Below are 230,686 nucleotides of genomic sequence, written 5' to 3' on the forward strand. Positions count from 1 at the left end.
CTGCCAGGCGCTTGCCGGCCGGCGGACGACTGGCCAGACGCCGGGCCAGATACTCTGCCGCATGGGGGTTATGCCCCACATCCAGCAACAGATTCAGACGCTTGCCTTGCCAGTCAAACTGTCGACGATCAAGACGACCGACCACCCGCGTCGCTTGCAGCGCCTGGATAATCTGCGCATCCACCCAAGGCAAACCGAGCAGCAGATAGGCCTGCAACGCCAGCGCAGCGTTTTCCATCGGCAGATCGAGCAAGGGCAGATCGTGCAATTCGACCGCACGACCCTGGGCGTCGATACCGCGCCACTGCCAATTGTGGTCGGTGATCCCGAGATCAAAATCGCGCCCACGCAGGAAGAACGGGCAATTGAGCTCGCGCGCTTTATCCAGCAGGGGTTGTGGAGGATTCAGGTCACCACAGAGCGCAGGCGCGCCCCGACGGAAGATGCCGGCCTTCTCGAAGGCCACGGATTCACGGGTATCACCCAGGTAGTCCGCATGGTCGACACCGATGCTGGTGACCAGCGCCATGTCGGCATCTACCACGTTGACTGTATCCAGACGCCCGCCCAGACCGACTTCCAGCACCACGGCATCGAGCCCGGAGCGTTGAAACAGCCAGAACGCCGCCAGGGTGCCCATCTCGAAATAGGTCAGGGAAGTGTCGCCGCGCCCCGCCTCGACCGCAACAAAGGCCTCGCACAGCTCGGCGTCAGTGGCTTCGACGCCATTGACCTGCACCCGCTCGTTGTAACGCAGCAGGTGCGGGGAATTGTAGACACCGACTTTCAGGCCCTGAGCCCGCAGCAACGACGCCACGAACGCGCAGGTGGAGCCTTTGCCATTGGTGCCGGTGACTGTGATCACCCGAGGCGCCGGCTTGCCCAGTCCCATGCGGGACGCTACCTGTTGCGAGCGCTCAAGGCCCATGTCGATGGCCGAAGGGTGCAACTGCTCAAGGTAGGCGAGCCACTCGCCAAGGGTACGTTGGGTCATAGGTTGGCAGGCACCGGTGGAACGACGATCGGCTCGATAGGTGCGGCGACGAATTTTGGCGTCGGCAGGCCCATCATTTGCGCCAGCAGGTTGCCCAGGCGCGGACGCAGCTCCTGACGAGAAATGATCATGTCGATGGCGCCGTGCTCCAGCAGGAACTCACTGCGCTGGAAGCCTTCCGGCAGTTTTTCGCGCACGGTCTGCTCAATGACGCGCGGACCGGCAAAGCCGATCAGGGCTTTCGGTTCGCCGACGATCACGTCGCCCAGCATCGCCAGACTGGCGGACACACCACCGTAGACCGGATCGGTCAACACAGAGATGAACGGAATGCCCTCTTCACGCAGACGCGCCAGTACCGCGGAGGTCTTGGCCATTTGCATCAGGGAGATCAGCGCTTCCTGCATCCGCGCACCGCCGGAGGCGGAGAAGCAGATCATCGGGCAGCGCTTTTCCAGCGCGTAGTTGGCGGCGCGCACGAAGCGCTCACCAACGATGGCACCCATGGAGCCGCCCATGAAATTGAATTCGAACGCAGAAACCACCACCGGCATGCCCAGCAGCGTACCGCTCATGGACACCAGTGCGTCTTTTTCGCCGGTCTGCTTCTGTGCACCGGTCAGGCGATCCTTGTACTTTTTGCCGTCGCGGAACTTCAGGCGGTCGACCGGCTCCAGGTCCGCACCCAATTCGGCACGACCTTCAACGTCGAGGAAAATGTCGATACGGGCGCGGGCGCCGATACGCATGTGGTGATTACACTTGGGGCAAACGTCCAGGGTCTTTTCCAGCTCCGGACGATACAGCACTGCCTCGCAAGATGGGCATTTGTGCCAAAGACCTTCAGGCACCGAGCTCTTCTTGACCTCGGAACGCATGATCGAAGGGATCAGTTTGTCTACCAACCAGTTGCTCATGCTTTCTTTCTCCAGTACCGGCGGCCCGAACGCTCTGGTTCGCAGCCCCGCGTATGCCCTAAAGCTAAATTCATGTGTGCGGCGATGTTCGATGGATGGCCGGGTCAGTGAAGCGTGACCTGCGTACGACCCATCAATCCTCAGCCGTTTTGTACAGTGCAGTGGACGGCGGCAGTGTGCCAGCCGTCACATCATCCGCGTGCCGCTTTGATGAACGCCTTGATCTTCGCGTGATCCTTGATGCCCTTGCTCGCCTCTACCCCGCCACTGACGTCCACGGCATAAGGCCGAACCCGCGCCACCGCTTCGGCAACGTTATCCGGAGTCAGGCCACCGGCCAGGATGATCGGCTTGCTCAAGCCTTGCGGTATCAGAGACCAGTCGAACGCTTCGCCGGTTCCACCGGGAATACCTTCGACATAGGCATCGAGCAGGATACCGCTGGCACCTGGATACGCGTCACAAGCGGCGGCGATGTCGTCACCCGCCTTGACCCGCAACGCCTTGATGTACGGACGATGCCAGCTTTCGCAGTCTTCAGCGCTTTCATCGCCATGGAACTGCAACAGGTCCAACGGCACGGCGTCGAGGATTTCCCCCAACTCGCAGCGACTGGCGTTGACGAACAAACCCACGGTCGTGACAAACGGCGGCAACGCCTTGATGATTGCGCGCGCCTGCTGGAACGTCACCGCCCGCGGACTCTTGGCGTAAAACACGAAACCGATGGCATCGGCCCCGGCGTCGACCGCTGCCAACGCATCTTCTATGCGGGTAATCCCGCAAATCTTGCTGCGAACGGCTGACATGTCGAGAAAACCTCACGGTAAATCCGGGAAAGTCCCGGATGGTAACAAAAGCGCTCGAGGGCGTCAGCCGTCAAGTTCGGAGAAACCGGTGAGGAAGTGCGGCCCGATATATCGCTCGGGCAATTCGAACTCGTCGCGGTACTCGACCTGCACCAGATACAGGCCAAACGGATGCGCCGTCACCCCGCCGGTACGACGGATGCGGCTCTCCAACACCTCCTTCATCCACTCCACCGGGCGCTCGCCAGCGCCGATGGTCATCAGCACCCCGGCAATGTTGCGAACCATGTGGTGCAGGAAGGCATTGGCGCGGATATCCAGCACGATCATCTTGCCGTGACGGGTGACGCGCAGGTGATGCAATTGCTTGATCGGCGACTTGGCCTGGCACTGACCGGCGCGGAAGGCGCTGAAGTCATGGGTGCCTACCAGATATTGCGCCGCTTCGGCCATACGCTCGACGTCCAGTGGACGGTGGTTCCAGGTGATTTCTTCGTTGAGATGCGCCGGGCGGATCTGATCGTTGTAGATCACATAGCGGTAGCGCCGGGCGATAGCCTTGAACCGCGCATGAAAATGCGCCGGCATGACCTTGGCCCAACTGACGCTGACGTCGTGCGGCAGGTTGATGTTGGCACCCATGACCCAGGCTTTCATCGACCGCTCGACCTGGGTATCGAAATGCACCACTTGTCCACAGGCGTGCACGCCGGCATCGGTACGCCCTGCACAAAGCAGCGAAACCGGTGAATCGGCGACTTTGGACAAGGCGTTTTCGAGTGTTTCCTGCACGGTGAGCACACCGGAGGCCTGGCGCTGCCAGCCGCGATAACGCGAGCCTTTGTATTCAACGCCCAACGCGATCCGGAAAAAGCCTTCCGCTGCCATTTCGGCGGCCGGGTTATCTATGTTTGCCAAGGAGGGACAGCCTGCTGATGTACGCAAAGGTGGGCATTATAAGGTTGTCGGGCGGGGATGCCAGTGCAACGGTCAGTACACTGTTGAATGTTATGGCCCCTTCGCGAGCAGGCTCGCTCCCACAAGGATTGGCGTGAGACACAAATGGTGGTTAACCGGGTCCACTGTAGGAGCGAGCCTGCTCGCGAAAGCGGCCCGACAGACATCATCACGCCATCGCCAGAAACAAAAACGGCAGCCTCACCGGGCTGCCGTCCTGTTTAAAGCCATATCATCAAGCCAGGCGCGCAAGCATCTCCCTGGCTTCGCTCTTCTGACCGTCGTCACCTTCGGTCACCACCTCATTGAGGATGTCCCGGGCGCCGTCGTTGTCACCCATGTCGATGTAGGCCTGAGCCAAATCGAGCTTGGTGGCGACTTCGTCGGTACCGGACAGGAAATCGAATTCCGGCTCGTCGTCCACGGTCGCCAGGGCGTCGTCCACGGTAAAGGTTGGCTCGCTGATGCTCTGGGACAGGCGATCCAGCTCGGCGTTGACGTCGTCAAGCTCGGCGGCAAACGCATCCGGTGCCTTTGAAGCGTCCATTTCGTCAGCCAGGGACAGGTCGAAATCAGCGGGCAACTCCAGATCGTCCAATGTCACCTCAGGGACTGCCGGCGCCTCAGCAACAGGCAGGTCCTTCACCCCCTCATCCAGATCCAGATCCAGCAGGAAGTCGTCTTCAGCAAGAAGCGCTGGCGAAGGCTCGCCGCCGAGGTCCATGTCCAGATCGAAATCTGACAGATCGTCGAGGTTTTCCTTGATTTCAGTTTGCTGCTGCAGGACCGACTCGAAACTCAAATCGTCGTCCAGCGGGAAATCTTCCAGCTCGTCCAGGGTTGCAGTTTCCGGCTCAGGCTCAGGCTTCGGTTGCGGCGCCGGGGTCGCGGCTGCCGGCGTAATGTTATCCAGATCATCCAGGCTCAGATCGAACGCACTGTCGAAATCGTCATCGGTTGGAATTGCAGCCGGGGCCGGGGCTTGCGGTTCGTCCAGCAGCAGGTCCTTGACGTATTGCGCGTCCAGTTCGGCAGCAACGGCCGCAGCGGCGATACCACCGGCAGCGACCAGCGCCATGGCCGGGAAACGGCTTTTCAGTTTTTCGACCTGGGCAAAGTTGTCGCCATTGGCCACCAACTGACGCTCCTGAACCACAAATGCATCTCGGTCGCCCTGCAGGCCATAAACTTCCATCAGTTTAAGGCGCACATCGCTGCGCTGCGGCTCTTGCTTGATACCTTCTTCCAGCAGCGCGGCAGCCTGATTCAGGCGACCGGCGTCGATGTGCGACTGGGCTTTGCCCAACACGTCGCCGGAACGTTCCGCCGCCGGAGCCACCAGTGGTGCAGCGATCGGTGCCGTCACCACCACCGGCTCAATCGCCGGAGCCGGGGCTGGTGCAGGTGAAGGTGGCGGCACAGTGGCGCGCTTCACGCTCGGCGGCGGAACCTCCAGACCTTCGAAGCTGCTTTCCGGCAGGTCCAGATCAGCGGAAAATGGCTGTTCTTCAGCCAGGGCGCGAGCCATGCGCAGGTGCTTCTCGGCTTCCTGCTGGGCTTTGCGGCGACGGGCCAGCAACAACAGCAACAGCAAGACCACCACTGCCCCGCCACCGGCCATACCCAGCAGCCATGGATTGGTCAGTAATTCGTTGAATTTCTGTTCGTCGGAAGCTGCCGGCGTCGGCTCGGCGGGTTGCTCGGCCGAAACCGGAGCCGCCGCTGTCTCAGGCGCAGCCGGAGTCGGTACTGCCGGCACAGGTTCGGCGGGCGCTGGTGCAGGGCTGGCCGCCAGTTCAGCGGACATCGCCGGAGCGGCCGGGGCAGTAGCGGCAGCGGGTGCATCCGCAGCGCCTTCGGCCTGCAACTTGGCCAGCTGATTGTTCTTCAGCTCGATCAAGCGCTGCAGCTTGTCGAGCTGACTTTGCAGATCGGCCATGCGGCTTTTCAGTTCGGCGTTGTCACGACGGGTCGTATCGAGGCTTTCCTGGGTGACAGCCAGTTTGTTGTTCAAGGCCTTGGCATCACCTGCCGCACCTTTACCGCGACCCTTTGCGGACTCGGCAGAAACCAGGGTCAGCTTATCCGGACCGGCTTGCGCAGACATTGTTTCACCGCGGCCGCGGTTGGTGGCATCGAGCTGTTGCTGACCCGTTCCCGGTTTTGCGACGTAGCGACGCCCCTGGCGCCACGCAGTGTTCTGTGCAGCGACCTCGGCAATTGCCTTGGGTTGCGGCAGGCTGGTGCTCTGCGTCTGATCCGGCAAGCGCAGCACCTGCCCGGTTTTCAGGCGGTTGATGTTGCCGTCGATGAAGGCATCCGGGTTCAGCGCCTGGATGGCCAGCATGGTTTGCTGGATCGACCCGCCGTTACGTGCCTTCGCGGCGATCTCCCACAAAGTATCGCGCGGCGTGGTGGTGTACTGGGATGGCTTGCTCGCACCGGTAACCGGTGTTGTACCTTGGGTCGGTGCAGGCTGCGCAGCCGCTTCAGCGGTTTGCGGCGAGAATTTGGACGGATCGAGCAGCACGCTGTAGTCGCGCAGCAGACGACCGTTGGGCCACATCACCTGAACCAGGAATTTCACCATCGGCTCGGAGAGGGGTTTGCTGGAGGTCACACGCAGGATGCTTTTGCCGCTGGCGTTCAACACCGGGGTGAAAGTCAGGTCGTTGAGAAATGCCTGGCGGTCGACACCGGCCTTGGCGAAATCTTCAGGTGAAGCCAGGCTCGGCACCACTTCGGCAGCGGTGAGCTCCTTGACGTCCAGCAACTCGATTTCCGCCACCAGCGGCTGGTTGAGCGTCGACTTCAGGGTCAATTCCCCGAGTCCGAGGGCATGCGCCATACCGGAGGACAGCGCCGAGGCGGCCGCTATTGCTAACACCAGTTTGCGAACTTGAACCATAGCTCATCCTTAGTTTGAACATTCCTCGGCCAGCGAGAAGGTGTTGATGCCGCTGCCATAAGGCATGGCGCGCGGCGGCGAAGGGTCGTCGCGCGCGATTGTTTCGTGCATGCCCCGGAAAGCCCCGCAGGGTGACTCGCCTTCAGCATTCCGGCCAAGCATAACGCCCGCCCGGAACCATTCGAAAATTTGTTGCCAAGTATCTTTTACAGCTGGTCTTTTATCAACAATTCGGCCAGCTGCACAGCATTGAGCGCGGCGCCCTTGCGTACGTTATCTGACGTCAGCCACACATTTAGTTCCGACAGGTCGTCGATACCATGGCGAACCCGACCAACGTAAACCACATCCTGCCCTACCGCGTCGCCGACCGGCGTCGGGTAATCGCCGGCTTCGACCAGCTCGATGCCGGGGGCATCTTCCAGCGCAGCGTTGACTTTGGCCAGGTCGATCTCGCTCGCCGACTGCAAGGTCACGCTAAAGCTATCGCCAAAAAACACCGGGGCTTGAATGCAAGTGACGGAAATCTTCAATTCAGGCAACGCCATGACCTGACGCAGCTCACGCACCAGGCGCTTTTCCAGCAATGTATGGCCCTGTTCATCCGGCTTGCCCACCTGAGCCAACAGATTGAAGGCCATCTGCCGGTCAAAGAATTTCGGCTCCAGTGGCCGCACATTCAGCAGTTCGGCGGTTTGCCGGGCCAGCTCGCTCACGGCTTCGCGGCCCTGGGCCGATACCGCCAGGCTGGCGGTCAGGCTGATGCGCTGCAAATCGAGCAAATTCATCAACGGTGCGAGCACCACCGCCAGGGTGGTAGCTGAAGGACTTGGACTGCTGACCTGAAACGGCTTTTTCAAGCCGGCCAACACCTGAGCGTTGGCCTCGGGCACAACCTGCGGCGCCTTTTCTGCCGGCAAGGCACCGGAGAGATCGATTACCGAGCAACCGGCATCGGTCGCACGAGAAGCAAAACTCAACGAAACCGCCGGGCCGGCAGCAAAAAATGCCAACTGCACCTTACTGAAGTTGAACTCATCGACTTCCCGCACCCGCACGTTCTTGCCGCGAAACGGCACCGAACTGCCGGCGGATTCGCTGCTGGCCAGCAAGTGCAGATCGCCGACCGGGAAATCGCGCTCCTCAAGAATCTGCACCAGCGTTTCGCCGACAGTACCGGTGGCGCCGATCACGGCAATATCAAAGGACTGGCTCATGGTTCTACCTCTGGCGAAACGGGGGGAGCGGCACTTTACCGGGTGGTGGGCATGCAGGCAATTCGATGGGGATCCGTGGTGACAGAACCGACGCTATCGCGAGCAAGCTTTGCTCCCACCGGGTTGCGGCGCGCTTGCTCCTGTGGGAGCAAAGCTTGCTCGCGATGGCGGCCTGGCTCACGACACAAATCCATAAAAAAACCCGCACCCCTTTCAAGGCGCGGGTTTTCTCATTACATCAATCGATCAACGCTCAAGCAGGATCCGCAGCATGCGACGCAGCGGTTCGGCCGCGCCCCACAACAACTGGTCGCCGACGGTGAACGCACCGACGAATTGCGAACCCATGTTCAGCTTGCGCAGACGGCCAACCGGGATGTTCAGGGTGCCGGTGACCTTGTTCGGGCTCAGCTCCTGAATGCTGGTCTCACGGCTGTTCGGCACCAGCTTGACCCATGGGTTGTGCTGGCTGATCAGCCCTTCGATATCGGCGATCGGTACGTCTTTGTTCAGCTTGATGGTCAGCGCCTGGCTGTGGCAACGCATGGCGCCGATGCGCACGCAGATGCCGTCCACCGGGATCGGGCTCTTGAAGCGACCGAGGATCTTGTTGGTCTCGGCCTGGGCTTTCCACTCTTCGCGGCTCTGGCCGTTCGGCAGTTCCTTGTCGATCCACGGGATCAGGCTGCCGGCCAGCGGTACACCGAAGTTTTCGGTCGGGTACGCGTCGCTGCGCATGGCTTCGGCGACACGGCGGTCGATGTCGAGGATGGCGCTGGCCGGGTCGGCCAGTTGATCGGCGACAGCGGCGTGGGTCGCGCCCATTTGCTTGATCAGTTCACGCATGTTCTGCGCGCCGGCACCGGAAGCCGCCTGATAGGTCATGGCGCTCATCCACTCCACCAGACCGGCCTCAAACAGGCCACCCAGGCCCATCAGCATCAGGCTGACGGTGCAGTTGCCGCCGATGTAGTTCTTGGTACCCGCATCGAGCTGCTGGTCGATAACCTTGCGGTTGACCGGATCCAGCACGATGACCGCGTCATCCTGCATGCGCAGGCTGGAAGCGGCGTCGATCCAGTAACCCTGCCAGCCGGCTTCGCGCAGCTTCGGGAACACTTCGCTGGTGTAGTCGCCACCCTGGCAGGTCAGGATCACGTCGAGGGTTTTCAGCTCTTCAATGCTGTAAGCGTCCTTGAGCGGAGCAATATCCTTGCCCACGGACGGGCCTTGGCCACCGACATTGGAAGTGGTGAAAAACACCGGCTCGATAAGATCGAAATCCTGCTCTTCCAGCATCCGCTGCATGAGCACGGAACCGACCATACCGCGCCAACCGATCAGACCTACACGTTTCATCGCAACTACACCTTCTTGAAATGTGGACCGCTGCTTTCATGGTTGAATTTTGCAGCGGGCCCGAAAGATTACAGATTCCGCAGCGCGGCGACTACTGCGTCACCCATTTCCTGCGTACCGACTTTAGTGCAACCGGCCGACCAGATGTCGCCTGTGCGCAAGCCCTGATCCAGCACCAGGCTGACAGCTTTTTCAATGGCATCGGCCGCGGCCTGCTGATTGAAGCTGTAACGCAGCATCATCGACACCGACAAAATGGTCGCCAGCGGGTTGGCAATGCCCTTGCCCGCGATGTCCGGCGCCGAACCGTGGCACGGCTCGTACATGCCTTTGTTGTTGGTGTCCAGGGACGCCGACGGCAGCATGCCGATGGAACCGGTGAGCATCGACGCCTGGTCCGACAGAATGTCACCGAACATGTTATCGGTCACGATCACGTCGAACTGCTTAGGTGCACGCACCAGTTGCATGGCGGCGTTGTCGACATACATGTGGCTCAGTTCGACTTCAGGGTAATCCTTGGCGACTTGCTCGACCACTTCACGCCACAGCTGGCTGGACGCCAGTACGTTGGCCTTGTCCACCGAGCACAGCTTCTTGTTGCGCACCATGGCCATGTCGAAGCCGACACGGGCGATGCGACGGATTTCGCTTTCGCTGTACGGCAGGGTGTCGTAGGACTGGCGCTCACCGTTTTCCAGGGTACGGGTGCCACGTGGCGCGCCGAAGTAGATGCCGCCGGTCAGCTCGCGAACGATCAGGATGTCCAGGCCGGCAACGATTTCCGCCTTCAGGCTGGAAGCTTCGGCCAGTTGCGGGTAGAGGATCGCCGGACGCAGGTTGCCGAACAGGCCCAGTTGCGCACGGATTTTCAGCAGGCCACGCTCAGGACGGATGTCACGCTCGATGGCGTCCCATTTCGGGCCGCCCACGGCGCCCAACAGCACGGCATCGGCGGTGCGGGCACGCTCCAGGGTTTCGTCGGCCAGCGGCACGCCATGCTTGTCGATGGCCGCGCCACCGATCACGTCGTGGCTCAGCTCGAAGCCCAGGGCGAACTTGTCGTTGGCCAGTTCCAGCACCTTGACCGCTTCGGCCATGATTTCCGGGCCAATACCGTCACCTGGGAGAATCAGAATCTGCTTGCTCATGCTTTCCTCATGTCATCAGTCGGTGCGCCCTTGGGCGCACCCGGAAAAAGTCTACCGTTCGGGGCTCATTTTTCGGCGAACAGCACCAACACATCGGTACTGAACGAACCGTCGGCCTCAATTTCAAAATATTCGCGCACTTCGCTGCCCATCGACTGCTGCAATTCGCGGATCGCCGCACGCATCACCGGCGGTGTGCGCATGCGTTCGACCCAGGAGTTGTACTCCAGGCGCAACCGCTGACGGGCGGTACTGCGAGTATGCAACCCCGCCTCACTGACCTGGCGCAACCACTCACCCGCGGAATAATCACGCACATGGCTGGTGTCGCGCAGCACTTCGACGCTTTGCAGGTAAGTGTCGAACAACGGGCTGCCCGGTGACAACACGTCGATGAAGGCCGCCACCCCGCCCGGTTTCAGCACTCGACGCACTTCCCGCAGCGCGAGGCCAAGATCGCTCCAATGGTGCGCCGAATAACGGCTGAACACGAAGTCGAACTCGCCATCGGCGAATGGAAGGCGCTCGGCGGCACCGTTGACCGTGGAGACATTGCTCAAGCCACGATCGATAGCCGCTGCGGCGACCACATCGAGCATTTGCTGCGACAGGTCGTAGGCCACCACTTCCTTCACCAGCGAGGCGACGTGAAAACTCACGTGACCGGCGCCGCAACCCAGATCCAGCACACGGGCATCGCCCTGCCCTGCCAGTTCGGCCTGTAGCAGCGCGAATTCGGTACCTTGAGCGTGGACGGCGCTGCTCAGGTAGGCCGAGGCCTGTTCACCGAATTGTTTCTGGACTACCTGGCTGTGCTGGGCGGTGCTGGTCATGGGGGACTTCCTTTTTGGGTTAAGTCTTGTGGTGCTTATTCGGGCCTCTTCGCGAGCAGGCTCGCTCCCACAGGAAAACGCATTTCAAATGTGGGAGCGAGCCTGCTCGCGAAGGCGTCATCACGCCTTACGCATACTTACGCGTCGCGAAACAACCAAGGCTGGCTAGCGCGATGCTTGGCTTCAAACGCCGCAATCGCATCGCCGTCCTGCAAGGTCAGGCCGATATCGTCCAGGCCATTGAGCAGGCAGTGCTTGCGGAACGCATCGATCTCAAAGCTCAGCACCTTGCCGTCCGGACGCGTCACGGTCTGGGCTTGCAGATCGATCTGCAACTGGTACCCCGGATTGGCCTCGACCTGTTTGAACAGCTCATCGACTTCAGCGTCGCTCAAGATGATCGGCAGCAAGCCGTTCTTGAAGCTGTTGTTGAAGAAGATGTCGGCATAGCTTGGCGCGATGATGCTGCGGAAACCGTACTCTTCCAGCGCCCACGGCGCGTGTTCGCGGCTGGAGCCGCAACCGAAGTTCTCGCGGGCCAGCAATACGCTGGCCCCCTGATAACGTTCGGCGTTGAGCACGAAGTCCTTGTTCAGCGGACGCTTGGAGTTGTCCTGATATGGCTGACCCACATCCAGGTAGCGCCACTCGTCGAACAGGTTCGGGCCGAAACCGGTGCGTTTGATCGATTTCAAGAACTGTTTCGGAATGATCTGGTCGGTGTCGACGTTGGCACGATCCAGAGGCGCGACAAGTCCAGTGTGCTGGGTAAAAGCTTTCATGCTGCGCTCCTTTAGATCAATTCACGGACGTCGACGAAACGACCGTTCACAGCGGCGGCGGCGGCCATGGCCGGGCTGACCAGGTGAGTACGACCACCGGCGCCTTGACGGCCTTCGAAGTTGCGGTTCGAGGTGGAAGCGCAATGCTCGCCACTTTCCAAACGGTCCGGGTTCATCGCCAGGCACATCGAGCAACCTGGTTCGCGCCATTCGAAACCAGCTTCGAGGAAAATCTTGTCCAGGCCTTCGGATTCAGCCTGCGCCTTCACCAGGCCCGAGCCGGGCACCACGATGGCCTGCTTGATGGTCGAGGCCACTTTGCGGCCCTTGGCGATCACGGCCGCCGCGCGCAGGTCTTCGATCCGCGAGTTGGTGCAGGAGCCGATGAATACGCGGTCCAGTTGAATGTCGGTGATCGCCTGATTGGCGGTCAAACCCATGTACTTCAAGGCGCGTTCGATGGAACCACGCTTGACCAGGTCCATTTCCTTCGCCGGATCCGGCACGTTCTGATCCACAGCCAACACCATCTCGGGCGAGGTGCCCCAGCTGACTTGCGGCTTGATCTGGGTCGCGTCCAGTTCAACGATGGTGTCGAACTTCGCATCGGCGTCGGACACCAGGTCTTTCCAGGCTTCGACGGCCAAGTCCCACTCCGCACCTTTCGGGGCGAAGGGACGGCCTTTCACGTAGGCCACGGTTTTTTCGTCAGCTGCCACCAGGCCTACGCGAGCGCCGGCCTCGATGGACATGTTGCAGATGGTCATGCGGCCTTCGACGGACAGGTCGCGAATCGCGCTGCCGGCGAATTCGATGGCGTGGCCGTTACCACCGGCGGTGCCGATCTTGCCGATCACGGCGAGGACGATGTCCTTGGCGGTCACGCCGAACGGCAATTGGCCTTCGACGCGTACCAGCATGTTCTTCATTTTCTTGGCGACCAGGCACTGGGTGGCGAGCACGTGCTCGACCTCGGAAGTGCCGATACCGTGAGCCAGGGCACCGAACGCGCCGTGGGTCGAGGTGTGGGAGTCGCCGCAGACCACGGTCATGCCCGGCAAGGTGGCACCCTGCTCCGGGCCGATCACGTGGACGATGCCTTGGCGGACGTCATTCATCTTGAATTCGACAATGCCGTACTCGTCACAGTTATCGTCGAGAGTCTGAACCTGCAAGCGCGAGACCTGGTCGGCAATGGCTGCGATGCCGCCCTTGCGTTCCGGGGTGGTCGGTACGTTGTGGTCCGGGGTCGCGATGTTGGCATCGATGCGCCAAGGCTTGCGCCCGGCCAGACGCAGGCCTTCGAAGGCTTGCGGCGAGGTCACTTCGTGGATGATGTGACGGTCGATGTAGATCAACGCAGAGCCATCGTCGCGCTGCTTGACCAAATGCGAATCCCAGAGCTTGTCGTAGAGCGTTTTGCCGGCCATCAGACGGTTTCCTCATCAGCTTGTTTCTATGCCCCGGGCCTTGACGATTTCAATAACCCTTTGGCTTGTGAGGCTGATCCTATGGGGTTACATTGAATAACTCAAATTCATATTTTTTATGCTTTGAATAACCAACTGGAATACATCCATGGACCTGGCCAATCTCAATGCCTTTATCGCCATTGCCGAGACCGGAAGCTTCTCCGGCGCAGGCGAACGCCTGCACCTGACCCAACCGGCGATCAGCAAACGCATCGCCGGGCTGGAGCAACAATTGAAGGTGCGATTGTTCGATCGACTGGGTCGTGAGGTGGGGCTGACCGAGGCCGGTCGCGCCCTGCTGCCCCGCGCCTACCAGATCCTGAACGTCCTTGATGATACGCGCCGCGCCCTGACCAACCTCACCGGCGAAGTGACCGGTCGTCTGACCCTGGCCACCAGTCACCACATCGGCCTGCATCGATTGCCACCGTTATTAAGGGAGTACACACGACGCTTCCCTGACGTCGCGCTGGATATTCAGTTTCTCGATTCGGAAGTGGCCTACGAAGAAATCCTGCATGGCCGCGCCGAACTGGCGGTCATCACCCTGGCGCCGGAGCCCCACGCGCTGGTGAAGGCCAAGCCGGTATGGGACGACCCGCTGGATTTCGTGGTCGCCCCGGAACATTCGCTGCTCAACAACGGCAAGGTCAGCCTGGCAGACATCGCCCGCCATCCCGCGGTATTCCCTGGCGGAAACACCTTTACCCACCATATCGTCCAGCGACTGTTCGAGGCCCAGGGCCTGACGCCGAACATCGCCATGAGCACCAATTACCTGGAAACCATCAAGATGATGGTGTCAATTGGCCTGGCCTGGAGCGTCTTGCCGCGCACCATGCTTGATGAACAAGTTGCACGAATACCGCTGCCGGGCATACAACTGTCTCGCCAGCTAGGCTATATCCTGCACACAGAACGGACGCTATCGAATGCAGCACGGGCTTTCATGGCCTTGCTGGATGCCCAAATCGATCTGCCAGGGACTCATGGCTAACTTGTGCTACGCCTATAGAGCCGCGAAATCCTGTGCCCAATGCCCACTTCAGCCTAAGGCTTGCCAATGCCGAAATCTGTTGACCGTATTCCGCCGATGCCGCGTATTCAGGCACTTGACCCCAAGCGTTCCGAGCAGAGCTGGGAAAGTGCCCCACAATTGCTGGCTGCCCTGAACGGCGCACGTTTGGGTGCCTGGTATTGGGATATCGAGCGCGGGCAAATCAGTTGGTCACGGGGTACACAGGCGCTATTCGGCTTCGACCCGCGCCAACCATTGCCGGCCGATCTGGAATACCTGGACTTGCTGCCCCCGGAAGACCGGGCGAAAACCGTCCGCGCCTTCCACGCAGTGATCGCCGGTGCACCGCTGGATCAAGCGATGCACCACCGCATTCGCTGGCCTGACGGCAGCCTGCATTGGCTGGAGATCAATGGCAGCCTGCTGCCGGACAAGCACGGTCGCCCACGCATGATCGGCGTGATCCGCGAAATCACCCACCAGCGCCAGCGCGAACAGGCCTTGAGCAGCTCGGAAAAGCGCTTCGCCACGCTGTTTCACCTGTGCCCGAACATGGTCCTGCTGACCCGCCAGGATGATGGCCTGATCACCGAGGCCAACCAGTATTTCGAAAGCCTGTTCGGCTGGCCGGTGCAGGACGCGATCGGGCGCACCACCCTGGAGCTGGGCCTGTGGGTGCACCCCGAGCAGCGGGCACAACTGGTCAAGGCCACCAAGGCCAAAGGCGAACTGATCAACATGGAGGTGCAATTTCGCGCCAGCAATGGGCAGATTCACGATGGCATCCTCAGCGCGCAAAAGGTCGAACTCGAGGGACAGCCCTATCTGTTGAGTACCTTCCTCGATACCACCGAGCGCAAGGCCGCCGAACACGCCCTCAAGGACAGCCAGGAACGCCTCGACCTGGCCTTGGACTCGGCACAACTGGGCACCTGGGACTGGCACATACCCAGCGGCATGCTCTACGGCTCGGCCCGCGCCGCACAGTTGCACGGGCTGGAGGCGAAACCCTTCCATGAATCCTTCGAAGAGTTTTTCGAGGGCGTGCCCGGAGAAGAGCGCGACTCTATGCGCGATGCCTACCGCACCCTGCGCGAAGGCCCGGCCGGTAACTATCAACTGACCTATCAGGTGCAACTGCCGGACGGCAGCTCGCGTTACCTGGAAAGCCGGGCCCGGCTCTATCGCGATGAAAACGGCCTGCCGCTGCGCATGGCCGGCACTTTGCTCGATATCACCGATCAGGTCGAACGCGAACAACTGCTGGTGGCTTCCGAGGAGAAATTCGCCACGCTGTTCCAGGTCAGCCCGGACCCGATCTGCGTGACCCGCCAGGACACCGGGCAGTTCATCGAGATCAACTCCAGCTTCACCCAGACCTTCGGTTGGAGCGCTACGGATGTCATCGGGCGCAGCGCCGACGAAATCGGCTTGTGGGATGCTTCGGCGAAAAGCCTGCAACGGATCGAACAGGTGATCCGCGAACAGGCGCTGAACAATGTAGCAATCCTTGTCCAGCACAAGGACGGGCAATCGCTGACCTGCGTGATTTCCAGCCGCCAGATCAGCGTGGGCGACCAGCCATGCATCGTCACCACCCTGCGCGACATCACCCAGCAGCAACGCTCGGAAGCGGCACTCAAGGCCAGTGAAGAGAAGTTTGCCAAGGCATTTCACTCCAGTCCCGACGCCATCACCATCACCGAACGCGACACCGGCCGCTATCTGGAAGTCAACGACGGCTTCTGCCGCCTGACCGGCTATCGCGCAGACGAAGTGATTGGTCGTACGGTGTACCAGGTCGGGATCTGGGCCGAAGAGAAGCAACGCTCGGCATTGCTGGCCGAACTGCAGATCAAGGGCCGGGTTCATCACCAGGAAATGCTTGGACGCAACAAGCGCGGCGAATTGCTGACCGTCGAAGTCTCGGTGGAACCGATCACCCTCAATGAAACCGCGTGCCTGCTGTTGACCGCACGGGACGTCAGCCTGCTGAAAAACGCCGAGGCGCAGATCCGCCACCTGGCCTACCACGACCCGCTGACCAACCTGCCCAACCGCGCGCTGCTGATGGATCGCCTGAGCCAGCAGATTGCCCTGCTCAAGCGCCACAACCTGCGCGGCGCACTGATGTTCCTGGATCTCGACCACTTCAAGCACATCAACGACTCGCTCGGTCATCCAGTGGGCGATACGGTGCTGAAAATCATCACTGCGCGCCTCGAAGCCAGCGTACGCATGGAAGACACGGTCGCCCGCCTGGGCGGTGACGAATTTGTGGTGCTGCTCAGCGGCCTTGAAGGTTCGCGCAACGAGGTCAGCACCCAGGTTCGCGAACTGGCCGATACGTTACGCGAATTGCTGTCCGAGCCAATGTTCCTCGACGGCCAGCGCCTGCAAGTGACACCAAGTATCGGCATTGCGCTGATTCCCGATCATGGCTCGACGCCGACCGACCTGCTCAAGCGCGCCGACATCGCCCTGTATCGCGCCAAAGATTCGGGGCGCAATACCGCGCAGATGTACCACAACACCATGCAGAAGGCCGCGAGCGAGCGCCTGCGAATGGAGACGGATCTGCGCCTGGCACTGTCCCGGGGTGAGTTTCGCGTGCATTACCAGCCGCAACTCGACGCCCGGGACAACCGCATCGTCGGCGCTGAAGCGCTGGTGCGCTGGAACCATCCGGAACTCGGCGCGCAATCGCCCGCCGAGTTCATCAAGGTGCTGGAAGACAGTGGCCTGATCCTGGAGGTCGGAACCTGGATCATCGACGAAGCCTGCCAGGCTTTCAGGCAACTGATCACCACCGGACGGGTGGACCCGCAGGATTTCAGCCTGTGCGTGAACATCAGCCCGCGACAATTTCGCCAGAATGACTTCGTCGAGCGCATCGAAGAAAGCCTCGCCCGCTACGGCCTGCCCTGCTCGTTGCTGAAACTGGAAATCACCGAAGGCATCGTCATCCAGAACCTGGAAGACACCATCAGCAAAATGCGCCGCCTGAAAAAAATCGGCGTGAGTTTTGCCATGGACGATTTCGGCACAGGCTATTCCTCGCTGACCTACCTCAAGCGCCTGCCGGTCGACACCCTGAAAATCGACCAGTCGTTCATTCGCGACGCCACCACCGACCCCAACGATGCCGAAATCATCCGCGCCATCGTCGCCATGGCTCGCAGCCTGGAATTGAAAGTGATTGCCGAAGGCGTGGAGACGTCGGAGCAGCTTGAGTTCTTGCAGGGGTTGGGCTGTCACTTTTACCAGGGGTATTTGCACAGCCAGCCGTTGCCGGTGGAGGAGTTTCAAAAGCTGTTGAGGTGATGGCGTAAAAAAACCTTCTGTGGGAGCAAGGCTTGCCCGCGATGAGGTCCTTGAGATCACCATCGCGGGCAAGCCTTGCTCCCACAGAGAAGGGCGCCATTGGCGCCCTTCCTGTTGCTTCGGCTTAGTGTTGCAGAGCCGGTTTTTGCGTCCCGTTGATCGGGATGCGCTTGGCCTTGGCCTCTTCCGGAACAACCCGCAGCAGGTCGATGCTCAACAGACCGTTGCTGAGGCCGGCGGCCTTGATTTCGATGTGGTCCGCCAGACGGAAGGACAGTTTGAAGGCACGCTGGGCAATGCCTTGGTGCAGGAAGGTCACGCCTTCGCTGGCATCACGTTTGCCGCCACTGATGGTCAGTACACCCTTCTCGACCTGCAGCTCCAGGTCTTCTTCCTGGAAACCGGCCGCTGCCACGACGATGCGGTATTGATCGTCACCGTGTTTTTCGACGTTGTAGGGTGGGTAGGTGCTGCCTGGCTCGTTGCGCAGGGCGGTTTCGAACAAGTCGTTGAAACGGTCGAAACCTACCGAGGAACGGAACAGAGGCGCCAGGGAAAATGCAGTAGTCATGATTCAAATCTCCTGAAAACAATCAGCAAGGTTTTTTGTCTCCGCGACCCGAATTCGGCAACGCGTAACCCTTAGATAGGGACCACTGATTGCTTTTCAAGAGATTTTTTTCAGATTTTTCTCAGGCGGCTTCTGCCACCTGCAAACCCAACAAGCGCGAAACCTGATCCGGCTCCGTCTCCCGACGCAGGACGGTGAACAGCTCTACCGCCTCGGGATAATTGCGGGTCAGCATCGCCAGCCATTGCTTCAGGCGACCCGGCGATTGACGTGGCGTCATCTGCGCCTTGGCTTGCAGCCAGAAGTCCTGGAGCAGCGGCATCAGCTCGGCCCACGTCATTTCGACGACTTCCTCACCAGCACGCGCCGCAGCGATTTGCCGGGCCAGATCCGGGCGCGAAACCAGGCCGCGGCCGAGCATGATGTCTTCCACGCCACTGATCTCGCGGCAACGGCGCCAGTCTTCGACGCTCCAGATATCGCCATTGGCAAACACCGGAACCTTGACTACGTCCTGCACCCGGGGAATCCACTCCCAATGCGCTGGCGGCTTGTAGCCGTCGGTTTTGGTCCGCGCGTGCACCACGATGTGCTCCGCGCCGCCTTCGGCCAGGGCCGTGGCACACACCAGCGAACCGTCCGGGCTGTCGAAGCCCAGGCGCATCTTGGCGGTCACCGGAATATGCGCTGGAACGGCGCGACGGACATGCTCGACGATCCGGTTCAGCAGCTCGGGTTCCTTGAGCAGCACCGCGCCGCCACGGGACTTGTTCACGGTCTTGGCCGGGCAGCCGAAGTTCAGGTCGATGACCTCAGAACCCAACTCGCAGGCCAGCGCGGCGTTTTCCGCCAGGCACACCGGGTCCGAACCCAGCAACTGCACACGCAGCGGCACGCCGGACGCCGTGCGGGCTCCATTGAGTAATTCAGGACCGAACTTGTGGAAATAGGCAGGCGTGAGCAACTGATCATTGACACGAATGAACTCGGTCACGCACCAGTCAATGCCACCCACTCGGGTCAGCACGTCGCGCAGGATGTCGTCGACCAACCCCTCCATGGGCGCCAGGGCAATTTGCATGAAAAACACACTCAACGAAAAACGTGCGGCAGTTTACTGGTTTCGGCAGGAATCTGCAGAACATCGCAGATTCCCCTGTGGGAGCGAGCCTGCTCGCGATGGCGATTGCACATCCAACATCAATGTATCTGACAGACTGCTATCGCGAGCAGGCTCACTCCCACATTAGATCTTGGCTGCTTCCGGATTTTGCGACAGCAACGCCGGGCCATAGCCCTCGATGAACTCCGCCGGCATGCGCTTGGGCTTGCCCGTGGACAGTTCGATGCAGACAAAGGTGGTTTGCGCACGCAGCAACGTCGAATTATCGCTGGGGCGCTTCAACTGGAAGTGACGGGTCATTTTCAGACGCTGATCCCAATCGACGATCCAGGTCGCCAATTGCAGTTCGTCACCTTCATAGGCCGCCGCCAGGTAATCGATCTCGTGTCGCACCACCGCCATCGCCCGGTCCAGTCGACGGTAGTCGACCAGATCCAGGCCAAGGCGCTGGGAGTGGCGCCACGCACAGCGTTCGAGCCAGGTCACGTACACCGCATTGTTGGCGTGCCCCAGGCCGTCGATGTCCTCGGCGCCCACTTGCAGATCAATGATAAATGGCGTTGCCCGATCCCAGCCCATGCCCCACTCCCGGTCAGATGATTTCGACCGGCGCAGTGTAACGGATGCTCAGGCCGATTGGCGCGATTGCAGACTGCGACCGGCCAACAGTGATAACACACCCTCAATCATCCGGGGATCAGCGAGGACCCGCTGGTGACCGCCCTCCTCCAGGCGCAACAGGCGACTGTCGAACCAGGCCTCGTGGATCAGCTGCGACTCTTTGACTGACACCTGATTGTCGTCCTCGGCATGAACGATCAGCCCGGGCATGTCCAGTTGATAATGCGCGACATCCAGCGTGGCGGCACGCATGCCAACGTCCTTCTCGACCTGGCGAATGAAGGCGGAACGGGCTTTGGGGGGCAATCGCACATAGCGGGCGAAACCGCGCAGTACGCCAAGGATCCGTGCCGGCGCGGCGATGCTGACCAGCGTTTCGGTACGCAAGCCCAATTGCACGGCAAGCATGGCACTGGCGCCACCCATGGAGTGACCGATGACTGCCTGGAGCGGTGGCAACTCGGCGGCGGCTTCGAGCATGGCGCGGGCGAACAACACGACATTCGCCTCGGTTCCCGGTGAGCGACCGTGCGCCGGGCCATCGAGGGCAACCACGGTGTAACCGGCATCGACCAGCGCGGTGATCAGGCTGGCGAATTGTGTGGGCCGACCTTCCCAGCCGTGCATCAGCAACACCGCCGGTCCCTGCCCCCAACGCAATGCCGAGAGGCCGAAACGCAAGGTGATCCGCTCGGATTTGGCCAGCAGCGGTAATTCCCAATCACGCGGTGGAAAATCTCGCGGCGTCATGAACGCCAGGCGCATTTTGCTTGCGACCAGTTGCGGAGCAAACCAACCCAAGGTGCCATTAACGCCACGAACCCACTTCAACGTGCTCATCGCTCTTTCCTCAGGCTGCTGCCTTCAGGTCAACGCACCGCCGACTTGGCAGCGCGCAGTAATCGATCGGATAAATCACCGGGACCCAGCGCCCGTGCCAGCGCCAGACCGCCCACCATCAAGGCCATATCGGCCAGGGCTTTGTCGGTGTCTTCAGGACTGGCCGCCAACTGCGCGACCATCAGTTCCAAATGCTCGTTCAGTGCAATTCGGAACGTCTCAGGCAGACGTCCGAGCTCGCCGATCGAGGCCGGAATCGGGCACGCAGACTCGCTGGAATCACGGTGTTTGCGCGACAGATAGAACGCAGCGACCAGGGCGCGACGCTCTTCTCCGGTCAACTCGGCGTCCATGTCGGCAATCAGGTCGCGACGACGACCCAGCAATTGCTTGAACGCCTCCAGCATCATCGCGTCCTTACTTTCGAAGTGCGCATAGAAACCACCGACGGTCAGGCCGGCCGCCCCCATGACTTCGCCCACGCTCGGCTCGGCCGGGCCGCGCTGAATCAGCGCTGCGCTGGCAGCCTTGAGGATGCGTTCGCGGGTTTGAGCTTTTTTATCGTTCATCGATGCCTCCGAATATTACGACTAGAATATTATTCTCATAATAATTTTCTGCAAGTCGTGGATGTGACCGCTGGTCTGAAGAACAGTGTGAAAGAGAGAGGGAGATTTGGCCAAACGCCAGACAAACAAAAGGGCCATTCAATAATTGAATGACCCTTATAAAATCCCGCAGAGCGGGTAATCGTGGCGTCCCCTAGGGGACTCGAACCCCTGTTACCGCCGTGAAAGGGCGGTGTCCTAGGCCACTAGACGAAGGGGACACAAACCTTCTATACAACTGATCAGTGCTGAGAGCTGATCGATTCAAGGCCGGTGTGGCCAGACCTTGAACTGTAAAATTGGTGGAGCTAGACGGGATCGAACCGTCGACCTCTTGCATGCCATGCAAGCGCTCTCCCAGCTGAGCTATAGCCCCGGATTTTTCGCCTCGCGGCGGAGCGACATCGTGCAACATCGCTTCTGTAAAACTGGCGTCCCCTAGGGGACTCGAACCCCTGTTACCGCCGTGAAAGGGCGGTGTCCTAGGCCACTAGACGAAGGGGACGCAAACCCTTCTATACAACTGATCAACGCTGAGTGTTGATCGCTTCAAGGCCGGTGTGGCCAGACCTTGAAGTGTAAATTGGTGGAGCTAGACGGGATCGAACCGTCGACCTCTTGCATGCCATGCAAGCGCTCTCCCAGCTGAGCTATAGCCCCTCATCGTTGATGTCATCGCTGAGGACGGGGCGAATCTTAAGGGTGTATCGAAAGGCTGTCAAACTTATTTTTCAAAATATTTGAAATTTTTTGCCGACATAACAACCACTTACCACCCTCCCCCCGCAAATCCGGGGTTTTCCAACTGTAGAAGCTGGCTTGCCGGCGAAGAGGCCCGCAAGATCGATGCAAGCATCAAGGTCGCCTTCGCCGGCAAGCTGGCTCCTACAAGGTCAGGTGCGCAGGATCAGGCGATCGCGCCCAACAGCTTTTCCCACTCTTTGTTTTCTTTCTTCGACACGCCGCCCAGCAGATCAATCGCCTGGCGCAAGCGGAAACGGGTCAGGTCCGGCCCGAGAATCTCCATCGCATCAAGCACCGACACCGAGCTCGCCTGGCCAGTGATCGCCGCGAACATCAGTGGCATGGCATCGCGCAGCTTCAGTTCCAGGGATTCGACCACCGCCTGAATCGTCGCCGTAATACTGTCCTTCTCCCACTGACGCAGGCTTTCGAGCTTCCAGAGGATCAACTGCATCAATTGACGAACCTGATCGCCCGAGAGCTTCTTCGATTCGAACAGCTTGGCGTCCGGGTTAACTCCACCAGCAAAGAAGAAGCCGGCCAGCGGTGCGACCTGGCTGAAGGTTTCAACGCGACCCTGTACGTGCGGCGCGATCTTCATCATGTATTCGGAGTTGAATGCCCACTTCTGCACGCGTGCGGCGAATTCTTCCACCGGCAGGTCACGCAGCCACTGGCCGTTGAGCCACGACAATTTCTCGATGTCGAAAATCGGCCCACCCAGAGAAACGCGACTCAGGTCGAAGTTGTCGACCATTTCCTGCAGCGAGAACTTCTCCCGCTCATCAGGCATCGACCAGCCCATGCGCCCCAGATAGTTCAGCATGGCTTCCGGCATGAAGCCCATGCGCTCGTAGAAGGTCACCGAGGTCGGGTTCTTGCGCTTGGACAGCTTGCTCTTGTCCGGATTACGCAGCAGCGGCATGTAGCACAGCTCCGGCTGTTCCCAACCGAAGTATTCGTACAGGAGGATCAGTTTCGGCGCCGATGGCAGCCACTCTTCGCCACGCAGCACGTGGGTGATGCCCATCAGGTGATCATCGACCACGTTGGCCAGGAAGTACGTCGGCAGGCCGTCGGTCTTCATCAGGACTTGCATGTCCATGCGATCCCACGGGATTTCAACATCGCCACGCAGCATGTCCGGAACCACGCAGACGCCTTCGCTCGGCACCTTCATGCGGATCACGTGCGGTTCGCCAGCGGCGAGGCGGCGCGCAACCTCTTCCTTGGACAGCAGCAGCGCGCGACCGTCGTAGCGCGGAGTTTCGCCGCGGGCCATTTGTTCGGCGCGCATCTGGTCCAGCTCTTCAGCGGTGCAGAAGCACGGGAAGGCATGACCCAGGTCGACCAATTGCTGGCAATACTTCTGATAGATATCGCCGCGCTCGCTTTGACGATACGGACCGTGCGGACCGCCAACATCCGGGCCTTCGCTCCAGTCGATGCCCAACCAGCGCAGGGCGTCGAAAATCTGCTGTTCGGACTCGCGGGTCGAACGCAACTGGTCGGTGTCTTCGATCCGCAGGATGAACTCACCGCCGTGCTGCTTGGCAAAGCAGTAGTTGAACAAGGCGATGTAGGCGGTACCTACGTGGGGGTCCCCGGTAGGCGATGGCGCGATGCGAGTGCGGACGGTGGTCATGGCATGTCTCGAAAAGAATGAAAAGCAAAGAACAATCAAGCCGCGAATGGTAACAGGCGACCCCCACCCCGCTCCAGTGAACAGGGCATTTAAGCCAAGTTTGCGTCTGTAACGCCCGTATGCCGCGGTGAATGGCCGAATATCAAGCGATGGCATTTACCGTTTATCAGCTGTATGCCAGATTCACCTGCTGGTAACTTTCCTTATATATTCTCGACTACAGTTTGCCCCATGCCTGCCCAACTCAAGCGTCGCCTGTCCATTTTCCTGCTGATCGTCCTGCTCATTGCCGGGGGCTTTTTTGCCCATTGGTTCTTCAAGGGACGTTTTTATGAAAGCACTGACAACGCGTATGTCCAGGGCGAGATCACCCGCGTGTCCAGCCAGCTGGGCGCGCGCATCGACCAGGTACTGGTACAGGACAACCAGCACGTCGAAAAAGGCCAGCTGCTGATCAGACTCGAGGGTGACGATTTCCGCCTCGCCGTCGACCGCGCCAGCGCCACCCTCGCCACCCGCCAGGCCGAACGCCTGCAAGCCCAGAGCAAACTGACCCAACAGGCCAGCCTGATTGCCGCCAGCGATGCGCAGGTAGCCTCCAGCCAGGCCAGCCTGGGCCGTACGCAGATTGATTTGAACCGGGCCGAGACCTTGCGCAAACCCGGTTACGTGTCGGAAGAACGGGTCACCACCCTCTCCGCCGAATCCCATATCGCCCGCTCACAACTGAGCAAAGCCCAGGCGGACGCCCAGGGTCAGCGCCAGCAAGTGAACGCGCTGAGCGCCGAGATCAAACGCCTCGACGCGCAGATCGCCAATGCCAAGGCGGATCTGGCCCAGGCCGAACTGAACCTCACTCGCAGCGAGATCCATGCGCCTATCAGCGGCCTGATCGGCCAGCGCGCGGCCCGCGAAGGTCAATACGTGCAGGCCGGTGCCTATTTGCTGTCGATCGTGCCCGATGAAGACATCTGGATTCAGGCCAACTTCAAGGAAACGCAGATCGGCCACATGCAGCCCGGCCAGAAAGCCGAACTGATCTTTGACGCCTACGGCGATACGCCGATCGAAGCCAGGGTCGACAGCCTGTTCGCCGCCTCGGGCGCGCAGTTCAGCCTGTTGCCGCCGGACAATGCCACGGGCAACTTCACCAAAGTCGTGCAACGGATACCGGTAAAACTGACCTTCGCCGCCGACAATCCACTGCGTGGCAAGATCCGGCCGGGCATGTCGGTCACTGCCAAAGTGAACATCAAGGACGCGCCTGACGCCGTCACACCCAAGGTAAGCAGCAAAGACACCCCTGACGATGGCCGGTGATCAACTGATCCGACCGGTCGGGGAACCGACCCGCCGGGACTGGATCGCGGTGATGAGCGTGATGCTCGGCGCCTTCATGGCCGTTCTCGACATCCAGATCACCAACTCCTCACTCAAGGATATTCAGGGCGCGCTGTCAGCCACCCTGGAAGAAGGCTCGTGGATTTCCACCTCCTACCTGGTGGCGGAAATCATCATGATCCCGCTGACTGCCTGGCTAGTGCAGTTGCTCTCGGCGCGACGCCTGGCGGTGTGGGTGTCCCTCGGTTTTCTCGTCGCCTCGCTGCTGTGTTCCATGGCCTGGAGCCTGGAAAGCATGATCGTTTTTCGCGCACTCCAGGGTTTTACCGGCGGGGCGCTGATTCCGCTGGCGTTCACCCTGACACTGATCAAACTGCCCGAGCATCATCGCGCCAAAGGCATGGCCATGTTCGCCATGACCGCGACCTTCGCCCCGTCCATCGGACCGACTCTGGGCGGCTGGCTGACTGAAAATTGGGGCTGGGAATACATTTTCTACATCAACATTCCGCCCGGCCTGATCATGATCGCCGGCCTGATGTACGGCCTGGAGAAGAAAGAAGCGCACTGGGAATTGCTGAAAAGCACCGACTACGCCGGGATTGTCACCCTCGGCGTCGGCCTGGGTTGCCTGCAGGTATTCCTGGAAGAAGGCCATCGCAAGGACTGGCTCGAATCCGACCTGATCGTGACCCTCGGCAGCATTGCGCTGATCAGCCTGATCACGTTTGTCATCGTGCAGTTTTCCAAGCCCAATCCGCTGATCAACCTCGGCATCCTGGGCAATCGCAATTTCGGCCTGTCGAGCATTTCCAGCGTCGGCATGGGGGTCGGCCTGTATGGCTCGATTTATCTGTTGCCGCTGTACCTGGCGCAGATCCAGAACTACAACGCCCTGCAGATCGGTGAAGTAATCATGTGGATGGGCGTGCCACAGCTGTTCTTGATTCCGCTGGTACCCAAGTTGATGAAGGTTGTCTCGCCCAAATGGCTGTGCACGATTGGCTTCGGCCTGTTTGGCCTGGCGAGTTTTTCCTCAGGCGTGCTGAACCCGGACTTCGCCGGACCGCAGTTCAATCAGATCCAGATCATCCGCGCGCTGGGACAGCCACTGATCATGGTCACCATCTCATTGATCGCGACTTCGTACATCCTGCCGAAGGATGCGGGGTCGGCATCGAGTCTGTTCAACATCCTGCGCAACCTCGGCGGCGCGATTGGCATTGCCCTCCTCGCTACCCTGCTGGATGCGCGAACCAAGGTTTACTTCGACTATTTGCGCGAGTCCATTGTGCCGAGCAACCCGCAGGTGGCCGAACGCCTGGCGTCGCTGACCAATACACTGGGCAACGAAACGGCGGCACTGGGCAAACTCAGCGAAATAGCCCACCAGCAGGCGTCGATCATGGCCTACAACGATGCGTTTCACTTTGTCGGGATTGCGTTGGGGATCAGCATGTTGGCGGTGTTGTTGACCAAAAAGCTGCCGGCGGGGTTGAAGGCTGGGGAAGCCCATTGATTCTGTAGCGCCTGCACCGGCCTCATCGCGGGCAAGCCGCTCCCACAGTGATTGGCGTCGAGCACAAAATGTGTGAACAACCAATAACCCTGTGGGAGCTGGCTTGCCAGCGAAGAGGCCCGATCAGACGCTAGAGATCAAACCGTAATCAACCGCTCCCGCAACTTGGTAATTTCGTCGCGCATCTGCGCCGCAGCTTCGAACTCCAGATCTCGGGCGAGCTGATACATCTTCTCTTCCAGCGCCTTGATGCGCTTGGCGACCTCGCCCGGCGAGCGCAGTTCGGCTTCGTACCTGGCGTTTTCCTCGGCCGCCTTGGCCATGCCCTTGCGCTTCTTGCTGCGCGAACCCGGCACGGTGGCGCCTTCCATGATGTCGGCAACGTCCTTGAACACCCCTTTTGGCGTGATGCCGTTGGCGAGGTTGAAGGCGATCTGCTTGTCGCGACGACGCTCGGTTTCGCCAATCGCCCGCTCCATGGAGCCGGTGATGCGATCGGCATACAGAATCGCCCGACCGTTGAGGTTACGCGCCGCCCGGCCGATGGTCTGGATCAGCGAGCGCTCGGAGCGCAGGAAGCCTTCCTTGTCGGCATCGAGGATGGCCACCAACGACACTTCCGGCATGTCCAGGCCTTCGCGCAGCAAGTTGATCCCCACCAGCACATCGAAGGTGCCGAGGCGCAGATCGCGGATGATTTCAACCCGTTCGACGGTGTCGATGTCCGAGTGCAGGTAGCGCACGCGTACGCCGTGGTCGGCCAGGTAATCGGTCAGGTCTTCGGCCATGCGCTTGGTCAGCGTGGTGACCAGCACCCGCTCCTCTACCGCCACGCGCTTGCTGATTTCCGACAACAAATCGTCGACCTGGGTCAGTGCCGGGCGGATTTCCACTTGCGGGTCCACCAGGCCGGTCGGCCGCACCACCTGCTCAACCACGCGCCCGGCGTGCTCGGCTTCATAGTTGCCCGGTGTCGCCGAGACGAAGATCGTCTGCGGGCTGATACTTTCCCATTCGTCGAAACGCATCGGCCGGTTATCCAGCGCTGAAGGCAGGCGGAAACCGTATTCCACCAGGGTTTCTTTACGCGAGCGGTCACCTTTGTACATGGCGCCGACCTGCGGCACGCTGACGTGGGATTCGTCGATCACCAGCAAGGCGTCGGCCGGCAGGTAGTCGTACAGGGTCGGTGGCGGCGCCCCGGCTTCGCGCCCGGACAGGTAGCGCGAGTAGTTTTCGATACCGTTGCAATAGCCCAGTTCGAGGATCATCTCCAGGTCGAAACGGGTGCGTTGCTCCAGACGCTGGGCTTCCACCAGTTTGTTGTTGGAACGCAGGTATTCCAGGCGCTCCTGCAATTCGACCTTGATCCCCTCGACGGCGCCCATCAGGGTTTCCCGCGGCGTCACGTAGTGGCTCTTGGGGTAGAAGGTGAAACGCGGCAGCTTGCGGATGACTTCGCCGGTCAGTGGATCGAATGCCGAGAGGCTTTCCACTTCGTCGTCAAACAGCTCGATGCGGATCGCTTCAAAATCGGATTCCGCCGGATGGATGTCAATCACATCGCCCCGCACGCGGAAGGTCGCGCGGGCGAACTCCATGTCGTTGCGGGTGTACTGCAGGTCGGCCAGACGCCGCAGCAACTCACGCTGATCGAGCTTGTCGCCGCGATCCACGTGCAAAACCATCTTCAAATAGGTTTCCGGACTGCCCAGACCGTAGATGCACGACACCGTGGTGACGATGATCGCGTCCTTGCGCTCCAGCAGCGCCTTGGTCGCGGACAGGCGCATCTGCTCGATGTGGTCGTTGATCGAGGCATCTTTCTCAATGAAGGTGTCGGAAGACGGAACGTAGGCTTCGGGCTGGTAGTAGTCGTAATAGGAAACGAAATACTCCACCGCGTTGTTCGGAAAGAACGACTTGAACTCGCCATACAATTGCGCGGCCAGGGTCTTGTTCGGCGCCAGCACCAGTGTCGGGCGCTGCACTTGCGCGATCACGTTGGCGATGCTGAAGGTCTTGCCCGAGCCGGTCACACCGAGCAGCGTCTGGTGCGCCAGCCCGGCTTCGATGCCCTCGACCATCAGGCGAATAGCTTCCGGCTGATCGCCGGCAGGCTCGAAGCGGGTGACGAGCTGAAATTCAGACATGTATACCTCTCGGTTCTCGGAGCAGGGAATCGCACCTGCACAGTCAAACCGGCAGGAACGAGAAAGGCCGCAAACGACACACGTCGCCCGAGGAAAAAACTTGATTGTGCTCAATGTGGTGTCGATTGCCCGCGCTTTCAAGGCAAACGTCCTACATCCCTTGCAGTCTTTGACGCAGTCAATCGACTAACGGTCGAAAAATAATCCGAAAAACTTACCTCAAAACCCGAATCGTCTGTCGCCATCGATTGCAGATGGCCTCTATACTAGCTCCCCGTTTGTGCACCGCTCTAGTGCATTCGGCTGGAGCGCGACACGTCCGTCCACTCCCCTATCAGAGCCGCCGCAAAAATGAGCCTGTTCTCCGCTGTCGAAATGGCACCACGCGATCCAATCCTGGGCCTCAACGAAGCATTCAACGCCGATACCCGTACTGACAAAGTCAACCTGGGGGTTGGTGTTTACTGCAATGAGGAGGGGCGAATTCCACTCCTGCGCGCCGTTGTCGAAGCCGAGACGATTCGCGTCGCTCAACACGCTTCCCGTGGCTACCTGCCCATCGACGGCATCGCTGCCTACGACCAGGCCGTGCAAAAGTTGCTGTTCGGCAATGACTCGCCGCTGATCGCCGCCGGCCGCGTTATTACCACCCAGGCCGTTGGCGGTACCGGCGCCCTGAAAATCGGTGCCGACTTCCTCAAGCAACTGCTGCCGAACGCCGTCGTGGCGATCAGCGACCCGAGCTGGGAAAACCACCGCGCACTGTTCGAAACCGCCGGCTTCCCGGTGCAGAACTACCGCTACTACGACGCGGCGACCCACGACGTGAACCGCGCTGGCCTGCTGGAAGACCTGAACGCCCTGCCAAACGGTTCGATCGTTGTGCTGCACGCCTGCTGCCACAACCCGACTGGCGTCGACCTGAGCCCGGCGGACTGGAAAAACGTACTGGAAGTCGTGAAAGCCAAAGGTCACGTACCGTTCCTCGACATGGCCTACCAGGGCTTTGGCGATGGTATCGACGAAGACGCCGCTGCCGTGCGCCTGTTCGCTGAATCGGGCCTGACCTTCTTCGTCTCCAGCTCGTTCTCCAAGTCGTTCTCGCTGTACGGCGAGCGCGTTGGCGCACTGTCGATCGTCAGCGAATCGAAAGAAGAAAGCGCGCGCGTACTGTCGCAAGTCAAGCGCGTGATCCGCACCAACTACTCCAACCCGCCGACCCACGGCGCAAGCATCGTCGCTGCTGTACTCAACAGCCCGGAACTGCGCGCCCAGTGGGAAGCCGAACTGGCCGAAATGCGCCTGCGTATTAAGGGCATGCGTACCCAGATGGTCGACCTGCTGGCGCAAAACGCCCCGCAGCGCGATTTCAGCTTCGTCGGACGTCAGTGCGGCATGTTCTCCTACTCCGGCCTGAGCGTCGAACAGGTTCACCGCCTGCGCAACGAATTCGGCATCTACGCCCTGGACACCGGCCGCATCTGCGTGGCTGCGCTGAACCAGAGCAACATCAAGGTTGTAACGGATGCGATCGTTCAGGTGATCTGAACCGCATCGTGAGACGAAAAACGGGAAGCCTTTGGGCTTCCCGTTTTTTATGGCTGCAGATAATTCCCGATGGACTGACCGAGACCTCTAAACTGCACATAAATTAAATGTGGGAGCGAGCCTGCTCGCGAATGCGGTAATGAACTCAACACATCATTGACCGAATTGACGCTTTCGCGAGCGGGCTCGCTCCTACAGGTTTTATGTACACCCCGACTCTGACGAGAACGACATGAAAATCGATGACCTACGCGCTGATCGCGGTGACCGCGACGACCTGGATGACTTCATCCCCCGCACCCCGGCCAAACGCGGCAATAACCTGGTGATGCAAGTCGCAGCCGGCGTGTTTCTCGGCGGGCTGGCCTTGTGGCTGGTGCAACTGGGCGCCACTGCGCTGTACGCCAAGCTGATGCTCGGTACGATCACCTTCGGCGGTTAAGCCAGTTCGGTCGCGCGCTGGCTGGCGGCATCGTCAAACGCGACATAGAGCGATTCAGCGACCTGGCTCTTGATCGCCTTGGTGCTTTCAAGACCCAGGACAAACCCTTCGGCCTTGCCACCCGCGCGATTCAATTGTTCAGCAGTATTGGCCTGGGTGATTGCATCGAACAGCTTTTCGGCGTGAGGGCCGACACCTTTGGGCAGGCTGATCTGAGCGATGCTCATGGGAACACCTCATTGATTCGAGGCATTGAAGGGGTCAAGTGAGTCATGGCGCGTACCTTTTCGGCGAATGGCCGGTAGCGCGTGCAACCACTTCCGGGCGGTCATGGTAGACCCATGAAGCGATTCTGGTAACCGCCAATCACCGATAAACCACCGTCTGTCCCATTGAATCCGTCAATTTGCAATCACATGCTTGACTTCTCTTTTTGAATCAGTAACATAGGCGCCATTCCGCGATAGCTCAGTTGGTAGAGCAAGTGACTGTTAATCACTGGGTCCCTGGTTCGAGTCCAGGTCGTGGAGCCAGACAGCAATACCGAAAAGCCCCTGAATCGAAAGATTCAGGGGCTTTTTTGTGGCTGGAGCATGCGGATAAACAAAAACGCCCGAGGCAATTTCCAATGCCTCGGGCGTTTTGCATCACCGCTGCGCTTATTTGCGCCGCGCGTACAGTTCCATATGGGCCCTGTAGCGATTCGGGATGGTCATGTCGACCACCTCGAAATGACACTCGGCCAGCAAGGCAATCAGGCGCTCGCGGCTGAAGTGGTGAAAGTTTTCCAACTCTTGCCAATACGGATTAGTGCCGGCCGCATCCATGACTTTCCAGCTCGAAGAGTTCAGATCCGGTAGGCCAAGCACCAGCACGCCACCCGGGCGCAGCAGTTGGGCGGCCTTGAGCAGCGCCTCCCGTGGATAAGCCACATGCTCCAGCATATCCATCATCGAAATGACATCGAAGGTGGCATCGAACAGGTGGACCATGAAGTCTTCATGCACGGCGTTGAAGCCCAATTGCCGAATTCGCGCGACAGGCTCCTGGCGTGCATCCAGGCCTGCACTGGCAAAACCGTAGTCAGCCGCCAGCATGAGCAACGAACCGTCGCCGCAGCGGGCATCCACCCAGGTTGGCTGGCGGGACGAGCCCAGCACTGCACGGTAGCCGCCCAACACATTCACGACCTTATCCACCACCGGCGCCCAGGCCGTCCGCCTGGCGTCGTAATTATCAGCAGCAATGACCAGCCGATTGGCGTCGGCCTTGCGCGCAACTTCGGTAGCGCCCGCCGAGGTCCAATGGTGACGCGTATGCACATGCCCGCATGACGCGCATTTCATCCACTCAAGAGAAGGCGGCAGAGCGGCATGCCACAGTTCATGCCCGGTGCAGTTGGCAAACCCCACCGCTTCACTGCTGCCCTGGCACAACGGGCAGGCCGGATAGGTTTCTTGCAGTGGCGTCGCGACTGCCTCGACTTTTGCTTGATCGATGCTCGGCGGTTCGACCGGCCCGCAGTCCGGCACATCGATATGGGCCCCCTTCTCGCCTCGACGATGCTGACGGGTCATCATCTCGATCGCCGTTTCGAAGTTACGGGTAAACCGCAGCGTATCAAACAGCGGTGTCGTCAAGCGATTGGCAGCGACTTTGGTACGCAGCGCCGCCCGATACCCGGCATCGGTGCCGATGCGCCTGGCGATGCGCACCATGTCGTCATGGTCAACACCCACCAGCTCCGGCAGCTCCATGGCGTTGAGCAGGCTCTCGCTGACCCGCGACGAGAAATGCTTCCCGCGGGAGGTGATCACCGGAACACTGGCCCAGAGTGCATCGGAGGTGGTGGTATGGCCGTTGCACACCAGGGTGTCGAGGACAGCGTCGGCCAGTTGCAGACGGGCCAGGTGATCCTGGGGTGCGGCAAACGGAGCGAAGATCAGGCGTTGCGGATCAACGCCGGCCAGCTGCGCATAGTGGGTCAGGTTGGCAATCGCCTCGTCGCATTGGCCCAGCAGCCAGAGCACGCTGTCCGGCACTTCGGCCAACACCCGCAGCCACACGGTAAAACTGGTGCGATCGATCTTGTAGGATTGGTTGAAGGCACCGAACACCACCTTGTCGTCCGGTAGACCGTGGGCGGCGCGGTTGGCCGGCTGAGCAGCGGCACTGCGTTTGCGATCGTTGCACTGGTAGGTGTGCGGCAGGCGGCAGAACGCTTCGGGATAAAAAGGCGTGCTGCTGTCAGGCGTAACGAAGCGGTCCGAGACGATGTAGTCGATGTCGTTGTTCGCTGCGCTGCCCGGGTAACCCAGGTAAGCCACCTGCAGCGGTGCCGGTCGGTAAGCCATGATGCCCGGACGACCACCGCCGGTGTAGAGCTTCAGATCGAAGAGGATATCCAGCTGGTCGGCGGCGATGCGCTCGGCGGCCTGCTGGTCGCTCATGGAGTGGATGGCGACCAGATGTTCACAGCCATTGATGAAACGCTGGCGATACTCGGAAATATCAAAAGCACTGTAATCGTAGGCAAACACTTCGAAGCGATCACGGTCGTGGGACTCGAACAGCCCGGCCATCAGGTGCATGGTCGCGTGATTGCGAAAATCGCAGGAAACGTAACCCACACGAATCCGCCTGCCCTGGCGTGGAGCGACAGCCTGCACCGGCAAAGGCTCGGCCGCCGGCACCATGCGCTTGACATAGGCCTGGGTCACGCCGAGGTTACGCGCTTCGTCCGGGCACCAGGTCAGGTGTGTCAGCGGGTATTCCTGAGGCGCATCGAATACGCCCTGATCGTACCAGGCACCGATCTTTTGCTGCAGCGCCTCGACCCATTCCCACTCGCAGGTGAAGCGCGCGGGCACCAGGGCCGCACCGACCACCGCAGGGTCTTCGGGCGCCAGCTCAATGATTTTCTTGAAGGCGCCCGAGGACTCTGCGTAAAGGTCATTGCTTTGCAGGAGCAGGGCTGCGTGGGTCAACAGCCTTGGGTTGGAACTGACCGTCAATTGGCGGCGGGCAAACTCGATGCCTTCCTGCTGGCGGTTGGCGTTGAAGTACGTGGTGATCAGCGCGTCCAGCACTTCATCGCTGTCGGGGACCTCTTCCTGGGCCTTGAGCAGGCACTGCAAGGCGTCGTCAGTGCTGCGCATGGCGGCCAGCAATACGCCGGCGGCCAGCCAGTTGCGCACGCCGGCGCCCTTCTCGGCCGCTTGCTTGAACACCGCCACGGCTTCGACAAAGCTCCCGGTCAAGCGCAAGGCTTCGGCCTTGAGCCCAAGCAGGGCAGGATGTTCCGGCTGCTGGCTCAGCAATTGATCGAGTTCGGGCAAGGCCTCGGCAGAACGGCCGCCAGTGATCTGTTCGAGTAGCGCCGCAAGACGCCCTTCTGGATTGGTCATAGGGTCAGGTTTTCGAAAGAAATGATCGCGAGGTCGCGACGAAGACATCCGGCGATGTCCGGTGTTGGAAAAAAAACTGGCAGGCGGACCACGGGAGGTACCTCAGGAGTCAAAGCAGCGGCTCATCCTAAATGGGCACATCCGGATTCGTCCAGAACCAGGGGATGAAAGCAGGAGGCCGGCAGTCGCCTGCCGAACCCCCGCGTTCAAAAGCACTCGATGCACCGGCGCTTGAACATGCCGTGCTGATGCGCGGCATGGACAAGCGTCGTTTCATGAGCCTGGGTGGCGTCCTTACAGGGTCAGATACGGGATCTGAGTTGTAGAGAGCGTACCCAGTTGGGTGGAGGTCATGGCGCCGACCTGAGTGTGGGTCAGTGCACCGACCTGGGAGGTCGACAGTGCACCGATCTGCGCCGTGGTCAGCGAGCTCACCTGCGTGGTGGTCAGGGCAGCAATATCCTTGGTAGTGATCGCTGCAACCTGTGCGGTGCTCATGGCCGCCAGAGTCGAAGTCGAGATACCCGCTACCTGCGCGACCGACAGCTGACCGACCTGAGTGGTGGACAGGTTAGTACCCAGCGCGCTGACCTGGGTGTACTTCAGGGCAGCGACCTGACTGCTGGTCAGGGCGGTGACCTGGGCACTTGCCAGAGCGCCGGCCTGGGCCGTCGTCAGGGCGCCGATATCAGCTACCTCGATCGCCTGAACCTGAGTGGTGCTCAGGCCGTTCAGCACCGAAGCCGCCAGACCCGATACCTGGGTGGTCGACAGGGCTGCGATTTCCTTGGTCGAGATCGCCTGCAACTGAGTCGTGCTCAACCCGGCCAGCAGCGAGGTGGTCAAACCAGCGGCCTGAGCCGTGGTCAGAGCGCCGAGCTGGGTGGTGGTGAAGTTCTGGCCCAGCGAGCTGACCTGGGTGTACTTCAAGGCTGCAATCTGGCCGGTGGTCAGGCTACCGACCTGAGCGGTCGACATCGCCGTCATCTGCGTGGTCGACAGTGCGCCGATATCAGCGGTCGAAACCGCTGCCACCTGGGCGGTGCTCAGGCTACCGACAACCAGGCCGGTGACCTGGGTGATGTTCAGTGCAGCGACCTGGCCAGTGGTCAGCTTGGCGGTCAGCGTGCCGACTTGAGTGGTCGTCAGCGCTGCCACCTGGGCAGTTGTCATGGCGGCGACACTGGTTGTTCCCAGAGAGCCCAACTGAGTGGTTGTCAGCGACGCGATATCACGGGTGGCAATGGCAGCAACCTGGGCAGTGCTCAAGGCAGCGATGGCAGTCGTGCTGATACCCGCTACCTGAGTGGTCGACAGTGTGCCGATCTGACCAGTGGTCAGGTTGGTGGCCAGCGTGCCGACCTGGGTGCTGGTCAGTGCTGCAACCTGTGCAGTGACCAGAGCGCCGACCTGGGCGGTGGTCAACGAGCCCAATTGCGCGGTCGACAGGGCGGCCACGTCTTTGGTCGAGATCGCCTGAAGCTGAGCAGTCGTCAGGTTACCCAGCGCCGTGGTCGACAGGCCGGACACCTGCGCGGTGGACAGGGCAGCAATGTCCTTGGTCGAAATCGCCTGCAACTGAGCGGTGCTCAGCGAGCCCAGAACGGTGGTCGACAGACCTGCTGCCTGAGTGACGGTCAGCGCGCCAATCTGACCGGTCGTCAGGTTGGTCGCCAGTACACCGACTTGGGCGGTGGTCAATGCCGTGACCTGGGCGGTCGTCAGCGCGGCGACACCTGCCGTTGTCAAACCGCCCAACTGGGTGGTGGTCAACTTCGCGATGTCCGCGGTGGAAATCGCGGCGACCTGAGCGGTGCTCAGGGCGGCCAACGCGGTGGTCGTGAGACCCGCAGCCTGCAACGTGGACAGCGTACCGATCTGACCGGTGGTCAGTTTGGCAGCCAGAGTGCCAACCTGGGTGCTGGTCAGTGCTGCGACCTGGGTGGTCACCAGTGAGCCGACCTGGGCCGTGGTCAGGGCGCCGACCTGAGTGGTCGAGAGCACGGCAACGTCTTTGGCCGAAATGGCCTGAAGTTGAGCGGTGGTCAGGTTACCCAGTGCGGTGGTCGACAGGCTCGCTACCTGCGCCGTCGACAGGACAGCGATGTCCTTGGTCGAGATGGCCTGCAGCTGGTTCGAGCTCAGCGAGCCCAGAACGGTGGTCGACAAACTGCCCGCTTGAGCGGCAGTCAGTACGCCAATCTGCGTGGTCGACATTTTTGCCGCCAGAGCGCCGACCTGGGTGTTGGTCATTGCCGTGACCTGGGCAGTCGTCAGGGAGGCGACGTCTGCGGTGGCAATGGCGCCCAGTTGGGCAGTGGTCAGTGCCACGATGTCTTTGGTCGAAATGGCCGCCAGCTGAGTGGTGGACAGCGCGGCCATTGCCGTGGTGCTCAGGCCTGTTGCTTGCGTGACCGACAGTGCGCCGACCTGGGCGGTGGTCAGTTTGGCCGCCAGGGTGCTGACTTGGGTACCGGTCAACGCGCCCGCCTGGATGGTCGTCAGCGCGTTAACCTGGGCAGTCGACAGGGCGCCGACCTGAGTGGTCGACAGCGCGGCAACGTCCGTGATCGAAATGGCTTGCAGCTGAGCGGTGGTCAGGTTGCCCAACGCGGAAGTCGACAGGCCCGATACCTGTGCAGTCGACAGCAGAGCAATGTCCTTGGTCGAGATCGCCTGCAACTGAGCAGTGCTCAGGCCCGCCAGTGCGGTGGTGGTCAGACCCGAGACCTGACCGGTGGTCAGTGTGCCAATCTGGCCGGTCGACAGCTTGGTGGCAACGGCGCCAACCTGCGCAGTCGTCAGCGCGGTGACCTGAGCGGTGGTCATTGCACTGGCGGCCGTGGTCGACAGAGCGCCGATCTGGGCGGTCGTCAGCGCCGCAATGGCTTTGGTGCTGAACGCTGCCACTGGAGTGGCGGTCATGGCACCCAGCACAGTGGTGGACAAGCCTTTGACCTGAGTCGCCGACAGCGCACCGATCTGGGCAGTGGTCATGTTGATGGCCAGTGCACCGACCTGAGTCGCTGTCAGGGCGGAAATCTGGGTGGTGGAAAACGCAGCCACCTGAGTGGTGGTCAGCGCGGCAACCTGGGCAGTAGCGAGTGCGGCGACATCCTGGGTGTTCAGCGCGCCCAGCTGCGAGGCATTAAAGGCTGCAATGGCGGCCGTGCTCAGCGAGACAACGTCGGCAGTCGACAGCGTGGCAATCTGGCTGGTGGTCAGAACCGCAGCTTGCGCAGTGCTGAGCGCGGCAATATCGGAAGTCGACAGTGCCGCGATCTGCTTGGTTGACAAAACGGCGATTTGAGCCGTTGACATTGACGTGACGATGGAGGTCATAGGGTTAACGTTCCTTGGAAGAATTGAGTAGCTGGCACCCTTAATCACTCTCGCATCGCCGCAAAACGAATCCACGAGTCTGTGCCATGTTCGAAGAGTTTATCGACATGGCCATTTGATACTTTAGGGATCAGGGAAACATTTAGTAACTGGCGTCGGGGCAAGCGGCAGCGGCCCTTCCTTCTTTAATAGGGATAGCGCAAATGGCTGGCCGTTTTTCTGTTTTGCAGCTTCGCTGGAAGGCTGTAAACCATTGATTCAGAAGGTTTTGTCTGACGCGTGGTAAGGGCGATTCCTTTGACCGGGCGGCTCAGGGGTTTTTGTGGTCGATAGAACAGCAAAAAGCCGATCTGTCTATTCAACAGATCGGCCCTTTTCATTCGCAATGAACGTCAGACATGCTCACCGCTCTTGGCATGCACCGCCCGCGGCTCTCCATGCCCGTGGTCTACTTCCACCACCGGAATCTCTTTCCCGTCGCAATCGTGCAGTTTGCCGTCACTGAAGTAATCCCCTTCGCGCAATGCCGCCAGATCCTGATAACGCAAGACCCGCTCGGTCCCCGCCGCAAACACCGACTGCTGGTCGGAGTTGCCGGCCGTGAGGTGGTTGAAGGTCAGGTTCAGTACGATGGCCATGATGGCCGAGGAGCTGATGCCCGAGTGGAAGATCGTGGAGAACCAGCTTGGGAAGTGGTCGTAGAAGTTCGGTGCGGCAATCGGGATCATGCCGAAGCCGATGGAGGTGGCGACAATGATCAGGTTGACGTTGTTGCGGTAGTCGACCTTGGACAAGGTCCGAATGCCACTGGCGGCTACGGTGCCGAACAACACGATTCCGGCCCCGCCGAGGACGGAGGTCGGCACGGCGGCGATGACCCGGCCCATGAATGGCAGCAAGCCGAGAATCACCAGGAACAGGCCTCCGGTGGCCACTACATAACGGCTCTTGATTCCGGTGACCGCCACCAGCCCGACGTTCTGGGCGAACGCGCTCTGGGTGAAGGAGCCGAAGATCGGCGCAACCATGCTCGACAGCATGTCGGCCCGCAATCCGTTGCCCAGCCGCTTGGAGTCAACCTTGGTGCCGATGATTTCACCGACCGCCAGGATGTCCGCCGAGGTTTCCACCAGGGTCACCATGACCACAATGCACATCGACAGGATCGCGGCGAAGTGGAACGTCGGCATGCCGAAATGGAACGGTGTGGGGAAACCGAACATCGGGCCCTGGGTCACGGACGAGAAATCCGCCATGCCGAGGAACACCGCGATGATCGTGCCGATGACCATCGCCAGCAGGATCGACAGGCGGGAGATGGTGGCGCTGCCAATCTTGCTCAGCAACAGCACCAGCACCAGTGTCACCGCCGCCAGGCCGATATTGGCCATGCTGCCGAATTCCGGGACATGGCTATTGCCACCCATGGCCCAGCGAGCGGCCACCGGCATTAAGGTCAGGCCGATGGTAGTGATCACGATCCCCGTGACCAGCGGTGGAAAGAACTTGGTGATTCGAGAGAACACGGGCGTGATCAGCAACCCGATCAGGGACGCCGCAATCACCGCGCCCAGAATAGACTGAAACCCGCCCTCCCCACCGCTGCTGACAATCGCCACCATTGTCGCAACGCCGGAGAACGACACGCCCTGCACCAGCGGCAACTGACAACCGAAAAACGGTAAGCCCAGGGTTTGCAGCAACGTGGCCAGCCCCCCCGCAAACAATGAAGCAGCAATCAACAAACCAATGTCCGCCGGCGACAGCCCGGCAGCCTGACCAATGATCAAAGGCACCGCGACGATGCCACCGTACATGGTCAGAACATGTTGCAGGCCGTAAGCCATATTCGCGCCGATCCCGAGATTTTCGTCTTCGGGCCGTTGGTATGAAACATGGGGCGTTTTCATGTTAGGGGGTTCCCTGGTTTTTGTTATGCGCACACTGTATGCAAGACTCAGGACAAATGTCTATAGAGTTGTATACAACTTGCCATTCAAATTATGAACGGTTGGTCATGCAGGCTGTGTGCCATCGCGCCATAAACCTTGAAATACATCCTCCCGGCCCTCTTTCCCGCGCCCGCTAGTCTTTTGAGTTCCTGGCGACCCTCGGGCATGGTCGCCCCTCTTTCATATACATATAACGTATGCATAATGAAGCCATTCGAAATTCAGTTTCACAAGGCAAAGAACGCAGCCAACAAACTCAAGCACAAGGGCATCAGCCTCGCCGACGCAGAACCGGTGTTCCATGACGAATACGCCCTGACCCTTCAGGACGATCACCATGATGAACAGCGCTGGATCACCATCGGACTCGATGGCAAAGGTCGTTTGCTGGTGGTTGTGTACACGTGGCGTGATCCAAATTTCGTTCGAATTATTTCGGCGCGCCTCGCCAGCAAAAACGAGCGCCGCCAGTATCTGGAGGCTTGACCCATGAAAGACGAGTACGACTTCAGCCTTGCCAAGCGTGGGGCCGTTGCCACCAGCAAAGGCAAGACCCGAATCACCATCATGCTCGATGATGTCGTCATCGAGGCTGCACGCGCCCTGGCAGAGAGCGAGGGGTATGGTTACCAGACCGCAATCAACAACACCCTGCGCCGGGCGCTGCTGACCGAGCAGGGCAAAGTTACAGAGCCCGGCACTGCCGGGCACCTCAAAAAGGGGATCACGAATTCGGAGCTGAAGAGCCTGGAGAAAAAACTTGCGGAAGCCCTCAGGGAAATTCATCGCGTGATGGAGCCTGAAGCCAGGCCCTAGGCTTGATGCAATACGGGGCAGATTGTTTCAATCTGCCCCGTTTTTGTGTGCGCGATAACGCGCTTATTGCGGCTCGATCAGGCGCTCAAGCGTACGCATCAACGTCTCATTGGCCGGCACCCGGATGCCGAATTCGTTTTCCAGCAATGCGGTCAGCTCCTGCACATCGGCCACCTGCCGGCGTTCGCTGTCGCGGCCCATGCGATGGATCGCAAAATTGCCATTGTTGAGGGTGCGTCGCCACCCCTCCCCGGTCCGCGCCACCATCAGTTGCCTGGCGAACGATGATTCGGGATGGGTCGAGACGTACCAGTTGCCGACCGAGTAATCGATATCTTCCTGGCGCTGCAAATCGAAGATGTACATCGCTCGCCACTCGTCCCCGACCTTGGCACGCAGGGTGTAGCCGTCAGCGTGCTGCTCGATGCGATAGGGTTCGTGGGGAGTGAGCTGTTCAGCCCGGCTATCGAGCAACAGTGGCGCGGTGGGCACCATGCCGCCGAAGCCGACATCGGTGATGTAGCGCACACCGTCCAGGGTCACCAGGCTCAAGCGATGCGTTCGGGCAGTCCATGCACCCTCGGGCTGGCCCATGACCACGCGGCCGCTGATGCCACGCGCGTCGAAACCCAACTCTTGAAGCAAGGCGAGGAACAGATTGTTGAGTTCGTAGCAGTACCCGCCGCGCTCGCCGTGCAGGACCTTGCGCTCTACCGATGGCAAGTCGATCAGCACCGGTTCGCCCGACAGCGTGGTGAGGTTTTCAAACGCGAAGGCACCGGTGTGGCGCAGTTGAAGTTGACGCAAAGTCTCCAGGGTCGGCGCCGGGGGCGCATCGAAGCCCAGGCGTTGAAGGTACAGTCCACGGCTCGTCAGGCGTGTCTCGCTCATCGTTCAGTCCTTATGCACGCAGGCGACGGATCGTTCCGCCAATGGGCGCTATGTATAAGGGATGAACCGCTGCCGCCGACAATTGATTTAGCCAATCGCCCCGCTGGAAACATTAATGACGCTTTCGCGAGTCCAGTTGAATCCAGGTCGGCGCATGATCACTGGCATGGGGTTCGTTGCGCACCCAGGCATCGACGCCAGCGTCCTGCAAGTAAGGGCTCAACACCGGATTGAGCAGCAGATGGTCGATGCGCAACCCGGAGTTCTTTTGCCAGTGCTGGCGAAAGTAGTCCCAGAAGGTGTAGAGCCGATCCTCCGGATACAAATATCGCAAGGAATCGGTCCAGCCTTGATCCAGCAAACGCTGGTAACACTCGCGGCTTTGCGGTTGCAGCAAGGCATCCTTGAGCCAGGAGCGCGGGTTGTAGATGTCCAGGTCGGTGGGAACCACGTTGTAGTCACCGGCCAGCACCACCGGGTGTTCGCTGCTTTGCAGCACCTGCGCATAGCGGATCAGCCGCTCGAACCACGCCAGCTTGTAATCAAATTTCGGTCCCGGTTGCGGGTTGCCATTGGGCAGGTACAGGCAGCCCACCACCACCCCGTGCACGGCGGCTTCCAGATAGCGACTGTGGCTGTCGCCCTCATCGCCCGGCAACCCTCGCCGGCTCTCCAATGGCTGTGCATCCCGCGCCAGAATCGCCACCCCGTTCCACGACGCCTGGCCCTGCCAGATCGCACCGTAGCCGATGGCCTCAAGCTCGGCGGCGGGAAAGGCGCTGTCAACCGACTTGAGCTCCTGCAAACAGGCAATGTCCGGCTGCTCGCGATCAAGCCAGGCCAGCAGGTTCGGCAGCCGGGCACGCATTCCGTTAACGTTGAAGGTCGCAATCCGCAGTTTTTTCATGGTCGCCGTTCCATTTGGCCGGGTGTCAAGGTTGTGACCTCGATGCCTCACGGTGGTTGCGATGGTTGGAGGTTTGCCTTTTTACTCCACGCACACCACTCGTCATCCAGCCGGCACCAACCCGCCCGCCTTTCACACCAACATCAGGTAACGACTCATTTTTGGGAGACGGACCATGATGAACATCAAAGTCGCTTCACTCTTTCTCGCCGGATTATTGTCTGCAACGTCGCTGGCGTCCTTTGCCGCATCGGGCGAGGACGCGGATGCGACAGGCACCAAATCCCGCGCAACCAGCGGGCCCGTCATGCCGCCCGACAACACCCCCGCCTCGCCCTCTGGCGGCAATGCCGGTGATGGCGGTGCAACCGGATCCTCAAGCGGCAGTGCCGGTGGCGCCAGCGGTTCCGGCTCTGGTTCGGGTGCCGGTGGCGGCACCGGGTCGGCAGGCGGTGGAACCGGTGGTGCTGGCGGTGGGACAGGCACCTGAACGCGTAAAGGCGGCCGATGGTGAACTGTCGTCGGCTGCCTCCATTACCTGACACCTACATCTGCTTGACCGGCGGCGGATTCCACTTGCCGTTCAACGCCTCCGCCTTCGGCCCGTACAGGCGCATGGTCAGGTTGAACGGCCCTTCAGGCGCCGGCAGCCAATTGGCTTCAAGCTCCTTGCCGGGGCTTTCTTTCTGGAAATAGAGGTCCAGCGAACCATCGGCGTTGTTCTTGAACGGCATCCAGCTGCTCACCGCAAAACGGTTGAGCCCATTGCCGACCTGAAAGCCTTCGGGATCGTACAGGGTGATCGACCAGAACGCGTTCACCGGCGGCGCCTCCCCTTTGGGGAAATGCAGCACGTATTTATTTGCACCGTCGAGCGCCTTGCCGTTTGCATCGCCTATGTTCAATGGATAAATCGCATCCTCGGGCAGATTGGCGCCGAGCCCCACCTGGGCAACGACCGCGCGCTTGAGATAGTAGTTGCCATAGACACCCATGGTATCGGTGTTCATCGACCAGCCATTGACCACTCGTGCCAGGGTTTCCACTTTCCACTTCATCAACGCCTGCGCTTCTTCAGGCACGGTTTGCAGCGCAGCCTTGATTTCAGGCTCCAGCGCGTCCATGTCGAACGGCTTGCCGGGCTCGAGGCCGATCCGCTTGATCTGCGCCAGCATCGGTTGATCGGTGCTGTGGGCCGGATGCACGCTGAGCAATTCGGCGGCATAAGCGAAGTATTTGGCCGCCGGCAGGGTGTCGACCTGGATCTTCGGCGGGGTCTTCATGTCCACGGCCGGGTCGATCTGGACACTGACCGGTTCCGCGCTTTTACCGAGTCGCGACAGCGGCGTCACGGTGTAGCCCGCCTGGATCTTGTGCACGGCCGCGTAGTCCGCCTCGCCGTCGGTCTTGGTCCGGCCGATGACCCAGACAAAAGGCGTCGGCGCCGGCAAGTGATTCAACCCGGCAGGCACCGTGCCGCTCCAACCCGGTGGCGTCACCAGAAACTGCGCAGCGTCGGTGCCTGTGGTGCGCCAGCCTGGCGAGGCGAACACGTCGCTCCACATGTCGAGCATCGGCAGCAAATAGAAACGCCCGGCGGTGTCCGGCGCGGAGATGACCAGCGGTTCCTTGGTCAAGTCGAGCCAGGCGATCGAATACAGGGTGTCGAAATTCGAGCGCACCACCCCTTTGAAACTCGCGGGCGGATACTGCGGCACGCTCACAAACATGTTCATCGGACCTTTGCCAAACTCCTTGCCCGGCTCGATGTTGGTGAACTGCTTGCGGGTAATGTCCATGGTCAGCAGCGGGTAGAAATAAACGTAGGCTTCAACGCCAATGGCGTGGGCTTCCTCGGAAGTGATTTTCGATTGCGCGTGACTGGCCAGTGGAAAGATAGCGGAGGCTGCAAGGGTGAGAGCTACGGCTGTCAATGCTCGGGTTATCAACATGTTAGCGATCGTCCGTGCGGTGGGAACACCTGCCGAAGCCGGCAGCGCTAACGGAACTCTAGACGATCAAATGAACGGGAACTGACAGGCGGACGACCGGCTCGCCGGGGTGTTGCGCAGATGAAACAACAGGACAAGCGCTCAACGATCCGAACGCATCAGCGCCTCGACGCCGCCCTCCATCGACAGCACGGCCGAACGATTGCGCCCCGAATGCTTGGCCTGATACAACGCCGCGTCCGCCCGCTGAACGAACACGTCCATGCTGTCCTGCCCCGTCGGCACGAACGAATAGCAACCAAGGCTGACCGTCACATAACCAATGGGCGATCCGGTGTGGCTGATGTTCTTGCCCATGACACTGCGGCGGATCTGTTCGGCAATGGTCATGGCGCCATGAATGTCAGTGTCGGGCAGCAACACCGCAAACTCTTCACCGCCGTAACGCACCGCCAGGTCGGCCTTGCGATGACAGCAACCTTTCACTGCCCTCGCGACTTGGGCCAGGCAATGATCCCCGACCACATGGCCATAGGTGTCGTTGTAACATTTGAAGTAATCGATATCGAGCATGATCAGGCTCAACGAGCTTTGCTGTCGTGCGCCGCGTCCGAACTCGATCTCCAGCGCCCGCTCGAACAACCGGCGATTGCCCAGGCCGGTCAGGCTGTCGTGGGTGGCGATGAGCTCCAGCGCTTGCTGAGCCTCGCGCAAATCCGCCTCGACCCGCTCACCGACACGCACCTGCCGGATGAAGACCCAGCCGAACAGACCGACGCCGAGCATGACCAACGCGACAATGACGCTGGAGCGAAACGCCGTGTCGTACCACCCCGCCAGAATCGAATCCCTGGACGATGCCGCCGAAACCACCAGCGGGTAAGCCTCCAGCTGCCGGTAGCCAAACAACCGCACGACGCCATCCACCATCGAAGTAAACATCGCGTTACCGGAGGGCGCCTGGGGCAGGAGGTTCTGGAAGATTTCGCCCTGGGCCAACGACGTACCGATCTGCGACTCCACGAACGGCCGCCGCGCCAGCAGCGTTCCATCGGTCAACGCGACGAACATCGAACCGTTGTCATCAATGCTGAAACTTTTGAAGAACTGGTCGAAGTACGACATCTTGATACCGGCCAGCAAGACGCCCTGGAACTGACCGTTCCTGTCGTTCACCCGCTTGGAAACCGGAATGATCCATTCGCCATTTTCCCGGCTGCGAATCGCCGGGCCGATGTGCGCCACGGACGTCACATTCTGCTGGTGGAACTTGAAGTATTCGCGATCCGCCACGCCGGGACCACGGGGCAGACTCTCGAACGAGGTCACGACCCATTGGCCCTTCTGGTCAAACAGCAGGATCCCGTGTAATTGGTCCAGCGCCTGCACCCGCCGGGCGAAGGTTTTTTGCAGACGGGGCCGCAGAGGCGCATCGAAACCGTCGACCTGGATCCAGTCCACCAGACTGGTCAACACCAGATCGGCCTTCATGAACGTATCTTCGGCCTGCTGCGCCATCGCCCGCGTCAGGTTCGACGAGGCGACCTGGGCCTGGCTCAGGTCATGACGCCGGGATTGCTCCAGTTGCAGATAAAGCAAAGCGCACAGGCACAGACACACCGTGGCAATAAACAATACCGCGGCCTTGCGCAGCGGTATGCGTTTCAATGCAACGCCGGGGGTGGGGTGCGGGTCGTGAAAGCGTGTGGGCAAAAAAGCTCATCCTTCAAGGGCAACGCCTGGGCACCGGCCCAAAAGCCCTTAATTTTTGTGCGCGTAGTCTACGGGGTTATCGGGGATAAATGGGAGTCCCCGATCAAGCGATTCAGATACGTTGTGGTCGCCCCCTGCCCGATCGCGCATCAAGCAGAGCACAATGGGCGCCAGTGGCGTTTTTGCGGGTGAAATAGAGCCAGGTACAAGCAAAAAAAGCGCCTGTTTGTTTACCGATCAAGGACGGGAGTCAGATGAGCCTGTCAAGTTCATCGAGCGTCACTCGAGGAACCAGATTTGTAGGGATCCTTGAGTTAGCGGATAAGTTGTAGACCTGAAAATCTTTGTTCATGACGTATTTCGACAAAATCTCAAACGACGGCAGGATTCTCGTAAAGAAATGCTCATCGAGCACACAGGGAGAGGTGAACTTGCCTGCTACTTCGTAGAATCGGCCCACCGACGGGTCCAGATCGACTCCCACCAGGAATACCTTGCTGAACCCCACGTGATAGGCAAGTTGTAATGCCAGATAAGCGACCGTGCGAGCATCAAAGAAACCGCGCTTGAGATTCTTGCTGAAGCCCAGGGTTTTATTGCGGCCATTGCCAAGTTTACGGCTTCTGATCAGCTCGTCATCGCTACGGAACAGATCTCGCCATGTCAGTTTCGGCGCCCGCCTCAGCAGATACAGATCGCCCTGGGGCTTGAGCGTGGTATGCCAGACATGGCTTTCCCATAGTGCAACCCGCTCGCTGAGACGCATGGCTTGCGTAAAAAGATCTGGCTGCTGTTCGGAAAAACCCTGATCGGTACACACATAAAAAAACGGCTTGATACCTGTCCCGGTAAATTTCGAGATGGCACCGTTCATGGTAATCATTGGAACATCGGCGTACCTGTGCAAAGGAAAATCTTTGGCCGATGCCCCTGAAGCAATGATGAACACTGAACCTTTTTGAATGTTGCGGCACTCATCGAGGCCATGCACACGAGGCTGACCTTTGGTGAATGACGAGTTTTTCTGCGCAACAACCATCTTTGAATTCCCTATCCATGCCGAACGATCATCTGTGACTCGTTTTCATTACGATAGTTTTCATCGGAAAGCATCCGGACTTTTTTTCCGACGACTATTGCTCGCCTTTCCCTGTCACCACCAGTGGGTTTTCTGCCTGCGGTATTTCCAGGGCCGGCAGTTTCGAAGGCAAGTTCAACTGTTGCAGCACCGGACTGTCGTAACCATAAACGTCCGGTTTGAACGTTACCCGCCCTTCTTTACTCAGATCGACCGTCCAGTAAGCCAACAGCACCGGCACCCTGACCGGGAGCCTGATGTTTTCAGTCTTGCCATTGGCCAACTGTTTTTGAATGCCCTCGCTGTTCCAGCGTGCCGGGTCGTTGAATAACAGTTCGACTAATTGCAGCGGGTTTTCCACCCGGATGCAGCCGGAACTGGTGGCACGTACGGACTTGGCGAACAGCTCGCGATGGGGCGTATCGTGCAGATAGATCGCATAGTCGTTGGGGAAGCGAATGGCCACCTGCCCTAATGAATTATCAGGACCGGCGTCCTGGCGCAGTGTCAGACCGCGGGCGTTGTACCAATCGACAGTCGCCGGATCGAGCACGTTGCCGTCGCGATCCAGGACTCTGATCCGGTTGGCCGCCAGGTAATCCGGGTTCTGTTGAATCTTGGGCAGCATATCCTTGACCAGAATCGTCGGCGGCACGGTCCAGGTGGGGTTGAAGGTGACGTAGGTGATCTCGGACTGAAACACCGGCGTACTGCGAATCGGCTTGCCGACCTGTACCCGGGAACGCCAGATCGGTTGACCGTCGCGGTACAGCGCCACTTTGTAGCCTGCAATGTCGACGACGACAAAAGTGCCCCGAAGCTTGTACAGCAACCACCGCGCCCGCTCCATGTTCACCCGGACCTGATCGATCCGAGCCTCGACCGGCACATTCAGCGCCGCCAGGGTCGTCGCCCCTGCCACCCCATCCGCGCCCAGGTACTGTTCGACTTGATATTTCTTCACCGCCGCGATGACTTTATCGTCGTAATCGCTGCGTTTGCTCTTATGTGGCTCCAGATACCCCCCGGCCACCAGACGGGCCCGTAACTGGGCGACTGCAACACCGTCCATCCCCGGCTTGAGCGACTGCCCCTCGGCGACCTTCGGCCAACCGCCCGCATCCCGAACCTGACGCAACTGCGCCAGCGCCTCGCGCATGCTGCGATAAACCGCCTCTTGCGGCGGAGCTTTTGCAAACGCGCCTGCCACGTCGTGATCATCGAGGGCGACGAAGAAACTGTTCACATCTTCACGGGGATCAACCCCCACCGGGTCGAAATTCCAGTGAAAATCCAGCCGGGACGGATCGACTTTACCGCGCCGCAATTGCAGCAGCGCGGTGATGTAGGTGCGGGTCAACCCGATATCGAAAGCCGCCGATTGCGCCGGCGTTGGCGCGCTAGCCTGCATTGCCAGTTGCGCCTGGAGCAGTTCAGTGCCCCGGTAATCCGCAGGGTTCAAGCCATCGAATGCGGTCTCGTTCAGGCTTTTGAACAACTGGGTGACATCGCGCCCATTCGTCCAGGCGGCACGATAGTTGCGATGGGAATAGAAATCCAGGACGACGCGGTTAATGTCCGTGCGCTGGTGCTTGCGAGAAGTGAGCAGTGGCGGGAACGCCGATTGCAGAGGTTCCAGCACCGCCTGGATCGCCTGGCCAACCCCATCGTCAGGCGCCGCGGACACCGTGCTAACTGGAGGAGATACCTGCACGATCGGCGAAGTTTTACCAAAAGCAGTGCCGCTGATCAGAAAGACCATAAAAAATACGCGGCTTATGACGAATAACCTTGTTAATTGCACCATGGATAATCCTTAATCTCCCACAAATCAAAAAGCTAGCGTTCCACTCGCTGCTAGACTCGACATATTCCTGATGAGATTTACTTATGGCGCTACATCGCTTTGGCTTTCTACTCACAGCGCTGCTGTTGACGTCGGCCTTCATACCCACAGCCTACGCCGATTCGCTTGAAGTCGCGCTGGCCAAAGCTGCCCCCAATGCCAATGCCAAGGTCATCGCCCTGGCGGTACGCGCCACCCAATGCACCCGCGCCCTGGGCGCGGCCCCGGCACAGAGACTAGCAGTGATCGACTACTCCCTCCCTTCGACCGAGCAACGGTTATGGGTGTTCGACCTGAAAAAGCGCAAATTGCTGTTCCACGAACTCGTCGCCCATGGCCGCAACAGCGGCGAAAACATGGCCACCCAATTCTCCAACCAGAACGAAAGCTACGCCACCAGCCTCGGCCTGTTCCGCACTCAGGAAAGCTATCGCGGCCAAAATGGCTATTCCTTGCGCATGGAAGGGCTGGAGCCAGGCTTCAACGATAACGCCTTTGACCGGGCAATCGTCATCCACGGTGCACCGTACGTCAGTCCGGTACTGGCTCGTGCCAACGGCCGAATCGGCAGAAGCCTCGGCTGCCCTGCAGTAAGGCCGGCGATTGCGCATCGGCTGATCGACTCAATGAAGGACGGGCAGTTGCTGTTTTCCTACTATCCCGATCAACGCTGGCTGAAGTCTTCTTCATACATTAATTGTGGGAGCGGCACGGTAGCGTCCTCCGAAAAGACTACGACGCGTCAGTAACCACCGCCCCGCCTGTCAAAACTGTAATCCCCGCCTCAGCCTGCTGAAAGGCAGCGCCCGTTAGCCTCGTCGACACGTTCACCAGGCTGACGGAAAAACGGCATGCACTCCAACACTTCAAGACGCACCTTCGTCAAAGGGCTGACCGCCGGCGGACTGCTTGGCGGCCTCGGGTTATGGCGCACACCGGTCTGGGCAATTACCAGCCCCGGCGAACCGCAAATGCTGGCCGGCAGCGATTTCGAGCTGTTCATCGGCGAAACCCCGGTCAACATCACTGGCAACCCACGCACCGCAATGACCATCAACGGCAGCCTGCCCGGCCCTCTCCTGCGCTGGCGTGAAGGCGACACGGTGACCGTGCGAGTAAAGAACCGACTCAAGGACAACACCTCCATTCACTGGCACGGCATCCTGCTGCCCGCCAACATGGACGGCGTACCGGGTCTGAGTTTCAAAGGCATAGAGCCCGGTGGCCAGTATGTCTATCAATTCAAGGTCCGGCAAAACGGCACCTACTGGTACCACAGTCATTCCGGCTTGCAGGAACAGGCCGGCGTCTACGGACCGCTGGTGATCGATGCCAGGGAACCGGAGCCCTTCCAGTACGACCGCGATTACGTGGTGATGCTGACCGACTGGACCGACGAAGATCCGGTCAGTCTGATGAAGACCCTTAAGAAACAATCCGATTACTACAACTACAACAAACGCACCGTCGGCGACTTCATCCACGATGTCAGCGAGAACGGCTGGGGCGCGACGATCGCCGATCGCAAGATGTGGGCCGGGATGAAGATGAACCCCACCGATCTGGCCGACGTCAGTGGCGCCACGTACGCCTTTCTGATCAACGGCCAGGCGCCGGACGCCAACTGGACGGGAATGTTCCGTCCCGGTGAGAAACTGAGGCTGCGGTTCATCAACGGCTCCGCGATGACCTACTTCGACGTGCGCATTCCCGGTTTGAAAATGACCGTGGTCGCTGCCGACGGTCTCTACGTCAAACCGGTGGATGTCGACGAGTTTCGCATCGCGGTGGCGGAGACCTTTGACGTGATCGTCGAGCCGACCCTCGACGCCTACACCCTGTTCGCCCAATCGATGGATCGCACGGGTTATGCCCGTGGCACGCTGGCGGTGAAGGCCGGTTTGTCGGCGGCTGTGCCACCCCTGGATCCGCGTCCCCTGGTCACCATGGATGACATGGGAATGGGTGGGATGGACCACGGCAGCATGGCCGGCATGGACCACAGCGCCATGGCCATGCCCGGCATGCAAGCCCATCCCGCGTCGGAAAACGACAACCCATTGGTGGACATGCAGGCCATGACCACCTCACCCAAACTCGACGATCCGGGCCTCGGCCTGAGAAACAATGGTCGCCGGGTCCTGACCTATGCCGACCTGCGCAGCACCTTCGACGATCCGGATGGCCGCGAGCCCGGCCGCACCCTCGAGTTGCACCTCACCGGGCATATGGAGAAGTTCGCCTGGTCGTTCAACGGCGTGAAGTTTTCCGACGCCGAGCCGCTGCTCCTCAAATATGGCGAGCGCGTCCGGGTGGTGCTGGTCAACGACACGATGATGACGCACCCCATCCACCTGCACGGCATGTGGAGCGACCTCGAAGACGAGAACGGCGACTTCATGGTGCGCAAACACACCATCGACATGCCACCGGGCTCCCGACGCAGCTATCGGGTCACCGCCGATGCGCTCGGGCGCTGGGCTTATCACTGCCATCTCCTGTACCACATGGAAATGGGCATGTTCCGTGAAGTTCGCGTGGAAGAATGAGGCGCTACCCATGATCAGGCTCACCCCTATAGCCTTGGCCCCCATCGCCTTGGCCCTCGTCACCCTCGGGCCGACGCTTTCGTCGGCGATAGCAGCCACCCATGACATGCAGGGCATGGACCATGGCCAGATGACCGGAATGGACCATAGCCAGATGCAGCCCATGGATCACGGCCAAATGCAGCCCGCTGCACCGGCCGAAAGCCGTACACCCATCCCGCCGCTGACCGAAGCCGACCGCGTCGCTGTCTACGCAAGCCCCAAGGGCCACACCGTGCATGACCGCGCGCTCAACTCACTCTTGCTCGCTGACAAGCTTGAGTGGCAGGACGCCGACGACGGCAGCACCCTGGCCTGGGATCTGTCGGGCTGGATCGGCGGCGACATCGATCGCCTGTGGCTGCGATCCGAAGGCGAACGCACCAACGGCAAGACCGAAGATGCTGAAATCCAGGCACTCTGGGGCCACGCCATTTCGCCGTGGTGGGACCTCGTGAGCGGCGTGCGCCAGGACTTCAAACCCGGCCCCCCGCAAACCTGGGCCGCCTTCGGCGTACAAGGCATGGCGCTGTACAACTTTGAAGCCCAAGCCACGGCCTTCCTTGGCGAAGGCGGCCAGACCGCTGCGCGTCTGGAGGGCGACTACGACATCCTCCTGACGAATCGACTCATTCTGCAGCCGACCGCCGAACTCAACTTTCACGGCAAAAACGACCCGCAGCGCGGTATCGGTTCCGGGCTGTCCAACAGTGAAGCCGGCCTGCGCCTGCGCTATGAAATCCGCCGGGAATTCGCACCTTACATCGGTGTGACCTGGAACCGCACTTACGGCAAAACCGCCGATTTTGCCACCGACGAAGGCGAGGACCGCAGCGAGGCACGCCTGGTTCTCGGTGTGCGCATGTGGTTCTGACCCCAATCATCCAATCACCCACAATCAGCCGCTTCAAGCGGCAAGAGGCCCTGCATGCGCACGTTCAAAACCATCGCTATTGCCATCGCATTTTCAAGCGGACTGCTACTGAGCGCCCTCGCCCAGGCCCACCCGAAACTGCTCTTCTCCATACCCGCCGAAGGCACGGAGGGCTCAGCGCCGGGAACCATCGAATTGCACTTTTCCGAAAACCTCGTGACCCAGTTTTCCGGGGCGAAACTGGTCATGACCGAAATGCCCGGCATGGCGCACTCGCCCATGCCCATGAAAGCCAAAGTCAGCGGCGGCGGCGATCCGAAAACCATGCTCATCACCCCCGTCTCTCCGCTGCCTGCGGGCGCCTACAAAGTCGAGTGGCGCGCGGTATCGTCGGACACCCACCCGATCACCGGCAATGTCGCGTTCAAAGTGAAGTGATCGATGAGCGAACTGGCCAACATCACCCTGCGTTTTGTGCTGTACACGGATTTGATGCTGCTGTTTGGAGTGGCGCTCTTTGGTCTGTACAGCCTCAGAGGACAGGAACGGATTTCGGGGATGGTGTTGCCGTTTCGCTCGCTATTGAGGGGAACCATCCTGCTCGGCGTATTGATGTCCGTCGCCGGCATGTTTTTGCTGGCAAGTGCCATGAGCGGTGAATCAAATATCGCCGCACTGTACCCGCACATTGAAATGATGGTGTTGGAAACGGACGTTGGGCGGGCCTGGTTGGTGCGGATCATTGTGCTGGTTGTCGCTGCAATCGCAATGATGCTCAACCGACGTGCACCTGGCGCCAGCTTGCTCGTCGCGACCATCGCTGGCGGCATCGCCCTTGCTTCCCTGGCCTGGAGTGGCCACGGGGCAATGGATGAAGGCGCCTGGCATTTCACCGCGGACATTCTGCACATGCTAGCGGGTGGCGCCTGGCTTGGTGCACTGGTTGCGTTTGCCTGGATGTCACAGACCGACGCACTGCAAACCGAAAATCGCATCCGTCTGCTGGCTCGAGCCGTTACCCGGTTTGAATCCGTCGGCGCAGTGATCGTGGTTGTCATCGCGGTGAGCGGGGTTGTGAACTACCTCTACATCGCCGGGCCCAAACTGTCGCTCGGCACCTACGGTATTTTGCTGTTCGTCAAAGTGGCGCTGTTTGCAGGCATGCTCGTACTCGCCGCGCTGAACCGCTTTCATTTAGGGCCGACGCTTGAGCGTTCTTTGCGCGATGGGCAGTATCGAGTGGCGGCGAATGCGTTGCGGCGCAGCGTCATGGTGGAGCTCGCAGCAGCGGTGTTGATTGTGGGATTGGTGGCGTGGCTTGGAACCTTGAGCCCGGAAGCAGAAATCGGCGACCTGTAGCGGGCGCCCGTTTCCCCTGAAAGTTTCACTACACTCCCCCGTTCAAAACCACTCCATCACAAAAGCCCGACAACATGAAAAACATCAACACCCCCCTGATGCTCAGTGGCCTGCTCGCGCTATCGTTTGGCGCTCAGGCTCAGGAAGGCCCTTCGCACCTGGACAGCGTCATTCAACAAGGCCAACTGCGCGTCTGCACCACAGGCGACTACAAACCCTATACCTTCAAAGCCGAGGACGGCGAATACTCGGGCACCGACATCGCCATGGCCCGCTCCCTGGCCGACAGCCTCGGCGCCAAGGTCGAGTGGGTGCCGACGACCTGGAAAACCCTGATGTCCGACATGCTCGCCGGCAAATGCGACATCGGCATGGGCGGCATCTCCGTCACCCTGGAACGGCAGAAAAAAGCCTTCTTCAGCACCACCCTCGACGTCGACGGCAAAATCCCGCTGGTGCGCTGCGAAGAGCAGGCGCAGTACCAAACCATCGACCAGATCAACCAACCCACGGTTCGCCTGGTCGAACCGGCCGGCGGCACCAACGAAGCTTTCGTCCATGCCTTCCTGCCCAAGGCGCAATTGCAACTGCACGATAACGTCACCATCTTTCAGCAACTGCTGGACAAAAAGGCTGACGTGATGATCACCGATGCTTCGGAAGCGCTGTACCAGCAGAAGCTCAAACCGGGGTTGTGTGCGGTCAATCCGACGCAGTACATGCAATATGGGGAGAAGGCTTACTTGCTGCCGCGTGATGATATGACGTGGAAGTTGTATGTGGATCAGTGGCTGCATTTGGCCAAAGTGACGGGAAATTACCAGAAGGTTTTGGGGCAGTGGATAGCGGTGCCTGAGGCTAAATGACAGAACATTTCGTCGAACGGTAAAAAGGGCGTCCCTCTTCAGGGGCGCCCTTTTTCGTTGCGGATGCCAGGTGATTTGTTACTGATCAGTCATCGTGCAGCAGGCCAGAGCTGTACTCACCGAAGCTGTTGCCGAGCGCACTGCCATGGAAATTCATCTTGTTGGGGCTATTGGTGGGCCCCGGGCCGAAGCCGGCTGACGGCACGCTTTCTTCGGAATAGCGGTTTGTGGTGCTCACCCCCGAACAGGCGCTCAACAGCACAGCACTGGTGACGAGTGCGACCTTGATGACGTTTGAGATCATTTTCTATGTCCTGTTGGGTGGAGGCGCGATGGGTTGACCTGATGCTTTTATCCTAGGCCGTTCGCCCGGCGGGAATGATGAAACTTTGCGGGGTGACAGCGTTGGTTCAGGTGCGGTGGGTTCTTGAAGAATCAGCCACTCAGACAAAAAAAGCCGCGTCCTACACCACGATAGGAATCGTCCGTACATTCCGCCATTGCTGCGCCCTTGTCACGAGACCTATAGTCCGACCCACGCCCTCACGGCGGTCGGGTTTGGCGACTCGAAAATCAGCCCCGAGTGCCGTCCACACGGTTTGCCCGGATCCCATTCATCCAATAAGCTGGTCAGCATGAATACACATACATTGGAGGCCCCAATGGCCACCACTAAAAAAACCGTGAAGCCCCGCAAAAAGGTCATCCACAAAGAACTGACATTCCTGGATGTTCGGGAAGCAGCGCGTGACGGGCAGAAGATATTCGATACCTTTGTGATCTCTGGCAAGCTTCCTATATCGAAGTAAGTCTGGATGCCAGCGGTCAAAATCGCAGAAATTTTTCGACAAATAAAACATTGGGAAACGATTGCCGCACAGTTCTACAACTATAAATTGTTCGGCGATCTGCCTGCCATATTTGGCAGAGATGAAAAACTCGACCTGACTGATATGCACCATATCCATCTCGCCAGTACAGAACAGATGCAAACTCGCTGGGCAAAAATAAGCCGTCAGTATTATCGCACCACCCTTATAGACGATCCCGAAAATGACTTTTGGCTCGTTTATGCCTACGACGACTTCAGAGATGAGTACTTGCTGCTCACGGTTACCGGCCCGGATGCTCACAATCGTATCGAGTGGGGTTCGTTCCTACGTACGATACGTAGCGAGATTGTAGAGCCCTGGATTATTGGACAGGTTCACTGCCTTGACCTGGATGACCTTTGAAACCTCTCAAAACCGGCACTTGGCCGGTTTTTTCTGTCCGCCAGAAATTGCGTAACTGAATAACCGAAAATACCATTGCGGCATTAGTCTCGACTGCGGAAGGCAGGTTCAATGGGATATACCCGGCGCAAGACCGGTGTCGCCACGGCTACCTTGTCTTATTGACCGCCCCCGCCTCCGTCCACCCGTGAAGCTGTCGGATCGCTCTACAGTGAACTACTGTCAGTCATGGGCGTGGCGCCCACAGGGACGCCCACCCCGGCAATTTCCAGATGTCCGTTGAGTTGCAAGGTTTTCCAACCGACTGATCACGTTCAGGGAACCAGGTCGATGCCAAATGCAGACGTCGAATCAAAAAACGGGACTTTTATCGCGCAGGAGACTGAGAATTTGATCGGACCTGCCCCGGTTTCCGATGCGGCCCGCAACGGAATCTGGCGCACCCGGATCACGGCACAGGCGCGCGATCTGAGTCGCTCGACCCAGTTTGTCATTGCCGCCGCGCTGATCCTGGGACTGACCATGTTTTTCGTCGGCAATCTGGTAAGCGTAGGCATAGAAAATGCCGCGGTACAAAGCGCGGCCGAAGCAGGCGCTCAGTACATGGATACGTTTCTGGAGCCCTATGTCCAGGAAATGAGCCGGGACAATGGCCTTTCGGCTGAAAGCGTCCAGTCCCTGGACCGCCTCACGCAAAGTCGTTCGTTAAAACAGCACATTGTCTCGATCAAGATCTGGCGAGCCGATGGCACAGTGGTCTACAGCACGAACAAAGCCATCACCAACCACAAATTCCCACTCGATGAGATCAGGGAGGCACTCAAGGGCAACGTGGTCACCGACCTTAAAGACCTGGACGAGGATGAGAACGAGTTCGAACGTGAGCTCAACCTGCCGCTCTATGAAATCTACGCCCCCCTGCGGGACTCCAGTTCCGGGAAAATCATCGCGGTGGGCGAGTTTTATGAAAAGGCCGATAGCCTGAAGCGCGAGGTCAATCAGGTCCGGGAGCAGGTATGGGTGGTCGTTGGCGCCGCGACGCTGGCCATGCTGACGCTGCTTTTCTTCATCGTGCGACGCGGTGACAAGATTATCCAACAACAACAAGTGGCACTGCGCTTGCGGCTGCAGGAGCAAACCCGATTGCACATTAGTAATGCCGAACTCCAGCGCAAGATTGCGACGGCGACCCAGGAGTTTTCCCGTGTCAACGAACTCACCTTGAGGCGAATTGGTGCAGACCTGCACGATGGGCCGGCGCAGTTACTGACCTTGATTCTGATCCGGCTCGACGACTTGGTCGAAAACTGCTCCGCTGTCGACCAGGAATCGCTGGAAACCATTCGTGGCGCCGCCACCGACGCATTGCGCGAGGTCCGCGATTTATCTCGAGGTCTGGCACTTCCGGAAATCAACGACTTGAGCCTGGTGGAAGAGTTGCAACTGGTGGCCCAACGGCACGAGCAACGCACTGGCACCAAGGTCACATTAACCCTGGCGCGGCTGCCGAAGGTCGCGCCACTGCCGCTCAAACTCTGTTTGTACCGTTTTGTGCAAGAAGCCCTCAACAACGCTTACCGTTATGCCAACGGCGAGGGTCAGGTCATCCAGGCGCAATACAGTGATGACGTATTGAACATCAGCGTCAGGGACAGGGGTCCAGGCATGGCGGCGGATGCCATGCTGCTCGAAAAATCCGGCAGAACCCGATTGGGGCTCGCCGGATTGCGTTATCGCGTTGAGTCTCTGGGCGGGTTATTCAGCATCGACTCCTGCGCCTCTGGTACTTCGGTCAATGCACAGTTCAAACTCTAGTCAGGAGCCACTCCGGGGATCCACTTGGTTTTTTCCCGCGCCGGGATGAAGTCGCCCGACAGCTTCGCGCTCCCAATAACGCCGTAGGGCAGCGACCGCTTCGACACGATTTCGGGCGTGCAGTTTCTGCATCACGCTGCTCATGTGGTTCTTGACGGTTTGTTCGCTGATCAACAGCTTTGACGCAACTTCCTTATTGGTCAGCCCCGTTGAAACTTCACGGATGACCTGCTCCTCGCGATGGCTCAGATCCAGCGGGTGAACTTCCGCTTCGTGTTCCTTGATGTTACTCAGCAGCTTGTTGGCAACCTCGGGGGTGATATAGGTCTCACCCTTGGCAACCGACCTGATCGCCTGGACGAGTTCCGGTCCGCTGACACCTTTCAACACATACCCGCGCGCGCCGGCCTCCAGTGCCAAAAAGGCGTCATCTTCGGACTCTGAAACCGTCAGCATCAGCACCTTCACCGACAACTGCGTGGAAATGAACCGCACCGCGGCGAAAACATCGCCCGGCATATTGACGTCCATCAACATCACGTCCGGACGCGTCCTCTGGGCAATATCCCTGGCATCGTCCGCATTGGCGCCCTGCTCGACGACGTGAAGATCCGCCCGTTTTTTCAATGTATTGGCAACGCCCTCACGCAACAGCGGATGATCGTCGACAATGCCGATGCGAATAAATGGATTCATGACGCGCTCCCGAAAGGACCAGCACTCGAACACCCATAGATTAATAGCAGGTAACCGGGGATGACGCCTGTCGCCAACCGTGCAAAATGGCCCCCATTAGCCGGTCTCAAGTCAAGGCTAAAAGCCACCTCAGCCCCACACCCCCATTCCTGTTAAACTCCCCCACCTCCCAGCCTCACCGATTCCAGATCCCCAATGCCCGTAACCATCGCCACACCCGCCCCGCTCTCCCGCCGTTTCTGCGTCGCGCCGATGATGGATTGGAACGATTAACGGCAATGGCCTTTAAAACAAAGGCTTACAGTAACAATCATTTCCCCTTGTACCAGTTCTGTACCAGCAAGCCCTCTCAACTCACCTTTACGCTACGGCAAACTGCGTTTACATCCGGCAGATAACGGCCAAGAGCAGTCGGTGGACAAGCTGCTAGCCTGTCAATTGTGTTGTTTGAATCGCCGTCTATACTAAACTAAAAACTTTGGCTTGCTATCAATTGCTTCGGACTCCAGTTGCATTTACGTCTGTCATCTTTGGTGCGCATGCGCCCAAGTCAGATCGCATAAGGATTGCTCTTTCCCTTCTTCACGAGATGCGTATCCAGCTCAATAAGCCATACTCAAGGAAGGTCAGCTGTTCATCGATATCGTGAACACATAAGTTACAGATCAAAATAAGAGTCATGCTTATATACAAAAAAATCTGTCTAAAGTGCAATAAAGAAAAGCCCGTCTCGGAGTTTTATAAGGTTCCGCGCAATAAAGACGGCTTGCACTCCTACTGTAAGGAGTGTGACAAAATAGCAGTTAGCGAATACTACAAAACAGACAATGGCATAGCTTCACTTTCAAAGTACCAAAAATCTGAAAAAGGTATTGCCGCGATACGACGTGCTGCAGAGAAGTACCAAAAATCTGAAAAAGGTATAGCCGCGATACGGCGTGCTGCAGAGAAGTACCAAAAATCTGAAAAAGGTATAGCCGCACTACGGCGAAGTGCAGATAAACTGAAATCTGAAGGATATTATCGTTTTGGGAACGGAGCCATCTCAAATATGCGGCAAGGCGCTAAAAAGCGCGGTATTACCTTTAGCTTAAACGTAGTAGAGCTGAAAGAGTGGTGGAATGACACAAGTGATATCTGCCACTATTGCTCTTCGACGTTAGAGCAATATGTCGAGCTTCGTAATTACGTGCTGAATTATAAAGGAACAAATCCTAAGATACGAAAATTTATGCGATACTTCAAAAATACTCGGCATGCTGCTATTTCAACTATGACTATTGACAGGAAAAATAACGAGCTAGGGTACGAAATAAAAAATATTGCCAAGGCTTGCTGGGTTTGCAACTTCTTAAAAAGTAATTTCTTTTCAGAGGAGATATTTAAAAAGATAGCACCTGAAATCATTTCTGAGTTAAGGGAGGCAATAAGTGAGGAGTGCTCATAGTAAAATGCTCAATAAGTACGTCCACTTCTACGAATTGCCACTTTCTAACTTTACGTTATTCCCGCAGTATGCAATGGGTCGATTGTGTTCCTTCCCGACAGTCAGTAGTTGGTCGTTTTCTGCCTCTCGCGACGGATAGAAAACGGCCAATTGCCTTATACAATGGCAGCTTAAGGTCGATTGGTCAGTCCAGCTGCAACTGAACAAGGATAATGGTCGCGGCAAAACCCAATGTAAGGATTCCGATTCCGCACGTGATTACGAGTAGGAGGGGATGTTTCCACAAGGTTCTAATCTCCGAATCGATTATTTTTGTTGAGTAGGAGCGTCAGAGCAATTACCAAGCCAAATAATGTGGTCCGGTCCAAGGGCTGCGGCATTGCGATGCAACGGCTCTTAGAGACGGTAAATACATATTGCCTCATGGGAAATCCCCCACAATTGGGGGATTTTTCTTACCGGATATGGCGCAGTCATCGAGACTATTGCTAGGCGGTCGAACATACGAAACCGCATAGTTGATAAGCGCAGGTGCTGCATGGCCAACCCCAGTCAGTTTCAGCTATTTCAAGCGTTAATACGCGTCGATTGCATACAAGGCAGGCTTCGAATTCAAGCAGCTACAACCAGGCGCTAACGCGTATTGCATACCTTTCCGACTTAAAATCGGCTCCATCGATTGACGAAGGGCGTCTATTGTAAGTGGATGGGATGGCACTACGCCGAGCGCTATCGAGATGGGACGACTGAAGAGAGACGGTAGAAGTCATGAGACGAGTCAAATGGGTTCTCATAGGTCTGATGATCTTGGTGCTAGCAGCATGTATGAGTGCCGGCGTACCGTACGGTGGAATTGGTAAAATAGATCAGCCGCAGGTAAGTGTCCCAATAAGCATCCAGTCGCCGCGACCGGATGATCACCCAAGTCCGTACAGTATAACCAGAGGGAGGGGATGCACGGAGTGGGTTCATTTCCCCCCGGGTGAAGATATAGATATGGAGTGCGCGCTTGGTGCCGAAGATGCCTTCATATCCGTGCCTGTCGCATTTGCGACCGACCGGGAGAAGACTGGGCCTTCCACATTCGGGGCAACACGTGCCAGTACGATCAGCTACGGCACAGTCAACGTAAGTATCCCGCGTGACCACAAAATGGGCAAACTTGAGGCACCGTCATGGTGGCGTTTGCGATTTGAGCAGGAACCGGAGTTTGATGTAATGGTGTTGCGAACGGAAAGTGTGTCGTCGACCGAGTTCTTTTCCAACTTACGAAGGGACGTCTCTGACTCGGCAACTAAAAGTCTGCTGGTATTTGTGCACGGCTTTAACGTTAGCTTCCAAGACGCAGCGCGGCGAACGGCGCAGATGTCATATGACCTTGGCTTCACGGGCGTCCCTGCCTTTTTTAGCTGGCCATCTCAAGATCAACTACTGAGCTATTCGGCAGACGAGCAGGCCATTATCGATGCTGAGCCACATCTTCAGCAGTTCTTGCGCGATGTGCTTAGGCAGTCGGACGCTGAGAGCATCTACCTCATAGCGCACAGCATGGGAAACCGGGGGCTCACGCACGCACTTATGGCGTTGGCGCGAACGGACCCCAAGGAAGTAAAACGGATCAAGGAAGTGATCCTCGCCGCGCCGGACATCGGTACGATCGAGTTCACTGAACAAATCGCGCCTGGCCTGCAGAAGCTCGGTGCGCCAATCACTCTTTATGCATCCTCTAACGACCGTGCGCTAGCGACCTCTAAATGGCTTCATGGCGGGGCACGCGCCGGAGAATCAGGGGAGAATTTGATCGTCGTCAATGGGATCGAGACGATCGACGCATCGAACACCGACACGGACCTCATCGGGCACTCGTATTACGGCGACAGGCGTAGCGTGCTGGCCGACATGTGGTACCTAATCAACGGCGAGCTGCCAGCGGCAAAGCGTTGTTGCTTGCAGGGGGAACCGTCCCGGATTGCACCGAAGTACTGGGTTTTCCTTAAATAGCAGAGTCGGCCTTCAAGTTACCACGACGTGGCTAGCCACCGATCGCTTGCGTGCGTAGGTCGAGAAGCTCAAGGCACTCCGCTCCCGGGCGAGCGCCTCATGTCAGGGTGTACCCATCTGCAATCGACCGACGCAGTCATTTGCACCGAATATGCCCCCCCTTTAGCAGGCATGCCCGGCATTGAACGGCCAAAGGCTGACGTTGGCCATGGTGCAGACGTTGATTTTTGCGCAAGCCAAGCTCTAGGCCCTAAAAAGAGGGAATTGCCGATTCGATTTGACCATTAGCATAGCTATGCTAATGTAGCTATATAGCTATAAAACAAACTGAGAAGAGACATTATGGAAAAGTCATACATCGACCCGAAAACCGTCTTGAGCCCACGGGGAAGCGTAAAAAATCTGGAGATTTTGTATGACGGGGGAGCAGGGTCTTTTTCCCTCGCAAAGTTGGAGTGGGACGGCAGAGATGCGCACGGTTTTCGCTGGAATGGGTACACCGATAGAAAATCCAACAAGGTAAACAAAGGAAGTCCCATCTCCACAGGCTATCCAGTCTGGATGATCCTACCGACAGAAATTGTTCAAGCTATGGACTTTGAAAAGATCATCAACCGTAAAACCTTGAACCAGCGGGTTTTAAGCGAAATCAAAACCCTGGTCGAGAGCAAAAAAATCCAAGATCCAGAAGGATTCTCCCTGACCTATGAAGCAGATGCGACTGGTATAGATGGTAACGTCATTGAAGAGATTCAAGAGGCGCTGATGAGCGATAACATCAACATAATCAGTGTCAAAGAAAAAGGAAATTCAACACTTTTCAACGTTGCATATTCCTGACAATTAAAATTAGAGTGTCAATCCGGCAGCCGTCGGCTGCAGTCAGAACCAGCCTCCTACACTGATAGTAAAGCCCAGAGCATAGCTAATAATGAATCAAGCTTTTAGCGCACTTCTAAACGAAAAAATTGAACTTTTCAGACATTCTTTTTCCGCTGCTTCCCGCCAAACATTTGTCTCTCCAACAACTGGCAAATTAATACATGCTGGTGAGTTTGGTACCTACCGGGAGGAAATTCTTCGAGGTTTTCTGAGGTTGTGCGTCCCTGCAAGACTTGAAATCGGTACAGGTTTTCTAATGAACTCAGCGGGGGGGCATTTCTACCCAAGCAGACATTGTCGTTTATGACCCTTCGGCGGTTCCACGAATAGAATCGAATGAGCATCAGCGATTTTTCCCCATTGAAGGTGTCTGTGCTATTGGCGAAGTCAAGAGTCGTCTGTCGAAAGCAGGACTACGAGATGCTTTGAATAAATTGGCTCGAGTGAAAGCTACGGCAGACCAGACGTCCACAACAACTCCAATATTTAGAGACAGATCAATAGCCACACTTCCGTTCAATAGAGAAGAAATCATTTACGATCAAATTTTTTCTGTTCTAGTATGTGAAGGCTTCGACTTTGACCCAAAATCACTTGCTAATGAGATTAGTGGCTGGTACGAACCCGATATAAAAAATCATCATAAGCACAATATGATTTTAAGTATCGAGGATGGACTTGCCCATTACATTCAATCTGGCAAATCGTGGATGTACCCACCCACGAACAGAACACCAGCAAAAAACCGATTCCTCCTCCCAAACGAAAATAAAAACCTACACTTTCATCTGTTTTGTAGCTTTATGTTCTTAGCAACATCGAGTACCACGATACTATATCCAGAAATTAATGAGTATATGCCGCCATTATCCGGCGGATACGTTTACGATGATGTGAACCAATAGGTTTATTCAGACAGACGTACATAGGTAATCGTTATCAGTTTCCCAAGCTGATAACGAGGGTTCGATTCCCTTCACCCGCTCCACTATTTTCAAGGCTTCCAGCGGTATCAAGGTGACATTGCGTAGAACTGGTGACAGTTTCGGTGACAGTTACTGGATTCTGGGAGTGTTTGCGCACCAACGTGAGTGCGCAGCAACTGATGGACCTGTACCAGCGCCCTCCCCCTAGGCGCTTTCGGCTTTTCATGTTGACCCCTCGGAAAACGGTTAGGAAGGTTAGTTTTTTGCTGACTGCCCTGAAAGCCTTGTGCTGCGCGGCTTTGCGACTACTGCCGCAGGTTAGGTTTTGGTTAGTACAGGGTTATTTCCTAACCTTTATAGATGTTAAAAACTCAATAAGTTAAAGCCTTATAAATCAGTAACTTACAACTTACTAACCTCAGACCTAACCATAACTAACCCTCCAAAGTTAGCGACCAAGCCCAGTAAATACGGGCGCCTCAGCTGCTCTCAGGCTGCCATTTCAAAAACTAACCCTTTTCCCGAGCCACCTCTCAAAATCCATCCCCCACTGCGCTCCAGAAGCCTTCTCAAAACAGTCCACCCATGCAGGGATTCGCAGGCTTTTTTCACCCCCAGCAATGCCAGAGCAACCCCAGCCAGGCCTGCGCCGAAGCAACTTCAGGGAGTGCAGAAAAAACGACACATTTAGCCCGCAGGCGTGGCGGGGGGACGACGGCGCGCGCCAGATGCGGAGCGAGTTGCCGCCAGCGGCCACGCTGGGCAAACTACTCAGCGCAGACCCACACTGGATGAGATTTTGTAAGGAATACGCCGATGACTATGCCCGTGCTGTTTGAATTTGAAGCACTGCTGTTGCCTTTGATAACAGTGGACGACGGGGAGCATTGGTTCTGTGCCAAGACCTGCGCGAAGTAGTGGACGCCATCTACAAAATTCAATGCTTAGAATACGACTACGTGGGCGTCGTGATCGGAGAAGACCTCGTCTACAGAAACGGCCGCGTATGCGCTCGCGGATCAGCCCAACAAGACTCGGCCCTTCAGCGATACATGAACACCCGCAGCGGGTCCCAGGAAGAGAAGAGAGCTACATTCTCTCGGATAATTCGCGATGTTTACTACGTGCTAATGACCCGGGCTAAGAAGGGGTTTTTATTTATGTGGTTGATCCTGAGATGAGGGGGATGCTTCGGGGGGCTTTGTGAGGACATCGGCCGAACGAAATGACCTCGCAGCGGTTAGCGCCCGGCCGAGGCTATGTACGGTTGCTGATGCGCCGAGAATCGGTCGCTCCGGCGCGTCGCGATTGTAGCCAACGGTTTGAACACGAAAAATCCGCTCTAATGAGTCGCGAGGAAGCCCTCTCAGGCCTTCATCGTCGCCATCAGCGCCTCGTTTCCCAGCAGATTCATCACCCACTTCAGGTTGTATGCGAGCACGTGCAGACTCATCTCGTTTCTGACGCGTTCGAGGCCCTTGGTCAGGAAATGCGTCGTGCCCATCCATACCTTCAGAGTACCGAAGGGATGCTCAACCGTCCGGCGCCGAATACGCATGCTGTCGGGCGCCCGGCCTAGCCGGGCCTGCATGACCTCGAGTTCTTCCTCATGCACCCAGCGGCTGTCGCGTCGATAGTCACCGGGGGTGCATTTGGCCTTGATCGGGCATATCGGACAATGGGAACTCCAGTAACGGTGCATCGTCAGCCCGGCCTCAACGCTCATGTAGCCAAATCAAACGCTCCCCGGCCGGGCAGACGTACTCGTCATTGTCGTGGTCATACACGAAGTCGGCCTTACGCCGGAGGTGGTAGTCTTCGGGACAAGGGGAATCGTGCCGGCTTTGTGGCAGGCGAGGATTTCCTCGCCCTTGTAATAGCCTGGTCGGCAATCGCCGTGATGTACTCCAACCCACATCGCCTTGCGGGCCTGTTTGCCCATCTTGCTGAGCTGATCCCGGTCCAGACCATCGTTCGTCACTTCGCGTGCCACCATCAGATGGTTCTTCGTTTTAACCGCCGTCTGCACGTTGTAGCCTACGATGCCGGTGCCCCGCGTTTTCATGGAGCGGGCATCGGGATCCGTGAGGGAGATCTGCTTGTCGGGCGTGTACTCGAGCTGGACGCCGATTGCTTCGAGCTCCTTCATCCGCGCCTTCAGGGTCGTGTCTAGTTCTGTAGCCACTCTTTCTTCTCCTGGGCCGTAGCCGGTCGGCGCTGTCAATCTCGACCAGGTAGCGTTCGATGCTCAATTTGATTTCTTCCATGCACCGTTGCAGCTTGGCGCTGGTGAAGTTGCGGTCGCGGTTATTGACTGCCTTGAACTTGCTGCCGTCGATCGCGACCACGGCTTCGATGAAGAACCCCAGTTCCCGGCACAGCACGACGAACCGGCGACAGACGCTATGGATCACAAGGCTGACTTTGGAACACGAGAAGGCGAATCCCCGGCAATTCAATAGTGCCAGCTGACGCCCGCGATCACGCAGGCTGATGGAAACATTCGCGGATGAGTTGGAACTCGCGGTGCGAAGCCAGTCTGGCGTCAACTTTCACCAATGCAGTGTGGAGGCAAGTTGCACCATCTCCTGCGCCCACGTCGGTCACGCCGAACAATCGCCGTTGCAGTTGCCTTGCGCCGCGATTGGTCTGTGCTATACCGAACCACTATGGTGTTGGTGCGCCCACATTTCATAGTGAGGCTGCACGACCTCGACTGTGCTCGGTGTCGCAGCGAGCGATTGGTCTTCACTCATGCCGGCGAGATGTTGCGTGATTCGTAACGCCTGTAGGCAGCAGCGAACCCGTTCGGAAGGTGCGTTCGAACGCAGCTTGTGACAAACAAACGTTCCGCGCTATGCGGCCCCACTATATGGATCTATCTCAGCGAAGAGCAGCCCTGAGAGGACCAGAGGGAGATTGTTATGGCCTTCAATAATCTAGGCTATTACACACTCGAACCTGGGAGGGAAGTAGAGATCCTGTATTGGTTTGGTGGTTCCGGCGGCCACCTAGGCGCAAACGACCACGGGGCACAGTACTGTATGGCCCATCCTCTGTGGGGGCCGGAACGACCCTGTTCGTTACTCAACAAGGAAAGTCAAACATGGGATACACGGCCGGGCCGTGGCAGTACACATGTCATTGTGTCGAATGTGGGGCCGTACGTGCATGCGATCTATACGTGGCATGTCGGGTTGGCAGTCGCCCAAGCTGACCTGCTGGAGGTTACGGCTTTGACCATCGATGAGACGTCCTACCGCCGTGCCCACAACTACCTGACCTGGGAAGTCGATGCTACCGTGCGTCTGGCCGACGATGCGAGCCCGCATTTTGCGAGAACACCAGAACCCTCGGGACGGTATAACTCGCCGCAATCGAGTACGCCGAAGGTAAAGGCTGGTACAAAGATAACTCGCGGCAAACACGGCACCGGTCCCGGAGGTACGGGCACCGCCGGCGTCATCGTGCGTAAGAAAGGGGCCACTTCGGGCGCGCAAGTCATGACCTGCGCTCACGTGTTGGGAATGCAAGCCATCGGGCCCGATGCAACGGTCAAGGACGCCAACGTAGTTTACTCGCCCGAACTGTCTACCTGTTCGGGAGTCGAATGCAATCGGCCGTTCGGAGAGGTAATTAACGCCACTCTCGAGACTATCAACGCTGATGTCGTACAGGCAAGCATCAAGTTTGGATCGGAGACTTTCGCTGTCGATGCGGCACTCATCGATCTCGCGCCGGACGCAAACGGTCTGAATGAGATCCCCAAAATCGGCCAGATTGCCGGCGTCCGCGATCTCGTCCAGGAATGGTCGCTGACCACGCCTCCGGGTTCGCTCGAATTGCCTCCGGCCCGCCAGATCCAAGTAAAAAAATACGGCGCCGTGACTGAATACACTGAAGGCACCATCAAGCGGTTGGCGAAAGCGGATATCAAAGAAGTCGATCCCGGCACTGGCGCGATAACAGACAGCAAGGGTTATGTTTTCGAAGTCGAGGTGAATGCGGGCCAATCACAGTTCAAGCAGGAGTACGAACTCGACATGGATCAATTCATGTCGAGGATGGCCATCGCGACAGCCGACGAAGTGGCACATCTGTTCGACGGCACGAAGGTGACTGCCACGGTTGGAGGGGCCGCTCAAACACCCACGCTCAAGATCGTGGGCACTACATTTTCGCAAAAGGGCGACTCGGGTTCTCCAATCGTCGATAGCGATCGGAAGATTGTCGGGATCCTGAGAAGCGGCAGCGTCCAACGAATCTACGTCAAAGGTAAGGATCCGGTGGATATCGTCACGGGTAACTCGCAGGGCGTTTTCATCGCTGCCGCCTTCGAGAAACTCGAGGTTGCGCTCTTGTCCCCCGGCCAGCAGACCTCGGGCGCACGGATTGTCGTTCCTGGAATGGCGATCCAGCGCGCACATGGCGAAGCTCTCGACTGGCACGCTCTCGATCGGATTCGCGACGATATCGAGCGCAGTCCCGCGGGAATCCGGCTCACACCGGTGTTCCGACGCCACTTCGACGAAATTCGCCAACTTGTGCACCATCGCCGCCGAGTGACCGTGACTTGGCACAGATTCAAGGGCCCGGCTTTCGTCACGGCATTTCTGAGGGCTGCGCGCTCGCCGTCCAAACCGCTCGTGCCCGAGATCGACGGAGTGCGACTGAACGATGCAATGCGGGCCATGCGGAACGCTCTAATGGCGGAAGGATCGCCCGGGCTGCAGAACGCGATCATGGCGCACGAAGCCGAACTTTTCGAACTTGCGGACAAGGCCGAATCCATCGACGCACTAGTCGAAGCCCTGTCGCCGGTTGAGGATCGGCGCGCATGAAAGGGCCCGCGCTTCGCATCGCGAGCGCGCGCGGCGTTCCGGGAACCGCTGGCGCCGTCGTTAAGCACAGCTCAGGTACGCGATATCTGCTCTCGAATGAGCACGTCGTGTTCGGGGGCGGAGCAGAACTCGGCGATCCTGTATGGGCCATCCCCCTGGAGTCCCTCGACGATGACGTGACCGGCGCCGTGCTGCTTGGGCGGGTGTTTTCCGGACGCATCGGCCGAGTCACGTTTGAAGGCGAAGACTGTTTCGTGGATTGCGCGTTGGTGGAGTTGGTGGAATCCGCTTTGCCGGCCTGGATTGCAGAAAGGCTGGACGAACTGGCGGCCTTCGAAACAGCCGCTCCCGAACCGGGTATAGCCGTATGCAAGAGCGGCGCTGCGACGGGACGCACCGAAGGCGTGCTGGTCGATGTCGCCTATCCCGATTATCCGGTGATCGACGGCCGCATTTGGAGTGCGCCCGGGCAGCTTCTCGTCGATTCGCAGAATCCGGAACTAAACTTCTCGGCGCCTGGGGATTCCGGCTCCGCGCTGTTCGATGTGCACGGCCGCCTGCTCGGACTGCTTTGGGGATCGAACCTCAGCGGTCAAGGCGTCGCTTGCCCCATCGCACCGGTGCTCGACTGCTTGAAGGTGACCTTACGGCCGGCGCATAACGCAGCCCGGAGGTCCACTTAATGGCAGCGCGGAAAGAGGTTCTCAACGAAGCGCGCCGGCTGTTGCTCGCGTTCCCAAACGTGATCGGCGTTGGGATCGGGCTCCGGCCGGCATCGCTCGGCTGTTCCGCGCAAGTGCTTCGGGTTTACGTCAAACGCAAGCTCGGCGAATCCGATCTGCTGCCAGGAGCCGTGGTCCCGCGCACCGTGTTGGGCTTACCGACCGTAGTCATAGAGGCAGCACCAGGCTTCGCCACGGCGAAAAACGTGAAGGTCTACACGGCTGGGATCGACATCGAAAGCAACGTTCCTTCAGTGGACGTAAGGAGCGAAAGCGGGACTCTGGGCTGCTATGCGCTGCGGGCCGGCAACCCCGTTCTGCTGACCTGCTCACACGTGATGTTCCCGGGCTTCGCGGCGCTTCCGCAAACCGGTATTTACCAGCCTAATTACAGCTCCTGCTGTTCGGGCGGCGACAAGATCGGAACTCCTGTTTACGATCCAAAGGACATCAAAGACGGGAAATACAAAGGCGGGTTCAAGACCACACTAGGTGACGTCCAGGTTCCCGCACCGAACGATAAGGGCTACACGGTGGTGCACAACTTTACATGCAGCGAAACCGACTGCGCCATCGCCACGCTCGACATGAATCCGTTCACGCGATTTCGAAACGTCTTCTCCACACCTGAAGGCGAGATCGCGATCACTGGCTCGAACACCGACGTCCTCAGCATCCTGCCACCGAAAGCGGGAACAGCGCCCGCGCCGGATCAGTACGTGCGCGTCTTCAGCCCGCGAGTGAATCAGGTGATATATGGAACGCTGCTTTGGGTAGCCACTTCCGAAGTTACGGTCGACAGCATGATCATCGACGGCAAGCGCATGACGCCGCTGTTTCCTTCTGGAATATCCGAGTCGCCAAAGAGCGACGAAGCTGCAGGCACCATGCCGAGCATCAATCAGTTCCTGATACTCCCGAGGCCCAAGCCGATCCCGGGTGTGAGCGATTACACGAAGTATTACGCGCAGGCAAACATCACGTTGAGCTTCGATCATGGCGATTCAGGCGCTGTGGTGATCGACAGCCAAGGCCGAGTAATCGCTCAGGTGGTCAGAAAGCTCTACCTCAAACCGGAACAGCTCACGCTAGATCCCGCGAAGCGCAAGCTGATCGAGTTCAACAGCGTCGGCAGTCTTGCGGTCGCAAGTCCGATCCGCGCGGTATTCGAACAACTGAACATCACCATTCCTGCAACGCTGGACATATCTGGCCCGACATCGGAAACCCCGCGAGTGATGGTGCCGGGCTTCGATGGCGGTACTGAGCGCGATGCCCAGCAGCGTGCTGTAGAGCGCCTGCGCGAAGGGCTTCGTAAGACCCGTCGCGGGAAACTGATCCTCGGCAAAGTTGGCCAACATCGCCGGGAGGTTCGGCGGCTATTTGCAACCGTGCGAGCCATAAGCGTCGCCTGGCACAAACTCGGCGGTGCGGGGTTCTATAACCAAGCCGTCCGTAGCGCGCTCGATCCCAACCATATCATCCCGAACAGCATCAACGGCGTCACTCGCGAGCGCCTGATCAACGTGATCCTGCCACTGTTTGTGTGCTATGGCAGCGCAGAACTCCGGCGCGACATCGAACGCTATCGCGGTTGGGGCGTCGAGATGGTGCTCGCAGTAGCGACCATTGATGACGTCCCCAAGGCGCTCGCCCGAAGAGGGACCACGGTATGAACGACAAGCGTGGCACGCTCGAAGCGCTAATCAATCAGCTTGCGGGCGTGCTTTCGCCGCTGACAAGATTGACTCCGCTCGGCGTGCAGGCGCTGCTTCCCGAACTCGGTCTGCCTGTCACCGATGCACAAGCTGCGTCGATAGCGCCGATCCTGACCGCAACCACCAACGACGTCGGCAACCTGATCAGCTTCGCCCAGCAGCTTGAAGCGGCCATCGCTTCGGGCGATCTCGGGCAGATTATCGGCAACGGCGCGAATGCGATCGACCAGATTGCGAAAGTCATCTTGGGCCTCGATCAACTGAAGGCGGGAATAGCCGGACTTGGTCTGCCCGGAGCAGGTCCCATCCTTGCGGACCTGCCTGCGCAGCTCACCAATTTCCTGCTGGTCGCAACGTTCGCACGCAGCCAGGGCGCGAACCAACTGCTCGAACTCACCGGAATTCTCGAGCGCACCGACCACAACGTCGGCGTTTTCGATCCGGATAAGCCCTTCTACACAACCAACCAGTTTCATTTCGACCGGCTTGGTGGATGGCTGAGCAATCCCGCCGGCCAGTTGGGCGATTTGTACGGTTGGGGTACCGGCGGCTTTGACGGTAAGAAATTCCTCGCGGCTTTGGACCGCGCGGCCAGCGAGTTTGGGCTGCCTTCGTTAGTCGATTCTTCTGCCGCGACTCCGCTGCTCGACCTTATATTTGTCACGCTCACTCCGCGCACCGATCTAAATCCGCGCGGGCTGGAACTTCAACTGAACGCCGGACTCACCAAAGGCTCGATCCAAGTCGGAACGCAAAGCTGGAATCTCGCGCTGCGCCTCGATACGAACATTCCATCCGGCGCGGCACTGATCCTTCAGCCGGGCAGCATCAAGGCGCAGCCGCCCGATGCGACGACGCTCAGCGGAACTGTCAGCGCGACCTACAGCTATCTGCGTGATCCATCCAATCCGCTGCGCTTGCTTACTATCGCGGGCTCGAGCGGCATCACCGTGGAAGAGGTAGACGCGACCGCAGGGCTCACACTGCAATCGAACGGTACAGCCGCGCTTACACTCGGCGTGGCTCTGAAACGCGGCAAGGTCCTGATCACAACCGACGATGCCGACGGCTTTATCGGCAAGATCCTTGCGGGCATCCGAGTCGAGAACAACTTCGATCTCAGTGCTACGTACACCATGGCCGAAGGTCTGCACTTCGAGGGTTCGAGCACGCTCGAAATTCAACTTGCCTCGCACGTCAGCCTTGGACCAATTAACATCGAAGCGCTGACGCTAAAAATCGGCATCAAAGGACAACAGTTCCCCGTCGGTATCACCGTCGACCTGAAGGCCATACTCGGACCTCTCACGGCGGTGGTGCATGGAATCGGCTTCGAAGTCGATTTTTCGCTGGTCTCCAACAACAAAGGACGCCTCGGCCCAATCGATCTGCATTTCGGATTCAAGCCGCCCGACGGCATCGGCCTGAGCCTTGACGCAGGCATCATTCAGGGCGGTGGTTTCCTGTTATTCGACTCTGATCACGAAGAGTATGCGGGAGCCCTCGAACTGGTGTTCTCCGGATTCCTTGGCTTGCACGCCGTTGGGCTCATCACCACGCGCATGCCCGATGGATCAAAGGGCTTCTCGCTGCTGATCATCATCACCGTAGATTTCGGACCAGGCATCCAACTGGGCTTCGGCTTCACGCTGCTCGCTGTCGGCGGTCTGCTCGGATTGAATCGCGCAATGCTGTTCCAGCCCTTGGTGGATGGCATCCGGACTAACGCGATCTCAAGCATTATGTTTCCGCAGAACGTTGTCGCCAACGCCATGCAGATCATCAGCGATCTGAAGGCTATCTTCCCCCCGCAGGACGGTACGTTCCTCATCAGTCCTATGGCCAAACTCGGCTGGGGCGAGCCCACGCTGATCAGTCTGTCCTTGGGCGTGATCATCGAAATTCCGCCCGGTGACATCGTCATTCTCGGCATTCTGAAACTCGCGCTGCCGGCCGAAGATCTTCCGGTACTCGTCATCCAGGTGAACTTCGCCGGAGTGCTGGAATTCGACAAGTCACGGCTGTACTTCTTCGCATCGCTATTCGACTCGCACATCCTGTTTATCACACTGGAAGGTGAGATGGGCTTGCTGATGGTCTACGGCCACGATGCGAACTTCGTACTCTCAGTGGGGGGCTTCCACCCGCAGTTCTCGCCGCCGCCGCTGCCGTTCCCCACGCCACGGCGAATCGAACTGACCCTCATCAATGAGTCGTACGCACGTATCCGCAGTGACGGGTACTTCGCGATCACATCGAACACCTGCCAGTTTGGATCGCACTCGGAATATTTCTTTGGTTTCAACGCCCTCAGCGTGCAAGGCAGTTCCGGTTTCGATGCGCTGTTCCAGTTTTCGCCGTTCCATTTCATCGTCAGCATCTCGACGTCATTCAGCGTCCGCGTGTTTGGGGTAGGCGTCTACGGCGTTGGTATCAATCTGACGCTCGAAGGTCCGACTCCCTGGCACGCGCACGGCACTGCATTGCTTTCGTTCTTCCTGTTCTCTGTTGACATCGGGATCGACTTCACTTGGGGCGACGATCGCAACACCACTCTTCCGCCGGTTGCGTTGATGTCGTTGCTTGGCTGCGAGCTATCCAAGCAGAGCAACTGGCGAGCGCTCCTGCCTTCGGGTTCGAACCTGCTTGTTTCCCTTCGCAAGCTCGATGCGTCCGACGCGACGATGGTGCTGCACCCCGTGGGCACGCTTCAAGTGAGCCAGCGCGCGATTCCACTCGACTTCACCCTGGACAAGGCTGGCAACCAGGCGCCAAACGATGCCAACCGCTTCGGATTGACTGTGTCCACGGCGGGGTTAACCGCAAAACGGAACCTGCAGGAATCGTTCGCACTCGCGCAATTCAAAAATCTGACTGATGCCGACAAATTGTCGCAGGCGGCGTACACACCGCTCGATAGCGGTTTGGAACTCTCGGCCGCTGGTTCGTCGTATGCCTCAGGTACCGCCATCACGTGCAACGTGCGATATGACCTGACCATCATCGACATGAGCCTCAGGCGCGTTTCGCTGCGGTTCTTCGTATTATTGGGTTCACTGTTCAACCACTTCCTTGTAGGTTCGAGCGTGGCGCGCAGTTCACTGTCCGCCGCCACGAAAGCGCAAACGCATCCGTTCGCCGAGAAGATTGCGGTTAATCCCGAAACCTTCGCGGTCGCCTTCACGGCAAATAACCAGGTGTTTCATAACGAAGCAGCCGCATTCTCGAGCCAGGCAAAGGCTCACGATTATGTCGCGAGTAAAGTCGCGGCCGATCCCACTCTCGCCGGCTCCATACACGTGATTCCTCGATTCGAGGTGGCCGCGTGAAGACGATCGCCACCTACTCATTTCTCCCGTGGCTGCGGCAGGGCGTTGCGAACACAATTGCGTCCGCGGATCACGATCCGGCAGTGAAGACGCGTGCAACTATCGACGTAAACCTCACCCTCGCTGGAGATCCGATTGCCGGCGGCGCTGAACTGACCGCGACTATCTCGAATAAGGTCGCGCTCTACGGACCAGGCGATATCGTAGGTATCGAGCAGCGCGCCATTGTCCGCACCGAGCCGCGCAACTGGATCACGAACTTCGAAGCGAACTACATCCCCGCCATCGATTTCTACGACGAGGATTTCCCCTGGCGCTACACACCAGCCGCGTCCGATGGCACGGGTCTGCGGCTGCGGCCCTGGATCGCGCTAGTAGTGCTGGCGGAGAGCGAGTTCAAGGACGCCACGAACATCCAGAATCGCCCGTTGCCGTGTATCGAAGTGCCGGATGCAAAGGTCTTTCCACCCGCCGATGATCTGTGGGCGTGGGCTCACGTCCACTTCAACCAGAGCCTCTCGGGTGATCCCAGTACGCTGGTCTCGCCTGATATGAGCGCCGTGCTGCCACGCGTGGAATCCATCATCGCCGCGAACCCCGATCTTGCTTATTCGCGTATCATGTGTCCGCGGCGGCTCGCTCCGCAGACCGCCTATCACGCGTTTCTGATGCCGGTGTTTGAGACGGGACGGCTGGCTGGCTTGGGCTCCGATCCGAACGCGGCGCCGCACGCTACCTTCTCGGCATGGGCCACCTACGCCGGACGGCGTGAGCCCGCTTTCTATCCCTTCTACTACCGTTTCTATTTCCGCACCGCGAGTCAGGGCGATTTCGAGTATCTCGTGCGCCTGCTCAAGCCACAGCTCGTCGATCCGAAGGTCGGCATGCGCGACATGGACGTCCAGGCCCCCGGCTCAAACATCCCCGGCATCACCGATCCCGCATTGCATGGCGTGCTGAAACTCGGCGGAGCATTGCGGGTTCCGGATGCGGACTTGAATGCGGACCAGTTGGCGGATCGGCACAAGTACGAGAATTGGGCCCAGCCGTATCCGGTGAAGTTCCAGATCGACCTGGCGAAGTTCATCAACCTGCCCGACGACTACGCGAGCCAGACCGCGGCCGACGCCAACACTACTTCCGGGCTCGTGCCCGCGGGCGGCGATCCCGACCCGCTCATCACGGCTCCGCTCTATGGGCGCTGGCACTCACTTACAAACCGCGTGCTGTTGAACCGAGATGGCACGGCAGCTCGGAACAACACGAACTGGGTGCACTGTCTGAACCTGGATCCGCGCTTCCGCGTGCCCGCGGGTTTCGGCGGCGACGTCGTCGAAACCAACGCCGAAGAGTACATGAACTATGCGTGGGAGCAGATTGGCGACGTGCTGGCCGCGAACTCGAAGATCCGACGGCTACAGTTGGCGAAGGAAGTATCGTGGCGATGGCACGTGGCGTCGCTGCAGCCGCTCGCGACTGCGAACTTCGAACGAGCCTTCGCGGTCACCGGCCCCGTCGCGTCGCGAGTGCTCGCGAGTCCGAATACTGTTGCGTACACCCAGAGCCTCAGCATGGTGCCTCCGGTGTACACGTCGGCACTCATGCGGCGGGTCATGCGGCCCGGCTCCAGGTTGATTCGAAACCTGCCGTTCACGGCGGCCATCACGCCACACAATCTGCTAGTACGCGTGAATAATGGCGAGGTCAGTCCCGCGCCGCCCGTTGTTGTACCGCCTGGGGTACCCACTGTCGATCAGACAACGGGCGCGGCTGCGCCCACGAACATCCCCTCGTGGCTTGAGAATCTGTTGAGGCAGTTTCCCTGGCTCCCTACAGCGGCGGTGATAATCGCGTTTCTGCTAGCGCTATTTTTGCTATTGATCCCGATTGTAGGAATCCTCATGGCTGCCGCGCTGATCATCGGCGGTATCTGGCTCTACCGGTATCTGAAAAATGTACAGAAAGCCATGGCGGCGACACAGAGCATCCAGCAGTCCAACCAAACTCCCACCGCCGTTGCCCAACTGCCGCAAAGTCCCGACTTTACGCTGCAGCAGCCCGGATCAGCGGTACGTCCCACCACTGGCACCTCTGACAGCCCGACCGCGGTGCGCTTCAAGAACGCGCTGTTCGATTCGTTCACGCTGATCACCACAACGAGAACCGTTTCGGCGAGGCCTGATCCTATCCGCCTCGAGTTATCAGAGCTCACTTCGAAGATGGTGGCCGCCGTTGATCCGCAGGTGACCATACCACGGCGGGCGCTATCATACCTGTCGATTCCGAAGTGGATTCTCGATCTGCTCAGCGATCAGTTCGGCGAAGTGATGGCGTACCCGACGATCGACCTGCCGATGTATATGCCGCTGAAGGCCATCTCCGCGGAGCTCTTTCTGCCGAACATCAACCTGATTCCGCCCAACAGCATCACACTGATCGAGACTAACCAGCGGTTCATCGAGGCTTATATGGTCGGGCTGAATCACGAGTTCGCGCGCAAGCTGCTATGGCGCGAATACCCAACCGACCAGCGCGGCAGTTACTTCCGCCAGTTCTGGGATCCGCGAACCTACTTCGACACTACCGGCCTAACACCCGAGCAGCTCAAAGATAAGCTGTATGACATTCCCAAACTGCACCGCTGGTCGCTCACTTCGAATCTCGGCGATCACAACAACCGGGCCAGACCCGGTCAAAAAGGTGAGGATGCGGTTCTCGTCATTCGCGGTGAACTGCTGAAGCGGTATCCCACCGCGGTGATCTACGCACACCATGCGCAGTGGGAGCGCACACCCGACGGTCGCATCGATCTGAGTAAGCCGCGCACGCTTCAGGATATCGATGCCGCGCTCAGGGAGCATCCGCCGCCGTCCATCATTCGGATGCCGCTTTATGAGGCAAAGGTCGACCCCGACATCTACTTCTTCGGCTTCGATCTTACCGTCCCCGAAGCAAAGGGCGGACCCGGCACGAATCCGGCCGACGATCCTGGGTGGTTTTTCGTGATCAAGGAGCGCCCGGGCGAGCCACGCTTCGGCCTCGAGATCAACAAGACCAGCCGGCCCGAACTCTTCGACGAACTTACGTGGGACGATGCAGTGCCTGACGTAGCCGCGGGAGCGTTTCTTCCCGCCGGTGTATTGAACGCGGTTCCGCTCGCGTCGCCGCCCGCCGGTGATCCCGAAGGCAAAGGCCCGCAGCATTCCGATGACCTCAAAGTGAACGGCGCTGCGATCAGTTCTGCCCGCTGGGCTTACCTGTTGTTCCGAGCGCCGGTGATGGTAGCTGTCCACGCAGACGAGATGCTACGGAGCGGTTCCTGACATGGATTTCGGACAGAGTCAAAGCCAACTCGCACGGTTCCGCGCCGCGCGGAATTCCGCACAACAGGCCGCCGCTCAGGCAGCCGAGCAGAAAAAGCGAGCCGAAGCCGCGCTCGACGCGTTCAATCGCATCGCGAATCCGCACGATCGGGCAAGCGCAGCCGAACGCGCGCGGCTGGAGGGGGCGCTGCGTGCTGCGAGCGATGAGGCGACAGCAAAAAAGTCCGCTTTTAGGTCCACGGAACAGTTAGCCGCCGCAGCGCTTGAAGGCTTCGCGACATTCACTGATCCACGGCAGAACCTTGGCCGCTTGAGCGACAGCCTTCCATTTTTGCTGTTGCCCGTACGCATTGAGACGCGCTTCGTTCACAATGGCGATTCCGATGAGCTTTGGGTGCGCATCTATCCCGATGATTGTTCGATCGACACCTTCGAGCCCGTGCTGTCCGATACGGAACTCGCGAACGCGAAGCTCTACTGGCAGAGGATGTGGAGCGCGGGAAAGCTGGAGGATGGCGAGCGGGCCGCATGGCGGAGCCTGGTAGCCGCTCATGGATCCGGGCGCGCGTCCTGGATCGTCGAACGGTATCAGGCAGTGAACATGAGCGATCGGCCATCGAAGGCCGCGGCATTGGATGAGATCCTTGTGATCCCGACCACGGCTCCGCCACCACCTGTGGACGCTGCCACGGTTACGGCGTACTGGCAAGCCGCGTGGCTGGCCGATGGCGACGCTGCGAAGTTGAGCGCGGCGCGATCGGCTCTCGATGCGGCGGTCGGCGCCGCGCGCGCTGCCGATCTGATTGCGAACAATCAGCCGTTCAACATTGCGGACAAACCGGCATCTCCGAACAAGAAATCGGACGTCGCGCTCACGACAGCCTTCGTTGTGTTCCCGCCCGATCCGGCGACAAAGGCAAATCCCTGGTCGCAGGCGCCGCGAGTGAATCAACTTGCGGATCGCTTCGTCGTACTTGGGTTTAATGGCAAGACGCTGAGCATGGAGGCCATCAGCAACGTTGTCTCGCTACCTCTGTACACGGGCCCTGACCCTTCAGCGGACCCTTCCGAGACGATTCATCCTGATGGAGCCGATCTCTTCGTACCTGATGAACTAGCGTGGCTGGTGGATTTCGACCGTGCCGTGAACGCGGGAATGGGACTGCGCATCGCGCTCACTCCCGAACAGGCGCGAACTGGTTTTGATCGGTTGTTGGTGCTTGGCGTACAACTCAGCGCGAACGATTCCGACGCGACCAGTGCCTTCGAGGAACTGCTGGCGCATCATCACTACGGCCGCAGTGGTCTATCGATCGTCCCGCAAGGTACGCCCACGCACAACAGCACGGCCAACGGAACGGGATACACACAACTCGATAACTCCGACCAGAGCTTCGACGACCGCAAGCACTTCCCGCTCTTCACGTCGTCAACGGACCCGATGAAGAGGTTGGATGGCGACTGGCTGACTTACCTCACGGGCATCAGCCCCGACCTGTTCACCAAAGTTCACGGCAGCGACGGGAAAGACCAGATGCTGGCCCGTGCGATGAATTGCGCAATGTGGCCCGCAACACTGGGCTACTGGATGGACAAGATGATGACGCCCGTGTTTAGCGACGAGACTGTGGAGTACACGCGGCGTTACTTTACCGGTTTCGTTAGCGGTCGTGGCGCGATCCCAGCCATTCGCATTGGCAGGCAACCGTACGGAATTCTGCCGACCACTGCGTTCTCCCGCATGGCGTGGTTGAATCAGAATGTCATCGGGCGCCCCGACCCAATGAATTCGTTCCTCTTCAAACTGGCTGCGCTACTTGCGAAAGTGGGCCCTGATTGGCAAGCACTCGGCTCACAGGCGTCTTACGTCGGCAAATCGGGCGACGCTCATCAGATCTTGCTCGACATCCTCGGGCTGCACCCATCCTCGGTGGAGTTTCGCACGCGCTATTCCGAAAGCCTGACCGAACTCTTCAACATAGTGAACCTGGGCGGCCTGGGGCCGAACTTCTGGCAGGCCCTGGTCACGCTCGGGCTGCAACTCGCGGGTTTCGGCCTAGTAGAGAAATTGGGCTACACGGGCTCGAAGATGCCTGACATGCTCCAACACGTCTTCATGACGGATTCGGCTCTAATCTCCAACATCATTGACGACCGGCCCCTGTCGGAAGCGCAACCGGTTCGAGCCTACACAGATGACCACCGCAATTACATCCGCTGGCTCATCGACGCAGCCAAAACTTCGCTCGATGCTGTTTATCAGGAGCAGGGGTTCAGCGGGGACAAGACACCGGAATCGCTGCTGTATCTGTATCTACGGCATGCAGTGACGCTCGCCTACTACGATTCGAGCTATTACCTGCACCGATCCGCAGAATTCCTCTCAACGGTTGAGTTGGCCGCTATGAAACCGGAGCCGGTGTTCGTACATGTCGCTGACGGCCCCGCGCCTTCAGAGAGCCGCTTCGCCGCGCTATATAAGACCGAGGCGCGCATCACTTCGAGCCCGTCGATACTGGTTTCCGATTACATCACTGCCAACCTCGGGCGCCTGTTCGAAACGGAAGCGCTGGCCGAATTGCTCTCGTGCCTCGAGACCCTAGAGGGCGCTTCCACGGCGAGCCTGGAGCGCGCTTTCGCCGAGCACATCGATTGCTGTAGTTATCGCTACGACGCGTGGCTTTTGGGGCTGGTGAATGTACAACTGCAGCGTATGCGCACGCTCGCGGGCGAGCCCGATGGCCGAGGCAAAGGACTTTACCTCGGAGCTTATGGGTGGGTGGAAGATCTACGGCCGTCGACATCGCGCCTGGAAAACGCGCAGCTTCCGCAAGACCTCGCGGACATCTTCGGCGCTGGCACGCAGCTCCGGCAGGACCCCGCAAACGGCGGCTATATACACGCTCCTTCGATTCCGCACGCCGAGACAGCAGCGGTTCTGCGCAGCGGCTACCTTGCGAATGCCACGTCAGCGAACCCGTCCACGCTCGCAGTAAATCTCTCGTCCGATCGCGTTCGTCTGGCTCTGTCGATGCTCGAGGGCATCCGGAACGGGCAGGCTTTCGGCGCTCTACTCGGCTATCAATTCGAACGCGGCTTGCACGATGATCATGGCCTGGCCGAGGTGGACAAATTCATCTATCCCATGCGCAAGGCGTTCCCGCTCGCGGCCGATGCGATTTCGACGACCAAGACCGACCCGGGCGTTCCTATCGAAGCAATCGAAGCGCGCAATGTGATGGATGGCATGAAACTGGTGACGGCTATGCGTACGACGCCCAGTTACCCGTTCGGCCAGACGCTGCCGTCTGCAAATGCCGCGGAGGCCTTGGCCATCAACACCGAAGCCGGCAAACTGCTCGACATCTACGACGCGATTGCCGATCTCGCGTTGTCCGAAGGCGTGCACCAGGCCGTGCAGGGTAACTTCGATCGGATCGGCGCTACGCTCGATGCGTACACATCAGGCCATTTCCCACCGGAACCGGAAGTGGTGCAGACGCCTGCCCGCGGCATCGGAATTACACAGCACGTCGCCATACACTTCGAATCTGGCCTTGCTGCGCCCGCGGGCGCAACGCCGAGAGCCGTGGCGGAGCCGGCTCTGGATCGCTGGGTATCCACTGTGCTTCCACCACTCGGCGACATAGGTTGTCACGTCAAGTGGACCGATCCCGTATTGGGTACGCTCCAGCAGGAGTCGCTGACCATTGCGCATCTTAAGTTGCGCCCTATCGATCTGCTCAGCATGATCAAACCCAACAATTCGACCAACATGAACGAGATTGATGACCGCGTCGCCGCATTCGTCATAGCAAAACGCTCGCCGCGCCCTGACGCAGTTTTGCGCATCGAGTACATGAATTCGGGCGGCGCTCCACTCAGCGTGTTTGAGGTGCTTCCGCTGCTGCGCAGCCTTCAGCAGATCACAGGCCGGACTCGTCCGTTGCGCGCCACCGATGCGCTGCTTCGGAACGACGCCACACCCGATGATGACGCGGACGTCACGGTAGATCCCGCTCGCATCACAACGCCGAAGGCTGCTCTCGATACTCTGAACACCGACATCAGCGCGTTCCTGGGCACGCTGGCTCCGCTTGTGGCCGATCCCGTCGCGAATCGCGCAGTGCTGATCGCGGGCATTGATGGCTTTATCGATTCCACCATACCGCTGCTTCAGCGCGCCGCCGAATTCGCGCTGCCCAGTTCCGGTTGGGGCTTTGCTATCGCGTGGAAGCAGAACGTGTACCACGATCTAATCAAGGCACTGGCCGACCTCGACAGCCGCTGGAAACAGAAACTGGCTGACTATCAAACGAAGATTGCAGCCTATGATGCGCTTCCGGTATTGACGTCCGATGACGAGCGTTTCCAAGCGCTACGCTCGGCCGAAGCCGATATCGTCAACCAAATCGATCCTCTTCCAGCCACTCCCGCATTGCTTAAAAGTGCGTTGAATACAAAGGCCACCACGTTTGCAACGCGTCTAGCGCAGGTGGGGACCGTTCTCAAGACTTCCGATCCGTCGTTTGCAAATCTGCTGGCGACATCTTCGGCGATCGCAACTTCGGACCTCGACGCGCAGCCGTTCGATCTGACGGTATTCGGTGATCGCGCGGTCGTTTTCGCCGCCGATCTGTTCAAAAACCTTACGGGTCACCAGGCCGCAATCGCCGACCGCAGTAAGGCCGTTCAGGCTCAAATGGACGCCCAGGCCATGGCGGCTACGAAGACGGCGCAGGTCACGGCGCTTGAAGAAGCTGCGAAGGCGCTGTTCGGACCCGACTTCAAGATCTATCCCGAGTTCGCACTCACGCCGGCTCAGGGCGACGAATGGAATAACGCTGTCTCGAATTCGATCAGCGGCGCTCTCACCAATTACCTCACCACCACGGCGAAGGTTGATTTCCCCGTCGATGAATGGCTGTATGGCATTGCGCGCGTACGGCCGAACATGCGCTCGTGGGAGCAAATACTCATGCTCACGGGCGCGTTCCAGTTGTCGGCGCCGGGACTCGTCCCTGCTCAGTTCCCGTATCAATCCGGAACTCCCTGGCTGGCACTGCCCTATCCGCCCGATTTCAAGCTCTCTACCGATTACTTGCTCTATACGGCTTACTATTCGAAAGCTTTCGACAAAACTGCCCGGCAGTGCGGCATCCTGCTCGATGAGTGGACCGAAGTAATTCCGGCTCCGGATCGCGACACCGGTATTACCTTCAATTTTGACCGACCGAATAACGAATCGCCGCAAACGTTCCTGCTCGTCACGCCCGCCACCGCCAACGGATTCTGGCAATGGGACGATCTCGCCGACGCCCTGAACGAGACGCTGGACCTCGCGAAAATTCGTGCCGTCGAACCGGTGCACATCGATAGCAGTGCGTACTCTCGGCTGGCGCCGGCCACTGTGATGGCTGCAAGCCTGTACGGCATCTCCATCACTACCGTGCTCGCCACCAGTAACGGTTTGTACAAGAGCGTGAGGACGAACTGAAATGCCTAGCTCGCTCAAGATAGCCAACGTCGCTGAAGCCATCCAAAAGCGCCTTTTCCCCTCGGTCACCATCTGGAACAGGCTCGAGGGCCGCCCACGCACTCCGAGTTTCGAACGCGCCTTGCGCGCCGAAGTACGCGACGCGCTATGGATGCTGACCAAGCAGTGGCAGATGGGTGAGTTCAAGGGGAGCGACGCTGGAAGCCCCGTGTTCGCGAAACTGCAGATGGATACAACGCGCCTCACCAAGTATCAGCCAGACGATCAGCCGCCGCAGTTGTTCGAATACGAAATTCCGATTGAGGCCAAGGTGGAGCGAAGGCCGTTTCCGCTGATGCAGGGTGAACGGCCCATCGCGCTCGATCTGCGTTTGCTGATGGGCCGGCAATGGTTGGCACTCATCAAAGGTGTCGGGGCGCACGAGGCGGCATTCATCGCGGCGTATCCGATTACCCCGGTCGATCCAACGAAGAAAGAGGATGCCGATAAGGCCGCACATCCAGAAGTCTGGCAGTGGTTCGCAGCAACGGCCGGGCGCGCGATGGATGGAGCGGCGTTGTATGCGCATCTCCAGGCGAATCCGGCCAACCACGCATACGACGGCATTCCGATGTCCGCCGCGGATGAAACCGCCATCGACGATCGAGCGGCGCGTTTCCTGGCCTGGTTCGACCGGCAGTTCCTACAGCCGCCCGCATCTGGGGATGATGCGTGGGAGCCGAGCCTACTCGAGTACCAATTCTCTGCGTCCGCGCCAGCCGGCGACGGCGAGAAGGTTTATAGGGCTGATGCGTACTACCAAGGACAACTGGATTGGTACAGTTTGGACGTCGATGCCAAGCAGACGTCGCTCACCGCAGTGCCTGGATCAGACGTTACCGGCTTGCTGCCCGACACGCCTCGGACCATGATTCCGACTCCGGTGTCATTCTCCGGGATGCCGAACACGCGCTGGTGGTCGTTTGAAGATCGCAAGACCAATTTCGGCGATATCAGCGCGAGCACAACGGACCTGGCGAAACTACTGTTCATCGAATTCGCGCTGGTCTATTCGAATGACTGGTTCGTGATTCCGTACACGTTGCCGGCCGGCGCCATCGCGACCATACGAGGGTTTGCGGTTACCAACGTTTTCGGAGAGCGCTTCTGGATTCTGCCCGCGGGTGCCGGCACCGATGCGGCGTGGCAACGCTGGAACATGTTCACCATCAACGTTGAGGGCGCGGCAGGCGCTCAGGCGGACACAAGCCTGCTCGTGCTGCCGACCGTGCCGAAGATTCAAGAGAGCGCGCCGACGGAAGAGATACTGCTATTGCGTGACGAAGTGGCGAATATGGTTTGGGGCGTCGAGAAGACGGTGCCGATTGCCACCGGAGAAACGAAGTCCGGCCTCGAAGCCGCGCGGCAGATGCGCGCGTTTTTCGAAAGCGATCTAGCGCGGAGGCTTGGAGGCAGCGCTGCGCCCAAGCTGGCGATTTCGGCTGCTGCACCCATCCGCTATCAGGTGATGAATTCCGTCCCGGAGAATTGGATTCCGTTTATTCCAGTTCACGTTCCTGGAAGCAATCGTGAGATACAGTTGCAGCGCGCGGCCCTGCCCCGCATCGTCGATGGCGACCCCGATCCTCCCGTTAAGGTCCGCCCAAGGACAGCGCTGATGCGAGAGGGGCTTGATCAATCACCGGCTCAGCCTTACTTCCTTCATGAAGAAGAGGTGCCTCGAGCCGGCGGGCGCCTCACGCAGTGTTTTGCACGCACGCGTTGGACGGGAGGACAGGTCTATACATGGCTGCGTGTCAGGCGGGGAACCGGTAGAGGCGAGGGATCGAGCGGGCTCGGGTTCGATGAGATTGTGCCAGTACCTGTGCCCCCCGGCGCCTAAAGCGTATTTCACTGCCCTCTGGTCAAAATCCGTCCGGGCGGTTGAAGACAATGAACCTGCCCTTGTGGAAGCGGCACGAAATCCAAAAAGACGACAATCATCGGCGGAAAGTGCGTCAGCCTGGCGGCGCGACACGGCGAACAGCGCTTGTTACCCCAGCTGTAACCCCGACTCCATAATGGGGAAGACACGCGTGAGTTTAAAAACAGTGACATATGTAATGCCGCATTACACGAGATCGAAATCGCTTCTAGCGCTGGGGAAAACTAAACTCAGTGCTGCCCCTACTCTGCGGCACAATTTACGACGCTATGCTTAGTCCGTCAGCACCTCACTAGCGGTTAAAGCGAACTTGACCGTCATCCAAACACTTTCGGCGCAGATCGAGCTGATCTAAAAGCGTCTGCAGGAAAGGGTCAAGGTTCGGCCGGATTGTGGGCTGCTGACCAATGTGCCAGGTATCGGGCGGATATTGGCCACGATGTTCCTGCTGGAGACTGGCCCGATCGACCGATTCGCGAGCATTGGCCATTTTGCCTCCTATGCGAGGTGCATTGATAGTCAGCGCAATAGCAATGGCAAAAAAGGGGAAGGGAACACTAAGAACGGCAACAAGAACCTCGCCTGGGCCTTTGTCGAGGCGGCGCACTTTGCGCTGCGCTACTGCGCGCAAGCCAAGCGGTTCTACGAACGGAAGAAGTCGAAAACGAACAACGTCATAGCAACCAAGGCGCTGGCCCACTAGCTGGCCTGAGCTAGCTTCCACACAATGAGGGAGCGCCAGCCGCTTGAAATGACACGCTGCTTTGCTTGAGTATCGACGGCGTCTGAGACCCAAGGAATACGGTCTGGAGCCACAGCCAACGTGAATGAATTGGACCCCGTGTCGCCGTCACCAGTTTGCTCGAAATGGATCGCCTGCAACGTGAGTCAGAATCGGATTGGGGCGCCAGAACAATGGCAGCCATACGAATGTGAGTGGCCATTGGACACGCTGCGGTACCAACGTTCTACGGGGCGGCAAAGTTGCCAGGGCGACAGGCAGTAGCATCGCCGTTCGCATGATCCTGATGGGTGGCTGTCGCGATTCGTCGTAGCCAACTGATCGAAGAAACGGGTGTAGTCTGAACTGCAAACGGGTAACAAAGACTTCAGAATCCGGCGGGTTACGCCGCCATGGATCCGTTCGCTCACTTGACACCGGCTGGCTAAAGGGTGGCAGCTCTGGAGAACAGACTCCTACGTCCAGTTATGGCCAGTGGCCTACCGGGACTATCCCGCCCACACTGGCTGGTGCGCATCTGAAACCAGCCGCTCACCCACCCAAAGACACTTCAAGGTATCGAACGACCGCTTCCGTCGTGTCCGTTGCAGAGGTGAATGGACGCTTCAGAAAACCTCGACGAGCGGGTGAGGGTCGATTACTGCCCTTCGCGACGGGCAGAAATCGGCTAGGAGTAGCCATGCCGACTTTCTAATAAAACGGACGACTTGATGTACTCACTGATTGACTATGGGGTGACAGGAAAGCGATGGCAGATCCAGTTGCGCATTTCAGCGACTGGCGCTACAGTTCTCCCGTCGCTGCAAATTCAGCGTCCGGGTTTGGTCGCCCGTGTAGAAAGGCGCACAAGCGCCCCATCACAACTGCAGGCGCTTTTTTGTGCCTACTGTTCTGTGTTATGGCGGCTATGCGTTGGAGGCCTTAGGGCCTGCCGGATACCTTTCCCCGGTCGACCAACCTGCGCACAGCTGCCACCCATTTGCTTGGTCGCGAACGTGGCAGCTCTACCATAGAAAGGAGCTACGCCATGAACACCCCCACTCCGCCCGCAAATTGCGCCCCACTCCGTTTCATCCAGACCCCAGCTGAACAGGCATTGATGCAGCTGTACCGCCAACTAACACAATCTGACCAACGCATGGTTCACCATGTTCTCAACGCGCTTGTACAATGTCCTCCAACTAGTTAATTCCGGGCCGGGCATGCGCGCGGCACCACGAGGTAGCTGAACTACTTCAAGGTCCTGGCGCCCAATTTCACGGGCGCCTGTAAAACCTTCTCTAACCACTTCCAATTCGCATAGATGTTGCCACGACCGCGTAGATGGGTATAACGACGCATTGAATTCCAATCCCTGTGCCCCGAAACGCTGGCGACTCGCGGAATATCCCAGTCCATCTCAAATAGCCTGCTGACACCGTCATGGCGCAAGTCATGAAAGTGCAAATCCTCAATGCCCAGGATCTTGCAAGCCCTGGTCCAGGACGTGGACACGGACTCAGCGCTGTACGGAAAAATTTCGGGTAGCGATTTCGGCATAGTTTGAAGAATGTCCCAGGCTTCGGGCGGTAAATGGCACCAAACGTCGTTGCCGATTTTTTGACCGGGATTCTTCATATCGCGCACCAACACCCGCCGTCCTTCTTCGTCCAGATCCGTCCACAGAATGCGCGTAATCTCTTCCTGACGACGCGTTGAGAACAATGCAAACGCCGTCATCTTGAGCATATTGATTGACGTTGGTCGGCGGGCTTGAATCCCACGAAAGTGCGTCAGGAGTTTGTCCAACTCCTCCAGGGTAGGCCGCCGATCACGTTCACGGCTCTTCATGTTATAGCCGAGCTTCTTCAGCACCTTTCGGGCATCCGCCATTGCGTGGGGCTCAACTTCATACCCCCATGCCGGCCGGGCAATCGAAAGTACCGCACCGAGATGGGCCAGATCATTACCGGCCGTCTGAGGTTGGACGCCGCCGCCCTCCTTGCCCATGCGCCACAGTGCATACTTGACCAACTGCTGACTGTTGATGTCCTGGTCGTTGAGCTTGCCCAGGTACGACTCACTGATTGCCTTGAGCGTTGCCAGTTTGGTTTTCCCCAGGGGCCGGACTTTTTCCATTTCGGCCAGGTAACGGTCGATCATTTCCTTGACCGTGGCGCCTTGGCAGTTTGCCCGCTCGATGGCACCAGGCTGGTCCAGTTCGGTCTCGCGCTTTCGAACCCAGGCCTGGGCGGCCTGTTTTCGGGCGAAGGTCTGGCTCTCTTGGTAAACTTGCGCTCCATCGCGAAACAGGCGTATCTGTGCCGTGTAACTGATGCTGCCGTCGGTGCGTTTCCGTGCTCTGATCGTGGCCATGGTCAACTGGTACAATTGTGAAAGGGGTTGGTACATTGTACCAGTGACCTCTCAAAAACGCCCATTTACCCCCGAAAACCGGCATAAAACACGTAGAGTAAAATGGTACAGAAATCAGCTACATCCCCAGTAAATTCAAGCTCTACGCTGTCTCGGCGGTTTTCCGTTGCACCTATGATGGACTGGACTGACCGCCACTGCCGGTTCTTCCTACGCCTGCTGTCGAAAAACGCCCTGCTCTACACCGAAATGGTCACCACCGGCGCGCTTCTCAACGGCGATCACGAACGTTTCCTGCGCCACAACGAAGCCGAGCACCCGCTTGCGTTGCAGCTGGGTGGCAGTGTGCCGCTCGACTTGGCTGCCTGCGCACGCATGGCCCAGGACCACGGTTACGACGAGGTGAATCTGAACGTCGGTTGCCCGAGCGATCGGGTGCAGAACAATATGATCGGCGCGTGCCTGATGGGGCATCCGCAGTTGGTGGCCGATTGTGTGAAGGCGATGCGCGATGCGGTGTCGATTCCGGTGACGGTGAAGCATCGCATCGGCATTAACGGGCGCGACAGTTACGAAGAGTTGTGTGATTTCGTCGGTACGGTGCGCGAGGCCGGGTGCACGAGTTTTACCGTGCATGCGCGGATTGCGATTCTGGAGGGGTTGTCGCCGAAGGAGAACCGTGACATTCCGCCTCTGCGTTATGACGTGGCGGCGCGGTTGAAGGCGGATTTTCCGGAGTTGGAGATTATTCTCAATGGTGGGATCAAGACGCTGGAGGCCTGCCACGAGCATTTGCAGACGTTCGACGGGGTGATGCTGGGCCGCGAGGCGTATCACAACCCTTATGTGATGGCGCAAGTGGATCAGCAGCTGTTCGGCAGCACCGCACCGGTGATTACGCGCGCCGAGGCGCTGGCGCAGTTGCGGCCGTATATCGCCGCACACATCGATGCAGGCGGTTCGATGCATCACATCACGCGGCATGTGCTGGGGCTGGGCACCGGATTTCCGGGGGCGCGCAAGTTTCGCCAGTTGTTGTCGGTGGATATCCACAAGGCCAAAGAGCCGTTGGCCTTGCTGGATCAGGCGGCGCAGTTGCTTGAAGGGCGTTAAGCATTACCCGATACCAGGCTGCTGATCCCGCAGCCTGGTACTGGTGTTCAGTGCACCGCTTCAGTCCAGTTGACCCAGCCAAATCCCCATGTGGCCAGGATCAGCAATCCGAATACGATCCGGTACCAGGCGAATGCGGCGTAACTGTGGTTGGCGATGAACTTGAGCAAGCCACGAACGGCGATCATGGCGAATACGAACGCCGTCACGAAGCCCAAGGCAAAAACCGGCAGGTCGCCAGCCTGGAACAGATCTCGATACTTGTAGCCGGAATAGACGGCGGCGCCGACCATGGTCGGCATGGCCAGAAAGAACGAAAACTCGGTCGCGGCCTTGCGCGACAGTCCAAACAGCAATCCACCGATAATGGTCGATCCTGAGCGCGAAGTGCCCGGTATCATCGCCAGGCATTGTACGAGTCCGACTTTGAATGCGTCCGTCCAACGCATATCGTCGACATGATCGACGCACACCACATGTTCGCGGCGCTCGGCCCACAACATGATCACGCCACCCACCACCAATGCCATCGCCACGGTGATCGGGTTGAACAGGTACTCGTGAATCTTGTCGGCGAACAATACCCCAAGGACAACGGCCGGCATAAAGGCGATCAATAGATTCAAGGTAAAACGCTGTGCATTGCGCTGGGTTGGCAAACCGCTGACGATTTCGAGGATCTTGCGACGAAACTCCCAGACCACCGCGAGGATCGCGCCGAGCTGAATAATAATATTAAACGCCATTGCCCGTTCGCCGCCGAAGTCGAGCAAGTCCGCGACAATAATCTGGTGCCCGGTACTTGATATAGGCAAGAACTCCGTCAGCCCTTCGACCGCCCCCAGGATCAGCACCGTGATGGTCGTCCAAAAATCCATAAATTCTCCGCTAGCCCCACACGACACGCCCTTCAAGGGACTGCTGTCTATTCAAGTATTTGGAATTTTCGCCACCTGACTCATTCCAAAAATACCAAATGTCCAAGCTGATGTTAGTTCAGCCTGGCAAATACAATTTGGCGAGCGCGAAAGTAAAACGCATCATGGCCCGTAATGAAACTGGTTGTTATCAATTGTCCATATCAGCACTAACAAACGAAAGTTATATATCAGTTATTATTTGATATACCTTTACCAAAAACGTCGCGAAACACCCTCTACAGGCAACTAATTTTCAGGGCTAATTGATCCTCCAGGAAAAAGCGCAAAACGATTCACGCTTCGGCCACACGCACAGCTTATCGGTCCGGCAAATCAGGATATCGATACAAAAAGATGGCACAATGCTATACCCTGTAACCCTCTCCTGATTCCTGGCCAATTTGGCTGTCCACACCCAACGATCACGTCCGATTGTTCGGCAATGTTAAAAAAAACGTGTCTACCGCATCAAATTTTGGTGAAATGTTACCAATTGTCAGTCACAAATGAGAATTGGTGCTTTAACATCCAACCGTCTGCACCCAGCCGAGTCAAAGCATGATGCTTACAGGGACCAAAACGACTTCAATTCACAGCCACGCAAAGGAGCAGACAGGGATTCTCACCATCGGACGGACCCATATCGTAGCTGAGGGTTTCAGGGAATTAGTCGCCAGCCACGCAGGGACCGATATAACCGTTGATGCAGCGTGCTACAGCAATTCGTTCAATAGAAACAAGCACCTTGATTTGTATCGGGCGGTTTTTGTCGTCATTGATAGCCCCCAGGCGCTTGATGAAAGTATTGCCTTGATTGAAGGCCTTCGCGCCGACAATTTGGCGTCAACAATTATTGCGGCTATCACGGGCTCAGGCACCTACAACAAGATGAAATATTATCTTGCCGGCGCCGATTACTGCATAAAGTTCAATAGAACGCCTGATGATAGCGCCGAGGTGTTTTCCGAGGTCTTTAGTAGCCCGGAATGGCAGAAGAAAGACAATCTGCTCCTGGACCCGACTCGCATGTGCCTCATCGGGGACTATAAAAAGCTTGATGTCTCGTTTGCAGAAATGAAAATTCTTGAAGCTTTTTCTCAAACGAAAACCCAGATATTGAGCCATGATGAAATCGCCAAAGTCATGGGGCTCAATATAAATTTCTATGACCCAAGGGCCTTGGAAAAATCGATCAGCCGCCTTCGCGGCAAAATAAAAGGCATGTATGGCACCAACGCCATTCAAAGCATTCGTGGGTATGGATATCGTTTAATCAGGGGTTTGATTTCTACCACCTGATTATTTATGTGCAACGGAGTTTTTGCATTATGAACGCAACCGGATGCGTGCCTCGCTTCGACCGCGCGGATCAACACTTTTCTCGGCAATTGATTCTTACACGCGATGGCTGCCCATTTGCCAGCGAGATCAGAATACAATCCGACGATAGCCTGATTTTGTCCGCTATTGACTCTGGCGCACCAGCAGCGCATCAGATGGGTGGCATCTACAGCGAAGTGCTGATGCAGACCCGGCTGAGCGCTTTCTCGCTGAAAAACCGCAACAGCGCTAGCGAAAACAAACATCTGAGCCACCGATTTGTGTGTGTAGAACAGTCTGCGCTCACCCATGCCGAGCTCACTGAAGACTTGATCCGGTGCAGCGACATCCTGCGTGGTTTTGGTCAGACGCTGGTGATCGCACTAAACACGCTGCCTTTGTCGATGGACAGTTTTACCGACAAAAAAAATGTCCTCCACAACGTATTTCAATTGAAAGATCACGGCATAGAAATCGCATTCGATGGCTTCGATATCTACGACGAAAGTATCGAAACATACACAACCCTGAATCTATTCGACTATATAAAGATTTCCATTTCGACCTTAGACTTGGACCTTAAGCTCACGGGCAACCCTGACCTTTTCAACCGACTTTACGAACGCATGATCCTGCAAGCGCACAATAATAAAGTCTGCTTTATAGCGGACAGCGTCGAGCATGCTGCCAGCCATGTACTGGCCCGAGCGCTGCCCTTTGACTATTTCCAAGGGAGCCATTACTCCCCTGCCGAAAACCTTTAATCCCATTACCAGGCGTGCACATCAGGAGAGAGCCATGGATAGCAGCACGAACCTCCTCAGAAAATACTTTGTTGTAGTAACCCATAACCCAGCGCTACAACTGGAACTGGAAGCACTACTTTCCAGCAAGCGATATAACTCGTTCGGTACGTCACAGGCAAAAATGTTTGTGGAAAGTGTGGCCCAACCTTCCTCCGCTCCAAAACTTATGGAATTTATTTTCCCGCACGTGGACAGAATGGTTTCGCCTGTTATCAAGCATGATACACAGCGCGTTCTTTCGACATTCAAGTCTGAGTGGCAAACTGCCCAATCCGACACTCAATTCGATAACATCGTCTGCTTCGCCGATGATGCCGGGGATGACACCAGGGATTGCGTCTCCAACTCGACTGAACAATGCAACCCATTTAACGAAACCTGGCGATTAAGCAATGGCAACGGCGTACTGATCAAGGATGACATAGAGATTGTCTTGACTGGACTGGAGGCCACGCTGCTCAAGACCATGCTGCATCATGATGATCGCGTGGTCAGCAAGGACGACCTTATCCGCAGCATCGGCAGAGAACCCGAACATTATCGCGGTCTCGAAATGTGCCTGAGCAGACTCCAGGAAAAGTTCAAAAGCGCCAGCAATGGCGAGCGTCTTTTTCGTGCAGTCCGCAACCGAGGGTATTGCCTGATACAAAAAATCACCCGAGGCAAAGTCTGACCTGAGTCAATGAAACGGCCATCCCAGGTAGTGCACTACAACAATAAAAAAGCACACCGCCTCACTTCCCAATCTGCCTCTCCTCTTCTATAAACCCAACCCCACAAAACCAGTTTATCGACCATTTCTAACACGCCTTGCTTGCCCAATATATCAACCGAAACATACCACCCCTATCGTTAAAAGTCGTCAGACAGCATTCAAACCAATCACTTACTCTATTTACTGGCGACAGCGCCGCCCTTGGCGTTTCAGTTCGTCAACGGTTGGCTATCTAACAAAAACAATAATACATGCCAGATCAACTTTGGTTCTTGTCTGTCGACACGGAAATGAACGTATTTTGGGGATATCGCATGGTTAACAATCTTCGTATCAATCGAAATACCACTCTCAAAGGATTGACCTTCTGGGGACAGTGGGCAATGGGTCAGGGCTTTGTTGTCGCCCTGTTACTTCTATTGGTTTATTACCAGAATGGAAACGTAGAATTCTATTATCGAGTATGCGCAACACTCACCGTACTTGCATCCGTGCCCGCCTATACCTGGTGCGGCGTCTATGCAAAGCAAGACAATTACCTGGAAGGTTTGATAAGACTCCTGATGGGTTGGTCAATGACGTTGGCAGCGTTAGCAATTGTCGCGTTCCTCTGCAAGGCCAATGAACTGTTTTCCCGTCAGATCATTCTGATCTGGGCCATCTGCAGTTACATCGGGCAGGCGTTGTTATATGTCCCGTTGCATGGTTTCTCGAAATACTACCAACGCTCACTTCAACGGGAGCGGAAAACGCTGATTGTTGGTACTGGCGATCTGGCATTGGGGTTGGCCAACAAGCTTCGTACCCTTGAGCATTTCCCATTGGTCGGCCTGGTCAGTTCGGACGCCACGCCCTTGATGACTGAGGGTGCGCCACCTGTTGTAGGCCCGCAAGAGGCACTGCTGGAACTGATCCAGACCCACGATATCCGCCGCCTGTACATCACACTGCCGCTGAGTGAAGCGGCACAGATCGAGGCCATGTATGGCGATCTGCTGGATGCCCACGTCGATGTTGTCTGGGTACCGGACTTGAACAGCCTGACGCTGCTCAATCACTCGGTCAGTGATGTGGATGGCCTTCCGGCGATCCATTTGAATGAAAGCCCGCTGACCAGCCAACCTACCGCCGCACTGAGCAAAAGCCTGCTCGACAAAAGCGTGGCGCTGATGGCCATTGTCGTTCTGAGCCCGTTGCTGTTGACGATTGGCCTGGCGGTCAAACTCACCTCCCAGGGCCCGGTATTCTTCAAACAGGACCGCCATGGCTGGAATGGCAAGGTCATTCAGGTCTGGAAGTTTCGCTCGATGCGCGTGCACGATGACCACGAAGTGAAGCAGGCCAGTCGTAATGACTCGCGGATAACGCCGATCGGACGTTTTATCCGGCGCACTTCAATCGATGAGTTGCCGCAGTTGTTCAATGTCTTGCAAGGCCATATGGCCCTTGTCGGGCCACGTCCGCATGCCATTGCTCACAATGATTACTACTCCGGCAAGATTCTCGCCTACATGGCTCGTCACCGAATCAAACCAGGTATCACCGGACTGGCTCAAATCAGCGGTTACCGCGGCGAGACCGACACCATCGACAAGATGCAGAAGCGCGTCGAGATCGACCTCAAGTACATCAACAACTGGTCGCTGTGGCTGGATCTGAAAATCCTGGTGAAGACGCCATTCACCTTGCTGTCAAAAGACATTTATTGACGGCGAGCCTCAATTTGATGGTGCGCCAGCGGATTAATCAGGGGACGAAAGTCCCCTTTTCGCTTGGTCCGGTGCAACTCAAGACTAAACAACTCGCCAAGTAAGGAAGACTCGGATGATCGCGAGTAAACAATATGCCAAACCCGCCTGGTACCTGATTCACTGCAAAGCCAACCAGGATGAGCGCGCCGAGGAAAATCTGCAGCGTCAGGGTTACCAATGCTATCGCCCGACTTATCGTCGCGAACGCCTCCTGCGGGGCAAGCGGCAGACACTGTGCGAGTCGCTGTTTCCCGGCTATCTGTTTATCCAGCTCAGCTTGCACGACAACTGGGCACCCCTGCGTTCGACGCGAGGCGTATTGAGGACAGTCAGTTTTGGCGGTCAGCCTGTAGCGATTGCTGATGATGTGATTGGGCATCTTCAACTGCGCGAGCGCGAACCATCGGCACAATCGTTGCTGACACAGGGCGACCTGGTGCGTATCAACCAAGGGAGTTTTGCGGAGCTGGAAGCGCTTTTTCTAGCGATGGATGGCGATGAGCGGGTTGTGTTGCTGATGAACTTTTTGCAACGCGAGCAGCGTATCAACCTGCCGCTGTCGAGTGTCACCAGGCTGTAGGAACCTCAGAGCGATCTGCAAGGCGGCATACCCACCTTGCAGATCGCCAATCATCATTCGGTAATCTTCTCGAAGTTGCGATAGAACAAATCGCTGTCACGGCTATCGGTCATCGTGTGCAACGAGTAACTACGATTCAGCCGCGCACCACCATCCCGGGTCAAAGGCGCCCAGACGATGTTGGCACGACGCATCGTCGACATGCTCATCAACTCGTCGAAAGGAATGGAGATGTAGATTCCCTTGTCGAAACTACCCTCGCCATACTCCTCTTTAGTCGCCGTGGTCAGCGTGACCCAGCCACCAAATCGCACGCCGTTACGGAACTCACGGGACAGGTCGATCGTAGTGCCCCAGTCCCGGGCCAGATAACGGCCCACGCTGACAGCCGCCTGCGCTTCGAAAGGCAAGTCGGTATAGCCCGTGACGTGCCCCGTAACGGTCGAGTAGTCACGCAGACCAAAGCCTTGGTCAAAGTCACGCTGGCGAACGAAGTTCAGATCGGCACCGACGGACCAGCGCTGGCCCGCCGGGCGAAACAGTACCTCACCACCGACCCCGGCAAACATGGACTCCAGATACCCCCCGTAAACCATGCCATAAAGATCCTTGTCCAACTGCTTGGCGTGGTTGAGCTGGAACGTCGGCATGGTGACGTCGGAGGTCGTCAGATACTTGCGCAGGTCTGTGCGTACTCGAGGTAATCCACTCGGTGCGTCGTAGGTAAACTTGTCATAGTTATTCAACAAGTTGACGCTAAGCAAACCACTCCACCAGGTATTACGGGTGAAGCGGTATTCAGCGTCCGCATCGGCAGTGATCTGATAGAGCAAGCCATCAGGTCCACCGATGTTCTGTTTGTACCCCAGGCCCAGTCCATAAGAGAAAGGATCCCGCACCCCGGTATACAGCGTGGTCTCGGTGTGCGGTACCGCGGCATTGACCTCGGTTGCGCGATGCAAATCTTGCAGAGACTCTTCGTTCTTGACCACCTCGCGGAAGGTTTCGCGGGGCACACTGGTTTCTTCCAGAGGCATGTCGTATCGCTTGTTCACCAAGGTAAACCAGTCGATATCGTCGTTGACACTGTTATCCAGGATTCGGCTGGCCCGGCCGACAGCTTTCGCCGAATAGAAGTAACGGGACTGCTCGCCATACACCAACAACTCAGAGCCACGCTGGGTGATGCGCTCCACTTTATAGCCGGCATTATTTTGCAGGCGTTGGGACACGTTGGCCCAATTGACCTGCTCCGGGGGAGTAGCAGGCGTTTGAGCGGGAAGAGGCTCAGCCGGCGGGTCGTAGGTCTTCACTGGCGTCTTGCGGCTGGCGAAGTTGGTGTGCAGGGTAATACCGAACATGGCGGTATTGCCGCGCTCCCAGGCAGCGCTGAGGTCAATCGAGTCTGTCAGTTTGTACACGGCGCCGATGTTGACGGGCGTGTCTTGTTTAATCGAATTAGCGAAGGGTTCACTTTTATAATCATTGCCTTCGTATTCGAGCTTCAAACTGAGCGGTGCCCAAGGTGTCTGATAAGCGACGCCACCGAAAACGGAGGGTGATCCTCTAAAGTAATTCGCATTGAAGTCACCTGTCCCTTCGCTGGGCGGTCTTGTATCGAAGCGGTCATCGACCCACCCAAGTGGGTTATCGAAATCTCCCCGACTCCCCATGTACCCCCAAGCGACACCGCCACTGAAGTCAAAATTGCCGAAGCGTTTGTTGGCGACAAAGTACTCGCTGGAAAACAAGCCCGTACCGCCGATGTCCTGAAAGCCCAGTGCTACTTGAGGAAGCCAATGACTTTCCTGCCACAAACGAACTTTGGCATCAACGGCCTTATCCTTGTAACTTTGATCGCCACTGAGTGACTCGGGGCCGTATGGCCGGTTGGTAATGGCGGTATAGCGAAACGAGCCCTCAAGCCATTCAAAGGGCTGTAGCGAAAGACTGTAACGAGTATAGGGTTCAGTTCGACTGGCATTGACACTCAGTTCACCGGCAGGCGCCATGCGTGCGGTGGGTGTCTGTAACAAGCCCACCCCACCGAAATCATTCTGGGTATAACGCGGCTCTCCATGAGCCAAACCACAAGGTAACAACAGAACGGCTGCAAAACGTAACTTCAAGGGGCCACCTCAGCCACAGGTTGAGTGGCGAGAAATTCGGCCAACTGTTGGTTGAGTTCAGGTGTTGGCGGGTCAAGATCATCGTTCTTGATCGGCACGAGGATTTTGCTGCCGGCGGCGGGCCAGTGCCCCTCCTCCCGATTCCACAAGGCAATGCCTATCCGCTGGGTGTGGCCATCGGGCTGGATAATCCACAGGTAATCCATCTCGGCATCGGCGGAGGACTGACAAGCTTGCAGATAGTCGCGGGCTTCCTGCATTGCGCGATAAGGCAGCCGGCAAGGTTTCGCGACAGCGCCCAACACTTCCACGGTATCTGGACGAAGTGGATAGACAAGATGGTCGCCCTCATCGATGCGATCGTTGAGGGCAAACCCGACCTCGACCGCCACAGGGTCAAGCACTGCAACCTGGCGCCCCGTAACCGGTAGTCGAGCAACCTCCTCATAGAGTTGGTCGGCCAAGGCTGCCCGGGCAGGCTTGTTAAACAACAAGGCACCACGCTGCAGTACTTTCAGATCAAACAGTACGCCGACTTTCAACCGGCGCTGCTCTTCCAGCAAAGGCTGGCGTAACCAGGCGGCAGCCAACCAGTAACTTTCAGCATTGGGTTGTGCAGCGGTAATAACATCCAGCAAACGGGCGCCTGGCTGGATCTTGAATGGGCCGGGACTGCGAACGTCACCACTGACGGTGACGTCGGCATGGCCCAGGCCTGAGCCAGCTAATAACAAGCCGGCAAACACTATATTCAGACGCTTCAATGAATAGCTCCCTGCTGAGAACGCAACTGAATGAACTTCAGGGAAATTTGAGGCGTTAGATGCTGTTCGCTCTGAATGACGAAACCATCCTGTGGCCTGACCCAGTAACGATTGACTGCATGGAAATCTATTTGAGGCGCATCAATGCGCTCATCAACGCGGAGCAAGGCATACGTCTTGTCCATCACCTTGACATCCTCAATGCCTTCCTGGGTAAACCGGCTGCTCACGGCAATCCCGACACGGTAGCCGTCATAAAGATCGATCCAGCGGGTGCTGCTATAACCGTCGGGCAGCCGATGCAGCCCACGCTTGAACGGCGACTCACCCTCCCAGCGGGTACCATCGAGGTTGATACCGAGCCCGACGCTGCGCACGATCAAACCGTCGCGCATCAACAACACCTGCTTACCGGAAGCGACCCAGAACTGCAGGTCGCCACGCTGGCGAATCATTGCCATGACGCCTTCGCTGGAAGACGTGGTGACTTTGATCTGAGGAAAAGGAACAGCGTCCACCTGAGCCTGGGTCAACTCCAGAGAGTCGGGCCCCATGGCGGACGCTTTAAGGGTATCGAAAGAGGCTTTCATCAGTGGGTTACACCCACACAGCATGAAAGCCATCGCCAAGCAGGCGCTGCTGCGCAAAATATTCACGGGTAGAATTTGCCCTTATCTGCTGCCGGCTTCGCTCATATCGTTTCTTGCAGCTGCGCCTATACCCACGATGGATGCGGACGGTACCAACTGGCTGATAAAACGGTTCCAACGCGTGATGTTGGCGGGGCCGACATAGACCACGTCCTGCGCTTGTACATCGAAGCGCGTTGCCAGTGCCATGGCAGATGGCGAGGTGGCTTCCAGCTGGAAAATCTTGGCTGGTTCCTTGTCCAGATTTTCGACTCCCCTGATGACATAAACGGCGTTGCCATTGGAGGTTGTCTGGTTGAGGCCGCCCACCGTACCCAGAACGTCGGACAAGTTCATTGTTTTGGTTTTGAAGGTCAATGCCCGAGGCTGGTTAACCTCACCCATGACATAGATGCGTTTACGATCGTTGTAAGGCAGATACAACTGATCACCCGCCTTGAGGTAAACGTTGGGTAGCGCGGAGTTTTTCTGGCGGTTCAATGCGTCCAGATCCAACTTATATTCACGACCATCACGCGTCAGCGTCAGGCCCGACAGATCAGCGTTGAGCGGATCGATACCGGCATAACCAACAGCCTCCACAACACTCAAGGGCGTCGTGGTAAGCGGTTGCTGTCCGGCTCTGACAACTGCACCGGACACAACGATTTTCTGACTGGCGAACCGCAATACACTGATGTCGACTTGCGGACTATCAACGAACTGGGTGAGTCGCTCAGAAATATAGGCGCGTAGTTCTTCGATTGTTTTACCCGCAGCCGCGATGTTGCCAACATAAGGGTAAAACAGCTTTCCGTCCGGCCGTACAAGACGTCCGTTTGCGTCGATCTGCTGTTGTGGACCCGAAGGAGCGGTTAACTCCGGATGGTCCCAAACGGTAATGAACAGCAAATCATTGGCACCGATCCGATAACTTTCCGGTGAGTAACTCAACAACTCTGGTGGGATTGACTCGTCGACCTGAGTGGAGGCTTCCATTGCGATCAATTTAGGCGTGATGGGTATCAGTTCAACGTTCCCACTCTCGGATGTACCGTCACGAACAATTTGACTGGTGTCCATATGTTGACCGGGAGAAAACATGCAGCCTTGCAAGGCAATACTTGCCAGTATGGCAACAGAAAGATTACGAATCATATTGGCACTACACTAGTTGAGAGCACATCCAAAAAAACAAGGCCACCCAGGATGCCCTGTGTGACCTTGTCCAAAACACCGAGAACTATTTCAATTAGTGGTACCGGTAGTACCGGTGGTACCTGTGGTACCTCCATTAGAACTCCCACCACTGTTGGACGCGGCCACAACGCCCGCGACTACCGCCGCACCAATCGCCAAACCCGTTCCCACGGTGACTGAGCCCACCAAAGGAGTGCTCAGTGTCAACGGTTCTTCTGCCGCAACTACTGTGGTACTCAAAGCGCCCAATAGCGTGATAGCAAATAGCTTTTTCATATCAGACTCCTTCTCGATATACAGGATTGATACTAAGTACCAAGAAGCGAAAGCATGACCAGATGCAGATATATTACGCGCCCGCTCACCTTACCTCTTGTAGATCATGTCATCGACAGAAGATCTATGCCACCGATGAGACATTGCTCTACCGATAGCGCTGATCACGATGATGAGCCATGGATTTTTCTAACATGTATAAATGCCCAATGAACACCACGTATTCAGAGGGCTTGCGATAATGCGGTATTGAATGAGGAAAGCTCAAATGCCGCGAAGAATGTTATTAATAGTCGGACTGTTTTTCAGCTTTATCCAGCATCAGGCGCCCTTCAGGTCTCCCAGCTGCTGAAGAACGGACCGAAGATCCTGAGCCCAGTCGCAGGGGTATAATCCGTATCCGTCTGCCAGCTTTCGGCAATCCAGCACCGACCACATCGGACGCTTGGCTGGTGTTGGATACTCTGCGGTAGTGATCGCCGTGAGTTGGGGGCGCCGTTCCAGCAGACCAAGGCTTATGGATTGTGTGAATATCTCATTGGCAAAGTCATACCAGGTACAGGCCGGTGCACCACTGTAGTGATACACCCCCCAGTCAAGACGACCTTCCTGTTGAAAACTCGAAGCCAGAGCCCAAAGCGTATCGGCAATGCTACCCGCGGAGGTGGGGCCCCCATGCTGGTCGGCGACGACAGACAATGTTTCCCGGTCCGCTCCAAGACGAAGCATGGTCTTCACGAAATTATTGCCGTGCGCGCCAAACACCCAACTGGTGCGCAAGATCAGATGGCGCGAACATTCTTCAATCAGTCGCTGCTCTCCGGATAACTTGCTCAACCCGTAAATACCGGAGGGCTGAGTCCCCTCATCGGGCGTGTATGGCTTATCACTATCACCACTGAACACATAATCCGTGGATATATGAAAAAGTGGAATGCTCAGCCTTTCCGCAGCCGCCGCAAGAAACCCTACTCCGTCCGAATTGACCGCATAGGCTCGCTCGACGTCAGTCTCAGCCTTGTCCACTGCTGTGTACGCAGCCGCGTTGATGACCAGTTCCGGTTTGATCGATGTAAACACTGCCAGGACTTGATCAGCGTTACTGATGTCCAGATCCTGCGAACCAAAGCCAGATACCGAGAATCCGGCAGGGACTCGCCGGAGCAACTCGTGCCCGACTTGTCCCTGAGCTCCCGTAACAAGAACGCGCATATTCATTCCCCGCCTAGCAGAGCTCGCAGGCTCGGGTGACGCAGGTCTTTTTCCGACAGTTTTGGCGTATCTACCGGCCACGCAATATTCACATCAGGGTCATTCCAGATCAGGCCGCCCTCTTCTGCCGGGAAATACAAATCGGTGCATTTATATTGGAAGTCGGCGATATCACTCAACACACAGAATCCATGGGCGTAACCTGGAGGAATCCATAGTTGCAAATGGTTGTCCGCCGAGAGTTCAACGCCTACATATTCCCCACACGTTGGAGACTCCGGATCGATATCCACTGCTACATCGTAGACCGCGCCACGAGTAACACGCACTAATTTCCCCTGGGGTCGATTACGCTGAAAATGCAGCCCACGTAATACTCCATGCTGCGACCGTGAGTGATTGTCCTGTACGAAGGGTAATTCGATACCGGCTTCACGATAACGTGACTCCTGGTAGCACTCAACGAAAAACCCCCGCTCATCACCGAACACTTTTGGCTCAATAATCAACACACCAGGCAATTGGGTCTGGATGACGTTCATGATGGCAATACCGTGTCCAATAAACGGGACAGGTACTGGCCGTAGCCCGTTTTTGCCAAAGCATTGGCCTGGTTACCGAGTTGCTCGGCGGTCAACCACCCCTTGAAATAAGCAATTTCTTCCAGGCAAGCGACCTTCAATCCCTGGCGCGCTTCAATGGTCTGGACGAAGTGGCCCGCCTCCATCAGTGACTCATGGGTCCCCGTATCCAGCCAGGCAAATCCGCGCCCCAAAAGGCTGACATGCAAATCGCCCCGTTTGAGGTAAGCGTTGTTAACATCGGTGATCTCCAACTCACCTCGGTGTGACGGTTTAACGTCTTTTGCGATCCGGACAACGTCGTTATCGTAAAAATAAAGCCCCGTAACGGCATAGTTGGACTTCGGATATTTTGGCTTCTCTTCGATAGAGATAGCCTTGCCCGTTTCGTTAAACTCAACGACCCCAAAGCGCTCCGGATCAGTGACATGATAACCAAAGACCGTCGCACCGGATTTACGGTTGGCCGCATCGGCCAACATGGCACTAAATCCATACCCATAGAAAATGTTATCGCCCAGAATCAAGGCAACATTGCTATCACCTATAAAGCTCTCACCGATAATAAACGCCTGTGCGAGACCATCGGGAGTGGGTTGTTCAGCATAGGAAATCTCGATACCAAAAGAAGATCCATCTCCCAGCAGCTTACTGAAATTTGGTAAATCTTCAGGTGTCGAAATAATTAATACTTCCCTGATGCCTGCCAGCATCAGGACCGAGAGCGGGTAGTAAATCATTGGTTTATCAAAAACAGGCAACAACTGTTTTGATATCCCTCGTGTGATGGGATGCAAACGTGTACCAGACCCGCCCGCAAGAATAATACCTTTCATAAATCGCTCCGCAACAAGATGGTAGTATGCTTGATTACCGCTTACTCAACAGTGGTTCCCAAGCGACCAAGACGATAATCTCCATTGAGAACACTCTCCCACCATGGTCGATTTTCCAGATACCATTTCACGGTCTTGCGAATACCCGTCTCAAAACTTTCTACTGGAACCCAGCCGAGTTCATTCTTTATTTTGCTTGCATCTATTGCATAGCGACGATCATGCCCTGATCGATCTTTTACAAATGTAATCAACTCTCTGTAAGATGAGATATTTGCGTTATCTAAGCTTGTACCGGATGGGACGTACTCATCCAAAAGCTCGCAAATAATTTCAACGACTTGCAGGTTTCTCTTTTCGTTATGTCCACCGACATTGTAGGTTTCACCGACCCGGCCTCGGGTGAGTACCTCGATTAAAGCCCGAGCATGATCTTCAACATAAAGCCAATCTCGCACTTGGGCGCCATCCCCATAAACAGGGAGTGGCTTTCCTTGCAGGGCATTTAGAATAACGTGCGGGATCAGCTTTTCAGGAAAATGAAAAGGGCCGTAATTATTTGAACAGTTGGTTACTACAACAGGCAATCCATAGGTCCTATGCCATGCATGAACCAAATGGTCGGACGCTGCTTTGGACGCCGAATAAGGGGAACTCGGGGCATAGGGCGTGGACTCGGTGAAAAGATCCTCAGTCCCTTCCAGATCACCAAAAACTTCATCAGTAGAAACATGATGGAACCGGAACTGTTTCTGAGCTTCCGCGTCTAGCTTGCGCCAGTAACCCCGGGAAACTTCCAGCAGGGTATAAGTTCCGACTATATTGGTCTGAATAAACGCCGATGAGTCATCTATAGATCGATCAACATGAGACTCCGCCGCCAAGTGCATAATAGCGTCGGGGCGAAACTCCTGGAAAACCCCTTCAATGCTCTGTCTATCACAGATATCAAATTTGAAGAAGTGGTAATCTTCCATCATATCGACTGATGCAAGAGACTCCGAATTCCCGGCATACGTCAACTTATCAATATTTCCGACTATATATTTGCCGCTTTTCAGCAAATGACGTACGACTGCGGAGCCAATGAATCCGGCTCCGCCCGTTACGAGGATACGTTGTTTCATGGGAATCTAACCCTGGAGAAATTATAAAGATTTATACATTGAGGCCAACTCGGCTCAATAGAGGTCAGTTTCTACATGACCGGACGGATCGAAAGCCCTCGGCCGATACCGTAGTAGTGGAAGCCTTGTTTGGCGACCCTACCCGGATCGAAAAGGTTTCGTCCGTCAAAAATCACCGGATCTTTTAGTGATTTCTTTATAATTTCAAAGTCTGGCGCCCTGAAGTCCTGCCATTCAGTAACAATAATCAGACCATCTGCACCTTGCAAAGCTGCTTCCTTAGTACCCATCAAGCGCAAGTTCGGATGTGCCGGATAGAGTTTCTGCGCCTCTTCCATCGCTTTGGGGTCATAGGCCTGTACGTTAGCGCCTGCTTCCCAGAGCAAGCGCATGAGCTCCAGGCTTGATGCTTCACGAATATCATCCGTGTTGGGTTTGAACGCCAACCCCCAGAGAGCAAATGTTTTTCCCTGCAGTTTGTTTTCGTAATGATACTGCACTTGCTCAAACAGTCTTCTTTTCTGTTTCCGGTTTACCGTTTCGACCGCATTCAAAATATGCGGTACGAAATCCAATTGCTGCGCAGTGTGTTCCAATGCCTTCACGTCTTTTGGAAAGCACGAACCACCATAGCCGCAACCAGGATAAATGAACTGATAGCCGATCCTTTGATCCGCGCCAATGCCTTTACGAACAGACTCTATATCTGCACCCAACATTTCAGCCAAGCAGGCGATTTCGTTCATGAACGAAATTTTTGTTGCCAGAAGACAATTAGCGGTGTACTTGGTCAGTTCCGAGCTTCGGACATCCATTACAATAATTTTTTCATGATTACGGCTGAAAGGCTCATAAAGAGCACGCATCAAATCGATCACATAATCACTGTCTGTACCAATGATGATTCTGTCCGGCTTTTGACAGTCACTGACTGCCGATCCTTCTTTCAGGAACTCCGGGTTCGAAACTACATGAAATTCAAAGGCGCATTCTCGCGCACTCAGGACATCGGAAATCTTTTCCTTGACCTTGTCCGCCGTGCCTACCGGCACCGTGGACTTATTGATTACAACTTTCTTATCCTGCATATGACTGGCAATTGTTTCAGCCACAGCCAGAACGTATTGCAGATCTGCACTGCCGTCTTCACCCGGGGGGGTGCCGACCGCGATAAATTGTATTTCCGCGAAACCTACGCCTTCGGCGGCATCGGTAGTGAAGATAAGGCGCCCCGCCTCGTAGTTCTTTTTAACAAGGGCAGAGAGCCCCGGTTCGTAAATAGGTATCACGCCATCTTTGAGCTTCGCTATTTTATTCACATCCTTGTCTACACAACAAACGGTGTGACCTGCGTCAGCCAGAACTGTGGCTTGAACCAACCCGACATAGCCAGTGCCAAAAACTGTTAATTTCATGGAAGAGTCCTTTTCGATGTAGATAAATTCTTCAAATAATAAATAGCCATATCAGACACGTGACTTCGGAACGCTCTGGATCTGAAGATGGCTTTCCACCCACCAGCACTGGCACGAACCCCATCAGAAATTGCATGTATGTTGCAATTGAGTGCCGTGAGGTAGCCTATTTTTTTTGCCCGCAAGGAAAAATCTGCTTCGCTCATAAAAAGGAAAAAGTCTTCACTGACCCCGTTTAGCTCTCTCCAAAGCTCCCCTTTTACAACCCAAAACGAACTCTGCACCCAATCAACGATATGCACGCCAGATGCCTGGCGATTCACTTCGGCGCATTCATAACTTTCACGTTCTGCTCTATAAAACCGGGAAACAAACGATGGAGCCCTACGTGCCAACTGACTCTTTACGCTCGGGTATGTCCTGGCGACCAGTTCTACATTGCCGTCATCGTCTACTTGTTTAATTCCAAGCAGCCCGAGATTTTTATGATTCTGAAGTATCTCGATAGAGTCTTTTATGCAATTTTCTGAAGACAGTATTAAATCCGGATTCAGCAACACCACGAAATCGGCGGAAAAATCCACAGAGAGATTCGTTGCTTTGGTATAGCCTTGGTTAAAAGACGACCTGATCAAGACAATATTTTTTTTATTCTTTATGTATTCATTGAGCTTAATAAAATTGTCGTCATCGACACTGTTGTCAAAAACAGTGACCTGACAAAACTCGAACAGACTTTGCTTCTCTAACGCCTTCAGGCTTTCTATAAGCCTGGGGGCTTTAAAAAAGTCGACGATTGAAATATGAATTTTCATGTATGAACTGCCTCACGAGAAAGCAAAGCCGTGTATTCATTGGCCAATATATCGGTCACATCTTCCCAATCAAGGGTGAATGCTTTCTTGATGCTGGGTCGATACTCTTCCTTCAACGCATACTCAATACAATTCAAAATTTCTGCTTTGCTACAATCTGGTTCAAGCTTCAGTGGAGGAGAAGAAAAATAATCAAAAAGCGCAGACGCCGCAGAGACAATCGGCTTACACCCTAACGAAGTGGCTTCCAAATCGACCTGCGAAACAACTTCAAACCACGAATTCGATAGGTTTATCTTGGAGCGCTTATAATGATAACTTAATTGATCCTGATTTAACTCCCCAAGATACTGAAGATTGGAGTGCGCCCCAACTATTTCCTTGAAGTCCTGGCAGTATTTCTTGTGATTGGTATTTTCCTTACCGGCAAACACTACTCTATAGTTAGTGCCTTTCAACGCCTCTGCTATTTTCAGGATATTTTTTCTAGGCTCAATTCGGCCTACCACCATAACATCAATGTCGCGAGGAACATTTTCATCAACATTGCCCTCTATGAAGGTCAACGCATTAGGCAACACCTTTACCTTAGATACGGCCAGCTTCGAGCAAACATCAGTTTTGATATGATGCAATTCACTTTTCGACAACGGAAAGATTCGAGCCGATTTTTCAACCAACGCCCGGTTTATTTTTAGAGGCGTACTTTTGTATGACTTCAGATTACTGAGTGTTTTAAATCTGGCAAACTCCTTTACAAAAGAAGAAAGCATTAAATAAGCATCATAATTCAGAAGCTTTCCAAGCAATCCGCCTTCAAAATACTTCACCATATATTTCTTTTCATGGTGGATCGGCGAAAAACAGAGCGGCACATTTTTCCTTAGCGCCCACTCCATATATCTATAATTTTCGTAAGGCGTTTGCATATTGAAAAGATGAACTATATCAGGCGAAAACTTCCCGACATTCAACTCTGCCGGATCAGTTACAACCGTCACGAGAAAACCTTTCCTTTCAAGAAAATGCTTATATTTATATACTTTCCCGGAATCACCACCTGGCTTTTCCGGCGCATCTCGCCTCAGACAGAAAAGAACTTCGATTTGTTTCCCATCTCTCATCTGGCATACCTCACATTTGAGCTCATTCTTGAAAACACGATTTTTGCCGAGGCTATGTAAAATATAAAAAACGAGAAAAATAGTGGCACCAGCGTGTTCAGCAAATCACCTCTGATAATATTGGTCCCCCTAAACAGGAAAATCAAACCCAGCACAGAGTAAATCCCACCAACCCTGAATAACTTCTCAATAAGCTGACTCAAAACAAATAACAGTCCACCCGCACTGATCACGCCTAACCAGCGAAAATTTATGTACGCCTCCCCAATCAGTGACGACGTAATCTCCGCCCCACTGTCGACCAAGCGCTCATAGAAAAATTCTTGAGTGAAATATCTGTTTCCCGAGATAGGCTTTTCACTCCATATCGATCGAGGGATCAGGAAAGTAAAAGCGGCCAAATATGTCTGAGATGGACCAATATCTTGTTGAATTATCAAGGCACTGGAGTCAAAGGTTACAAAATCAGGGGACACAAAAGCATTCAGTTCTTCTTGCTCACCGCGAGTGTAGTCCCGATATAGCGTGGACAGGCTAAACAACACCAAGCAAGCCGATACCAACTTTACTATTGTCTTCTTACTTAATTTCTTTAGTCCTTTACGCTGAGTATTTTTAATTACCAAATAGAAAATACAAGGCAAAATGCAATTTAATACCAATGTCGATCGGCTACCCGAAATGAGGCTTGCACAGAAGGTCACTACCAGGACCAGGATGAAGAACAGCCGGAGGGGCATCGACTTGGTGCTGTTGACGCCTACGAATGAAAGCACTGAAAGCGCAGGTGCCGTGTACAAAGCAATACCAGCGAGCAAATTATCTTCAAAAAAACTCTGTCTATTACTTAACAATAGAGACAGGGAGTACTTCTGCATGCTGACCAACACCAACGCTCCGAGGAACAGCGTGTAAAAAAAGCATACGGCAATGAGTTTTTTAGTAACTCTTACCTCATAGCTCACTTTAAGAATTTCAGTTTTCTTACTGAAGAAAACTGTAAGCAAGCTATAAACAATAAGTGTTAAAAGACAGAAAATTGCGACACTGGCATTTGAACCGGAATCTGCTGGTATTTGCGGATAAGTAGCAGAGAAGAACAAATACTCGTAATCATCCGTAAAATAACCATCAACGAGATAGGACAGGATCAAAAAAATCGAAAACCATAAATATGTTTTTGATTTTCTTGTACTGTACGTTATAAACACTATTACAAGCGACACAACAGTGAGCATGACAAACATCATTGTTCGATACCCGCCATGAAAAACAAACTCACCGCATACAAAAGCGATAGTGTCGTTAGGTTGTATAAAAGAAAAGCGTCAAGCGGTGACATGCCCAACCACTGTCTGACTACGAACATAACCACCAAGAGTGAGCACGCACCTATCACATATACAATATTTGATTTCGCTTTTAGATGAAGAAAAGCGGAAAACACAGGACATGTAATTGCAATAAGGGTAGCTGCCACGATTTTTATGTACGGGGATAACGCAGGCAATGCAACGAAAAACATCAGCAACAATGCACCGTAAGCAAGTGAGAATATTTGCTTGGTGAAAATTCGAGGAGTGTTTTCCTGGTCATTGATTTTTGTATAAATATAGTTCGTTACAATAAATCCCGCCCCGGCAACCACCACACTGAATGCGATAAGCATGTTATGCACGGCCGAGAATTCCTGAGTTCCAGAATACAAATCTCGCACGATGTTGATATCATTTCTATAGATCAATGAAAGCACAATCCCGGAAAGTATGGTGACCAACCCTAAAAACATCTTTTTTTGTGAGGGGGCGTTGATACGCTCACTGGAGCTACTTACAAGCGTCAAAGCAATAGTAACTGCAACAACTGTGACAATCAGCGTCGTAGCGGACAGCACCCTACTTAAGATAAGAAGAATTACGCTCAAACCAATTACTACATAACGAATTGAGGTGAGCGCCTGGAATTTCCATTTGTTCTGACTGGTTAAATTGAACGCCACTCTGTACGAAAGAAAATACCCACAAATCGCTCCAATACCAGTAAGAATGAAATTCTTGAATATTTCCACTACCTGCAACTGGCTCATCACAATCAGCGCTAGCAGGCATGCCATCAATGCAATCACAGGACTTTGAGTTTTGGAGATGTATACCTGAACGCCAACGGCTTGGCCAACCTGTATCCCTGTGAGCATAAATGTGAGCAGTACTACGCCCTGTTCAGTAACGTGCTGGGTTTCGGTTAGTTTTCCTGCGAGAAAAATAACCAGGTAAACAGAGATCAGGTTGAACGCGGAGCACGCTAAAAACACTAACCGTCTAACCGCGGTATTTTGTCTCGGATGGTAGGCTTTTATCCACAAAACTATTTGCTCCTATCACAGCGTTTGCACCGATCGTGATCCCCCCAACAACTACAGAGTTCGGAAAAATCGTCACGCCATCCTGAAGAGTTGGATATCCCCTCTTATTACCAATAGTACAACCTTGATAAATGGTGAGATTCTTTCCTACTACGCAGCCTGACCCAATAACTATTGAAACTGGGTGAGGAAGATACAAGCCACCCTCAATTTTCACGCCATAACCAATATCGATCGAATGCTTGGCAATGAGAAGATTTCTGGCAAGAATATGTATCAACCTGTTCTTTGACGCTGCAAACCTTACAAGCATCGAGGCGTGGAGACTTGGATTCAATAAAGACTTCAACAGAGACTTTATATTCACCACACCATAAACGGCCCTGATATCGCTCTTTATCAATGCAAGCATTTACTTTTTACCATAGTAGTCGATGTACCATCCGACAAAGCGGCTAATACCTTCTTCTATAGATACTTTGGGTTGATAATCGATTGCGTTGAACAACTCGCGCGTATCTGCATGAGTGGTGAACACATCGCCAGCCTGCATAGGAAGAAACTTTTTAATAGCTTTTATTCCTGTCGCGGATTCAATTGCTTCGATAAACCTGGTCAGGCTCACGGGCGAGCCATTGCCGATGTTATATGTTTTGAAGGGGGCAGTACTTACGTCCGGACTGGACATTGCAAACTTATCTTTTTGCGGAACAACGTTCTGTATACGCAGAATGGACTCTACGATGTCATCGATATAAGTGAAGTCACGCGACAGGTTTCCATTGTTATATACTTCTATTGCTTTCCCCTCCATGACTGCCTTGGTGAACTTGAAAGGCGCCATGTCCGGACGCCCCCAAGGACCATATACTGTGAAAAAACGCAGACCTGTCACGGGTATGTCGAATAGATGAGAGTAGGTATGGGCCATTAGCTCATTCGAACGTTTCGTCGCTGCATAAAGCGAAATAGGGTGATCTACGGCCGACGATGTTTTGTATGGCGTACTATTACTCGTTCCGTAAACGGAACTGCTTGAGGCGTAAACAAGGTGTTCGATACCATTGTTCCTACAACCCTCAAGAATATTGAGATGACCATTAATATTGGAATCTATATACGCATGCGGGTTATCAATAGAATATCTGACTCCTGCCTGCGCCCCAAGATGGATAACTCGCTCAAATTTGTGTTCGCTGAAAATTCGCGCAATTGCTTCTTTTTCGGAAAGATCAACTTTAATAAACTTAAAACCGCCCAACGGACTTAGTAGTTCCAGGCGCGCGAGCTTCAAACCAGGGTCATAATAAGAGTTTATATTATCAATGCCGACAACCTCATGGCCAGCCTCACATAACTTATGAGCCACCGAACTGCCGATAAAACCTGCTGCACCCGTCACCAAATACTTCATGATTCTTCCACACAGTTATAGGTAAATGATTAATTGCATATAGGGATGCAGCACAAATATCAAACCTTGGCCACGCTACCGCCACAGGATTTACCGTCAATACCCTGAAAACGATATATTTTTGTTAACTAATGAGACGCCTATCTACAATATACATTCGAATATGATTCGAAAATTTGCAACATGTATCAATTCAAACTACTTCCGCTCATGCACATCGAAAAAATGCTTTACGCATTATCAGACTTGTAGTCGTAATGATAATAACCATAGTCGCCATATCCGTAAGCCGACGCGCGCTTTTCCACTCCATTGAAGATTGCGCCTTTAAGTTCGATACCGTTTTGTGAGAAGCGCCGGATCGTCAACTCTATTTCCCGCGCGGGATTCAGACCGAATCGCGCCACAATCAGGTTCGTGCCTGATTGACGCCCCACAATGGCAGCATCTGTAACCGCTAAAAGGGGGGGCGTATCCAGGATTACCAAGTCGTAATTCTTGCTTACTTCATCCAGCATCTCTGCGAAATTGGCCCTCATCAACAGCTCTGAAGGGTTTGGAGGAATTTGACCTCTGGATATAAAGTCGAACCCGTTGATTTCGGTTGCATTAATCGCTTTATCCAGGGAACAACGTTTGGATAACACATCGGAGAGCCCATTTTCAGCGCGTACACCGAGCATTTTGTGTACATATCCCTTACGCATATCTACGTCGATTAATAAGACTCGCCGCCCTGCTTGAGCAATAACCGCCGCCAGGTTAACCGAGACAAAGGTCTTCCCCACCGCCGGGCTGGGCCCGGAAATCATCAGACGATTGTTTTTCGCTTCAAGCGTGGCAAAGTGCAGGCTCGTGCGAAGACTACGAAGGGCCTCGACCGCCAAATCGGTGGGATGATTCAGGGCCAAAAGGTGTACGGTTTTGTCCCCATTTGCACGGCTCCGAGCACGTCTTTCCTCCTCCGACTTTTGCAGCGGGCTATACGGAATAGATGCATAAACCGACAACCCGAGCTGCTCAATAGCTTCTGGCGTTTCAAGACCGCGATTCAAGGCTTTACGAACCAGAACTATCGCAATTGCTACGAATGCACCTAGCAACGTCATTGCCAGCACGATCAGAGCTTTTTGCGGTTTGACGGGTTTACTTAGATCGACATCGGCTTCATCAATTAAATGAACATTACCGACCGTGCCCGCACGCATCACGTCCAACTCTTGGGATTTGTTCAGAAGCTGGGTGTAAATTTCATTGCCGACCTGAACATCTCGCGTAAGGCTGAATAGTTCTTGTTGAGTCGCCGGCAGACCTTCAACCTTTTTGACTAGCGAATTTTGCTTGGCCGTCAGCTCTGAAATCTGCATCATCAGGGCACGATAGGCCGGGTGTTGTCCGGTAAATTTCCGGTCCATCTCCGCACGTTGCAATTTTAACGTAGATATACTGGAATCCAGCGCAACTATCTGATCCAGGATTGCCTTGGTTTCGAGACTAATATCGATAGACTTACTACGAATCTGATATTGATTCAGCGATTTTTCCGCACGCTCCAGATCCTTTCGGACCTGAGGTAATTGTTCCTTCAGAAAATCCAGGCTCGCAGCGGCTTCAGCGGACGTTCGCTCTATGTTCTGGCGCACGTACAACTTTATTATTTCATTGAGTGTGCGGATGGCTCTATCGGAATCTACATCTTCGAGGGCGAGAGAAAGAATCCCGGAGTCTTTGCCGCGTTCAAATACATCCAGCGCCTTTTGATATTCTATAATCGTGGCCATCCGTGGCTGACGAGTAACGCTGAACCCTGCCCCTGGGTTGGCGCTCAGTTTTTCTACGTTTATCTTGATCTCACCGTCTTCAAAAGGCTCACCCACCCTGCTTTTCGCAAGGATATTGTCGTCCTCGTCCAACAAACTGTAATTGCCATTCTCTCCAGCGACCAATGTCAGTGTTTCACCCACCAGCGCACCAGGAACCTCTAGCCGAGAAACGCTCAACGCTTCTCCACCCCAAGAAAATCGACTCATGCCGAACCATGGAGCGGCCACGTCACCGGGATTATCCGGGTTGAACCGACGGGATACAAACTCACCGATCAAAGGAAAAAAATGAGGTTCAATCTCGATATCGAGTTGCAAATTATCAATAGCCTTGCCTAATACAGAGCGAGACTTGATTAATTCAATCTCTGTTACAGAAGGCGACTCCTGCCCCAGCATGCTACTGATATCGGAAAATCCGAGAACGTCATTTTTTTTGGCTTCCACTTGCACGAGCGCGTTTGCCCGATACACGGGTGTCGACAACACTGCATACGCGGCACCCGCCGCCATAAAGGCACCCGCGACAACGGAGATCAGCAGTTTGTGATCTATAAGTGTTCCGACCAAACTGAGAAGATCGATCTCTTTGTTGTCATCTTCCTGGAGCTTGAGTATTGGCGCTTGCTGCATAAGTGGATTTCTTTGCCCTGTAACTGTTTTAGAAAGATGGCCATCAGCCCACGAGACGCTGTGCCCATGCGTGTACTGCTTCTTCAATCAGCGCATAAGCATGTACAAACGCTGGCTTGCCTTGACGATAGGGATCGCTGATTTCGCGATCGTCCTGCCATTTACCCAGCAGGAAAACCTTACCCCGTGCTTCGGGTGCAATATTGAGAACACTCGTAATGTGCCGCTTCTCCATCACCAGAATCAGATCCGCCCTGTTCACCGCCTGGGACGTCAATTGCACGGCTTTGTGATCCATTGGCAAATGCCCTTGCTCTACAAGGACTGCTTGCGCAGACGACTCGATCGGACTATCGACCAGAGCGCCCAGGCCAGCTGATACAACCTCAATTTCTGCTTGGGCCAATGCATCTCGCATCAAGCTTTCTGCGGTCGGGCTGCGGCATATATTGCCGATGCAGACGATCAGAATTTTTTTAACCACTGCAACCTCCCCGCATCCTTAACGTTAAACGTTATTCAATCGTTATTTAATAAATAGAAAAACGCAGGAGTGTTAATTTATACCCCCCCAAAACAAACGACGCGTTATCTATCGTATTTCGCCAGAAATACGTTACACACCAACCACGCATTAAAATCTTAACTGCGAACGACAGGCGACATCAACCTTTAAATATCGGCTAACTACTTATTGCCATAACGCACTAGCACATTCCACCAACAAAGCACGACATAAAATAACATTCAATACAGCAACCAGACGTAAGTTAACATCTGCAGTGTTTCCTGATGCGTCTTGATTTAAATTATGATATTCACACTTCCCCCGATGAACGCAGAAACTCAACGACTCAAATAAGTAACGCGATTTCATGTAGCGACGTGAAGTGTTATTTATTTATAACATTTCAATCACATATCTAACAGGAACCCATATGATCCGTAAATGCCTATTTCCTGCCGCCGGTTATGGCACCCGATTTTTGCCGGCGACAAAGGCTATGCCCAAGGAAATGCTGCCCGTAGTCAATAAACCTCTGATCCAGTACGCGGTAGAAGAAGCAAGAGATGCGGGTCTTCAGCATATGGCAATTGTTACGGGTCGCGGCAAGCGAGCGCTAGAGGATCACTTCGATATCAGCTACGAGCTCGAGCATCAGATTCGAGGAAGTGAAAAAGAGAAATTTCTGGAAAGTACCCGAGAATTGATGGAGCGCTGCACCTTCTCCTACACTCGCCAGGTTGAGATGAAGGGGCTTGGGCACGCCATTCTTTCCGGTCGTCCATTGATTGGTGACGAGCCGTTCGCGGTAGTTCTTGCTGATGATCTTTGCTTGAATCTGGAGGGTGATGGGGTACTGTCCCAAATGATCAAACTCTACAAGCAGTTCCGTTGCTCGATTGTAGCGATTCAGGAAGTCCCCAATGACCAGACACACAAATACGGCGTAATTGCTGGCGAGCAGATTCGTGACGGTATTTATCGGGTCAACACTATGGTGGAGAAACCTAAGCCTGAAGATGCCCCCTCCAATTTAGCCATCATCGGTCGGTACATTCTAACCGCCGACATTTTTGATTTGATTGCAGACACTGAGCCTGGCAAAGGTGGCGAGATCCAGATCACCGACGCATTGATGAAACAGGCACAAAGCGGTTGCGTGCTCGCCTATAAATTCAAAGGTCAGCGTTTTGACTGCGGTGGTGCTGAAGGTTATATCGACGCCACCAATTTCTGCTATGAGAACTTGTATCAGAAAGGATTGTAAGAGTATTTGCATAGGCTCTCGGGTGCCGCACTTTTAGCGACCATAAACTTATTAAATATGGCAGACGACTATGAACACATCCAGATCTCCGATCGACTCTGTCTTGAAATCAAGGGATCCTTTTGCGCCTGGCTATATGGCTTTGGGGCAAGAGCGCACCGAAGGTAAAAGCGGGTTGATGGTTTGGTTGCGGGCATCCGAGAGTTCAATTACTTCCTCCCCTTCACAGCCGCGTTTACTGGTAGAACGCATTGGGCTTTTCCCTTCCTCGGGGGAGATCAGGTGCGCAGCCTGCAATCCACTCGGCGTCTTGGCGTACCTCAAAAATTCTTATGCTGATGCGGCACTGGACGTAGATGAAGGCAATGGCCTGCGCCTGACGTTTACTGAGTGGCGTTTCAATATTTGCCTTTTGGAGACCGAACCCGCAATCCTGCTCCACGTTGAAAGTCGTGGCGATATTGCCTTGATGCAGCAAAAAACGGCAGAGCTACTAGCCAGAATTCGGGAGAAAAGCAGCAGCGACTTTTAGGCTGACCACAAAGGATACGTCTTAAACCCGTTACGAGAGTAAATAGCACGAGACTTCGTTTTAACCGGCGCTCTCGGAATTATTAGAAACTAATTTCCATTAAACCCCACATTACCCTTAGCCTCAGACTTCAATCCAATCACGGATATAGCGGTGTTCGAATTATATTTAACATCATTGGAAACAACACGATTATTGTAAGACCCGACATCTTCAACAATTCCGTTGCGGTTTCCATAAGACGTAACATTTTCTACTGTCACCCCATTGGCATTAGTCAATCGAATCCCTGTAGACGCACAATTGAACACGGTTCCTCCGGATACAACCCCATTTGTGGCAGGCTTACCAGGCGACCCAAGCTGAATACCGTGTTGACTTGCGCCTGATATGCAAGCATTCGAAATCAAAAATCCGTCTACATTTTGGATGGTTATACCTGAGGAGATTTTCAGACCAGCGCCACGAAGATCAGCGATCGTTAAACGCTCCAGGCTAACTCGACTCGAACTCTCAACCAACAGCCCACGAAATGGGTTATACACAACAAGATTCTCGATATGAATATCACTACAACCAACTATCCTGCCAAAGTAGTCACCACTCCTGGCACAACGGCCGGTTAAACCCAACACTTTGATGTCGGAAATATTATTGGACAATGCATCATCTGAAAAATAAAACGCGAAGCCACCCTTATTGATTCGCCCCGACTCCCCACTCGAATCCATCACACTTATTCGACGTATCGCCGCATTAATGCCTGCTCGAACATGAAGCTTTATTAAACTCGACTGAGCAGTATCCAGCACATTATTCACTATTGTTACATCTTCTATATCTCCAATTTCGTCAACCACAGACACCTCTTGGGTGAAGGCGATACAATCATCGCCTGTCCGGACGCGATTGTTTGCAATGACGATTTTATTTGACTTTCCTTTAAAGTGCCACCCATCGGTAAGTACCTGATCAGAGCAAACGTCGGTATCATTGCCATAGATCAAGACGTGGTTGCAATTCTGGAATTTTGTCGTCCAGTCCGAGTAAGTATTACGAATTTTTAGCCCATGAACTGTGATGAAGGAGCTATTAAAAAAAACGACATGCTTTCCAACTCGGCCAGTATTTGATTTTATTACGCCACCACCAAAAATTACGACATTATAAACGCCGGCATCACCTCCCTTGTTCATAACAGTACCTGAATAGGTATTCAGACTGTTAAAGTCCTTGAGAACTGTAGTTTGAGGCGAGATATAGAGTTTTGAATTGCTCCCCATCTGCAAGGGAGCGGTAATTCTCAGTATGCCCGGCGGCAATACGCAGACAAGACCATTTGCCTCCGCCATATCGATAGCCGCCTGGATGGCCAGAGTCCAATCCCAGCTCTTCAAATCACCTGGCTTTTTTTTGACAATCAACCTTTCGAACTGCCTGATTTCAACATACCGAACGGAAAGCAAACTTTTTTTGCAATCAAATGCATTTTCCAAAAGTTTACTTGCCCATTGGGCGTTCCCTCCTCCATCGGCGGAGATAAGTCTTTTGACTAGGTCCACTGATTCCTTGCTTTTCACACCGATAGTTTTTTGTGCCCCGGCGAAAGACTTATTTTGCAGAAAAATATGGCTTGCGGTAATAATTCCTGCCATTTGAACGAAGCGTCGACGCGATAAAGATCGATCGTTAGTCAAGCACTCTTTTTTATTCGAATCACTCAACAACTTTCCACCTTCAGGGCAACTGACTCAGTAGCTAACAGGCTTTCAAAAACAAGCCTATCAGACATATTTCGCAAACAGAGCATCTGCTTGCTTGATAAGTTACTAGGCAAACGCATGCCCCGTCTACTTATCAATACTTCACATCCACTGGTTATTAGCAGAAGCACTTTAGGCGTTTCTCTACCAGCGCCACCGAGTAACTTGCAATGTGCATAGCCACCCCCGCCTCTACTAACGCATCCAGCAATGCAATTTGGGCTTCTAAACGCGAAGCCTGATTAAGCTTTCGTGCGGCATGCATCTGATCGATTAATATATGTGTCACCTGATAAGGGGCGTTGGCTTTGAGACATCCCAGCCAAACGGAGAGCCTCTTCGCATCTTTGCCCTGCCTGTCTCCTATCAAACCTGATGACTCAACCGCAGCGATGCTATCTGCAACCATCACAACTTTTTCAAACACACAAGTTAGCTTTTTTAATGCATAACCAAGCATTAAATCATCGAAGACATCCAATCACGTCTACCTCTGCACTTTGTGAAGTGATTTCCACCAAACATATACCTACCACTATCACATTACACTTTATTAGACGGATAAACTGGACGCATTATAACGACGATATCAGACATAAATAACAGGCTCCAGCAGCCTGTCACCCACAAGGCGACTGACTTTCTATAACATTCCTTTCTTAAAAAGAAAGGCCTCCTGCCAGCGTTGGCATTTCTGGCATTGACCAACTAACTCAAGCAAAGTAATTTTGAAAAACCTCACATACAAACTTATTGGACCACAGTCTATGAATAATTTGACGCGGGGACGGTGGATGTCATCCGTCAAATTTGTTGAACCTGTCCCCACGCGTAGCATCTAATTTCTCGATACCGCGCTTCGCCATTCAAACACCTGTTTTCAGGTAGTTGCCCCCGGAGCCACCGATACACGTACACACCCTTGAGCGGCTGTCAGCGCTCGGGTAATGTCATCAGACCCATAGGACAGAGCACGCCCATGACTTCCAAGCTGGAACAACTCAAACAAATGACCACCGTGGTTGCCGACACCGGTGACTTCGAAGCGATCGCTCGTGTTAAACCGGTGGACGCGACTACCAACCCTTCCCTGCTGCTCAAGGCAGCGGCCATTCCCGGGTATGCCGAGTTGCTGAATGCTTGTGTCAGCGACTGCAAGGGCGATGTAGGTCTGGCCAGCGACCGTTTTGGCGTCGCGGTGGGGCAGGAAATTCTGAAGGTGATCCCTGGTCGCATTTCCACGGAAGTGGATGCGCGCCTGTCGTTCGACACTGACGCCGTATTGAAGCGTGCGCATCGTCTGATCGAGCTGTACGAAAAAGCCGGCATTGGCCGCGACCGGGTGCTGATCAAGATTGCCTCCACCTGGGAAGGCATCCGCGCTGCCGAGATCCTGGAGAAGGAAGGCATTCAGACCAACCTGACCCTGCTGTTCTCCTTCGCCCAGGCCGCTGCCTGTGCTGATGCCGGGGTGTTCCTGATTTCGCCGTTCGTGGGCCGTATCTACGACTGGTACAAGAAAGCCACCGGCAACGAGTACACCGGCGCGGACGATCCGGGCGTGCAGTCCGTGACGCGCATCTACAACTACTACAAGGCCAACGATTACAAAACCGTGGTGATGGGTGCCAGTTTCCGTAATCTGGGCCAGATCGAGCAGTTGGCCGGTTGCGACCGCTTGACCATCAGCCCGGACTTGATCGACAAGCTCGCGGCGGATACCGGCAAGCTGGAACGCAAACTGGTGCCGGGTCATGCCGGTGAGGCGCGCTTGAATCTCAACGAAGCGCAGTTCCGCTGGTTGTCCAACGAAGACGCCATGGCGACCGAGAAGCTGGCTGAAGGGATTCGTCAGTTTGCCCGGGACCAGGAAAAGCTTGAGGCGCTGTTGCAGGCCAAGCTGTGATCTGAGCCGGAAATGCAAAAAGGGCGAACCCTGGTGGGTTCGCCCTTTTTTCTGTGCGATTGGTAGCTGGCTGGCTTCGCTTTGACAGGTATTGTAGCTCTGAGGAAGCCTTCGCGAGCAGGCTCGCTCCCACAAGGGACTTGGGGTGCAGCCAAATTAGTGTAGAAACAAAAGACCTGTGGGAGCGAGCCTGCTCGCGAAAGGGCCAGTCCGGCCCACATCACATCAAGAAATCAATGCCGCTCCAGCGCATTCACCAGGTCATGGAACGCTTCGCGATTGGAATCGTTCAGGCCCATGAGGATCTTGTGTGCTTCAAGCACCTTGATCCGCACCACTTCTTCGGACTGATCCTGATCCGGCAAGTCATCCAGGCATTCTGGACACGCCACAGGCTGGTCAACGATGTTGAACACCTGCTCGAAGCCCATGGATTGCAACAGGCGGGTGATGTCTTCGTGGGTGGTGACGACGGTCGGCAGCAGGCCGACCTTTTGCCGCGACAGGATCGACAGCTTGGCCAGCAGGCCAAGGGTGGTGCTGTCGATGCTGCGGGTTTCGGTCAAATCAATCACGATCGCGTTGAAATTCATCGCGGTGAAGATTTTCTCAATAGTCGCATCCAACGCCGAACACAGGGTCAGGCGAACTTCACCGACGAACTTGAGGACGAAGGTGCCGTCCTGCTCGGCGAACTGGATTCTACCGGTACTCATTAAAGATTCCTGCTCAACACCAACAGGGCGATATCATCCGGCATCTCCCCTAGCGTGGCCAATCCAAAAACCTGCCGCAGACCATCCAGGCTGCCGCCCGCTGCCTTGACCCCTTGGGGCAATGCAGCTTCTTTTTCTTTGAGTGTGGGTTCTGGCAAAAGGTCCAGAATGCCATCAGACATCAGCGTCAGGCTGAACGTCGGGGGCAACTCCAGCACGTGGTCTTCGTAGGTGGCTTCATTGAAGAGGCCTACCGGCAGGCCACGCCCTTCCAGATAACGAACACTGTCGGGTGTGTATAACACGGGCAACGGCAAATGACCGCCGATGCTATAGGTCAACAAACCTGTCTCCTCGTCGATGACTCCACCGACCATTGTGACGTGTTTGCCCAGCTTACAACTGATCAGGCCCCGGTTGATATGACCAAGCACCTCTGAAGGCTTGAATTCAGGCAAGGTGCCGCTGCGCTTTGACTCGAACAGCAAGCGCGTGGTCATGAACTTCAGCAGCACGGTGACGAAGGCTGAAGAGGCGCCGTGACCTGAAACGTCCGCCAGGTAGAACGCAACCCGACGCTCGTCGACCCTGAAATAGTCGACAAAATCACCCGACAGGTACAGCGACGGGATGATCTGGTGAGCAAACTTGAACTCGTCGATGGCCCAGGGGCTGACCGGCAGCATGTTCATCTGCACCTGTCGACCGGCGTTCTGGTCTTCCTGGAGCAGGTTCAGGCTGGCGGCGAGCTCGCGGTTGGCCTTTTCCAGCTTCTCGCGGTAACGCTGGTTTTCCAGCAGCAGGCGCGCGCGATCCAGGGCCCGACGCACAGAGTGCTCGAGCACAGCCAGATCTTCGAGAGGTTTGATCAGGTAATCCGCCGCGCCGAGACGCAACGCCTCGACCGCGTCATTCATCACTCCGGCCCCGGACACCACGATCACCGGCGTTTGCGGCGACAGCTCGGTAATCTGGCGAATGAGTTCGAGTCCACCCATCTGCGGCATGCGCAGATCGCAGATGACCAAGTCGGGCTTGTCTTGCTCGAATACCTGAAGACCCTGCTGGCCATTGCTGGCCTGCAAGACGCTGAAACCACTGTCTTCCAAATAGGCGGCGAGGCTCGCGCGCACTACTTCGTCATCATCGATTATCAGCAGCGTGGCACTGGTTTTTGGCATGTGGGCAAACGGCGCCAGAATTAGGTTGGCGTAGCGGCTCGGGTTTTGGCCCGGCTCATACTACTGGATTCGCTTTCTAGCCTCTCTGTCGCACCGTTTTCGAGCATTTGCCCTACACACAGGTACACCAGAGGTGCCCTTCTAAGGCGCAGACGGTACTCCCATCCGCGAGGCGTTTCAAGCTCACGCCGATGGTCGCTTGACGTCTACACTCCTCAAAGCACCAGGAGTTATAAGAACCATCAAAACCGTAACTCAACGGAAGGATCATAGCCATGAGTCAAACCAGTCGGGACTACAGCGAAAAGCGCGACTTCATCCGCATGCGGGTCGATGCCGATGTGTCGCTGATTCATGAGGGGGATGAGGTGCCAGCCGTCTGCCTGGACCTTTCCAGCAGCGGCATGCAACTGCAGGCGCCGCGCTTGTTCGAGTCAGGTGATCGGCTCAGCGTGCGTATCGAATCCGAGCACGCTGCGCTCAAAGGACTGGAAGCCGACACCGAGGTGGTGTGGGTCAAAGAGCAGCACGATGGCGGCCAGAAACTAGGCCTTACAATCCTCAAGATGAAGTAACCCCGTACCAGACGAAAAAAGGCAGCCCGAAGGCTGCCTTTTTCGTTCTACCGGCCAGGATCAGAAATCGTCTTCGACGTGGCCATCCTTCACTTTGAATTCACGGTTTTGCAGGTAAGCGTTACGAATGAACGTGTACTTGTCGCCAGTGATCAACTTTTCCGAGGACAACAAGCTCGCTCGGGTATCGACAATGTTCAGACCGAAAGCCGAATTGCGCACCGGAATGTCATTGATGTAGCGGTACGGGCCGGTATAACTATCGACGTACTTCGATGGCGCGTCACGCAGGGTACTTGGGCCCAGGAGCGGCAGCATCACGTATGGACCGCTGCCCACGCCCCAATAACCCAGGGTCTGGCCGAAGTCTTCGTCGTTGCGCTGCAGGCCCATTTTGGTGCCGACGTCGAAGAAGCCCAGCAGGCCGAAGGTGGTGTTGAAGATCAAACGTGCGGTATCGACACCGGCCGCCGCTGGCTTGACCTGCAGGATATCGTTGGCGAGGTTGGTCACATCGCCGACGTTACGGAACATGTTGTGGATACCGTCTTCGAGGAACTGCGGCGTCACGTACTGGTAGCCCTGAGCCAAAGGCTTCAGTGCATAGGTGTCGATCACGTCGTTGAATTTGTAGATCGGGCGGTTGATGCTTTCCCAAGGGTCGTCTTCCGAAGCTGCCTGGGCAACAAACGGAACCAGCATCGCACTGGCACATACACAAAGCTGAGCGAGATGATTGCTCCAGCGCATAGAAAAACTCCTTGGTTCATACCATCGCCGGGCGCTTGGCTCGACGCAAAGACACCTAGTATAAGTCGGAAACGCCATTTTAGGCAGCATTGCACCCGCATGCGCGCGGATGATTCCTGTCGATTGTGAGCGATTCACACCCATGTCACGCAACTGTCATCGACGATCCCTAGCCTTTAAGCTATTTCAGGGACGTTGACATGCCGCATGCCGAAACCTCGCCTCAAACCGCGCCGAACCTGACCGCCGTGTTGTTCGGCCTCAGTGGCTGCCTGGTGGATTTCGGTGCGCGTACCCGCCTGACGGGTGACCATTCGGCCGAATACGCCGAAGTAACGCCGGGCGCCCTCGACAGTGTGCACAGCTTGCAGCGCCAACAAATACCCTGCGCCTGGCTCGATGAGCTGCCCCCTGCCCTCAGCCATTCCCTGGCCGGCGCGCTGCCGGAATGGATCAAACCTTCGCAACACCCCGCAACAATCAGCCCTTGGCCGGCACCGAATGCCTGCTGGCAAGCGCTAATGACGCTGAATGTCTCGCGCCTGGATGGCTGCGTACTGGTCAGCGGCGAACCGCGCTTGCTGCAATCGGGGCTAAACGCCGGACTGTGGACGATCGGATTGGCATCCTGCGGCTCACTTTGCGGGCTCTCGCCCACGCAATGGCAAGCACTGTCCCAACAGGAACGGGACATCCGGCGCGGCAAGGCAACGGTACAGCTGTTTGGCCTTGGCGTGCATTCGGTCATCGATCACCTGGGTGAACTCGATACCTGCCTGGCAGATATCAACTTGCGCCGGCTCAAAGGCGAAAAGCCCTGATCGCCGCCTCACACCTACGAAGGCATGCAGGTTGGCCGCGAGTGGATTAATCTAAGGGAAGCCATAGATCTTTGGCGTACCGCCGCGGTCTATGCCAGTGCCATTCGAGAAAAGGAAGAACGCCATGCCTGCCCGCGAACTGCAAGAACAGCTCAATGCCCTGCGCGAGCAATTGGAACAGAATCCGCCGCTGTCCGAATCAGAGCGCGACAACCTGCACGAGCTGATGCAACAGATCGAACTCAAGCTTGAGCTCGAAACCAAAACCCAGGACGCCAGCCTCGCCGATGGCGTCAACCTCGCTGTCGAGCGCTTCGAACTCGAACACCCGACCCTTGCCGGTACCCTGCGCAACATAGCCCAAGCCTTGGGCAACATGGGGATCTGAACCCACTGGACACAAAAAAGCCCTGCCATTTGAGGGCAGGGCTTTTTCATGTCTGAGACCTGGAATGTCACCCTCGTGGGAGCGAGCCTGCTCGCGAAAGCGGTGTATCAGTCACATCAATGCCGATTGTGCTGACGTCTTCGCGAGCAGGCTCGCTCCCACAGGAATTACTTTTATTGCCGGACCAGGCGATGGTTCGGCAACTGCACTTCTTCAGTGCTGCGATACGGATTGATATCCAGCCCGCCACGGCGCACATAACGCGCATACACCGTCAGCTTTTCCGGTTTCAGCAACCGTTGCAGATCGAGAAAAATCCGCTCCACGCACTGCTCATGGAAGTCCGAGTGTTGGCGGAAGCTGACGATGTATTCCAGCAGGCTGGCATGATCCAGCGCCGCACCGCGATACTCCACCGCCACGCTGCCCCAGTCCGGCTGACTGGTCACCGGGCAGTTGGATTTGAGCAAATGGCTGTGCACGCTCTCCTCGACAATGCGCGACTCGTCGCAACGCAGCAATTCCGGGCGCGGGTGCTCATAGTTGCTGACGCTGATGTCCAAATCGTCGATGCACACGCCCGGCAATGCCGCGACGCCTTCGGTTTCGACATCTTTCAGGCTGCGAATGCGCACGCCCACCGGCTTGCCGGCAGCGGCTGACAAGTCCTTGACCAGTGTCGCCTCAAGGCTCGCCGTGTCGGCGAATGGCGTCTGGTTCAGGGAGTTGAGGTACAGCTTGAACGACTTCGATTCGATGATATTTGGCGAATCTGCCGGAATGCTGAACTCGCCGATCGCCACCACTGGTTTGCCCGACGGCAACAGCCACGACAGTTCAAAGCAGTTCCAGAAGTCCACACCCTTGTAGGGCAGTGTTTCAGCCGTCAGGCCCAGCTCGGCCCACTTCGCGGTACGCGGAATCGGGAACAGCAGGGACGGCGTGTAAGTGGCGATGTATTCGCTGGATTTGCCCAGCGGCGAGTGTTCGGCTGCGGGATGCATGGCGGAAACCTGACTGAAGAATCAGCGGATTCTAACAGCCTTTGCTCCCGCCTTTGAGTGCTTACTGACTGACTGTCAGTTTGCCGACCATGCCGGCTTGATAATGACCGGGGATATTGCAGGCAAATTCCAGATTGGCCGCCTTGCTGAAGGTCCAGGTCAGCTCAGCGGTCTTACCCGGTTCCACCAGCACGCTATTGGGGTCGTCGTGCTTCATGCCGCTCTTCATCTCGTGTCCCATGGCGCTGTGATCCATACCGGCCATGTCGCCGTGGTCCATTTCCTTCACGCCTGTAGGCGTGAGCATGCCGCTTTGCTGCATCTGCAGCATTTCCTGCTGATGCCTGGCATGCATCGCCGCATCGCCCAGGTTGAATTCGTGCAGCAACTGGCCCTTGTTCACCAGCACGAAGCGCACGGTTTCCCCGGCCTTGACGTCGATTGTCTTGGGGGTGAACGACATGTCACCCATCACTACTTCGACACTGCGAGTTGCCTTGGCGGCTGGCGCCGGCTGACCGAAGTCATAGCTATGCGTTCCTGACGCCCATGCCAGCGGACTCAATGCCCACACACAGGCGGCCAGCATCACGGATTTGCGCAAAAACATCGTCGTACTCCAACAAAATAAGGTTCAGCCTGTGGAAAACTCTAAACTGCCACCGCTGCCCGTAACCTGACAGCCAGATTACAACTTTGTCAGGTTGGCCTGCACCGCCATCGCCCACGGTATAAAGCTTTCGTTCCATCAAGAAACCCGAGTCGCCCATGAAACTGCTGATCGTCGAAGACCAACCGAAAACCGGCCACTACCTGCGCCAGGGCCTGACCGAGGCCGGTTTCAATACCGAACTGGTGGCTGATGGCAGCACCGGCCAGCAATTGGCGTTGAGCGGCGAATATGCCCTGCTGATTCTCGATGTCATGCTGCCCGGTCGCGATGGCTGGCAGATCCTGCAAGCGGTGCGCAGCGCCGGCCTGGACACGCCGGTACTGTTTCTCACCGCTCGCGACGCCGTGGAGGATCGGGTTCACGGCCTGGAACTCGGTGCCGACGACTACCTGGTCAAGCCTTTCGCCTTTTCCGAACTGCTGGCCCGGGTACGCAGCCTGTTGCGCCGCGGCAGTTCAGCGCCCCAGGAAACCAGCCTGCAACTGGCCGACCTGCGCCTGGACCTGATCCGTCGCCGAGTGGAGCGCAGCGGCCAGCGCATCGATCTGACGGCCAAGGAATTCGCCCTGCTGGAAATGCTCCTGCGCCGCCAGGGCGAGGTACTGCCCAAATCGCTGATTGCCTCCCAGGTCTGGGACATGAACTTCGACAGTGACACCAATGTCATCGAAGTCGCTATCCGCCGTTTGCGCCTGAAAATCGACGATGAATTCCCCAGCAAATTGATCCACACCGTGCGCGGCATGGGTTACGTACTTGAAGAGCGCTGCGCCTGATGCAGCGGCTTTCGTTAAGCAGTCGTCTGGCACTGCTGTTTGCGGCGTGCACGGCGGTGGTGTCGCTGTTCGCCGGGGTCCTGTTCAGCCGTGCCAGCGAGGCGCACTTCATTGAACTCGATCAGCAACTGCTCGATGGCAAGTTGATCGGCTTGCGGCGGGCGTTGCACGACATTCAATCCCGCGACAGCGAAGTCAAACTGGCCGACGAGTTGAGCCGACAAGCCGATCTGTCGCTGCGCATCACCGGCAGCGATGGCCAGCGTTGGTACGACAGCTCTGCGAACCTGCCCGACAGACTCCCGCAAAAACCCGGCCTATCGACGATCAACAACGACGGTGCCGATTACCGCGTACTCAATGCTCCTCTGTTTACTGACAAGCCCGGCTCTCCGCAACTGACCCTGCTGCTGGACATCACCCATCACCAGCATTTCCTGCAACGCATGCAGCACCTGATCTGGCTGACGGTAGGCTTGTCGGCCCTGGCCACCGCGCTGCTGGGAGCCTGGGCAGCCCGCAGCGGCTTGCGGCCGTTGCGACGCATGAGCGCCGTGGCCAGCGGTGTTTCGGCGCAATCGCTCAATGCTCGCCTGCCGGAAGAAAACATGCCGCCGGAACTGGCGGAGATGGCCCACCACTTCAACGCCATGCTCGGACGCCTGGACGATTCCTTTCAACGGTTGTCGGCGTTCTCCGCCGACATAGCCCATGAGTTGCGCACACCGCTGTCGAATCTGTTGACCCATACCCAAGTCACCCTCACCCGCCCGCGCCCCATCGAAGACTATCGCGAAGCACTGCACAGCAACCTCGAAGAACTGCAATGGATGGCGCAGTTGGTCAACGACATGCTTTATCTGGCGAAAGCCGACCACGGGCTGTTGATGCCCTCGCGCGAACCACTGGAACTGGCCGAGGAAGTGGATGTGCTGCTGGAGTTTTTTGCACCGCTGGCCGAAGACGCCCGGGTCACGCTTAGCCGCGAAGGCTTTGGACGCATGGAAGGTGACCGCAGCATGTTACGGCGGGCGCTGTCCAACCTGCTGGACAACGCGTTGCGCTTCACCTCGGCCGATGGCGAGATTTTGATCCGAATCATCGATCAGCCCAAAGGCTTGCGCCTGACGGTCGAAAACAGCGGTGTCGGGATTTCCGAGGATGTGCTGCCGCGCCTGTTTGACCGGTTCTACCGGGTAGATCCGGCGCGTCATGAAGGCAGCAGTGAGCATGCGGGGTTGGGATTGGCAATTACCCGGTCGATCATCCGGGCACATGGCGGGCAGATTCGTTGCGAATCGGAGCAGGGATGGACGCGGTTTGTGATCGAGTTACCAAAAGGGAGTTGAGGCTGGCAGCGCCGGCCTATTCGCTGGCAGGGCCGGCCTATTCGCTGGCAGGGCCGGCCTATTCGCTGGCAAGCCAGCTCCCACATGGAATTTGCAATCACCCCAAACCCCATGTGGGAGCTGGCTTGCCAGCGAAAGCGGTCTATCTGTTTACGAATACCGCAGAGCGGTAGCCGGCTCGATCTTCGCCGCCCGCCAGGCAGGGTAGACGGTGGCCAGAAAGCTCATGATGAACCCTGCCGAACAGATCAACAGCACATCCCCGCCCTGCAGCTCGGACGGCAGGTTGCTGACGAAGTACACATCGGAACTGAAGATGTGCTGGCCGCTGACCCGCTCGATCCAGCCGACCATCTCGCTGACGTTCAACGCGGCGATCACGCCCAACACACCACCAATCAACGTGCCGACGATGCCGATCACGGTGCCCTGCACCATGAAAATCGCCATGATCTCCCGCGGCGTGGCGCCGATGGTGCGCAGGATCGCGATATCCGCGCCCTTGTCGTTCACCACCATGATCAGGGTCGCGATGATGTTGAACGCCGCCACGGCGACGATCATCAGCAACAACAGGCCGATCATGGTTTTTTCCATCTTCATGGCGCTGAACAGGCTGCCCTGGGTGTGGGTCCAGTCGTCAGCCTTGTAGGCGGCGCCCAAACCCGTGGCGATATCGCTCGACACTTGTGGCGCGGCATACAAGTCCTTCACCGCCAGGCGCACGCTCTGCACCTGATTCGGCTCCCAGTGCTGCATCTGCGCGGCATCGGCCATGTGGATCAGCGCCATCGTGCCATCGAGTTCGGCGCCGACCTTGAACACGCCGACCACATTCAAGCGCTGCATACGCGGGGTAATGCCGCCCGGCGCGTTGCTGACTTCCGGCACGATCAGCGTGATCTTGTCGCCGACGTTCAAACGAAAGCGGCGCGCCGTGATTTCGCCGATCACCACGCCAAACTCGCCCGACTTCAAGGCATCCAGCCGCCCCTGGACGATGTGTTTGGCGACAATCGACACCTGGCCTTCCAGTGCCGGATCGACGCCGCTGACCTGGATCGGCTGCATCGTGCCTTTGTAGGACAGCATGCCTTCCATTTCGGTGAACGGCACGGCGGCCGTGACTTGCGGATTTTTCATCGCGGCTGCAGCAACCGGCTGCCAGTCGTCAATCGGGTTGACGCCGACGATGGTCGCGTGGGGCACCATGCCGAGGATGCGCGAGCTCATTTCGCGCTGGAATCCGTTCATCACCGACAGCACCACGATCATTGCCAGCACGCCCAGGGCGAGGCCGATCATCGAAGTCATCGAGATGAAGGAAACAAAGCGATTGCGGCGCTTGGCGCGGGTATAGCGCGTGCCGATAAAGATCGATAACGGTCTGAACATTCGCTGGGGCACCGTATAAAAATAAAAGACCCGACACCTTTTCAGGTATCGGGTTTCAGCCAATCAGATGGGAGTGAGGCAGCCTTCCTGCAAGTGCAGGACGCGATCCATCTGGCGGGCCAGGTTCATATCGTGAGTCACCACCAGGAACGCCGTGCGCATCGAAGTGCTGAGTTCCAGCATCAAATCCTGGATGCCTTCGGCGGTATGGGAGTCGAGGTTACCGGTCGGCTCGTCGAGCATCACCAGGCCTGGATTGTTCACCAGGGCACGGGCGATGGCCACGCGCTGGCGCTCACCACCGGACAGCTCCGCCGGTTTGTGCTCCAGGCGATGGCCCAGCCCTACCCGCTCCAGCAAGGCGGTTGCTCGCTTGCGAGCTTCCGGGATCGCGGTCTTGCCGATCAGCAGCGGCATGCAGACGTTTTCCAGCGCCGTGAACTCCGGCAGCAAGTGGTGGAACTGGTACACGAAGCCCAGGGCACGGTTACGCAGCAGGCCGCGCTTTTTCTCGCTCAGCGCCGAGAGTTCTTCCCCGTCGAGCCAGACGCTGCCCTTGCTCGGTGTATCGAGGCCGCCGAGCAAATTGAGCAGGGTACTTTTACCCGATCCCGACTTGCCGACAATCGCCACGCGCTCGCCCGGGTGCAGCTCCAGCTGCAAACCGGCCAGGACCTCCACCGATTCCGGGCCTTCCTCGTAGGATTTGCCCAGGTTCCGGCAGCTCAAGATTGCTTTATCACTCATGCCCGACTCACTCATAACGTAGCGCCTCCGCAGGCTGGGTGCGCGCGGCACGCCAGGCTGGATACAGGGTGGCGAGGAAACTCAGGACCAACGCCGCGGAGCAGACCATCCATACGTCCTGGCCCTGCACCTGCGACGGCAGGTAATCGATGAAATACACGTCGGCGTTGAGGAACTTGTGCCCGATCAGGCCTTCAAGCGCCGAGATCGCGGCACTGACATTCAGCGCGGCGAAGATCCCGACCACCGCGCCGATGGCCGTGCCGACCACGCCGATGACCGTGCCCTGCACCATGAACGTACGCATGATCGTGCCCGGTGTGGCGCCGAGGGTACGCAGGATCGCGATGTCGCCCTTCTTGTCGTTCACCACCATTACCAGCGTGGAAATGATGTTGAACGCGGCAACGGCGACGATCAGCAGCAACAACAGGCCGATCATGGCCTTTTCCATGCGGATCGCCTGGTACAGGTTGCCATGGGTGCGGGTCCAGTCACGGGCGTAGTAACGGTCTTCGCCCAGTTCCCGGGCGATGCTCCACGCCGTGCGCGGCGCCTGGAACAGATCGTCGAACTTCAGGCGAATGCCCTGGACCTGATCCGGCTTCCAGCGATGCAGCCGCGCCAGATCCTGAAGATTGGTGATGCCCAGGTAGCCGTCGATCTCGCCGGCGCCGACATGGAAAATGCCGACTACGGTGAAGCGCTTCATGCGCGGGAACATTCCGGCCGGGGTCACGGTGACTTCCGGCGCCACGAATGTCAGCTTGTCGCCGACCGCCGCGCCAAGCTTGGCCGCCGCCTTGTCGCCGATAACGATGCCGAACTCGCCGGTCTTGAGGTCATCGAGCCGGCCCTGCTGCATGAAGTTATCAATGATCGACACCTGGCGCTCCAGCGCCGGGTCGATGGCATTGAGCAGGACTTTGGAGACTTTGCCGTTATTGGTCAGCAAACCCTGCATCTGGGTGAAGGGCGCCACGGCCGTCACCTGCGGGTTCTGCTTGACCTTCGCGGCGAGGTCTTGCCAATCGCTGATCGGCTCGCCGGCCTCGATGGTCGCGTGGGGCACCATGCCCAGCACGCGGGTACGCATCTCATGATCGAAGCCATTCATGACCGACAGCACCACGATCATCACGACCACGCCAAGGGCGAGCCCGATCATCGACGTCAGGGAAATGAAGGACACAAAATGATTGCGACGCTTTGCACGGGTATAACGCGTGCCGATAAATACGAAGAGAGGTCTGAACATGTCGGGGCTTGTTCGGAGGGAAAAGGAACGTCCTTGTGGCGGGGGTCGATAACCAGCTTTACACTCAGACCACCGCCGCTACCATGGGTTCGCCATGTCGACATTAGATGAAGAAGATCGCCGCGAATACTACCGTATCGAGGACACGATCGCACTGGAAATTCGGCCCCTGTCCGCTCCCGAAGCCGCAGGCCAGGAAGTGTTGCAGGATGCTTCCCCACTCTTCAATGTGCTTAGCGAATTGCACCTGAGCGAATTCGAGTCGCAACACCTGTTGCGCCAGATCAGCGAGCGTGACCGCAACCTCTCCGCATTCCTGAAATCCCAGAACAAACGCATTGATTTACTCAGTCAGGTGATCGCACTCACCGTACTCGGGCAAATCGGCGAACCGCAGCCGGTCATCATTTCCGAAGGCGGCATCGACTTCCAGCACCCTGTCCCGATTGCCGCCGGTGCACGCCTGTCGGTCAAGCTTGTGCTCATGCCGCAAGCGCTGGGCCTGTTGCTGCGCGCTCGCGTCACCCATTGCGATCGCAAGGGCGATGGTTACGACGTCGGCACCGAGTTCGAGCATCTGACCGATGCCCAGCGGCAACTGCTGGCCCGCTACATCTTGCAGAAGCAGGCCCAGGAACGACGCCAGGCCCGCGAACTACTCGAATCAGGCAATTAATTTAAGGAAGAACCGTGACCCTTATCTACGGCCACCGCGGCGCCAAGGGCGAAGCACCGGAAAACACCCTGACCAGTTTTCAAGAATGTCTCAAGCACGGCGTTCGCCGTTGCGAACTGGACCTGCACCTGTCCAGAGATGGCGAACTGATGGTCATCCACGATCCGACACTCAAGCGCACCACTGACCGTCGCGGCAAGGTCGTCGAACACACGGCAGCCGAACTTGTGACGTATGACGCACGCAAGGGTGGTCCAGGCTGGATCAAACCCTGCCCGATTCCGACGCTGGAAGAACTGTTCGAGAAATGCGACTTCGATCACTGGCAGCTGGAAGTCAAAAGTGCATCACGGACGCGTGCCGCGACCACCGTGCTGGCGATTCGTGAAATGGTCCAGCGTCATGGCCTGATGGACAAGGTGACCATTACCTCGAGCTCCCGCGAAGTGCTCAAAGCCGCGCTGGAATTGGTGCCGGACGTATCCCGCGGGCTGGTGGCCGAGTACGCCTGGCTCGACCCATTGAAGGTCGCGGCCAGCTATGGCTGTGAAATTCTGGCGCTGAACTGGACCCTGTGCACGCCGGAACGCCTGCAAAGGGCGCAGCGTCAAGGGCTGCATGTGTCGGTGTGGACCGTCAACGAGCCCGCGCTGATGCGCAGACTCGCCGACTTCGGCGTTGACAGCCTGATTACAGACTTTCCCGGTTTGGCCACTGCCACGCTCGAGAATTGCTGAAATCGGTCTCCCCGGCCGGCTCAGGCCACCGGCCGGAGCCGCTCAAAAAAGCCGGTTGAGGCCGTCGTACGCCGCTACCCGATAGGCTTCTGCCATGGTCGGGTAGTTGAACGTGGTGTTGACGAAGTACTTCAGGGTGTTCTGTTCACCCGGCTGGTTCATGATCGCCTGGCCGATGTGCACGATCTCCGACGCCTGATAGCCGAAGCAATGCACGCCCAGCACCTCCAGGGTTTCGCGGTGGAACAGGATCTTCAGCATGCCTTGCGGCTCGCCGGCGATCTGCGCACGCGCCATGCTCTTGAAGAACGCCTTGCCCACTTCGTACGGCACCTTCGCCTGGGTCAGCTCTTGCTCGTTCTTGCCGATCGAGCTGATCTCCGGAATGGTGTAGATGCCGGTCGGCACGTCATTGACGAAACGCCAGCTACCGTTGTCGACGATGCTGCCAGCAGCCGAACGCCCCTGGTCGTGGGCGGCACTGGCCAGGCTCGGCCAGCCGATCACGTCACCGGCACCGTAGATGTTCGGCACGCAGGTGCGGTAGGCCTCGTCGACTTCGATCTGGCCACGGCTGTTGACCTTCACGCCGATGTTTTCCAGACCCAACTGGTCGGTGTTGCCGGTCCGGCCATTGCACCAGAGCAAGGCGTCGGCCTTGATCTTCTTGCCGGACTTGAGGTGCAGGATCACGCCATTGTCCACGCCTTCGACGCGGTCGTATTCTTCGTTATGGCGAACCGTGATGTTGTTGTTGCTGAAGTGGTAGCTCAGGGCCTGGGAAATTTCCGAGTCGAGGAAACTCAGCAACTGGCCACGGTTGTCCACCAGTTCCACCAGCACACCCAGGCCACTGAAGATCGATGCGTATTCGCAACCGATCACGCCGGCGCCGTAAACGATGAGTTTGCGCGGAGTGTGACCGAGGCTGAGGATGGTGTCGCTATCGTAGATACGCGGGTGATGGAAATCGATGTCGGCCGGACGATACGGACGCGAGCCGGTCGCGATGATGATGTGCTTGGCCACCAGTTTTTCGACCACGCCATTGGCGCAAACCACTTCGATGGTTTGCTCGTCGGCGAAGCTGCCGGTGCCGAAAAATACGTCGACGCGGTTGCGGGCGTAGTAACCGGTACGCGAAGCAACTTGTTTGGAGATGACTTTTTCAGCGCTTTTCAGCACGTCCGGAAACGAAAACCAGCGCGGCTCACCAATGGCCCGGAACATCGGGTTGGTGTTGAACTGCATGATCTGCCGGACCGAGTGACGCAGTGCCTTGGACGGGATGGTACCCAGGTGGGTGCAGTTGCCGCCGACCTGACGACGACTATCGACCATCGCCACCTTGCGCCCTGCCTTGGCGGCGTTCATTGCCGCGCCTTCTCCCGCCGGGCCGGAACCCAACACCACCACGTCGTAGTTGTAGACAGCCATGCGTACTCCTCAGAACAGGCCGCGGCGCCATCGGCACCTGCGGCTAAATCACGCCGATCTGTGGCGTGAAGGAACAATTTGGGGCCAGTGCAGAACCCGGACACAGTCTATAGAAGCGTCAACGCCGCGCACATTAACCCTTGGTCGCGTCGTAGGCTACTTTTGCCTGCACTACAACGCCAGTTTTCAATGCTTGAACCGCCGCCATCACTCGGTTTTTTCGCCACTGAGGCGTGCAAAAGCGTGACTGGTGCGTGTGACGAAACCTGTATCGGCACGAATCACAAAAAATGCGCCTATATCGTGTTTTTCTGCGTAGTCCCATCCGCGCTCCGGGCCGAGAATCAGCAACAGCGTCGACAGGCCATCGGCCATCAACGCTGAAGGATGAATCACCGTGACGGACGCCAGTGCGTGCACGACCGGCGCACCGGTACGGGCATCGAAGGTATGGGAATAACGCTGCCCACCCTGCTCGAAAAAATTTCGGTAGTCGCCGGATGTGGACAGGCCGTAACCGTCGACGGCAATGATGCGCTCGGCCACTTGCTGGTCGTCGCGAGGTTCTTCCAGGGCAATGCGCCACGGCGAGCCATCGGGTTTCTTGCCGGCCGCCTTGAGCTCGCCAGTGGCTTCGGCGAGGTAGTTTCCAATGCCCAGTGCTTCAAGCCTTGCAGCGATCCTGTCGACCGCGTAGCCGGCGGCGATGCTGTTGAAATCGACTTCGACGGCGGCGTCCTTGCACAGCTGATCGCCATCTATGCGCAAATGCGCGTGGCCCACCCGCTGGCGCACTTGTGCAAGCGCTTCGGCGGCCGGGACTTTTTCTTCGCGAGCCTGGGGGCCAAAGCCCCAGAGATCGAGCAGCGGTTCCACCGTCAAATCGTAGGAACCTTCACTTTGCTCTGACAGCTGCTCACCGACGCGGACCAATTCGAGGATCGGCGCGGGCATGTTCTGACAACGGTTGGCGGGTAATTGGTTGAAGCGTGCGATATCGGAGTCGCTACGGTAGGTGGACATCTGCTGGTCGACTTCAGCCAGGATTTTTTCGACTTCGACCTGGACCTGCGCAGGAGCGGGAAGACCGGCGTGACGCACGTATTTGACTGAATAGGTGCTGCCCATGGTCGGGCCGCCGAAGGTTTCCAGGGAGTCGCCGTTGTCGCAGGCGGATAACGCGACAATCAAAATCACCAGACCATAAAGCCGCCATTTCAACAAATCTTGCATCCCCACGCCCCCTCTCCTGGCCCAACGCCAAGACCAGCCATTATGCGATAGAACATTGTGGGAGCGAGCCTGCTCGCGAAAGCGGAGTGCCAGTCAACATAAATGCCAGCTGATCTATCGTCTTCGCGAGCAGGCTCGCTCCCACAGGTTTCTCATTCGCTTGAGAAAGCATTTCACGTCAGTGAAATGGCAAAAACATATAAACAGCAAGCTAACTAGTTGTTGCCTATCTATCTCTCCACACATATTGTTACAAACTGTTGCCAAGGATACCTGACGTCCCGAGCGACAGAGAGGGACGCGTCTAAATCAAGGATTCCGACAAGACAGCTAAAAGCGAGTACGTTCAAATGTCCTCCAATACGGGCAAAGGCAAAGCGATTTTTCGCGTTGTCAGCGGTAACTTTCTCGAAATGTTCGACTTCATGGTCTACGGCTTCTACGCCACAGCCATCGCCAAGACCTTCTTCCCCGCCGACAGTGCTTTCGCTTCCTTGATGTTGTCGCTGGCCACCTTCGGTGCCGGCTTCCTGATGCGCCCGCTGGGGGCGATTTTTCTTGGGGCCTACATTGACCGCCATGGCCGCCGCCAAGGGCTGATCATCACCCTGGCCTTGATGGCTGCCGGTACGGTGCTGATTGCCTGTGTGCCCGGCTACGCCACCCTCGGCGTTGCCGCTCCACTGATCGTGCTATTCGGTCGCCTGCTGCAAGGCTTCTCGGCGGGTGTGGAACTGGGAGGGGTCTCGGTGTACCTGGCCGAGATTTCCACGCCGGGCCGCAAGGGTTTCTTCGTCAGTTGGCAGTCCGCCAGCCAGCAGGCAGCCGTGGTGTTCGCCGGGTTGCTGGGCGTGGGCCTGAACCATTGGCTGAGTCCGGAGCAAATAGGTGAATGGGGCTGGCGCGTGCCGTTTCTGATCGGCTGCATGATCGTGCCGGTGATCTTCGTGATTCGCCGCTCCCTGGAAGAAACGCCTGAATTCAAGGCACGCAAACATCGCCCTACCCTGCGAGATATCGTTCGATCGATCAGCCAGAACTTCGGCATCGTCATCGCCGGCATGGCATTGGTCGTGATGACCACGGTGTCGTTCTACCTGATCACTGCCTACACCCCGACCTTCGGTAAAGCGGAACTGCATTTGTCGGATATGGATGCGTTGCTGGTAACGGTGTGTATCGGTCTGTCGAATTTCTTCTGGCTGCCGGTGATGGGTTCGGTGTCCGACAGAATCGGGCGCAAACCCCTGCTGCTGGCGGCGACCATCCTGGCGATCCTCACGGCGTATCCGGCGCTATCGTGGCTAGTGGCGAACCCGAGCTTCAGCCATCTGCTAATCGTCGAGTTGTGGCTGTCGTTCCTTTACGGCTCGTATAACGGCGCCATGGTCGTGGCCCTGACCGAAATCATGCCAGTGGAAGTGCGTACGACCGGTTTCTCTCTGGCTTACAGCCTGGCGACGGCGACCTTTGGCGGTTTCACACCGGCGGCCTGTACCTATCTGATCCATGTGCTGGACAACAAAGCGGCACCGGGGATCTGGCTGAGTGCGGCGGCGGTGTTGGGGCTGATTGCGACACTGGTATTGTTCCGTGGCAACAAGCATGAGCTGCGGACGGCGAAGGCCGCGGTAGCAGGCGGCGCCTGATAAATCGCCATCGCGGGCAAGTCGGGTCGCCGCATCGCACGCTCCCACAAGGGCAGCGCAATACCTGTGGGAGCAAGGCTTGCCCGCGAAGAGGCCGGTCCAGGCAACACACCTGCATTTGACACACCGCACAAACAAAAACGCCCCGACCAAAGTCGGGGCGTTTTCATGTGCAGCTAAGGCTTAGCGCGGGAATGCTGGCGGGTTTACACCGGCCATGTCTTCCATCACGCGAACCACCTGGCAGCTGTAACCGAACTCGTTGTCGTACCAGACGTACAGAACAACGCGGTTATCCTGGGTGATGGTCGCTTCAGCATCCACGACGCCAGCGTGGCGCGAGCCAACGAAGTCGGTGGAAACCACTTCCTGGGAGCTGACGTAGTCGATCTGCTTGTGCAGATCCGAGTGCATGGCCATCTGGCGCAGGTACTCGTTGATCTCTTCGCGAGTGGTGGCCTTTTCCAGGTTCAGGTTCAGGATAGCCATCGACACGTTCGGCGTAGGAACGCGAATCGCGTTGCCGGTCAGCTTGCCCTTGAGCACTGGCAGCGCCTTGGCGGCTGCGGTGGCGGCACCGGTCTCGGTGATCACCATGTTCAGTGGAGCGGCGCGACCACGACGGCTGCCCTTGTGGAAGTTGTCGATCAGGTTCTGGTCGTTGGTGAACGAGTGAACGGTTTCGACGTGGCCGTTGACGATGCCGAATTTATCATTGACAGCCTTGAGCACCGGCACGATGGCGTTGGTGGTGCAGGAAGCGGCCGAGATGATCTTGTCGTCAGGGGTGATGTCGCCGTGGTTGATGCCGTGAACGATGTTCTTCAGCGCGCCCTTGCCAGGTGCGGTGAGGATCACGCGAGCAGCGCCCGGGCAGGCCAGGTGCTGGCCCAGGCCGTCAGCGTCACGCCATACACCGGTGTTGTCGACGATCAGGGCGTTTTCGATGCCGTACTGGGTGTAGTCGACTTCGCTCGGGCTCTTGGCGTAGATCACCTGGATCAGGTTGCCGTTGGCGCTGATGGTGTTGTTGGCCTCATCGATGGTGATGGTGCCATCGAACGGACCATGGACCGAATCACGGCGCAGCAGGCTGGCACGCTTGACCAGATCGTTCTCGGCGCCCTTGCGGACGACGATGGCGCGCAGACGCAGGCCGTCGCCACCACCGGTTTTCTCGATCAGGATGCGCGCCAGCAGACGGCCGATGCGACCGAAGCCGTACAGGACAACGTCAGTGCCTTTGCGGGCGGAAGCGTTTTGCTGGCCAACCACGTCGGCCATTTCTTCACGGACGAACTGCTCGGCAGTACGGCCATTGCCTTCGGCCTTGAATTTGGCCGCCAGCTTGCCCAGGTCTACCGAGGCGGCGCCGAGCTTGAGCTCGCTCATCGCCTTGAGCAGCGGGAACGTTTCGTGGACGGAGAGTTCGGTTTCGTCGGTCTGGCGATGACGGGCAAAGCGGTGCGCTTTGAGGATCGAAATCACCGAGCGGTTGATCAGGCTGCGGCCATAGATCGAGCTCACCACGTTGTTATTGCGGTAGAGCTGACCGATAAGCGGAATCATCGCTTCTGCGAGTGCTTCACGGTCGATCCATTCACCAAGACACTGGTCGGGCTTCTGAGTCACGGGAACCTTCCACATGTAGGGGCAGAAAAAAGGGGCTACATTATGCCGCTCCGTGCCTCACGTAGCAATGCGCGCTTGTCGCACTGCCCGTAACAAAATCCTGTTCAAAAAAATTACGCTTCGCTGAAGCCCAATGAAACCGGGGCTTCCAGCATCGTCAATTTTTTGGGGCAAGCGCGGCGTTATCCGTAACCATCCGTAACACCCTCTCGCTTTGCCACTACATATTCGCTAATTTCCGTTAAAAAACGGCCCGATTTTGTCATTACCACTACATTTCGCCTCACCCGCGTATTAGACACATCTGCAACTGACAGCCGGCACCCTGGACCGCTACAATTACCGACTTTGTCGCAACGCTTGGAGCTCGACCTTCCGTGCCCGTTCTGCGTCTACCGCATCTCCCTGCCGCGGCAGGTAAACAGCATTGGGGCAACCTGCCCGGTGCTTCCCTGAGCCTGGCCATCGCCGAGGCCGCCAGCGCTGCCAAGCGCTTTACCCTGCTGCTGACCGCCGACAGCCAAAGTGCCGAACGGCTGGAACAGGAGCTGAGTTTTTTCGCCCCGGATTTGCCTGTGCTGCATTTCCCGGACTGGGAAACCCTGCCCTACGATCTGTTTTCGCCGCACCAGGACATTATTTCCCAGCGCATCTCGGCACTTTATAGATTGCCGGAGCTGAGTCACGGGGTGCTGGTGGTGCCGATCACCACCGCCCTGCACCGCCTGGCACCGACCAAATTCCTGCTCGGCAGCAGCCTGGTGCTGGATGTCGGCCAGAAGCTCGACGTCGAGCAGATGCGCACCCGGCTCGAGGCCACCGGTTATCGCTATGTCGATACCGTCTACGAGCATGGCGAATTCACCGTGCGCGGCTCGCTGATCGATCTGTTTCCGATGGGCAGCAAGTTGCCTTATCGCATCGACCTGTTCGATGACGAAATCGAAACCCTGCGCACCTTTGACCCGGAAAACCAGCGTTCCATCGACAAGGTCGACTCGGTCAAGCTGTTGCCCGCGAAAGAATTCCCGCTGCAAAAAGAAGCCGTGACCCGCTTCAAGGCACGGTTTCGCGAGCGCTTCGATGTCGACTTCCGTCGCTGCCCGATCTTCCAGGACTTGAGCAGCGGAATTACCCCGGCCGGTATCGAGTACTACCTGCCGCTGTTCTTCGAGGAAACTTCGACGCTGTTCGATTACCTGCCCCAAGACACGCAAGTGTTCTCGCTGCCGGGCATCGAGCAGGCCGCGGAAAACTTCTGGAACGATGTGCGCAATCGCTATGAAGAGCGCCGCGTCGATCCAGCCCGCCCCTTATTACCGCCCGCCGAGCTGTTCCTTCCGGTGGAAGACTGCTTCGCACGCCTGAAAAACTGGCCGCGAGTGGTGGCCAGCCAACAGGACGTCGAAACCGGTGCCGGCCGTGAGCGGTTCCCCGCGCGGGAACTGCCGAACCTGGCCATCGAAGCCAAAGCCACCCAGCCATTGGCGGCGCTCTCGGGCTTCCTCGACGAATTCCCCGGACGCGTGTTGTTTACCGCCGAATCCGCGGGCCGTCGCGAAGTGCTGCTGGAACTGCTGGAACGCCTGAAACTGCGGCCGAAGACCGTCGACAGTTGGCCAGACTTTGTGGCCGGCAAGGAACGCCTGGCAATCACCATCGCGCCATTGGATGAAGGCCTGCTGCTGGACGATCCGGCCCTGGCACTGGTTGCCGAAAGCCCGTTGTTCGGCCAGCGCGTCATGCAGCGCCGTCGTCGCGAAAAACGCGCCGACGCCAACAACGATGCCGTCATCAAGAACCTCACCGAGCTGCGCGAAGGCGCGCCGGTGGTGCATATCGATCACGGTGTCGGCCGCTACCTGGGCCTGGCGACGCTGGAAATCGATAGCCAGACTGCTGAATTCCTCGCACTGGAATACGCCGAGGGTGCCAAGCTCTACGTGCCGGTGGCCAACCTGCATTTGATCGCCCGCTACACCGGCAGTGACGATGCACTGGCCCCGCTGCACCGCCTCGGCTCCGAGACCTGGCAGAAAGCCAAGCGCAAGGCGGCCGAACAGGTGCGCGACGTCGCGGCGGAGCTGCTCGACATCTATGCCCGTCGCGCTGCCCGCGAAGGCTACGCCTTTGCCGATCCGAAAGCCGATTACGCCACGTTCAGCGCCGGTTTCCCGTTCGAAGAAACCCCCGACCAGCAGACCACCATCGAAGCCGTGCGCGAAGACATGCTCGCGCCCAAGCCAATGGATCGCCTGGTGTGCGGCGACGTCGGTTTCGGCAAGACCGAAGTGGCCATGCGTGCCGCATTCATCGCCGTGCACGGCGGTCGTCAGGTGGCCATTTTGGTGCCGACCACCCTGCTCGCCCAGCAACACTACAACAGCTTTCGCGACCGCTTTGCCGACTGGCCGGTGACTGTGGAAGTGATGAGCCGCTTCAAGTCGGCCAAGGAAGTGAACGCGGCGGTCGCGGATCTGGCCGAAGGCAAGATCGACATCGTCATCGGCACGCACAAGCTGCTGCAGGACGACGTGAAAATCAAAAACCTGGGCCTGGTGATCATCGACGAAGAGCACCGGTTCGGTGTGCGCCAGAAAGAACAGCTCAAGGCCCTGCGCAGCGAAGTCGACATCCTTACCCTGACCGCCACGCCGATTCCGCGCACGCTGAACATGGCGGTGTCGGGCATGCGCGACCTGTCGATCATTGCTACGCCACCGGCCCGACGCCTGTCCGTGCGGACCTTCGTCATGGAACAGAACAAGAGCACGGTCAAGGAAGCCCTGCTCCGTGAACTGTTGCGTGGCGGTCAGGTTTACTACCTGCACAACGACGTGAAAACCATCGAGAAATGCGCCGCCGACCTCGCCGAACTGGTGCCGGAAGCGCGGATCGGCATCGGCCACGGGCAGATGCGCGAACGCGAACTCGAACAGGTGATGAGCGACTTCTACCACAAGCGTTTCAACGTGCTGATCGCCTCGACCATCATCGAGACCGGCATTGACGTGCCGAGCGCCAACACCATCATCATCGAGCGTGCCGACAAGTTCGGCCTGGCGCAGCTGCACCAGTTGCGCGGCCGGGTCGGGCGCAGTCACCACCAGGCTTACGCCTACCTGCTGACGCCGCCGCGCCAGCAAATCACCCCGGACGCCGAAAAGCGCCTGGAAGCGATCGCCAATACCCAGGACCTCGGCGCAGGCTTCGTGCTCGCCACCAACGACCTGGAAATCCGTGGCGCCGGCGAACTGCTCGGCGATGGGCAGAGCGGGCAGATCCAGGCCGTCGGTTTCACGCTGTACATGGAAATGCTCGAGCGCGCCGTGAAATCGATCCGCAAGGGCGAACAGCCGAACCTCGATCAACCGCTGGGCGGCGGTCCGGAAGTCAACTTGCGTGTACCGGCGTTGATTCCCGAGGACTATCTGCCGGACGTCCACGCACGCCTGATTCTGTACAAGCGCATCGCCTCGGCCACGGACGAGGAAGGCCTCAAGGATCTGCAAGTGGAAATGATCGATCGTTTCGGCCTGCTACCCGAGCCGACCAAGAACCTGATGCGTATCACCGCCCTGAAATTGCAGGCCGAATTGCTGGGCATCAAGAAAGTCGACGGCGGCCCGCAAGGTGGCCGGGTCGAGTTCGCGACGCAAACTCCGGTCGACCCGCTGACCCTGATCAAACTGATCCAGAGCCAGCCCAAACGCTACAAATTCGAAGGCGCCACGATGTTCAAGTTCATGGTCCCGATGGAGCGCCCGGAAGAGCGCTTTAATACTGTAGAGGCGCTATTCGAGCGCCTCATCCCGAAAACTGCTTGAAGGACGCCGCATGCGCCTGTTTCGCTCACTGACCTTGTTGATAACGCTGGTCGCACCTTCGGTGTTTGCCGATGATCTGTATCAGATTGAAATGATTCTGGTGCGGCAGAATGCCGTGCCGGCGATTGTCACCCGTGCCGCACCGGAAGACTGGGACGCCGGCGCCCAACGCATCAACCCCGACAGCCTGCGCTCGCCGAGCCTCAACGGCGAGGTGGAAAAACTCACTGCCAGCAATCAATACGAGGTGTTGCTGCACAAGACCTGGCAACAGACCCTTGGCGAGGAAGCCACCAAAGTCGCGATCAGCGACGGCAAGGAACAGTTCGGGCAGTTCCCGATCGAGGGCACGCTGAACATGAAACTGGGGCGTTTCACCGACGTCGACGCCGACTTCTGGGTCAACCAGATCAACTCCGATGGCCTGGTCACTGCCAGTGAACGCCTGAAGACAGAAAGCCATACCAAAAACGGGCAGTTGAACTTCCTCGATGCCGGTCATCTCGGCCTGCTGATCAAGATCACCTCGCTGACAGCCCCCGCGCCTCGGCCAGTCCCCGAAGAAATTCCGGACTGATTGATCCCCTATGTCCGCGACCCTGAGCAAACCCCTGGCACCTTCCTGGGTCAGCCGATTCAAGGAACAGAGCCTGGAGCGTGGCCGCCGCTACGCGCTGGAGAACCGCGTCAGGATCGTCGAGGCCGGCGATGCAACGATCATAGCGGCGTGCGAAGGTTCTGGCGGTAACGTTTACCGTCAGACCATTCGCTTGCGAGAGTCAGCCAAAGGCACTTTGCTGATGATCGACGCCACATGCTCCTGCCCGGTCCACAGCAACTGCAAACACTGCGCAGCGGTACTGCTGCAGGTGCAGGAAACCCTCGACTACCCCGCAGCCGCCAAAGACGCCGAGTTGCTTGAGAAACTCCAGGCCGTGCTGGAAAACCGTAGCCCTAAAGCCTTGCCGCAATTGCTGGTGGACAATGTCCAACCGGTTCCGCGCCTGTGGCTGGCGAGCATCGAGTTCAGCGCCTTCGAACCGCGCAATGGCCGGATGCAACGCTACATCCAGCACCGCGCCGCCCTGTCCTTCAGTTATCTGGATGAATACGTTTCCGGGCAGAAAAATACCGACATCCTGATTCGCCAGGAAACACAGACACTGCGGATAAAACGCCATCCGGAAGTGGAACAGTCCTACCGGGAACAGCTACGGATTCTCGGCTTCAAAGTCGCCACCCGGCAAAGCAAGGCCTTGCCGGAAAGCGCCGGCGAGCTGTTCGAGATGGTCAACGACAGCGCCTGGCTGACCTTCACCCTCAATGAACTGCCGAAGCTGCGTACCCAGGGCTGGGAGTTGCAGATCAACGAAGATTTCGGCTTCGACCTGACCGCGGTGGACGACTGGTACGCTACGGTCGAACAGGCACCGGAGCGTGACTGGTTTGACCTGGAACTGGGGATCATCGTCAACGGCGAACGGCTGAGCCTGCTGCCGATCCTGCTGAACCTGATGCGCTCGCACACCGAAATCCTCAACCCCGAACGCCTGGCCCGACGTCGCGACGACGAACTGATCCTGGTGAATATCCCCCATCGACCGAACTCCGAACACGGCCCCTTGCAAGTCGCCCTGCCCTTCGGCCGCTTGAAGCCCGTGCTAGCGACCCTCGGCGAGTTCTACCTGCAAGAGCCCGGTGAAACCACATTACGCTTGAGCAAGGCCGACGCCACACGCCTGAACCCGCTGGATGACCTGCCTCTCCTCTGGGAAGGTGGTGAGCAGATACGCACCTTTGCCCAGCGCCTGCGCGACATCAAGGACTACACCGCCAGCGTGCCGGAAGGCTTGAACGCAACACTGCGCCCCTATCAGCTGGAAGGCTTGAGCTGGATGCAGTCGCTGAGGCAACTGGAGGTGGGCGGGATTCTCGCGGACGACATGGGCCTGGGTAAAACCCTGCAAACCCTCGCGCATGTTCTCAGTGAGAAAAACGCCGGACGTCTTGATCGTCCCTGCATGGTGGTGATGCCGACCAGCCTGATTCCCAACTGGCTCGACGAAGCAGCCCACTTCACACCGCAGCTCAAAGTACTGGCACTCTACGGCGCCAGTCGCAGGAAGCATTTCGAAAACCTGACTGATTACGATTTGATCCTGACCACCTACGCGCTGCTGCCCAAGGATGTCGACCGCCTGGCCGCACAGCCGCTGCACGTACTGGTACTGGATGAAGCGCAATACATCAAGAATCCGAACAGCAAGGCTGCCCAGGCCGCCCGCGAGCTGAACGCCCGACAGCGTTTGTGCCTGAGTGGCACGCCACTGGAAAACCACTTGGGCGAGTTGTGGTCACTGTTCCACTTCCTCTTGCCAGGCTGGCTCGGCGACGTGAAAAGCTTCAACCGCGATTACCGAGTACCGATTGAAAAGCGCACCAGCGAAGTAAGACTTCAGCACCTCAACGGTCGGATAAAACCCTTCCTGTTGCGCCGGACCAAGGAACAGGTGGCCACCGAGCTGCCACCAAAAACCGAAATCATTCATTGGGTCGAACTCAACGAGGCGCAGCGTGATGTGTACGAAACCATGCGCCTGGCCATGGACAAGAAAGTCCGCGACGAGATCACCCGCAAGGGCGTGGCCCGCAGCCAGATCATCATCCTTGAGGCGCTGCTGAAACTGCGTCAGGTGTGCTGCGATTTGCGCCTGGTCAACGATGCCGCCCTGCCGGCTCGCGGCAGCACTTCGGGCAAGCTCGATAGCCTGATGGAAATGCTCGAAGAGTTGTTCGAAGAAGGCCGGCGGATTTTGCTGTTCTCGCAATTCACTTCAATGCTGTCATTGATTGAAGATGAACTGAACAAACGTGGCGTGGCTTACGCGCTCCTGACCGGACAAACCCGCGACCGGCGCACGCCTGTGAAGGACTTCCAGAGCGGCAAACACCAGATTTTTCTGATCAGCCTGAAGGCAGGTGGCGTTGGCTTGAACCTGACGGAAGCAGACACCGTGATTCACTACGATCCTTGGTGGAACCCGGCAACGGAAAATCAGGCAACCGACCGCGCCTATCGCATCGGCCAGGAAAAACCGGTGTTCGTCTACAAGCTGATTGCACGCGGCACGGTGGAGGAGAAAATCCAGCATCTGCAGAAAGAAAAATCCGACCTCGCGGCCGGCGTGCTGGATGGGCGTCAGGCCGGGGACTGGAAACTGCAGAGCGATGACATCGAGGCGTTGTTTGCGCCGTTCCCGGACAAGCTCGAGAAACGTTGAGAATAGCGATGCCAGAGAGATCGCCATCGCGGACAAGCCTTGCTCCCACAGGTTTTGAGTCGATCACTCAGTATGTGATCAACATTAAGCCTGTAGGAGCAAGGCCTGCCCGCGATGGGGTCAACCAGATCTAAAGCCTGGCTCAGCCTTTCAGCACCCGCGCCAGCGTCGACTTCACCTTCCCCATCCCGTCATGCAAAGCCTGCTCGATCTCGGCCATGGTAATCACTGCCGTCGACTTGCCCGCCGCCGGATTCACCACCAGCGCCAGGCAGGCATAATCCAGTTCCAGCTCACGGGCCAGGGCCGCTTCCGGCATCCCGGTCATGCCGACGATGTCGCAACCGTCACGCTCCAGGCGTGCGATTTCGGCCACTGTTTCCAACCGTGGGCCCTGGGTGCAGGCATACACGCCATGGCTGCTGTAGCCAACGCCTTCAGCCGCCAGTGCTGCAATCAACTGCTGACGCAGCGGTTCGCTGTACGGGTAGCTGAAATCGATATGCGTGACCTGCTCCAGGTCATCGGCAAAATAGGTGTGCTGGCGACCGCTGGTGTAGTCGATCAATTGATGCGGCACGCAGAAATGTCCGGTGCCCATCGCGGCATGAATCCCCCCTACGGCATTGACCGCGAGAATCGCCTCGGCTCCGGCTTGTTTCAGTGCCCAGAGATTGGCGCGGTAGTTCACCTGATGCGGTGGGAACCGGTGCGGATGACCGTGACGGGCGAGGAACAGCACTTCCTTGCCAGCATACTCGCCGATCTGCACCTCGGCCGAAGGCGTGCCGTAAGGGGTGTCGACCGCCAGTGACTGACGAATGCTCAGGCCTTCGAGCTGAGTCAGGCCGGTACCACCGATAATCGCGTAAACCGTCATAACGAACCGTCCTTAATCAATCAATTGAGCGTCTTTGAGCGCGCCGACAGCTGCCAGCCAGCGCGGATCCTGACGGTAGTCGGTGCGCGCGTACGACTGACCGCGCATCCGCGCGATACGCGGTGACGGCTTGACCTTCATGCGTTGCGCGGCGCTCAGGGCCAGCTCGGCGGCCGCACGATCGTTGCACACCAGGCCCATGTCGCAACCGGCGGTCAGTGCCGCTTCAATGCGGCTGGCGGCATCGCCCACCACATGAGCGCCAGCCATGGACAGGTCATCGCTGAAAATCACGCCATCGAACTGCAGTTCGCCACGCAGGATGTCCTGCAGCCAGCGACGGGAGAACCCGGCAGGCTGGGCATCGACTTGCGGATAGATCACATGGGCCGGCATGACGGCGGCCAGCTGCTTGCTCAATCTGGCGAACGGCACCAGGTCGTTGGCACGGATTTCGTCGAGGCTGCGTTCGTCGTTCGGGATCGCCACATGGGAATCCGCCTCGGCCCAGCCGTGACCAGGGAAGTGTTTGCCGGTGGCGGCCATGCCGGCGCTGTTCATGCCACGGATGAATGCACCGGCCAGCAGTGCTGCACGCTCCGGATCGCCCTCGAATGAACGGGTGCCGACCACAGCGCTACGCTGATAATCGAGATCCAGCACCGGAGCGAAACTCAGATCCAGGCCAACGGCCAATACTTCGGTGGCCATGATCCAGCCACACTGCTCGGCCAGGTATTCGGCATTCGGGTTGTCGGCAATTGCACGCATCGCGGGCAGCCGCACAAAGCCCTGACGCAGACGCTGAACCCGCCCACCCTCCTGATCCACCGCCAACAGCAGATCGGGACGCATGGCGCGAATCGCGGCGCTCAACTCCCGGACCTGACGCGGGTGTTCGATGTTGCGGGCAAAAATGATCAGGCCGCCCACTTCGGGTTGGCGCAACAGTTGGCGATCTTCGGCCGTCAGCCAGGTACCGGCGACGTCCACCATCAACGAGCCTTGCAGGCCAGCAGTCATAGAGATTCCTTGATAACGATGAATCCAGCCCGCACGAATTCGCCACCGAGGGCAATGCCCGGCAGGTCGGCGATATCAATGGGAAATGGGTTCAGAACGAGAGTCGGCATGGGCGGCTAGCTTAACGGATGTCAGCTGCCGCGCCCACCCGTGCGCGGTCAAACCTTGGCGGTGACCGATGTCGATTTGCTGCGCGGACGCAATTGCGCGGTGGCCATGGCCGTGTCTGTGACGCCGGATTCGGCACGCATGCCGGCCGCGAGGAACGGCACCATCAGACGCATGACCTGCTCAATGGAAGTGTTTACCCCGAAGTCGGTTTCGGCAATTGCACGCAAGGCCTTGATGCCGGACATGCTGAACGCAGCCGCCCCGAGCATGAAGTGCACGCGCCAGAACAGTTCGATGGGAGGAATGCGCGGCGCAGCTTCGTTGACCAGCATCATGTAGCGGCGGAACACCTTGCCGTACATGTCTTCCAGATAACGACGCAAATGCCCTTGGCTCTGACTGAAAGCCAGGCCCAGCAAACGCATGAAAATCGAGAGATCATTGCCGCTGCGGGGCTGTACCACCAAGGCTTGTTCGACGAGGATTTCCAGCAGTTCTTCGAGCGTGGGCCTGACTTCAGGCTTGGCCTGGCGCCGCTCGAGCTCTTTATCGAGGCTGATGCAAAACGGCCCGAGAAACCGCGAAAAGACCGCTTGAATCAGCGCCTTTTTCGATCCGAAGTGATAGTTCACCGCTGCCAGATTGACACCGGCCTTGCTGGTGATCAGACGCAACGAGGTTTCAGCGAAACCTTTTTCCGCGAACAACTGCTCGGCAGCATCGAGAATGCGTTCAACGGTTTCCGACTGGGCCATGGCTACTCCGCCTGACAAACACTTGTTTGAAACATACGTTTCAGCCTGTGCATTGTCAAGTCTGGCGGTTCGTTTTGGGAATGGTCGGTCAGACATTTAACCATACAACCGCAAAGCTTCAATCAGCAGGCTGAAAGACCGTCCGGCGGTTGGCAGAAAAACGGGCATTGCCAAGACCGTTCCACTGTATATAATCCCAGTCACTGTATAAAAAAACAGAGCGATCAATATGCTAAAGCTGACGCCACGCCAAGCCGAGATTCTGGCCTTCATCAAACGCTGCCTGGAAGACAACGGCTACCCGCCGACCCGCGCGGAAATCGCTCAGGAACTGGGTTTCAAATCGCCCAACGCGGCGGAAGAACACCTCAAGGCGCTGGCCCGCAAAGGCGCAATCGAAATGACGCCTGGTGCGTCCCGCGGGATTCGCATTCCCGGTTTCGAAGCCAAGGCCGATGACGCCAGCTTGCCCATCATTGGCCGGGTAGCGGCCGGCGCGCCGATCCTCGCCCAGCAACATGTCGAAGAATCCTGCAACATCAACCCTGCGTTCTTCCATCCACGCGCCGACTATTTGCTGCGAGTGCATGGCATGAGCATGAAGGACGTGGGTATTTTCGATGGCGACCTGCTGGCCGTCCATACCACCCGCGAAGCCCGTAACGGCCAGATCGTGGTGGCACGTATCGGTGACGAAGTGACCGTCAAGCGCTTCAAGCGTGACGGCAGCAAGGTCTGGCTCATTGCCGAAAACCCTGAATTCGCCCCTATCGAAGTAAACCTTAAAGATCAGGAACTGGTGATCGAAGGCTTGAGTGTCGGCGTCATTCGCCGCTAAAGGAGGCTTTATGCAGTTCCCACACACATCACAGCAAGCCCAACTGCCACTGCTGTTCGAGGCATTCCTGGCGCAGCCGTTGGCGCCGATCCTGAAGGAAGTGGTCGAGTCGCCCTGGAGCGCCGAACCCGAGGTCTTCAGTGAGATGTCTCTGCGTGGTGCAACCGGGAACTGCCTGAACCTTCTGGCACCGATCCTGCGGGAGTTGAGCCAGGATCAGGATGCACGCTGGCTGACACTGATCGCCCCACCCGCCAGCCTGACCCAGGCCTGGTTACGGGACGCAGGACTCAATCGCGAGCGCATCCTGTTGCTCCAGCCAAGTGGCACGCAGAGTGCCCAGCAACTGACCTGTGAGGCCCTTCGTCTCGGCCGCAGTCACACGGTAGTCAGCTGGCTCAACCCGCTGAGCACCACTTCACGGCAACAGTTGATCAGCGCCGCCCGGACCGGGGACGCGCAAAGTCTGAATATTCGATTGGGTTAACACAATACGGTGCAGGGCTTCTCCAGGGACAGAGAAGCCAATCTCGAGCGGTATTCGAAAAAACGACGAACGGGTATCAGTGAAGAACCCGCGGCCCCTCTTCCTTTTCGAATTCGCCCTCAACCAGGCGGCCGGCCATCTGAACACCGACGCTCAACATCGCTTTGGCGACCTCTACGTGTTGGCCTTGCAGAAATGCTTTGGCGTCCTCGGAGAAATCCAAAGTAACCAGAGAACCCTCGTCCTCAGCCCTGCGCAGCTCGATACGGCCGTCTGGTAACTCGACAATTTCTAGAAAGGACGTTGGCATAAAGGTTTGTTCTCCACGAAAGGCGGGGATTATATAGGCATCGGCCAGGCTTCGCTCGGGATCTTGACAAGATGCCATCACGAAGAGAAATGTCTGACAACTCTCTTCCCTGAACGGACAGCCTTCCGTGTCGTCCGTTAAAAAACTCAGTCCCTTAGCACTCGTTCAAGCCTTCGCGAAAACGGATCGCCAGGCTTTTGAGGTTCTGACGCCAGCTCTCCAGCTCTTCACGGCTCAGCTCTGCAGGCGCCTCCTCTTCATCCAGGTTTACCGCCTGAATCAGCGGCTGCGTCACGTCCCCCTTCGGTTTGCGCGGCGCCCGTGGCGGCTGAAACAGCGCTGCATGGGCCGCCAGCAGCTTGGCCAGCCAGGTTTCCGGGTTGTTGGCCAGCTCGACCATCTCGGCCATTTCAGGAATGGCGATACTTTCCAGCACTTCGCGAGTCAGCAGCGACTCAGCCCGGGAGGCATTGGCCTGAGGCAACCGATAGAAACCGGCGATTTCATGGCACAGCCCCAGTAGCGCCCCGTATAGATGAAACAATGCCGATTCACGACCGGCCTGAATCAGCGCCAGGGAATTCATCGCCCGCCCCTCTTCAGCCCTGCCGAGTGCTTCCAGCGACAGGCCGGCGAAATAGATCTTCTGGTTGGTACGGGTATAGAGCTCGTGGGCCATGACGGCAGCCTCCACAACGAAATAATGCTTCACGCAGGTCAGACAGTGTCGTGGATCACCCAAGTCGACCGCAAGCCCAAAACAAAAAGGCCGCATGAAAACCCGAGGGTTCTCATGCGGCCTTCTTTTGTGGCGAGGGAGCTTGCTCCCGCTGGCCGACGGAGTCGGCCCACTACAAGCTTGCGCTTAAGCCTTGGCTGCCGGACGCTTGTCTTCAACGGTCCACTTGCCGCCGTCGTAGTACGCCTTCCAGCCCGTAGGCTTTCCGTCGACTTCCGTCTGCACGTATTGCTCCTTGGTCTTGCGGCTATATCGGATCACCGCAGGGAGGCCGTCCGGGTCTTTCTTCGGTGCTTCACAAAGAAAGTGGTACTTCGGATCGATCTCATCCTTGTGCGGGATGATTTCCATGACCAACGGAGCGCGGGTCTCGCGGTTTTTCGGGAACTGGCTGGCTGCCAGGAACAGACCGGAAGCTCCGTCGCGCAGGATGTAGGTGTCATTGACCTTTTCGCATTTCAGCTCAGGCATTTTCACCGGGTCCATCTTCGGCGGCGCCGCATCACCGCTTTTCAGCAGTTTGCGGGTGTTCTTGCAGGTCGGATTGGTGCAACCGAAGAACTTGCCGAAGCGGCCGGTCTTGAGCTGCATCTCGCTGCCGCACTTGTCGCATTCCAGGCTCGGACCCTCATAGCCCTTGATGCGATAGACACCTTCTTCGATTTCGTAGCCATCGCAATCCGGGTTATTACCGCAGATGTGCAGCTTGCGCTTCTCATCGAGCAGGTAGGCGTCCATCGCCGTGCTGCAGATCGGGCAGCGATGCTTGCCACGCAGCACCAGCGACTCCGACTCACCTTCGTCGTCCGCAGCGATTTCATCGCCCGGCACCAGGTTGACGGTGGCCTTGCAGCGTTCTTTCGGTGGCAGGCTGTAGCCCGAGCAACCGAGGAACACACCGGTCGACGCGGTACGAATCTGCATCGGGCGACCGCAGGTCGTGCACGGAATGTCAGTCATCACCGGCTGATTGGCACGCATGCCGTTTTCCGCACCTTCGGCCACTTCGAGTTTTTTCTTGAAGTCGCCGTAGAACTCGTCGAGCACGTTTTTCCAGTCGCGCTCGCCCTGGGCCACGTCATCGAGATGCTCTTCCATGCCCGCGGTGAAGCCGTAGTCCATGAGATGAGAGAAGCTTTCGGCCAGACGCTCGGTGACGATATCGCCCATCTTTTCCGAATAGAAACGACGGTTGTGCAGCGCCACGTAGCCGCGGTCCTGGATGGTCGAAATGATCGCCGCGTAGGTCGAAGGACGACCAATGCCGCGTTTTTCCATTTCTTTTACCAAGCTGGCTTCCGAGTAACGCGCCGGTGGCTTGGTGAAGTGCTGGGTCGGATCAAGCTTGATCAGCTTCATCGCGTCGCCCTGGGCCATGTCCGGCAGTACATCGTCGTCGCCCGGCTTGGCGATTTGCGGCATGACACGGGTGTAACCGTCGAATTTGAGGATACGGCCCTTGGCACGCAACTCGAAATCGCCGGCACCGACAGTGACCGTGGTCGACAGGTATTGCGCCGGCAACATCTGGCAAGCGAGGAACTGGCGCCAGATCAGCTCGTAGAGCCGCTCTGCGTCACGCTCCATGCCCGACAGCTTGCTCGGCTCGGTATTGGCGTCGGACGGACGAATCGCTTCGTGAGCCTCCTGTGCGCCTTCCTTGCTGCTGTAGACGTTCGGGGTGTCCGGCAGGTATTTCTTACCGAACTCGCCTTCAATATAGGTACGCGCCATCGCCACGGCATCAGCCGAGAGGTTGGTGGAGTCGGTACGCATGTAAGTGATGTAGCCGGCTTCGTACAGACGCTGGGCCATCATCATGGTTTTCTTCACACCGAAGCCCAGGCGGTTGCTCGCGGCCTGTTGCAGGGTGGAAGTGATGAACGGTGCCGATGGCTTGCTGCTGGTCGGCTTGTCTTCACGCTTGACGATGTTGTAGCTGGAAGCCTTGAGCTTCTCCAGCGCGGCCATGGCCTGGGTTTCGTTAAGCGGCTTGAACGCCTCACCCTTCTCGCGAGCGACGTCGAAACGCACGGTCGCGCCTTTGGCGGTGCCGAGATCGGCGTGCACTTCCCAGTACTCTTCCGGGATGAACGCGCGAATTTCACGCTCACGCTCGACCACCAGTTTGACCGCAACCGACTGCACGCGGCCGGCGGACAGGCCACGGGCGATCTTGGCCCACAACAGCGGCGAAACCATGTAGCCCACTACACGGTCGAGGAATCGACGCGCCTGCTGGGCGTTGACACGATCGATGTCCAGCTCGCCTGGCTGGGAGAAAGCTTCCTGGATCGCCTTCTTGGTGATCTCGTTGAACACCACGCGCTTGTAGCGGCTGTCGTCACCACCGATGGCTTCGCGCAGGTGCCAGGCAATGGCTTCCCCCTCGCGATCCAAGTCGGTTGCGAGATAGATGGTGTCAGCATCCTTGGCGAGCCGGCGCAGCTCTTCGATGACCTTTTCCTTGCCCGGAAGGATCTCGTACTTGGCTTTCCAGCCATGATCGGGATCGACCCCCATGCGAGCGACCAGCTGCTTGCGCGCCTTTTCTTTCGGCGACAGTGCCGGCGCTTCACCCGCAGCAGCCTTGCCGCGCTTGGCGGCCGGCTCTTTGCTGGCGCTAGCCGAACCGCTGGTGGGCAGGTCTCGGATATGGCCGATACTCGACTTCACCACGTATTCGTTGCCCAAATACTTGTTGATGGTCTTGGCCTTAGCCGGGGATTCCACAATGACCAGCGATTTGCCCATGGATCAGAAAATTCCTGAATTCTAAAAGTGAAAGGCGGTTGGCGCCTGACGCGGCACCGCTATATATAGTGGCTACAAGGTGAGGTCAAGCGCAGGGTTTTGCGCGCACTCAGCTTATGGCTTGGTAAAAAGGCTCTCTTCGGCTTGCACCAAAGCAAAGCGCGGCACCTGTTCGCCGTCAACTTCGACCGACTCCAGGAACATGCTCAAGGGTCGTACCCAAAAGCCGTAATCGCCATACAGGGCTTGGTAGAAGACCACTTCTTCCTCGGTTTCCGAATGCCGCGCGACACTGAAAACGCGGTACTGCGGACCTTTGTAATGTTGGTAGAGCCCAGGTTGTATCGGCATGCTTTGGCCCTCACTCAAATTTTTTCAAAATAAAAACAAAAATAAATCCCGAAAAACAAAAACCGGGGCACTTGGCCCCGGCTTCCGTCAACGAAACGCTTAGACGCGTTCGAAGACGGTGGAGATGCCTTGGCCGAGACCAATGCACATGGTGGCAACCCCGAAGGTGCCGCCATTCTGCTTCATCACGTTCAGCAAAGTGCCGGAGATACGCGCACCGGAGCAACCGAACGGGTGACCCAGGGCGATCGCGCCGCCGTGCAGGTTAACCTTCTCGTTCATCTTGTCGAGCACTTTCAGATCTTTCAGCACCGGCAGGGCCTGTGCGGCGAAAGCTTCGTTGAGCTCGAAGAAGTCGATATCGTTGATGCCAAGGCCCGCGCGCTTCAGTGCTTTTTGTGTAGCCGGTACTGGACCATAGCCCATGATCGCCGGGTCCACACCTGCCACTGCCATCGAGCGAATCACCGCCAAAGGCTGAATGCCCAGGTCCTGTGCACGTTGCGCCGACATCACGATCATGCACGAAGCACCATCGGTGATCTGCGACGAGGTACCGGCTGTCACGGTGCCGCCCTTTGGATTAAACGCCGGCTTCAGAGCCGCCAGGCTTTCCAGGGTGGTTTCCGGACGAATGGTTTCGTCGTAGTCGAACAGTTTCAGGAAACCGTTCTCGTCATAGCCCTGCATCGGGATGATTTCGTCCTTGAACTTGCCTTCCACGGTCGCCTTGTGGGCGAGTTGGTGGGAGCGCACGCCGAAAGCATCCTGCTGCTCGCGGGTAATGCCGTGCATTTTACCCAGCATTTCAGCGGTCAGGCCCATCATGCCCGAGGCTTTCGCCGCGTACAGGGACATGTGCGGGTTCGGATCGACACCGTGCATCATGCTCACGTGCCCCATATGCTCGACGCCGCCGACGACGAATACGTCACCGTTGCCGGTCATGATCGCTTGCGCGGCAGTGTGCAACGCACTCATGGACGAGCCACACAGACGGCTGACGGTCTGGCCGGCCGACGTGTGCGGGATCTGGGTCATCAGCGACGCCATGCGCGCGATGTTCCAGCCTTGCTCCAGGGTCTGGTTCACACAGCCCCAGATCACGTCTTCGACTTCGTTCGGGTCGACCTTGACGTTGCGTTCCAGCAGTTTGCTGATCAGGTGCGCCGACATGTCTTCGGCGCGGGTGTTGCGGTGCATGCCGCCCTTGGAGCGGCCCATCGGAGTACGACCGAAGTCGACAATCACGACGTCTCTAGGATTCAAGCTCATAAGTTCACTCTCACTCTAGTTGGGGGCGCTTAACCGAAGAAGCTCTGGCCGTTTTTGGCCATTTCGCGCAGCTTCGCGGTCGGGTGGTACAGCGCGCCCAAATCAGCGTACTGGTCAGCCAGGGCAACGAACTGTGCAACACCGATCGAGTCGATGTAGCGCAGCGCACCACCACGGAATGGAGGGAAACCAATACCGTAGACCAGACCCATGTCGGCTTCGGCAGCGGTTTCGACAATGCCGTCTTCCAGGCAACGCACGGTTTCCAGACACAGCGGGATCATCATCCAGTTGATGATGTCTTCGTCAGTGACTTCGCGCTGCTCGAACACGATTGGCTTGAGCACTTCCAGTACCGACGGATCGGCGACTTTCTTCTGCTTGCCCTTCTTGTCCGTCTCGTAGGCGTAGAAGCCCTTGCCGTTCTTCTGGCCCAGGCGCTTGGCTTCGTAGAGCACGTCTACGGCCGAGCGGCTGTTATCTTTCATGCGGTCCGGGAAGCCTTCAGCCATTACGTCACGACCGTGGTGGCCGGTGTCGATGCCGACCACGTCCATCAGGTACGCCGGGCCCATCGGCCAGCCGAATTTTTCCATGACCTTGTCGATACGGACGAAGTCCACACCGGCGCTGACCAACTTGGCGAAACCACCGAAGTAAGGGAACAGTACGCGGTTGACCAGGAAGCCCGGGCAGTCGTTGACCACGATCGGGTTCTTGCCCATTTTCTTGGCGTAGGCAACGGTGGTGGCAACCGCCAACTCGCTGGACTTCTCGCCACGGATCACTTCCACCAGCGGCATCATGTGCACCGGGTTGAAGAAGTGCATGCCGACGAAGTTTTCCGGGTGCTTGAGGGCCTTGGCCAGCAGGCTGATGGAAATGGTCGAGGTGTTCGAGGCAAGGATGGTGCCTTCTTTGACCTGAGCTTCGACTTCAGCCAGAACGGCTTGCTTGACCTTCGGGTTCTCGACAACTGCTTCGACCACCAGGTCCACGTGACCGAAGTCGCCGTAGGACAGGGTCGGACGAATGCCGTTGAGCACTTCGGCCATTTTCGCGGCGGTCATGCGGCCTTTATCAACGCGGCCAACCAGCAGCTTGGCGGCTTCGGCCAGGCCCTGCTCGATACCGTGCTCGTTAATGTCCTTCATCAGGATCGGCGTGCCCTTGGAGGCCGACTGATAGGCAATACCGCCACCCATGATGCCGGCGCCCAATACGGCGGCCTGCTTCACGTCCTTGGCGATTTCGTCGTAGGCCTTGGCTTTTTTCTTCAGCTCCTGGTCGTTCAGGAACAGACCGATCAAGCTCTGCGCGGCAGAGGTCTTGGCCAGTTTCACGAAACCGGCGGCTTCGACTTCCAGTGCCTTGTCGCGACCGAAGTTCGCGGCTTTCTGGATGGTCTTGATTGCTTCGACCGGCGCCGGGTAGTTCGGGCCAGCCTGGCCTGCCACGAAACCTTTGGCGGTTTCGAAAGCCATCATTTGTTCGATGGCGTTCAGCTTGAGCTTTTCAAGCTTCGGCTGGCGCTTGGCCTTGTAATCGAATTCGCCGGAAATGGCGCGCTTGATCAGTTCCAGCGCGGCGTCCTGCAGTTTTTCAGGCGCGACCACGGCATCGACGGCGCCGACTTTCAGCGCGTCTTCAGGACGGTTTTCCTTGCCGGCGGCAATCCACTCGATGGCGTTGTCGGCACCGATCAGGCGCGGCAGACGCACGGTACCGCCGAAGCCCGGGTAGATGCCCAGCTTGACTTCCGGCAGACCGATCTTGGCCTTGGTGGACATGACGCGGTAATCCGCCGCCAGGCACATCTCCAGACCGCCACCCAACGCGATGCCGTTGATTGCGGCGACAGTCGGGACGTTGAGGTCTTCGAAATCGCTGAAAATCTTGTTGGCTTCCAGGTTGCCTGCAACAAGCTCTGCATCCGGCAGCTTGAAGTTGTCGACAAATTCGGTGATGTCGGCGCCGACGATGAAGACGTCCTTGCCACTGCTGACGATCACACCCTTGATCGAAGCATCTGCCTTGATGGTGTCCACGGCCTGACGCAGTTCGTTCAGGGTTAGACGGTTGAACTTGTTGACGGACTCACCCTTGAGGTCGAACTTCAGTTCGACGATGCCACTTTCAAGAGCCTTAACCGTGATGGCTTTACCTTCGTAAATCATCAACTGATCTCCACGATATGGAAGCTGAACAGTACACGTCGGACGCAGGCGACCGGCTTGGCAGGACGTTAAACGTCGATGCTACGCCAATCTGCCCGGCACACCCGCCAACGCGATAGTCGGGATTCTGTAGGAGCGTTTTTCAATACAAACGCTCAATTCATACGCCCGTTTGATTTGGGTACGCCACCTTCACGGAATTTCCGACAATTGTCAATCGCCCAAAATGCGGGTTGAAATGCGACTTTGCGGTCATTTCTGTAAGACGAAGGCCTGCAACACGCGGCTGCATGTATAGACATTCATAGGATCAATCATTAGAAAAGTCGCCCTAATTCGCTGCAGCCTTTGTTTAACAGGCTAAGCTGGCGGAACTTCAGGGAAATTTTGAACGCCCACGGCGAATGCCGGGCGTAAGATCAGCCCACACAGACTTACCGGCCTGCCTGGCCAACCCCGCCCGATGCTGTTGTCGGGCTTTTTATTGCCTGCGATAAAACGGCGATTGCCCCCCTGTGGGAGCGAGCATGCTCGCGATGGTCGTCAACGATGACACTGGAAGCCTGACACCCCACGGCGTTCTCAGGTTTATCGCGAGCGAGCTCGCTCCTACACAGGGAATCGGTTTCAGGCCAGAGCCTTGAGGGTGGCATCGATGTGCAGCAACACCTCGGCTTCGCCCTTCTCGCCCCAATACAAAGCGATCATTTGCTTGTCGGCTTCGACCTTGTAGACGTTATCCGGCAATTTTTCGAAATGATTGAGCAGCGCTTGATCTTCACAAACCTCCTGCCACTGGTTCACCCACAGACCTGGTGTTTTTTGCCAGTAACTCCAGCAGGCAGGCTGGGTACCGCGTCGTGGCCGGTGGTATTGCGCGCACGGGTTTGGCGGCTCCTGACCGAGCCAGTGCGGCCATTCCTGAGGCGCCAACTGCATGGCCAATCCGATTCGTCGTGCCTCCATGCGCAGGGCCATGCGGCCACTCTGGTGGCGGGACGGCCGCAACCATGCCAGCGGGCTGAGCACCACCAGCAGGATTGACACCACTATCCAGACCGTCATATCTGTACTCCCGATTTTGAATGGGCGTATTCAGTCACTTTGAAACCAATACGCTTGAAACCAGCCATACTTACCAATATTGCATTCCTCAGGAGGAGCACCTCATGCCCTACAACCACATTCTGGTCGCTGTAGATCTAACCGAAGAGTGCGACCCTGTAATCCACCGTGCTCGCGAGCTGTCGGTGAGCAACGGGGCGAAATTGTCCCTGGTGCACATTGTCGAGCCGATGGCCATGGCGTTTGGTGGTGACGTTCCGATGGACCTGTCACAACTGCAACAACAGCAGTTCGATCAGGCCAAGGAGCGCCTTGACCGGCTGATCATGAAGTATCCCGAACTCTCCAAGGAATACAGCCACCTGACCTATGGCCAGCCACGCCAGGAAATCCACCACCTGGCCAAGGAGCAAACCTGCGACCTGATTGTGGTCGGCAGCCATGGCCGGCATGGCCTGGCACTGCTGCTCGGCTCCACCGCCAACGACGTACTGCACGGCGCGCCTTGCGATGTGCTGGCGGTGCGCCTGCAAAACAAAAGCTGATAATCGATCCCGTAGAAGCGAGCTCGCTCGCGATGGTCGTCAACGATGACGCGGGAAGCCTGGCACCCCGCGGCGCTCTCAGATTCATCGCGAGCAAGCTCGCTCCTACAGGAAGCCGATCGCATTGCATATGAAAAGCCCGGCGCTCCTTTCGGAACGCCGGGCTTTTTCATGGCAAGTTCAATCAGGCATCCAGTTCAGCCCAGCGCTCGACCATCACGTCCAGCTCAGCCTGCAACTGCGACAGCTGAGCGATCACCGCAGCGGTTTCGGCTGCTGGACGCAGGTAGAAACCGGCGTCCGCCATCTGCGCTTCAACCGCAGCAATCTGCTGCTCCATCATCTCGATCTGCCCTGGCAACGCTTCCAGTTCGCGCTGCAACTTGTAGCTGAGCTTCTTCTTCGCCGCCGGCGCTTCGGCAGCTGCCGCGACCGGTGCTGGCTCGGCCTTCACCACCGCGGAGTTCAGGTCGGCCTTGCCGGACTTGCTTTCGGTCACGCCCAACAGGCGCGGCGAACCGCCCTGGCGCAGCCAGTCCTGATAACCGCCAACGTACTCGCGAACCTGACCTTCACCTTCGAATACCAAGGTGCTGGTGACCACGTTATCGAGGAATGCCCGGTCGTGGCTGACCATCAGCACGGTGCCGTTGAAGGTCAGCAGGACCTCTTCCAGCAGCTCGAGCGTTTCGACGTCGAGATCGTTGGTCGGTTCGTCGAGCACCAGCAGGTTCGCCGGCTTGCTGAACAGCTTGGCCAGCAGCAGACGGGCACGCTCACCACCGGACAACGCCTTGACCGGCGTGCGGGCACGCTGCGGGCTGAACAGGAAGTCGCCGAGATAGCTCAACACGTGGCGACTCTGACCATCGATATCGATGAAGTCGCGCCCTTCGGCGACGTTGTCGATCACGGTTTTTTCCAGGTCCAGCTGATGGCGCAACTGGTCGAAGTAGGCGACGTCGATCTTCGTCCCCTCTTCCACCTTGCCGCTGGTCGGCTGCAAGCCGCTAAGCATCAGTTTCAGCAGCGTGGTCTTGCCGGTGCCGTTGGCGCCGAGCAGACCAATACGGTCGCCGCGCTGCAACACCATGGAGAAATCCTTGATCAGGAACGGCCCGCCCGGGTGAGCGAAACTCACATTCTCGAGCACCATCACCTGCTTGCCGGACTTGTCGGCGGTTTCCAGCTGAATGTTGGCCTTGCCGGTGCGCTCGCGACGCTCGCTACGCTCAACGCGCAAAGCCTTGAGTGCGCGTACGCGGCCTTCGTTACGGGTACGACGGGCCTTGATGCCCTGGCGAATCCACACTTCTTCCTGGGCCAGGCGCTTGTCGAACAGCGCATTGGCGGTGGCTTCGGCGGCGAGTTCGGCTTCTTTGTGCACGAGGAAACTGGCGTAGTCGCCGTTCCAGTCGATCAGGCCACCGCGATCCAGTTCGAGGATGCGGGTCGCAAGGTTTTGCAGGAAGGAACGGTCGTGCGTGATGAACAGCACGGCGCCCTGGAAATCCTTCAGCGCTTCTTCCAGCCAGGCGATTGCACCAATGTCCAGGTGGTTGGTCGGTTCGTCGAGCAACAGCAGATCCGGTTCGGACACCAGGGCCTGGGCCAACAGGACGCGACGACGCCAGCCGCCGGACAATTCGGCGAGGGTCTTGTCGGCCGGCAACTGCAGGCGACTGAGGGTGCTGTCGACCAGGGTTTGCAAACGCCAGCCATCGCGGGCTTCGAGGTCGTGCTGGACGTGCATCAGCTTGTCCAGGTCAGCGTCGGTGACGATGTTCTGGCTCAGGTGGTGGTACTCGGCAAGCAAGGCACCGACACCGTCCAGGCCTTCGGCCACTACGTCGAACACTGTCCGCTCGTCGGCTACCGGCAATTCTTGCGGCAATTCGCCAATCTTGAGTCCGGGTGCGCGCCAAACGGAGCCGTCATCGGGCTTCTGGTCGCCCTTGACGAGCTTCATCATGCTGGACTTGCCAGTGCCGTTGCGGCCGATGATGCACACCCGCTCTCCACGGGCGATCTGCCAGGACACCTTGTCCAACAACGGCATAGCGCCGAAAGCAAGGGACACATCGCTGAATTTGAGCAGGGTCATGAGCTTCTCCAAAAACCGGGCGCGCATTCTACCTGAATCGAGGCTTCAGAAGGCCGGCAATTTCATTGTCGAAGCACTCTGCACAACAAATGTTGCGAACTGATGCAGACAGGTCCGCAAAGCTTTCGCCCGTTGCTGGCAAAAGGCTAAGCTACGGAGAATTCAGTGTGGGCATCGCCAGCACTTGTCATGGTTTTTCTGTCCGGACGTCTCATGCGCAGTCGCCTTCTCAAGCTTTTGTCCTGTTTTTTACTCTCTGCCGCTGCCGTTCAATCCGCCCACGCGGTGGACCTGTCCACCCAACGCCAATATTACGATGAGGCCAAGCGCGCCCTGGCCAAGGGCGATACCGGTCCTTACTTCCGTTACAGCCAGGCCCTGGCCGATTATCCGCTGGAGCCGTACCTGGCGTATGACGAACTGACCGCGCGACTGAAAACCGCGAGCAATGCCGAAATCGAAAAATTCCTCGCCGACCACGGCGACCTGCCCCAGGCCAACTGGATGAAGCTGCGCTGGTTACGCTGGCTGGCCGAGCGCGGCGACTGGGCGACTTTCGTCAAGTATTACGACCCAAAAATGAATTTCACTGAACTGGACTGCCTGAACGCGCAGTATCAGCTCAGTCACAATCTCAAGTCCGAAGGTAACGCCAACACCAACAAGCTCTGGCTGACCGGTAAATCCCAACCCGAGGCCTGCGACGCGCTGTTCGGCATGTGGGCCGCTGAAGGCCAGTTGACTGAACAGAAACGCTGGGAGCGCGCCAAACTCGCTGCCCAGGTGCGCAACTACCCGCTGGCCAACAGCCTGGTCAACAGCCTGACCACCCTCGCCCCCCGGGGTCGCCTGTTGATCGATGTGGCGCAAAAACCCGAGCTGCTCAACCAGCCGTCGCGTTTCACGCCAGCGGACGAACCGATGTCGGATATCGTCAGCCTTGGCCTGCGCCGCCTCGCCCGCCAGGACCCGGACAAGGCCATGGACCTGCTCGACGGTTATGCCAGCAGCATGCACTTTTCCCGCGACGAAAAAGTGGCGATCGCCCGGGAAATCGGCCTGACCCTCGCGCGCCGTTTCGACAGCCGCGCGCTGGACGTGATGACCAAGTACGACCCGGAGTTACGCGACAACACCGTGTCCGAGTGGCGCCTGCGCCTGCTGCTGCGCCTGGCCCGCTGGGACGATGCCTATCAATTGACTCGCCGCTTGCCACAGGACCTGGCCACCACCAACCGCTGGCGCTACTGGCAAGCCCGCAGCCTGGAACTGGCGCAACCGCAGAACCCGGAAGCGCAGACCCTTTATAAGAGCCTTGCCCGCGAGCGTGACTTCTATGGTTTTCTCGCCGCCGACCGTTCGCAGTCGCCCTATTCGCTGCTCAACAAGCCGTTGATGCTGAGTCAGGCGACCATCAACAAGGTACGCAACACCCCCGGCGTACGCCGCGCCCTGGAGTTCCACGCCCGTGGCCAGATCGTCGACGGTCGCCGCGAGTGGTATCACGTCAGCCGGCACTTCAGCCGCGACGAAATGGTCGCCCAGGCCAAACTGGCCTACGACCTGAAATGGTATTTCCCGGCGATCCGCACCATCAGCCAGGCGCAGTACTGGGACGATCTGGACATCCGCTTCCCGATGGCGCACCGCGAAACCCTGGTCCGTGAAGCCAAGGTCCGTGGCCTGCATTCAAGCTGGGTGTTCGCCATCACCCGCCAGGAAAGCGCCTTCATGGACGACGCCCGCTCCGGTGTCGGCGCGTCAGGCTTGATGCAACTGATGCCCGGAACCGCCAAGGAAACCGCGCGCAAGTTCAGCATTCCGTATGCCTCGCCACAGCAGTTGTTCGATCCGGACAAGAACATTCAGCTCGGTGCCGCTTACCTGAGTCAGGTCCATAGCCAGTTCAACGGCAACCGCGTCCTCGCCTCCGCCGCCTACAACGCCGGCCCCGGCCGCGTCCGCCAGTGGCTGCGCGGCGCGGACCATCTGAGTTTCGACGTATGGGTGGAAAGCATCCCGTTCGACGAAACCCGCCAGTATGTGCAAAACGTGCTGTCGTATTCGGTGATCTACGGCCAGAAGCTCAACTCGCCACAACCGTTGGTGGATTGGCATGAGCGGTATTTCGACGATCAATGATCACTGTAGGAGCGAGCCTGCTCGCGATGAACATTAGAGCACCGCTGGGTATCAGGCACCCCGCGTCATCGTTCACGACCATCGCGAGCAGGCTCGCTCCTACAAGAGCTCTCCTGCGTTAATCAATCCATCACTGAACTGCAACGCCGCCAACCGCGCGTACAGCGCATTGCTGGCAATCAATTCGTGATGCGTGCCCACCGCCACCAGCCTCCCTTGATCCATCACCGCGATGCGGTCGGCGTTTTTGACCGTTGCCAGACGATGGGCGATAACCAGGGTGGTGCGATTTTTCATCAGGCTTGGCAGGGCTTGCTGGATCAGGTGCTCGCTTTGGGCATCGAGGGCGCTGGTGGCTTCGTCCAGCAGCAGGATGGGCGCGTCCACCAGCAGTGCCCGGGCGATGGCCAGCCGTTGGCGCTGGCCGCCGGACAAGCCCAGGCCACCATCACCCAAGTGGGTCTGGTAACCGTTGGGCATGGCTTGGATAAAGTCGTGGGCGTAGGCGATTTTTGCCGCTTCCTGGACATTGGCCAGTGTCGCCGCTGGATTGCCATAGCGGATGTTGTCTTCGATGCTGCCGAAAAACAGCGCCGGGGTTTGCGAGACCAGGGCAAAACAGCGACGCAAATCCAATGGATCGAGCTGGGTCAGTGGCACGCCATCCAGCAAAATGCGCCCTTCAACCGGATCATAAAAGCGCAGCAACAGGTCATACACCGTCGATTTTCCGGCACCGGACGGCCCGACCAAGGCCAGGGTTTCACCGGCCCTGACCGTCAGGTTCAGGCCATCGATAGCGTAGCTTTCGGGACGTGACGGGTAGGAAAAACGCACGCCCTGCAACTGCAGGTCGCCCCTCACTCGCGCAGGCAAGGTCACCGGATCGGTGGTTGGTGGGAGGATGATGTTTTCCGAACGCAGCAGTTCCGCGATCCGTTCCGCTGCGCCTGCCGCGCGCTGCAGTTCGCCGATCACCTCGCTCAAGGTGCCGAACGCGCTACCCACGATCAGGCTATAGAAGACAAACGCCGCCAGCTCACCCGCGGAAATGCGTCCGGCAATCACATCCATGCCGCCGACCCAGAGCATGACACCCACGGCGCCCAGCACCAGAATGATCACCAGGGTAATCAGCCAGGCCCGCTGAAAAATGCGCTTGCGCGCGGTATCGAACGCCTCTTCCACGGTCACGGCAAACTTGCGCTCATCCTGAACCTGATGGTTGTAGGCCTGAACCGTCTTGATCTGGCCAAGGGTTTCGGAGACATAACTGCCGATGTCGGCAATCCGGTCCTGACTCAGGCGCGACAGATTGCGAACGCGGCGGCCGAAGATCAGGATCGGCGCAATCACCAATGGCAAAGCGACCACCACGATGCTGGTGAGTTTGGGGTTGGTGATAAACAGCAGGACGATCCCGCCGATCACCATCAGCAAGTTGCGCAAAAACAGCGACAGTGACGAGCCAATCACCGATTGCAGCAGCGTGGTGTCGGCGGTCAGGCGTGACTGGATCTCCGAGCTGCGATTGTTTTCATAGAAACCCGGGTGCAGGTAAATCAGATGATTGAACACCTGGCGACGGATGTCGGCGACGCAACGCTCGCCGATCCACGACACCAGGTAAAACCGCGCAAAAGTGCCAACTGCCAGCCCCATCACCAGCAGCATGAACAAGCCGATGGACTGGTTGAGCAAGTGTGGGGACTGGGTCATGAAGCCCTGATCCACCAACAGGCGGATACCCTGTCCCATGGACAGGGTGATGCCCGCCGTGACGATCAACGCGAGCAAGGCACCGAAAGCCTGCCAGCGATACGGCACGATGAAACGGCTGGCCAGGCGAATCGCACGGCGGTGTCGAACAGAGAGCATTGGCATCATCCACAACGGAGCAATTGACAGGTTAACCCTACACCGCTCAATGGGGTGGAACTTGGTAAATCACAATGAGTCAGGTTAATTATGACCGCGAACACTAGGTCATAGACGCTATTGGTCTAAAGTCCGGGTGGCAACGTCGTGGTATTTCTGGTGGACTGGTGTTGCCGCCATGAAACGATCGCAGGGAATTGTCATAACCCGGTCACCAGGCGGTTCTACAGTAAGCACACAACCTGATGAGGAGACAGGCCATGTCCTTGCAAAACAGCAGCGATGTCACCGTTCCAGTGATCCGCCCGAAAGGAGATCAGTCTCTGGGTTGCTCGATTGTTGACGAAAAGGGCCGCGAAATACCGATCACTGAAGACATGATCCAGAAAGCGTGCCACGACCTGGAAAAGCGATTGGTCAAGCCTGCCGAACAAAAGTGATATAGCCACCGTCTTCTTGACCCGGCCCCTGTTGGCCGGGTTTTTTATGGGTGCTTTCTGGAAGATTTGTGGTGTGGCCCTTCGCGAGCGGGCTCGCTTCCACAGTGGATCTGCGTTGTACAAGTCATTTGTGTTCACCGCAGAACCTGTGGGAGCGAGCCTGCTCGCGAAGGTGCCAACTCGGTCTCTAGACAGCCGTCGCCCCCAACGCCGCCACAATCTTCTGCAATGCTGGCGAATCCCCATCGATCCGCACCTGCAACCCATCGATCTCACGCCGCGACGGGTAGTTCTTGCGCAACTCATCGAACGCTGCGCGCTGCTCACTCACGCTACCTACCAGGCTGCGACGGAAATCCGCATCGTCACGGCGCGGGTCATACACGCCACGGCACAACATCGCCAGCGCCCAGGCCGGATCGCTCTCGGCACTCAATGTCACTTGCGACAACCAGGCTGCCGGCAGCAGATCACTCAAACGGACCCGGGCCGGCTGCCCGAGGAAATCGCAATAGGCCTGATAGATCTGCGCCGTGCCGCGCTGCTTGCCATCCAGGCTGTATCCGGCAACGTGCGGCGTCGCCAGCACGCAGAGTTCAGCCAGCGCCACATCGACTTCCGGCTCGCCTTCCCAGACGTCCAGCACCGCTTGCAGGTCTTCACGCTCCAACAACACATTGCGCAGGGCGGCGTTATTGATCACCGGCCCACGGCTGGCGTTGATCAGCCAGGTACCGGTTTTGAGTTTCTTCAGGCGCTTTTCATCGAACAAATGCCAGGTCGGCTGAGCACCACGCTTGTTCAACGGCGTGTGCAGGCTGATCACATCGCACTGCTCGATGATCTCCTCCAGGCTGACGTAATCTCCACCCTCGAAAGCGTGCCGTGGCGGGTCGCAGACCAATACCTTCCAGCCCAGGTCCTGCAGGACCTTGACCAGCCGCCCGCCCACCTCGCCGGCACCGACCACGCCGTAAGTACGTTGCGTCAGGTCGACACCTTCGATTTCAGCCAGGGTCAGCAGGCTTCCGAGCACATAGTCGACCACACCCCGGGCATTGCATCCCGGCGCACTGGACCAGGTGATACCGGCCTGTTGAAAGTAATCCAGGTCCAGGTGATCGGTGCCGATGGTACAGGTGCCGACAAACCGCACCTTGCTACCTTCGAGCAGGGCGCGGTTGACATTGGTCACCGAACGCACCAGCAACACATCGGCCTGTTCGACGGTGGTTCGGTCGATTGAACGCCCTGGCACCTGGCGGATTTCGCCGAAACCTTCGAAGAAGGCATCGAGCAGGGGGATATTTTCGTCGGCAACAATCAGCATGGCAGGCTCCTTTGGCGGGTTGGCAGTGTAGGCGCAGATGCCTGCACTGAGCCAGTCAGCATCGCTCACCTTGATCTGAACGACGGCAAATACCTTGTGGGAGCGGGCTTGCCCGCGATTGAGGTGTATCAGGCCGCATTGATGTTGTCTGACACCTCGCTATCGCGGGCAAGCCCGCTCCCACAGGGGATGCGGACACCACGAGTCGATGATTACAAATACCCAACACAGTCTTTTCCTGACCGATGCGTCAACGCGTAGAATGCGCGGCCTTGCGCATCAAAACTTCTGGACGCTTCGCCTGTGAATTCCGTGACTGACACCATCACCACCCCCCGCACGACCCCGGTTCGCCAGGAACTCAAAGGCCTGCTCGGACTGGCCATGCCGATCATGGTCGCGCAACTGGCCACTACGGCCATGGGCTTCGTCGATGCGGTAATGGCTGGCCGTGTCAGCCCACGGGATCTGGCCTCGGTAGCCTTGGGCAACTCCATCTGGATTCCGGTTTATCTGCTGATGTCCGGCGTTCTGCTGGCCACCACACCCAAGGTCGCCCAACGTTTTGGTGCCGCACAACACGACGAAATCGGTCCTCTGGTCCGCCAGGCATTGTGGCTGGCGCTGTGTGTCGGTCTGATCGGCAGCGGCCTGCTGCTCAGCGCCGAACCAATCCTGCACTGGATGAAAGTCGATCCACAGCTGATCGAACCAAGCATGGGCTATCTGCACGGTATCGCCTTCGGTTTTCCCGGAATTGCTTTCTATTACGTACTGCGTTGCTACAGCGACGGCATGGGACGCACTCGTCCGAGCATGGTCATCGGCCTGTGCGGACTGCTGCTGAACATCCCGCTGAACTATGCGCTGATCTATGGCCATTTCGGCATGCCGGCCCTGGGTGGCGTCGGTTGTGGCTGGGCCAGCGGCATTGTGATGTGGTTCATGGCGTTGAGCATGGCCGGTTGGACAGGCCGGGCGAGTTTCTATGCCCGCACGCGCGTGCTGGGGCGTTTCGACCGCCCGCAATGGTCGGTGATCAAGCGCCTGGTGAGCATCGGTCTGCCGATCGGTATCGCAGTGTTTGCCGAATCGAGCATCTTCGCGGTCATTGCCCTGTTGATCGGCAGCCTCGGTTCCACCGTGGTCGCCGGACACCAGATCGCCCTGAACATCAGCTCACTGTTGTTCATGATTCCTTATTCCCTGGGCATGGCGGTTACGGTTCGGGTTGGCCAGGCACTGGGCGCGGGCAACCCCTGGCAGGCGCGTTTCGCGGCGAAGGTCGGGCTGGGCGCGGCATTGGTGTTCGCCGCGTTTTCGGCAAGCTTTATCCTGCTGTTGCGCGAATCCATCGCTTCGATCTACACGCCCGACACGGCGGTGATCCAGATTGCCTCGATGTTGATTGTCTATGCCGCGCTGTATCAGTTCTCCGATGCCATCCAGGTGATCTGCGCCGGTGCGCTGCGAGGCTATCAAGACACTCGGGTGACGATGATCCTGACGCTGTTCGCCTATTGGGGCATCGGTCTGCCGGTAGGCTATGTGCTGGGGCTGACCGATTGGTTCGGCCCGGCCAGCGGCCCGAGCGGGCTGTGGGAAGGTTTGATCGCAGGCCTGAGTTGTGCAGCGCTGATGCTGTCGATCCGCCTGACCCGCAGTGCACGCAAACGGATTCGCATCAGCCACTCGGCCGGCTGATACGAAACAAAATCCTGTGGGAGCAAAGCTTGCTCGCGATGGCAGCAGTACATTCAACATCAATGCTGACTGGCCTGACGCCATCGCGGGCAAGCTTTGCTCCCACAGTTTGTTCGCGGTGGATTAACCAGATTTCTTGCGAATCCAGTACAGGTAAGTGCCGGCATCTTCATGCTGCGCCACCAGCTCGTGGTCGAGAAACACGCAGAACTTGGGGATGTCACGCCGGGTCGACGGGTCGGTGGCGATCACTTTGAGCAAGCCGCCAGGCACCAGGTCACGGATGTGCTGGTGCAACATCATCACCGGCTCCGGGCAGTTGAGACCGGTGGCGTCGAGGGTGCCGTCAACCGGCGCATCAATCATTTCACTCATGATTCACTCCTGAAACTTGCCGGCATTGTCGCGCATTACCGGGTGTTCGGTCATCTGTGGCACAACGCCTCACCCCTGTAGGAGCTGGCTTGCCAGCGAAAGCCATCACGCGGTGAATCTGAATAAGCGCGGTGCCGATTTCGCCAGCAAGCCGGCTCCTACAGGATTTGTGTTGACCGGCCAATTCATTGATTAACGGGATTTTGGCTTCTTCACATCGAGTCGGCGAAGGTGGCAGGTCACCTCTTCGCGGTCGTGGTACAGCTGCTTGCAGCCGATCTCCACGCGAATGCCCCGCGCCTTGAAGCCATCGGCGATGCGCTCCAGCAGGCGCTTCACTTCGGCATAACGCTGTTTCATCGGCAACTTGAGGTTGACCACCGCTTCGCGGCAATGACCCTCACCAATCCACTCTTCGAGCATCGCGGCGTTGCGCGCCGGTTTCTCGACGATATCGCAAACCATCCAGTCCACCGGCTGCTTGGGTTTGAAGGTAAAACCGTCGGCCATCAGGTGTTGCACCAGACCGGTGTCCATCAGGCTTTCGGCCATCGGACCGTTGTCGATGGCGGTCACCAGCATGCCGCGATTGACCAGTTGCCAGGTCCAGCCACCGGGCGCCGCACCGAGGTCGACGCCGGTCATGTCGCCATGCAGGCGCTCGTCCCACTGGTCGCGCGGGATAAAGTGGTGCCAGGCCTCCTCCAGCTTCAGGGTCGAACGGCTGGGCGCTTCGCGGGGGAACTTCAAGCGTGGGATGCCCATTGGCCACATCGCCGAGTTGTTCGACTCCGCCAGCCCCATGAACACTTCACGACCGCTCTTGAACGTCAGCAGCAGGCGTGGCTTGTTGGCGTCGTCCACCAGTTTGCCGGCACCGGTCAGCGCCTTGCGCAACGGGCCTTCGAACTTCTTGCAGAAGTTCGACAGTTCCTTGCCGTCGTTGGTGTCGACCACTTCCAGCCACAGGCTGCCGCAGGTCGGAAAGTCCGCCAGGTGCGCGAGGATCACGCTGATGCGGTCGGTTTCCGGCAGATCGATGAAAATTCCCCGGGCCCACTGGCGCGGGAAGATCAACTGATCGAAACGTTGACCGCGCATCAGGCGTTCGGCGCCGTCTTCTTCGGTGCAGACAAATTCGGCGCAGGCGCTGGCGGTCTTGGCCTTGGCATAACCGGCTACGTTCAGCTGTGCGGCGAGGTCGGAAATCTCGGAGCAGACTTCGCCTTCGAAGCCCGGCCGGCAATGCATAAAGAGGGTGTTCATTCTTACTCCTGGACAGATGGCGAGACATTCGCCACTGCGCGATGCCCAGACTTGCGCTGGAGCAAAGCCTGTCACGAAAACCGGCGCATGATAGCTGACTTCGGAACCCCGGACTTGCTCATAGAGTCCAGTTATTAGCCAGCTACTTAAAACAGGGCTAGGTTTAATGCTCTGCCCGTCCCCTCAGTCCGTAGCCGTGTGGACTTATAGGAGTGATCGTAATGCCGTCCCTCGATAGCTTGAACACCCTTAAAACCCTGCAAGTCGATAACAAGACCTACCATTACTTCAGCCTGCCGGATGCCGCCAAAAGCCTGGGCGACCTGGACAAGCTGCCGATGTCGTTGAAGGTGCTGCTGGAAAACCTGCTGCGCTGGGAAGATGAAAAAACCGTCACCGGCGCCGATCTCAAGGCAATTGCCGCCTGGCTCAAGGAGCGCCGCTCCGATCGCGAAATCCAGTACCGCCCGGCGCGGGTGCTGATGCAAGACTTCACCGGCGTGCCCGCGGTGGTCGACCTGGCCGCCATGCGTGCGGCCATGGCCAAGGCCGGCGGCAACCCGCAGCGGATCAACCCACTGTCGCCGGTGGATCTGGTGATCGACCACTCGGTGATGGTCGACAAGTTCGCCAGCAGCAGCGCGTTCGAACAGAACGTCGATATCGAAATGCAACGCAATGGCGAGCGCTACGCATTCCTGCGCTGGGGCCAAAGTGCCTTCAATAATTTCAGCGTGGTGCCGCCGGGCACCGGGATCTGCCACCAGGTGAACCTGGAATACCTGGGTCGCACGGTCTGGACCAAGGACGAGGACGGCCGCACCTATGCCTTCCCGGACACGCTGGTGGGCACCGATTCCCACACCACCATGATCAATGGCCTTGGTGTGCTCGGCTGGGGCGTCGGTGGTATCGAGGCCGAAGCGGCGATGCTCGGCCAACCGGTATCGATGCTGATTCCGGAAGTGATCGGCTTCAAGCTCACCGGCAAGCTCAAGGAAGGCATTACCGCCACCGACCTGGTGCTGACCGTCACCCAGATGCTGCGCAAGAAAGGCGTGGTCGGTAAATTCGTCGAGTTCTATGGCGACGGTCTCGCCGACCTGCCGCTGGCTGACCGCGCGACCATTGCCAACATGGCCCCGGAATACGGCGCCACCTGCGGGTTCTTCCCGGTGGACGACGTGACGCTGGAATACCTGCGCCTGTCCGGCCGCCCCGGCGAAACCGTGAAACTGGTGGAGGCTTACAGTAAGGCCCAAGGCCTGTGGCGCTTACCAGGCAAGGAACCGGTGTTCACCGACAGCCTGGCGCTGGACATGGCCAGCGTCGAAGCCAGCCTCGCCGGACCGAAACGCCCGCAGGACCGGGTATCGCTACCGAATGTCGCGCAAGCGTTCAGCGACTTCATCGGCTTGCAAGTCAAACCCACCAGCAAGGAAGAGGGACGCCTGGAGAGCGAAGGTGGCGGCGGTGTCGCGGTGGGCAACGCCGATCTGGCGGGTGAAGTGGACTACGACTTTGAAGGTCAAACGGTTCGACTGAAAAACGGCGCGGTGGTGATTGCCGCGATCACGTCCTGCACCAACACCTCCAACCCTAGCGTGATGATGGCCGCCGGCCTGGTGGCGAAGAAAGCCGTGGAAAAAGGCCTGCGACGCAAACCCTGGGTGAAAAGCTCGCTGGCCCCCGGCTCGAAAGTGGTCACCGACTACTACAAGGCCGCCGGTCTGACACGCTACCTGGATGAATTGGGTTTTGCCCTGGTCGGCTATGGCTGCACCACCTGCATCGGCAACTCCGGCCCCTTGCCGGAACCGATCGAAAAAGCCATCCAGAAAGCCGACCTGACCGTAGCGTCCGTATTGTCGGGCAACCGTAACTTCGAAGGCCGGGTCCATCCACTGGTGAAAACCAACTGGCTGGCCTCGCCGCCGCTGGTGGTGGCTTATGCGCTGGCCGGCACCGTGCGCATCGACCTCAGCCGCGAGCCTCTGGGCGAGGACCAGAATGGCAAGCTGGTTTACCTGCGGGACATCTGGCCCAGCAGCAAGGAAATCGCCGACGCCGTGGAGCAGGTCAACACTGCTATGTTCCACAAGGAATACGCCGAAGTGTTTGCCGGTGACGAACAGTGGCAGGCCATCAAAGTGCCGCAAGCGGCTACCTACGTCTGGCAGGCGGATTCCACCTACATCCAGCACCCGCCGTTCTTTGATGACATCGGCGGGCCGCCGCCGGTGGTGAAGGACGTGAACGGTGCCCGCGTGTTGGCGCTGCTCGGCGACTCGGTGACCACCGACCACATCTCCCCGGCTGGCAACATCAAGGCTGACAGCCCGGCGGGCCGCTACCTGCGCGAGAAAGGCGTTGAACCGCGAGACTTCAACTCCTACGGCTCGCGACGCGGCAATCATGAAGTGATGATGCGCGGCACCTTTGCCAATATTCGGATACGCAATGAAATGCTTGGCGGCGAAGAAGGTGGCAATACCCTCTACATTCCGACCGGGGAAAAACTGGCGATCTACGACGCCGCCATGCGCTACCAGGTTGCGGGCACACCGCTGGTGGTGATCGCCGGGCAGGAATACGGTACCGGCTCAAGCCGCGACTGGGCGGCCAAGGGCACTAACCTGCTGGGGGTCAAAGCCGTCATTGCGGAAAGTTTCGAGCGGATTCACCGCTCCAACCTGGTGGGCATGGGCGTGCTGCCGCTGCAGTTCAAACTCGATCAAAACCGCAAGAGCCTGAACCTCAAAGGCACTGAAACCCTGGACATCATCGGTCTGACGGGTATCGAACTGACGCCACGGATGAACCTGACCCTGGTCATCACCCGTGAAAACGGTGCTCGGGAGAAAGTCGAAGTGCTGTGCCGGATCGACACGCTCAATGAGGTGGAGTACTTCAAGTCGGGAGGGATTTTGCACTACGTGTTGCGGCAGTTGATTGCTTCATGATTGCCCGATGAAAAAACCGGCCCTTTGTAGGAGCTGGCTTGCCAGCGAAGGCCCCAAGAGCGACACGATTAACTCATCAACACGCGTTGTCGTTCGTGACCATCGCTGCGGTGCGGCGCTCCGACAAGCCAGCTCCTACGGTCGGCTGTGTTTGCTCATATGAAAATCGGGACTGTGCCGAGTGGAATCTACTACTCGACATCCTCTTTATTCTTCAGATGTTTGATCCAACCAAAAAGCGAAACGACAAGAACCATCAGCGTGAAAAACACCAACAATCCCACGACAATCACGGGCCAAGTAATCACGTCCGTCCTCTGATACAGGATAATCCGCCAGCACGCCATTCAAGCGAATGGCCGGCGCTTATGGACAAGGTAACACGCCAAGTTTTACGCACCATGGAACAGCATCAAAATTCCTGATTGGCGGCGATTTCTGCCTATATGCCCACAAAAAGGCACGCTCTACCGAGCCAATGGGTCGGGCCGGCCGATTGCTGCGTATCAACGTTAAAAATCATCAAAATTGTCCACGCCGTACTGGCCCTAGTATCGGCAACACCCGATAAACATTGAGAAAATCCGTTTTCCTGACCTACGCCCCTCGCTCTCGAGCCGTTACTTTTAGTCAGGCACCTTCCGGGAACCAATCGGCTTGACGATTGTCTCCCCGACCGTTTAACCTCGCGCCCCTCGAATGGAAGCGATCTATCTGCATAGGCAGAAAGTCCTCTGAAAATGAATTCAAACAACGCGTGCATCGCGCCGTTGTGCTTTGCGGTAACCCATGCTCAAGCCTCGCTCCCCCCTGCAAATCAAAAAATCCGTCATATTTGCCCTGGTGCTGCGTGAAGCGCGTTCGCGTTTCGGCGACCGACGCATGGGCGCCACCTGGACACTGATCGAGCCCATTTGCCATCTGCTGATCCTGAGCGTGCTGTTTGCCCTGATTCGCGGCCGCACTGTAGTCGGCCTCGATTTCCCGGTCTTTGTACTGGTCGGCCTGGCGCCCTTCCTGCTGTTTCGCAACATCGCCATGCGCCTGATGAACAGCCCCAAGGAAAACCGCGCGCTGTTTGCCTATAAGCAGATCAAGCCCCTCGACACTTATATCGCCCGCGTACTGGTGGAATTCTGCATCTCGGCCAGCGTGTACGCCATTCTGGTGTTCGGCTTCGCCTGGTACGGCTTCGACATGGCCATCAAATCGCCCATCGAGTGGATGCTGACCATCCTGCTGGGGGTAGTGTTCGCCTTTGGCCTGGGTATGCTGTTGTCGCTGATCGCCCATGCCATGCCCAGCAGTACGCTGTTCCTGCGGATGATGTTCTTTCCGCTGTATTTCATCTCGGGCGTACTCATCCCCGCCGCCTACCTGCCGCACGCCATGTTGCCGTTGTTGCTGCTCAATCCTTTCCTGCACCTGCTTGAACTGCTTCGTGCCGAAATTTTTCCGCACTACGTGCCGGTCGATGGTGTGTCGGTGCACTACGTGATCGCCTCCACCCTTGTTTTGCTGTTCGTCTCCCTGGGTACTTATCGGGTTCGTCGACTGCATTTGATCTCCACCAAGAACGGCTAACCGCAGGCTTCCCGTGTTCGAGCTCAGAAATATCACCAAGTCGTACCTGACCCCCAAAGGTCGCCGCCACGTGTTTCGCGACCTGTCGCTGAAGGTCCCCGCTGACAAGAACATCGGCTTGATCGGCCGCAACGGCGCAGGCAAATCGACCCTGATGCGCCTGCTGGGCGGTGCCGACGTGCCGGACTCCGGCACCATCGTCTCCGACAAGAGTATTTCCTGGCCAGTGGGCTTGTCCGGTGGTTTCCAGGGCACCATGACCGGTCGCGAAAACATCAAGTTCGTCAGCCGCATCTACGGTGCCGTAGGTGACGCGATGCGCCAGAAGGTCGCCTACGTCGAAGAGTTTGCCGAAATCGGCAGCTGGATCGACGAGCCGGTCAAGACCTACTCCTCCGGCATGCGCTCGCGCCTGGCTTTCGGCCTGAGCATGGCGTTCGACTTTGACTACTACCTGATCGACGAAGTGATGTCGGTGGGTGACGGCCACTTCAAGCGCAAATGCGCTGACGTATTCGAGCAGCGCCTGCAGAAATCCAAGGTGGTGCTGGTTTCCCACAGCATGCCCGAAATCAAAAAGCTCTGTGACGTCGTGCTGCTGGTGCGCGATGGCGGGGTGCAGATCTATGACGATGTCGATGAAGGCATCAAGGCCTACAACACCTGATCGCCTGACCGTGGCGTGACAGTTTCATTTCAAGGATACGAGTGCATATGAGCAGTACGGGTAAATTCAAGGGCTGGCGCCTGACACTGGGGCTGATCGTGCTGCCGATGATAGTGGCCGTTGTGTACTACAGCTTTTTCGCTGTGGATCGCTATGTCAGCTCCGCGCAAGTGGTGGTACGCCAGGAAGGCAGCAATCCCGGCGCTCAACTCCCAGGACTGAGCATACTGCTCAGCGGCACCAATCCGGCGTCCCGGGAAGAGACCCTGTACCTGCGCGAATACATCGTGTCGATGGACATGATGCAGCTGCTGGAAGACCGCCTGCACTGGGTCGAGCAATACAATAAGCAACGCAGCGACCCGCTCTTCTGGCTAGCCACCGACACCGAACGCGAAGACCTGCTCGAGTACTACCAGCGCATGGTCTCGGCTCACTACGAGGAAACCACCGGCCTGCTGAAAGTCGAAGTTCAAGCCTTTAGCCCGGAACTGGCCGAGCAGATGGTCAAGACCATTCTCGAAGCCAGCGAGCACTTCGTGAACGAAGTCTCCCATAGCATCGCCCGTGAGCAGATGCGCTTCGCTCAAGGCGAACTGGAAGGCGCGAAGAAGAACTACACCAAACGCAAGGAAGAGCTGCTGAGCTTCCAGAACCGCAACAAGGTACTGGACGGTAGAAGCTCGGCCCAGGGCCGCGCGAGCATCATCGACACCCTGGAAGGCGAGCACTCCAAGGAGCGCGCCGTACTCACCCAAATGAGCTACAAGCTTCGCGCCGACTCACCTCAGGTCGCGCAGCAACAGCAACGCGTCAACGCCATTCGCGAACAGCTGAATGCCGAAAAACGCCTGCTGGTGTCTGCGCCCGATGGCGATCAGCTCAACGTGGTGGCTTCACGCTTCCAGCAGTTGACCCTGGACGCCGGCATCGCCGAAGAAACCTACAAGACCGCCGTTGCCGCACTGGACAACGCACGTATCGAAGCCAGCAAGAAAATCCGTACCCTGGTCACCGTAGTCAGCCCGAACACCCCGCAGATGGCCATCTACCCAAAACGCCTCTACAACCTGGCAACCATCTTCCTGGCCTTGCTGCTGCTCTATGGCATTACCCGCTTCCTAATTGCATCGATCGAGGATCATCGTGATTAAATCCATTAATGGCCTGCCCCTTCGCCCCCTGAACTTGAGCATGCGAGACAGCGCTGTTGCGGGTTTGATGCTGGTGACTTTGACGCTGGCAGGGTGCGGCGGCACTTTGTCTGGCGCCGGCCCGTACAAAGGCGACATCGAAAGCAAAGACCAAAACGCTGCCTACAACCTGGTCGAGATCAACGCCAACACCATCGCCCCCTACATGCGCGGCACAGTGCGCCCTTTGCAGGCGAGCGTTGCCAAGCCAGAGCCCACTGCGGTCCGGTTGATGGCAGGTGACACCCTCAACGTGCTGATTACCGACAACGCACCGGAAGGTTCGGCAGTGTTCGCACCACTGTCAGCGGGCGGCACCCAACTCAAAACCCGCATCGACGACCAGGGCATGATCTCCCTGCCCTACGTCGGCCGCCAGTTCGTCGCCGGCATGACCCTCAACCAGGTTGAGGACATGATCCGCAAACAACTGAAAGGCGTAACCACCGATGTGCAAACCCACGTCGAACTGGTTGGCGACCTCTCGGGTTCGGTACTGGTTGCAGGCGCGGTGAAATCGCCGGGCCGCTTCAGCACCCTGCAAGGCCCGTTGACTCTGCTTGATGCCGTAAACCAGGCCGGTGGCCCGCTGCTAGAACCGCACTTGGTCAATGTCACCGTGCGTACAGGCAGCCAGGTTCAACAGTTCAACTACGAAGACATACTGGCCGGCAACAACATGATGCTGCGCCCGAACTCGGAAGTGGTACTGGATCGTGCACGTCAGCGATTTGTTGCGATGGGTGCCGTCAGTGAGCCTGGCCTGAAGGATTTGCCAGCACAGAACACCACCCTGCTGGATGCGTTGGGCAGTGTCGGCGGGTTACGTGAAGCCAACGCCAACCCTGAAGGTGTGTTTGTATTCCGCATGGGCGAAGGCACCAACCCAAAACCAACCGTTCTGCGCCTGGACATGCGTGATCCGACAGCGGTGTTTTACGCCCGCCAGATCATGATCAAACCGGATGACACCATTTATGTGACAAATGCTGCCGTCTATGAATGGCAAAAAGTTATTTCGCCAGTCGTACAAACCATGGTGTTGGGCCGTGCTGTTGGTGCCTACAAGTGACTTTGAAATTTTGATCATCAATAAGGAAATTACATGATCCCGGTAATACTTTCTGGCGGCTCAGGCTCCAGGCTCTGGCCGCTTTCGCGCGCAATGCACCCGAAGCAGTTCCTCACACTCAACGGCGACCAATCGCTGTTCCAGGCTACGCTATCGCGGCTGGCGGGTATCCAGGACGGACCGCTGACCCCGATCGTAGTCAGTAATGAAGACCACCGCTTCCTGGTGGCTGAACAGTGCCGCGCACTCGGCATCACCCCCCAGGCTATTCTGCTCGAGCCGATCGGCCGTAACACTGCCCCTGCCATCGCAGCGGCCGTGGTGAAGGCATTGGCTGCCGGCAGGGACGAGTTGCTGCTGATTTTGCCTGCTGATCATGTTTTCGATGATCTGGATGCTTTGCACAAGGCCTTCGAAATAGGCGCACCCGCAGCGCGTGACGGCCGGATAGTGACCTTCGGGATCGTGCCGAATAAAGCCGAAACGGGTTACGGCTATATTCGCACCGCAGAGAAATCCAATGAAATTCAGGCTGTCCAGGAATTTGTCGAAAAACCGGATCTCGCCACCGCAGAGCGATACCTGGCTGACGGTCGTTACTACTGGAACAGCGGCATATTCCTGTTTCAGGCATCAAGCATGCTCGCTCAGCTGCGTGAACATGCCCCTCAGGTGCTGGACGCCGTACAGGCAGCGCTGAAAAACGCCAAGGAAGACCTCGACTTCACCCGCCTGGATGCCATGGCCTTTGCGGCCGCCGAAAACATCTCCATCGACTATGCAGTGATGGAACGCTCCAATCAGGTATCGGTTGTACCGCTGGACGCCGGATGGAACGACGTTGGCTCATGGTCGGCAGTCTGGGAAATCGCCGACAAGGACTCACAGGGCAATGCATCCCGCGGCGACGTTTTGCTCGAAGCCACCCGCAATGCCTATGTCCACGCCGAGCACCGCATGGTGTCGGTACTGGGTCTGGATGACGTGATTGTGGTCGAAACCGCAGACGCTGTGATGGTCGCGGCCAAGGACAGGGCGCAGGACGTAAAACTGCTGGTTGATCGCATCAAACATAGCGCACGCACAGAAGCAACCAATCACCGCAAGGTATATCGACCATGGGGTGCCTACGACTCCATTGATCATGGACCGCGCTATCAGGTGAAGCGCATCACAGTTGCACCAGGGCAAAAGCTCTCGGTACAGATGCATCATCACCGCGCAGAACACTGGATTGTTGTGACCGGCACGGCGAAAGTTTCGATTGGCGACAAACAGGTTCTACTGACCGAAAACCAGTCGACATACATCCCTGTAGGAATCGTACATGCGCTTGAAAATCCGGGGAAAATCCCTCTGGAGATGATTGAGGTTCAATCAGGTGGGTATCTAGGTGAGGACGACATAGTTCGCTTTGAAGATCGCTACGGACGCTGCATTGAATCCGTGCAAGAGCCGGCATAATCGCCTATTAACCGCGCACAAACTTAAGTTTGTGAAAAAACGTTATTCAACCCGATCACTTTACTTAGAAAGAAAAGTGAGCACGGTAAGTTAAAGTGCATACATGAACATACTGATTCAATGCGGCGACCACCTAGAGAATCAAAACAGAATAATGACCCTGGCTCTGGAGTTGAAAGAAGCCGGACACTCTCCAATAGTACTTCTATACTCCAAAACCAAAGGAAGATATTTCGAGAATAACGAAATACAAACCATATCTCTCGACGCTCACGCATCAAAAGACGTCGTTGGCAAAAGCATAACCATAGACTCCGTGCTTGAAGACGGCATCAAGTACATTGATGTCATGAATGCAGAAGCAAGACGTCGCCCGATAGTTGGATGGCCTGGGCAGCGAGCAAAAACCATTAGAGATATCCATAAAATACACAAAGCCCTTTCAAACATCATCGAGACCTACAAACTCGAAAAAATAATCATCTGGAATGGTTTTACAGGCTATACCGCCAACATCCTGAGACTTATCTGCGAACAACGAAAAATAGAGTGCGCCTACCTTGAGCGAGGCATTCTTAAGGGGTCTCTATTTATCGATCGCATGGGTGTAAATGGTGCCTCTTCATTGAACGAGTTGATGCCGGAAATCCTGGATAATTACTTTCTTTCCGATGAAGAAGCATCATTCGTCACACAACTATTTAATATTCGCACTCAGATCGAAAAAAATGTCGAGCCCAAAAAAAGCTTGAACGTATTTTTCCCACTGCAGGTTCAGCTCGATACAAATATTATCCTGTATTGCAAATATCGAACAATGCGAGAAACGTTTTTTGACATTTACTCTGCTTTAAACACCAAAGAAAGCTCCTTCTTAATCCGCCCTCATCCGGAAGAAACGGCTGATACACTTATTAACATCCCACATTTTGATAACGTTAAGGTATCAAGCGATAAAAGCCTGGAATACTGGCTGGACTGGTCCGACCTTGTAGTCACCATCAATAGCACGGTGGGTTTGGAAGCACTCATAAAAGGTAAGCAGGTCATTTCCTTGGGGCAATCCATTTATTCATCCGCTGGACTAACAAATGAACTTAATGAAAAATATACTCCTGCCAGCACCAATCATCAACGACTGACAAAATATTTAGGTTGGCTGGTAAAGTCAAATTTGCTCTTGCCAAATGGCCCTTACAACAAGTCCGTCGTAAACGCTCAGCTTTCGATCAACTTCGAAACCTTAGCGCATAAACCAGCGCAACAAAATTCAAATCTTGCCAAATCAACATTCGACACCGTTGAAGTGCATCTGGCGTTCCCACTCAACTCAACGCTTGATTTGACATATAGAAAGAACAAGATTCCTATAACAAAAGAATGGCTGACTGAAATCGCGAAGAAGCATATAGACGCGAAGCAATATGAGTTCTCAACTTCTAGAAAGCCAAACAAAGACCGATACTCCATTAAAGTAGTCAACGAATGCAAATCAGCGAAGCCCGACTACGAATTCAATAAGACTATCGACATCTACGGCAATGAAGTAAGATAAATCGAGACCATGTTATGAAAAAAATTGCAATCTTCATTGATACCGTTAACGCGGCCCAACAATCCGCCATACGCGAATTTTTAACTAAAAATACACAAAACACTTACGTCGGGTTGAATTTAAAAAAAATCACCCCTCATCCTAACTTGACAGATGCAAAAGATACTCAATCCTTTTTGGATTTCTGTTGCAATGCCAATGATCTAATATTGGTTGCGGCAGACAACTATACCGTTGACGAAAAAATGCTGAACAGCTTTTTCTCGAACAGCCTTGGGAATGTTTGGCATATTAAAAGCGATGGAAATCTTACAAGATACCGATTGAACCCGAAAAAAAAATCGTCAACACTACTGGTTTTTCCTGGCTCGATCCTGCCACTAACACTAGGGTCGCACCAACGTACATTCAACTTGCTGTTCAATCTTGGCAAAAACGGCATATTGGTCGACCTATTGATCACCACCCCGAAAAATGTTAAGCAAAGCGAATTCCAAGCAGCACTTGGCACAATCTGCAACAACGTTTACATCTATAAAAACAATAAGAAAAAACATAGCACCGCCGTAAACACAAAGCGCTACCTTGAATCAAAAGCAAGAGCTCTCCTTGGCAAATCAAAAGAGTTGCCTGAGCTTTTTTCTGAGCGACTCAATACTCGACCTACAGAATCTTGCAAACGTTGGGTTAACTCTCTTTATCTTGAGAATAATTATGAGTCGGTGATCGTCTCCTACGCATGGATGATGGGCGCCCTCGACTACATAATACATGACAGCGAAAATTTCAAAGTCATCTGTGATACGCACGACGTTCAATTTACAAGAAACAACGAAATTCTTAGCCGAAAAGAACGGATTTTCTTCAATAGCCTGATAGAAAAAAAATGCGAGCTCAAGCAACTTAATACGTGCGACTCCGTACTTGCAATCTCTGTGTCCGATGAAGACATTTTAAAAAAATCACTAAAGAAATCCACAAACGTAATTCGAGCATCATCCGGTTTTGATTACGCCTTATCGCAAGTAAAAAACCGGTCACATGGTAAACCGTTGTATTTTGGTTTTATCGGTGGACAGATGTCGGCCAACGTCAAATCGTTGGTTCACATCCTTGATGAATGGTGGCCATCCATTAAAAAATATTCACCAGACAGCAAGCTATTCATTGCAGGTTCCATTTGTAAATCACAAGAAATTCTTCCTAAAATATTTCTTGATGAAAATATCGTCCCACTTGGCTTCGTTAATAGCATCAATGTTTTCTATAACAACATTGACGTATCACTTAACCCAGTTTTGGTACAGGGAGGCCTGAACTTCAAAAGTGTGGAGGCGGTATTCGCCGGAAAGCATCTCATTACAAATAAACTTGGCCAAGAATGCCTCGGAAGTGAATTCCCTTCGACTATAGCCAACCAGCCTGATGACATCGTTGAATTCATGTCCAAATACGAGTTTAACCTTAAAAAAGACTACGACATTCGAATTGCAAATCAAAACAAAGCAAAACAACTATTTGCCAATAAAAAAACCTATCTTGAGCTGGTAAATTATCTTGCTGGCCAGCAAGCATAATCTACAAGCCAATATCAAAGTTATGCGGTCGGGATTTATATTTTCGACTTCATAAACCATTATTTTTTTAAAGCGAATACGACCATCATAAAAATCACTTCAACCATCGAATGCTCCAATACCGCTCCTTTCGTCCTCTTCGGCGGCATCAACGTTCTTGAATCTCTGGACCTGGCCCTGACCACCTGCGCCGAATACGTGCGAGTCACCGAAAAACTGGGGATCCTTTATGTATTCAAGGCGAGCTTCGACAAGGCCAACCGTTCGTCCATCCACTCCTATCGTGGCCCTGGCATGGAAGAAGGCCTGCGCATTTTCGAAAAGTGAAGGCTGAATTCGGCGTGCCAGTGATTACCGATGTGCACGAAATCTATCAGGCGGCTCCAGTAGCTGAAGTTGTTGACGTTCTGCAACTACCTGCATTCCTGGCACGCCAGACCGACCTGGTGATGGCCTTGGCCAAGACCGGCAAGCCAGTGAACATCAAAAAACCGCAGTTCCTGAGCCCGTCGCAAGTGCAGAACATTGTGCACAAGTTCAAGGAAGCCGGTAACGACCAACTGATCCTGTGAGATCGCGGAACATGCCTGGGTTATGACAACCTGGTAGTGGACATGCTCGGCTTCGGCGTAATGAAGCGTACCTGCACGAATCTGCCGATCATTTTTGACGTGACCCACGCTCTGCAACAACGTGACCCGTCCGGCGCAGCTTCCGGAGGTCGTCGCGAGCAAGTGGTTGAACTGGCACGTGCTGGCATGGGTGTTGGCCTGGCGGGTCTATTCCTGGAAGCGCATCCAAACCCGGATCAAGCCAAGTGTGACGGACCTTGTGCCCTGCCGCTGGATCAACTGGAACCGTTTCTGGTGCAGATCAAAGCCCTGGATGATCTGGTCAAGTCGCTCCCTCCGCTGAGCATCGCCTGAGCCAAGTCTGCTGAATCAAGGATTGTGAACATGGTTAGTACTAAACAACGGGTCGCGATTGTCATTCCGGCCCGTTATGCCTCGAGCCGCCTGCCGGGTAAGCCGCTGGCTGATATAGCCGGCAAGCCAATGGCGCAGCACGTCTATGAACGTGCCCTGCAAGTTGCCAACGCTCAAGTGGTGGTAGTTGCCACTGACGACGAACGCGTTGCACAGGCAGTAGGGGCATTCGGAGGTGAATGTGTAATGACTTCACCCGATCATCCGTCCGGAACCGATCGACTGGCCGAAGTCATGACCCAGATCGATGCCGACATCTACATCAACCTGCAAGGGGACGAGCCACTGGTGCGTCCGGCGGATATTGAGTCGCTTGTTACCGGCATGCTGGCCGACGAGAACGTGAAGGTCGGCACCTTGTGCCACCCGATCGAGGCTCACGAAGCCAGTAACCCCAACGCAGTGAAAGTCGTGCTGGCCAATAATGGTAATGCCCTATATTTCAGCCGCTCGCCCATCCCCTACCCGCGCGATGGCGAAGCAGTTCAGTACCTCAAGCATGTAGGAGTTTACGGTTATCGTCGCGATGTCCTGGCCGACTACGGCAGCCTGCCGCAGCCGATGCTGGAGCACGCGGAGAAGCTGGAGCAACTGAGATAATGGCTGCGGGTTATTGCATTCGAGCATACCAGGTCACACCAACTGGCCCGGGCGTGGACACGCCTGAGTGCCTGGAGCAAGTGCGAGCACTGATGGGTGGCCAGTCACCTGCCCCGCAGCCAACACTGAGTGACATCCGCTTGGTGACCACCGATGTGGATGGCGTGCTCACCGACGGAGGCATCTATTACGATGCCTCTGACGAATGTCTGAAACGCTTCCATGTGCGTGACGGCATGGGCATGCGCCTGCTGGAAGAGAACGGTGTGCAAGTAGCGGTGCTGTCGGGGCGTGATTCGGCGACGCTACGCAAGCGCGTAGCTGACTTGGGCATTACCCTTTATCAGTTCGGCGTGAAAGACAAGAAGTCGGCATGCAACCAGTTGATGGCCGAAGCGGGTGTCAATGCCACACAAACCGTGTGCATCGGTGACGACTGCATCGACCTGCCAGCCTTTGCGGCCTGCACCTTGTCGTTCGCCGTCTCCGATGCGCCGGCGTATGTGAAAGCTGCAGCTAGTTATGTGCTGAATGCGGCGGGCGGTACTGGGGCGTTTCGTGAAGTGGCCGACGCTATCCTGTTTGCGCAGGGTAAGGATGCGGTACTGCGCACTGAAGCGGGTTATGCGCAGGTGATGACAAAGATGGCTCAATAATAGATGAATACTCAGAGAGCAACGGGGTCGAAGCCTGACCCTGTTGTTACTCATCATAACGACAGCTATTAATTTAGAGCATCATTATATGCTCCATACTTAAGAACTCGTCGCCAATTCAAAATCGGATCAACCCAATTAAATACAACGATATGCAAAACACTAAAAATCAAAAAAACAAAATAAATCAATAGCCTTAATAACCTACAACTTTTTCACAACAATACAAAAACATCACACCACTCCCAGCCAAACCCTCTATACAAAATCACACTTAAAGCACTCACACAAAACACACTCTAACTATCACACCGAATACCCCCCTTCGTAAGGTGGAATGCAGCGCACCAAAAAGCGCACCGCTAGAGCTAAAAGGAGAGCATTTATGATGTTCAACAACGCTCTCCCCACCACAAAGACCTTAAACTACATTAGGACTTATCGATAAGATATTTCCTTTCGAATTCCCCACTTGACAACATATCCATCACGGCTCGAGCAAAATCATCTTTAGATTGCCCTGCAGGGTTATTAAGAAAGGGTTGTGGCGCATTAGAGCTTACGAAGCTTCTAAATTTAAAGCCCAGTTCATTTCTAACAAAATACTGAGTTATACAAAACAGCGAACTCTGATCCAACCACCAAGATTTTAAACTACGCGAATCATAAACCGCCATCATGTATTTAGATAAGCTTTCGGCATAAGCCACACCTAACTGGCTTTTTTTGAAAAACATGTACCCCCCACTAATGGAGTTCCATGGAAATTTTCTGAAAGAATCTGGATTTGTTGCTGTATTCACCCCAATATCACTTTCACCAACGTAATTTTTTACATCCCTGAGATCCCCAATAACAGCAGAATCTATATCACCAACAATCACATCCGAAGAGTAATGCTTGATTATTCTGTGAGCAATCAGAAATCGAGAAATCGCATAAAATGTTACAGTGATGTCAGCTGGCTTGGCCTCAAAAGAATATTTTGCCTCAATACCCACTGCGGATTTAGCTATTGAGTTAACCCTTATAATTTCAGCTTCAACATTTTTACGTTCACCAATAATATGAAAATGAACCGTAAGAAACTTGTTCGACTTTGAAATAGATAAAATCAAAAACTCAGAAAAACGTTTGAAATACCCTTCATCACAACCCAATAAGAATACCAAATCGGTGTCACAAGGGTCGCCAAACTCTATAGATTTACGACTCAACTCTGAATTTGCAATTATATCGCGAGTCGTACTTAGCGTTTTTAACGTAAAACAGCCAAAAGCAGCTTTATGCACAATCGGATAATTTGCATTGTATGGATCAGATAACGATGCGGCCTTCTCAAAAAAGAATAACGACTCATCAACGTTATTTTTATAAAACTGAATTGCGCCAAGGTACAAGGAAGACCATGGCCTCTCACCATTTCTTGCTACATCCGCATCACATGTCTTTTGAAGTTCATTTATTACTCCATCTCTGACTTCTTTATTTTTTTCTCGCCTTGCAAGCTTGAAATACTCATCGGAAAATATTTCAAATGCCTTGGAGTACCCAGAAATATCGCTATCAGGATCGAGCTCAAAAATTGTTTTAAGTATAGACAACCCAAGAAATTCACTACCCGACTTTAAAAGACAAAGCCCCAGATGATTTATTGCGGAAATCCACTCTGGATGAGTATATGTACACATTTGAAAGTGTGGAATAGCATCTTTATGCCTCCCAAGTCTATGCAGCGCCAGCCCATATTCATACTGCGCCTCGATCCAAGAAGGATCAAAGTCAACCACCTGCCTAAAAGCATCTGCGACTTCGAGTTTTCTTCCGGTTCTGCGAATTTGAAAAAAGGCATCAGAAGCATCTATGTTTCTTCTTCGGGCCTGCTTGATAGTTTCAATCTGAGCTTTAAACATTTATTATTCCTTTTCGCGAATCGACTCATACTGTTTTCGCGACAGACCTTTATGGCACACTTCAAATATGAACATTATTACTCTAGCAATTCAAGATACCTAGATGTAGATCTCGCCCCCCCTCAAAAAAACCAGCTGAATATCATAAATAATATTTACATAAATCGAAAGCACTTTTATGATGATGAATCACGACTTTTTACGAATATCGTATGACGCAGAACCACTGAGAAGCTTAACCATAAGCGTTCGAATTGGGATTACATCGCCCCACACCCTTCAACGCTCATTCTTCAATGTCTAGCAGCATGCTTTCACGCGCTGAAAAACCGGCCTTAGGGCACCCATTACGGTCCAGAGCGCCGCGCAAAACCTAGAAAATTTCGCTAATGCAGGTCCATTATTCATGATACTAGCCATTGATCATGGCCTGCGGGATGAATGCCATACTTAAATGGTTTGGGCGCAGTACTTGCCTAGAGGCTACCGATCAACCACACGCAAAAACTCCGCCACGCGCGAAAAATTAAGCAGCTGCGGCGAAACAGTTCGCCGAACCAACTAAAGATTTAATTGCGCGAATCTTGCCCCCATCAACTCGAAACAGCTGAAACCTATGACCAACCGAATAAACTCCCATTAATTTAACGCAGACATATTAGTGAACAGCGAGTTTTTTCAGATACACTAAAAACCCTAAGCACCTCAACCATTCCGCGTCATATAGTAATAAATCCCCATGAACGGTTTACACTCTTACTTGTGAAATTTTAGAACTCTCAACTTCACGAGACAGGTTATTCCACCCTCATTTAGCTTAATGGGGATTCGGTTTTTACCGCCTTCTTGGGTAAAGTTATAGTTCGGGGTCGCAAGAACCCCGGACATTGGAGGTTCGCTTTATCAGTCAAAAATCTCAACCACCCCCACTACAGTGCCATCGCTATTTGTGACAGCCAACGCACGAATCTTGTTGTCGAGCATATAGGCCTCAGCTTCCGACAACTGAGCATCATTCTTGATGGTATGCGGGTTGGCAGTCATGAAGCTGGCGACGTTTTGCCGTACCACTTCTTCAGTTTCCAGCAAGGCACGACGTAGGTCGCCATCGGTGACGATTCCGACCAATTTGCTCTCGTCTATGACCACGGTCAGGCCCAGGCGGCTTTGCGTCATTACCATCAGGCAATCATGGAAACTGGTATTCGGCGTAACAACCGGTGCCGGCGAGTGCATGACGTCGCTGACGCGGGTCAACAGCTTTCGACCCAGGCTGCCACCGGGGTGGTAACGGGCAAAGTCCATCGGCTTGAACTGAATGGCTTCGATCAACGCCACGGCCAGTGCATCTCCCATGGCCATGGTTGCCAGTGTCGAAGTGGTCGGCGCCAGGTTGTTTGGGCACACTTCCCGCTCGACGGAGATGTCCAGCCAGATATCCGCATGCTTGGCCAGGGTCGACTTTCCGTTGCCGGTCATGGCGATGAACTTGTTGCCGAAGGATTTCAGGCTCGGGATCAGCTTGATCAGCTCTTCGGTTTCGCCGCTGTAGCTGATCAGGATCAATACGTCGATCGGCTTGAGCATGCCGAGGTCGCCGTGGAAGGCTTCGGCCGGGTGCAGGAAGAAACTTGGAGTGCCGGTGGAGGCGAAGGTCGCGACCATCTTTTTCCCGATCAAACCGGACTTACCCATTCCACACACCACGGTGCGGCCTTTGCAGCCAAGGATAAGTTCAACAGCACGTTGAAACTCACCATCCAGGCGTTCTGCAAGTTGACTGATGGCTTGTGCCTGGGCGCACAGCGCTTCTTTGGCGATGGGAAGGTGGTTCATGGGGACGTTATCGTTCCTTGATTTTGGGGGCGCGTATGTTAGCGGCTCATTGCCAGCGAGGGAATGTCGATATCGCGGACGCGGCAAGCTGGAGCCGCTGCGTGAGTTTGTGGGCGCGCTTGCGTTGATGTCTGTCGGCGATTGTTACGCCCTCTTCGCTGGCAAGCCAGTTCCTACAATGTGCGAGGCCGTTTCTTGATTCGGTTTGATAGTCAAGCGCCTTGAACGGCTCGTCCTGACCGCTCATCGGACAAGTCAGTTTCCTACAACTGTCAAGTTTAAAAAAATCACATTTTTTGTGAAAAAGTTGTTAGAAAAGGGGCGTTTTGGTGAATGGCAGTTGGCCATTTGTATTATCATTTACGCCACATTTGATTGAGCATTTTCTTCAGGCACGTACTGATTCGTGACTGACAAAAGAGTGCGCTCGTTTATGGATATCTGCTGTTTTTTATGGACAATGCCGCTACACCTCGTCGCTCTTTGCTGATTTTGTCTAAAGGTGCGCAACAAATCCCCACCCTTTGCGCCTTGCTGCCCGAGTATCGGCTGCTGCGTGGAACGGTGCGCGATATTGTCCAGGCCGATGAAGTCCTCGCGTGGGGGCGCAAACCCAGCGCATTGCGCGCCCAAGCCGTTGCTCGAGAGGCTGGCTTGCCGCTGCTCACCGTCGAAGACGGCTTTTTGCGCTCGGTAGGTCTGGGCGTCGAAGACCCACCACTGTCATTGATCGTCGACCCGCTGGGCATCTACTACGACGCCACCGCCCCTTCTCGCCTGGAACAACTGATTCCCGAACCGCTGACAGAAGCGCAGATGCTGCGCGCCCGTGCGTTACGGGCGAGCTGGTGCGAGGAGCGTGTGTCCAAATACAACGGCGCCCGCATTGAAACCTGCGTATTGCCGCAGCCCTGCGTGCTGGTGGCCGATCAGACCCGCGGCGATGCGTCGTTGCAGGGCGCTACTGTCGCTGATTTCCAGCGCATGCTCGAGGCCGCACTGGCCCGGCATCCACAGTGCACGGTGGTGGTGAAGGTTCACCCGGACGTGGTGGCCGGGCGCAAGCAGGGTCACTTTGACCTGGCGGCGCTGCGCAAACAGCCACGGGTTCATCTGATCAGCGACAACGTTCACCCGGCCGAGCTGCTGCCTGCCGTTCAGGCTGTGTATGTGATGACCTCGCAACTGGGCTTCGATGCCTTGTTGTGGGGTGTACCCGTGCATACCTTTGGCATGCCGTTCTATGCCGGTTGGGGTTTGACCACCGATGCCCTGCCCGCCCCTGCGCGGCGCCGCCCCGTCAACCTTGAACAATTGCTGCATGCCGCGCTGGTGGAGTACCCACGTTACGTCGATCCGGAAACGGGTGCGCCCTGTCAGCCGGAGACCGTTTTGGCGTGGCTTGGTTTGCAACGGCGGATGCGCAGTCGGCTGCCGAAAGATTTGCGGATGGTCGGCTTCAGCAAATGGAAACAGCCATTAGTGCTGGATTTTTTCAGTGGTTCGTCCATTCGTTTCCAGGGGCGTTTTTCCCGTCAGCGCGCCTCAACGGCGGTCATTACTTGGGGGTGTCAGCACGACACGCCATTGACCAAGAAATCTGGCAAGCACCTCGGCCGCGTCGAAGACGGTTTCCTGCGCTCCGTCGGCCTGGGCGCAAAAAAAACCCGTCCGCTGTCCTGGGTGTTTGATGACCTGGGCATTTACTACGACGCGACCCGCCCTTCGCGCCTCGAACACCTCTTGCAGAACGAACCGTGCAACCCGGGCTTGTTGCAACGGGCAGCGGCGCTGCGTGAAGCGATCTGTGCCGCCGGTGTCACCAAATACAATTTGCCTGGCACCTCGTGGAAACGTCCCGCCGGTGTCGAGAAAGTGATTCTGGTTCCGGGCCAGGTCGAGTCCGACGCCTCGATTCGGTACGGCGCTCATCGGATCCGGCGCAATCTTGATTTGCTCAAGGCGGTGCGCGAGCGCCATCCCTTGGCCTGGCTGTTGTACAAGCCGCACCCCGAAGTACTGGCGGGCACCCGTGAGGCGGGCGAAAACGAAGAACGCACCAGCGACTGGTGCAATCAGGTGGTCGGCGATGTGCCTTTCCACGAACTGTTGTCCGAGGTCGACGAGGTGCATGTACTGACCTCGCAATCTGGCTTTGAAGCCTTGTTGCGCGGTGTGCCGGTCACCACCTACGGCCAGCCGTTCTATGCCGGCTGGGGCCTGACCCGCGATCAGGACATGAGCCCCGAAGTCCTGGCACGCCGCACCCGACGCCTTACCCTGGATGAGCTGGTCGCCGCGACCCTGATCCGCTACCCGACCTATGTCAGCCGCATTACCCGAAAATTCACCACCCCCGAACGCACATTAGTAGAGATCCAGAACTGGGATGAAGTACGCACACAAGGAAGAACTACAACATGGCGAGAGATGATTCAGCGTTTGTTCCTGACCGCGTTGAAACCGCGCATGAGAAACTCGTAGTTCCTGTCGAGCGCCCCCAACGTCCGGTATCGGTGAAACCGCGCAACTCATTCCTGTTTCTGCAGGGCGTCAGTTCGCCGTTTTTCGCACGCCTGATCCAGGCACTGCGGGCCGAGGGACAGTGGGTCAAGTCGGTCAACTTCAACATGGGTGACATCCTGTACGGCAGCGGTGCGCGAGTGTTTTATTCGGCGCGCCCCGAGCAGTTGATGGACTTTTACAGCCAGTGCTTCAGGGCGGACCACATTACCGACGTGGTGCTGTTCGGTGACTGCCGTCCGGTGCATCAGCCGGCGGTGGAACTGGCCAGGTCGCTGGGCATTCGTGTGCACGTGTTCGAAGAAGGTTACTTCCGCCCCTACTGGATCACGCTTGAGCGCAACGGCGTGAACAATCACTCGCTGCTGCCCCGTGATCCGGAATGGTATCGGGAAGTGGGCAAGTACATCCCGCGTTATCAGAATGGCAATCCGTTCCACCTGTCCTTTGCCTCCCGGGCCCTTCACGACGTGATGTATCACATCGGTAGTGCACTGAATAAAGTGGTGTTCCCCCACTACAAAACCCACGCGCCCTTCAACGCGGCGGTGGAGTACGCCGGCTACATTCGCCAGGGTATTCGCCTGGCCCGCGCCCAAGGCCGCGATGCGGAGGTGATCAGTCAAGTGGCGCGCAATCGCCATCGCACCTTCCTGTTGCCACTGCAACTGGACAGCGATGCGCAGATCCGTGATCACTCGCCGTTCAAGCACATGAAGGATGTGCTCAAGCATGTAATGGGTTCGTTCGCCCGCCATGCCGGCAGTGATACGCGCCTGGTGGTCAAGAATCATCCCCTGACCCCGGGCATCGTCAACTACCACCGGATCACCCTGCGCATTGCCCACAAACTCGGCATCGCCGATCGCGTGGACTTCCTCGAAAGCGGCCACTTGCCGACACTGCTGTCCCACGTCGCGGGTGTGATCACGGTCAACAGCACCGTGGGCGGTTCATCGCTGATGCACAACGTGCCCACCATCGCCCTCAGCGACCCGATCTATAACCTCAAGGGACTGACCCACCAGGGCGGCCTCGACGATTTCTGGCACACGCCGGAACCGCCTGACACCACGCTGTTCCAGCGCTTTCGCAGCACCGTGATTCACACCACGCAGGTCAATGGCGGCTTCTATACGCGCTGCGGTATCGACATGGCCGTGAACAACTCGCTGGAAGTGTTGATGGCCAAAACCTCCAGGATTGAACGCTACCTATGACGCTGCAAAAAACACCACGTTGCATCCTGATCACCGGTGCCACGGGAGGCATCGGCGGTGCACTGGCGCCTGCCTATGCGGCGCCGGGCGTCACCCTGATCCTGCAAGGCCGACGCACCGAGCGCCTGGAAGAAATGGCCGGGCAGTGTCGTGCCGCCGGTGCGCGGGTCATCCTCCATGCGCTCGACGTTCAGGATCTGGTGGCGGTGCGCGAATGGATCACCCGCATCAGCGAAACCGAGCAGCCGGACCTGATCATCGTCGGTGCCGGCGTCAATACGGCCACCGGTCCGAACGCGGAAGATGAAGTCTGGGAACACTCCCAGGCCTTGATCGAAGTGAACGTGATGGCCGCCATCGCGACCGTGCAGGCGGCCTTGCCGGCTATGCGCGCGCGCAAACATGGCCAGATCGCGCTGTTCAGCTCCCTCGCTGGTTGGCGCGGACTGCCCGTCACCCCCAGCTACAGCGCCAGCAAAGCGGCGATGAAGGCTTACGGCGAAGCCATGCGCGATCTGGTCGCTGCTGACGGCGTGCGGATCAACGTGATCATGCCGGGTTATGTCGAATCGAAAATGTGTTTTGAAATGCCTGGGCCGAAACCGCTGCTGTGGAACCCGGACAAGGCTGCACAGCGGATTCGCCGTGGCCTTGCAGCCAACCAGCCACGCATCAGCTTCCCCTTCCCCCTGAACCTCGGATGCTGGGCCTTGAGTGTCATTCCCCCGCGGATGTCGTCTGTAATTTTGCGATGGCTGGACTACAGTGCCTGATTTTCTGAACAGTTCTTTCTGCTGGGTCATGACTGGCGGTTTTCTTCTCTCCTGCATCATCGAAGCGATGCTGATCCCCAGGCCGGTCTTGCGCCGCCCGCTGCGCAGCTGGCTGCTGCATGCCGGTGCATGGCTGTTCTCGGTTGCCCTGCTGTATGGCATGACCGGGCGCCCGTATTTCAGTGCCGTGAATGTGCTGGCCCTGTGGCTATTGATCGTGCTGGTGAGCAATTCGAAGTACCACTCGTTGCGCGAACCCTTTGTCTGCGCCGACTTTGAATACTTCAGTGATGCGGTGCGTTTTCCGCGCCTGTACCTGCCTTTTTTCGGCATTGGCAAAACGATCGTGCTGGCGCTGGCGTTTGTCGGCTATCTGGCCTGCGGACTGTATTTCGAAGCGGCCACTACCGATGCGGTGTCCGTAGGGGCAATGGCACTGGCCAGCGCGTTGGTGCTGCTGATTGCCGGGGGCTGGAAACCACTGCAACCCAGCTTCGATGCCAGTCTGGACCTGACCCGATGGGGTCTGGCCGCCAGTTTGTGGACCTACTTCCGGGCCGCCCGACGCAAGGTGTCCATCGACACCTTGCACTCGCCTTTTGCACTCAACCCGCAGGCGGTCAGCACCCCGTCCGACGTCGCCCTGCCCGACCTGGTCTCAGTGCAGAGCGAGTCGTTTTTCGACATTCGAAGATTGTGGCCCGGCATCCGTGAGCAGGTACTGAGTCAGTACGATGTGCTACGTAGCGAAGCCAGCGCCCATGGTCGCCTGCAGGTCGCGGCCTGGGGCGCGAATACCGTACGCACCGAGTTCGCCTTCCTGACCGGGATTGCCGGTGACACGTTGGGGGTTCATCGCTTCAATCCGTACCGCCACCTGGCTCGTCAGGGGCTGCCCAGCATCGCCGCCGAGATGAAACGCCGGGGTTATCGCACCGTGTGTGTTCACCCTTACGCGGGGAGTTTCTACGGCCGTGATCGCGTGCTGCCGGCACTGGGCTTCGATGAGTTCATCGACGTGTGCAGCTTCAATGACGGGCAAAAAGCCGGACCGTTCATTGGCGATTGTGCCGTGGCAGACAAGATCATCGAGCTGCTCGACGACAGCGCCCGCACCCAGCCCTTGTACATCCACGCCGTGACGATGGAAAACCATGGACCGCTGCATCTGGAGCAGGTGGAAGCGGCGGAGCTGCCAAACTGGTTCGATCGTCCATTACTGGACGGCATGCGTGACTTGGCGCCTTATCTGCGCCACCTGAGCAATGCCGACCGAATGCTCGGAAAATTGCGCGAGTACCTGTTGGCCAGCCCGACCTCGACCGGGCTGTGTTTCTTTGGCGACCACGTGCCGATTCTCCCGCAGGTGTATACCGCACTGGGCGCACCCGATGGCGATACCGATTACTTCATCTGGTCCAATCAGGCGCGCTCCTCCAATGCGCCCCGAACAATGGCTGTGGAGCAGCTGGCGAAGGCCTTCGTCGAGCAGTCGGTTAGCACCCGGTCATCCGTCAGGAAAGCGAACCGGGCCCAGACCGTAACTCATGATTGATATCGACACCGCCCCTTTGCAGATCGCCCTCGGCTCCCACTTGCCGGAGCCTGATGAATCGATCGCGCGGATGATCACTTCGGGTCGCAGCTCCCTGGCCTTCTTGCTCGGCGATGAAGCCTGCCGCTATCGACTGCTGGCCGGGTCGATCAACTGGGACCGGGTGCTGATCGCCTACCGCGATCGTACCCCCCTTGGCTATGCCGCCTTCAAGCACCATCGGCGCGGGCCTTTCTCGCCCGGTGCCGGGCCTTTTCTGCGCGAGTTCGGCCGGTTGCGGGGCGCACTGCGCTACCTGCTGTTCGCCATTATCGAAGGCCGGGAGTCGTACTACGGCTTTTATCTCTATGGTTTGCACGTGATCAAGCACGCACGTCATCAGGGCATTGCCCGTTCGCTGATGGCAGCGATTTTTGACCAGGCCCGGCAAGCCGGTCATGACCGGGTAGCACTGGAGGTCCAAGTGAAGAATCAACGGGCCCGACGGCTCTATGAGCAACTGGGCTTCAGCCGGGTCCGGGCCACGCCAGTGAATTGGCTGGGCCGCCTTCTACCCTTCCCCGCGGTGATCAACATGCGCCGCTCGCTGACATCCCAACCATGAGCCTTGAAGAGATGAGTCGATCAGTCCCCCTTGATTCACTGGTGGAAGGCCCCGGCTGGGTGGGCATCATGTCGCAATGGGTGATGTGGAAAGTCTTTCATCTGGGCGAGTTTCTTGACCCTGAAGGCCCACCACACTGGTTGTGGCGGCGCGGTCATCAACGGCCCGAAGGGTTGAAGGCAATTTCCGGGATCGGCTACAAAAGTTCGTCCGACCATGCCCGGGTGCTGTGCAAACGCTGGGGCATTCCCTATGTGGCGCTGGAGGATGGTTTTCTGCGTTCCTCGTCATTGGGGGTCGAAGGCGATACCCCGATGTCGATGGTGGTTGATCCCATCGGCATCCATTACTTGGCCGATCGACCGTCGTTGCTGGAAAACATCCTGCAAACCCCGCACACCCTGACCGCTGCGGAGCTGGCAACCGCCCGGTCGTTGATTGCCCTGATGCGCAGCAGCGGCATCGGCAAATACAACAACGCCCCGGATTTGAGCAAGGACGACGCCCTGGGCCGTGACAAGCCGCTGATCCTGGTGGTGGACCAGACCTACGGCGACTTTTCCATTCCTGGCGGCGGGCTTTGTGAAGCGGACTTCATCCGCATGCTCGATGCGGCGTTGGCGGAAAACCCCGGCGCGGACGTACGGGTGCGGATTCACCCCGACTGCCTCAATGGCCACAAGAAAAGCTGCCTGCTCGACGCTGCCCTTGCACGGGGTGTGGCGCTGGAGAATCGTCATGTGTCCTGGGCCTCCCTGGCGTGCCGCGCGCAACGGGTTTATGTCGGCACCAGCCAGGCCGGGCTGGAAGCCTTGATTCAGGGCGTGTCGGTGACGTGTTTCGGGCTGCCGTTCTACGCGGGTTGGGGACTGACCGATGATCGCTTGCCGATCCCGCGGCGTCAGGCCCGGCCAACGCTGGAGCAACTGGTTGCCGCCGCCTACATTCGCTATTGCCGCTATGTAGACCCCTTGACCGACCAACGCTGCGATGTGATGACCGTGGCCCGGCAACTGGCCCGGCAGAAGCAACAGGACAGTCAGTTTGCAGGTGCGTTGACCGTGCTTGGCGTGCCCCGGCGCCGGCAACCGGCAGTCCGCCGCTTGCTCGATAGCCGTTGGGGCCGTGTGAAGTTCACCCGCAATAGTGCTGACCTGATGACGGCAGTGGCGGGCGAAAACGGCAAGGTATTGGTGTGGAGCGACCATGAACCACATGATCTGTCGTCACGTGCCGCAGCACAGGGTGTACCGCTGTGGCGCATCACCCCGGGCAGCGCAACAGCCAGCTTGACCCTCAAACGCAATGACGACGATGAACAACAACTGCAGCACGTCCGCGGCATGCCCTGCAGCCAGGAGCAGGCGCAGGAGCACCAAGCACAACCTCGCCCAGGCCTGCTCGACAACTGCCCGCGCTATCGGCGAGTGCGCCGCTATCTCAAAGGCATGTTCTCTCTGTAACACCCGGGGGACCCGGTTTGTTGGCGAAGGCGTCTTCATTGACGCCGCATGACTCACGGCCGCCAAACCTGTAGGAGCCGGCTTGCCGGCGAAGGCGTCTCCATTGGCGCCGCATGACTCACGGCCGCCTTCGCTGGCGAGCCAGCTCCTACACAAATGCGTACACACGATGATGTTGTGGACGATACCCAACCTGTAGGAGCCGGCTTGCCGGCGAAGGCGCCTCGATTGGCGCCGCACGACTCATGGCCGCCTTCGCTGGCGAGCCAGCTCCTACAAAACAACTGCGTACGCACGGTGATGTTGTGGACGATACCCAACCTGCAGGAGCCGGCTTGCCGGCGAAGGCGTCTCGATTAGCGCCGCATGACTCACGGCCGCCTTCGCTGGCGAGCCAGCTCCTACACAAATGCGTACACACGATGATGTCGTGAACGACACCCAAACTGTAGGAGCCGGCTTGCCGGGGAAGGCTGCGGTCCGTACACATCAGGACCCAAACTTTTACGACGTCAAATCATCTGCGCACTAGCCTTACCTTTCTCCACCTTTATAGGAGGGCAAAGGATTGCCCACTCGCTCCCACGCTAATCAACTGCGCGCCGGCCGATATTCCCAGTCTGGACAAATCTACCTGCTCACTGCCGTGGCCCACCTGCGTGAACCGGTATTCCGCGATTGGCGAGCGGGACGTTTGGTGGTGGATCAATTTCGTCTGGCCAAGTCAGAAGGACGGGCAGATTCGCTGGCCTGGGTGGTAATGCCCGACCATTTTCACTGGCTGGTCGAACTCCAGAACAGCACGCTGCCCAGGTTGATGCTTACAACCAAATCTTGCAGCGCGAGAGAGATCAATGCCTACCTGGGTCGCTCAGGCCAATTTTGGCAAAAAGGCTTCCACGATCGCGCCATTCGCCGTGAAGAAAATCTGTTGGCCGTGGCCCGCTACATCATCGCCAACCCGTTGCGCGCGGGCCTGGTCAAGCGTGTTCATGACTATTCGCTGTGGGATGCCATATGGCTATAGATGCTAGAGGCGTTGCGATGACACTGCATGACTCACGGCCGCCTTCGCTGGCAAGCCAGCTCCTACATAAATGCGTACACACGATGATGTTGTGGACCACACCAAACCTGTAGGAGCCGGCTTGCCGGCGAAGACGTTTTCGTTGGCGCCGCATGACTCACGGTCGCCTTCGCTGGCGAGCCAGCTCCTACAAGAACGTTCACACCCTCACCTTTTGGACGGCACCCTTGCCCCGAACATTCGGCTGCTCGACTTATAGCTTTTGCAGTTCCTGCGCAACAATGGCGACGGTTTCGGCGATTTGTTCCGGGGTGTGCAGGCACGACACGAAAAAGCGTACACGCGCCGATTTCTCGGGGACCGCTGGATGCAGGATGGGTTGGGCATTGATGCCGCGACGAGACAATGCGCTGGACAATTGGGTCGCCTTGAGTGAGCTGCCGGTGATGACCGGAACAACCGCCAGGCCGGTGCTGGTGCCGGTGTCCAGGCCCGCTTCCCGAGCAAGTTCCAGGAACTGCCTGCCACGTGCCTGCAAGGTGGCGACGCGTTCGCCATCTTCTGGCAGGCATCGTAACGCAGCCAAAGCTGCCGCCGTCACCGATGGCGGCATGCCGACACTGTAGAGAAAGCCCGGCGCCAGGAATTTGAGGTGTTCCACCAGCGCCGACTCACCGGCGATGTAGCCGCCGCAACTGGCCAGGCTTTTGCTCAAGGTGCCCATCCAGATATCCACGTCACTGCCGGCCAGACCGAAATGTTCGCGAATGCCCTTGCCGGTCTGTCCCATGACACCCAGCGAATGCGCTTCGTCGACCATCAGCAACACCTGATGTTTTTTCCTGAGTTCGACGAAGCGTGGCAAATCCGGGAAATCGCCATCCATGCTGTAGATGCCTTCGAGCACCACCAACACCCGCTCGAAATGCTGACGCTGATCACTCAGCAGCCGGTCAACCGCCTCCCAGTCGTTATGGGCAAAACTGAGGCGCCGGGCGCCGGACAACTGAATACCCTGGAGAACACTGTTATGAATCAGTTCGTCATGCAGGATCAAATCCCGCGGACCGAACAGATAACCGATGGTGGTCACGTTCGTCGCATGACCGCTGACGAATGTAATAGCGTCGTCCACCTCATAGAGCCGGGCCAACTCCTGCTCCAGCTCGCGATGGATCGGCCGGTCACCCGACACCGGGCGGCTGGCCGAAACCGAGGTCCCAAAACGATCGATGGCCGCCTTGGCAGCTTCGACGACAACCGGGTGTCCTGAGTAGCCCAGGTAGTTATAGCTCGCGAAGTTCACGTAGAGGCTACCGCCCATGACGGTTTCGGCCCCCGCCAGGCCGTCGTGCTGCTTGAAGAACGGATTGACCAGGCCAAATCGCGCGGCGCCGTCGAGCATGATGCGCAAATGCTGATAGCCAGGGTGCTGGTCAAATCGGCAAAACTGCCCGAAGTCCTCGCGCCGGGTACCTTTGATGCTTTCCAGCGAGGGGCCTGGAGCGCCGTCGCCGCTTTTGCGCATGCGCCGCTCCAGGGCTTGCTGGATCAGCTTGTCCTTCATCGAAGTGGCAAGCCCGGACGTGGTTCTATTGGTCATGGTTCAGATCAATCAATCAAACGTGAGGGTTTTGAAACCCGGGTGTCGAGCCCATCGTTCATCGCAATATCGCCAGCGCTAATGTCGACCCCATGACGGGAAAGCGTATCGCTCGCCAGCGATTGCTGCGCATTTCCCGCATCCGGTTGCCCATCGCTCTCCTGATTGCCGCGCAGGAGTTCAAGGATTCGAACGGTGATCTTATCGATGCTTGATGCTTCGCTCAGCGCCATGACCGGTAGACGAACACCGAATCGTTCCTCGACGGCCACTACCAGCTCGACGCTCATCAGCGAGTCCAGGCCCAATTCTTGAAGCGGTCGCGTGACGTCCAGCTTGCTGGTTGGCAAACGCAGGATTTCGCTGATTTCCTGCTTGAGCATTTCACTGAACAGCTCGATCAGCTCGGGGTCATCCATTTCTGCCAGCAGTCGCTGGATATCGTCGACATCGCTTTCTTCGTCCTGCTCACCCCCGTGCAACCTGGCCAGTTCACTGAACTTGGGCGAACCGGCAGCCGGCAGGAATCGCGACAGCGCTTTCCAGTCCAGCTCCAGCACGCCCAGCCCCGAACGTCGTTGCAGCAGCAGGCGCTCAAGGGTCTGCAGGGCTGCTTGCGACTGCAAGGCAGCGCCACCCATGCGGCTTTGCAGGGCGTCTTTGATGTCCTGGTTGCGCGCCAGGAAACCTGCATCGTCAATGGCCCCCCAGAGTACGCTGGTAGCCGGCAGCCCCAACGCCAGGCGATGACGCGCCAGCGCTTCGAGCCAATGGTTGGCGGCGACGTAGTTGGCCTGACCCGGGTTGCCGAACAAGGTCGTGGCCGAAGAGAACAGCACGAAGAAGTCCAGCGGCAGATGTGCCGTCAATTCATGCAGGTATTGCGCGCCTTTGGCCTTGGGCTCCAGAACGCGTTGCAGTTGTTCGCGGGTCAGATTGCGGATCAAGCCGTCGTCGAACACCGTTGCCGCGTGCACCACGCCACGTAATGGCCGGGCGCTTGCTTCAATACGCGTCATGACGGACGCCAACTGTGCCGCGTCGGTGATGTCGCAGGCCAGCGCCTGAACCTCGATGCCCTGCTCGCGCCACAGTGTCAGCAGGGGTTGCGCTTCTTCAGTCGCGGCACCGCGACGGCCGAGCAGAACCAGGTGGCGGGCACCTTTCTCCACCAGCCATTGCGCACTGCGCAGACCGAAACCGCTGAGCCCGCCGGTGACCAGGTAAGTGGCGTTCGCCTCCAGCATCAACACCTGCGAGCGCGAGACCGATGCACTGACCGTCTCCCGGATTGGCGTGCGATACGTCACGACGATCTTGCCGATCTGCCTGGCCTGTTGCATGTAGCGGAACGCTTCAACGACTTCATTGGCATCGAAGGCGCGATAGGGCAATGGGGCCAGGATGCCTTCGCGGAACAACGCCATCATTTCGCTGAACAGCCGACGGGTCAGCTGCGGGCGTTCGCTCATGAGCTGGTCGGCGTCGATGCCGAAATAGCTGATGTTGTTGCGGAACGGGCGCAGGCCGATTTTGGTGTTCTGGTAAAAGTCGCGCTTGCCCAGTTCGAGGAAACGACCAAACGGCTTGAGTACCCGCAGGTTGCGATTGATCGCCTCCCCCGCCAGGGAATTGAGTACCACGTCCACGCCGCGGCCATCGGTGATCGCCAGGATGTCATCGGCGAACGCCAGCGAACGCGAGTCGAAGATATGCTCGACGCCCATCAGGCGCAGGAAATCGCGTTTCTCATCGCTGCCTGCCGTGGCGTAGATTTCGGCACCGCACCATTTGGCAATCTGGATTGCGGCAATACCGACGCCGCCCGCTGCACCGTGAATCAGGATCTTCTCACCCGGTTCAAGCCGCGCCAGGTGATGCACGGCGTAATAGACCGTGAAGAACGTACTCGGAATGGTCGCCGCCGCCTCGAAAGACATGCCTTCAGGAATGCGCGCCACCGCGTTGGCGTTGGTGACCAGGCGATTGGCGAAGCTCGACGGACCAAAGCCGACGACACGATCGCCCGGCTGGAAATCGCCTTCAACCGACGAGCCCTTGCCACGCACCACACCGGCAAACTCGAAGCCCAGGGTCGGACCTGAAAAACCGTTTTCGATCGCTTCATCCGACAGCAGACCCAACGCGTACATGACATCGCGGAAGTTCAGACCGGTGGCCTGAACCTCGATGTCCAGTTCATCGTCAGCCGGAACGAGCGGTGCTCGTGTTTCCCAGCGCAGATTGCGCAACTGCCCCGGCAAGTCGAAGCCGAGCCTGACCTGCGCCGGCGCATCCAGCGACACCGGACGTGGCAACTCGTCGGGCTGGACCCGCAACCTTGCGACGTATCGATCGCCAGCCGCGCTGACCACCAATTCGGTTTCTTCATCAGCATTGAGCAATGCCGGCACCAGCGCCTCGACACCGGCCCCCGTCGCCAGATCGAGCAGACGGACACGGCAGCCGACCGCTTCATTCGCCAAGGTCCGGCCGAAACCCCACAAGGCCGCATCGGCAATACCGTCCACCGTCGTTTCCCCACGGGCGCCCTGTGGCAGCAAATGGACGGCGGCGCCTGAGGTCAGCAACCAGCAATCGGCAGCGACGCCGGCCGATTCACAGGCTTGCGTGATGTCTGCGGCGAGCATGCAGCGCTCAGCCTGCGCATCCAGCCCGTGGCGTGCGAACAACCCGGCCAGCATCACAATGTGTTGGGGCGCAACGGGGCGTTCACGCAGCTGTTGCGCCAGCACCGATGCCGAGCCCGGTTCAAGCAGGGCAACCTCTTGGCCTTGCTCGCGCAACAGTGAAGCCAGTGCCTGGGTCAATGGTCCTTCCGGACCTTGCCCGTCGGCAATCAGCAACCAGCTCTGAGACGGATGCCCGGCGGCCGTCGCGTGGGGCTTTGCGCAGTCCTCGGTGGCCACCAACAGATAGCTCCCGGACGCCGAGTCCGGAATGAACTCCAGAGGCTCGGAGACTTTCAGGCCATGACGCTGCAGTTCCTGTTGCCAGAATCCCGGTGCCTGTTGCACCGACAGGGCCTGTTGCCCCTGCGGGGCCAGCCACCAGGAAGGCTCGGCGCCGAAGGTGAAATCAGCCCATCGTGCCGGGTGTTGTGCCAGCAGCAGCAACTCACCGTTCGCGCACAACCGTGCGGCGCCATGCTGCAAGCCCTGGCTGATGGCGTCCAGCGACGCCAGGTCGGTGGCGACGAGGACCAAATCGAAGCGGTTCGCCGGCGTCGGTGCAATGTGTTCGGACGCCTCCAGACCCCGTATCTGCAGATCCGGGAAGTCCGCCTGGAGCATCGACAGCGTTTCAATGTTTTGCGCAACGTATTGATAATCGACCCGATCGAAATCCAGGCCGACACACAACTCCGTCGCCAGAGGTGCACCCTCGAAACCGAGCTCAAGAATACGCAGGCGTTGCCCGTCCGGCAGAGCGTCCAACCGCTGGGCGATGTGTTCTCGCAGGCCGCCCAGCAACGCGTGGTGACCGCTGGCACCGAGGACCATGCGGGTCAATACGGCGGGCGTGGTTTCCCGCGGCAGCAGTTGCGCCAGACTCACCTGGCCACTGATCAGCTCTGGCAAGTGCATGCCGATCCGGCCGACCGAATGAATGATCTGGAAGTGTTCGGGATAACCGCTGAACAGTGCCTGCCAGATGTCTTGCGCACGGGCTCGTTCGCCCTGATCGACAAGCTGCCAGCGCTTGTCGCCGACCGCGACCAGGCTGCCATCCTCCTGCGCTTGCCGGAGCAGATGGTCAAGATAGTGGCCTGCTTCCCGGTCGGCATGCTGCTGCAGAGACAGCTCGCCACCGAGCGTTTCGATGGCTTCCAGCAGGAAACTGCCACACAGACCGTCCAGCAACGGGTCGATTTCATCGGCATAACGGGCCTGCACGGGATCATCCGCGAGAGCGCAAAGGTGCTGACGAAGTTGCGCCTCCAGCCGTGAAGCCGGCAATGGCACTGTGCGTTGACGGGCGGGATAGGGTTTGGCTACACCGACAAAATCCACCAGCTTGATGTCGCCACTGCGATCCTTGTGCAGGCGCACACCACGGAAACGAGCATCCTTGATGAAGATGACCGCGCGGCCATGGACGTCGTACAGGGTGAAATCCGCCAGCAACGAATGCTCCGAGCGCCGCACCAGTTTCACCTGAGCCAGGCAAGGGGGCAGACTGCCGGCAGCGAAGGTGATGCGCCCCAGTTTCACCGGGATAAAGGCCAGGTCTTGACGACGACCGACGTCCTCGCGCAGCAGTTGAGTGATCAATTGGAAAGCACTGTCCAGCAAGGCCGGGTGCACATTCAGCGTTGCGAGTTCAGTCTCGATCGGCGCCGGGATCGTCAACCGAGCCAACACCTGGCTGCCCTCGATCCAGCCGGCCTCGACCGCTTGATAAGCCGGACCGTAATTGAGCCCGACCGCACAGGTCAGGGCCAGGTGTTCTGCCGAGGTGAAATCGGGGGCGCGCGCAGGCAAAACCGGTGCGGTGCAAGCCAACAGCCCGCCGTGTGCTTCGCCCGGAAGCCTGGCGACCACATGCTGCACCCACGGCTCAGCTTGGGCTGTACTGCGCGACACAATGGAAACGCCGCCATCGGTGCTGTCGATCATCACCCGGACTTTTTTACTGAAATCCGCATGGAGCAAGAGCGGGCTATGAATTTCCAGCTCTTCGATTTCTACGAATTCACCGGGTTGATACTGCAAGGCAGCGGCCAGCACGACTTCAGTGAAACCGGCTCCCGGGAACAACACCGAGTCGCCCACCCGGTGGTCGCCCAGTGACGGAAACAGTTGCGTATCGAGGCGATTGTCCCAGGTGAACTCATGCTCGGGCAGCGGGTAACCCAGCAGCGGATGGACGCGGTTGCGGCTCAGGTTGCCGGAAGACTCGGGCGTATCGACATGCCAGTGACGCTCGCGTTGCCAGGCGTAGTTGGGTAGCTGCACGAACCGGCCGGTGTGGGGAAACAGGCATTGCAGATCGATGTCGACGCCGGCAATCAGCACTTTAGCCAGTGTGCGATCGATCAGCTGCGGACTTTCTTCACCGCGCAGCACCGTCGGGATAACAACGCCTTCCAGCGCCTGGCTGGCCAGCGCATCGGCCACATAGGCACGCAGAATCGGGTGTGGCCCGACTTCCACGAAGACGTTGTAGCCCTGCCTGGCGAGCGCTTCACTGGCGGACTGGAACAACACCGGATACCGAATGTTTTTCCACCAGTATTCAGCGTCCAGATGCTCACCGGCCAGCACGTCACCGGCCACGGTCGAATACATCGGGATACGGGCAGGCCCCGGGACGACATCGCTCAATACGTCGATGACTTGATCGGCAATCACCTCCATGGCTGGCGAGTGGAACGCATAATCGAGCGCCAGGCGACGGACGAACACCTGACGCTCGGTCAACGCCTGCTCCAGAACGTCCAGCGCAGGTACCGGACCGGCGACGGTTGCGCCTTTGAAGCTGTTCTCACCCGCGACCACCAGCTCGCCGTCCAGGCCGAGCGTTCGCAACAGGCTCAGCGTGTCGGCACCCGACAAACCAACTGCCGTCATCTTGCCACAGCCCTTGGTCAAGCCTTGCAGGCGACTGCGATGGTAGATCACACGTGTGGCATCGCTCAGCGTCAGGGCACCGCATGCCCAGGCGGCAGCGACTTCACCGACGCTGTGGCCAATGACGGCCACCGGCACCACGCCTTTTTCGGCCAGCATGCGGGTGACACCCACTTGCAAGGCAAACAGTGCAGGTTGCGCGAATTCAGTCAGATGATAACGGTCATCACCCTGCTCGCCCGCCAGTTCGCCAATCAATGAATAACCGGACAGCGGTTGGAAAATGGCGTCCACCTCGGCAACCGCCTGATGGAAAATCGGGTCGGCCAGTAATGACTTGCCCATGCCCTGCCACTGCGATCCATTGCCGGAGAAGACGAACACCGGTACGCTTGCCTGATCCAGGGCACGGCCGCTTTCCAGCACCGTCGACAACGCCGGAACGCCCGGCTCAGTGGCGAAGTCCAACAGTGCCTGGGCACTCCCCAGGGCTTGTGTGCCAAACACCACGACCCGTTGCGGGTGCAACTCGCGTCGAAAGATCGACTGGTAGGCAACGTCGTAAAGGTCGGCCGACTCTGGCCCGGACAAAAATTGCGCGAGTTGTTCGGACTGAGCCGCAAGCGCTGCGCTGTCCTTGGCAGTGACCATCAGCGGCACCGTCGGCCCTTGCCGGCTCGGCGCTTGCGGCACAGGTGGCGGACTTTCCAGGATGACGTGGGCGTTGGCCCCGCCAAAACCAAAGGAGTTGACCCCGACCACCAGTTTCCCATCGGCTTTGAGCGCCTGGGTTTCGGTGACCACACTGAGGTTGAGGTCAGCGAACGGAATGTTTGGATTGAGTTTCTTGATACCGATGGTGGCCGGTACCTTGCGTTCGACCACGCAGTACAACGCCTTCATCAAACCGGCAACACCCGAGGCGGCTTCCAGGTGCCCGATGTTGCTTTTGATCGAACCGATCAGCAGTGGCTTATCCACAGGGCGCTGCTGCCCCAGTGCCTCACCGATGGCCCGGCTTTCGATCGGATCGCCCACTGGCGTGCCCGTACCGTGAGCTTCCAGGTAGTCGATGTCCGCCGCATCGATGCCGGCGACGTCATAGGCCTGCTTCATCAGGGCAATCTGCGCCGTCGCACTCGGGACGGTCAGACTCGACTTTCGCCCATCCGTATTGGCTGCGCTGCCGGCAACGACGGCCAGGATCTGGTTACCGTCCTGGATCGCCTTGTCGTAATCCTTCAGGTAGAACAGCCCCGCGCCTTCAGACCGGACATAGCCATCGGCGGATTCATCGAACACATGGCATTGCCCCGTGCGCGACAACATGGATGCCTTGGCAAAGATCAGAAAACCGAACGGGTGAAGATGCAGGCTGACACCACCGGTAATCGCCTGCCCTATATCGCCGTTCTGAATGGCCTGGCAAGCCTGGTGAAAGGCGATCAGGGAAGAAGAGCACGCCGTGTCGATGGCCATGCTCGGACCTTGCAGGTCATAAAAGAAAGATAACCGGTTGGCGGCGATACTGAAGGTATTACCGGTAGCGGTTGCGCCATCGACCGTCGACATGTCATGCGCCAGGCGATACCCATAGTCGACACTGGCAATCCCCAGGTAAACACCGCAATCGCTGCCACGCAGGCTCGACGGCTTGACGCCGGCGTTCTCGAACACTTCCCAGCCAAGTTCCAGCAACAGACGCTGCTGAGGGTCCATGACCGCCGCTTCACGAGGAGAAATATTGAAGAACCCGGCATCGAACGTCGAAATATCGCCCAGGGAACCGGCAGCAAACGTATAGGACGTCGCAGGGTTTGCCTTGTCCGGGTGCAGGAACTCGTCCTTGGACCAACGGGAAAAATCCGCTTGGGTAATAAAGCTCTGTCGATCCAGCAGGTGCGGCCAAAAAGTTGCAGTTGTAGAGCCTGGAAAACGGAACGACGTCCCTATAATTGCAACTTTCTTACGCATTACGACTAGCCCTTTTTATACCCGGCCCTTTTGAAGAGGGCCGAACAACAATCAAATTCCATTAATGTAAATGCTGGTAAACCGGCGACACCCTGGGTGTTATTTACTTCTTCCTACCTGACCGAAGATAACGCCCTACGCAAAATAGCGGCGAATCATACGCGCCGAGTCCATCAAGGGGAACCTGAAAAGTTCAACCGCCGGGCAGGAAAATTCCTTCAGTTCACGCTCCCGATTTGAGACATACGTCAGGCTTTCGAAAAAATACTCAACAAATACACGACACGGCCGACAACCTTTGAAAGCCTTGCGGATAAAACATGCCATGCGTAACAACCAGCCAATTACACAACGCGAACGGACCTTCCCGGCTCAGCAACGGTTGATTTCCACCACCGATTCCAAGGGCATGATCACCTACTGCAACGATGCCTTCGTCGAGATCAGCGGGTTTTCTCGTGAGGAACTGATCCGTGCGCCGCATAACCTGGTGCGTCATCCCGACGTTCCTTCTGCGGTGTTCGCACATATGTGGGGCACACTGAAACAAGGCTTGCCATGGATGGGTATTGTCAAGAATCGCTGCAAGAGCGGTGATCATTACTGGGTTAACGCCTACGTGACACCGGTCTTCGAAGGCAATCAGGTGATCGGTTACGAGTCGGTGCGGGTCAAACCCACCGCCGAACAGATCCGCCGCGCCGAAGCGCTCTACCAACGCATCAACCAGGGCAAGTCGGCTGTTCCTACTACCGATAAATGGCTGCCGGTCCTTCAGGATTGGCTACCGTTCATTCTGGTCAGCCAGTTGAGCTTCACTATCGGTGCCTCGCTCAACTCCCACTGGGGTTTCGCCCTGGCCGCCGGCCTTTCGGTGCCGCTGGGCCTGATGGGCCTGAGCTGGCAGCAACGCGGGATCAAGCGCCTGTTGCGACTGGCCGAGCAGACCACGTCCGACCCGTTGATCGCGCAGATGTACACCGACAGCCGCGGCGCCCAGGCGCGCCTGGAGATGTCGATTCTCAGTCAGGAAGCACGCCTGAAAACCTGCCTGACCCGCCTGCAGGACACCGCCGAGCACCTGACCGACCAAGCGAAACAGTCCGATGCCTTGGCGCATAACAGTTCCAGCGGCCTGGAACGCCAACGGGTGGAGACCGAGCAAGTGGCCACCGCCGTCAACCAGATGGCGGCCACCACTCAGGAAGTCGCCAGTCATGTACAGCGCACAGCCGATGCGACGCAGGAAGCCAATCGCCTGACCGGCCGCGGTCGTGACATTGCCGGGGAAACCCGCGAAGCCATTCAGCGCCTGTCGGCCGCTGTCGGGGAAACCGGCCTGACCGTGACCCAACTGGCCAAGGACAGCAATGAAATTGGTGGCGTGGTCGACGTGATCAAGGGCATTGCCGACCAGACCAACCTGCTGGCGCTCAACGCCGCCATCGAAGCGGCCCGTGCCGGCGAAATGGGTCGTGGCTTTGCGGTGGTGGCGGATGAAGTCCGGCAACTGGCGCAACGCACCAGCGAATCCACCGGGCAGATTCACGCCCTGATCGCCAAGCTGCAACAGACCGCCGGCACCGCGGTGCAAACCATGGAAGCCGGGCATCGCCAGGCCGAAGAGGGTGTGGCTCGGGTACTGGAAGCGGATCAGGCACTGGTGGGGATCAGCGAAGCGGTGGCCAACATCACCGACATGACCACCCAGATCGCTGCGGCGACTGAAGAGCAAAGTGCCGTGGCCGAAGAAATCAGCCGCAACATCAGCAACATCTCGCACCTGGCCGACCAGACCTCGGAACAGGCGCAGAACTCGGCGCTGCTGAGTGAAGAGCTGACCAAAACGGCCAATACCCAGTATTCGTTGGTGGAGCGGTTTAACCGCTGATTGATGCTGCGAACAAAAAAACCGGAGGGAAAAGCCTCCGGTTTTTTTATTGCCACTCTGGAAGTGAAGTTGCCTGTCCGGGCCCCATCGCTGGCAAGCCAGCTCCCACAGGGTTTTGTATTGTTCACAAAGCCCGAATCACACCACAGATCACTGTGGGAGCTGGCTTGCCAGCGATGTGTTCACAAAGTCCGAATCACACCACAGATCACTGTGGGAGCTGGCTTGCCAGCGATGAGGCCATCACTGCCGGCAAAAAAACTCACTGAAGAAATGCAGCCACTCTCTGCGCCGCAGCCGCCAGATGCTGCTCATGCGTAAACCCCGAAGCCTTCAACGGCTTCAAATCATGATCCCCCGCCACCAGCCAAAACACCTCGATGCTCGGTGACAGGTCGTATCCCTCGACCGCCTCACGATTGCCCAACGCATCCCGCTCCCCCTGCACGATCAACGCCCGCGTCTTCAACCCGGCCAAATGCTCGACCCGCGGTTTCTCCGGTTTGCCCACGGCATAAAACGGATAGCCCAGGCACACCAGCGCATCCGCGCCCAGTTCATCCGCGAGCAGACTGGCCATCCGCCCACCCATGGACTTGCCGCCAATAGCCAGTGGCCCGGCGACATGGCGTCGCACCTGGGCATATACCTCACGCCAACACTCCAGCAGCTTCGGCGCCGGATTGGGTGGACGCTTGCCGCCATCGACACGCCGTTGCGCCATGTACGCAAATTCGAAGCGCAGGACGTTGACGCCAAGCGCCGCCAGGCGTGCGGTCATGTCGTTCATCCAGTCGCTGTCCATCGGCGCGCCGGCACCGTGGGCGAGGATCAGCGTGGCCGATGCCGGCGCGGCCGCGGCATTCCACAACCATCCATGTTGCTGCACGCACTGCGCCCATTGATCCCCGTCAATACCGGCCTTGTGCTGTTTGTCCATGCTTGCCTCGCTTTTAGTCTGCCTATAACTCCAGGCGAAGGGGACGTTGCCTTGCACACGCCCGATTCGGCTGAACCGTGGATGGGGAACCATGAACACTTCTATCAGTACCGCCTACAACTACAAGGTGGTCCGCCAATTCGCCATTATGACGGTGGTGTGGGGCATCGTCGGCATGGGGCTCGGGGTTTTTCTCGCCGCCCAGTTGGTCTGGCCCGAACTCAACTTCAATTTGCCGTGGACCAGTTTCGGCCGTTTGCGCCCGCTGCACACCAACGCGGTGATCTTCGCCTTCGGCGGCTGCGCCCTGTTCGCCAGTTCGCTCTACTCGGTACAGCGCACCTGCCAGACACAATTGTTTGCGCCGAAAATCGCCGCGTTCTGCTTCTGGGGCTGGCAGTTGGTGATCCTGCTGGCAGCTATCAGCCTGCCCTTGGGTTACACCAGCTCCAAGGAGTACGCCGAGCTGGAATGGCCGATCGACATCCTGATCACCATCGTCTGGGTCGCCTACGCCATCGTGTTCTTCGGCACGGTGATGAAGCGCAAGACCAAGCACATCTATGTCGGTAACTGGTTCTTCGGCGGGTTCATCATCACCGTCGCCATCCTGCACATCGTCAACAACCTTGAGTTGCCGGTGAGTTTCACCAAGTCCTACTCGCTGTACGCCGGTGCGACCGATGCCATGGTGCAGTGGTGGTACGGCCACAACGCCGTGGGCTTTTTCCTCACTGCGGGCTTCCTTGGCATGATGTATTACTTCGTGCCCAAGCAGGCCGAACGCCCGGTGTATTCCTATCGCCTGTCCATCGTGCATTTCTGGGCGCTGATTACTTTGTACATCTGGGCAGGCCCGCACCACCTGCACTACACCGCCCTGCCGGACTGGGCGCAGTCGCTGGGCATGGTGATGTCGCTGATCCTGCTGGCGCCGAGCTGGGGCGGGATGATCAACGGCATGATGACCCTGTCGGGTGCCTGGCATAAGTTGCGCAGCGATCCGATCCTGCGTTTCCTCGTGGTATCGCTGGCGTTCTACGGCATGTCGACCTTCGAAGGACCGATGATGGCGATCAAGACCGTGAACGCCCTCTCCCACTACACCGACTGGACCATCGGCCACGTACACGCCGGTGCGCTCGGCTGGGTGGCGATGATTTCCATCGGTGCGCTGTATCACATGATCCCGAAAGTCTTCGGTCGTGAGCAGATGCACAGCATCGGCCTGATCAACGCGCACTTCTGGCTCGCCACCATCGGTACCGTTTTGTACATCGCCTCGATGTGGGTCAACGGCATCGCCCAGGGCCTGATGTGGCGCGCGGTGAACGAGGACGGCACGCTGACCTACTCCTTCGTCGAAACCCTGGTGGCCAGCCACCCGGGCTTCGTTGTGCGGCTGGTGGGCGGGGCGATCTTCCTCAGCGGCATGCTGCTGATGGCCTACAACACCTGGCGCACCGTGCGGGCCTCGCAGCCTGCCGCCGTCGCCGCTGCCGCGCAGATGGCTTGAGGAGTCCGCCATGAAACACGAAACAATCGAGAAAAACGTTGGCCTGCTGATGCTGTTGATGGTGTTTGCCGTGAGCATCGGCGGCCTGACCCAGATCGTCCCGCTGTTCTTCCAGGACGTGACCAATAAACCGGTGGAAGGCATGAAGCCCTACACCGCATTGCAGCTCGAAGGGCGCGACATCTATATCCGCGAAGGCTGCGTCGGTTGCCACTCGCAGATGATCCGTCCGTTCCGTGCTGAAACCGAACGTTACGGCCACTATTCGGTGGCGGGTGAAAGCGTCTGGGATCACCCGTTCCTCTGGGGCTCCAAACGCACCGGGCCGGATCTGGCACGGGTCGGCGCTCGCTACTCGGATGATTGGCACCGCGCACACTTGTACAACCCGCGCAACGTGGTGCCGGAATCGAAGATGCCTGCCTATCCGTGGTTGGTAGCCAATCAACTCGACAGCAGCCACACCGAAACCAAGCTCAAGGCCATGCGCACCCTGGGCGTGCCTTACACCGACGACGACATCGCCGGCAGTGTCGAGTCGCTCAAGGGCAAGTCTGAAATGGACGCACTGGTTGCTTATCTGCAAGTGCTCGGCACTGCCATCAAGAGCAAGAGGTGAGTCATGGTCTTTGAGTTAAGCACTGGAATGATCCGCGGCCTGGGCACGGTCGTGGTGTTCGTGGCCTTCATCGGCCTGACCCTGTGGGTCTTCAGCAGCAAGCGCAGTCCGGAATTCGCCGAAGCACGCCTGCTGCCGTTCGCCGACGAGCCACAAACCGACAACCAAAAAAATGCAGCAACAGGGAGTACCCGGCCATGACCACCTTCTGGAGTACGTGGATCTGCGTACTGACCATCGGCAGCCTGATCGGCCTGACCTGGTTGCTGATCGGCACCCGCCGGGGCGAAACCAAGGGCAGCGTGGACCAGACCATGGGCCACAGCTTCGATGGCATCGAGGAGTACGACAACCCGTTGCCGCAATGGTGGTTCATGTTGTTCGCCGGCACTCTGGTGTTTGCCGTCGGCTATCTGATCCTCTATCCGGGCCTGGGCAACTGGAAAGGTATCCTGCCCGGCTACGACAACGGCTGGACCGGTGTGCACGAATGGGAAAAGGAGATGGACAAGGCTGACGCGAAGTTCGGGCCGATCTTCGCCAAATTCGCCGCCATGCCGGTGGAAGAAGTGGCCAAGGACCCGCAAGCGCTGAAAATGGGTGGCCGCCTGTTCGCCTCCAACTGCTCGGTGTGCCACGGCTCGGATGCCAAGGGCGCGTTCGGTTTCCCCAATTTGACCGACAGCGACTGGCGCTGGGGCGGCAATGCCGAAACCATCAAGACCACCATCATGGGCGGGCGCATGGCGATGATGCCGGCCTGGGGTGAAGTCCTTGGGGAGGCCGGGGTGAAAAACGTGGCAGCTTATGTGCGTCATGGGCTGGCTGGCTTGCCACTGCCGACTGATGATACCGCCGACCTGCAAGCCGGGCAGCAAGTGTTCAGTACCACCTGCACAGCCTGTCACGGGGCAAACGGCCAGGGCACCGAAGCCATGGGTGCGCCGAATCTGACGCACCCGACCGCGTTCATCTACGGTTCGAGCCTGGCCCAGCTGCAACAGACCATTCGCCATGGTCGTCAGGGGCATATGCCCGCGCAAAGTGAATTGCTGGGTAACGATAAGGTGCAACTTCTCGCCGCTTATGTGTACAGCCTGTCGCATGGTCTGAATACAGAGCGTTTGCAGGCTGAAGGCAAAACCAAGTAATTCTTGACCGCTCTGCTGCCGCATTCTCCGGGATGCGGCAGTTCCCTTCCCCTTTGCGACTCATTGTCGCACCCTTCGCTATCGCGCCTTTCGGTTCCCCTGATTCGGGTCTAAGCTTCCCCCGATGCGGACTGGCCAGTGCCGGTTCCAGGTCGACCCTGAACGATGTGTTCGACGAATCTGCCCGATGACAGGCCGCAAAGGCTGGTAGATACCGGCTGTCGCGCCAATTGCCTTCGGTCACCCAATCGTTGCGTTTGAACACACCCTGTTACATCCGACCTGACCCCCTCGCCTGATCAGTCTCACGGGACGTTTTGTCCGCGGACAATTTTGACCCTACGCGGCGCATGGAAAGGCCGCAGAATCAGCATTTGAAAGCATTGACCCAGGTCATGGCGCGTTGCAATGACCCCCCGCTTTCTACATACTTGCGGCCGATTTTTAATCCTAATAAAACACCCAAACCGTGGAACCTTAGAATGAGCACAGCAATCAGTCCGACTGCTTATAACTATAAGGTAGTCCGCCAGTTCGCCATCATGACGGTGGTCTGGGGGATCCTTGGCATGGGGCTCGGTGTCTTCATCGCCTCTCAACTGGTCTGGCCGGAATTGAACTTCGGTCTGCCCTGGACGAGCTTTGGACGCCTGCGCCCGTTGCACACAAACCTGGTGATTTTCGCCTTCGGTGGATGTGCACTGTTTGCCACTTCCTATTACGTCGTGCAGCGAACCTGCCAAACGCGACTGATTTCCGACAGTCTCGCGGCCTTCACCTTCTGGGGTTGGCAAGCGGTGATCGTCGGCGCCATCGTTACCTTGCCGCTGGGTTACACCACCACCAAGGAATACGCTGAGCTGGAATGGCCCCTGGCTATTCTGCTGGCCATCGTCTGGGTCACCTACGGTCTGGTGTTCTTCGGCACCATCACCAAGCGCAAGACCAAGCACATCTATGTGGGCAACTGGTTCTACGGCGCCTTCATCGTCGTGACGGCGATGCTGCACATCGTCAACCACGCCTCCCTGCCGGTCAGCTTCTTCAAGTCCTACTCGGCCTACTCGGGTGCGACCGACGCGATGATCCAGTGGTGGTACGGCCACAACGCCGTGGGCTTCTTCCTGACCACCGGTTTCCTGGGGATGATGTACTACTTCGTGCCGAAGCAGGCCGAGCGTCCGATCTACTCCTATCGCCTGTCCATCGTGCACTTCTGGGCGCTGATCACCCTGTACATCTGGGCAGGTCCCCACCACCTGCACTACACCGCGCTGCCGGACTGGGCCCAGTCCCTGGGCATGGCGATGTCGATCATCCTGCTGGCTCCGAGCTGGGGCGGCATGATCAACGGCATGATGACCCTGTCGGGCGCCTGGCATAAGCTGCGCACGGACCCGATCCTGCGCTTCCTCGTGGTTTCCCTGGCGTTCTACGGCATGTCGACCTTCGAAGGCCCGATGATGGCGATCAAGACCGTCAACTCGCTCTCGCACTACACCGACTGGACCATCGGCCACGTACACGCCGGTGCCCTGGGCTGGGTAGCGATGATCTCGATCGGCGCGATCTACCACATGATCCCGAAACTGTTCGGTCGCGCGCAGATGCACAGTATCGGCCTGATCAACACGCACTTCTGGCTCGCCACCATCGGTACCGTTCTGTACATCGCTTCGATGTGGGTCAACGGCATTACCCAAGGCCTGATGTGGCGTGCAATCAACGATGACGGCACCCTCACCTACTCGTTCGTCGAAGCGCTGCAAGCCAGCCACCCTGGCTTCATCGTTCGCGCCCTGGGCGGTGCGTTCTTCGCCACCGGCATGCTGTTCATGGCCTACAACGTTTTCCGCACCGTACGCGCCTCGAACCCGGCAGAAGCTGAAGCCGCCGAACAGATCGTTGTAGTTGGAGCTCACTGATGAAGCATGAAGCAGTCGAGAAGAATATTGGCCTGCTGGCCTTCTTCATGGTCATCGCCGTCAGCGTCGGCGGCCTGACCCAGATCGTTCCGCTGTTTTTCCAGGATGTCACCAACAAGCCGGTCGAGGGCATGAAGCCTCGCACCGCCCTTGAACTGGAAGGCCGGGACATTTATATCGCCAACGGTTGTGTCGGCTGCCACTCGCAGATGATCCGCCCGTTCCGTGCTGAAACCGAACGTTACGGCCACTACTCGGTTGCCGGTGAAAGCGTCTGGGACCACCCGTTCCTGTGGGGTTCCAAGCGTACCGGTCCGGACCTGGCCCGTGTCGGCGGTCGTTACTCCGATGACTGGCAGCGTGCGCACTTGTACAACCCGCGCAACGTCGTGCCCGAGTCGAAAATGCCGGCCTACCCGTTCCTCGTGGAAAACAAGCTCGACGGCAAAGACACTGCGAAGAAAATGGAAGTCTTGCGCACGCTCGGCGTCCCTTACACCGACGAAGACATCGCCGGCGCCAAGGATGCTGTGAAGGGCAAAACCGAAATGGACGCGCTGGTGGCCTATCTGCAAGGCCTGGGCACCATCATCAAAAGCAAACGGTGATCTAGATGGATATCGGGATGATTCGTGGCCTGGGCACTGTCGTTGTGATGGTGGCCTTCATCGGTCTGGCGTTGTGGGTATTCAGCCCCAAGCGCAAGTCGGAGTTTGAAGACGCGACCTTGCTGCCTTTCGCGGATGATCCCGAAGCCATCAAGCACGTCGAGCAAGCTTCTAGGAGTAACAAAGAATGACTACATTCTGGAGTCTGTACGTCACAGTCCTCAGTCTCGGTACGATCTTTTCCCTGACCTGGCTGCTGCTGTCGACCCGCAAGGGCCAGCGCACCGAGGCCACCGAAGAGACGGTTGGGCACTCCTTCGACGGGATCGAGGAGTACGACAACCCGCTGCCGAAATGGTGGTTCATGCTGTTCGTGGGCACCATCATTTTCGCCCTGGGCTACCTGGTGCTGTACCCGGGCCTGGGCAACTGGAAAGGCCTGCTGCCGGGTTATAACTACCTGGATAACGAAAAGCAGACCGCGTTCGCCAACGGCCAGACCGGCTGGACCGGCGTTCACGAGTGGGAAAAGGAAATGGCTCGGTCGGACGCCAAGTTCGGCCCGATCTTCGCCAAGTTCGCTTCCATGCCGATCGAAGAAGTAGCAAAAGACCCGCAAGCCCTGAAGATGGGCGGCCGCCTGTTCGCCTCCAACTGCTCGGTCTGCCACGGTTCCGACGCCAAAGGCGCCTATGGCTTCCCTAACCTGACCGACGCCGATTGGCGCTGGGGCGGCGAGCCGGAAACCATCAAGACCACCATCATGGGCGGCCGTCACGCGGTCATGCCGGCGTGGGCTGAAGTGATCGGCGAGCAAGGCGTTGCGGACGTTGCCGCGTTCGTACTGACCAACCTCGACGGCCGCAAGCTGCCGGAAGGCGCCAAGGCTGATCCAGTTGCCGGGCAGAAACTGTTCGCCGCCAACTGCGTGGCCTGCCACGGTCCGGAAGGCAAAGGCACCCCGGCGATGGGCGCTCCCAACCTGACCCACCCTGCCGCGTTCATCTACGGTTCGAGCTTCGCTCAACTGCAGCAGACCATCCGTTACGGCCGTCAGGGCCAGATGCCTGCGCAAGAGCAAATGCAGGGCAACGACAAGGTTCACCTGCTGGCCGCTTATGTTTACAGCTTGTCTCACGGTGAGAAGGCTGTGGCGGAAAACGCCCAGTAAGGCAAACGCTTGAAGCAACAAAAAACGGCCCCGCCAATGTAATTTGGCGGGGCCGTTTTGTTTGGGGCATGGATACACCTTGGTTTCATAAACCGAAACCTATGTTCGATAGGCCGGCAGATCGGTAAGCGGTAACGTCGACTCGCCTGATGACCCGCAAACGGAATCTGAAACGCAGGTCATTCATGGACAAGGAAGTACTTCATCAATAACCAAGGAATTCATGAAATGCCTGAGCCAAACAACATCGATCCTCATGTTTGCAATGCCGGTGTACCCGAAACGACTGTCGAGGTCGCTCCAGCCGCGGATATCCGGCCAGGAGATACCGATGACGTGCCACTGGAAACCGGTGAAGCCGCGAAGAACTCAAAGCGGCGCGCCTCCTTTGCCGCTCCCGGTCCCGCCACGGATAAAAAGCGCACCTCCGGTGGGCTGGATAGCTTGGGGAAAGGTCGTCTGCCTTAAGCCCCTCCAACCCAACGCAGCGGCAATCCGCTGCGTTCTCATGTTTGCCGTGCACTCCCCTCTCAAAATCTTCTTGAATGAACAGCAATCCTCAAACAAAGACCGGTGATCGAGTACTCACCTTCGAATGTTGCAGGCCCTCAAATCAGGTAGTAACGTTGCTACATTAGAACGTTCAGGAGGTCACTGATGATGGCCATCACCACCATTTCCAGCCGCGAATTCAACCAGGACACAAGTGGTGCCAAAAAAGCCACGCGCCAGGGGCCGGTTTTCATCACCGACCGAGGCAAACCGGCCCATGTACTGCTAAGCATTGAGGATTACCAAAAACTGACCGGCATCAACGCCGACATCGTCGACCTGCTGGTAATGCCTGAAGCGGCAGATATCGAGTTCGAAACCGAGCGTGCCGTGATCACTCATCGCCCCGTGGATTTGTCCTGATGTTTCTACTCGACACCAACGTGATTTCCGAACTGCGCAAACCCCAGGCTGACGCGAACGTTGTCGCCTGGGCCAAAAGCATCATCGCTCCCCGCATGTTTATCTCGGCCATTACCCTGAAAGAACTGGAGACAGGGGTGCTGTGCATGGAGCGCCGCGATCCCGCTCAGGGAAAGGTATTGCGCACTTGGCTCAAACGGCACGTCATACCGGCTTTCGATGCCCGGATCCTGCCGATCGATGCCGCCGTGGCCCTTCGGTGTGCAAGTCTGCACGTTCCGGATCGCACCAACGAAGCAGACGCCTTGATTGCAGCCACTGCGCTGGTTCATGGTCTGACTGTCGTCACCCGCAACGTCGGCGACTTTCAATCCAGCGGTGTTCAGTTGATCAACCCATGGGCTGATTGAGTCCTGACCTCCGTAAAACCGGCCATAATTCACAAGTCAATTGATACAGGTCATTACACGGTCAGTTGATTTCCACCAACGTGACCAAAGGTCGCACCCTTGAGCTAGAGCGACAGGCGTATCATTGAGCCACTGCAACACCCCTTTTTGACCCCGGTCGGCACGTACTGATCGAGGCATTTTTCCACTGCCGTGGGATGCAACCGATGAGCAACCAGATTCCGGTACACGACGTAACCCCGCCTGCCAAAAACGCGAACAACAGCGTCGACCTCTACGCCTCCCGGGAAAAGATCTACACCCGCGCCTTCACCGGTCTGTTCCGCAACCTGCGGATGGCAGGCGGTGCCGTGTTGTTCCTGCTTTATTTCGGTACGGTCTGGCTGAACTGGGGCGGTCACCAGGCCGTCTGGTGGAACCTGCCGGAGCGTAAATTCTTCATCTTCGGCGCAACCTTCTGGCCCCAGGATTTCATCCTCCTGTCCGGCATGCTGATCATCGCCGCGTTCGGTCTGTTCTTCATCACGGTGTACGCAGGCCGGGTGTGGTGTGGCTATACCTGCCCGCAAAGCGTCTGGACCTGGATTTTCATGTGGTGTGAAAAGGTCACCGAAGGCGACCGCAACCAGCGCATCAAGCTCGACAAGGCGCCGATGAGCGCCAACAAATTCCTGCGCAAATTCAGCAAGCACGCGATGTGGCTGCTGATCGGCTTCGTGACCGGCATGACCTTCGTCGGCTACTTCTCGCCGATCCGTGAATTGACCATCGATTTCTTCACCGGCGAGGCCGATGGCTGGTCGTATTTCTGGGTCGGCTTCTTCACCCTCGCCACCTACGGCAACGCCGGCTGGCTGCGCGAACAGGTGTGCATCTACATGTGCCCGTATGCGCGCTTCCAGAGTGTGATGTTCGACAAGGACACCCTGATCGTGTCCTACGACCCTCGCCGTGGCGAAGGCCGTGGCCCGCGTAAAAAAGGTATCGACTACAAGGCCCAGGGCCTGGGTGACTGCATCGACTGCACCATGTGCGTCCAGGTCTGCCCGACCGGCATCGACATCCGTGACGGCCTGCAAATCGAATGCATCGGCTGCGCCGCCTGCATCGATGCCTGCGACGCGATCATGGACAAGATGGAGTATCCGCGCGGCCTGATCAGCTACACCACCGAACACAACCTGTCCGGGCAGAAAACCCATAAACTGCGCCCGCGCCTGATCGGCTATGCCGTGGTGCTGCTGGCCATGATCAGCCTGTTGGTGACCGCCTTCTTCATGCGCTCGCTGGTGGGTTTCGACGTCAGCAAGGACCGCGTGCTGTACCGCGAAAACGCCGAAGGGCGGATCGAAAACGTCTACAGCCTGAAGATCATGAACAAGGACCAGCGCGACCACACCTACGTACTGGAGGCCACCGGTCTGCCGGACCTCAAGCTGCAAGGCCGGCGCGAGATCAAGGTCGCAGCCGGCGATATCATCAGCCAGCCGGCCGAACTGTCCGTGGCCCCGGAACACCTGCCATCGAGCACCAACGAGGTGAAATTCATCCTCAAGGATGCCGATGACGCCAGCATTCATGTTGAAGCCAAGAGCCGGTTCATCGGCCCACAAAATCGTTGAGAGAAGTGATCATGCCCGCAGCAAACGCCGCAAGCCCCTGGTACAAGCACCTCTGGCCATGGATCATCATCGGGATTCTGGCCTGCTCGGTGACCCTGACCTTGTCCATGGTGACCATCGCGGTGAATAACCCGGACAACCTGGTCAATGACAACTACTACGAGGCCGGCAAAGGCATCAACCGCTCCCTGGACCGTGAACTGCTGGCGCAGACCCTGCTGATGCGCGCCAGCGTTCACCTGGATGATGTGACCGGTGAAGTCGACCTGCGCCTGAGTGGCAACAGTCAGCCAAAGACCCTTGAGCTGAACCTGATTTCGCCCACTCAACCGGAAAAGGACCGCAAGATCCTCCTGACCCGCAGTGAAACCGAACAGGGGCGCTACATCGGCCAGTTGAGCGACAAGATCGAAGGCCGTCGCTTTATCGAATTGCTGGGTAGCCAGGACGACCACATATGGCGCATGTTCGAAGAAGAACTGGTCAGCCATGACAAGGACCTGCTGCTCGGTGATGAGCCGTTGCAGGGAGCGGAAGACCTGAAGAAATAAACGTCGCGCTTCGCGCATCGCTGGCAAGCCAGCTCCTACAGGAACGCACGTACTCTTGTAGAAGCTGGCTTGCCAGCGATGAGGCCCATCCAGACGCCATAGATTACCCATGACCATTTCGCTCTCCTGCTACCACTGCGCCCTGCCCGTCCCGGCCGGCAGCCGTTTCACCGCGGCGGTCCTGGGGCAAACCCGCGAGTTCTGCTGCCCGGGTTGCCAGGCCGTGGCCGAAGCGATTGTCGCCGGTGGACTGGAAAGCTATTACCAACATCGCAGCGAAGCGTCAGCCAACCCCGAGGCGCTGCCGGTGCAATTGGTGGATGAACTGGCACTGTATGACCGTGCCGACGTGCAGCAACCCTTTGTCCGCCATGAAGGCGAACTCGCCGAAACCACATTGTTGATGGAAGGCATCAGTTGCGCCGCCTGCGGCTGGCTGATCGAGAAACACTTGCGCGCCTTGCCCGCTGTGGCCGAGGCCCGCCTGAACCTGTCGAACCATCGACTGCATGTGCGCTGGGCCGACGCGCAACTGCCGCTCAGTCAGGTGCTCGCAGAGCTGCGCCACATCGGCTACGCCGCTCATCCTTATCAAGCCGACCGCGCCAGTGAACAACTGGCCAGCGAGAACCGCCTGGCCCTGCGCCAGCTCGGCGTCGCCGGCCTGCTGTGGTTCCAGGCGATGATGGCGACCATGGCCACCTGGCCGGAATTCAACATCGACCTCAGCCCTGAACTGCACGCCATCCTGCGCTGGGTCGCGCTGTTTCTCACCACCCCGATCGTGTTCTACAGCTGTGCACCGTTCTTCAAGGGTGCCATGCGTGACCTGCGCACCCGCCACCTGACCATGGACGTCTCGGTGTCGCTGGCCATTGGCAGCGCCTACATCGCCGGGATCTGGACGTCGATCAGCGGCGTTGGCGAACTGTATTTCGATGCGGTCGGCATGTTTGCGCTGTTCCTGCTGGCCGGGCGCTATCTTGAGCGCCGCGCCCGGGAACGCACGGCCGCCGCCACCGCGCAGCTTGTCAACCTGCTGCCGGCCTCGTGCCTGCGCCTGGGCACCGACGGCCAGAGCGAGCGTATCCTGTTGACCGAGCTGCGGGTGGGTGACCTGGTGCTGGTGCATCCGGGCGCGATCCTTCCGGCCGATGGCAAGATTCTCGATGGTCAGTCGAGCATCGATGAATCGCTGCTGACCGGCGAATACCTGCCGCAACCCCGTACGCCTGGCGACGCCGTCACCGCCGGCACCTTGAATGTCGAAGGCGCGTTGACCGTGCAAGTTCAGGCGCTCGGCCAGGACACCCGGCTCTCCGCCATCGTCCGCCTGCTGGATCGCGCCCAGGCGGAAAAACCACGGCTGGCGGAAATCGCCGACCGCGCCGCGCAATGGTTCCTGTTGCTGACGCTGATCGCGTCCGCCTGTATTGGCCTGCTGTGGTGGGAGCTGGATTCATCGCGAGCGTTCTGGATTGTGCTGGCGATGCTGGTCGCGACTTGCCCCTGCGCCCTGTCCCTGGCAACACCGACCGCCCTCACGGCGGCCACCGGCACCCTGCACAAACTCGGCTTGCTGCTGACCCGCGGCCATGTGCTCGAAGGCCTGAACCAGATCGATACGGTGATTTTCGACAAAACCGGCACACTGACCGAAGGACGCCTGGCGCTGCGCTCGATCCGTCCCCTTGGTGCCCTCGACCGCGATCAGTGCCTGAGCCTGGCCGCCGCTTTGGAAAACCGCTCCGAACATCCGATTGCCCGTGCCTTCGGTCGCGCACCGCTGGCCGCCGAGGAGGTGCACAGTTTTCCGGGCCTGGGCCTTGAGGGACTGGTTGGCGAGCAGCGCCTGCGTATCGGCCAGCCCGGTTTTGTCTGCGAACTCAGCGGTGCAGCCGCCCCCTCGATGCCGGATGAAGCCGGACAATGGCTGCTGCTTGGCGATGAACGGGGGCCATTGGCCTGGTTCGTTCTCGACGACCGCTTGCGTGACGATGCCCCGGCCCTGCTGGCAGCCTGCAAGGCCCGCGGCTGGCGCACCTTGCTGCTGTCCGGCGACAGCTCGCCGATGGTTGCCAGTGTCGCTGCCGAACTCGGTATCGACGAGGCTCGGGGCGGTTTGCGCCCGGACGACAAGTTGCAGGTTCTGCAACAGCTGCACCAACAAGGTCGCAAAGTGCTGATGCTCGGGGACGGCGTCAACGATGTACCGGTGCTGGCCGCCGCCGACATTAGCGTGGCCATGGGCTCGGCCACCGATCTGGCAAAAACCAGCGCCGACGCGGTGCTGCTGTCCAATCGCCTCGACGCACTGGTACAAGCCTTCAGCCTGGCTCGGCGAACCCGTCGGGTAATCATCGAGAACCTGCTGTGGGCGGCGCTGTACAATGGCCTCATGTTGCCGTTCGCCGCCCTCGGCTGGATCACGCCGGTGTGGGCCGCGGTCGGCATGTCCATCAGTTCGTTGACCGTGGTGCTCAATGCCCTGCGCCTGACCCGCCTGCCCGGCGCGCCGGTTGCCGCCGCCACGCCAGAAACCCGCCCGTTGCCGGCCTGAGCCGCGCGGGCATGGAGTCCAGATGCCAGCTCTCTATGTGATGATCCCGGCCGCGCTGCTGATCGTGGCCATCGCTATCTATATTTTCTTCTGGGCGGTCGACAGTGGTCAGTACGACGATCTGGACGGCCCAGCCCACAGCATCCTGTTCGACGATCAGGACCCGAATCACACCGCGGCGGTCGACGAGGCCAGCGGCCATCCGGCCAAGCCAGACGACAAGGCGCCGCCCCATGCTTGAGTTGGCGCCATTACTGGTGTCTGCGGTGATCCTCGGTCTGCTCGGTGGCGGCCATTGCCTGGGCATGTGCGGCGGCTTGATGGGCGCGCTGACCCTGGCAATTCCCAAGGAACAACGTAGCCGTCGCTTTCGCCTGCTGCTGGCCTACAACCTCGGGCGAATCCTCAGCTATGCCGCCGCCGGCCTGCTGATCGGTCTCGCCGGCTGGGCGGTGGCCAATAGCCCGGCGGCGCTGTTCATGCGCGTGCTCGCCGGATTGCTGTTGATCGCCATGGGCCTGTACCTGGCCGGTTGGTGGAGTGGCCTGACGCGCATCGAAAGCCTGGGTCGCGGCCTGTGGCGGCATATCCAGCCAGTGGCCAACAAACTGCTGCCGGTGTCGAGTATCCCCCGCGCACTATTGCTGGGCTCGCTTTGGGGCTGGCTACCCTGCGGCCTGGTTTACAGCACGCTGTTATGGTCGGCCAGTCAGGGTAATGCGCTGGACAGCGCGCTGCTGATGCTGGCGTTCGGCCTCGGCACCTGGCCGGTCCTGCTTGCCACCGGGCTGGCGGCGGAGCGGGTGACGGCGCTGTTGCGCAAGCGCAGCGTGCGCGTGGCCGGTGGGTTGCTGGTGATGGTGTTCGGTATCTGGACCTTGCCGGGGCCGCATCAGCATTGGTTGATGGGGCATTAGATCGGCGGTGTCTTCTTCGCGAGCAGGCTCGCTCCCACATTTGGAATGCGTTCCCCCTGTGGGAGCGAGCCTGCTCGCGAAGAGGCCCGCACAAACAACACAAATACCGACCCTTGATGCAAATCAAGATCCCCAAATGTCACACCCCCTAGACTGGCCAGCACCGCCAGCCCATTCCGGGGGATGCCCGCATGATGCTCGACGCCATTCGTTGGGATACCGATCTGATCCGCCGTTATGACCTGGCGGGACCGCGCTACACCTCCTACCCGACCGCCGTGCAATTCAATGGGCAGGTCGGCACCTTCGATCTGTTTCACGCCCTGCGCGAGAGCCGCAAGGCCCTGCGCCCGTTGTCGCTGTATGTTCACGTGCCGTTCTGCGCTAACATTTGCTACTACTGCGCCTGCAACAAAGTCATCACCAAGGATCGCGGCCGCGCCCTGCCCTACCTGCAACGCCTGGAACACGAAATCCAGCTGATCGCCTGTCACCTCGACCCCGCGCAAAAGGTCGAGCAACTGCACTTCGGCGGCGGCACACCGACCTTTCTCAGCCATGACGAACTGCGTCAGTTGATGGCGCACCTGCGCAAGCATTTCAATTTGCTGGACGACGATTCCGGCGACTACGGTATCGAAATCGACCCCCGTGAAGCCGATTGGTCGACCATGGGCCTGTTGCGCGAGCTGGGGTTCAATCGGGTCAGCATCGGCCTGCAGGATCTCGACCCCGCCGTACAACGCGCGGTCAATCGCCTGCAAAGCCTGGAGGAAACCCGCGCGGTGATCGACGCCGCCCGCACCCTGCAATTCCGTTCGATCAACATCGACCTCATCTACGGCTTGCCAAGACAGACCCCGGACAACTTCGCCCGCACCGTCGAAGAGGTCATCCGCCTGCAACCGGACCGGCTCTCAGTATTCAACTACGCGCACCTGCCAGAACGCTTCATGCCGCAACGGCGGATCGACGGTGATGAACTGCCAACACCGGCGCAGAAACTGGAAATGCTGCAACGCACCATCGAGCAACTGACCGCTGCCGGTTACCGCTACATCGGCATGGATCACTTTGCCCTGCCCGACGATGAGCTGGCGATCGCCCAGGAAGAATCGACCCTGCAACGCAACTTCCAGGGCTACACCACCCACGGGCATTGCGATCTGATCGGACTGGGCGTTTCGGCGATCAGCCAGATCGGCGATTTGTATTGCCAGAACAGCAGCGATTTGAACGAGTATCAGAACAGCTTGGCCTCAGCACAATTGGCCACCAGTCGCGGCCTGTTATGCAACGGCGATGACCGGATCCGGCGTGCAGTGATTCAGCAGTTGATCTGCAATTTCAGCCTGGAATTCGCCCTGATCGAGCACACCTTCAACATCGATTTTCAAGGCTATTTCGGCGAACTTTGGCCACAATTGCAGCGCATGGCCAAGGACGGCCTGATTGAACTGGATCGCGAAAGAATCAGCGTACTGCCCGCCGGGCGCTTGCTGGTGCGCTCGGTGTGCATGGTGTTCGATGCGTACCTGGAACAACACAGCCGCCAACGGTTTTCACGGGTGATCTAGCGGTGCGACAAAACCGCCATGCGCTGGCCTCAACATCCTCCAGTGGGTTACCCTTACGTCTTATGTGTGTTTTCCCACAAGGATTGAAGAAATGTCCGAGCCAGTAAAACTGCGCACTCATAACCAGGCCCATTGCAAGGATTGCAGCCTGGCCCCGCTGTGTTTGCCGCTTTCGCTGAATCTGGAAGACATGGACGCGCTGGACGACATTGTCAAACGTGGCCGCCCGCTGAAAAAGGGAGAGTTTCTGTTCCGCCAGGGTGACACGTTCGACTCCGTTTACGCCGTACGCTCCGGCGCACTCAAGACCTTCAACCTGAGTGATGCCGGCGAAGAACAGCTCACCGGGTTTCATCTACCAAGCGAACTGGTCGGATTGTCGGGCATGGACACCGAAAAACATCCGGTGTCGGCGCAAGCGCTGGAAACCACGTCGGTGTGTGAAATTCCCTTCGAACGCCTCGACGAACTGGCCCTGCAATTGCCGCAGCTGCGCCGTCAGTTGATGCGGGTGATGAGCCGTGAGATTCGTGACGATCAACAGATGATGTTGTTGCTGTCGAAAAAAACGGCTGACGAGCGCATCGCCACTTTCCTGGTTAACCTATCGGCACGTTTCCGCGCCCGGGGTTTCTCGGCCAATCAATTCCGCCTGAGCATGTCGCGCAACGAAATCGGCAACTACCTGGGCCTGGCGGTGGAAACCGTGTCGCGGGTGTTCACGCGCTTCCAGCAGAACGAGCTGATTGCCGCCGAAGGCAAGGAAATCCGCATTCTTGACCCGATCCAGCTGTGCGCGCTGGCCGGCGGCTCAATCGAAGGCTGATTCAAGCGATAGCGGCTGAGCGAAACGGTTCAGCCGCCGTTATAATGCGCCGTTTGCAGCCCTGCCAGGACACCCCGACGATGGTCTTCGACTCCTTCGACATCAAATCCCTCATCCGCCCCGTGATCGACTTTCCCAAGCCGGGGGTGATTTTTCGCGACATCACTCCGTTGTTCCAGTCGCCCACGGCCCTGCGCCTGGTGATGGACAGCTTCGCCCATCGTTATGTCGAAGCCGACTTCACTCACATCGGCGCCATGGATGCCCGTGGTTTTCTGATCGGTTCGGTGCTGGCCTATCAATTGAACAAACCGCTGGTGCTGTTTCGCAAGCAAGGCAAGCTGCCGGCCGATGTCCTGGCCGAGGGCTATGCGACCGAGTACGGCGAAGCGTTCCTGGAAGTGCATGCCGATAGCTTGTGCGAAGGCGATTCGGTGGTGATGTTCGATGACCTGATCGCCACGGGCGGCACCTTGATTGCAGCGGCGAACCTGATTCGACGCATGGGCGCCCGGGTTCATGAAGCGGCGGCAATCATCGACCTGCCGGAATTGGGTGGTTCGCAGCGGCTGGAAGACATGGGCATTCCGACGTTTTGCCTGACGCAGTTTGCCCTGACCGATATGTAAGCAGCGTCTGTACTGACGTCTTCGCTGGCAAGCCAGCTCCCACAGGATCTGCGGCGTACACAAATTGTGTGCACGGCAGAGAACACTGTGGGAGCTGGCTTGCCAGCGATAGCGTCAGCAGCTACACCACAGAACTCAGAGCCCCATCTGCTTGCTGATGATCTCGTTCATCACTTCCCGCGTCCCGCCCCCGATCGACAAAATCCGATTATCGCGGTACAGCCGCTCTACCAGGCTGTCCCTCATGTAACCCAAGCCACCCAGTATCTGCACGGCATCCGTGGTAATCCTGTCCGCCGTGTCGGTGGCAAAATTCTTGGCCATGGAAATTTCCTTGATCACGCTCTGCCCCGCGGCCATTTTCGCTGCCTGGCGATAGGTGAATTCCCTTGAGACTTCCAGTGCGGTGGCCATTTCGGCGAGGCGGTGCTTGATCACCTGGAACTTGCCGATGGGTTTGCCGAACGCTTCACGCGCTCGCGCCCAATTCAGGCTTTCCTCCAGGGCGAGCTGCGCTGTCATATTGGCCATCAGGGCCAATGCCAGGCGTTCGCTCTGAAAGTTGCCCATGATGCAGGCGAAGCCCATGTTCTCGCCGCCAATCAGATTGCCTACAGGCACCCGGCAGTCATCGAAGAACAGTTCAGCGGTATCGGACGCCCACCAACCCATTTTCTTCAGTTGCCGCCCCACGGTGAAACCGGGGGTGCCCTTCTCGATCAACAACAGGCTGACACCCGCGAAACCCGGCTCACCGGTGCGTACCGCGACCGTATAGAAGTCCGCGCGCACGCCACTGGTGATGAAGGTTTTGCTGCCGCTGACCCGGTAAAATTCGCCATCACGCACGGCGCGGGTTTGCAGGTTGGCGACGTCGGAACCGCCGCCGGGCTCGGTGACGGCCAGGGCGCTGATTTTTTCGCCCGACAACACCTGCGGCACGACCCGCTCACGGACTTCAGGCCTGGCCCATTTGAGAATCGGCGGCAGACCGATGTCCAACGACCCAAGCCCTGCCACCAGACCGCCCGAGCCACAACGCATCAACTCTTCGCTGGCGGCGATCTTGGCGAACAGATCGCCTTCGTGGCTCCCGCCGAGCGCTTCCGGGTAGCCGATACCGAGAATCCCCGCCGCGCCGGCCTTGAGGTAGAGCTCACGGGGAAAGCTTTCGACTTCTTCCCATTCGGCAATGTCCGGAAGAATCTCGCGCTCGACGAAACGTCTGACGCTGTCGCGAACCAACTGGTGGCTGGGGTCGAAATATTCCTGAAAGGCAGGCATTGGCGAACTCCACGCAAGGGGTTCGCCGACGTTAACCGAGCGCTTGCTTGGTTTTCAACAGGATTATGTGAATCAGATGGACCGAGGTGCGCCATTCGCGAGCAGGCTCGCTCCCACAAGGGACTGGTGTACGCAAATCCAATGTGGGAGCGAGCCTGCTCGCGAAGGCGTCAAATCAAACGCTACAAAGCAATCGGCTTACGCCCGGCAAACGAATGCGCCAACGTCCCGCCATCCACCAACTCCAGCTCGCCGCCCAATGGCACGCCATGGGCGATGCGCGAAGCGATCAGGCCTTTGCTGCTGAGCAACTGGGCGATGTAATGTGCCGTGGCTTCCCCTTCCACGGTCGGGTTGGTGGCGAGGATCACTTCAGTGAACGTGCCTGCCTCTTCGATCCGCGCCATCAGCTGTGGAATGCCAATGGCTTCCGGTCCCAGGCCGTCGAGTGGTGACAGGTGGCCCTTGAGCACGAAATAGCGACCGCGAAAGCCGGTCTGCTCCACGGCATAGACATCCATCGGCCCTTCCACGACGCAGAGCAGCGTATCGTCACGCCGGGTATCGGCGCATTGCGGGCAGAGGTCATCTTCGGTCAGGGTGCGGCACAAACGGCAGTGACCGACCCCTTCCATGGCCTGGCTCAAGGCCTGGGCCAGTCGCGAGCCGCCGCTGCGATCGCGCTCGAGCAACTGCAACGCCATACGCTGGGCGGTTTTCTGACCCACACCCGGCAAAACGCGCAGGGCATCGATCAGTTGGCGAATCAAAGGGCTGAAGCTCATGGGGAAAAATCCGACAAAACAACGAGACGCGGTTTATACCCGCGCCTCTGGTTAGCGTCAAATTGCAGCGGCAATTAGCCCTGGGCGACCTTAATCACCAGTTTGCCGAAGTTGCGCCCTTCCAGCAGACCGATAAACGCCTGGGGCGCATTCTCCAGACCATTGACCACGTCTTCGCGGAATTTCACCTTGCCGTCACGCACCCATGGTGCCATGGCGCTGATGAACTCCGGCTGACGATCACCATAGTCGTCGAACACAATGAAGCCCTGGATCCGCACACGCTTGGTCAATAGCGTGCGCTGCAATTGCGGCAGGCGATCCAGCCCACTCGGCGCTTCGCTGGCGTTGTAGGACGCAATCAGGCCACACAGCGGAATCCGCGCCTTGGGATTGAGCAGTGGCACCACGGCGTCGAACACCTTGCCACCGACGTTTTCGTAATAAATGTCGATGCCCTTGGGACACGCCTGGGCCAATTCATCGGCGAAATCCGGACTTCTGTGGTCGATGCAGGCGTCAAAACCCAGATCCTCGACCACATAGCGACACTTGTCCGCGCCACCGGCCACGCCGACCACACGCAACCCCTTGATCTTCGCCACCTGCCCGACCACCGATCCCACGGCACCGGATGCAGCGGCGACCACCAGGGTTTCACCCGCTTTCGGCTGACCGATGTCCATCAACCCCATGTAGGCGGTCATGCCCGGCATGCCCAGTACACCCAGGGCCATCGATGGGCTCGGCAACGATGACGGGATTGGCATAATGCTGCGGCCATCATTGATGCTGTGGCTTTGCCACCCCGTGGCACCTACCACCAGATCGCCTTCCTGAAATTTGGGATTAAGCGAGCGCTCAACCCGGCTGACTGCGCCGCCGGTCATCACCTCGCCAATTTGCACCGGGGCTGCGTAGGACGGTGCGTCACTCATACGCCCGCGCATGTAAGGGTCGAGTGACAGATAAAGGGTCTTGAGCAGCACCTCGCCGTCGGCCAGATCGGGCAGCGGGACGCGCTCCAGGCGGAAATTCTCCGGCGTCGGCGCGCCGACCGGGCGCGAGGCCAGGACGATGCGTTGGTTGAGGGTCATGGGGTCGGACATGGCGGCGTCTCCTTTGATCGATGAGTTCGGGGGTATAGGGAGCAGACCTTTGTGGCGGTGGCGGGTTCGATCGTTCGTCAGTTATACCGAGGCGACTTCATCGCGGGCAAGCCACGCTCCCACAGGATTGAGGTGATCCCTGTGGGAGCCGGGCTTGCCCGCGATGGCGTCGGGACAGACGCCTCAGGCCCAACAAGCAGAAACAAAAATGCCAGGCGCGATGCCTGGCATTTTTTATGTAGCCCATCCGAAGCGCTTCAGCGAATCAGAATGGCAGTTTCATGCCCGGCGGCAGTTGCATGCCAGCGGTCATGCTGCCCATTTTTTCCTGGCTGTTGGCTTCGATCTTGCGCACGGCGTCGTTGACGGCGGCAGCGACCACCGCTTCCAGCATTTCCTTGTCGTCTTCGCTCATGCCTTCGAGCAGGCTTGGGTCGATGCTCACGCTCTTGACGTCATGACGACCGGTCATCACCACGGTGACCATATCGCCACCGGCCTTACCGGTGACTTCGGCGTTGGCCAGCTCTTCCTGCATCTTGGCCATTTTTTCCTGCATCTGCTGCGCCTGCTTCATCAGGCCGGCCATGCCACCTTTCATCATGGTAATCACCTCAAAAGTACTTGGATCAAAACGGCGCCCGGCGCTTGCCGCCGAACACCTTCAGTTATGAGCCCTGACTGACCAGGGCTTCGACAGGTTCAATAGTATCGTTACGGATCACTGCACCGAACTGCTGCATCATTTGCTGGATGAACGGATCGCCGTGGATCGACTCCTCGGCCTCGCGCTGACGGTCCGCACGACGGCGGGACGCAGCCTGGGCCGGGGTTTCCTGCTCGGGCTTGATCAGCTCCATGGTCAGGGTCAGGTTACGCCCATGATATTGGTTCAACGCATCGTTGAGGCGACGTTGCTGTGTGGCGTTGAACAAGGCGCTGTGGGCCGGGTCCAGGTGCAACAGCCAATTGTCGCCATCAACGGCGATCAAGGTGCAGTTGGCGGCGATACTGCCGGTCATGCCGGAGATCGGCAATTTCGGGAACAGTTCCAGCCATTGCAGGGCCAGGCCCGTGGCCGGCGCGGCGGCGGGTTCCGGCTCGGGCTCCGGCGCTGGTTCGGCGGCGTGTTCGCTGGCCAGATCATCGAGGTAGCTGTAGGCCGA

General features: G+C 57.5%; 182 protein-coding genes, 5 tRNA genes and 2 pseudogenes (2 of these 189 only partly in view). 96 read left to right on the forward strand and 93 right to left on the reverse strand.

Annotation, left to right across the window (positions count from 1 at the left end):
- From folC to leuC, 11 genes are all read right to left on the reverse strand, one after another.
- Window positions 1-994, reverse strand: partial view of a bifunctional tetrahydrofolate synthase/dihydrofolate synthase gene (gene folC / locus BJ917_RS07405; protein WP_096512552.1) — the 5' portion only. The gene continues 314 nt to the left of window position 1, outside the view; only the first 994 of its 1,308 coding nucleotides appear in the window; the start codon lies at window positions 992-994; the stop codon falls past the left edge of the window.
- The gene (gene accD / locus BJ917_RS07410; RefSeq protein ID WP_096512553.1) at window positions 991-1,911 is read right to left on the reverse strand and encodes an acetyl-CoA carboxylase, carboxyltransferase subunit beta; all 921 of its coding nucleotides are present in this window, start codon (window positions 1,909-1,911) and stop codon (window positions 991-993) included. The genes folC and accD overlap by 4 nt, the downstream gene beginning before the upstream one ends.
- Before the next feature lie 191 nt (window positions 1,912-2,102).
- Window positions 2,103-2,720: a phosphoribosylanthranilate isomerase gene (locus tag BJ917_RS07415; RefSeq protein WP_121102879.1), complete on the reverse strand. Its 618-nt coding sequence runs from the start codon at window positions 2,718-2,720 to the stop codon at window positions 2,103-2,105.
- Between the two features lie 63 nt (window positions 2,721-2,783).
- The gene (truA, locus tag BJ917_RS07420) at window positions 2,784-3,608 is read right to left on the reverse strand and encodes a tRNA pseudouridine(38-40) synthase TruA (RefSeq protein WP_096512555.1); all 825 of its coding nucleotides are present in this window, start codon (window positions 3,606-3,608) and stop codon (window positions 2,784-2,786) included.
- Between the two features lie 304 nt (window positions 3,609-3,912).
- Window positions 3,913-6,585, reverse strand: coding sequence for a FimV/HubP family polar landmark protein (locus tag BJ917_RS07425; protein WP_121102881.1), 2,673 nt, complete (start codon window positions 6,583-6,585; stop codon window positions 3,913-3,915).
- Window positions 6,586-6,791: 206 nt separating this feature from the next.
- Window positions 6,792-7,802, reverse strand: a complete 1,011-nt coding sequence (locus BJ917_RS07430; protein ID WP_121102883.1) for an aspartate-semialdehyde dehydrogenase — start codon at window positions 7,800-7,802, stop codon at window positions 6,792-6,794.
- Window positions 7,803-8,048: 246 nt separating this feature from the next.
- Complete coding sequence (gene asd, locus BJ917_RS07435) at window positions 8,049-9,161, reverse strand: aspartate-semialdehyde dehydrogenase (RefSeq protein ID WP_007975660.1); 1,113 nt, start codon at window positions 9,159-9,161, stop codon at window positions 8,049-8,051.
- 68 nt (window positions 9,162-9,229) lie between these two features.
- Window positions 9,230-10,312 (reverse strand): 3-isopropylmalate dehydrogenase, encoded by a 1,083-nt coding sequence (leuB, locus tag BJ917_RS07440; protein ID WP_121102885.1) that lies wholly within the window; start codon window positions 10,310-10,312, stop codon window positions 9,230-9,232.
- A 65-nt stretch (window positions 10,313-10,377) separates the two neighbouring features.
- On the reverse strand, window positions 10,378-11,145 hold the full coding sequence (locus BJ917_RS07445; protein ID WP_096512559.1) for a class I SAM-dependent methyltransferase: 768 nt from the start codon (window positions 11,143-11,145) through the stop codon (window positions 10,378-10,380).
- A 137-nt stretch (window positions 11,146-11,282) separates the two neighbouring features.
- A complete protein-coding gene (gene leuD, locus BJ917_RS07450) occupies window positions 11,283-11,927 on the reverse strand; it encodes a 3-isopropylmalate dehydratase small subunit (protein ID WP_121102887.1) in 645 nt (214 codons plus the stop codon).
- 11 nt (window positions 11,928-11,938) lie between these two features.
- Window positions 11,939-13,357 carry a 3-isopropylmalate dehydratase large subunit gene (leuC, locus tag BJ917_RS07455; RefSeq protein ID WP_096512561.1) on the reverse strand — a complete coding sequence of 473 codons (1,419 nt, stop codon included), beginning with the start codon at window positions 13,355-13,357 and terminating at the stop codon, window positions 11,939-11,941.
- A gap of 148 nt (window positions 13,358-13,505) precedes the next feature.
- Between leuC and BJ917_RS07460 the strand changes: the two genes are divergently transcribed.
- A complete protein-coding gene (locus BJ917_RS07460; protein WP_121102889.1) occupies window positions 13,506-14,396 on the forward strand; it encodes a LysR family transcriptional regulator in 891 nt (296 codons plus the stop codon).
- Between the two features lie 66 nt (window positions 14,397-14,462).
- Window positions 14,463-17,741, forward strand: coding sequence for a PAS domain S-box protein (locus BJ917_RS07465; RefSeq protein ID WP_096512563.1), 3,279 nt, complete (start codon window positions 14,463-14,465; stop codon window positions 17,739-17,741).
- Window positions 17,742-17,865: 124 nt separating this feature from the next.
- Here BJ917_RS07465 and BJ917_RS07470 read toward each other — a convergent pair whose 3' ends face one another.
- From BJ917_RS07470 to gltX, 10 genes are all read right to left on the reverse strand, one after another.
- On the reverse strand, window positions 17,866-18,312 hold the full coding sequence (locus BJ917_RS07470; protein ID WP_096512564.1) for an Hsp20 family protein: 447 nt from the start codon (window positions 18,310-18,312) through the stop codon (window positions 17,866-17,868).
- Window positions 18,313-18,433: 121 nt separating this feature from the next.
- On the reverse strand, window positions 18,434-19,393 hold the full coding sequence (locus BJ917_RS07475; protein WP_096512565.1) for a tRNA-dihydrouridine synthase: 960 nt from the start codon (window positions 19,391-19,393) through the stop codon (window positions 18,434-18,436).
- Between the two features lie 165 nt (window positions 19,394-19,558).
- Window positions 19,559-20,014, reverse strand: a complete 456-nt coding sequence (locus tag BJ917_RS07480) for a thioesterase family protein (protein ID WP_121102891.1) — start codon at window positions 20,012-20,014, stop codon at window positions 19,559-19,561.
- A 48-nt stretch (window positions 20,015-20,062) separates the two neighbouring features.
- The gene (locus tag BJ917_RS07485) at window positions 20,063-20,896 is read right to left on the reverse strand and encodes an alpha/beta fold hydrolase (RefSeq protein WP_096512567.1); all 834 of its coding nucleotides are present in this window, start codon (window positions 20,894-20,896) and stop codon (window positions 20,063-20,065) included.
- Window positions 20,897-20,925: 29 nt separating this feature from the next.
- Complete coding sequence (locus BJ917_RS07490; protein ID WP_096512568.1) at window positions 20,926-21,465, reverse strand: TetR/AcrR family transcriptional regulator; 540 nt, start codon at window positions 21,463-21,465, stop codon at window positions 20,926-20,928.
- A gap of 184 nt (window positions 21,466-21,649) precedes the next feature.
- Window positions 21,650-21,725 (reverse strand) — tRNA-Glu (locus BJ917_RS07495).
- A 79-nt stretch (window positions 21,726-21,804) separates the two neighbouring features.
- A tRNA-Ala gene (locus BJ917_RS07500) sits at window positions 21,805-21,880 on the reverse strand.
- 53 nt (window positions 21,881-21,933) lie between these two features.
- Window positions 21,934-22,009, reverse strand: a tRNA-Glu gene (locus BJ917_RS07505).
- Between the two features lie 79 nt (window positions 22,010-22,088).
- A tRNA-Ala gene (locus BJ917_RS07510) sits at window positions 22,089-22,164 on the reverse strand.
- A 247-nt stretch (window positions 22,165-22,411) separates the two neighbouring features.
- On the reverse strand, window positions 22,412-23,893 hold the full coding sequence (gene gltX, locus BJ917_RS07515) for a glutamate--tRNA ligase (protein WP_121102894.1): 1,482 nt from the start codon (window positions 23,891-23,893) through the stop codon (window positions 22,412-22,414).
- A 231-nt stretch (window positions 23,894-24,124) separates the two neighbouring features.
- On the opposite strand from gltX, the gene BJ917_RS07520 reads away from it, so the two are divergent.
- Together BJ917_RS07520 and BJ917_RS07525 are read left to right on the forward strand one after the other, a co-directional pair.
- Complete coding sequence (locus tag BJ917_RS07520; protein WP_121102896.1) at window positions 24,125-25,213, forward strand: HlyD family secretion protein; 1,089 nt, start codon at window positions 24,125-24,127, stop codon at window positions 25,211-25,213.
- Window positions 25,214-25,262: 49 nt separating this feature from the next.
- The gene (locus BJ917_RS07525) at window positions 25,263-26,753 is read left to right on the forward strand and encodes an MDR family MFS transporter (protein ID WP_177435571.1); all 1,491 of its coding nucleotides are present in this window, start codon (window positions 25,263-25,265) and stop codon (window positions 26,751-26,753) included.
- Between the two features lie 137 nt (window positions 26,754-26,890).
- Here BJ917_RS07525 and uvrB read toward each other — a convergent pair whose 3' ends face one another.
- Window positions 26,891-28,906: an excinuclease ABC subunit UvrB gene (uvrB, locus tag BJ917_RS07530; protein WP_096512572.1), complete on the reverse strand. Its 2,016-nt coding sequence runs from the start codon at window positions 28,904-28,906 to the stop codon at window positions 26,891-26,893.
- Window positions 28,907-29,257: 351 nt separating this feature from the next.
- Here uvrB and BJ917_RS07535 point away from each other — a divergent pair, with 351 nt between their 5' ends.
- Window positions 29,258-30,454 (forward strand): amino acid aminotransferase, encoded by a 1,197-nt coding sequence (locus BJ917_RS07535; protein ID WP_096512573.1) that lies wholly within the window; start codon window positions 29,258-29,260, stop codon window positions 30,452-30,454.
- 232 nt (window positions 30,455-30,686) lie between these two features.
- Window positions 30,687-30,896 carry a hypothetical protein gene (locus BJ917_RS07540; RefSeq protein ID WP_096512574.1) on the forward strand — a complete coding sequence of 70 codons (210 nt, stop codon included), beginning with the start codon at window positions 30,687-30,689 and terminating at the stop codon, window positions 30,894-30,896.
- Here BJ917_RS07540 and BJ917_RS07545 read toward each other — a convergent pair.
- A complete protein-coding gene (locus BJ917_RS07545; protein WP_096512575.1) occupies window positions 30,893-31,123 on the reverse strand; it encodes a hypothetical protein in 231 nt (76 codons plus the stop codon). The genes BJ917_RS07540 and BJ917_RS07545 overlap by 4 nt on opposite strands.
- A gap of 230 nt (window positions 31,124-31,353) precedes the next feature.
- Between BJ917_RS07545 and BJ917_RS07550 the strand changes: the two genes are divergently transcribed.
- A tRNA-Asn gene (locus tag BJ917_RS07550) sits at window positions 31,354-31,429 on the forward strand.
- A 126-nt stretch (window positions 31,430-31,555) separates the two neighbouring features.
- Here the strand turns inward: BJ917_RS07550 and BJ917_RS07555 are convergent.
- The 3 genes from BJ917_RS07555 to BJ917_RS07565 form a co-directional block, all read right to left on the reverse strand.
- Window positions 31,556-34,303: a methyltransferase domain-containing protein gene (locus BJ917_RS07555; RefSeq protein WP_158602469.1), complete on the reverse strand. Its 2,748-nt coding sequence runs from the start codon at window positions 34,301-34,303 to the stop codon at window positions 31,556-31,558.
- A gap of 294 nt (window positions 34,304-34,597) precedes the next feature.
- Window positions 34,598-37,645, reverse strand: a complete 3,048-nt coding sequence (locus tag BJ917_RS07560) for a heme utilization protein (protein ID WP_096512577.1) — start codon at window positions 37,643-37,645, stop codon at window positions 34,598-34,600.
- Window positions 37,646-38,037: 392 nt separating this feature from the next.
- On the reverse strand, window positions 38,038-39,555 hold the full coding sequence (locus tag BJ917_RS07565) for a nucleobase:cation symporter-2 family protein (RefSeq protein WP_121102902.1): 1,518 nt from the start codon (window positions 39,553-39,555) through the stop codon (window positions 38,038-38,040).
- Between the two features lie 246 nt (window positions 39,556-39,801).
- Between BJ917_RS07565 and BJ917_RS07570 the strand changes: the two genes are divergently transcribed.
- On the forward strand, window positions 39,802-40,083 hold the full coding sequence (locus BJ917_RS07570; protein WP_096512579.1) for a BrnT family toxin: 282 nt from the start codon (window positions 39,802-39,804) through the stop codon (window positions 40,081-40,083).
- Between the two features lie 3 nt (window positions 40,084-40,086).
- Window positions 40,087-40,413 carry a BrnA antitoxin family protein gene (locus BJ917_RS07575; protein WP_121102904.1) on the forward strand — a complete coding sequence of 109 codons (327 nt, stop codon included), beginning with the start codon at window positions 40,087-40,089 and terminating at the stop codon, window positions 40,411-40,413.
- A gap of 63 nt (window positions 40,414-40,476) precedes the next feature.
- On the opposite strand, the gene BJ917_RS07580 is transcribed toward BJ917_RS07575, so the two are convergent.
- Together BJ917_RS07580 and BJ917_RS07585 are read right to left on the reverse strand one after the other, a co-directional pair.
- Complete coding sequence (locus BJ917_RS07580) at window positions 40,477-41,304, reverse strand: arylamine N-acetyltransferase (RefSeq protein WP_096512581.1); 828 nt, start codon at window positions 41,302-41,304, stop codon at window positions 40,477-40,479.
- Window positions 41,305-41,416: 112 nt separating this feature from the next.
- Window positions 41,417-42,211 carry an exodeoxyribonuclease III gene (locus BJ917_RS07585; protein WP_121102906.1) on the reverse strand — a complete coding sequence of 265 codons (795 nt, stop codon included), beginning with the start codon at window positions 42,209-42,211 and terminating at the stop codon, window positions 41,417-41,419.
- A gap of 175 nt (window positions 42,212-42,386) precedes the next feature.
- Between BJ917_RS07585 and BJ917_RS32245 the strand changes: the two genes are divergently transcribed.
- Window positions 42,387-42,701: a hypothetical protein gene (locus BJ917_RS32245; RefSeq protein WP_121102908.1), complete on the forward strand. Its 315-nt coding sequence runs from the start codon at window positions 42,387-42,389 to the stop codon at window positions 42,699-42,701.
- Between the two features lie 55 nt (window positions 42,702-42,756).
- Here the strand turns inward: BJ917_RS32245 and BJ917_RS07595 are convergent, their stop codons facing one another.
- From BJ917_RS07595 to BJ917_RS07610, 4 genes are all read right to left on the reverse strand, one after another.
- On the reverse strand, window positions 42,757-44,163 hold the full coding sequence (locus BJ917_RS07595) for a DUF1254 domain-containing protein (protein WP_096512584.1): 1,407 nt from the start codon (window positions 44,161-44,163) through the stop codon (window positions 42,757-42,759).
- A gap of 141 nt (window positions 44,164-44,304) precedes the next feature.
- On the reverse strand, window positions 44,305-45,876 hold the full coding sequence (locus BJ917_RS07600; protein WP_121102911.1) for a GGDEF domain-containing protein: 1,572 nt from the start codon (window positions 45,874-45,876) through the stop codon (window positions 44,305-44,307).
- Window positions 45,877-46,126: 250 nt separating this feature from the next.
- Window positions 46,127-46,915, reverse strand: a complete 789-nt coding sequence (locus BJ917_RS07605) for a lipopolysaccharide biosynthesis protein (RefSeq protein ID WP_096512586.1) — start codon at window positions 46,913-46,915, stop codon at window positions 46,127-46,129.
- Between the two features lie 94 nt (window positions 46,916-47,009).
- Window positions 47,010-48,761, reverse strand: a complete 1,752-nt coding sequence (locus tag BJ917_RS07610; protein ID WP_121102913.1) for a murein L,D-transpeptidase — start codon at window positions 48,759-48,761, stop codon at window positions 47,010-47,012.
- A gap of 83 nt (window positions 48,762-48,844) precedes the next feature.
- Here BJ917_RS07610 and BJ917_RS07615 point away from each other — a divergent pair, with 83 nt between their 5' ends.
- The 6 genes from BJ917_RS07615 to BJ917_RS07640 all read left to right on the forward strand — a co-directional run bounded on the left by BJ917_RS07615 (window position 48,845) and on the right by BJ917_RS07640 (window position 54,487).
- Window positions 48,845-49,549, forward strand: coding sequence for a murein L,D-transpeptidase catalytic domain family protein (locus BJ917_RS07615; protein WP_096512588.1), 705 nt, complete (start codon window positions 48,845-48,847; stop codon window positions 49,547-49,549).
- 102 nt (window positions 49,550-49,651) lie between these two features.
- Window positions 49,652-51,349, forward strand: coding sequence for a copper resistance system multicopper oxidase (locus BJ917_RS07620; RefSeq protein ID WP_121102915.1), 1,698 nt, complete (start codon window positions 49,652-49,654; stop codon window positions 51,347-51,349).
- Window positions 51,350-51,359: 10 nt separating this feature from the next.
- The gene (locus tag BJ917_RS07625) at window positions 51,360-52,262 is read left to right on the forward strand and encodes a copper resistance protein B (RefSeq protein ID WP_121102917.1); all 903 of its coding nucleotides are present in this window, start codon (window positions 51,360-51,362) and stop codon (window positions 52,260-52,262) included.
- A 54-nt stretch (window positions 52,263-52,316) separates the two neighbouring features.
- Window positions 52,317-52,700 carry a copper homeostasis periplasmic binding protein CopC gene (gene copC, locus BJ917_RS07630; protein ID WP_096512591.1) on the forward strand — a complete coding sequence of 128 codons (384 nt, stop codon included), beginning with the start codon at window positions 52,317-52,319 and terminating at the stop codon, window positions 52,698-52,700.
- A 3-nt stretch (window positions 52,701-52,703) separates the two neighbouring features.
- A complete protein-coding gene (copD, locus tag BJ917_RS07635; protein WP_121102920.1) occupies window positions 52,704-53,621 on the forward strand; it encodes a copper homeostasis membrane protein CopD in 918 nt (305 codons plus the stop codon).
- Window positions 53,622-53,695: 74 nt separating this feature from the next.
- A complete protein-coding gene (locus BJ917_RS07640; protein WP_121102922.1) occupies window positions 53,696-54,487 on the forward strand; it encodes a transporter substrate-binding domain-containing protein in 792 nt (263 codons plus the stop codon).
- An 85-nt stretch (window positions 54,488-54,572) separates the two neighbouring features.
- Here the strand turns inward: BJ917_RS07640 and BJ917_RS07645 are convergent, their stop codons facing one another.
- On the reverse strand, window positions 54,573-54,791 hold the full coding sequence (locus BJ917_RS07645) for a hypothetical protein (protein WP_096512594.1): 219 nt from the start codon (window positions 54,789-54,791) through the stop codon (window positions 54,573-54,575).
- 358 nt (window positions 54,792-55,149) lie between these two features.
- Here BJ917_RS07645 and BJ917_RS31980 point away from each other — a divergent pair, with 358 nt between their 5' ends.
- The 3 genes from BJ917_RS31980 (at window position 55,150) to BJ917_RS07655 (ending at window position 57,537) form a co-directional block, all read left to right on the forward strand.
- A complete protein-coding gene (locus tag BJ917_RS31980; RefSeq protein ID WP_177435564.1) occupies window positions 55,150-55,296 on the forward strand; it encodes a hypothetical protein in 147 nt (48 codons plus the stop codon).
- 6 nt (window positions 55,297-55,302) lie between these two features.
- A complete protein-coding gene (locus tag BJ917_RS07650; protein WP_121102923.1) occupies window positions 55,303-55,722 on the forward strand; it encodes a type II toxin-antitoxin system YafO family toxin in 420 nt (139 codons plus the stop codon).
- Between the two features lie 330 nt (window positions 55,723-56,052).
- Complete coding sequence (locus BJ917_RS07655) at window positions 56,053-57,537, forward strand: sensor histidine kinase (protein WP_121102925.1); 1,485 nt, start codon at window positions 56,053-56,055, stop codon at window positions 57,535-57,537.
- Here the strand turns inward: BJ917_RS07655 and BJ917_RS07660 are convergent, their stop codons facing one another.
- Window positions 57,538-58,233: a response regulator transcription factor gene (locus BJ917_RS07660; protein ID WP_121102927.1), complete on the reverse strand. Its 696-nt coding sequence runs from the start codon at window positions 58,231-58,233 to the stop codon at window positions 57,538-57,540.
- 679 nt (window positions 58,234-58,912) lie between these two features.
- Between BJ917_RS07660 and BJ917_RS31985 the strand changes: the two genes are divergently transcribed.
- From BJ917_RS31985 to BJ917_RS32640, 5 genes are all read left to right on the forward strand, one after another.
- Window positions 58,913-59,680, forward strand: a complete 768-nt coding sequence (locus BJ917_RS31985) for a hypothetical protein (RefSeq protein ID WP_177435565.1) — start codon at window positions 58,913-58,915, stop codon at window positions 59,678-59,680.
- 1,152 nt (window positions 59,681-60,832) lie between these two features.
- On the forward strand, window positions 60,833-61,681 hold the full coding sequence (locus tag BJ917_RS07670; protein ID WP_218570193.1) for an alpha/beta hydrolase: 849 nt from the start codon (window positions 60,833-60,835) through the stop codon (window positions 61,679-61,681).
- A gap of 342 nt (window positions 61,682-62,023) precedes the next feature.
- Complete coding sequence (locus BJ917_RS07675) at window positions 62,024-62,521, forward strand: hypothetical protein (RefSeq protein ID WP_121102931.1); 498 nt, start codon at window positions 62,024-62,026, stop codon at window positions 62,519-62,521.
- 317 nt (window positions 62,522-62,838) lie between these two features.
- Window positions 62,839-63,468, forward strand: coding sequence for a DUF6602 domain-containing protein (locus BJ917_RS32635; RefSeq protein WP_372237703.1), 630 nt, complete (start codon window positions 62,839-62,841; stop codon window positions 63,466-63,468).
- Window positions 63,469-64,406: 938 nt separating this feature from the next.
- Window positions 64,407-64,670, forward strand: coding sequence for a DNA/RNA helicase domain-containing protein (locus tag BJ917_RS32640; protein ID WP_158602471.1), 264 nt, complete (start codon window positions 64,407-64,409; stop codon window positions 64,668-64,670).
- A 185-nt stretch (window positions 64,671-64,855) separates the two neighbouring features.
- Here the strand turns inward: BJ917_RS32640 and BJ917_RS32250 are convergent.
- Window positions 64,856-65,900: pseudogene (locus BJ917_RS32250) on the reverse strand (transposase); the annotation flags it as partial.
- 513 nt (window positions 65,901-66,413) lie between these two features.
- On the opposite strand from BJ917_RS32250, the gene BJ917_RS07690 reads away from it, so the two are divergent.
- The 8 genes from BJ917_RS07690 (at window position 66,414) to BJ917_RS07725 (ending at window position 85,546) form a co-directional block, all read left to right on the forward strand.
- Window positions 66,414-68,330 carry a hypothetical protein gene (locus BJ917_RS07690; RefSeq protein ID WP_121102936.1) on the forward strand — a complete coding sequence of 639 codons (1,917 nt, stop codon included), beginning with the start codon at window positions 66,414-66,416 and terminating at the stop codon, window positions 68,328-68,330.
- The gene (locus tag BJ917_RS07695) at window positions 68,327-69,013 is read left to right on the forward strand and encodes a hypothetical protein (RefSeq protein WP_121102938.1); all 687 of its coding nucleotides are present in this window, start codon (window positions 68,327-68,329) and stop codon (window positions 69,011-69,013) included. Before BJ917_RS07690 ends, BJ917_RS07695 begins: the two co-directional genes overlap by 4 nt.
- Window positions 69,013-70,728 carry a hypothetical protein gene (locus BJ917_RS07700; RefSeq protein ID WP_121102940.1) on the forward strand — a complete coding sequence of 572 codons (1,716 nt, stop codon included), beginning with the start codon at window positions 69,013-69,015 and terminating at the stop codon, window positions 70,726-70,728. The genes BJ917_RS07695 and BJ917_RS07700 overlap by 1 nt, the downstream gene beginning before the upstream one ends.
- Window positions 70,725-74,099, forward strand: coding sequence for a DUF6603 domain-containing protein (locus tag BJ917_RS07705; protein ID WP_121102942.1), 3,375 nt, complete (start codon window positions 70,725-70,727; stop codon window positions 74,097-74,099). The genes BJ917_RS07700 and BJ917_RS07705 overlap by 4 nt, the downstream gene beginning before the upstream one ends.
- Entirely contained in the window at window positions 74,096-77,422 is a 3,327-nt protein-coding gene (locus tag BJ917_RS07710) for a hypothetical protein (protein WP_121102944.1), read from the forward strand. The genes BJ917_RS07705 and BJ917_RS07710 overlap by 4 nt, the downstream gene beginning before the upstream one ends.
- A gap of 1 nt (window position 77,423) precedes the next feature.
- Window positions 77,424-82,919 carry a hypothetical protein gene (locus BJ917_RS07715; RefSeq protein ID WP_121102946.1) on the forward strand — a complete coding sequence of 1,832 codons (5,496 nt, stop codon included), beginning with the start codon at window positions 77,424-77,426 and terminating at the stop codon, window positions 82,917-82,919.
- 1 nt (window position 82,920) lies between these two features.
- The gene (locus BJ917_RS07720; RefSeq protein ID WP_121102948.1) at window positions 82,921-84,801 is read left to right on the forward strand and encodes a hypothetical protein; all 1,881 of its coding nucleotides are present in this window, start codon (window positions 82,921-82,923) and stop codon (window positions 84,799-84,801) included.
- Window positions 84,802-85,252: 451 nt separating this feature from the next.
- Complete coding sequence (locus BJ917_RS07725; protein WP_256658520.1) at window positions 85,253-85,546, forward strand: IS110 family transposase; 294 nt, start codon at window positions 85,253-85,255, stop codon at window positions 85,544-85,546.
- 1,269 nt (window positions 85,547-86,815) lie between these two features.
- On the opposite strand, the gene BJ917_RS07730 is transcribed toward BJ917_RS07725, so the two are convergent.
- Window positions 86,816-87,940 (reverse strand): site-specific integrase, encoded by a 1,125-nt coding sequence (locus BJ917_RS07730; protein WP_121103106.1) that lies wholly within the window; start codon window positions 87,938-87,940, stop codon window positions 86,816-86,818.
- Between the two features lie 102 nt (window positions 87,941-88,042).
- Between BJ917_RS07730 and dusA the strand changes: the two genes are divergently transcribed.
- Complete coding sequence (dusA, locus tag BJ917_RS07735; RefSeq protein ID WP_121102952.1) at window positions 88,043-89,053, forward strand: tRNA dihydrouridine(20/20a) synthase DusA; 1,011 nt, start codon at window positions 88,043-88,045, stop codon at window positions 89,051-89,053.
- A 47-nt stretch (window positions 89,054-89,100) separates the two neighbouring features.
- Here the strand turns inward: dusA and BJ917_RS07740 are convergent, their stop codons facing one another.
- Window positions 89,101-89,931 (reverse strand): undecaprenyl-diphosphate phosphatase, encoded by an 831-nt coding sequence (locus tag BJ917_RS07740; protein WP_121102954.1) that lies wholly within the window; start codon window positions 89,929-89,931, stop codon window positions 89,101-89,103.
- A 600-nt stretch (window positions 89,932-90,531) separates the two neighbouring features.
- Between BJ917_RS07740 and BJ917_RS07745 the strand changes: the two genes are divergently transcribed.
- The 5 genes from BJ917_RS07745 to rfaH all read left to right on the forward strand — a co-directional run bounded on the left by BJ917_RS07745 (window position 90,532) and on the right by rfaH (window position 95,145).
- Complete coding sequence (locus tag BJ917_RS07745; protein ID WP_372237691.1) at window positions 90,532-91,272, forward strand: winged helix-turn-helix domain-containing protein; 741 nt, start codon at window positions 90,532-90,534, stop codon at window positions 91,270-91,272.
- A 29-nt stretch (window positions 91,273-91,301) separates the two neighbouring features.
- Window positions 91,302-92,057 carry an EAL domain-containing protein gene (locus BJ917_RS07750; RefSeq protein WP_121102956.1) on the forward strand — a complete coding sequence of 252 codons (756 nt, stop codon included), beginning with the start codon at window positions 91,302-91,304 and terminating at the stop codon, window positions 92,055-92,057.
- Between the two features lie 34 nt (window positions 92,058-92,091).
- A complete protein-coding gene (locus BJ917_RS07755; protein ID WP_121102958.1) occupies window positions 92,092-92,772 on the forward strand; it encodes a helix-turn-helix domain-containing protein in 681 nt (226 codons plus the stop codon).
- Between the two features lie 356 nt (window positions 92,773-93,128).
- Window positions 93,129-94,523 (forward strand): undecaprenyl-phosphate glucose phosphotransferase, encoded by a 1,395-nt coding sequence (locus BJ917_RS07760; RefSeq protein WP_121102960.1) that lies wholly within the window; start codon window positions 93,129-93,131, stop codon window positions 94,521-94,523.
- A gap of 115 nt (window positions 94,524-94,638) precedes the next feature.
- The gene (gene rfaH / locus BJ917_RS07765; RefSeq protein ID WP_096512604.1) at window positions 94,639-95,145 is read left to right on the forward strand and encodes a transcription/translation regulatory transformer protein RfaH; all 507 of its coding nucleotides are present in this window, start codon (window positions 94,639-94,641) and stop codon (window positions 95,143-95,145) included.
- A gap of 53 nt (window positions 95,146-95,198) precedes the next feature.
- Here the strand turns inward: rfaH and BJ917_RS07770 are convergent, their stop codons facing one another.
- The 18 genes from BJ917_RS07770 to BJ917_RS07855 form a co-directional block, all read right to left on the reverse strand.
- Complete coding sequence (locus BJ917_RS07770) at window positions 95,199-97,274, reverse strand: YjbH domain-containing protein (protein ID WP_121102962.1); 2,076 nt, start codon at window positions 97,272-97,274, stop codon at window positions 95,199-95,201.
- Window positions 97,271-98,038: a capsule biosynthesis GfcC family protein gene (locus BJ917_RS07775; RefSeq protein WP_096512606.1), complete on the reverse strand. Its 768-nt coding sequence runs from the start codon at window positions 98,036-98,038 to the stop codon at window positions 97,271-97,273. The genes BJ917_RS07770 and BJ917_RS07775 overlap by 4 nt, the downstream gene beginning before the upstream one ends.
- Complete coding sequence (locus BJ917_RS07780) at window positions 98,035-98,694, reverse strand: YjbF family lipoprotein (RefSeq protein WP_305955476.1); 660 nt, start codon at window positions 98,692-98,694, stop codon at window positions 98,035-98,037. Before BJ917_RS07780 ends, BJ917_RS07775 begins: the two co-directional genes overlap by 4 nt.
- 15 nt (window positions 98,695-98,709) lie before the next feature.
- A complete protein-coding gene (locus tag BJ917_RS07785; RefSeq protein ID WP_096512607.1) occupies window positions 98,710-99,825 on the reverse strand; it encodes a polysaccharide biosynthesis/export family protein in 1,116 nt (371 codons plus the stop codon).
- Window positions 99,826-99,915: 90 nt separating this feature from the next.
- Entirely contained in the window at window positions 99,916-100,143 is a 228-nt protein-coding gene (locus BJ917_RS32255) for a hypothetical protein (RefSeq protein ID WP_121102964.1), read from the reverse strand.
- A 321-nt stretch (window positions 100,144-100,464) separates the two neighbouring features.
- Entirely contained in the window at window positions 100,465-101,355 is an 891-nt protein-coding gene (rfbD, locus tag BJ917_RS07795) for a dTDP-4-dehydrorhamnose reductase (protein ID WP_096512609.1), read from the reverse strand.
- Between the two features lie 2 nt (window positions 101,356-101,357).
- A complete protein-coding gene (gene rfbC, locus BJ917_RS07800) occupies window positions 101,358-101,897 on the reverse strand; it encodes a dTDP-4-dehydrorhamnose 3,5-epimerase (protein WP_096512610.1) in 540 nt (179 codons plus the stop codon).
- Window positions 101,894-102,772 carry a glucose-1-phosphate thymidylyltransferase RfbA gene (gene rfbA / locus BJ917_RS07805; protein ID WP_096512611.1) on the reverse strand — a complete coding sequence of 293 codons (879 nt, stop codon included), beginning with the start codon at window positions 102,770-102,772 and terminating at the stop codon, window positions 101,894-101,896. Before rfbA ends, rfbC begins: the two co-directional genes overlap by 4 nt.
- 41 nt (window positions 102,773-102,813) lie before the next feature.
- Window positions 102,814-103,899, reverse strand: a complete 1,086-nt coding sequence (gene rfbB, locus BJ917_RS07810) for a dTDP-glucose 4,6-dehydratase (protein WP_096512612.1) — start codon at window positions 103,897-103,899, stop codon at window positions 102,814-102,816.
- Between the two features lie 71 nt (window positions 103,900-103,970).
- On the reverse strand, window positions 103,971-105,314 hold the full coding sequence (locus BJ917_RS07815) for a UDP-glucose/GDP-mannose dehydrogenase family protein (RefSeq protein WP_096512613.1): 1,344 nt from the start codon (window positions 105,312-105,314) through the stop codon (window positions 103,971-103,973).
- Window positions 105,311-106,129 (reverse strand): glycosyltransferase, encoded by an 819-nt coding sequence (locus BJ917_RS07820; RefSeq protein WP_096512614.1) that lies wholly within the window; start codon window positions 106,127-106,129, stop codon window positions 105,311-105,313. Before BJ917_RS07820 ends, BJ917_RS07815 begins: the two co-directional genes overlap by 4 nt.
- Window positions 106,126-107,253, reverse strand: a complete 1,128-nt coding sequence (locus tag BJ917_RS07825) for a glycosyltransferase (protein ID WP_121102966.1) — start codon at window positions 107,251-107,253, stop codon at window positions 106,126-106,128. The genes BJ917_RS07820 and BJ917_RS07825 overlap by 4 nt, the downstream gene beginning before the upstream one ends.
- The gene (locus tag BJ917_RS07830) at window positions 107,250-108,407 is read right to left on the reverse strand and encodes an O-antigen polymerase (protein WP_372237692.1); all 1,158 of its coding nucleotides are present in this window, start codon (window positions 108,405-108,407) and stop codon (window positions 107,250-107,252) included. The genes BJ917_RS07825 and BJ917_RS07830 overlap by 4 nt, the downstream gene beginning before the upstream one ends.
- A 92-nt stretch (window positions 108,408-108,499) precedes the next feature.
- Window positions 108,500-109,615, reverse strand: a complete 1,116-nt coding sequence (locus BJ917_RS07835) for a hypothetical protein (RefSeq protein ID WP_147432552.1) — start codon at window positions 109,613-109,615, stop codon at window positions 108,500-108,502.
- The gene (locus tag BJ917_RS07840; RefSeq protein WP_096512618.1) at window positions 109,572-110,027 is read right to left on the reverse strand and encodes a serine O-acetyltransferase; all 456 of its coding nucleotides are present in this window, start codon (window positions 110,025-110,027) and stop codon (window positions 109,572-109,574) included. The genes BJ917_RS07835 and BJ917_RS07840 overlap by 44 nt, the downstream gene beginning before the upstream one ends.
- Window positions 110,028-111,029 (reverse strand): NAD-dependent epimerase, encoded by a 1,002-nt coding sequence (locus tag BJ917_RS07845; RefSeq protein ID WP_121102970.1) that lies wholly within the window; start codon window positions 111,027-111,029, stop codon window positions 110,028-110,030.
- A gap of 230 nt (window positions 111,030-111,259) precedes the next feature.
- Window positions 111,260-113,485, reverse strand: coding sequence for a polysaccharide biosynthesis tyrosine autokinase (locus tag BJ917_RS07850; protein ID WP_121102972.1), 2,226 nt, complete (start codon window positions 113,483-113,485; stop codon window positions 111,260-111,262).
- Window positions 113,486-113,528: 43 nt separating this feature from the next.
- Entirely contained in the window at window positions 113,529-113,969 is a 441-nt protein-coding gene (locus BJ917_RS07855; RefSeq protein ID WP_096512621.1) for a low molecular weight protein-tyrosine-phosphatase, read from the reverse strand.
- 454 nt (window positions 113,970-114,423) lie between these two features.
- Here BJ917_RS07855 and galU point away from each other — a divergent pair, with 454 nt between their 5' ends.
- On the forward strand, window positions 114,424-115,257 hold the full coding sequence (gene galU / locus BJ917_RS07860) for a UTP--glucose-1-phosphate uridylyltransferase GalU (RefSeq protein ID WP_096512622.1): 834 nt from the start codon (window positions 114,424-114,426) through the stop codon (window positions 115,255-115,257).
- A 70-nt stretch (window positions 115,258-115,327) separates the two neighbouring features.
- A complete protein-coding gene (locus BJ917_RS07865) occupies window positions 115,328-115,789 on the forward strand; it encodes a hypothetical protein (RefSeq protein ID WP_147432553.1) in 462 nt (153 codons plus the stop codon).
- A gap of 89 nt (window positions 115,790-115,878) precedes the next feature.
- On the opposite strand, the gene BJ917_RS07870 is transcribed toward BJ917_RS07865, so the two are convergent.
- Together BJ917_RS07870 and BJ917_RS07875 are read right to left on the reverse strand one after the other, a co-directional pair.
- Entirely contained in the window at window positions 115,879-117,513 is a 1,635-nt protein-coding gene (locus tag BJ917_RS07870; protein WP_147432554.1) for a right-handed parallel beta-helix repeat-containing protein, read from the reverse strand.
- Between the two features lie 157 nt (window positions 117,514-117,670).
- Window positions 117,671-118,033: a hypothetical protein gene (locus BJ917_RS07875; RefSeq protein ID WP_121102976.1), complete on the reverse strand. Its 363-nt coding sequence runs from the start codon at window positions 118,031-118,033 to the stop codon at window positions 117,671-117,673.
- Between the two features lie 498 nt (window positions 118,034-118,531).
- On the opposite strand from BJ917_RS07875, the gene tal reads away from it, so the two are divergent.
- Entirely contained in the window at window positions 118,532-119,458 is a 927-nt protein-coding gene (tal, locus tag BJ917_RS07880) for a transaldolase (protein WP_096512626.1), read from the forward strand.
- A gap of 233 nt (window positions 119,459-119,691) precedes the next feature.
- Here tal and rssC read toward each other — a convergent pair whose 3' ends face one another.
- Window positions 119,692-120,174, reverse strand: a complete 483-nt coding sequence (gene rssC, locus BJ917_RS07885; protein ID WP_096512627.1) for an anti-sigma factor antagonist RssC — start codon at window positions 120,172-120,174, stop codon at window positions 119,692-119,694.
- Window positions 120,174-121,355 (reverse strand): two-component system response regulator RssB, encoded by a 1,182-nt coding sequence (rssB, locus tag BJ917_RS07890; protein ID WP_121102977.1) that lies wholly within the window; start codon window positions 121,353-121,355, stop codon window positions 120,174-120,176. Before rssB ends, rssC begins: the two co-directional genes overlap by 1 nt.
- Before the next feature lie 275 nt (window positions 121,356-121,630).
- On the opposite strand from rssB, the gene BJ917_RS07895 reads away from it, so the two are divergent.
- Window positions 121,631-121,930: a PilZ domain-containing protein gene (locus tag BJ917_RS07895; protein WP_121102979.1), complete on the forward strand. Its 300-nt coding sequence runs from the start codon at window positions 121,631-121,633 to the stop codon at window positions 121,928-121,930.
- A 60-nt stretch (window positions 121,931-121,990) separates the two neighbouring features.
- Here BJ917_RS07895 and BJ917_RS07900 read toward each other — a convergent pair whose 3' ends face one another.
- Window positions 121,991-122,680: a VacJ family lipoprotein gene (locus BJ917_RS07900; protein ID WP_096512630.1), complete on the reverse strand. Its 690-nt coding sequence runs from the start codon at window positions 122,678-122,680 to the stop codon at window positions 121,991-121,993.
- 200 nt (window positions 122,681-122,880) lie between these two features.
- Between BJ917_RS07900 and BJ917_RS07905 the strand changes: the two genes are divergently transcribed.
- The gene (locus tag BJ917_RS07905) at window positions 122,881-123,501 is read left to right on the forward strand and encodes a phosphatase (protein WP_096512631.1); all 621 of its coding nucleotides are present in this window, start codon (window positions 122,881-122,883) and stop codon (window positions 123,499-123,501) included.
- A 124-nt stretch (window positions 123,502-123,625) separates the two neighbouring features.
- Complete coding sequence (locus BJ917_RS07910; protein WP_096512632.1) at window positions 123,626-123,889, forward strand: DUF4404 family protein; 264 nt, start codon at window positions 123,626-123,628, stop codon at window positions 123,887-123,889.
- Window positions 123,890-124,062: 173 nt separating this feature from the next.
- On the opposite strand, the gene queF is transcribed toward BJ917_RS07910, so the two are convergent.
- Both queF and BJ917_RS07920 read right to left on the reverse strand, forming a co-directional pair.
- Entirely contained in the window at window positions 124,063-124,893 is an 831-nt protein-coding gene (queF, locus tag BJ917_RS07915) for an NADPH-dependent 7-cyano-7-deazaguanine reductase QueF (RefSeq protein WP_121102981.1), read from the reverse strand.
- Between the two features lie 61 nt (window positions 124,894-124,954).
- Entirely contained in the window at window positions 124,955-125,503 is a 549-nt protein-coding gene (locus BJ917_RS07920; RefSeq protein ID WP_096512634.1) for a plastocyanin/azurin family copper-binding protein, read from the reverse strand.
- 158 nt (window positions 125,504-125,661) lie between these two features.
- On the opposite strand from BJ917_RS07920, the gene BJ917_RS07925 reads away from it, so the two are divergent.
- Entirely contained in the window at window positions 125,662-126,342 is a 681-nt protein-coding gene (locus BJ917_RS07925) for a heavy metal response regulator transcription factor (protein ID WP_121102983.1), read from the forward strand.
- A complete protein-coding gene (locus tag BJ917_RS07930) occupies window positions 126,342-127,691 on the forward strand; it encodes a heavy metal sensor histidine kinase (RefSeq protein WP_121102985.1) in 1,350 nt (449 codons plus the stop codon). Before BJ917_RS07925 ends, BJ917_RS07930 begins: the two co-directional genes overlap by 1 nt.
- A gap of 150 nt (window positions 127,692-127,841) precedes the next feature.
- Here the strand turns inward: BJ917_RS07930 and BJ917_RS07935 are convergent, their stop codons facing one another.
- The 3 genes from BJ917_RS07935 to BJ917_RS07945 all read right to left on the reverse strand — a co-directional run bounded on the left by BJ917_RS07935 (window position 127,842) and on the right by BJ917_RS07945 (window position 131,091).
- On the reverse strand, window positions 127,842-129,086 hold the full coding sequence (locus tag BJ917_RS07935; RefSeq protein ID WP_121102987.1) for a lipoprotein-releasing ABC transporter permease subunit: 1,245 nt from the start codon (window positions 129,084-129,086) through the stop codon (window positions 127,842-127,844).
- Window positions 129,087-129,149: 63 nt separating this feature from the next.
- The gene (gene lolD, locus BJ917_RS07940) at window positions 129,150-129,833 is read right to left on the reverse strand and encodes a lipoprotein-releasing ABC transporter ATP-binding protein LolD (protein WP_172901624.1); all 684 of its coding nucleotides are present in this window, start codon (window positions 129,831-129,833) and stop codon (window positions 129,150-129,152) included.
- A gap of 7 nt (window positions 129,834-129,840) precedes the next feature.
- Window positions 129,841-131,091: a lipoprotein-releasing ABC transporter permease subunit gene (locus tag BJ917_RS07945; RefSeq protein ID WP_096512639.1), complete on the reverse strand. Its 1,251-nt coding sequence runs from the start codon at window positions 131,089-131,091 to the stop codon at window positions 129,841-129,843.
- Between the two features lie 94 nt (window positions 131,092-131,185).
- On the opposite strand from BJ917_RS07945, the gene BJ917_RS07950 reads away from it, so the two are divergent.
- Both BJ917_RS07950 and BJ917_RS07955 read left to right on the forward strand, forming a co-directional pair.
- Window positions 131,186-131,767: a PilZ domain-containing protein gene (locus tag BJ917_RS07950; protein ID WP_096512640.1), complete on the forward strand. Its 582-nt coding sequence runs from the start codon at window positions 131,186-131,188 to the stop codon at window positions 131,765-131,767.
- Between the two features lie 14 nt (window positions 131,768-131,781).
- Window positions 131,782-132,504 (forward strand): glycerophosphodiester phosphodiesterase, encoded by a 723-nt coding sequence (locus tag BJ917_RS07955; protein WP_096512641.1) that lies wholly within the window; start codon window positions 131,782-131,784, stop codon window positions 132,502-132,504.
- A 42-nt stretch (window positions 132,505-132,546) separates the two neighbouring features.
- Here BJ917_RS07955 and sthA read toward each other — a convergent pair whose 3' ends face one another.
- Together sthA and BJ917_RS07965 are read right to left on the reverse strand one after the other, a co-directional pair.
- Window positions 132,547-133,941 carry a Si-specific NAD(P)(+) transhydrogenase gene (gene sthA / locus BJ917_RS07960; RefSeq protein ID WP_007972111.1) on the reverse strand — a complete coding sequence of 465 codons (1,395 nt, stop codon included), beginning with the start codon at window positions 133,939-133,941 and terminating at the stop codon, window positions 132,547-132,549.
- A gap of 207 nt (window positions 133,942-134,148) precedes the next feature.
- A complete protein-coding gene (locus tag BJ917_RS07965) occupies window positions 134,149-135,174 on the reverse strand; it encodes an FAD:protein FMN transferase (RefSeq protein ID WP_121102989.1) in 1,026 nt (341 codons plus the stop codon).
- A gap of 350 nt (window positions 135,175-135,524) precedes the next feature.
- Here BJ917_RS07965 and BJ917_RS07970 point away from each other — a divergent pair, with 350 nt between their 5' ends.
- On the forward strand, window positions 135,525-136,823 hold the full coding sequence (locus tag BJ917_RS07970; RefSeq protein ID WP_121102992.1) for an MFS transporter: 1,299 nt from the start codon (window positions 135,525-135,527) through the stop codon (window positions 136,821-136,823).
- 183 nt (window positions 136,824-137,006) lie between these two features.
- On the opposite strand, the gene BJ917_RS07975 is transcribed toward BJ917_RS07970, so the two are convergent.
- Window positions 137,007-138,470, reverse strand: a complete 1,464-nt coding sequence (locus BJ917_RS07975; protein ID WP_096512644.1) for a glyceraldehyde-3-phosphate dehydrogenase — start codon at window positions 138,468-138,470, stop codon at window positions 137,007-137,009.
- A 362-nt stretch (window positions 138,471-138,832) separates the two neighbouring features.
- On the opposite strand from BJ917_RS07975, the gene mfd reads away from it, so the two are divergent.
- The 3 genes from mfd to BJ917_RS07990 are packed head-to-tail and all read left to right on the forward strand — an operon-like array spanning window position 138,833 to window position 145,563.
- The gene (gene mfd / locus BJ917_RS07980; RefSeq protein WP_121102994.1) at window positions 138,833-142,282 is read left to right on the forward strand and encodes a transcription-repair coupling factor; all 3,450 of its coding nucleotides are present in this window, start codon (window positions 138,833-138,835) and stop codon (window positions 142,280-142,282) included.
- Between the two features lie 10 nt (window positions 142,283-142,292).
- Window positions 142,293-142,859, forward strand: a complete 567-nt coding sequence (locus BJ917_RS07985) for a CsiV family protein (RefSeq protein WP_121102996.1) — start codon at window positions 142,293-142,295, stop codon at window positions 142,857-142,859.
- Window positions 142,860-142,869: 10 nt separating this feature from the next.
- Window positions 142,870-145,563: a DEAD/DEAH box helicase gene (locus tag BJ917_RS07990; RefSeq protein WP_121102998.1), complete on the forward strand. Its 2,694-nt coding sequence runs from the start codon at window positions 142,870-142,872 to the stop codon at window positions 145,561-145,563.
- A gap of 142 nt (window positions 145,564-145,705) precedes the next feature.
- On the opposite strand, the gene BJ917_RS07995 is transcribed toward BJ917_RS07990, so the two are convergent.
- The 3 genes from BJ917_RS07995 to BJ917_RS08005 all read right to left on the reverse strand — a co-directional run bounded on the left by BJ917_RS07995 (window position 145,706) and on the right by BJ917_RS08005 (window position 148,332).
- Entirely contained in the window at window positions 145,706-146,443 is a 738-nt protein-coding gene (locus tag BJ917_RS07995) for an S-methyl-5'-thioinosine phosphorylase (RefSeq protein WP_096512648.1), read from the reverse strand.
- A 12-nt stretch (window positions 146,444-146,455) separates the two neighbouring features.
- Window positions 146,456-147,466 (reverse strand): beta-N-acetylhexosaminidase, encoded by a 1,011-nt coding sequence (gene nagZ / locus BJ917_RS08000; protein WP_121103000.1) that lies wholly within the window; start codon window positions 147,464-147,466, stop codon window positions 146,456-146,458.
- 158 nt (window positions 147,467-147,624) lie between these two features.
- On the reverse strand, window positions 147,625-148,332 hold the full coding sequence (locus tag BJ917_RS08005) for a TetR/AcrR family transcriptional regulator (RefSeq protein ID WP_121103002.1): 708 nt from the start codon (window positions 148,330-148,332) through the stop codon (window positions 147,625-147,627).
- 229 nt (window positions 148,333-148,561) lie between these two features.
- Here BJ917_RS08005 and lexA point away from each other — a divergent pair, with 229 nt between their 5' ends.
- Together lexA and sulA are read left to right on the forward strand one after the other, a co-directional pair.
- Entirely contained in the window at window positions 148,562-149,170 is a 609-nt protein-coding gene (gene lexA / locus BJ917_RS08010; protein ID WP_096512651.1) for a transcriptional repressor LexA, read from the forward strand.
- Window positions 149,171-149,180: 10 nt separating this feature from the next.
- Entirely contained in the window at window positions 149,181-149,657 is a 477-nt protein-coding gene (gene sulA, locus BJ917_RS08015) for an SOS-induced cell division inhibitor SulA (RefSeq protein ID WP_096512652.1), read from the forward strand.
- Between the two features lie 76 nt (window positions 149,658-149,733).
- Here the strand turns inward: sulA and BJ917_RS08020 are convergent, their stop codons facing one another.
- The 7 genes from BJ917_RS08020 to BJ917_RS08050 all read right to left on the reverse strand — a co-directional run bounded on the left by BJ917_RS08020 (window position 149,734) and on the right by BJ917_RS08050 (window position 158,328).
- Window positions 149,734-149,967, reverse strand: coding sequence for a hypothetical protein (locus BJ917_RS08020; protein ID WP_096512653.1), 234 nt, complete (start codon window positions 149,965-149,967; stop codon window positions 149,734-149,736).
- Window positions 149,968-150,121: 154 nt separating this feature from the next.
- On the reverse strand, window positions 150,122-150,646 hold the full coding sequence (locus tag BJ917_RS08025; RefSeq protein ID WP_096512654.1) for a DUF6586 family protein: 525 nt from the start codon (window positions 150,644-150,646) through the stop codon (window positions 150,122-150,124).
- A gap of 186 nt (window positions 150,647-150,832) precedes the next feature.
- Entirely contained in the window at window positions 150,833-153,460 is a 2,628-nt protein-coding gene (gene topA / locus BJ917_RS08030) for a type I DNA topoisomerase (protein ID WP_121103004.1), read from the reverse strand.
- Between the two features lie 114 nt (window positions 153,461-153,574).
- Window positions 153,575-153,811, reverse strand: a complete 237-nt coding sequence (locus BJ917_RS08035; RefSeq protein ID WP_007986363.1) for a DUF1653 domain-containing protein — start codon at window positions 153,809-153,811, stop codon at window positions 153,575-153,577.
- A 99-nt stretch (window positions 153,812-153,910) separates the two neighbouring features.
- Window positions 153,911-155,086 carry an acetyl-CoA C-acyltransferase FadA gene (gene fadA / locus BJ917_RS08040; RefSeq protein WP_096512656.1) on the reverse strand — a complete coding sequence of 392 codons (1,176 nt, stop codon included), beginning with the start codon at window positions 155,084-155,086 and terminating at the stop codon, window positions 153,911-153,913.
- A gap of 29 nt (window positions 155,087-155,115) precedes the next feature.
- A complete protein-coding gene (fadB, locus tag BJ917_RS08045; protein ID WP_096512657.1) occupies window positions 155,116-157,263 on the reverse strand; it encodes a fatty acid oxidation complex subunit alpha FadB in 2,148 nt (715 codons plus the stop codon).
- Between the two features lie 627 nt (window positions 157,264-157,890).
- A complete protein-coding gene (locus BJ917_RS08050) occupies window positions 157,891-158,328 on the reverse strand; it encodes a hypothetical protein (RefSeq protein ID WP_121103006.1) in 438 nt (145 codons plus the stop codon).
- Window positions 158,329-158,432: 104 nt separating this feature from the next.
- Here BJ917_RS08050 and BJ917_RS08055 point away from each other — a divergent pair, with 104 nt between their 5' ends.
- A complete protein-coding gene (locus BJ917_RS08055; RefSeq protein WP_096512659.1) occupies window positions 158,433-158,873 on the forward strand; it encodes a universal stress protein in 441 nt (146 codons plus the stop codon).
- A gap of 184 nt (window positions 158,874-159,057) precedes the next feature.
- Here BJ917_RS08055 and BJ917_RS08060 read toward each other — a convergent pair whose 3' ends face one another.
- The gene (locus BJ917_RS08060) at window positions 159,058-160,977 is read right to left on the reverse strand and encodes an ATP-binding cassette domain-containing protein (RefSeq protein ID WP_121103008.1); all 1,920 of its coding nucleotides are present in this window, start codon (window positions 160,975-160,977) and stop codon (window positions 159,058-159,060) included.
- 213 nt (window positions 160,978-161,190) lie between these two features.
- On the opposite strand from BJ917_RS08060, the gene BJ917_RS08065 reads away from it, so the two are divergent.
- The gene (locus tag BJ917_RS08065) at window positions 161,191-163,119 is read left to right on the forward strand and encodes a transglycosylase SLT domain-containing protein (protein ID WP_096515500.1); all 1,929 of its coding nucleotides are present in this window, start codon (window positions 161,191-161,193) and stop codon (window positions 163,117-163,119) included.
- Window positions 163,120-163,218: 99 nt separating this feature from the next.
- Here the strand turns inward: BJ917_RS08065 and BJ917_RS08070 are convergent, their stop codons facing one another.
- Window positions 163,219-165,006 (reverse strand): ABC transporter transmembrane domain-containing protein, encoded by a 1,788-nt coding sequence (locus tag BJ917_RS08070; RefSeq protein WP_177435566.1) that lies wholly within the window; start codon window positions 165,004-165,006, stop codon window positions 163,219-163,221.
- Window positions 165,007-165,257: 251 nt separating this feature from the next.
- On the opposite strand from BJ917_RS08070, the gene BJ917_RS08075 reads away from it, so the two are divergent.
- Window positions 165,258-165,437 (forward strand): PA1571 family protein, encoded by a 180-nt coding sequence (locus BJ917_RS08075; protein WP_096512661.1) that lies wholly within the window; start codon window positions 165,258-165,260, stop codon window positions 165,435-165,437.
- Between the two features lie 187 nt (window positions 165,438-165,624).
- Here BJ917_RS08075 and pdxB read toward each other — a convergent pair whose 3' ends face one another.
- Complete coding sequence (gene pdxB / locus BJ917_RS08080; protein ID WP_121103012.1) at window positions 165,625-166,767, reverse strand: 4-phosphoerythronate dehydrogenase PdxB; 1,143 nt, start codon at window positions 166,765-166,767, stop codon at window positions 165,625-165,627.
- Between the two features lie 303 nt (window positions 166,768-167,070).
- Here pdxB and BJ917_RS08090 point away from each other — a divergent pair, with 303 nt between their 5' ends.
- Entirely contained in the window at window positions 167,071-168,471 is a 1,401-nt protein-coding gene (locus BJ917_RS08090) for an MATE family efflux transporter (RefSeq protein ID WP_121103014.1), read from the forward strand.
- Between the two features lie 123 nt (window positions 168,472-168,594).
- Here BJ917_RS08090 and tusA read toward each other — a convergent pair whose 3' ends face one another.
- A complete protein-coding gene (gene tusA / locus BJ917_RS08095; RefSeq protein WP_096512664.1) occupies window positions 168,595-168,846 on the reverse strand; it encodes a sulfurtransferase TusA in 252 nt (83 codons plus the stop codon).
- 192 nt (window positions 168,847-169,038) lie between these two features.
- The gene (rlmM, locus tag BJ917_RS08100) at window positions 169,039-170,112 is read right to left on the reverse strand and encodes a 23S rRNA (cytidine(2498)-2'-O)-methyltransferase RlmM (protein WP_096512665.1); all 1,074 of its coding nucleotides are present in this window, start codon (window positions 170,110-170,112) and stop codon (window positions 169,039-169,041) included.
- Between the two features lie 221 nt (window positions 170,113-170,333).
- Here rlmM and acnA point away from each other — a divergent pair, with 221 nt between their 5' ends.
- The 11 genes and pseudogenes from acnA to BJ917_RS32265 all read left to right on the forward strand — a co-directional run bounded on the left by acnA (window position 170,334) and on the right by BJ917_RS32265 (window position 184,429).
- On the forward strand, window positions 170,334-173,075 hold the full coding sequence (gene acnA / locus BJ917_RS08105) for an aconitate hydratase AcnA (protein WP_121103015.1): 2,742 nt from the start codon (window positions 170,334-170,336) through the stop codon (window positions 173,073-173,075).
- Window positions 173,076-173,864: 789 nt separating this feature from the next.
- Complete coding sequence (locus BJ917_RS08110; protein WP_121103016.1) at window positions 173,865-174,659, forward strand: ABC transporter permease; 795 nt, start codon at window positions 173,865-173,867, stop codon at window positions 174,657-174,659.
- A gap of 13 nt (window positions 174,660-174,672) precedes the next feature.
- Window positions 174,673-175,326 carry an ABC transporter ATP-binding protein gene (locus BJ917_RS08115; RefSeq protein ID WP_121103018.1) on the forward strand — a complete coding sequence of 218 codons (654 nt, stop codon included), beginning with the start codon at window positions 174,673-174,675 and terminating at the stop codon, window positions 175,324-175,326.
- Between the two features lie 47 nt (window positions 175,327-175,373).
- Window positions 175,374-176,480, forward strand: coding sequence for an ABC transporter permease (locus BJ917_RS08120; RefSeq protein WP_121103019.1), 1,107 nt, complete (start codon window positions 175,374-175,376; stop codon window positions 176,478-176,480).
- Window positions 176,481-176,520: 40 nt separating this feature from the next.
- Window positions 176,521-177,591, forward strand: coding sequence for a polysaccharide biosynthesis/export family protein (locus BJ917_RS08125; protein WP_121103020.1), 1,071 nt, complete (start codon window positions 176,521-176,523; stop codon window positions 177,589-177,591).
- A 33-nt stretch (window positions 177,592-177,624) separates the two neighbouring features.
- Complete coding sequence (locus BJ917_RS08130; RefSeq protein ID WP_121103021.1) at window positions 177,625-179,055, forward strand: mannose-1-phosphate guanylyltransferase/mannose-6-phosphate isomerase; 1,431 nt, start codon at window positions 177,625-177,627, stop codon at window positions 179,053-179,055.
- A 103-nt stretch (window positions 179,056-179,158) separates the two neighbouring features.
- Entirely contained in the window at window positions 179,159-180,610 is a 1,452-nt protein-coding gene (locus tag BJ917_RS08135) for a hypothetical protein (protein WP_121103022.1), read from the forward strand.
- A 14-nt stretch (window positions 180,611-180,624) separates the two neighbouring features.
- A complete protein-coding gene (locus tag BJ917_RS08140; RefSeq protein WP_121103023.1) occupies window positions 180,625-182,187 on the forward strand; it encodes a glycosyltransferase in 1,563 nt (520 codons plus the stop codon).
- Between the two features lie 84 nt (window positions 182,188-182,271).
- Window positions 182,272-183,113 (forward strand): annotated as a pseudogene (kdsA, locus tag BJ917_RS08145) (3-deoxy-8-phosphooctulonate synthase).
- A gap of 30 nt (window positions 183,114-183,143) precedes the next feature.
- A complete protein-coding gene (gene kdsB / locus BJ917_RS32260) occupies window positions 183,144-183,773 on the forward strand; it encodes a 3-deoxy-manno-octulosonate cytidylyltransferase (protein WP_256658521.1) in 630 nt (209 codons plus the stop codon).
- A gap of 53 nt (window positions 183,774-183,826) precedes the next feature.
- Window positions 183,827-184,429, forward strand: coding sequence for an HAD family hydrolase (locus BJ917_RS32265; RefSeq protein ID WP_256658522.1), 603 nt, complete (start codon window positions 183,827-183,829; stop codon window positions 184,427-184,429).
- A gap of 431 nt (window positions 184,430-184,860) precedes the next feature.
- Here BJ917_RS32265 and BJ917_RS08155 read toward each other — a convergent pair whose 3' ends face one another.
- Window positions 184,861-186,342 carry a tetratricopeptide repeat protein gene (locus BJ917_RS08155; protein WP_121103024.1) on the reverse strand — a complete coding sequence of 494 codons (1,482 nt, stop codon included), beginning with the start codon at window positions 186,340-186,342 and terminating at the stop codon, window positions 184,861-184,863.
- Window positions 186,343-187,245: 903 nt separating this feature from the next.
- On the reverse strand, window positions 187,246-188,178 hold the full coding sequence (locus BJ917_RS08160) for an SIS domain-containing protein (protein WP_121103025.1): 933 nt from the start codon (window positions 188,176-188,178) through the stop codon (window positions 187,246-187,248).
- A 453-nt stretch (window positions 188,179-188,631) separates the two neighbouring features.
- Here BJ917_RS08160 and BJ917_RS08170 point away from each other — a divergent pair, with 453 nt between their 5' ends.
- From BJ917_RS08170 to BJ917_RS08200, 7 genes are all read left to right on the forward strand, one after another.
- Window positions 188,632-190,662: a capsular polysaccharide biosynthesis protein gene (locus BJ917_RS08170; protein WP_121103027.1), complete on the forward strand. Its 2,031-nt coding sequence runs from the start codon at window positions 188,632-188,634 to the stop codon at window positions 190,660-190,662.
- Between the two features lie 32 nt (window positions 190,663-190,694).
- Window positions 190,695-191,921 (forward strand): capsule biosynthesis protein, encoded by a 1,227-nt coding sequence (locus tag BJ917_RS08175; protein WP_121103028.1) that lies wholly within the window; start codon window positions 190,695-190,697, stop codon window positions 191,919-191,921.
- The gene (locus BJ917_RS08180; RefSeq protein WP_121103029.1) at window positions 191,918-192,694 is read left to right on the forward strand and encodes an SDR family oxidoreductase; all 777 of its coding nucleotides are present in this window, start codon (window positions 191,918-191,920) and stop codon (window positions 192,692-192,694) included. Before BJ917_RS08175 ends, BJ917_RS08180 begins: the two co-directional genes overlap by 4 nt.
- Before the next feature lie 28 nt (window positions 192,695-192,722).
- A complete protein-coding gene (locus tag BJ917_RS08185; protein WP_121103108.1) occupies window positions 192,723-194,249 on the forward strand; it encodes an LTA synthase family protein in 1,527 nt (508 codons plus the stop codon).
- On the forward strand, window positions 194,242-194,853 hold the full coding sequence (locus BJ917_RS08190) for an N-acetyltransferase (RefSeq protein WP_121103030.1): 612 nt from the start codon (window positions 194,242-194,244) through the stop codon (window positions 194,851-194,853). The genes BJ917_RS08185 and BJ917_RS08190 overlap by 8 nt, the downstream gene beginning before the upstream one ends.
- 11 nt (window positions 194,854-194,864) lie before the next feature.
- The gene (locus tag BJ917_RS08195; RefSeq protein ID WP_121103031.1) at window positions 194,865-196,316 is read left to right on the forward strand and encodes a capsule biosynthesis protein; all 1,452 of its coding nucleotides are present in this window, start codon (window positions 194,865-194,867) and stop codon (window positions 196,314-196,316) included.
- 568 nt (window positions 196,317-196,884) lie between these two features.
- Window positions 196,885-197,343, forward strand: coding sequence for a transposase (locus BJ917_RS08200; RefSeq protein WP_121103032.1), 459 nt, complete (start codon window positions 196,885-196,887; stop codon window positions 197,341-197,343).
- Between the two features lie 253 nt (window positions 197,344-197,596).
- Here BJ917_RS08200 and BJ917_RS08205 read toward each other — a convergent pair whose 3' ends face one another.
- Window positions 197,597-198,946: an aminotransferase class I/II-fold pyridoxal phosphate-dependent enzyme gene (locus tag BJ917_RS08205; RefSeq protein ID WP_121103033.1), complete on the reverse strand. Its 1,350-nt coding sequence runs from the start codon at window positions 198,944-198,946 to the stop codon at window positions 197,597-197,599.
- Window positions 198,947-198,954: 8 nt separating this feature from the next.
- Window positions 198,955-206,514: a type I polyketide synthase gene (locus BJ917_RS08210; RefSeq protein WP_121103034.1), complete on the reverse strand. Its 7,560-nt coding sequence runs from the start codon at window positions 206,512-206,514 to the stop codon at window positions 198,955-198,957.
- Between the two features lie 325 nt (window positions 206,515-206,839).
- On the opposite strand from BJ917_RS08210, the gene BJ917_RS08215 reads away from it, so the two are divergent.
- Window positions 206,840-208,405, forward strand: a complete 1,566-nt coding sequence (locus BJ917_RS08215; RefSeq protein ID WP_096512682.1) for a PAS domain-containing methyl-accepting chemotaxis protein — start codon at window positions 206,840-206,842, stop codon at window positions 208,403-208,405.
- Window positions 208,406-208,667: 262 nt separating this feature from the next.
- Here BJ917_RS08215 and BJ917_RS08220 read toward each other — a convergent pair whose 3' ends face one another.
- On the reverse strand, window positions 208,668-209,345 hold the full coding sequence (locus BJ917_RS08220; protein ID WP_121103035.1) for an alpha/beta family hydrolase: 678 nt from the start codon (window positions 209,343-209,345) through the stop codon (window positions 208,668-208,670).
- 91 nt (window positions 209,346-209,436) lie between these two features.
- Here BJ917_RS08220 and ccoN (BJ917_RS08225) point away from each other — a divergent pair, with 91 nt between their 5' ends.
- The 19 genes from ccoN (BJ917_RS08225) to BJ917_RS08315 all read left to right on the forward strand — a co-directional run bounded on the left by ccoN (BJ917_RS08225) (window position 209,437) and on the right by BJ917_RS08315 (window position 226,342).
- The gene (gene ccoN, locus BJ917_RS08225) at window positions 209,437-210,861 is read left to right on the forward strand and encodes a cytochrome-c oxidase, cbb3-type subunit I (RefSeq protein ID WP_096512684.1); all 1,425 of its coding nucleotides are present in this window, start codon (window positions 209,437-209,439) and stop codon (window positions 210,859-210,861) included.
- 10 nt (window positions 210,862-210,871) lie between these two features.
- Entirely contained in the window at window positions 210,872-211,480 is a 609-nt protein-coding gene (gene ccoO / locus BJ917_RS08230) for a cytochrome-c oxidase, cbb3-type subunit II (protein WP_121103036.1), read from the forward strand.
- Between the two features lie 3 nt (window positions 211,481-211,483).
- Window positions 211,484-211,681 (forward strand): cbb3-type cytochrome c oxidase subunit 3, encoded by a 198-nt coding sequence (locus BJ917_RS08235; protein WP_096512686.1) that lies wholly within the window; start codon window positions 211,484-211,486, stop codon window positions 211,679-211,681.
- Entirely contained in the window at window positions 211,678-212,631 is a 954-nt protein-coding gene (gene ccoP, locus BJ917_RS08240) for a cytochrome-c oxidase, cbb3-type subunit III (RefSeq protein WP_121103037.1), read from the forward strand. Before BJ917_RS08235 ends, ccoP (BJ917_RS08240) begins: the two co-directional genes overlap by 4 nt.
- 482 nt (window positions 212,632-213,113) lie before the next feature.
- Window positions 213,114-214,556: a cytochrome-c oxidase, cbb3-type subunit I gene (gene ccoN, locus BJ917_RS08245; protein WP_096512688.1), complete on the forward strand. Its 1,443-nt coding sequence runs from the start codon at window positions 213,114-213,116 to the stop codon at window positions 214,554-214,556.
- Complete coding sequence (gene ccoO, locus BJ917_RS08250; RefSeq protein WP_010456412.1) at window positions 214,556-215,164, forward strand: cytochrome-c oxidase, cbb3-type subunit II; 609 nt, start codon at window positions 214,556-214,558, stop codon at window positions 215,162-215,164. The genes ccoN (BJ917_RS08245) and ccoO (BJ917_RS08250) overlap by 1 nt, the downstream gene beginning before the upstream one ends.
- 5 nt (window positions 215,165-215,169) lie before the next feature.
- On the forward strand, window positions 215,170-215,355 hold the full coding sequence (locus BJ917_RS08255) for a CcoQ/FixQ family Cbb3-type cytochrome c oxidase assembly chaperone (RefSeq protein ID WP_003175465.1): 186 nt from the start codon (window positions 215,170-215,172) through the stop codon (window positions 215,353-215,355).
- Window positions 215,352-216,335, forward strand: a complete 984-nt coding sequence (gene ccoP, locus BJ917_RS08260; RefSeq protein ID WP_096512689.1) for a cytochrome-c oxidase, cbb3-type subunit III — start codon at window positions 215,352-215,354, stop codon at window positions 216,333-216,335. Before BJ917_RS08255 ends, ccoP (BJ917_RS08260) begins: the two co-directional genes overlap by 4 nt.
- Window positions 216,336-216,563: 228 nt before the next feature.
- Window positions 216,564-216,803, forward strand: coding sequence for a hypothetical protein (locus BJ917_RS08265; protein ID WP_096512690.1), 240 nt, complete (start codon window positions 216,564-216,566; stop codon window positions 216,801-216,803).
- A gap of 192 nt (window positions 216,804-216,995) precedes the next feature.
- A complete protein-coding gene (locus BJ917_RS08270; protein WP_059404729.1) occupies window positions 216,996-217,250 on the forward strand; it encodes a type II toxin-antitoxin system Phd/YefM family antitoxin in 255 nt (84 codons plus the stop codon).
- Window positions 217,250-217,660 (forward strand): type II toxin-antitoxin system VapC family toxin, encoded by a 411-nt coding sequence (locus BJ917_RS08275; RefSeq protein WP_096512691.1) that lies wholly within the window; start codon window positions 217,250-217,252, stop codon window positions 217,658-217,660. Before BJ917_RS08270 ends, BJ917_RS08275 begins: the two co-directional genes overlap by 1 nt.
- 206 nt (window positions 217,661-217,866) lie before the next feature.
- The gene (gene ccoG, locus BJ917_RS08280) at window positions 217,867-219,282 is read left to right on the forward strand and encodes a cytochrome c oxidase accessory protein CcoG (RefSeq protein ID WP_096515506.1); all 1,416 of its coding nucleotides are present in this window, start codon (window positions 217,867-217,869) and stop codon (window positions 219,280-219,282) included.
- A gap of 11 nt (window positions 219,283-219,293) precedes the next feature.
- On the forward strand, window positions 219,294-219,833 hold the full coding sequence (locus BJ917_RS08285; RefSeq protein ID WP_121103109.1) for a FixH family protein: 540 nt from the start codon (window positions 219,294-219,296) through the stop codon (window positions 219,831-219,833).
- 109 nt (window positions 219,834-219,942) lie between these two features.
- Window positions 219,943-222,393, forward strand: coding sequence for a heavy metal translocating P-type ATPase (locus BJ917_RS08290; protein WP_121103038.1), 2,451 nt, complete (start codon window positions 219,943-219,945; stop codon window positions 222,391-222,393).
- 22 nt (window positions 222,394-222,415) lie between these two features.
- The gene (gene ccoS, locus BJ917_RS08295; protein ID WP_059404569.1) at window positions 222,416-222,634 is read left to right on the forward strand and encodes a cbb3-type cytochrome oxidase assembly protein CcoS; all 219 of its coding nucleotides are present in this window, start codon (window positions 222,416-222,418) and stop codon (window positions 222,632-222,634) included.
- The gene (locus BJ917_RS08300; protein ID WP_096512694.1) at window positions 222,627-223,310 is read left to right on the forward strand and encodes a sulfite exporter TauE/SafE family protein; all 684 of its coding nucleotides are present in this window, start codon (window positions 222,627-222,629) and stop codon (window positions 223,308-223,310) included. The genes ccoS and BJ917_RS08300 overlap by 8 nt, the downstream gene beginning before the upstream one ends.
- Window positions 223,311-223,504: 194 nt before the next feature.
- On the forward strand, window positions 223,505-224,887 hold the full coding sequence (gene hemN, locus BJ917_RS08305) for an oxygen-independent coproporphyrinogen III oxidase (protein ID WP_096515508.1): 1,383 nt from the start codon (window positions 223,505-223,507) through the stop codon (window positions 224,885-224,887).
- 91 nt (window positions 224,888-224,978) lie between these two features.
- Window positions 224,979-225,713, forward strand: a complete 735-nt coding sequence (fnr, locus tag BJ917_RS08310) for a fumarate/nitrate reduction transcriptional regulator Fnr (protein WP_096512695.1) — start codon at window positions 224,979-224,981, stop codon at window positions 225,711-225,713.
- 80 nt (window positions 225,714-225,793) lie between these two features.
- Window positions 225,794-226,342 (forward strand): adenine phosphoribosyltransferase, encoded by a 549-nt coding sequence (locus BJ917_RS08315; protein ID WP_096512696.1) that lies wholly within the window; start codon window positions 225,794-225,796, stop codon window positions 226,340-226,342.
- A gap of 135 nt (window positions 226,343-226,477) precedes the next feature.
- Here the strand turns inward: BJ917_RS08315 and BJ917_RS08320 are convergent, their stop codons facing one another.
- From BJ917_RS08320 to dnaX, 5 genes are all read right to left on the reverse strand, one after another.
- Window positions 226,478-227,626 carry an acyl-CoA dehydrogenase family protein gene (locus BJ917_RS08320; RefSeq protein ID WP_121103039.1) on the reverse strand — a complete coding sequence of 383 codons (1,149 nt, stop codon included), beginning with the start codon at window positions 227,624-227,626 and terminating at the stop codon, window positions 226,478-226,480.
- 182 nt (window positions 227,627-227,808) lie between these two features.
- Entirely contained in the window at window positions 227,809-228,411 is a 603-nt protein-coding gene (recR, locus tag BJ917_RS08325) for a recombination mediator RecR (RefSeq protein ID WP_096512698.1), read from the reverse strand.
- A 74-nt stretch (window positions 228,412-228,485) separates the two neighbouring features.
- The gene (locus tag BJ917_RS08330) at window positions 228,486-229,520 is read right to left on the reverse strand and encodes an NADP-dependent oxidoreductase (protein WP_121103040.1); all 1,035 of its coding nucleotides are present in this window, start codon (window positions 229,518-229,520) and stop codon (window positions 228,486-228,488) included.
- Between the two features lie 265 nt (window positions 229,521-229,785).
- Window positions 229,786-230,124 carry a YbaB/EbfC family nucleoid-associated protein gene (locus BJ917_RS08335; RefSeq protein ID WP_096512700.1) on the reverse strand — a complete coding sequence of 113 codons (339 nt, stop codon included), beginning with the start codon at window positions 230,122-230,124 and terminating at the stop codon, window positions 229,786-229,788.
- A gap of 64 nt (window positions 230,125-230,188) precedes the next feature.
- A protein-coding gene (gene dnaX, locus BJ917_RS08340) for a DNA polymerase III subunit gamma/tau (protein WP_121103041.1) crosses the window boundary here: on the reverse strand, window positions 230,189-230,686 show its final stretch. The gene runs 1,581 nt beyond the window's last position; only the last 498 of its 2,079 coding nucleotides appear in the window; the start codon falls outside the window, past its right edge; it ends in the stop codon at window positions 230,189-230,191.

The organism is Pseudomonas sp. WPR_5_2 (assembly GCF_003634475.1).
Taxonomy (GTDB): domain Bacteria; phylum Pseudomonadota; class Gammaproteobacteria; order Pseudomonadales; family Pseudomonadaceae; genus Aquipseudomonas; species Aquipseudomonas izuensis.

Coding starts and splice junctions, on each gene's coding strand:
- BJ917_RS07920 (WP_096512634.1), bottom strand. CDS start 125,503: ATGTTTTTGCGCAAATCCGTGATGCTGGCCGCCTGTGTGTGGGCATTG.
- BJ917_RS07990 (WP_121102998.1), top strand. CDS start 142,870: ATGTCCGCGACCCTGAGCAAACCCCTGGCACCTTCCTGGGTCAGCCGA.
- nagZ (WP_121103000.1), bottom strand. CDS start 147,466: ATGACTGCTGGCCTGCAAGGCTCGTTGATGGTGGACGTCGCCGGTACC.
- BJ917_RS07475 (WP_096512565.1), bottom strand. CDS start 19,393: ATGCAAATTGCCCTGGCGCCCATGGAGGGGTTGGTCGACGACATCCTG.
- BJ917_RS08065 (WP_096515500.1), top strand. CDS start 161,191: ATGCGCAGTCGCCTTCTCAAGCTTTTGTCCTGTTTTTTACTCTCTGCC.
- BJ917_RS07905 (WP_096512631.1), top strand. CDS start 122,881: ATGCCGCATGCCGAAACCTCGCCTCAAACCGCGCCGAACCTGACCGCC.
- BJ917_RS07965 (WP_121102989.1), bottom strand. CDS start 135,174: ATGCAAGATTTGTTGAAATGGCGGCTTTATGGTCTGGTGATTTTGATT.
- ccoN (WP_096512688.1), top strand. CDS start 213,114: ATGAGCACAGCAATCAGTCCGACTGCTTATAACTATAAGGTAGTCCGC.
- BJ917_RS07425 (WP_121102881.1), bottom strand. CDS start 6,585: ATGGTTCAAGTTCGCAAACTGGTGTTAGCAATAGCGGCCGCCTCGGCG.
- BJ917_RS07970 (WP_121102992.1), top strand. CDS start 135,525: ATGTCCTCCAATACGGGCAAAGGCAAAGCGATTTTTCGCGTTGTCAGC.
- recR (WP_096512698.1), bottom strand. CDS start 228,411: ATGAGCTTCAGCCCTTTGATTCGCCAACTGATCGATGCCCTGCGCGTT.
- BJ917_RS07925 (WP_121102983.1), top strand. CDS start 125,662: ATGAAACTGCTGATCGTCGAAGACCAACCGAAAACCGGCCACTACCTG.
- BJ917_RS08185 (WP_121103108.1), top strand. CDS start 192,723: ATGACTGGCGGTTTTCTTCTCTCCTGCATCATCGAAGCGATGCTGATC.
- tusA (WP_096512664.1), bottom strand. CDS start 168,846: ATGAGTGAAATGATTGATGCGCCGGTTGACGGCACCCTCGACGCCACC.
- BJ917_RS32255 (WP_121102964.1), bottom strand. CDS start 100,143: ATGAAAAAGCTATTTGCTATCACGCTATTGGGCGCTTTGAGTACCACA.
- rfbC (WP_096512610.1), bottom strand. CDS start 101,897: ATGAACGTCATCCAGACCCAATTGCCTGGTGTGTTGATTATTGAGCCA.
- BJ917_RS07605 (WP_096512586.1), bottom strand. CDS start 46,915: ATGGTTGTTGCGCAGAAAAACTCGTCATTCACCAAAGGTCAGCCTCGT.
- BJ917_RS07675 (WP_121102931.1), top strand. CDS start 62,024: ATGGAAAAGTCATACATCGACCCGAAAACCGTCTTGAGCCCACGGGGA.
- BJ917_RS07430 (WP_121102883.1), bottom strand. CDS start 7,802: ATGAGCCAGTCCTTTGATATTGCCGTGATCGGCGCCACCGGTACTGTC.
- BJ917_RS07730 (WP_121103106.1), bottom strand. CDS start 87,940: ATGGCCACGATCAGAGCACGGAAACGCACCGACGGCAGCATCAGTTAC.
- BJ917_RS08210 (WP_121103034.1), bottom strand. CDS start 206,514: ATGCGTAAGAAAGTTGCAATTATAGGGACGTCGTTCCGTTTTCCAGGC.
- BJ917_RS08235 (WP_096512686.1), top strand. CDS start 211,484: ATGGTCTTTGAGTTAAGCACTGGAATGATCCGCGGCCTGGGCACGGTC.
- BJ917_RS08330 (WP_121103040.1), bottom strand. CDS start 229,520: ATGTCCGACCCCATGACCCTCAACCAACGCATCGTCCTGGCCTCGCGC.
- BJ917_RS07485 (WP_096512567.1), bottom strand. CDS start 20,896: ATGAGCACGTTGAAGTGGGTTCGTGGCGTTAATGGCACCTTGGGTTGG.
- truA (WP_096512555.1), bottom strand. CDS start 3,608: ATGGCAGCGGAAGGCTTTTTCCGGATCGCGTTGGGCGTTGAATACAAA.
- BJ917_RS31980 (WP_177435564.1), top strand. CDS start 55,150: ATGGCCACCACTAAAAAAACCGTGAAGCCCCGCAAAAAGGTCATCCAC.
- kdsB (WP_256658521.1), top strand. CDS start 183,144: ATGGTTAGTACTAAACAACGGGTCGCGATTGTCATTCCGGCCCGTTAT.
- BJ917_RS07985 (WP_121102996.1), top strand. CDS start 142,293: ATGCGCCTGTTTCGCTCACTGACCTTGTTGATAACGCTGGTCGCACCT.
- ccoN (WP_096512684.1), top strand. CDS start 209,437: ATGAACACTTCTATCAGTACCGCCTACAACTACAAGGTGGTCCGCCAA.
- copD (WP_121102920.1), top strand. CDS start 52,704: ATGAGCGAACTGGCCAACATCACCCTGCGTTTTGTGCTGTACACGGAT.
- BJ917_RS07670 (WP_218570193.1), top strand. CDS start 60,833: ATGGGCAAACTTGAGGCACCGTCATGGTGGCGTTTGCGATTTGAGCAG.
- BJ917_RS07660 (WP_121102927.1), bottom strand. CDS start 58,233: ATGAATCCATTTATTCGCATCGGCATTGTCGACGATCATCCGCTGTTG.
- BJ917_RS08195 (WP_121103031.1), top strand. CDS start 194,865: ATGAGTCGATCAGTCCCCCTTGATTCACTGGTGGAAGGCCCCGGCTGG.
- ccoP (WP_121103037.1), top strand. CDS start 211,678: ATGACCACCTTCTGGAGTACGTGGATCTGCGTACTGACCATCGGCAGC.
- rfbD (WP_096512609.1), bottom strand. CDS start 101,355: ATGCGCGTTCTTGTTACGGGAGCTCAGGGACAAGTCGGGCACGAGTTG.
- BJ917_RS07470 (WP_096512564.1), bottom strand. CDS start 18,312: ATGACTACTGCATTTTCCCTGGCGCCTCTGTTCCGTTCCTCGGTAGGT.
- BJ917_RS07610 (WP_121102913.1), bottom strand. CDS start 48,761: ATGGTGCAATTAACAAGGTTATTCGTCATAAGCCGCGTATTTTTTATG.
- leuC (WP_096512561.1), bottom strand. CDS start 13,357: ATGGCCGGCAAAACGCTCTACGACAAGCTCTGGGATTCGCATTTGGTC.
- BJ917_RS08060 (WP_121103008.1), bottom strand. CDS start 160,977: ATGACCCTGCTCAAATTCAGCGATGTGTCCCTTGCTTTCGGCGCTATG.
- BJ917_RS08190 (WP_121103030.1), top strand. CDS start 194,242: ATGATTGATATCGACACCGCCCCTTTGCAGATCGCCCTCGGCTCCCAC.
- BJ917_RS08275 (WP_096512691.1), top strand. CDS start 217,250: ATGTTTCTACTCGACACCAACGTGATTTCCGAACTGCGCAAACCCCAG.
- BJ917_RS07900 (WP_096512630.1), bottom strand. CDS start 122,680: ATGCGCTGGAGCAATCATCTCGCTCAGCTTTGTGTATGTGCCAGTGCG.
- BJ917_RS08300 (WP_096512694.1), top strand. CDS start 222,627: ATGCTTGAGTTGGCGCCATTACTGGTGTCTGCGGTGATCCTCGGTCTG.
- BJ917_RS08135 (WP_121103022.1), top strand. CDS start 179,159: ATGAACATACTGATTCAATGCGGCGACCACCTAGAGAATCAAAACAGA.
- leuD (WP_121102887.1), bottom strand. CDS start 11,927: ATGAAAGCTTTTACCCAGCACACTGGACTTGTCGCGCCTCTGGATCGT.
- BJ917_RS07950 (WP_096512640.1), top strand. CDS start 131,186: ATGTCGACATTAGATGAAGAAGATCGCCGCGAATACTACCGTATCGAG.
- BJ917_RS07540 (WP_096512574.1), top strand. CDS start 30,687: ATGAAAATCGATGACCTACGCGCTGATCGCGGTGACCGCGACGACCTG.
- BJ917_RS07640 (WP_121102922.1), top strand. CDS start 53,696: ATGAAAAACATCAACACCCCCCTGATGCTCAGTGGCCTGCTCGCGCTA.
- galU (WP_096512622.1), top strand. CDS start 114,424: ATGATCCGTAAATGCCTATTTCCTGCCGCCGGTTATGGCACCCGATTT.
- lolD (WP_172901624.1), bottom strand. CDS start 129,833: ATGAGTGATAAAGCAATCTTGAGCTGCCGGAACCTGGGCAAATCCTAC.
- BJ917_RS08110 (WP_121103016.1), top strand. CDS start 173,865: ATGCTCAAGCCTCGCTCCCCCCTGCAAATCAAAAAATCCGTCATATTT.
- fadB (WP_096512657.1), bottom strand. CDS start 157,263: ATGATTTACGAAGGTAAAGCCATCACGGTTAAGGCTCTTGAAAGTGGC.
- BJ917_RS08055 (WP_096512659.1), top strand. CDS start 158,433: ATGCCCTACAACCACATTCTGGTCGCTGTAGATCTAACCGAAGAGTGC.
- BJ917_RS07845 (WP_121102970.1), bottom strand. CDS start 111,029: ATGAAGTATTTGGTGACGGGTGCAGCAGGTTTTATCGGCAGTTCGGTG.
- sulA (WP_096512652.1), top strand. CDS start 149,181: ATGCAGTTCCCACACACATCACAGCAAGCCCAACTGCCACTGCTGTTC.
- BJ917_RS07620 (WP_121102915.1), top strand. CDS start 49,652: ATGCACTCCAACACTTCAAGACGCACCTTCGTCAAAGGGCTGACCGCC.
- rfbA (WP_096512611.1), bottom strand. CDS start 102,772: ATGAAAGGTATTATTCTTGCGGGCGGGTCTGGTACACGTTTGCATCCC.
- BJ917_RS08315 (WP_096512696.1), top strand. CDS start 225,794: ATGGTCTTCGACTCCTTCGACATCAAATCCCTCATCCGCCCCGTGATC.
- BJ917_RS07840 (WP_096512618.1), bottom strand. CDS start 110,027: ATGCTTGCATTGATAAAGAGCGATATCAGGGCCGTTTATGGTGTGGTG.
- BJ917_RS07720 (WP_121102948.1), top strand. CDS start 82,921: ATGCCTAGCTCGCTCAAGATAGCCAACGTCGCTGAAGCCATCCAAAAG.
- rfbB (WP_096512612.1), bottom strand. CDS start 103,899: ATGAAACAACGTATCCTCGTAACGGGCGGAGCCGGATTCATTGGCTCC.
- BJ917_RS07815 (WP_096512613.1), bottom strand. CDS start 105,314: ATGAAATTAACAGTTTTTGGCACTGGCTATGTCGGGTTGGTTCAAGCC.
- leuB (WP_121102885.1), bottom strand. CDS start 10,312: ATGAGCAAGCAGATTCTGATTCTCCCAGGTGACGGTATTGGCCCGGAA.
- BJ917_RS08215 (WP_096512682.1), top strand. CDS start 206,840: ATGCGTAACAACCAGCCAATTACACAACGCGAACGGACCTTCCCGGCT.
- BJ917_RS08075 (WP_096512661.1), top strand. CDS start 165,258: ATGTCCTTGCAAAACAGCAGCGATGTCACCGTTCCAGTGATCCGCCCG.
- BJ917_RS07820 (WP_096512614.1), bottom strand. CDS start 106,129: ATGAAAATTCATATTTCAATCGTCGACTTTTTTAAAGCCCCCAGGCTT.
- BJ917_RS07535 (WP_096512573.1), top strand. CDS start 29,258: ATGAGCCTGTTCTCCGCTGTCGAAATGGCACCACGCGATCCAATCCTG.
- BJ917_RS07585 (WP_121102906.1), bottom strand. CDS start 42,211: ATGAAAAAACTGCGGATTGCGACCTTCAACGTTAACGGAATGCGTGCC.
- BJ917_RS08205 (WP_121103033.1), bottom strand. CDS start 198,946: ATGACCAATAGAACCACGTCCGGGCTTGCCACTTCGATGAAGGACAAG.
- BJ917_RS08180 (WP_121103029.1), top strand. CDS start 191,918: ATGACGCTGCAAAAAACACCACGTTGCATCCTGATCACCGGTGCCACG.
- BJ917_RS08125 (WP_121103020.1), top strand. CDS start 176,521: ATGCGAGACAGCGCTGTTGCGGGTTTGATGCTGGTGACTTTGACGCTG.
- BJ917_RS08270 (WP_059404729.1), top strand. CDS start 216,996: ATGGCCATCACCACCATTTCCAGCCGCGAATTCAACCAGGACACAAGT.
- accD (WP_096512553.1), bottom strand. CDS start 1,911: ATGAGCAACTGGTTGGTAGACAAACTGATCCCTTCGATCATGCGTTCC.
- pdxB (WP_121103012.1), bottom strand. CDS start 166,767: ATGCTGATTGTTGCCGACGAAAATATCCCCCTGCTCGATGCCTTCTTC.
- tal (WP_096512626.1), top strand. CDS start 118,532: ATGACTTCCAAGCTGGAACAACTCAAACAAATGACCACCGTGGTTGCC.
- BJ917_RS07650 (WP_121102923.1), top strand. CDS start 55,303: ATGCCAGCGGTCAAAATCGCAGAAATTTTTCGACAAATAAAACATTGG.
- BJ917_RS07695 (WP_121102938.1), top strand. CDS start 68,327: ATGAAAGGGCCCGCGCTTCGCATCGCGAGCGCGCGCGGCGTTCCGGGA.
- BJ917_RS07910 (WP_096512632.1), top strand. CDS start 123,626: ATGCCTGCCCGCGAACTGCAAGAACAGCTCAATGCCCTGCGCGAGCAA.
- BJ917_RS08005 (WP_121103002.1), bottom strand. CDS start 148,332: ATGGCCCAGTCGGAAACCGTTGAACGCATTCTCGATGCTGCCGAGCAG.
- BJ917_RS07755 (WP_121102958.1), top strand. CDS start 92,092: ATGGATAGCAGCACGAACCTCCTCAGAAAATACTTTGTTGTAGTAACC.
- BJ917_RS08130 (WP_121103021.1), top strand. CDS start 177,625: ATGATCCCGGTAATACTTTCTGGCGGCTCAGGCTCCAGGCTCTGGCCG.
- BJ917_RS08320 (WP_121103039.1), bottom strand. CDS start 227,626: ATGCCTGCCTTTCAGGAATATTTCGACCCCAGCCACCAGTTGGTTCGC.
- BJ917_RS07850 (WP_121102972.1), bottom strand. CDS start 113,485: ATGCAGCAAGCGCCAATACTCAAGCTCCAGGAAGATGACAACAAAGAG.
- BJ917_RS08155 (WP_121103024.1), bottom strand. CDS start 186,342: ATGTTTAAAGCTCAGATTGAAACTATCAAGCAGGCCCGAAGAAGAAAC.
- BJ917_RS07615 (WP_096512588.1), top strand. CDS start 48,845: ATGGCGCTACATCGCTTTGGCTTTCTACTCACAGCGCTGCTGTTGACG.
- BJ917_RS08050 (WP_121103006.1), bottom strand. CDS start 158,328: ATGACGGTCTGGATAGTGGTGTCAATCCTGCTGGTGGTGCTCAGCCCG.
- BJ917_RS31985 (WP_177435565.1), top strand. CDS start 58,913: ATGCTTATATACAAAAAAATCTGTCTAAAGTGCAATAAAGAAAAGCCC.
- BJ917_RS08120 (WP_121103019.1), top strand. CDS start 175,374: ATGAGCAGTACGGGTAAATTCAAGGGCTGGCGCCTGACACTGGGGCTG.
- fnr (WP_096512695.1), top strand. CDS start 224,979: ATGTCCGAGCCAGTAAAACTGCGCACTCATAACCAGGCCCATTGCAAG.
- BJ917_RS08290 (WP_121103038.1), top strand. CDS start 219,943: ATGACCATTTCGCTCTCCTGCTACCACTGCGCCCTGCCCGTCCCGGCC.
- BJ917_RS07745 (WP_372237691.1), top strand. CDS start 90,532: ATGATGCTTACAGGGACCAAAACGACTTCAATTCACAGCCACGCAAAG.
- BJ917_RS07480 (WP_121102891.1), bottom strand. CDS start 20,014: ATGGGCTGGGATCGGGCAACGCCATTTATCATTGATCTGCAAGTGGGC.
- dusA (WP_121102952.1), top strand. CDS start 88,043: ATGGTACAGAAATCAGCTACATCCCCAGTAAATTCAAGCTCTACGCTG.
- asd (WP_007975660.1), bottom strand. CDS start 9,161: ATGAAACGTGTAGGTCTGATCGGTTGGCGCGGTATGGTCGGTTCCGTG.
- BJ917_RS07935 (WP_121102987.1), bottom strand. CDS start 129,086: ATGTTCAGACCGTTATCGATCTTTATCGGCACGCGCTATACCCGCGCC.
- uvrB (WP_096512572.1), bottom strand. CDS start 28,906: ATGTCTGAATTTCAGCTCGTCACCCGCTTCGAGCCTGCCGGCGATCAG.
- BJ917_RS07555 (WP_158602469.1), bottom strand. CDS start 34,303: ATGACCAATCCAGAAGGGCGTCTTGCGGCGCTACTCGAACAGATCACT.
- BJ917_RS08160 (WP_121103025.1), bottom strand. CDS start 188,178: ATGAACCACCTTCCCATCGCCAAAGAAGCGCTGTGCGCCCAGGCACAA.
- BJ917_RS07595 (WP_096512584.1), bottom strand. CDS start 44,163: ATGTTGATAACCCGAGCATTGACAGCCGTAGCTCTCACCCTTGCAGCC.
- BJ917_RS07865 (WP_147432553.1), top strand. CDS start 115,328: ATGAACACATCCAGATCTCCGATCGACTCTGTCTTGAAATCAAGGGAT.
- BJ917_RS08285 (WP_121103109.1), top strand. CDS start 219,294: ATGCCCGCAGCAAACGCCGCAAGCCCCTGGTACAAGCACCTCTGGCCA.
- BJ917_RS07700 (WP_121102940.1), top strand. CDS start 69,013: ATGGCAGCGCGGAAAGAGGTTCTCAACGAAGCGCGCCGGCTGTTGCTC.
- BJ917_RS07975 (WP_096512644.1), bottom strand. CDS start 138,470: ATGTGGAAGGTTCCCGTGACTCAGAAGCCCGACCAGTGTCTTGGTGAA.
- BJ917_RS07565 (WP_121102902.1), bottom strand. CDS start 39,555: ATGAAAACGCCCCATGTTTCATACCAACGGCCCGAAGACGAAAATCTC.
- BJ917_RS32245 (WP_121102908.1), top strand. CDS start 42,387: ATGATGAACATCAAAGTCGCTTCACTCTTTCTCGCCGGATTATTGTCT.
- BJ917_RS07445 (WP_096512559.1), bottom strand. CDS start 11,145: ATGACCAGCACCGCCCAGCACAGCCAGGTAGTCCAGAAACAATTCGGT.
- BJ917_RS07460 (WP_121102889.1), top strand. CDS start 13,506: ATGGACCTGGCCAATCTCAATGCCTTTATCGCCATTGCCGAGACCGGA.
- BJ917_RS08255 (WP_003175465.1), top strand. CDS start 215,170: ATGGATATCGGGATGATTCGTGGCCTGGGCACTGTCGTTGTGATGGTG.
- BJ917_RS07490 (WP_096512568.1), bottom strand. CDS start 21,465: ATGAACGATAAAAAAGCTCAAACCCGCGAACGCATCCTCAAGGCTGCC.
- ccoP (WP_096512689.1), top strand. CDS start 215,352: ATGACTACATTCTGGAGTCTGTACGTCACAGTCCTCAGTCTCGGTACG.
- BJ917_RS07930 (WP_121102985.1), top strand. CDS start 126,342: ATGCAGCGGCTTTCGTTAAGCAGTCGTCTGGCACTGCTGTTTGCGGCG.
- BJ917_RS07825 (WP_121102966.1), bottom strand. CDS start 107,253: ATGAGAGATGGGAAACAAATCGAAGTTCTTTTCTGTCTGAGGCGAGAT.
- BJ917_RS07995 (WP_096512648.1), bottom strand. CDS start 146,443: ATGACGGTTTACGCGATTATCGGTGGTACCGGCCTGACTCAGCTCGAA.
- BJ917_RS07645 (WP_096512594.1), bottom strand. CDS start 54,791: ATGATCTCAAACGTCATCAAGGTCGCACTCGTCACCAGTGCTGTGCTG.
- BJ917_RS07545 (WP_096512575.1), bottom strand. CDS start 31,123: ATGAGCATCGCTCAGATCAGCCTGCCCAAAGGTGTCGGCCCTCACGCC.
- acnA (WP_121103015.1), top strand. CDS start 170,334: ATGCCGTCCCTCGATAGCTTGAACACCCTTAAAACCCTGCAAGTCGAT.
- BJ917_RS07560 (WP_096512577.1), bottom strand. CDS start 37,645: ATGACCTCCATCGTCACGTCAATGTCAACGGCTCAAATCGCCGTTTTG.
- sthA (WP_007972111.1), bottom strand. CDS start 133,941: ATGGCTGTCTACAACTACGACGTGGTGGTGTTGGGTTCCGGCCCGGCG.
- BJ917_RS08265 (WP_096512690.1), top strand. CDS start 216,564: ATGCCTGAGCCAAACAACATCGATCCTCATGTTTGCAATGCCGGTGTA.
- queF (WP_121102981.1), bottom strand. CDS start 124,893: ATGCATCCCGCAGCCGAACACTCGCCGCTGGGCAAATCCAGCGAATAC.
- BJ917_RS07690 (WP_121102936.1), top strand. CDS start 66,414: ATGGCCTTCAATAATCTAGGCTATTACACACTCGAACCTGGGAGGGAA.
- BJ917_RS08035 (WP_007986363.1), bottom strand. CDS start 153,811: ATGCCGATACAACCTGGGCTCTACCAACATTACAAAGGTCCGCAGTAC.
- rlmM (WP_096512665.1), bottom strand. CDS start 170,112: ATGAACACCCTCTTTATGCATTGCCGGCCGGGCTTCGAAGGCGAAGTC.
- BJ917_RS07625 (WP_121102917.1), top strand. CDS start 51,360: ATGATCAGGCTCACCCCTATAGCCTTGGCCCCCATCGCCTTGGCCCTC.
- BJ917_RS07740 (WP_121102954.1), bottom strand. CDS start 89,931: ATGGATTTTTGGACGACCATCACGGTGCTGATCCTGGGGGCGGTCGAA.
- ccoO (WP_010456412.1), top strand. CDS start 214,556: ATGAAGCATGAAGCAGTCGAGAAGAATATTGGCCTGCTGGCCTTCTTC.
- BJ917_RS07895 (WP_121102979.1), top strand. CDS start 121,631: ATGAGTCAAACCAGTCGGGACTACAGCGAAAAGCGCGACTTCATCCGC.
- rfaH (WP_096512604.1), top strand. CDS start 94,639: ATGATCGCGAGTAAACAATATGCCAAACCCGCCTGGTACCTGATTCAC.
- topA (WP_121103004.1), bottom strand. CDS start 153,460: ATGGGCAAATCGCTGGTCATTGTGGAATCCCCGGCTAAGGCCAAGACC.
- lexA (WP_096512651.1), top strand. CDS start 148,562: ATGCTAAAGCTGACGCCACGCCAAGCCGAGATTCTGGCCTTCATCAAA.
- BJ917_RS08070 (WP_177435566.1), bottom strand. CDS start 165,006: ATGATGCCAATGCTCTCTGTTCGACACCGCCGTGCGATTCGCCTGGCC.
- ccoO (WP_121103036.1), top strand. CDS start 210,872: ATGAAACACGAAACAATCGAGAAAAACGTTGGCCTGCTGATGCTGTTG.
- gltX (WP_121102894.1), bottom strand. CDS start 23,893: ATGACCACCGTCCGCACTCGCATCGCGCCATCGCCTACCGGGGACCCC.
- rssB (WP_121102977.1), bottom strand. CDS start 121,355: ATGCCAAAAACCAGTGCCACGCTGCTGATAATCGATGATGACGAAGTA.
- BJ917_RS08335 (WP_096512700.1), bottom strand. CDS start 230,124: ATGATGAAAGGTGGCATGGCCGGCCTGATGAAGCAGGCGCAGCAGATG.
- fadA (WP_096512656.1), bottom strand. CDS start 155,086: ATGAGCTTGAATCCTAGAGACGTCGTGATTGTCGACTTCGGTCGTACT.
- BJ917_RS07785 (WP_096512607.1), bottom strand. CDS start 99,825: ATGATTCGTAATCTTTCTGTTGCCATACTGGCAAGTATTGCCTTGCAA.
- BJ917_RS07715 (WP_121102946.1), top strand. CDS start 77,424: ATGGATTTCGGACAGAGTCAAAGCCAACTCGCACGGTTCCGCGCCGCG.
- BJ917_RS07705 (WP_121102942.1), top strand. CDS start 70,725: ATGAACGACAAGCGTGGCACGCTCGAAGCGCTAATCAATCAGCTTGCG.
- BJ917_RS08020 (WP_096512653.1), bottom strand. CDS start 149,967: ATGCCAACGTCCTTTCTAGAAATTGTCGAGTTACCAGACGGCCGTATC.
- BJ917_RS07520 (WP_121102896.1), top strand. CDS start 24,125: ATGCCTGCCCAACTCAAGCGTCGCCTGTCCATTTTCCTGCTGATCGTC.
- BJ917_RS07575 (WP_121102904.1), top strand. CDS start 40,087: ATGAAAGACGAGTACGACTTCAGCCTTGCCAAGCGTGGGGCCGTTGCC.
- BJ917_RS07580 (WP_096512581.1), bottom strand. CDS start 41,304: ATGAGCGAGACACGCCTGACGAGCCGTGGACTGTACCTTCAACGCCTG.
- BJ917_RS07465 (WP_096512563.1), top strand. CDS start 14,463: ATGCCGAAATCTGTTGACCGTATTCCGCCGATGCCGCGTATTCAGGCA.
- BJ917_RS07760 (WP_121102960.1), top strand. CDS start 93,129: ATGGTTAACAATCTTCGTATCAATCGAAATACCACTCTCAAAGGATTG.
- BJ917_RS07570 (WP_096512579.1), top strand. CDS start 39,802: ATGAAGCCATTCGAAATTCAGTTTCACAAGGCAAAGAACGCAGCCAAC.
- BJ917_RS08140 (WP_121103023.1), top strand. CDS start 180,625: ATGAAAAAAATTGCAATCTTCATTGATACCGTTAACGCGGCCCAACAA.
- BJ917_RS08220 (WP_121103035.1), bottom strand. CDS start 209,345: ATGGACAAACAGCACAAGGCCGGTATTGACGGGGATCAATGGGCGCAG.
- ccoS (WP_059404569.1), top strand. CDS start 222,416: ATGCCAGCTCTCTATGTGATGATCCCGGCCGCGCTGCTGATCGTGGCC.
- ccoG (WP_096515506.1), top strand. CDS start 217,867: ATGAGCAACCAGATTCCGGTACACGACGTAACCCCGCCTGCCAAAAAC.
- hemN (WP_096515508.1), top strand. CDS start 223,505: ATGCTCGACGCCATTCGTTGGGATACCGATCTGATCCGCCGTTATGAC.
- rssC (WP_096512627.1), bottom strand. CDS start 120,174: ATGAGTACCGGTAGAATCCAGTTCGCCGAGCAGGACGGCACCTTCGTC.
- BJ917_RS07750 (WP_121102956.1), top strand. CDS start 91,302: ATGAACGCAACCGGATGCGTGCCTCGCTTCGACCGCGCGGATCAACAC.
- BJ917_RS07415 (WP_121102879.1), bottom strand. CDS start 2,720: ATGTCAGCCGTTCGCAGCAAGATTTGCGGGATTACCCGCATAGAAGAT.
- BJ917_RS07655 (WP_121102925.1), top strand. CDS start 56,053: ATGCCAAATGCAGACGTCGAATCAAAAAACGGGACTTTTATCGCGCAG.
- copC (WP_096512591.1), top strand. CDS start 52,317: ATGCGCACGTTCAAAACCATCGCTATTGCCATCGCATTTTCAAGCGGA.
- BJ917_RS08170 (WP_121103027.1), top strand. CDS start 188,632: ATGGACAATGCCGCTACACCTCGTCGCTCTTTGCTGATTTTGTCTAAA.
- BJ917_RS07945 (WP_096512639.1), bottom strand. CDS start 131,091: ATGTTCAGACCTCTCTTCGTATTTATCGGCACGCGTTATACCCGTGCA.
- BJ917_RS08025 (WP_096512654.1), bottom strand. CDS start 150,646: ATGGCCCACGAGCTCTATACCCGTACCAACCAGAAGATCTATTTCGCC.